Below are 225,931 nucleotides of genomic sequence, written 5' to 3' on the forward strand. Positions count from 1 at the left end.
GCGGCGCTGCCGTCGTCAGCAAACGGACTGCTATCACCACTGCGCTCGCCATCGTCGCTATCGCCCTCAAACGGCCCGGTGTCGGTAGACGCCGATTCCGCGGCGTCGCTCCCGGGTGGTGTCGCCGAAGCGTCGTCGGCCTCCACCGGTCTGCTGTCGCCGTCCTCGTCGTCAAGCGCGCTTTCGAACCAGTCGTCGTCGGACTTGTCGTCCTCGCTCATACGCACGACCACCAGCCACACGAACGGCTCATGGAAGGGGATACGCGTCGGGACGGATATAAGTGCCGTCGTAGAGGGTTTATATACGGTCGGCGGGAACGTCCGGCAATGACTGTCGGGATCGTCGCACAGCGGGACAACGACCGGGCCATGTCGCTTGCGAGTACACTGTGTGACCGACTGCGCGCCACGTCGGCGGCCGTCGTCGTAGACGAAACGACCGCCGGTGCGCTGGGTGACCACGACGCGTGGGAGGCCGCTGTGCCGGATTCGGCCCCAGTCGAGGAGATGTCCGCCTGTGACCTCGTCGTGAGCATCGGCGGCGACGGAACCTTCCTGTACGCGGCCCGCGGCGCGGGGTCGACGCCGATACTGGGCGTCAATCTCGGTGAAGTCGGCTTTCTGAACGCTATCGCACCCGAAGAAGCCGTCGAGACGGTTGTCGCGGAAGTCGAACACATCCAGAAGACCGGGAGCGCGCGGACGCGGGCCAAGCCGCGGCTACAGGCCAGTGGCGACGACTGGGAGCTTTCGCCGGCGCTGAACGAGGTCGTCGTGCAGGGCGAGCGCCGCGGTCACGGCGGCGGGGCGACCCTCGACGTGTACGTCGACGACTCGCTGTACACGTCCGGCCACGCCGACGGTGTACTGGTGGCGACACCGACCGGCTCGACGGCGTACAACCTCAGCGAACGCGGCCCGCTCGTCCACCCTGATGTGGCCGGCCTCATCATCACGGGGATGGCGGACGAGATGGGGACGCCGCCGCTGGTCGTCGACGTTGATAGCGAGATCGCCATCGAACTCACGGACGCCGACAGCGGCGTCGTCGTCAGTGACGGACGAGTGAGAAAGGACGTGGTGCCGCCGGAGCGAATCACAATCTCGCGTGCGGGCGAACCGGTCCGGCTTGCCGGACCCCCGCTTGACTTTTTCACCGCACTGGACAAGCTGGCCTAACGCCGACCGACGGCGTACAGCACCGGCGCGAGGACGAGCAACACCAGCCCGAACAGTTTGTACTGGAACGCCGACGCAAGGACGCTCCCGCTGTTTGGTTCCATCGCCGACGCCGGCGTAATCACGAGTAGTGCGCCCAGCGCAATCGTATGTAGTCCCAGCATCCGGAGCGACCGTTGCGGGAGAATTGCGACGAGCCCACCGACAAAGCCGAGCAGCAGGACATCACCGATGGTGTAGTTCAGCAGGAAACTATCGATGAGTTGCAGCGGTGACGCGAGCATTCCTATCCAGAATCTCGCCGGGATGGAATCTTTAAAGTTCCGTTACGCCGCCGACGTGCGGGCGGCGTTCGGCCGTTCAATCGCCCGCTGTCCCCAGCGGTGTAAGCAGGAGGTAGCCGCTGGATGGGGCCCCAGCCGTTCGCAGCCGAAACTGCCTCGGCTCGTCGGGTGCCGTCGAGAGAGCGACGACATCGAGGTCAGCTGTGCTGACCGTCTCGGCGTCTACTTCATCGATACCAGCCACGAGCAGTGCTTCCGAAAGGGCTGTCCCGTTGAGCCGGTCGGACGGCACGTCGAACGCGGTCCCGAACGCGTCGTTTGCCGCTCGCACGACCGGGCCGTGGCCGTCATCGGCGAAGTACAACACCGGGTCCGGATGCCCGTCGAAGAGGTCGACCGGCTGTGGCTCCGGTGTTTGCTCGGCATCTGCTGACACTGTCATCGTCTCGTCGGTCGTCTCGCCGGGCGAGTCAGTCACCAGAAGGTAGGAGACGCCGCCCAGTCCGCCGCCAAGCGCCAGACCGAGGCCGACAGTGACCTGCTCCGAGAGTCCGTGTGAGAACACTGACTGCACCACCAGCGCGACGGTGGCGAGCACGACCGCACCTGCCCCTATCCAACCGACCACGGCCGCGAGGCTGCCAAGACGGTGTCGACCGCCTGTGTCCGCCGACGACTTACTCATCAGTGTACACTCACTGGGCCATCGGTTAACGCTTTTCGAGAGGCGGTTGCCGATAAGACATATACAGTTGCCAGCTCTAGGGGTGTTCAGTACTGTGTCCAGAATTACAGGCGGCCCACCGCGGGTGCTCATCGTCGACGACGAACACGATGTCGCCGACACGCAGGCTCTGAAACTCGGCGAGCGCTACGAGGCGACTGTCGTGTACAGTGGCCAAGCGGCGCTCGACACTGCCGGTCCGAAGTTCGACGCTGTGTTGCTCGACCGACGAATGCCCGACGTACACGGTGACGATGTGCTGTCACAGTTGCGCGAGCGGGGCTACGACGGCGTCATCATTATGCTGACCGCGGTCGATGCCGACCTGAACATTCTGGAGATGCCCTTCGACGACTACCTTCAGAAGCCGGTCGACCAGTCGACGCTCCTGTCGGCGCTCGGGCAACATCTCGACAGGCCCCAGGAAGACGACAGACTCGACGAGTACTTCCGGATTTCTTCGAAGCTCTCCGTGCTGGAACGCGAAAAGTCGGCGTCACAACTGGAATCAAGCACCGAGTACACGGAGCTGAAAGAGCGTGCCAGAGAACTTGAGTGGGTGCTGCAAGCCGAGAACGATGATTTCGAGGAGTTGAAAGCGACGTATCAGTCTATCAGCCGAAGTTAGGTGTCGAGAAGCAGTGTTTCTTCGATGTACTCGTCGATAGTGTCCCGGATATCGGCGACAGGGTTGTCGTTGCGTGTCGCGCTCTGAAGAATCACGCCGTCGAGTATCGTGATCATGAACCGCGAGACCGTCTCGGGATTGACATCGGCGAAGACACCCTGTTCGATGCCGTCCTCGATTATGTGTACGAGTTGTCGGGTGAACAGTTCGTCCGTCTCGGTGAACTTTTCACGGAACTCCGGATTCTGGACTGCCTGAGCACGCATCTCGATGTACGACCCGAGTACGGCGTTCTTTTCGGGCGTCTCGACGCAGTCGGGAAAGTCATCGAGAACGAGACTGACAAACGTCTGGATGTCCTGTTCGGGGTCGCCGGTCGATTCGACTTGAAAGATGCGGTTAAACTCTGTGAGGATGAACTCCTGAAACGACAGCAGGAGGTCCTCCTTGCCATCGAAGTGGTGATAGAACGTCGATTTACTGAGGTCGGCCTCGTCCGCGATTCGCTGTATCGAAAGTCCGGCGTACCCGTATTCCCGGAGGGCACGGAACGTGGCTCGCATTATCGCCTCGTGCGAGTCCGCCGGCTCCCCGGCAAACGGAATTCCATCACTCATCCCGACCGAATATTCGTTCGGGCTGTAAATATCTTCCCACTGTTACTGAACCACAACGTTGATAGGCGACCGAACGTTCGTTCGATGTACACGGTTCGGGCGGGAGTCTGCACAGACGTATGTGGGTACATATCCCGACTTCCCAGACACGACGTCCGCTCCGGACAGAAACAACGACAAGAAATGTCCGAAGTGTCCCTACGTATGAAACCACGAACATTACTGACGCTGGCCGTTGTCGCATTGCTCATGGCGTCCGGAACGGCAATCGGTGCCGTAACCGGGAGCCCAGACTTCGACGCAACGTTCGTCGATAACACTGTTACGCCCGGTGAAGAAACAACACTCGACGTTGTGCTCGTCAACAGCGGGACGGTCGACTCCGGTCCGACGACGCAGGCCGTTCGGAGCAGCGAGGTAACGACCGCTCGCGGAACCACGGTCAAAGTCAACAGCGGAGACGCTCCAATCACGGTGACAACGAGCAAGCAAGCCGTCGGGTCCGTCCCGGAAGGCAAGACGAGTCCGATTTCCTTCGAAGTGAGCGTCGATGACGACGCAAGTCCCGGCGACTACACCGTCCCTGTCATCGTCGAATACGAGTACACGAGCTATATCTCCGAAAACGACGGGGCACGAGACGAAGAGACAGCGACGAAACGGATCGAACTCGAACTCGAAATCGACGACGACGCGGCTTTCGACGTGGTGGACGTCGACTCCGGCGCGCGCGTCGACTCGGTCGGGACGGTCGCAATCACCGTCGAGAACACTGGTGACGAACCGGCCCGAGAAGCCTCGGTAACGCTGGAATCGACGAATCCTGAACTCACAGTCGGTAGCGACACCAGCAGCTCCCGGTTCATCGACACCTGGGAGGCTGGTGAACAGCGGACGCTCCGGTACCGCGTCGGTGCGAGCGGTGACGCCAGAGCCGAACCGTACCAGTTCGACCTTCAGGTCGACTTCGACGACACGGACGGAGTGCGAAAGAGTACGTCCGCCTCCTCGCTCGGTATTACACCTGCACGCGAGCAGACGTTCAGCGTCCGGGGCGTCGACAGCGACGTTGCCGTCGGCGATTCGGGGACGTACAACGTCACGCTCCACAACGACGGGCCAGTGGCTGTCAGAGATGCCACGGTTTCCCTGCGCTCACAGAGCAGCGAAATCGCATTCGGCGAGTCTGACTCCGCCGAGCAGTACATCGGGACGTGGAAACCCGGAGAAACTCGCACTGTTAGCGTCGACGCGTCCGCGAGTGAGGACGCGTCCGTCAGAGGGTATGCGATCTCAGCCACGGTCGGCTACAAGGATCCGGAAGGTGACAGCGGCGCTGACGACGATATCGCACTCGGAATCCGGCCAGAGCCTGAACAGTCCTTCGAGCTAGGGGACGTTGAATCGACACTCCAGGCGGGCGACGACGGGACCATCGAAGCGTCACTCACCAATACTGGCGACCGAACGGTTCGGAACGTCGTCCTGAACTGGGCCAGCGACAACGACAACATCTCGCCGAAGGAGACCCAGTACGCGGTCGGCGATCTCGGACCAGGTGAGTCAGCGACCGTCTCGTTCGACGCCGAAGTGTCGGATAACGCAAACGCCGGCCCGCGGCAGTTCGACTTCGTCGCCAACTACCGTAACAGCGAGGGCGACAGCCGCGAGAGCGACACACTCGAAATCCGGCAGAGCGTCGGCGGCAGCGCCGACGAGTTCATCGTCGAGACGACGAACGCGTCGGTCAACGTCGGCGGGTCGAACACGCTCGAAGTGACGATCACCAACGACGCGGGCGAACGGCTAACCGACATCGAAGCGAAGCTGTTCACTGAAGACCCCATCTCAGTGTCGGATGACCAAGCGTACGTCGAGAGCCTCGACCAGGGCGAGTCAGCGACCATCGAGTTCGGTATCAGCGCGAGCGGTGCCGCGATGACGAAGAACTATCCCGTCTCGCTTGACTTCCAGTACGAGGAGCCAGACGGAGATACGCCGGTGTCCGACACGTACCGACTTCCCGTCTCTGTGACCAACTCCGGCGGTGGCAGTTCGCCACTGACCACGATTATCGGCGTCGCGCTCGTGGCCGCCCTGGCCATCGGCGGCTACTTCAGATTCCGCTAACGCATGGATTACCAGCGCTACATCGACTGGGCGGACGACCGCATCGTCCACGATTCACGGAAGGTGGTTCTCCTCTTCCTGGTCGTGACGGTGGTCTTCAGCGCCGGGCTCGGGAGCGTCTCGACTAACTCCGGGACGTCGCAGTTTACGACCGGACTTCCGGCCGAAGAGGCACTGCAGGAAGTCAACGACAAGTTCTCGCCGGCCTTCTCTCCGGATACGGGGAGTACGCAGTTGATCCAGCGGGAGAACAACGTGCTCGCGAAGCCGGCGCTGCTACGGATGCTCAGATCACAGCATCGGTTGGAAGAACACGGAGCGCTCCGTGTCACGTCGACCTCAAGCGCCGCCACCATCGTCGCCCAGCAGCTAGATCCAGCGGCGAAGACGACCGAACAGCAGATCTATGCTGTCGAAGCCGCAACACCGGGAGAAATCGACGCTGCCGTCGGGCGCGCGGCCGAGCGGAACTCGCGGTTCAAGTCGCTGCTGAGCAAGGATTTCAACCGCAAGTCCGCCTCAGCGTCGGCGACGATCGGCGTCGTCACGCACGAGGTTCCGGCCGGAATCTCGTCCGGGTCAGGTCAGGGCGGATCGAGTCCGCTGACGAGCATCCAGAAACAGGCCGGGTTCACTGTCTCCAGCGCTGACAACGGTGGTATCACCCTGTTCGGCAGTGGCATCATCGCTGACGAGTTCTCGAACGTCGTCAGTGACTCGCTCATCCTGACCGTGCCCGCAGCGGTGCTGTTCATCCTGTTTTTCCTGACGATTGCCTACCGCGACCTCGCAGATATGGCGCTTGGCCTTATCGCGCTGTTTATGGCCGTCGTCTGGACGTTCGGCTTCATGGGGCTTGCCGGTATCCCCTTCTCGCAGATGCTCATCGCCGTGCCGCCGCTGTTGTTGGCGGTCGGTATCGACTTCGGAATTCACGCCGTCAACCGGTATCGGGAGGAGCGCGAAACCGGAGCGTCTATCCAGAAGTCGATGCGGATCACGACTGACCAGTTGCTCGTCGCCTTCTTCATCGTGACGGGGACGACAGTCATCGGGTTCGCCGCGAATCTCACCAGCGCACTGCCGCCGATTCAGGACTTCGGCTACGTGGCCTCTGTCGGTATCACGTTTACCTTCCTCATCTTCGGGGTGTTCCTACCCGCCGCGAAGGTAGAATTGGACCGGCTCCGTCAGCGCTTCCCCATTCCGACGTTCAGTGAGACGCCGCTGGGCGCGGAAGACTCAGCACTCAGCGGCGTGTTGCGCGGCGGTGTCGTCATCGCGAACCGCGCCCCGATCATCTTCCTCGTGCTTATCCTCATATCCACGGTCGGTGCCAGCTACTACGCCACCGGCGTCTCGACTTCGTTCAGTCAGGAGGACTTCCTACCGCCCGAGGAGAACCCAGACTTCGTCGAAGCCCTGCCGGAACCGTTCGCTCCGAGCGAATACACCGTAACGGAGGTGACGAACTTCCTCGATGACCGGTTCGATACGACCCAGTCCAGTCAGGCGACGGTGTACGTAGAGGGGCCAATGCGGAACGATGCGGCGCTTGAGCAGATGTATCGGGCGGGTGACAACCCGCCGGACTCGTTCGTCCGAGAGGACGGGCGCGCTGAGTCGACGTCTATCGTCACGGTCATTCAGGACCGAGCAGCAGAGGACCCCGAGTTCCGTCGGATGGTCGAGCGCAACGACCAGAACGACAACGGTGTCCCGGACGATAACCTCGAGGAGATATACGAGTATCTGCTTGACTCGTCGGACCGTAGTACGGCGCTAGAGTACATCACCGAAGATTACCGGAGCGCGCGCGTTGTCTACACGGTCGAATCGGACGCGACTGACGCCGAGGTGACCGCCGATACGCGAACCGTTGCCGAGGACTTCCGATACGAGGCGACGGCAACCGGCTCGATAATCGTGTTCCAGGCCGTCTCAGACCTTATTCTGGAGTCAGCCATCCAGTCGCTGGCGATTGCACTGGTCGGGTCAGCGCTGTTCCTCATCCTCATGTACAATATGCTGGAGGGGCGGCCGTCACTCGGCCTCGTGAACATCATCCCCGTCGTCGTCACGGTAGCGTGGCTCGGCGGCACGATGCGGGTGCTTAGCATCCCGTTCAACGCGCTCACAGCGACAATGCTGGCAATAACTATCGGGCTAGGGGTCGACTACTCGGTCCACGTCACCCACCGGTTCGCCGACGAGTTCGAGGAAAACGACCTCGAAACGGCGCTGGACCGGACTGTTCGCGGGACCGGCGGGGCGCTGTTCGGGAGTATGCTCACCACGACGTTCGGAATCGGTGTGCTCGGGCTGGCTGTGTTCCCTGCAATCGGCCAGTTCGGCATCCTGACGGCGTTGTCGATCGGGTACGCGTTCCTTGCCTCCCTACTGGTGATCCCCTCCGCGCTCGTCGTCTGGAACCGGGTGTTCAACGCTGATTGGTCGGTCCGTGGCAAACTCGGGTTCGGGCGGTCGCGGCCACCCGCACCCGTCGAAGGCGACGACTGACCGGGTCGGTAGGACAGACGACCACACGTCGGTCGTGTCCGGGCGAAACACGCCACTGAAGCCTTTATTTAACGCCGTCGCTCTAGCACTCGTATGACTCACGTCGTTATCATCGGCGCGTATGGGAGTGCCGGGGCCGCAGTCGCCGGCGACCTTGTCGAGGAGGAGGACATCGAACTCACGCTCATCGACAACGGCGAGCCCGGCGGTGGCCTCTGTATCCTTCGTGGCTGTATGCCGTCTAAGGAAGTGCTCTCCGCAGGTGCCCACCGCTTCCAGGCACGCCACGACGACCGTCTCGTCGGCGACGTGCCCGAAGTCGATCTGGAAGCCGTCGTCGAACGCAAGGACGACCACGTCCTCGACTGGGCCGGACACCGCCGGGATTCTATCCACGAAATGGCTGAGCGCGACGACGTGACGTTCATCCACGACACCGCCACGTTCGTCGACGAGCACACGGTCCGGGCCGGGGGCGAAGAACACGAAGCCGACTACGTCGTCATCGCGACCGGCTCCAGCGTGAACGTCCCGGACACACCCGGCATCGACGAGGTCGACTTCATGACGAGCGACCAGGTACTCGATGCCACCGAGTTCCCCGACTCTGGAATCGTGATGGGCTTCGGGTACATCGGCATGGAGATGGTCCCGTATCTCGCCGAAGCCGGTGGGATGGAACTCACGGTTATCGAGCACGACGACCGGCCTATCGACGAGGGCGATCCGGAGTTCGGCGACGAGGCGCTCGACATCTACGAGAACAACTGGGACGTGACCATTCCGACAAACTGCTACGAGAAGGAACTGGAAGCGACCGAGGACGGCGGCGTCCGGCTTACCGTCGAGTACGACGACGGCGGCGAGGAAACCTTCGAGGCCGACCAGCTGTTCCTGTTTACCGGTCGTCGTCCGACCGTCGAGGGACTCGGCCTGGAGAACACGCCCGTCTCTGTCGAGGGAGACTGGGCGAAAGACACGATGCAGACCCGCGACGCCGACCACATCTATGCCGTCGGAGATGTCAACGGCAAGGAGCCGATTCTCCACGTCGCCAAGGAGCAGGGCTTCACCGCCGCCGAGAACATCATCCGGCAAGAGTCCGGTGGGTCGCTCGAAAAATACCGGAACGTCCACCATCACGTCATCTTCTCCGGGCTGGGCGTCTATCCGTTCGCCCGCGTCGGCCACAACGAGGAGACTGCAAGGGAAGCGGGCTACGATATCGTCACGGCGACGCGACAGGCCAGCGACGATGGCGTGTTCAAATCGAAAGACGTGCCCGAGGGACTTGCGAAGCTCGTCGTCGACGCGGAGGACGGGACGGTGCTGGGCTGGCAGGGGATGCACTACCATGCGGACAGTTTCGCCAAGACCTTCCAGACCATCGTCGAGCTCGGCCTTGACGTGCGTGACCTGCCGGATCGGGCCTACCATCCGACACTCCCGGAGAACGTCGACGGGCTCATCCGGGACTGCGTCGACCAGCTATAGGCGGTCGACCTGAATCCCAGTCACATCGAATCGCACCCCGCCGCCCTCGCTTTCTGCGATAGTTATCCGCCCACCGTGTGCGTCGACGATTTCAGAGACAATAGCTAGCCCGAATCCGGTCCCTTCGTCGCTCGTGGTGTAGCCGCGCTCGAACACCTGCTCACGCTCGTCCTCGGGAATCCCGGGGCCGTCGTCGGCCACGTAGAACCCCCGCCCACCCGGGAGCGTCCCGACGCTGACGGTCACGGGGTCGGCGCTGTGCTCCACACTGTTTCGGAAGAGGTTCTCGAATAGCTGCTGGAGGCGCGTCTGGTCGCCCGTGATTTCCGCGTCCGTCTCAATCCGTTCGAGCGTCGCGTCTGAGCTTTCGACAGTGTCCCAGGCGGCGGTGATGATATCGTCTAACGACGTTTCGTTCGCGTCGATGACCTTGTGGCCGCCGCGAGCGAGCGCGAGCACGTCGTCGATGAGTTCGTCCATCCGTTCGAGTGACCGGTGGAGCGATTCGATGTGCTCCGGGTCCCCGTCGTATTCCTCGTCGACAAGCGTAAGCCGGCCGAACGCGACGCTGAGCGGGTTCCGGAGGTCGTGGCTGACGACGCTGGCGAAGTCCTCCAGACGGTTCCGCTCGCGGGTGAGTTCCTGCTCGCGGCGTTCGCGCTCCTGTTCGTAGCTGACCCAGTTCCCCATCAACTCGACGAGTGTGACTTCCCACTCCGAGAAGGAATCTCGGGGGTCAGTGCCGTAGAAGCAGAACGTGCCGTACACCGAGCCGTCGACGATAACAGGAGTTCCAAGGTAACAAGAGATGCCCATCTCGGTGTAGCCAGCCCGTTCGGCCAGGTCTGGCCGGTCTTCGGCGATATCAGCGAGAACAAGCGTCTGCTCCTCGATGACGGCCCGCTCGCAGTTCGTTGCCTCCAGCGGGACCGTATCGCCCGCCTCGGTAGTGCCCGTCCGGTCGGTTACGATTTCGAAGACGTATCTGTCACCGTCGATGCGTGAGAGCGCGGCCGTTTCGGTCCCGAGGGCGTTCTGTCCGATTTCGAGCAAGCGTTCGACCTTCGCCTCGAAATCCATGTCTTTGCGCGAGATGACGGCATAGATCTCTCTGAGCGTTCGCTCTCTACCTCTGAGCTTCTCCTCGTGTTCCTGGCGCTCCGTGATGTCACGGAAATACACGGAGATACCGGTCGACGACGGGTAGACGGACACTTCGAACCACGTCTGTAGCGGCTCGAAGTACGCCTCGAACGATACCGGCTCCTGCTGTGTCATCGCCCGCCGGTACTGCTTGCTGAACTCCGTCCCCTCCAGCGACGGAACCGTTTCCCAGATATTGCGTCCCATCAGGTCCGCCGTCGCTCCGTTGCCTTCCATCGCGCGACCCATAACACGTCTGCCACGCTCGTTGGCGTACGTGAACTCCCAGTTCTCGTCAACAGCGAAGAACGCGTCGGTCATCCGATCGAGGATGTCCGACTCTTCCCGGTAGCGAGTAACGGCAGCGGTGATCCGCTGTCGAAGCAGGTCCGTCTGCTCCGAGAGGGGCGTCTTCGTCACGTAGTCCGTGACACCGGCCGAGATGGCTGTGCTGGCCACGCTCTCGTCCCCGTCATCAGTGAACAGCAGAAACGGGAGGTCAAATGACTGGTCCCGAACAGCGCCCAACAGTTCGATCCCGTTCCGGTCCGGCAGTCGGTACTCGCTGACAATGCAGTCGTAGAAGGCGTCTTCGAGGGCATTAAGGGCGTCTGTGGCCGTCTCACATACCGTCACAGTGAAGTCGTCGGCGCTACCAGTCAGCGTCTCTTTGACCGCTGTGATGTCGTCACAGTCCTCGTCGACATAGAGGACGCGGACTTGTCCAGCGGTTCCATCGGCCCCGTGACGGTCCGGCGTGGCCACGGGTGTATCCATACACCTTTCAGGGAATGTGGGGATAAAGTTGTACCGCCGGTAAGCTTTCATTACCAGGGTCGTACCCGGTACAGCGGCTGGGAGGTCAGTCGGGCCGGCGCGAGGACAGCACCGGAATCTCGTCGATTCGATCCGCGGACAGCGCGTCCCAATCGACGCCCGTTGGCGTCGTGTGCGTGGTCGCCGTCTCGACAGTTCGGTCCGGTGTCACGATCCAGTCCATCGGCACGTCGTGGTCTGCGGCGGGAACAGTCGCGTCGACGACGCCCTCCGGACCGCTTACAATCTGGAGTTCGTGGACCGTCGTCACGACCGGCGTCGTCTCGTCGACCAGCCCCAGTTCCCGGAGGACGGCGTATTCGAGGTCACTGTACCCCTCGCCCTTGCCGATTCGCGCGCCGTCTTCGGTGACGGCGACGGAGCCTGACACGACGAGGTCGACGCTCCCGACCGCCTCGGGGCCGACCTGTCGCGCATGGTCCGCGACGTTCGAAATCGCTGGCGCGGCCTCGATGTCGTCGAGGTCGGCGGGGTCGAGTTCGTAGAAACACCGCTCGTCCCGAAGCCGTGGCACGGCCATATACACCGTCTTGCCCGTCCGCAGCGCCGCCCGTCGGACCGGAAGCTGTGGCGAGTCCGGGTTCACCTTGACCGTCTCGGCGGCGTCCCAGACTGCGGTCTCTGTCAGGCGCTGTGCGGCCTCGCTTGCGCCCTCGAAGTTCGGAATCCGGTCGTGGGGCGGGAACGGAAACCGGGCGACACCCCGTTCTTCCAGCGCGTCCCAGACCGTCTCGCGGATGCGTTGTTTGTCCATGCGCTATGACCCCCGGCGGCGGACCTGCTGTACACAGACCAGCGCTAGCAGTGCGACAAGTGCCCCGACGGCCGTGAATCCGGGACCACTGGCGTCGGTGGTCCGTTCCTGCGTCCCCATCGTGTCCGTGGCTGTCGACGGCTCGGTCTGTGTCGTCGCTGTCTCGGCTGGCGTCATCGTCACGGCCGACCGCGGCACGTAGCTGTCGGCGTCGTAGCGATCCGGATAGAGCTGTGCAGTAGCGTTGTGGGCGAACGAGACCACGCTCCGTGGCGCAGGCTGGTTGATATTTCGCACTCGGACAGAGACCGTCGTGTTGGTCTCGCCTGCAGTCGTGCTGGCGTATGGTTCCGTCTGCGCGATGGTCGCCGTGTTCTCGGTGACGAAGAGGACATCCGGGTTGAGCTTGAGGATGACCTCGTTGCTGAGCTGTGGGTATTGCGTATGGTTGCGTGCGGCGACGTTCTCCGCGCCGGCAAGCCCGATGAGCGACGTGACGAAGGTGTTGCCCGCCGCCACGTATCCTCCGCCCAGCGGGTACAGCGCCGTCGGTCGGTCCGCAACGCCCGCGATGACCTGCCGAACAGCGTCGACGTTCGCGTCCATCCAGGCGTTCGCTTCGCTCGCGCCCTCGCAGTTGCCGGTCAGTCGACCGATGGTCGTTGTCTTTGCCCGTATGTCCTCGATAGTCGTCGCGGCGGGGAGGTGATACACTGTGAGTCCGGCCTGCCGGAGCGGAGCCACGTCACCGGCGCTGGCGTTCGGTGCGAGTATGAGGTCCGGGTTCGTACTGACGACGCGCTCGACGCTGACACCGAAGCTTGCGGAGACGTTTGTTCGGCTCTCAGCGCCGTCCAGATAGCCAGCGTACTGCGTCAGGCCGACGACCTGCGACCGGCCCCCGATTTCCCACATCGTCTGTGCGGCCGAGGGGTTGGTCGTCGTCACCCGCTCTGGACGCTCCTCGATAGTAACCTCAGTCCCGGTCGCGTCGGTCACCGTAACCGGGAACGAACAGCCCTCCGCCTGCGTGTCAGCTGCTGCTGACGCCGGAGTGATACCCGCGAAGGAGCCGATGAGCAAGACAAAGACACAGACGAGAGCACGTCGTCGCATACCCTATGCGGGTGTCAGGAGCAATAAATACTTATCTACTGCAAGTGGGCTTTCATACATGCGTTTCGCGGGTCGGACTGTCGGGTGGTCGGCTGGGCTCGTCGCCGTCCTCTGTGCCGTGGTGACGACGAGCGCCGGCATCGGTCCAGTGTGGATTCCGCCCGCCGTGGTCGGGAAAGTGCTGCTCAACGCCGTCGTCGTTCCGACTGGCATCTCTATCTCAGGCCCTACAGTCGACGTGACCACGGCCCACGTGTTTTCCTACGCCGTGAGCGACCTTCGGACACAGATCGTGATGCAGGTCCGGCTCCCCCGAATACTGCTCGGTGCGGTCGTCGGCTTCTCGCTTGCCGCCGCGGGGACGATCATGCAGGGGATTTTCCGGAATCCGATGGCTGACCCCTCTATCATCGGTGTTTCCTCCGGCGCGGCCGTCGGCGCGGTCGGCTTCATTGTCGCACCGGTCGTCATCCCGTTCGGGCTCGGGCTCCGCGGCGCGGCCTTCGCGGGGGCGCTGGTCGCGGCCTTCGGCGTCTATCTCATCGCTACGCGGAACGGTCGGACACCGGTCGCGACGCTGTTGCTGGCCGGCGTCGCGGTACAGACGTTTCTTGGCGCAGTTGTCTCCTTCCTACTGCTCCACAGCGGCGAGAGCATCCGCCGGGCGTTGTACTGGCTGATGGGCCATCTCAAGGGCGCGTCCTGGCCAGAAGTGACCACCAGTGTCGTACTCGTTGCGATCCCGTTCGCCGTGTTACTGGCGTACGCACGCGACCTGAACGTGATGCTGCTCGGCGAAGAAGACGCACAGAGTCTCGGTATCGAAGTCGAACGGACCAAGCGAGTCCTGCTCGCGCTGTCGGCGGTCATCACGGCGGCGGGCGTCGCCGTCGCTGGCATCGTCGGCTTCGTCGGCCTCATTGTCCCCCACGTGATGCGGTTGCTCGTCGGGCCGGACCACCGGATACTGCTTCCGACGGCGGCCCTCGCCGGGGCGTCGTTCCTCGTCGCGACGGACACGCTGGCACGCTCTGGCAGCGCCGAGGTCCCGGTCGGCATCGTCACCGCCGTCCTCGGCGCGCCGTTTTTCCTGTATTTGCTCCGGCAGCGGGAGGTGCATGAACTGTGAACGGCAGAACTGGGTCCACCAGAGCCGATCCAGAACGGGGCCGCTCCGGGCCGATACTCGACGTGTCCGACCTCGCGGTATCCTTCGGCGAGCAGTCGGTTGTCTCGGACGTCGATTTCAGCGTCGACCGTGGGTCGCTCGTCGGCCTCGTCGGCCCCAACGGCGCGGGCAAGACGACCGTCCTGCGAACGGTGAAGGGGACGCTCGACCCGGACCGCGGGACGGTTCGCGTCGACGGCAAACCGATTGCGGACCGCTCGGCGAAGGCAGTGAGCCGCCTCGTCGCGAGCACGCCACAGGGCACCGCGCTGTCGTTCGATTTCAGCGTCAGGCAGACCGTTGAGATGGGGCGGACACCGCATCTCGGCCGGTTCGACCGGATTGACGAGGCAGACCGCCAAGCCGTCGAGCGAGCGATGGAGCGCGCAAGCGTCGCCCAGTTCGCCGACCGGCCGTTCACCTCGCTCTCGGGCGGGGAGCGCCAGCGGGTCCTCCTCGCTCGGGCGCTGGCACAGGAAACCCCAGTGCTCCTGCTGGACGAACCGACGGCGAGCCTCGACATCAACCACGCTGTCCGGACGCTCGAACTCGTCCGGACGTTGGTCGAGGACGGAAAGACAGCCGTCGCCGCGATTCACGACCTCAATCTCGCCGCCCGGTACTGCGACGAACTGGTGTTGCTCGCCGGCGGCGGCATCCGCGCCGCGGGCCGTCCCGTCGACGTGCTCACGAGCGACACGCTCCGTGACGCCTTCGCTGCAGAGACGCTGGTGACGACCCAGCCCGGTACCGACGCGCCGCTCGTGACACCGCTTCCCGAACAGGAGGCGGTCGACCGCCGCGTCCACGTTGTCGGGACCGGTAAGCCGGCGGCATCCGCCGTCTCGACGCTCGATGGAGCCGGCTGTCAGGTTAGTGTCGGGGTCGTGCCCGCGGGCGATATAGCCGCCGAGCGGGCGCAGGACTTCGACTGTGTGACGGTCACGGTCCCGGCCTTCGCGGGCATCGACGACGTGACCCGCGAGCGTGCGGTCGAACTCGCCCGGGCCGCAGATGCCGTCGTGACGGCGGGCGAAACCGGTGACGGCAACAGCCCGGTCGTCGAGGCTGCCGGGACCTGCCTCGCTGTCGAGTCGGACGAGAGCACCTACACAGGCAACACTCAGGACACCGTCCCACTGGCTGCGCTCCCCGCAGCGGTTGCGTCCTTGCCACCCGCACCGGAACGCGATGCGACACCGACGCGCAGTCAATCGACCACTGACTGAGTCTACCGCTGACTGAGAACAGCAACACCGATACCCCTCGTCCACGTACACCGCCCGTGGACGATACGATTTCGTGGCTCCGGGACCGGCCGTACTACGAAGGACAGATCGTCGACCAGCGGACGGTGCCCGGCCGGGACGCGCGGACCGCGGACTGCGACGTGCCGGACCGACTCACCGGCGTCCTCGAAGACCGCGGCATCACGGACCTCTACGCACACCAGGTGGACGCTATCGAGGCCGTCCGCGGCGGCGAGAACGTCGTCCTCGCGACCGAGACGGCCAGCGGCAAGAGCCTCGCATACACCGTCCCCGCGTTCGAGCGGGCACTCGACCGCCGGGCAACGACGCTGTATGTCGCCCCGCAGGTCGCGCTCATCAACGACCAGACCGAGACGCTCTCGGAGCTAGCGCAGGGACTGGGCTTTGCCTCCGGCGTCTCTGTCGCCCAGTACACCGGCCGCCAGTCCAAATCCGAGAAGGAGGCCATCCGCGAGCGCCAGCCGACCGTGTTGCTGACGACGCCAGATATGCTCCACTACGGCATCCTCCCCCACGCCCACCGACTGTGGGACTGGTTCTTCCAGCGGCTCGAAACTGTCGTCATCGACGAGGTCCACGGCTACCGCGGCGTGTTCGGCAGCCACGTCTCGCTCGTGATGCGCCGCCTCCAGCGGGTCGCCGAGCGGTTCGATGCCGGCAGCAGCAGTGCGGGAGGCGACAGCGGGACAGCAGGCGGCCCGGAGTGGGTCTGTTGCTCGGCGACCATCGGGAATCCCGTGGAACACGCCGCGGCCGTCACCGGCCAGCCCGAGCCGTCGTTCGCGCTGGTCGACGAGGACGCGAGCGCCAGCGGGCCGCGTCACTGGCTGCTGTGGAACCCCCCCGAGTACGAGGGCGAGGGCTGGGGGAGCGGCCGCCGGAAATCGAACCACGTCGAGACGAAACAGCTGTTCGTGGACCTCGTCGAGCGGGGCCTCCAGACGGTCGTGTTCGCCGGGTCGCGCCAGACCGCCGAACGGTACGCCAGCGACAGCGCCGACGAACTCCGGGACCGCGGCGAACACGACCTCGCCGACAGCATCGGCGCGTACCAGGCCGCACTGACCGACGACCGACGGCGCGAACTGGAGCAGGGACTGCAGTCCGGGGACCTCCGGGGCGTCTGGTCGACCAGCGCGCTGGAACTCGGCGTCGACGTAGGCGGGCTGGACGCCGTGTTGCTCGACGGGTACCCCGGCACGCGGATGCGAGCCTTCCAGCAGGCCGGGCGGGCCGGCCGCGGGACCGACCCGGCGCTGGTCGCGCTCGTCGGCGGCGAGGACCAGCTCGACCAGTACGTCCTTCGCAACCCCGACGCGCTGTTCGATACCGGGGCAGAGCAGGCCGTGACCAACCCCGAGAACGAGCAGTTGCTCCCCGACCACGTCCACGCGGCCGCCTGCGAGAACTGGCTCTCACCGGACGACGACCGCCACTTCGGTGAGACGTTTCCCGACGTGGTTTCCGGCCTCGAATCAGCCGGGAAACTCGACCGCCGACAGACCGACGGAGGGATGCGCTGGCTCGGTACCGGCAGCCCGCATCACGAGATGAACCTGCGGACCGTCGACGACGGCGAGGTGAAACTCGTGGCCAACGGCGACGTGATAGCGACACTCTCCGTGGAAGACGCGCTACGCGATGCCCACCCCGGCGCGATTTACCACCATCAGGGCCGGCGCTACGAGGTGACGGACCTCGACCTCGATACGGGCGTGGCCGAACTCGACCGGACGTGGGCCGATTACTTCACTCGCGTCCTGCACGACAAGACCATCACCGTCGAGGCGGATCTGGCGGAGCGACGACTGCCGACCCGGGAGGACGTTCCGGTCCGGTTCGCGTCCGTGACGATGCGCAAGCAAATCACCGGCTACGAGCGCCGTGACGGGTCCTCTGGAGAAGTACTTGGCCAGCGTTCGCTCGATTTGCCAGAGGCGACGCTGGAGACGAAGGCGCTGTACCACACTGTGCCGTCGGAACTGGAAGCGCAGATTCGCCGCGGCGAGTACGGACCCGATAGTGGCGACGGCGGCTCTCACTCCGGCGACGCGGTCCCGGACGGGGGCGAGGCCGGCGACTTCCCCGGCGCGATTCACGCCGCCGAGCACGCGATGATATCGATGTTCCCCTTCGAGTACCTCTGTGACCGCGGCGACATCGGCGGGCTGTCGACGCCCCGGCACCCCCACACCGGCGAGCCAACCATCTTCATTTACGACGGGTACCCCGGTGGGATCGGTCTGACGCGGGCCGGCTACGGTGACATCGGGCCGCTGATGAACACGACGCTGTCGATGCTGCGCTCCTGTGACTGCGCCGACGGCTGCCCGGCCTGCGTGCAGTCGCCCCACTGCGGGAACGCGAACGACCCGCTGGACAAACACGGCGCGAGACACCTGCTGAACGGGCTGCTGGAGCAGTAACGGGCCACCCAGTTCTGGAGGCGACTCAGGCGTCGTCCGCCGCTTTTGGTAGCGTGAGTCCGACGATGGCCCCCCGCGGCTCGTTATCTTCGACCCATACGTCACCGCCGTACGCGTCGACCAGCGTCTGAACGAGATAGAGGCCGATGCCGGTCCCCGCACTGTCTGGTCGCTTCTCCCCACGTTCGAACACCGCCCGTTTCTGCTCGTCCGGAATTCCCGGGCCATTGTCGGCGACAGTGACCTGAAGCATGTCACCGTCGTCGGTCACGTCGACGACGACCGACGGCGTTGCCGAGTCGTTGTGCTGTATTGCGTTAGTGAGAACGTTCCGGAACACCGAGGACAGGAGTTCGTCGGCTTGCACCTGTACCGACGGGAACTCGTCCGGGACGGTGACCTGTGCGTCGGTGTACGTCGCTGTGATGTCCTCGACCACCGAGGACAGGACTGGCCCGAGGGCGACCGGCTCAGTCTCCCAGTCCGTCTGTCGCAATATCGTCGCGAGGTTTCTGGCTGTCTCAAGCAGTTCCATCGCCGACTGGCTACTCTCCTGTATCCCGTCGACGTGGTCTAGGGCGTCGCCGCTGCAGTGGTCCCGGAGCAGTTCCGCCCGGCCGCTGATGATCTGCAGGTGGTTCGTGAGGTCGTGACGGACGATCTGGTTCAGTAGGTCGAGGTTGTCGCGCTGCCGTTTCAGCTCCCGCTCACGCTCGATCCGTTCGAGGGTCGAGAGCACGTTCTTCCCGAGTATATCAGCCAACTGCATCTCACGCTCGGTCGGTTCGGCTCGCTCGTCCGTCCCGGCAGTCAAAAGCCCGTATTCTGCGAGCGGGACGCTGATACCCCCGTGCAGCGGTGCATCCGATGCGGCTTTCTCTGTCGAAACGAGGACTCGCTGTGTCTCGTCGGACTCATACTGTTCCCACAGCCAACTCCCACGCTCGTGACGCATTACCTGCCCCGGGTCAGCAGGGGCCTCGACGTACTGCCGGAGTGGGTCAGAGATGGTTACAGCTTTGAGTTCGTCGTCGGTAGCCTCCCAGAAGACGCTGAACGGGAAATCGAGAATCGCAGTTGCAGTCTCGACCGCGATGACCGCGACCTCGGACTGGTCTTCGGCGGCCATCAGTCGGCGCATCGCCGCATGCAACTCCCCAATCTGGTCCGCTGGAGGCGTCTGGGAGGGAGCGGAGTCGGAGTTTGACCCCATTTTTAGTTTCTTATTTTGACCTGAATATAAATGTTCTTTTTGTATGTCACAAGCACACACTCGACGTGGCCGTCAATCACTGCACGCTCGCGAACGCGACCGACGTTCGACTGTTGTTCACCGCTGTGGCGGCTAGCTGAAGTCTTCCAGTCGCAACTGGTCGGGGTGGATACCGTCCGGTTCGCTCGCACCGAGTAAACGCGGTAGTGCCGTGTTCGCGAACGTCATGCCGACGACAAGCAGTATGGGGGCAAAGAAGAGCCCGTAGAACCCCAGCACGACCGGTCCCAGCGTGTACGCCAGCATCAGAAGCCCGACGTGCGTACTCTCGCCGCTGAGAAGTGGCCGGAGCAGCAGGTCCGGAATCGTGTCGACGACGACCACTGCGACGAGGAGGAACCCAAGGACGTACACAAGCAGCGAAGACTGACCGTCAAGGGCCACCGGGAGTGCGGTGATACCGGTCAGCGGGAGGTAGATTATTTTCATCCCGACGACGGGAATCAAGCTCGCGATACCGGTCAGCGCGCCGGCGAGTGTCGGATACGGGACCTCGACAGCCGCCGGCGCGACGACGTTATAGCCGGTGAATGCAGCGATAGCGATAAGCGAAATCGCCAACACGTTCAGGAGATTGCCGAACAGCACCGCTTCCAGTTCCTCGTCGACAGCTTCGAGGTACTCACGGATGATGGCCCCGTCGTCAAACCGGAGCAGCCACTCGCGGATACGCCGCCCGTCTACCAGCAGGTAGTACGTGACGATGGTCGTGATGAACAGATTGAGGACGAACTGGGAGGCGACCGACGTAAGCACCATCGCGTTTTCGCTGAGGAAATCAACGAACGGCGTGAGCTGTCCCGACTGATAGGCGCTATACAGCCCCTCGACGGTGAGGTCCGGCACAGACTCTGCCCCGTCTAACCAACTGATGTGCGTTGCGGCCACGTCGACGAGCGCGTACTGGATCACGAACTGTCGGGCTTCGATAACGAGGAGGACAGCCGCATAGCTCACGAGCAACAGGAGGGGGATCGCCAACGAAGCCATGACGACGACCGCACGCACCCGCGCCGGAAGGCGGAGCCTGCGCAAGGAACTGTAGTACCGTCGCGTCGAATAATAGAGGAACACGGAGACAGTCAACGCCGCGATGAACTGATATGCGAGGACACTGACCACCACCGCAACAGCGAGACCAAAGAGGGCGACGACGAATCGCTTCTCGTCCATATACGTACCATTTTGTGAATAAGTATAAACGTACGGGCGCCGGGAATCCCGCAGACGACGCGGGTCGAACGCCGTTCGGACTGGTGGCTATTCGGATCGCTCGCGCGTCGGCCCAGCGCTGTCGTGGACGCCGATGTCGCCGGAGAGTTCGTGCCGGTTCGTTTCGCTGAGGTCGATGCCCTCCGCGTGGCAGTCCTCCGTCACCTGCCGGATAAACGCGGCCCTGACTGACGCGAGTCGGTTCCGCCGTTCGTTGGGAATCCAGATCCGGCCTGTCAGGATAATCGCCGTCGACGCGAGGTCTGTGACCCTGACTGTCGGGGCCGGCTTCTCCGAGACGTGGTCGAGGTCGCGGGCGGCGTTTTCGATGATGGCCTGTACCGTTTCGATATCGTCCTCGTAGCCGATACCGAACTGGTAAGAAATCCCGACGGGGCCGGTCGATGTCTGGTTCGTCACCGCGCTCGTTGCCAGTGCCGTGTTCGGGACGATGATACGTTCGTTGTCCGGCGTCCGAATCCGGGTCACACGCAGGTCGATATCGACCACCGTCCCCTGCATCCCGTTCCAGGCGATGACGTCACCGACGTTCAGGTCCGGGTCAGTCACGATGAACGCGCCGGCGACGAAGTTCCCGAGCACGTCCTGTGCCGCCAGGCCCACTGCCAGTGTAATGCCTGCCGCCAGCAGGGTCGACCCCGCAAGCGCGCCCTGAAAGCCCGCAACGCTAGCACCGATTACCACCGCAACGACGACCGACAGCAGGTGGACGGCGCTGGCCAGCGCACTGGCAACTGTCTTGTTAGTCTCCATCCGTGTCAGCAGCCATCGGGCCACCGGCACGGCGATCAGCCGGCCGATGGCGTAGAGGAGCGCCGCGACGGCGAGGAACTGCGCCCCGTCGGTCGCGAGTTGGCCGTACGTCGAGGCGATGTCGATGTCTAGACCCGGCGGGAACTGCATACCGGTTTTCGTAGCCCAGCGGATATGAAATCAGGGTGTCACGTCCGCCCTCGTAGCGACCTCGATTCTCACCCGACGCGCTCGTTTAAAATCAACCTCGTCTTCGTCCCCACAACCTCCTCCAGCTCGCGCGCCTGCGTGATGAGCCCGTTAACGGCGTCGGTATCAGCAGCGTCAACGACGACGACGATATCCTCCTCGCCGGAGACTTGCCAGACAAAATCTACCTCCTGCCAATCGGCGATACGGTCCGAGACCTCGGCCGTGTCGACGTTTACGTCGACGCTAACCTCGATCATCGCTTTCACGTTGCCGGTCCGCGTCGCAACGGTGAAACGTTCGATAACGCCGTCGTCGACCAGTCGTTCGACGCGGTTTCGCACGGTCCCTTCCGACGTGCCGACCCGGTCCGCGATTTCCGTATACGGGGTTCGGGCGTCCCGGCGGAGTATCGAAAGTATCTCTCTGTCGAGGTCGTCCATCGAGATGAAATAGTATCACCGGTCGTGACTTGAGGATTGCGAAATTCGAAACTCGTCTTCGAAAGCAACCCTTATGACCGACTATAGTATACGCATCTCGTAATGGCTGACGCATACGTGGCAATCGAAGGCGACCGCGTCATCGAGGCGCGCGCTCGCGCTCCGGGGACGGCCCGCGGCGAACTGGTCTTTACAACAGCGTACACCGGGTACGAGGAGAGTCTCACCGATCCGTCCTACGAGGAGCAGGTCCTGACGTTCTCCTATCCGCTCATCGGGAACTACGGCGTCCGAGAGGAGCGCTTCGAGTCCGACCGCGTCCACCCGCGCGCGGCAGTCGCCCGCGAGATGACCGACGACGTGGCCGAGTGGCTGGAATCCGAGGGCGTGCCCGCCGTCGACCACCTCGACACGCGCGACATCGTGACCGAAATCCGCGACGAAGGGGCGATGAAATGCGGTATCGCCGCCGGTCCGGACGTGACTGAGCAGGACGCGCTCGACGAACTCCACGAGTGCAAGCACATGTCCGACCACACCGATATCGGCGCGCAGGTCTCCGTCGACGAGGTGACGGTCCACAACGAGGGCGGCGACGGCGCGACGGTCGCGCTGGTCGACTGCGGTGCGAAGGGGTCCATCACCGAGTCGCTTGTCGAACGCGACGCCGAGGTTCACGTCTTCCCGTACGACGCCAGCGAAGACGACGTAGCGGCTATCGACCCGGACCTGCTGTTCATCTCGAACGGCCCCGGCGACCCCGAGAACTTCGAGCAGGCCGGCGAACTCGTCGAGACCTACGTCGGCGACGTGCCGCTTGCCGGCATCTGTCTCGGCCAGCAGGTCGTCGCCAACGCCCTGGGCGGCGAAACCGAGAAGATGGAGTTCGGCCACCGCGGCGTCAATCAGCCGGTCCGTGATCTGCGCTCCAATCAGGTCGTGATGACGACCCAGAACCACGGCTACACCGTCGCCGACCCCGGCGACAAGCTCGACGTGACCCAGGTCAACGTCAACGACGACACGCCGGAAGGGCTGGAAAACGACGACCTGAACATCATCACGCGGCAGTACCACCCCGAGGCCAACCCCGGCCCGCACGATTCGCTCGGCTTCTTCGATGATGTGCTGGGGATGGCGGGGGAGTAGGGAGAGCCCGACCGCAGGGAGGGGTCTCCAAATACCGAACGGTGAGCGTCAGCGAACCGTGAGGAGTAGCGAGGGCGCGAACGAAGTGAGCGGCCTCGGAATTGCGAGCGGGGAACAACGTGACCCGCGAGCAGTAGCGCGGTTCGGAGCGAGCAACGCAAGTGAGAACCGGGAGACGCGAACGGCGCAGCCGTGAGCGGGGAGAGCCCGACCGTCGGAGGGGTCTCCAAATACCGAACGGGGACCGAGGCGCTCCGCGAACAGTAACGCGGTTTGCACGCGCCTGAGCCACGTCTTTCAGTCGCTGTCGTCGTCGATTGGCTGCCCGCGATAGTACGTCGTCTGGTCGCTGTCGTTACTTTTGTCTGTGCTGTCTTGTGGTGCGACGGGGCGGCCGCGATACATCACCCGGTTGGCGGTGTCGTCGCCGTCGATTGCGTCCGGGCTGTCCTGCTGGTGGGTCTCGATGAACTCGGCGGCCGCGTTGAGTGTCGCCTTGTCGGTCTTGCGGTGTACCCAGCAGTGGTACATTTTCCGTGGGGTGCGGAGCGCGAGGCGGTGCGCTCGAAACCCGGACTTGGTGGTGACGTCAGCAACCGCCTCGTGTGGAATCTCGATGACAGCGTCGTCCTCGTCTTTCCCGATGAGGCAGAGGGTCCGGCGACCGGTGACCAGAATCACCGTCCGGCGGTCGCCGACCGGTGAGTCGGTCTTGCGTTTCGTCCCGCGTCCGATGCCGCGCTTCCCGTTGGTCAGGAGATACGCCGGGGCTTCAGCACCGTCGAGGTACGTCAGCGGTGGACTGTTCAGCGGCGGTGACTCGGAGAAACGACTCTTGTATCCAGCGAGGACTCCCGCCGTTACCGAGTCACCGGGAGCCATCTCAGCGACTGTCTCCGCTCGCTTGATGACGTCCTCTCTCATCGACTTCCCGGAGCAGCGACAGCGATTGCAACGCGATCCATACAGCTAGTGTCACAGCCCCGGAGATGAGTGTTACGAACGTGCCATTATTGGCGCAGAACAGGACATGCAGTCATCGATATGTCCCTGACTACTATCTATGGCCAGCATATCGGCTCAGCAGTTATGATATATAATACTTCTTTTGGTACGCAGAGGAAAGCTGTTAGAACACGGCCGGTCTATGACTCCTGTCTGACGCCTCTGAACTCGAACCGTGCGCCGCCGTCGTCGCTCTCGGTCACGGACACCGACCAGTCGTGTGCCGCCGCGATCTCCTTAACGATAGCGAGCCCGAACCCGGTGCCACCGTCAGTGGTGGTGTAGCCGCTCTCAAACACCGTTTCGTGTTTTTCTGGCGAGATACCATCGCCATCATCGGCAACATAAAACCCTGAGCCATCGAGGTCACCGATTTTGACAGTGACGGCCGAGCCGCCGTGTGTCACGGCGTTGTTGATGAGGTTTTCGAGGAGTTGGCGAACGCGGCTCTCGTCTGCTTGGATCGTGCTTTCAGCCGGGATTTCGAGGCTAGCTTCGTCAGTCTCGACGGCCTGCCAGCAGGACCGCACAGTCGATTCGAGGTCAAGCGGCTCCGTCTCCGACACTGTATCTCCCTTCTGGGCCAGGGTTAGCAGGTCCTCGATGAGTTCCTTCATGCGGTCGATTGCGCGGAAACAGCGGTCGAACTGCTCGTCGTCGCCGGTGTCTCTGGCAAGGGTGAGCGAACCTTCGAGGACGCCGAGCGGGTTCCGGAGGTCGTGACTGACGATGCTCGCGAACTCTTCGAGCCGGTCGTTCTGTCGCTCCAGTTCTTCGCGGTACTCGATCCGGTCGGAGATATCTCGTGAAATGACGACGAGGCGGGTTATCTCTCCGTCAGCGAAGATTGGTGTTACCTGTGTTTCCCAGACGCCGGCGGGGTGGAGGTCCCGCTCCTCGAAGGTAATAGTTTCACCGGCCGAGACACACCGCTCGTAGTGGTCAGCGATTCGCCGACCGATGTCCGGGCCGGCAGCCTCGACCGGGGTCTGCCCGGTCAGCGAGTTGGTGTCGAATCCGGTCTGTCGTTCGTAGGCCTCGTTCGTCCGGACGTAGCGGAACGTCAGCTCGTCAGCTGACCCCTCTATGTCGACAAGCGCGATAGCGTCGTTCGTGTTCTCGAACACCGCCTCGTACTCGTCAGTGAGTCGGGCCAGCTCCTGTTCGCGCCGTTTCTGGTCGGTGATGTCGGTCGCAACGACACAGAGGGCGTACGGCTCGCCGTCCTCGTCGAGTATCGGGGTCTTCCGCGTCAGATGCGTCCGATCTGTCCCGTCGACAGGAATCACCGTTTCGACTTCGACGGTCTCTTTCTGTTCGAGGGCGCGCTGGTCGTCGGCGTGGGTCTGCTCCGCGATGTGGTCCGGAAGAATATCGTAATCGGACATCCCGACGACGGACTCGTCGTCGTCGATTCCGTAGAGGTCACGGGCCGCGCTGTTGATGAAGAGAAATCGACTATCGGTGTCTTTCATCAGGATGTAGGTCGGCGCTGTGTCGAGAATGACCTGCAGTTTGCGACTCGTGTCTTCGAGTTTCTGTTTCCGCTCTTTGTGGTCGGTCACGTCCTGATGGATCCCCACCGCACGGACCGGGTCGCCGTTCTCGTCGCGTTCGAAAACCTTGCCGATGTCGCGGATCCACCGGTACTCACCGGTGGCCGTCCTGAGCCGGTGGTCACATTCGTATATCTCCGTCTCGCCGTCGAGATGGGCGTTCAGCGCCTCGTAAGTTCGCTCGCGGTCCTCCGGGTGTATCAGTTCGTCCCAAGTGTCGACCGTGGGTTCGAGTTCGTCCAGCGAGTACCCGAGCATGTCGGCCCACCGCTCGTCGAAGGTGACCGCATCCGTCTTGACGTTCCAGTCCCAGACGCCGAGTTCGGCACCTTCGAGCGCGAGTTCGTGCCGCTCGGTTAGCGTTCTGAGTTCTTGCTGCCGGTCGAGTCTGGAAAGCGCTTCCTCGGTGTTCGCAGCGAGGGTTCGCATCAGCGAGACCGATGCGTCCTCGAACGCGGCAGCGTCGGTCGAACTGGCGACCAGCACGCCGTGGTCGCCCAGCGGGAGCAGTATCTCGCTGCTGACGTCGGTGTCGGGGTTGTAGCGGTCAGGGTGAGTAGAGATATCGTCGAAGACGCGCTGTTCACCGGAGTCGAACACCTCCCAGACAAGACTGTCACCCCCGCTAAACGTCGGGTGCTCGTCGATAATCACCCGGGCCTGGTCGGTCACTGCGGCCGGGCTGAGACGGTCGGCTGACTCGTCGGCGAGAAAGACAGCGCTGAGCGGCAGTCCGAGCAGGTCGCGCGCGGTTTCGACGACCAGTTCGGCGACATCCTCGCGTGATTGGGCATGCATCAGTTCTCGGGTTGTGTCATGCAACGCCTCGATACGCTGCTGTCGCCGCCGGCGCTCCGTTATCTCCTGAAACTGCGAGAATATCGCGACAGTCTCTCCGTTCTCTCTGATGATGCGGTTGTGCCACTCACAGACGATCTGCTCACCGTCGCCGGTCTCGATATCGAGCACCGTGTAGTAGCCGCCGCTGCCTTCCTGCAGGGCCGTGATCGTCTCGTCGACCGCATCCCGCGACGAGTCCGAGACAAGCGTCTCAAACCCAGTACCGACGAGCGCTGACTCGTCTCGCTGTAGGATTTCCTCACCTTTCTCGTTGACCTGTGCCACCTCAAAGCTCTCGTCCCATTCGATGACGCCGAGCGGCGACTTATCGATAAACAGCGAGAGTCGCTTCCGGCTCGCGTCCAGTGCTTGCTGTGATCGGTACTGCTCGACCGCGTTAGTGATGCGGTTGGCGAGAATCGTGTACTGGTCAGTGCCCTGCTGCTTCTGGAGATAGTCAGTCACACCGGCCGAAATCGCCTCACTGGCCACTTCCTCGGAGCCTTTCCCAGTAAAGAGAATGAACGGGAGGTCGTCATCGACAGCCCGGACCGATTCCAGAAATTCGATTCCGTCCTGCCCGGGCATATCGAAATCAGAGACGACACAGTCGATTGGTTCTTCGCTGAGCCGGGTGAGTCCCTCGTTCGCCGACGTTGCCGAAATCACGTCGAACCGGTCGTCGGTACGGGTGAGAAACGCCGCCGTCATCGACGCGAACTCGGGGTCGTCCTCAACGTGGAGGACACGTACGGCATCGGCCATGAATGATACATGGGCGTGTCCAACGAATAAGTATTTGTGCCCGTCTGTTCGAGCGAGAGGAATCAGTGCTACCGCAGTGACCGGTCCGCTTCCGCGGCTAGCCGGCGTTACTCAGCGCCCCACTCGCGCTGGGTCTTTGGCCGCTCGTCAATGGCCTGCACAGCGAGTGGCTGGTCGGCGGAGTTGATCGCTTCAAGCGCCGCCTCGGCGCTCTCGTGGGTCGAGAAGTACGTCACCGTCTCCTCGACACAGGCTTCCAGCACGTCGCGGTTGCGGGAGAGGACGAGGTCGACCTCACCGCTCTGGATGGCGTCGATGATGGCGTCGGTATCCTCGTAGTCGTCGAAGTCCTGCACGTCGAAGTGCTCCTCGAAGCCGAGAATCGGCAGGTCGACGATGGCTGTCCCCTCAAGCGGGATTGCCTTACCCACGGCCATCTGGGCCTTCTGGTAGGCCTTGCCGAATGAGCCAGCCGTGCCCATGACCTCGCCGGTGGATTTCATCTCCGGACCGAGGCGCGGGTCCGAACCCGGCAGGCGGTCGAACGGCAGGACGACCTCCTTGACAGAGACCTGCTCGGGAATCTGCTCCTCTACGTCGAGGTCGGACAGCGACGCGCCGGACATCACCTTCGCGGCGATTTTGGCTATCGGGACGCCGGCGGTCTTGGAGATGAACGGGACGGTCCGGGACGAGCGCGGGTTCGCTTCGAGGACGAACACCTCGCCGTCACGCACCGCCAGCTGGACGTTCAACAGGCCGACCGTGTCGAGCGCGTCGGCAATGTCCTCGACGACCTCGCGGATACGGGGCATCACGTCCTTGATTTCCTGGGAGCGGGGCGGAATCATACAGGCGGAGTCGCCCGAGTGGATGCCCGCCGTCTCGACGTGTTCCATCACGCCGCCGATGAGGACATCGTCCTCGTCGGCCACGGCGTCGACGTCCAGTTCGACGGCGTCGGCGAGGAACTCGTCGACGAGAATCGGCTTGTCCGGGCTGACGCGGACAGCCTCTTCGATGTACGTTTCGAGGTCCTCGTCGTTGTACACCACGTCCATCGCGCGGCCGCCGAGCACGTAGCTCGGGCGCACGAGGACGGGATAGCCGATGTCGTGGGCCAGGTCCAGCGCCTCCTCCTTCGAGGTCGCGGAGCCACCCTCGGCCTGAGAGATGCCGAGTTCGGCCATCAGCTTGTTGAAGCGGTCGCGGTCCTCGGCGAGGTCCATCGCGTCGACGGACGTGCCCATGATCTCACAGTCGAGGTCGCGGCGCTTGAGCTCCTGTTCGAGCGGGTGGCCGATGTCGACGGAGGTCTGGCCGCCGAACTGGACCATCACGCCGTCGGCGTTGGTCGCCTCGATGACGTCGGCGACCTCCTCGGCGGTGACCGGCTCGAAGAACAGGCCGTCGGAGGTGTCGTAGTCGGTCGACACCGTCTCGGGGTTGTTGTTGACGACGTGGGCGTCGATACCCAGTTCCTCCAGCGCGCGGACGGCGTGAACCGAGCAGTAGTCGAACTCCACGCCCTGCCCGATGCGGATGGGGCCGCCGCCGACGACCACGACGCTCTCAAGGTCGGGGTCGATCTGGAGTTCGTTGCGGTCGATACCCGACAGCGGGTCCCGCGTCGAGTAGTAGTACGGCGTCGTCGCCTCGAACTCGCCGGCACAGGTGTCGACGAGCTTGAAGTCGCGGTCGGTGGTGTCGGTCTCAACAGTGTCGACAGTCACACCGGACCCGTCTGTTGCCGCTTCGACCTCCGGCTCGTCGCCGCCGTCCTCGTCCAGATCAGCCGGGAGCCAGGAGACGTGTGTGTCGTTGAACTCGCCGCCGGCCAGCGCGGTAATCTCCTGGTCGGTGAAGCCGGCCTGTGCGGCCGTCTCGTAGTCGCCATCGCGGGCGGCCGCGGCGGCGTCGGCGACCTCCTTGAACCGCTCGACGTACCACTCCTTGATGTCGGTGATGTCGACAACCTCGTCGACGGTGTAGCCGCGGCAGAACGCCTCGAACATCGCGTAGGGGCGGTCCGGCGTCGGCTTTTCGAGGTACTCCGTCTCCAGTTCCGCGTCGTCGATTTCGTCGAAGTCGGCGGCCGGGTTGTACTCCGAGGACCGGAGCGCCTTCAGCAGGCTCTCGGGGAAGGTCCGCCCGATGGACATCGCCTCGCCGGTCGATTTCATCGCCGTCGAGAGCTCGAACTCGGTGTCCTGGAACTTGTCGATGGGCCACCGCGGGACCTTCGTCACGACGTAGTCGATAGCCGGCTCGAAGGCGGCGGTCGTCTCGCCGGTGATTTCGTTCTCGATTTCGTGGAGGCGCTTGCCGAGCGCGACCTTCGCGGTGACACGGGCGATGGGGTAGCCGGTCGCCTTCGAGGCCAGCGCCGAGGACCGGGAGACGCGCGGGTTCACTTCGACCACGCGGTACTCGCCGCCCGGCGTGCCGTCGTCGTGCCAGGCGAACTGGATGTTACAGCCGCCCTGGATGCCGAGGTCGCGGATGACCTTCAGCGCGGAGTCGCGCATCTCCTGGTGGCCCTCGTCGGGGATGACCTGCGAGGGCGTGACGACGGTGGACTCCCCGGTGTGGATGCCCATCGGGTCGATGTTCTCCATGTTGCAGATGATGATACACGAGTCGTCGGCGTCGCGCATCACCTCGTATTCGAGTTCGACCCAGCCGGAGATTGACTCTGTGATGAGGACCTCGTTGTTGCGCGAGAGGCGCAGACCCTTCCGGACGCGTTCGATGAGTTCGTCCATCTCGTCGACGACGCCGGAGCCGGAGCCACCCAGCGTGTACGTCGTGCGTGCGATGACCGGGAGCCCGCCGACCTCGTCGACGGCTGCTTCGACGCGGTCCACGAGCGATTCCTCGTCTAAGTCAGTGACCGACTCGCCCTCGTCGAGCGTGATGGTCGTCGAACGCGGCACCGGTTCGCCGATGTCTTCCATCCGCTGTTTGAACAGGTCGCGGTCCTCCGTCGCGTAGATGGTGTCCAGTGGCGTCCCCATCACGTCCACGTCGTACTCGTCGAGGACACCTTCCTCAGCGAGTTCGGCCGTGACGTTCAGGCCGGTCTGGCCGCCAAGACCGGCGATGACGCCGTCGGGGTCTTCCTTCCGGATAATCTCAGAAATCGCCTCGGTGTTGATGGGTTCGAGATACACCTTGTCCGCCATCTCCGGGTCAGTCATAATCGTCGCCGGGTTCGAGTTCACGAGCACGACGCGGGCACCCTCTTCTTGAAGGGCGCGACACGCCTGTGCGCCGGAGTAATCGAACTCGGCCGCCTGTCCGATCTTGATCGGGCCGCTGCCGATGAGCAGGATTGTACGGTCCTCGTCCGCTGTCATTGTACGAGCGGAGTCTACACATCGTAATAAGCCCGGCGAAACAATGCGAAGCTCGAAGTCTAATTTCGAATATCGTAATGCCTGCCCGTCACATAGGAGACGCTGTTAGAGAGAAGCACCAGGAGAGGATTCGGGCGGTAGCGATGCTGAACCCGGTCAGCTGTCGCGGTCGGGAACACGATACCGATAGGGCTGGCCCTGAATGACCTCGACCTCGCCGGACTGGGCACGACGGCCAAGGACTGTCGCAACGCGGTGAGCGCTCCCGAAGGCTTCGTCGTGTTCTTCGAGCAGGTCACAGATCTCTCGGGCCGTCAGGGTGCCGTCGGTGTCGGCTTCTTCGAGTACTGTCAGGATGCGCTCGAACTCCCCCTCACGCATAGCCATACACAGTTACAACACCGCAACAACCATATAACACCGTCAGACAACAGTCAGACGGCGGATTTCGGGAAATCAGCCGACGGCGTCGCGTCGGTGGCTGTCGGACAGTACAGGGTCGTTGTCTGTCGCGTTCCCCCAGCGCTTTCGGACCCACGTCGGTCTGGAGACGGCGGTCTCGCCGATTGCAGAGTACCGGATCTCGTAACTGACCCGAGCCTTTCTGGAACGATCCCAGTACGAGACAGTGAACGACTGGACGAGTCCATCCGGCCGGACAGTCGCCTGCACGCTGTAATTGTCGGCCGGTTCGAACGCCGCAGGGGGCTCCGTAGCCGTGAGTATCACGGGACAGGTGTCACAGCCGTCCCTCGGCCGCTCGACGCTGACGTTCGTTGCGAGGTATGCTTCGATGAGTCGAGTGGGATCAGGGTCGAGTACCTCGCTGACCGGGGTTGGCCGCCTCGTTGCGCTCCATGCCCCCTGTGCGCGTTCGTCGTGGACATAGCGCCGATTCCGGTTATTGTACACTCGCTTGGTGTAATTTTTGTTGATGATTTCGGTCCGGTACTGGTAGCGGTACCGGTCCTCGACGACGAAACTGACGATTTGGGTCCCCCATTCGAGCGAGAGCCGCATCCCCAGCACGTACGAGCGGTTCCGTGTCGCGCGCCGGTGGCCCGCCGCGAGTCGCCTAGCGTCGACAGCGCTCTCGGTCACAGCGGGGACGGCCCGGTCGTCCTGTGACTGCTCTGGGACCGGGACCGGGGTCACCGTCTGTCGTTCCGCCCCGCCGAAGGCTCCACAGCCCGCGAAAAGCACGAGTACGAGCAGGACCGCGAGCCGACCTGCCATACGTGGGTGTGTGAGCGCACCACACTAAGTACTCAGGTCGGAGTCTGTTTCAGATAGCGGTGTCCGACCGGCCGTCGAAGTCACGCTCGTCGCGGTACTGCTCGACGAACGCGTCGACGTCGAACTGGAGCATCTGCTCCTCGAACTCCGCCATCACGTCGTCGTCCTCCGCGTGGCTGATCGCGTGTTCCATCAGTTCCACGAGCAGCTCGACGACGATTTCGTGCAGGCGACGGGAGTCGAAGTCGCTTACCCACGCCAGCGAGAACCCGACCGACCCGTCTTCGCTGGTGTCGGCGGCGACGACCTTTTCGGGGAACTCCTCCATCACGACACCCATCAGGTGAACGGTGGTGAACTCGTCGTAGTCGTCGTTGGTCTCGATGGTTGCGTGTAGCACCTCGGTGAGAAACTCCGGCACGAACCGGGCCAGCGGGTGGGGGTCGAGGACGACAGCATGCGTGTTTCCGCAGTCACACGCGAACTCCCGCATGCCCAGATGGAGGTCATGCGTGTCGACAAGCTCGCCACAGGCCAGTTCGAGTTCGGACTCGCGCCCGCCGGGCACGCGCGGTTCAGCCATTACCTGAGATTGGTCGTTCGCGGGGTTAAAGGCCGCGATACGAACTACAGTGGTTCAGAGCCCGCTGGTGGACGCTGTTCCCTGTGTGTAGCCGGACTCCGCTGCTTGGAGGTACGCCACGGTCGTCACAGCGATGGAGAAGACGCTGACGACACTGGAGAGGACCGTCGATACCGTCGTCAGGACCATCGGCGGTAGCGGTATCGGGAGGAGGCTGAAAACCCCGCCGAGAACGAGTCCGAGCACTAGGAGTACAATGGCCAAGACAAACGTTGCGAGGAGGTTGTCGATGACGATGCTAACGCTGTTGCTGATAGACTCGATAATGCCGCTGTCATTCAGTGCAATTTCCTGTTGGACGAAGAAAAACAGGAGTGCAAACACCAGTCCGGGGATGACGAGCAGAATGATGCCGATACCGACTGCAATACTGGTGAGAATGCCAGCGACGATCGCAATTGCAACGGTTTTCCCGAGCCGCCGGCCCACGTTGTCGGGAATCGGTTCCCGGTCATCGCTGGCAAAGGCACGGATCGCGACGATGTTCAGCGCCACGTTGACGACAAACAGCACGAGCGCGCCGACGGCAGCAACTGCAAGCGGGAGGTCGAGTGCCAGTGGCGTCCCACCAGCCATTGCCGCCTGATTGACCTGTGCATCGCTCGGCAATTGCCCCAGAAATACGTCTGTGAGCGCCTGCGAGAGCGACGCCCAGACGACAGAGCTGAGCAATCCGTAGACGATGAACACGCCGGCAAACACCGCCCCGCGCTCACTGAGTAGTTCGTCGATACCGTCTTGGAAGGCACGGCCGATTTGGAGGGCCATACACAGTATCCTTAATCGGGGAGACATAAAGCTGAATAAATGTTTTTTAGCGAGCCACGGCCCGAAATCAGTACCCAGAGAGCATTTGGGGCCAGCTCTCAGAACCCGTCGTCGTCCCGGTCCGCCCGCACCTGCAGGTACGCGTCCGTAATCACTGCGAGACTGAACGCCTGCACTGGCGCGTTCAGTACCATTGACGCGACCTGCAGCACCGACTGGGACGGCAAGTCAAACGAGCCGGGGAGGAACACCGAAATAACTGACGCCGTAGACGGGATGCCCGGGATGATACCGAGGAGCAACAGGAGAAACAGAATCACGATTATCTGAGCGGGGGCATCCATGAACCGCGCGACGCAGTGTTTGAGTGTCGCGACGTAGCCGCCGTCGTACAGGGCAATCGACTGCAGCAGGTAGACGAAGGCGAGACCGACGATCAGGGACAGGAGGCCGCCAAGCAGGCCAGCTAGTCCCCCAAGCAGCGGCCGCCCGCTGGCGTTCAGAGCGGTCGAACTCATCGAAGCCGCAAACGTGAGAACCGCGACGCCGCCACCGAGGACAACGGCCATAACGGCTCTATCGGACGTACTGTGTTCCATGATCTCCTGTGGCTCGGCGAAGAGCCTGATTCCCCAGAATTTGACGAGCTGGCCGACAACCAGAAACAGGAGAACCATCACAACGGCAACCGGCACTGCGATATCAAGACTGAACGGGCCGGTGAAATCTGACACCGAAAACCCCGGTGCACCTGCCCCAGCGGAGCCTCCCGGCCCAGCGGGGCCACCCATGTCCAGCACTTCGTCGAACAGCGCTTCGGTGAACGAGGAGTTTGCGACAGTGTTCCCAAGGTTGAACAGGAGGAAAACGCCGGTAACGAGGAGTCCGTCCTCACTGAGGAGGGTATCGAAACCGCTACGCAAGGCGTCGCCGATTTGGAGGGCCATAACTTCAGTCGCTCTCCGGGAAAATATAAAACTAGTCGAAGCGTAGGTCCCCACCGACAGCGGGATTGGGTCACCTACGGCCAGTCGTCGCGCTCTTCGTCCTCGTCGGTTGTCGCGTCCGGCGTCTCCGGTTCGCCGAGGTCCCACTCGGCCGCCTCCGCGGCCTGCGTGACCGGGAGGTACTCCCAGCCCGCCGCCTCGGCGAGGTCGGCGTCCTCGTCGTCCGCACCGACGAAGACGTGCCGGTCGGTGTCGAACTGCTCTTTGACGTTTTCGAGACTCTCCTCGCGGCCGCGCGGCCCGGAGAAGAAGTCCTGTCTGATCCGGTGTTTCCGGGTGAAGTTGGTCACGACGTAGGTGGGCTGTTCGGAGATGACGCCGACGTACTCGGACCACTGGCGCGCGTCGTTGAACACGCTGTCCGGATAGGCCAGTTGCTTGAGGGCGTCGAGGTCGAACGCGAGTGTCATATCGCCGCTGCCGCCATCCATACGCGACTCTCCGCTTTAGGGCGAAAAAAGAGCGTCGTTCTCCCGCGGGCAGTTACTCGCGATTCCTGTCCGCCTGCGCGAGCCTGTCGGCCTCCTCTCGCACCGCCGCCATCTCGCCAGCGGCCTTTGGGCTGCCTTGGCCGTGCCCATGATTGACCGACGCATCGAGCAACGAGCCGGCAAAGCCGCCGCTGTCGTCGCTTGGTTCGTCTGCCTCACCTGACTGGTCGCTCCGGCGGGAAAGCCAGGTAACGGCGCGGGAAAGAACGTCACGCATGTGCGTCGCTACGTCAGCAGTGCGTAAAAATATCGGTGTCGGCTGGCCTTATTCAGCCGGCGCGGGCGTCTGCGCCTTCACTTCTTCGAGGTCCACTTCCTTCTCCAGTAGCAGTTCCTTCTTGTCGGCGACCTGCCGCTCCTCGCGGATGAGCTGTTTGAACGCCGACTGCTGTGAGAGGTCGCCGATCAGCACGCCGCCGATAAGCTGTCCGTCCTCGAAAGCAAGCCGCCGCCACTCGCTGTCGGAGTACTTCCGTTCGGCCTCGTCGTCGCCACGGGTCGGGTGACCGAAGGAGAGGAACGGGAAGTCGAAGTGCGTGATGGAGTACGAGGAGACCCAGCGGAACTCCTTTTCCTCGGCGTCTGCGACCATGTTTGTCCCAGCGACTGACCCTTGCTCCTTGGCTGAACCCCACGCGCCGTTTTGCGCCTGGGAGTCGAGGATGGTGTCGTAGAACTGGGTGAGGTCGCCCGCTGCGTAGATGTCCTCGACGTTGGTCTGCATGTACTCGTCGACGACGACGCCGTCGTCGAGTTCGAGTCCGGTCCCGTTGAGGAACTCGGTGTTGAAATCGAGGCCGATAGCGACGCCGGCCCACTCGCCGTCGTAGTGGTTGCCGTCGGGGTCGACTGCACCGGTGACCTTGCCGTCGTCATCGACTTCGAAGTGGTCGACGCCGGACTCGAACACCGGTTCGACGCCGTTCTCTTCGAGGGCCTCGTGGATGATCTCCGCGCCGTCCTCCGAGAGCGCGTAGCGCCACCAGCGGTTGCCACGCATCAGGTACTTGGCGTCAATTTCCTGTGCGGCACAGACCGCCGCGAGGTCGATGCCGAGCAGTCCCGCCCCGACGATGATACCCTGATCGGCCTCGTCGGCGTGCTCACGGATGCCACGTGCGTCCTGGAACGTCCAGAAGTGGTGGATACCGTCGGCGTCGCTGTTCTCGACCGGGAGCTGTGCCGGCGTCCCGCCCGTGGCCACCAGCAGTTTGTCGTACTCGTAGGTGTCGCCCTCGTGGGTATGAATCTCGTGGGCATCGGGATCGATGTCCGTGACGTGGGTGTTCAGCTGCAGGTCGATGTCGCGCTCGTCGTACCACTCCGGCTCGTGGATGGAGATCGGTGCTTCCGGCAGCTTCCCCTTGGCGAACTCCTTGATGAGGATACGGTTGTACAGTGCCTCCCCCTCGTCGGTCAGAACCGTGACCGACGCGTCCGGGTCCGCTTCCCGGATTGTCTCGGCTGCGGACGCACCCGCGATGCCGTCACCGATGATTACGTGCGACGTGCTCATGTACGGCCGATACGAAATCAGGCCTAATGTGGATTGCTATCTGCGTATCGGTTTCGATAGCGCGCTGAACACACCGATAGTCGGGGATTTGAAGGCGCTTGGGCCCGTATTCGAATCTGAAATGAAAATCTACCAGAACCCGCGCCACTGGGCGAGCAAGAAGGCGCTGACCACACCCGGCGTCCGGTCGGTGGCCAACTACGGGCTGGTGAAACTCCACACCAAGATCTTCCTCGGGAAGGCCGACGAGGCACACCGAGAGGAGCGGCGTGACCACCTCGATGACTTCTTCGACGGCACGATGGACACCTACGTGGCCGCGCTCCAAGCGGATTACTCGGAAGCCGAGGCCCGGGAGATTACCCACATCCAGGCGAACTTCGACTTCTACAACCACGGCTGGACGGAGATGATGGAGTTCCCCGCCGACGAACTCGAAGCGCACTACGAGCGGTACGCGGACTTCTTCGACGCGCACGGCATCACCATCGACGAGCCGCTCGGGACGTTCCGACCAGCCGACGGCGTCGCCGACGCACCGTCCACGCCGGAGCGGCTGGACGAGCCGGAACACCCTCACGCCGTCGGTGGGTTCGCAGACGACGTGTACGTCGAAACAGAGGACGGCGAGATGATTGTCGGCGGCGGCCGCGAGGAACCGGACGACGTGAGCGCGACCGACGCGCCGGTCATCGACGAGGACGACGTGGAAAGCGCGGCCGGCGACTGAGCGGAGCGGCGGGCTTTTTCGGTATCAGCAGCGATCACGGGAGAGAGCCGACGACTGGCCGGTATAGAAGGGCGCTTCGGACAACAGAACGCTCAGCGGCGGGCTTCGGAAAGCGGTGATTCGGACCCGGTCACCACCGACTCGTCGTGAGCGATGCGGTCGGCGCACTCGAAGCCCGCGACGATGCCGCCGTTGAGCGACCGCTCCGGGTACTGGGCACGCGAAGCCATCCCAGCGTAGTAGAGGCCGTCCGCGACGGCGTCGCTCAGGTCGTACGGGATCACCATGTCGAGATATCCGCGCTCGTAGACCGGCGCAGTCCGTGGGTTTCGCCCCGTCCGAATCCAGTTGACGGTGTCGCGGTCGAACTCGGGAAAGAGCGCTTCGATGCCGTCCAGCCACGTCTCGGCGACCTCGTCGTCGCTCTGTTGCCAGATAGGCTCAGATTCGTTCTGGATGTAGCGAGCGACGTACAGCAGATGCTCGCCGCCGTACCGTTCGGGAGAGACGAAGTTCGTGTGCTCGATGAGCGCACCGAACGGGGCGTCATCGGCGATGTTCAGCCAGTACGTATCTAGCAGGGGCTCGTCCATGCTGATGACCGAACACACCGTTCCCTGAAAGTCGATGTCGCAGGTATAGCCGGTCAGAGCTTCCAGCACGTTCGGCATCGTCGCGACGACGACGCTGTTGACATCGTGTACCGCCGTTCCGGTGCCGTCGGTGACCGTCAGCGACGAGACGGCCCCGCTGCTCGCGTCGATGTCAGTCACGCGCGTGCCAGTGAAGATATTGTCACGGCCGACGGCGTCGACCAGCGCGTCGAGCAATCGGCCGAATCCGCCGTCGAAGTAGCCCAGAATCTCACCGTTCAGGATGTCCCGCTCGCCGCGGAACTTGACCCGGCCGAGGAGCCATGCCGCGCTCACGTCGGCTTTCCGGTCGCCGAACTTCGCATCGAGCAGCGGCTCGAAGAAGTTCTCGTAGACCCCCCGCGTGGTGTGTTCGACGACGAACTCCTCGATAGGCACGTCCTCGAAGTCCTCCAGTCGCTCGTAGGTGTCAAACGAGGGGATGCCGCCGCGAACGTCGATATCGAGAACGAGCATCCCCAGCCGGAACGTGTCGTACAGCGAGAGATGGGGGTACGAGAGGATTTCCCAGGGCTTGTCCATGGGGTGGACGACGCCGTCGACGTAGTAGGCGTTCTCCCCGATGTGCCACTCGACCGCGTCACCGAGGCCCAGTTCCGCGGCGAGTTCGACGATGGTCTCTTCGGACTTCGAAAGGTGGTGATAGAACTTCTCGATGGGGTCCCCGGCCGTCTCGTAGGTCGCTGCCAGGCCGCCGAGGTCCTCGCCCGCTTCGAACACACGGACCTCGTGGCCACGTTGCTGGAGCCGGTACGCTGCCGAGAGGCCGGCGATACCGCCACCGACGACGCCAATCATGCATCGACCTATCAGCGGTTGTGGGATTTAGTTTGCGCTTCGGTCGCCGCCGTCTCGGTGTCGACGGGCTGGTCGTCTGCGGCCTCACTGCCTGTCACCGCCTGCTGGAATTCGAGGACAGCGACCGTCCCTGTCGGGTGATTGTCTTCAAACCAGAGGGTCCCGCTGTACAGCTCCATCATGACCGAGACGAAGTAGAGGCCGAAGCCGCCGGCGGTCTGGTCGGGCGAGAGCCCGCGTTCGAACACCGTCGTCTTCAGTTCGTCACTCATACCGGGGCCGTTGTCAGCGATGCGGACCTGCAGCCAGTCACTGGCCTGCTGGACCGACACAGTCACCTGTGGGATGTCGGCATCGTTGTGCTCGACCGCGTTCCGGAAGATACTCAGGAGGACCTCTTCGAGCAGTTCGTTCGCCTGCACGCTGTAGTCCTCGTCGAGTTCACAGGAGACGGTTACCGAATCGTACTCGATCCGGAGCGACTCAATCGAGCGACGGAGCGTGGCGTTGAGGTCGACGGCGTCCAGCCGCTCGGCTTCGCTCGCTGTCACCGTGTTGTTGATATCCCGGATCGTTTCGCTCATCTCAGTGAGCTTCCCACACCAGTCGCTGATGCTGTCGAGATGTCGCTGTTTCGACCGCGGTACGGCTTCTCTGATGTGTTCCGTGCGGCCGCGGATGACGACCATCGCGTTGTGCAGCGAGTGTCTGAGGACGCCGTTGAAGAACTCGATCTGCTCGCGGCGGCGCTGGACAGAACTGCGGCTCTGGCGGAGTTCGCGCTCGCGTTCGACTTGATCGAGGGCCACCTGCGTCGTCTGTGCGAGAATCGCGGCGTACCGCCTGTCCTCTGTGGCAAGGGTGCTGTCGTGTGACGTGATCGCCATCACGCCGTGGGAGCCGAGCGGCAGCATGAGGGCGTTGTCGAGCGGGTCGAGTCCATCCTGGTCCAGTGAGACGGCCTGTATCTCACCCGTCTCGTACGTCTTCCAGAGTTTGCTTTCGGGCTCGTCCGTTGGCGAACCGTACAGCAGTTCTTCCTCGACGTTCTGTTCGATCGACTCACTGATAACGGCCGGTTCGAGAACACGATCGTTTTCGATGAACACCCCTGCTGCGTTCTTATCGAGAACGGCCGTCGCAAACTCGACGGCCATCTCAGCGACCCCCTCGGCGGTCTCCGCTTCGATGAACTGCTGTGTTGCGGCTTGCAGCGCTTCGAGTCGGTCCTGCCGGCGCTGCTGGCCCGTCACGTCTCTGAGAACGACGAGCCGACCGCGTTCTGTCCCGGACTGATCAGTGAGGCTCGTCGTCTGTGGGTTGTAGTACGTGAACGAATCACCGAACGAGAACACCTCGCCACGCTCGATGTGCTCGACGATTCCCGGAGCAAGATCATCGAGTGATTCTCCGTCGGGGTCCGGATGATCTAGCGCGCTGGCCGCTGCGGCGTTGTAATCGATAATTACACAGTCGTCGTTGAGAGCGATGACCGGGTCTGGAAGGTTGTCAACGAGCGTATCTCCCGACAGCGTCGTCACAGACAGCGATTCGTCCTTGAACAGCACCCACCCGACGAGCGCCGCGTTGACCGAGAACGCCATCGGCGTAAGGTCGATAGCCGGGTGCGGTGTGTAGCCGAAATCATACAACACAGCGACGAATATCGGGAGGCTCGTTCCGACAAGGATCGCCGCTGTCTGTCGCCGATAGACGTTCTGCGACCGGAACAGGAACTCAAGCAGAAGTCCGTCTCCGAGCAGTAACAGCCCGTAGCTGACGGCGAGAAGTACCGCGAACGTTGGACCGCGCTGGATGGCGACCAGTGTCGTCCCGAGCTGCGTGACAGGGACGGCTGTCACCTCGACGAAGTCGTGTGCCTGGTCCGTCAGCAGTAGTAGCACGTCCGCGTTTACCGCGAGAAACAGCGGTACGAGCGACGATGGCCGAAGCCACGACTGGCGGCCAGTGTAGACGAGCGCGAAGACGATCCAGAGCCCGATGATCTGCATAGCGGCGGTTCGGGACAGCAGATACACTGTCTTGACAGCGGCGGGGTCCGAAACCACTATCTGCCATATCGAGATAGCACACCAGCAGCCCCCAGCGCCCGCGAGCCAGCCGTACTCGCGAGCGGCAGGGACATCCTGGTTTCGAGCGGCGACGACAGCGATTGCGAAACCGACGAGCGCCCCACCCACGTTCCCGAGGATGGCGACCGTCCCGATGCCGACATCCATATCGATACCTATTCCAACGTCAGCTTTCCCTGTATTATGCCTTTGGGCCGCGTTCTCAGTACTGCGAAGCGGCCACAGTGTCGGTTCGCTACCTTTTTGCCTACACTGCTGAAACTCGCAGGCATGCTGACAGTCCGGGCGCCGGCTACCAGTGCAAACCTCGGGAGCGGCTTCGACGTATTCGGCGTCGCACTGGAGCGTCCGGCCGACGTCGTCCGTCTGGAGAAAGCCGACCGGGTCACCATCGAGGTGACTGGCGCTGGCAGCCAGTACATCCCAGAAGACCCCGACAAGAACACCGTCGGTGCTGTCGCTGACGCGCTCGATGCACCGGCACGCATTCAGATAGACAAGGGCGTCCGTCCCGCGTCTGGGCTTGGCTCCTCCGCGGCCAGCGCCGCCGCAGCGGCCGTCGGGCTGAACGAACTGTACGACCGCGGCTACTCCCGCGAGGAACTGGTCCCCATCGCCGCCAAGGGCGAGGCCGTCGTTTCTGGCGACGCCCACGACGACAACGTCGCCCCCTCGATCATGGGTGGGTTCACCATCGCGACCGACAAGGGCGTCACGCAGGTCGACGCCGACATCCCGCTCGTGGCGTGTCTCCCCGATATCGTCGTGTCCACGCGGGACGCACGCAATGTCGTCCCTGAGACTGCCCGCGTCGACCAGATGGTAGAGACGGTCGGAAACGCCGCGTCGCTGACGACGGGGATGCACCGCGACGACCCAGAACTCGTCGGTCGAGGGATGCACGACACTGTTGTGACACCGGCCCGCGCGAAACTCATCGACGGCTACGAACAGGTCCGCGAGGCCGCCATAGCGGCCGGCGCGACTGGCGTCACTATCTCCGGGGCCGGCCCGACTGTCATCGCCGCGTGTGCCGAGGAAGACCGCCGAAAGATTGCGAGTACGATGCTCGACGCCTTCAGCGAGCGCGGCGTCGATGCCCGCGTGTACCAGACCCGGATCGGCCGTGGCGCGGAGATCTTCTGAGCGGCGGACCGGTTCCTGCCGCATTTCGACTGTTCTCCGGCGACGAGTGACCGCATGACGGTGACAAACTCGAACAGCCACAGCAAGCACAGTCGCTCACCGGACGGCGGCCCCCACGCAAAAAAGCGGATTGTCAGGGACCAGACCTGTCTCGGTCAGGTGTCGTGTCGGACGGCGAGGAGCGCCGCGGCGACAAGCGCCACGAGCGCAACGGCCGCAGTAAAACCGGGACCGGATGCGGCCGTAGTGCCGGTATCGGTACTGCCCGTTGCGGTCTGTGCCTCGGTCGGCGCTGCAACCGCGCCGTCACTGCTCTCCGTCGGTGTCGGGGCTTCCGTCGGCCGGTCAGTCGGCTCTTCGGTCGTCGCCTCGGAACTGCTGGCGCTGGCATTCGAGGATTCCGCGGCGTCGTTTTCGACGGCCGCCGTGACGATACGGCCGTCTCCGTCGACAGCGAAACTGTCGCTATCCACGTCAAGGACATCCGCAGTGAAGTTCACGCCAGCTGCGTACTCGCTCATGTCGGCCGTGGCGGTGAACGTCCCGTTCGACGCGACGGTCGCCGCGGGACGGCGAATGAACGGATTCGCCTCGCTCTCGGAGTCGAGGCTGACTTCGACCTCCGAACCGGGCGCGATAGTCGTCGTTCCCGAGACAGACTGGTTCGCGGCGGCCTCGACAGTCACGAGCCCGTCGGTCGCGTCGAGACCGGCGTCGCGCTCTGTGATTGTGTAGTTGGCCGTCCCGCTGTCGTCCTCGTCGGTCAGCCCCGTCGCGTCCGAGACGACGAACGTCGTCGTAACCTCGTCGTCGTCCCCGCGGATCGGTGTCCCACTCTGATAGTTCGCGCTCGCGAGTTCGACGGCGACAAAATACGTGTCGTTGTCGGGATCGTCGACGACGACAACGTTGCTGTCGTTGAGTCGTAGCGGGTCCGCGTCAGCGTTCGCACCGACGTTCGTCCGGTTGACCCAGATATTGAACGCGTCCCCGTCTCCGGTGGCTTGGAGGAACGCAGCCGTGGTGTCGCCCGCGCCCTCGACATCCGACCGGTAGTCGAGCGCGCCCTCGATACCGGTGGCAGTGATCCGGTGGACCACGATGTCACCGTCCGCGACCTCGCTCGACTGCGTGAGGTTCGCCCCGACGCGGTCGTGGATTCCGATATCCTCGTCCGTGAGGTCGGCGTCCTTCGGGGCGACCCAGCTCTGGACGCGCTCCGTCGAACGTGTTTCGAGGCGGAGCGTCCCAGTTGTATCGGGGTCATCGCTCCTGCTCGTGCCGGCGGTTGCATTCATCTCGTAGCTGGCCGCCTCAAGCGCTTCGGCCGTGAGATCGTCTCGCGCGAACGAGCCACTCTCGCTGACGCCGCTGATCTCGTCATCGCCCGAGACGCTGAGGACATCGCTCGCCGAAATGCTCGCGTTCCCGCTGTTGGGGACGCCCGCGAGGTAGCTGTTGAACAGGACGGTGACCTCACCGTCGCCGTCGTCGTCGGTGATCTGACCCGAGACGGCGTAGTTCTCCTCGCTTTCGTCCCCGATGACCACGTAGCCGTCGTCGGTGTTCTCGAACCGGTACGTGACGCTGACCACGTCGCCCCGCTCGTCGGAGACGACGCTGTTCTCGAAGCGCACCTCGCCCTCCTGTGCCTCGGAGACGCTGATGTCATCCGAGGTGACCGTGACGCCGGTCTGGTTATCCGTGACGCTGACCGTGTACGGTCCGTCGTCGGCAGACTGGCTGCCGAAATCGAACTCGACAGACTCTGTTCCGTCGAGGATCTCGACCGCGGTGGCAACTTCGTCGCCGTCGCTGGCGGACAGCGTCGCGGTCGCCGCCGTCCCACCGCGGACAGATGTCACGTCGGCGGTGACACTGTCCTCGTCGGTGATATTTGTGTCCGCCTCGATGGTGAGGTCGAGGTCGCTGAGACGGAAGCCTGCGGTATCGGAGCCTGCGGTGATATCGTAGCGCTGTCCCGCGTCGAGGTCGTCCGTATCAAGGACGTAGACCTGGCTGTTGTCCGCATAGCTTCCATCGAGGACGACGCTCCCGCCGTCGGCCTCGACGAGCAAGTCAGAGTCAGGATCGGCGTCGATATCTTCGATAGCGATGACCTCGCCGTGATAGACGTTCACATCGGAGTCACTGCTGGAGGCCGGTGTGATCGTCTGGGAAGTCACGTCTATGTCTGTCGCGGTGACGGCGTCGCTCCCAAAGTCGGTGAGCGTCACCGTCAGGTTCCGGTCCGGCGTCACGTCTTCCGTAAGGTCGATTGCGACGCGGCCGCCGGTCCCATCCGCCTCGATGCTATCGACCAGCGTACCGGAGACGTCGTCGCCGTCAAGATAGACTTCGAGTTCGCCGGTCCCGTCGAGTCCGTTCGTGACGGACCTGCTCAGCGCCAGTTCAACCGTACTCGCCCCACTGGCGTCGGAGTACTCGACTGCCTGCTCGACGCTCACGTTACTGGCGGCCGCCGCCGTCCCGGAGACAGCGACAGTTCCCGCGACCACTGACATCAGCAACAGCGCCGAGAGCAACACACTGCGGAGTTTCTCGGTCGCCCCTGTTCTCGATTCCGTTGTCGTGCGATCTGTCCACATCGACGATCTCCGCCGCAGACTTCGTGCGTCGTTCGGAGAGTCACGCCGAGTCGAACTATCGGCATTGCACACCATGCGTTTTAGGCAAGCCTAAAACAACACATATAGATTGTGGATTTTAGGCTAGCCAAAAAATATGAGGTTCACTGAACCGCATCATGCCGGTCTGGCTGTCTGAGTGGTTTGGCGTGTTTTTAGGTACGCCTAAATCATAAAGGCGTTCCGGTATTTACGCTAGCTAAAATGTCCCGGCGGCAGTTTGGGCGTGCTAGCATCCCACCACAATAGCGGGAGACGCAGCCCACTCCGACAGGCGCGTTTGGACAACCATTTAACCGACCCCTTAGAATCCCTGCCCATGTCGAATCCGCGAATCCTGATTCTCGGGCCGCCGGGAGCCGGCAAAGGAACGCAGAGCGCCAACCTCGCCGACGAGTACGGCGTCGAACACATCACGACCGGTGACGCGCTCCGGGCGAACAAGGACATGGACATTAGCGACATGAACACCGAGTACGACACGCCCCGCGAGTACATGGAAGCGGGCGACCTCGTCCCCGACGCGGTGGTCAACGCTATCGTCGACGAAGCGCTCTCACAGGCCGACGGCTTCGTCCTCGACGGCTACCCGCGTAACCTCGACCAGGCCGAAGAACTGGAAGGGATGACCGACCTCGACGTGATTCTCTCGCTCGATGTCTCGCGGGAGGAACTGGTCGACCGGCTCACCGGTCGCCGCGTCTGTGACGACTGCGGAGCGAACTACCACGTCGAGTTCAACCAGCCCGAGGAGGAGGGTGTCTGCGACGAGTGTGGCGGCGACCTCATCCAGCGCGACGACGACAACGAGGAGTCCGTCCGCAACCGACTGGACGTGTTCGACGACAACACCGCGCCAGTCATCGACCACTACGAGGACCACGACGGCTTCGTCGCGGTCGACGGCGAGCAGACGCCCGACGAGGTCTGGAGCGAGATTCAGGCCGCTGTCGACGCACAGACGGCCTGAGACCCGGCGCACCTACCGTTCGAGGGCGATATCGTCGAGACAGTCAGAGTAAAACGTTGATATGCCGTCGCAACTCAAGCACACACAATGGCACGTACCGCGCCGAAGGTAGAACGACTCGCCGAAGACGGCGAGGCAATGACTGACGCGCTCTCGACGGTGCTCGCTGCGGCCGAAGAGAACGGGACCGTCACCTGGAGTGACGTGAGTGACGACCTCACGAGCGGTGAGTGGGGACGGCTCATCGAGTCCGGCCTGCTCATCGACGCCGATGGCGAGGGGTTCGTCATCGACGACCCCGAGGGCGTCCGCGAGGCGCTCGAAGAGTCCGACGCGGCACCGAGCGATGACGACGAGGACAGCGGCTGGTCGAAGTGGGACAAGCTCGCCGGCCTCGGAACGCTCGGCCTGTTTGCCGGCTACTCGATGACTTCTGTCCGGGACGTTATCGCGGGCGGGGTCATCGATATCGTCCTCGGGCCGCTCAACGATATGCTCCCCTTTTATGTCGTCATCCTGGTGCTTGCGATTATTACCGGGACTACCTCGACGATTCTGCAGGACAACCTCATGGACATGTCGGGGATGGGTGACCATCAAGAGAAGATGGAGGACCTGAAAGAGCGCCGCAAGGCTGCGAAGGAACGCGACGACCAGGAAGCTCTAGACCGGCTCGAAGAGGAGCAGATGGAGCTGATGACCGACCAGATGGGGATGTTCAAACAGCAGTTCCGCCCGATGGTGTGGATCATGCTGGTCAACATCCCGCTGTTCCTCTGGCTCTACTGGATCGTCTTCGGAGCCGGCGTCGAGGCGAGCCCGGTGATTACGCTCCCCATCTTCGGGGAGGTCGAGGCGTGGCGCAACGGCATCGCCGGCCCGGTCCAGGCGTGGATTGTCTGGTACTTCCTGTGCTCGCTCTCGTTCACCCAGATCATCCGGAAGGCGCTCAACGTCGAGACGACGCCGACCGGGTAGGCACGAAGAGACAGCCCTTTCTATCGGGGCCACCCGAACACCTCTATGTTGATTACCGTCTCCGGGCCGGCCGGCAGCGGCAAGAGTACACTTGCCAAGAGTCTGGCCGACGCACTGAATTACGAGCACGTCAGCGGCGGCGACATCTTCCGCTCGCTGGCCGAAGAGCGCGGGATGACACCGCTCGAACTGAACAAAGCCGCCGAGGAGGACGACCAGATCGACCGCGACCTCGACCGGCGGCTCAGGGACATCGCCGCCGAGCGCGACGACCTCGTGCTGGAGTCCCGTCTCGCCGGCTGGATGGCGGGCGAGTACGCCGACATGAAACTGTGGCTGACTGCGCCGCTGGACGTGCGCGCGGACCGCATCGCGACGCGGGAGAACAAGCCCTTCGAGCAGGCCAAGACCGAGACGAAAGAGCGCGGCGAGAGCGAGGCCCAGCGCTACAGCGACTACTACGACATCGACTTCGACGACCTCTCTATCTACGACCTGTCGGTCAACACCGCCCGCTGGGACCCACAGGGCGTCCTGAGCGTGACCCTCCATGCCGTCGAGTCGTACAGCCCCGATGGCGACGAAGGGAAGGCACCGGTCGAGAACATCCGGTACGAGTTCTGAGCCGATGACGCTCCGTGACCCGCCCGGCGACCGCGACCTCGACTCGCTTCGGTCCTTCGGCGTCGTCAATCTCGACAAGCCGCCGGGGCCGTCGGCCCACCAGGTCGCGGCCTGGATTCGCGACGCCACCGGCCAGGACCGGGTCGCCCACGGCGGAACGCTCGACCCGAAAGTGACGGGCTGTCTGCCCGTGTTGCTCGGCGACGCCGCCCGGATGGCGCAGGTGTTCGACGACGCCGTCAAGGAGTACGTCACTGTGCTGGAACTCCACGACCAGGTCCCGGCAGACATCACGGACATCGTCGCCGAGTTCGAGACTGACATCTACCAGAAGCCACCTCGGAAGAGTGCGGTGAAGCGCCAGCTGCGCTCTCGCCGGATTCACGCACTGGATATCCTCGAACAGGGTGAGCGCCGACTGCTCCTGCGAGTCCGGTGTGCTTCGGGCACGTACATCCGGAAACTGTGTCACGACATCGGGCTGGCGGCGGGGACCGGGGCACACATGGGCGACCTCCGACGGACGGCGACGGGGACCTTCGACGACGCGTCGCTATCGACAATGCACGACCTCGTGGACGCGATAGCCTTCGCTGAGGACGGTGACGAAGCACAACTGCGCGAGATTATCCAGCCCGCAGAACGCGCGCTGGTCCACCTGCCGCGGGTCACGATTGCGCCCAGCGCCGCCCGCGAAGTCGCCGAGGGCGCGCCAGTGTACGCGCCGGGCGTCATCGAAGTCGGACCAGCCGAGGTGGGCGACGCGGCGCCCGAAATCGGGACTCAGGTCGTCTCCGTTACTCCCGACGGCGCTGCAGTCTGTCTCGGAACACTCGTCGGCGACCCAGACGCAGATGACGGCCTCGTTGTCGAAATCGACCGCGTGCTGGTATAAGTCGGCGTGCCGGTGCCGGCGTCGGTCGTGCTGAGCGGGTATGCGTACGTCGCGGGAAAAACTAAGACCGTCTCCCACGTAGTACTAGCATGGACCGATGGGTCGACCCCGACGAGGCCGACCCGGCGCAGTGGCGTGGAAGAGGGCCGTACGACGACCTGCGCCGGGGCGCTGAGACGGTCTCGGTACTCGAACGCGCCCTCCGAACGTCGTTACCATATCAGCACGAGGTCGACATTCACCACGACGACGACGTCGCCGAACAGTTCCAGTCCAGTGAGTACGAACACGCACGTGTCATCTACAACAGCGGCGTAGACGCCAACCGGCGGATCAAGCTCCTTACCCGCGGGGTGCTGTGGGGTGGCGGTGAGACACACCAGCGGTTCCAGGCACAGTACCGCCGACCGCCGCCGCCGGCTGAGTCCGTTCCGTTCGGGGAGTACACCGTCTGGAGCCGGTACCAGTACGGGACCATCGAACGGACCGACGACGGGCTGACGTTCACCGAGAGCGATGAAACCCCGGACGAATCGCTCCGAGAACTCGACTGGGGGGCTCTGTTCGACCCGGTTCAGGAACGGCTCGCAGAACTGGAGCTGGTCCGGAATCCCACCTTCGGCAAGTACCGTCTCGAGGAACTCGACGAGTGGGAGGCCTACCGAACGCGGTTCCAGTACGACCCCGGCGCGTTCGCCGTCGGCCCCTGATTAGTGGCTGTATAATAAACGGGGGAGAAGGCGTTGCATACGGTCATGACGCACCTACTGACCACGGTCCCGCTCCAGGCCGGCGGCGGGTTCCTCGAACTGGCGTTGCTGTTCCTCGTCCTCGCTGTCGTCGCCGGACTGGCTGGGCTGGGCGGTATCGCGGGACTCAGCATGCGAATCGCAAAAATACTCGTGGTCGTATTCCTCGTCCTGATGGTCGTTAGCTTCCTGCTGTGATGCCGTGTCGGTGGCCAGTGTTACCGCCAGACCGTTTCTGAATCCTTTTATCCACGTGACGACTTCTATCGGGTATGACTGAGCAGGACGCAGCCGACGACGCGGCCGCGACCGAGGAGTCGACCGCGAGCGAGGCGCAAGCGGACGACGCGGACATCGAGGACGCGCCGGAAGGCGTCGATGCGGACGAAGTCGACCTCGGCGAGTTTGATATCGACGACGAATTGGTCGACCGGGTCGCCGAATCGGATCCTGAAGACATCGCCCGGGAACTCTCCGCGCTACGGACGCGCGTGGACAGCCTCGAATCGCAGGTCGAACAGCAGGACGGCGACATCGAGGAGCTAGAGGAGAAGCTCAAACGCAAGCAAGCGGAGTTCCAGAACTACAAGAAGCGGATGGACAAGCGCCGCGAGCAGGAACAGAAGCGTGCCACCGAAGACCTCGTAACGCGTCTGCTCGACGTTCGAGACAATCTGGAGCGGGCACTCGACCAGGACGAGGACACGGACATCAGGGGCGGCGTCGAGTCCACGCTCCGCCAGCTCGACGACGTACTCGACGCAGAGAACGTCGAGGTTATCGACCCCGAGCCCGGCGAGGACGTGGACCCGACACAGCAGCAGGTGCTGGCCCGCGTCGACAGCGACCAGCCCGAGGGGACCATTGCAGACGTCCACCGGCCCGGCTACGAGATGGCCGACAAGGTGTTGCGCGAGGCGCAGGTCACGGTCAGCGAGAGCGAGGAGTAGCGGGCGATATCGACGGTATAGCGGTCGTATAGCGGTACATTAAATAATCACCGGTCAGAGAAGACTATCGAGTATAAAACCGCCCGGAGGAGGTCCCTTTGTCCGTTTTTCCAATCAGTACATCTAGCAACTTTTAACCGGCCCAATCCGCTATGAGCGGGTAAGATGGCGAGCAACAAGATTCTGGGTATCGACCTTGGGACCACGAACAGCGCGTTCGCGGTCATGGAAGGTGGCGACCCCGAAATCATTGTCAACGGCGAAGGCGAGCGGACAACACCGTCCGTCGTCGCGTTCGACGACGGCGAGCGACTCGTCGGGAAGCCGGCGAAGAACCAGGCGGTAAAGAACCCCGACGAGACGATCCAGTCGATCAAGCGCCACATGGGCGAAGACGACTACACGGTCGAACTGGACGGCGAGGAGTACACGCCGGAGCAGGTCTCGGCGATGATTCTCCAGAAGATCAAACACGACGCCGAGGAGTACCTCGGCGACGAGATCGAGAAGGCGGTTATTACCGTCCCGGCCTATTTCAACGACCGACAGCGCCAGGCGACCAAGGACGCCGGCGAAATCGCTGGCTTCGAGGTCGAGCGCATCGTCAACGAGCCGACCGCGGCCGCGATGGCCTACGGTCTCGATGACGAGTCCGACCAGACCGTTCTCGTGTACGATCTCGGTGGCGGCACCTTCGATGTCTCTGTCCTCGACCTCGGTGGCGGCGTCTACGAGGTCGTCGCCACGAACGGGGACAACGACCTCGGTGGCGACGACTGGGACCACGCCATCATCGACTATCTGGCCGACGAGTTCGAGGCCGAACACGGCATCGACCTCCGCGACGACCGGCAGGCGCTCCAGCGGCTGACCGAGGCCGCCGAAGAGGCCAAGATCGAACTCTCCTCGCGCAAGGAGACCCGCATCAACCTCCCGTTCATCGCGACCACAGACGACGGCCCGCTGGACCTCGAACAGAAGATCACGCGTGCGAAGTTCGAGTCCCTGACCGAGGATCTCATCGAGCGCACCGTCGGCCCGACGGAGCAAGCGCTTGCCGACGCGGACTACACCAAAAGCGACATCGACGAGGTCATCCTCGTCGGTGGCTCGACGCGGATGCCACAGGTGCAGGACCAGGTCGAGGAGATGACCGGGCAGGAACCGAAGAAGAACGTCAACCCCGACGAGGCCGTCGCACTGGGCGCGGCCATTCAGGCCGGCGTCCTCTCCGGCGACGTGGACGACATCGTCCTGCTCGACGTGACGCCGCTGTCGCTGGGTGTCGAGGTCAAGGGCGGCCTCTTCGAGCGGCTCATCGACAAGAACACCACCATCCCGACCGAGGAATCGAAGATCTTCACGACCGCACAGGACAACCAGACGCAAGTCCAGATCCGTGTCTTCCAAGGCGAGCGTGAAATCGCCGAAGAGAACGAACTGCTCGGCGCGTTCGCGCTCTCGGGCATCCCGCCGGCCCCCGCCGGCACCCCCCAGATTGAAGTGTCGTTCAACATCGACGAGAACGGCATCGTCAACGTCGAAGCCGAGGACAAGGGCTCGGGCAACAAGGAGGACATCACCATCGAAGGCGGTGCCGGTCTCTCCGACGAGCAGATCGAGGAGATGCAACAGGAGGCCGAACAGCACGCCGAAGAGGACGAACAGCGCCGCGAGCGTATCGAAGCCCGCAACGAGGCCGAGGCGTCCGTCCGCCGCGCCGAGACGCTCCTCGACGAAAACGAGGAGGAGATAGACGACGACCTCCGGGCCGACATCGAGGCCAAAATCGAGGACGTCGAGGAGGTCCTCGAAGACGAGGACGCCACGAAAGAGGACTACGAGGAAGTCACCGAGACCCTGAGCGAGGAACTGCAGGAGATCGGCAAGCAAATGTATCAGGATCAGGCCCAGCAGGCCGCAGGCGGCGCCGCGGGCGCTGGTCCGGGTGGCGCGGCCGGCCCCGGCGGTGCTGCCGGACCGGGCGGCGCAGCAGGCGGCGCGGCCGGACAGGGTGAGGAGTACGTCGACGCCGACTTCGAAGACGTCGACGACGAAGACGAATAACGCAGATCACATCGCTTTCGTCAGTATAACGGAGTGGAAGCTGACCGACTGGCAGGCCATCACCGAACTGTGACCGGCTGGCACAGTCACGCCAGTTCGGTCTAGTACTGTGAGGTGGTCGAAGCAAAGTGCAGTGGCGAAAGTGACCGTTCGTCGCCTGTCTGTACGTGGTTGAACTGCCGAGCAGGAGTCGTCTAACCGGAGCGTTCTCCTCAGAAGTTACTGTACTGTGAGCCAGTCCAGCTGCGACAGGATGTCACGTTCGGAGCGGCTCTGTATCGATGCAGCTCCAGCCCCGACAAGAGGGTCGATGTTCGGGTCAAGCAAACTTAGTTGCCCTCTCCAATATATACGAAAACTGACTTGTAAATTAATCGTAGAATTAATATGTTTGACTAACACAGTTCTAGTAATGAGTGGGTCCGACAGCCAGCCCGGCCGGCCATCTGACGACCCGGACACGCTCCATATGGAGTTCGACTGGAACGCGGTCTCACCGTCAGTAGCAGTCGTACAAACGGTCGCAATCGCGGCTGACCGGGAGGCCACAGAGCTGTCGCCGCTCATCGAAACGCTCGATCCGGACGCGCTCGATCAACTATTTGTTCAGTCGTCAGGGCCAGACAGTACCGTCTCGCTTTCGTTTCGGTTGGGCAAGTACGCAGTAACCGTGACCGGAACCGGGGACGTGTATGTCCGAGCCGAGTCTGTCAGTTTGTGACTGCGCGCGCGGAAGGAACACCACCGTCGAAGCCCAAGAACGCTTCTCGGAACCGCTCTGGCGGCGCTCCCTGTGAGGAAACAGTCAGCCGGTCTCATTCCCGAGCGTTACTGTATCGAGCGTCGTCGTCCGCTCGTCGGGCGCACCGAGCGGCCGGCCGGTCCATCGGACAGCGACGGTGTCGCCGCTATCGAGATAGAAGCCGACCGAGATGTCGCCATCAAGGTAGTTCCCGTCACCGTCCGAGTCCACGCGCGGGTCGTCAACAACGACCGTGTCGCCGGAGCCGACGGGCAATTGGTCCGCCTCAGCCCACGTCAGCGTAGTCGAGCGGTTCCGGTCGGTGTCGGTGACGACGAGCGCCACCGCGTGCGTGCTGGTGTCCGTGAGACGGTCTCCGTCGGTGTGGGTGAGCGTGACTGTCCCCGCCTCGGCATCGAACTGGCCGTCGATGGTGACCGACGGCGACGCCGTCCGCAGGTCAGCGCCGGGGCCGACGACGAGTGCGACCAGTCCGACGACGGCCAGCGCCGCGAGCCCCCAGACTGCGACTCGCTCGACCGTGACGAGACCCCGGTGACCACGCGACGACTCAGGACTCATTGCCCGAATCCTCCCCCGGCACGAAAATAAGCGCCCCGGTACGGGCCGAACACGACTAATCGGTAACCCGTTCTTTTGAAGTAGCTCAATCGTCTAAGCCTTGTACAACGAATGAGTCAGGATTTCTACGAGATACTGGGTGTCTCTCGGGACGCCTCCGAAGACGAGATCAAGGAGGCCTATCGAGAGAAAGCCCGGGAATACCACCCGGACGTGAGCGACGATCCCGACGCCGAAGAGAAGTTCAAGCAGGCCAAGAAGGCCAAGGAGGTCCTCACCGACGAGGAGAAGCGCCAGATGTACGACCAGATGGGCCACGAGCGCTTCGAGCAGGCCGAGAAGCGCGGCGGCGCTGGCGGTGGCGGCGGCCGCGGCGGGATGGGCGGGGACCCGTTCGGTGGCGGCGCTGGCGGTTTCGATATGCAGGATATCTTCGACCAGTTCTTCGGAGGCGGCGGCCGCGGCGGGCGCGGTGGCAGCCGACGGCGACAGGGACAGGACCTCCAGACGAGACTAGAGATCGACCTCGAAGAGGCCTACAACGGCGCAACGAAGCAGCTGAACGTCACTCGGCCGGAAGCCTGCGACGACTGTGACGGGGCCGGTCATCCACCGGGAGCCGACTCACAGACCTGTCCGGAGTGTAACGGCCAGGGCCAGACGACACAGGTCCAGCAGACGCCGATGGGACGGGTTCAGCAGACGACGACCTGCCGCCGGTGTGAGGGCGAAGGGACACTGTACGACGAAACGTGTTCGACCTGCCGGGGCAACGGCGTCGTCCAGAACGACGCGAGCCTCGAAGTCGAGATCCCGTCCGGTATCGCCGACGGACAGACGCTCCGGATGGAGCGTGAGGGCGCGCCCGGGGAACACGGCGGCCCGAACGGAGACCTGCTCATCGAGGTGAGCGTCCGCGACCACCCGGACTTCGAGCGCGACGGTGACGACCTGCAACACCAACAGGCCATCTCGTTCCCGCAGGCCGTCTTCGGCGACAACATCACCGTCCCGACGCTGGACGGCGAGGTCGAGGTCGACGTGCCAAGCGGTACCCAGAGCGGTGAGGTGTTCCGTCTAGAGGGCAAGGGTATGCCCCGACTCCGCCGCCGCGGCCGGGGAGACCTCTACGTGCAGGTGCAAGTCGTCACACCCGACAGCCTGAATGCCGAACAGAAAGAGGCCCTCGAACAGTTCGCGGAGGCCGGCGGCGAAGAGGTCGACGTCGAGGAAGGTTTCTTCGAAAAGCTGAAGAACTCGCTGTAGTCAGCCGTCACTCTCCGACGTCTCGCTTGCTCCGGATTGGCCCTCGTATTTCGTAAGCGCCGACGAAAGCGCGGCATCGGCGTCGATATCGAGTTGCACGCACAGCGCGAGGAGTGCAAATAGAGCGTCGCCGAGTTCCTCCTCCCGTACCGACAGTGCGGCCGAATCAGTACCGTAGCCGGTCGTCTCGTTGACTGTGGCCGCAATATCCCCGAGTTCAGTCACTACATCGAGCAGTCGGTAGGCGGGCGGCGTGTCGATGTCGCTCTGGCTGAGTACGTCAGCGATCTGTTGTTGTCGTTTCATTTACGGGCAGTGGAGGAGCCCACTCACATCCGCTTTGTGGCCGCGCTGTTTTTCATCGGTGGGACCGAACGACGACGTATGCAGGTACTCGGTGACCTTGTCGCGCAGGCCCGCGACCGCGACGGCGTCCTCTTTCGTTCGCCGGAGCGGGCGACGCCGTACAGCTACTCCGATTTCGCCACGAACGCCTGGAAAGGTGGGAACCTGCTGCGGCACTACGGCGTCCGACACGGGACGCGGGTCGCCGTCGTTGTCGGTCCCAAAGAGCCAACCGACAACGATCGACCGGGTTACCTCCGGGACGCCCCGGACGCACTGCTTGCCTTCCTCGCAGCGGCGCTCGACGGCGCAATCGTCGATATGGACCCGCCGAACGCGGTCGACGCGACGGCGCTCGTCGCGCCGGCAGCGTGGCTCGACCGCTACGCGCAGGGACCGGGAACCAAGGGACTGGCCTACGGCGGTCCGGTCGATGACCCGACAATCGCCCAGTTTGAGCGAGAACTGTGGAGCGAGAACCCGCTTCAGCCACCGGGTGAGGTCGCGCCTGACGACGCTGTCCTGGCAGCTGACAAGACGTACACGCACGGCGAACTCATGGCCGAAAGCGGCCGCGTCGTCGCCGACTACGACATCGACGCAGAGACGACCGTCGCGCTTCGGGCACCGATGACAACTGCAGGCGCGGTCGTCGCCGGACTGCTCGCACCGATGCGGACCGGTGCGACAGTTGTGTTCGGCGGCGACGAGGCTGCGGATGTCGCTGTTGCTGACGGGGACGTGCCAGAGGAAATCGTTGTTCGACCGGGCGACGCAACACCGTCGTAGCGACCCGGCAGCCGTTCGGCATTGATGTGCTCAGCGGGTACGCGGCACTCGCCGTGTTGATGTGAGGAAGAAGCGGACCCGCTGGTCAGTCCGTTGAAGGCACTGTTGCTTTCTTAAAGAATTTATTCGTCCGGCTACAATCGGACGTATGGATTTTGACTTCGTGTCAGCAGTTGCCCCACTCGTCGTGATTGTCGCCGTCGCGGCGGTCGCGCTCACGAGGGTGATGACGTCCTCGACAGTGTTCATGATGGTGCTGCCCTCGATGATCGTCTTCTCCGTCGTTGCGTTCTTCTTCGGAATGAAACACGGCGAGTTCCGCGCCAGTCCGTAACCACTCTCAGGCCGCGAGGTCACGGACCAACGACCCTGAGTTACTCCGATTTCAATGTCACTCGGTTACCGGCAGGGCTGCGTCTTGGCTGATATAGGTCTGTCTGAAGACTCACTGTCAGACGACAAAATCCCACGACGTTCGGGAAGTACCTCGTCGAACTCAAGACCGGGCTGTCGCCGGAGCCGAGGTCGTCTACACGGGGCTTTGCCGTTACTCAGTCGGGCGGACGAAGTCCGCAAGCGTCACCAACACGCCGAGTACCCACCCTAGCGGGATGGAGATACCGAGCCAGATGATGACGTAGGCGATGCCTTCCCGGTCGAAATTCTCGATGAAGAACTCCGCGACGCCGACGGCGGCCAGCACCTCGTAGAGGAACCACCGAGACAGCGAGTCGCTTGCGGGAATGACGACCGAGGCGACAGTCGTCGAGTACAGCGCGGCGACGACCGGCGGCAGGAAGATAGCTGTCATAGCGAACGGATACGCCAGTGCGACCGTCGTCCCGCGGCCGCCGACCCGCCGGAACGTGACAGCCAGTGCGGCCGACAGTGTCGCAACGCCGCCGGCGACAGCAACGGCGGTGAACCCACCCGACACGAGGTTGATGCTCCCCGGTTCGAGTCGCGCGAGCGCCGCCAGACCGCCCCAGGCGAGGACGGAAAGGAGAACGACGCCAACAACACCCAGACGGGTCGCCGTGCCGTCGATGCGGCGGGTCTGGTAGCGAAGGACGACGCCACACAGTACTAGCGGATACACCAGCGCGATGACTGGGACCCCGAGCGCAGACCAGAGGTGATAGAGAGCCAGCCCGATCGAGGAGTCCGGTGTCCACGTCCCGAGGACGGTGTCGTTAGCGTTTCGCTGGCGTGGATACACGAGTTCCATCCACGTTTCGTGTAATCTATTGAGGTCGATACGGATCCCGCCGACGACCCCGTGGCTTCCGGTAGACATACCGGTGGTTTCGTTCTACCGGCGTTAAATGTTTCACGGCACCTGTGACTGTTGTGTGATTGCGCTGCGCCGATTCGAAACCGACATATTCAGGACGGGGAGTCCCAAACGGTCAGGTATGACAGACGGTAGAGCGGACGTGTCCCGTCGGGGCTTCCTGCGGACGGCGGCAGGGGCCACGGCTGCGTCGGCCGCAGCAGGCACCGCGACCGCACAGGAAAGCACCGAAGGCGGCGACGGCGGTGGCGGCGGCGGACCGCCAGATTTCGGCGGGTTCCTCGACCAGGTCGGGAACTTCGACGGTTCGGTCGCCGACGCGACCGGACAGGACACGGCGACAGTGGAAGTTGGCGTGCAGGCCAACGGCGGTGCCTTCGGCTTCGGTCCGCCCGCGATTCACGTCGACAATGGTGCAACGGTCCAGTTCGAATGGACGGGCAACGGTGGCGGCCACAACGTCGTCTCGGACGGCGAGGGGCCGCTTGACTCCGGGAGCGCCGTCTCCAGTGCCGGCGTCAACTACGAACACACCTTCGAGGAGGACGGCATCTATCCCTACGTCTGCGTGCCACACGAAGGGCTTGGGATGAAAGGGGCTGTTGTCGTCGGGACGGACTACCCAACGAAGTCCTCTGGTGGCAGCGGCGGTAGTAGTGGAAGCTCCGGCCCGCCGGAAGTGCCAAACAGCGCGAAAACGCTCGGTGTCGCAACCTCGTTCGTGATGGTCGCGACGCTCGGGCTCGCGTATTTCTTCATCCGATACGGCGGCGACTACGAGACGCCCGAGTAACGCTCCGCCACCGGGTTACACCGAATCCGGGCCGGCGTGAATCTCCAGGTCGACATCCCGTTCCTGCCCTTCGAGGTCCTCGACGACGCGTTCGACGATTTTGGTCGCTTCCTTGCGGATGAGCGGCTTGACTTTCTCGATAACCCAGTCCATCGAAACGAGTCGGGGGAGGTCGATGGCACTGCTCGATGCCGACCCGGGGTCGAACGCGACGTGAAACCGCACCCGTGACGCCGTCTCCACGTCCGCCGGGACGCCGTCCGGGTCCGGCTCGACCGCCCAGTACCCCTCGGCGTCGATGTCTTTGACGATCCGCCAGTCGATGCGCGTCGGGGGCGAAACGTCAGTTACCTCCGAGCGCGCAGTGTAAGAGAGCTTCCACCACGAAAACACGAGGTCGTAGTTCGTCCCCGGCGAACCGTCGCCGTCCTGGACGACGCGGTCGAGGTACTCGGAGTACCGCGCGTAGCCCGGGAAGTCCAGCAGAAACTCGTAGACGTCTTCGGGTGGGACATACACGACTGTGCTGACCTCGACTTCGTCCACGTCTGTGACACCGGATGTACTGACCGTAAACTTTCGGGCATGGAGCCAGGTCCGTGGCCGCGATTTTTGCCGTAACATTTCTACAGAGCATAATTACGAACAGAAAATATTATTATCCTGTATTGGATACAGTGGTAGTACCATGAGTGCATCCGACATCCAGTCCGCTGATACCGACAGCGAATATGAGAGTGGTGGATGGGAAGCCGTCCGCGATCTCCCGCCGAGCGCGAAACTCGTCGCGAAAGTCTTGGAATACAACGAAACCCTGACTCAGGGCCAGCTCGCCGAGGAGACGCTACTGCCGCCACGGACGGTTCGGTACGCCCTCTCCCGTCTCGAAGAGATCGGCGTCATCGAGTCCCGGTTTTCCTTCGCCGACGCTCGCAAACGGATCTACACGCTTCAGGTCGAGTAGGCGCACCCTGTATTCCGGGTCAAGAGCTGTTTTACCCTCCTTATCGCCCGTTCACGGCGTGAGGACAACGTTGATTAGTCAGCCTCACAAGACATCTGGTATGAAAGTCGTCCTGATTGGTGTCGGGCAGGCTGGTGGGAAAGTGACCCAGTCGCTTGCCCAGTTCGATTACGACATGGGGTTCAATGCTGTTCGAGGAGCCCTCGCCGTTAATACGGCACGAGCAGACCTCCAGAACCTCGATATAGACACAGCCCTCATTGGACAGGACCGCGTGAAAGGTCACGGCGTCGGCGGTGACAACGAACTCGGCGCCCAGATTATGCAGGAGAACGCCACTGAAGTGCTCGACGAACTCGACGGTCGCATCACGACCGAGGCCGAGGCCATCGTCGTCGTCGCCGGCCTCGGCGGTGGCACCGGTTCCGGTGGCGCACCGATGCTCGCCCGCGAACTCAAGCGTATCTACGAGAAGCCGGTGTACGTCCTCGGCATCCTCCCCGGCCGGGACGAGGGCGGCCTCTACCAGGCCAACGCCGGTCGGTCGCTCAAGACCGCTGCCCGCGAGGCGGACTCCCTCCTGCTCGTCGACAACGACGCCTGGCGGGGCAGCGGCGACAGCGTCGCCGCCGGCTTCGAACGCGTCAACGACGCCATCTCACAGCGCGTCGGCCTGCTGTTCGCCTCCGGCGAGGCAGTCGAAGGGGTCGGCGAAAGTGTCGTCGACTCCTCTGAAATCATCAACACGCTCAGGGGCGGCGGCATCGCCTCTATCGGGTACGCAAGCGCCGAGGCGAGCGAAGACGCCGGCGAGAACGTCAATACCATCACCAGCGTGACCCGGAATGCTCTCCTGACGAGCATGAGCCTGCCCAACGCGGTCAAGGCCGACTCGGCCCTCCTCGTCGTCGCGGGTGACCCCGAACGGCTCTCGCGGAAGGGTATCGAACGAGCGCGCCGCTGGGTGGAAGACGAGACCGGGAGTATGGAGGTCCGGGGCGGGGACTTCCCACTCGGCTCGGATAAAGTTGCGTCGCTCATCGTTCTTTCGGGCGTCGAACGGTCCAAACGGGTCAACGAGTTCATGGATCGCGCCAAAGAAGCAGCGAACTCACAGGGCGCAACGACCGACCCGGACGAGTTCACGAACGACGAGCTGGACGGCCTGTTCTGACTGCTCCGGGTCTCAGAATCACTCGACCGCAGCAAGAGCCTCAGGCGAGGCTGCTACCGTCGAACTGGGCGCGGTCGAAGTCGTGATCGAGGAGGTCGAGAATAGTCGGCGCGATGTCGTAGAGGTCGGCGTCGTCGATGCGAACGTCCGGGTCGTCGACCAGCAGCGTCGCGTTGTCGAAGCTGTGCATGCCGTTTCGTGGCCCGACGCCGAACACGTCCTCGGAGCCCTTGAACCCGGCTTTCAGGTCGAAGCCGTGGTTCGGGACGACGGTGAGGTCCGGCGCGATGTCGTCGTGGTCGCCGCGGAAGGCGTCCTCTTTGGTGACCACGCGGTCAGCGACCTTCTTGCCGTCCGGGCCTTCGAGTTCTTCGAGACGCTGTTTGAGGTCGGCGCGGACGGACTCGTACATGTCCCGCGGGACGCCGCCGTTCGGTTCGCGGTCTTCCAGGTTGATGTAGAAGCGGCCGGGGATGAGCGAGTAGGCCTTCGTGTCCTCGCTGATATCGCCGAGTTCGGAGTGGTCGTCGTCCTCGTAGTCGAGCCACCCCTCCTGCTGGAGCCACTCGTTGAAGTGGACCTCGTAGTCAAGCGAGGTGAATCCGTGGTCAGAGGCGACGACCATCGTCACGTCGTCGGGGAGTCGGTCACGCAGGTCGCCGAGGTAGGCGTCGACCTGTTTGTAGAACTCGAAGAAGGCCTCCTGGTTCTCGCCGTCGCGCTCGTAGTCTTTGAACAGGAAGTGGTTGACCCGGTCCGTGGTCATGAACACGCCGAAAAACAGGTCCCAGTCGTCCTGCTCGACGTAGTGTTTGAACGTCTCGTAGCGCTTGTCCAGCGTCTTGTGGGCGTCTTCGACGAAGTCGCTCTTGTCGTCGTCGTGGCCGAGTTTGGCGTTGACGTCGATGCGGTAGTCGTTGTCCTGGAGGTGGTCCCGGAGTTCGTCCGGGTAGGCGGCCTTGTCGACGCCGGGCGAGAGGAAGCCCGACACCATCCGCTGGACGTTCCGCTGCGGTGGGAAGGTTACCGGGACGTTCAGCACCGTCGCGTCTCGGCCGTCGTCGGTGACGCGGTCCCAGAGCCGCGTCGCCTGCACGTCACGCCCCATCGGGACGTAGGTGTCGTATGAGCCAACCTCCCGGTCCTGGAAACCGTACACGCCGGTCTGTCCGGGGTTGACGCCGGTCGTCAACGCTGGCCAGCAGGCGCTAGACTCGGGCGGGACGATGCTGTCGATGGGGCCGGCGCTTCCGTCCGACGCCATCTCCGTAAGGTTCGGAAACACGTCAGGGTGTTCGTCGATGAGGCTGAACGGTACGCCGTCGATGCCGAAGAAGGCAACACGCGGTGCGTCGTCGCCTTTCAACCGGTCGAATAATCCCATACGACCCGTTAGTCAGGTCAGGAACAAGAAACTTCTTTTCGGAGCCGCGTCACCGAAAGCGGCAAAATCATCGCCACAGCAAAGTGGTCAGGGCGACTGGTCCGCGTTCTCTGGAACCACAGTTAGATGTGCGATTCCAGGTGTCGACCGTCGCTCGACTCGCGGAACGACAGTCGTGTGGTCCAGCGCCGTGTCGGTGTCGTCAGTAGCCATACACGTACCTATACTGTGCACACGGGCAAAAAATTACCCATGCTCATACATAATCGGAGATGCCTGCCGGTATTACCCCTGGAAATACACTGCCAGTGGAACGAAACCGCGAAAGGTAGTCCCGGAGACGTCAGTTGAACTCTTCGTCGTACAGTTCCTGCGCGTGGATAATAGCGTCCTTTGCGGCTTCTTTGTCCTCCCAGCCCAGGGTTTCAACTTCCTTACCTTCTTCGAGGTTCTTGTAGGTCGCGAAGAACTCGTCGATCTCGTCGAGAGTCTGCTGTGGGATATCGTCGAGGTCTTCAATGTGGTCGTAGCGCGGGTCCTCTGTCGGGACTGCGATGACCTTGTCATCCTGCTCGCCGTCGTCGTCCATCTTCATCATGGCAACGGGGCGGGCCTCGATGACACAGCCGGGGAACGTCTGGTCTTCGACAAGCACGAGCACGTCGAACGGATCCTCGTCGTCGTAGTACGACTGCGGGATGAACCCGTAATCAGACGGGTAGTGAACGTTCGAGTGAAGGACGCGGTCGAGGACGACACCGGGGATGTCCTTCTCGTATTCGTACTTGTTACGCTCGCCTTTCAGGCACTCAACGACGGCGTAGATTTCTTCGGGTGGGTTCGGTCCAGTTTCGAGGTCTTCCCAGAGGTTCGTCATCACCCGCGACTGCGCGACGCCGTCAAAAAATCCTTTCGTAATAGCCGTAGCTGTTCGGTATTATGCGCTATATAACCCAATAATATCTAACTACAGATATATTCTTAGATTACACTTACCGCCTGTAAACGACAATCTGAAAGCAAATTAATCGGAAAAGCTATTCTGTCGAGAGTGCATAATATAAGTTACACAACACTATGGTACCTGCTAGTTGTATGGTGGTTAATGCCCCACAGCAGGCGTTGTGCGCCGGAGTTAACAAGTGTTAAATAGCTTGCTGACATTTACCCAACTATGTCAGAGGCACAAACAGTTACTGACAGTCCGGGCATCGCAAAAGAGCTTACTGCTTTTCAGCAGAATATCCTGGTAATACTCGCTGAAGAGCCGCGGTATGGTCTCGCTATCAAGCGCGAACTCGAAGAATACTACGACGACGAAGTCAACCACGGTCGCCTGTACCCGAACCTCGACGACCTCGTCGAGATGGGTCTCGTCGAAAAGAGCGAACTCGACAAGCGAACGAACCAGTACTCCCTGACAGAGTCAGGCAAGGACGCAGTCCTCGACCAGCTCGGATGGGTGTTCGGAAAGTTCATCTCCGATGACGGTCGAGCCGACGAACTCCGTGATCTGATCGCGGCACAGCAGTAGACTCGCACCTGGGCACCTGCGAACTACTGTTAATCAACTCTTAACGCAGAACAGATACTGATTACCGGCGGGCGTACCGACCAGTTACGCATCGGGAACGCGGCCACCGGCTTCTTCCACAGTGAGACGGATCGACTGCTCGAGCACCGACTGTTGTTCCGCAGTTGGCCACGCATTTCGTCGGACGTACTCGTCCCGAAACTCCTGGATTTCGTCCGGCGTTGCCTCGGAGATCGGTTTCGCGTAGTGGTTGCCCATGAAGTCTGCGAGTAGCTCCGCGTTCGCGCCGTGTGTCTCACCGTGTGCGTCGGTCACAGCTTCTACGACGGCCCGGTTTGCAGCGTCGATCTCCGCCCACTCGTCCGGGTCGCCGGGACCTGAAAGCCGTATTTCGACGCCGCGGTCGATGTCGTCGACCCGCTCCGGACGGATGACGCCGTCCTCGACCCATTCAACGGGATGGCAGACGAGCACGTCACCCGTCTCGTCGTTCCTGATACGGGCAGTGTAGTCGTACCCGGCGAGGATGTCGTCGCGTTCGGTCCTGTAGGCGTCGGCCTCGGCATCGTCGACCGCCTCGCGAGCGAGTCTGGTCAGCCGTTCGGCCTGTTCAGCCACGTCTGTCGGCAGGTCAGTCATCGTCAAGTGCGTCATTCGCTAGTTCGTCCGCCCGGTCGTTTATTTCCCGTGGAACGTGCTCTATCTGCCAGTCGTCAAAGTCGGTCAGCAGTTCACGCACGCGAACACGGTTTTCGCGCAGTTCTGGGTCGTTCGTATCCCACTCACCACGGACCTGTTTGACGATAAGCTCAGAATCGCCTCGGATGTGGACATCGTCGAACCCGTACTCACGTGCGACTTCGACCGCGCGGATGAGCGCTTTGTATTCCGCTTGGTTATTGGTCGCTGTTCCGATCGTCTCCCCACCCTCCGTGACGATCCCGCTGTCGTCGACCAGCACGTAGCCGACCGAGGCCGGGCCCGGATTACCACGCGATGCACCATCAAAGTACGCATGGACGCGCCCGCCATCATTGCCGCGCAGCAGGGCCTCAAGTTGTGCGGTCCCCTCACCTTGCACGACGACTTTGCCGTCATAGGCGACCGCCGTCGCGCCGGCGTATTCGACGCGCCAGCGCTCGTGGTCGGTGTTTCCCTGTTGGATGTCGAGTCCCGCATCCGACAGTCGCTCGCGGGCCGTCGTCTCGTCACATTCGATAACCGGCATTGTCCGAGGGTGGCTGACCCGTCGATATAGACGTTGTGATCGGTCTCTCAGTTCCCGGCTTTGCTTCTGATACGTTCGGCACCGGTCTGTCGGCCCTCTTCACCGCCCAAGAACCGACCCAAGACACCGACCAGCCCGCCGACGGTGACAACGGCTCCGGCAGCAAACATTATCGACAGGATGGGGTCGACAGGCTCGATGAGAATGGGTGAGAGAAACAGGACGATGCCGGACAGAATGGCTATCGCCGCTGCGGTTGGGCTCACCTGTTTCCCCGACGAAACGCGGTACGTGGAATGGGCGAGCGTGAGAGCCGCGAGTTCCCCGACAAGGAGGTTGACCAGTGCCTGCTGGTACGCGACCGGAATAAGCGCCGAGACGAATACGACACCCATGCTGACCAGCGTTGCGCCGAGCAGGACCCACTTCGTTGTATTTACCATGATTTATATCACCTGTTGTTACTCAACCCAACCCTGTAAGAGTTGCTCTCCCACGGACCGCCGGAAAGGTTCTTATCGGGGAGGGCCGAAGGCGTGACAGATGCAACTCGACGAGTTCATCGAGGGGTTCGAAGAAGACGAAGCCGCACAGCGGCGGCGGCTCGCGGCGGAGAAGTCCTACGCTATCACGGACCACCTCGAAGACGTCGAGCAACAGTTCGAGGCCGCAGTGCAGGGCGATTCGCTGTTTGGGTCGACGGCCCCGGAGATATTCGTCGGACGCTCCGGATACCCCAACGTTTCCACGGGCCTGCTCTCCCCGGTCGACACCGACGCCGCCGCTGCCGGGTTCGCGACCAGCGGCGACTGGTATCAGGAGGGACTGGGCATCGAGGACGTGCTCCAGCGCCGGACCGGGATGGTCAACTCCACACAGACGGCGTCGGTGGATTCGGTTAGCTCCGGTAGCGGGCGTGGTGGCGGCGTCCACGACGTCTGGAACGGCTTCGTCGGCGTCCAGCGAGAGGTCGCCATCGCAGACCATCCCGTCGACGTGGAGGTCGGACTCGACGGCACGCCAGAACTGGACGTGGAGTTCGACGACGTGGGCACGCCGACGGGGCCGCGAGCACACGCGACGGGGGCCGACCTGGCCGAGAACCCCCACGTCCCCCGGCCCGTCGAGAAGACGCTGTCCGACGACGACTGGCGCGCCGAGGGCGCGATGGCGTACCTGTACCGCCGGGGGTTCGACGTGTACGACATCAACACCATCCTCTCGGCGGGCGCGCTCGGGCAGGCCAGCGAACGGTCGCTGGTGCCGACGCGATGGTCGATTACGGCGGTCGACGACACGGTCGGCCAGTACGTCCGCGGGACGCTCCGCAACGCCAACACTATCGACAAGCCGGAGCTGTGGTACAACGAGTACATGGGGAACCGCTACTGGGTCGTGCTTGCGCCCGGCCGCTGGGAGTTCGAACTCGTCGAAATGAAAGCGCCCCAGAGCGTCTGGAACCCACGGCCCGAAACTGGCTACTACATGTCGAGTGCCCACGAGGGCTACGAGGGGCGGACCGCCTACGTCGAGGAGACCGCCGGAGCGTACTACGCGGCACGGCTCGGCGTCCTCGAACACCTCCAGGAACGTGACCGACAGGCGAAGTGCCTGGTGTTGCGGGAGATAACCGACGACTACTGGGCACCGGTCGGCGTCTGGCAGGTGCGCGAGGGCGTCCGCAATGCCTTCGACGGGGACCCCGGGACCGCCCAGTCCTTCCGGGAGACGCTGACGGCTATCGCTGAGCAACTCCCCGTCAGTCTCGGGCAGTTACGGCGAAAATCCGAACTCGTCGCCGGGCTTCAGTCGCAGTTAAGCGATTTCTGACGGGGACTCGGGTCTGTCAGCGCGGCCACTCGATTCCCGCTCTCAGTATTCGGTCCTCGATAGCCCGTTGTGTCAGCGGCAGGACTCAGAGACTCCCGGTGTCGCGTGGGGAGACCTCAACGAACGCCGGGGTGTCAACCGCTCCAGCACACACTGGGCAGCCAACAACCAACAGGCGCTCCCGAACGCCGCCGTCGACCGTTGCACACGCATCACAGTTCGGGCACGTGAAGCGGTACTCCGGCATGTATTCAGCCACGGACTGGGATAGCTGAAGGAACTGCCCCCTCAATGTGGAGGGACTATACGTACACAGGGCGGACTACTCGGGGGTCGGCTCGCAAACCGCTGGTGCCAAACGGTGACGCGGCTCGGATATATAGCCCACAATAGCGGTCTTAGGAAGGGTTATGTCGGTGGCTCGGAACGGTTACCCGATGACTGAGACGCCCCTGAAGCTCGGGTTCGTTTGCGTCCAGAACGCTGGCCGCAGCCAGATGTCCGCAGCGTTCGCCGAGCGAGAACGTACCCGTCGCGGCCTCGAAGAGAGAGTCGAAATCCTGACCGGCGGCACAGACCCTGCGGACGAAGTGCATCCGGAGGTCATCGAGGCAATGGCCGACCTCGACATCGACCTATCTGACCGGGTCCCGCAAGCGGTTTCGAACGACGAACTCAACAGTTGCACCGTCGTTGCGACAATGGGGTGTTCGACGCTCGATCTCGACGCTGACGTCGCAGTTCGCGATTGGGCGCTAGAGGACCCACACGGGCAGTCAATCGAGCAGGTTCGAGAAATCCGAGATGAAATCGAGGGGCGTGTTGCTGACCTGTTCGACGAATTCACCGACGAACGCACCGATTGAAGCGATGTACACACCGAACACACTTCGCTCTGTCCGCTCGCGTGTGCGGTGGATTTCGATGGTCCGTATAACCGACACCTGATGGAGATGCCGAACTTCGGGTGGCCCGACGCAGCGGCTCAGTCCGTGGCCGCTGACTACCACTCGACGTACGTGAGATACTCGACCTGTTCGTAGGCCAGAAGCCACGTCCCGTAGCTATCTGAAACCTCGATCCCATCGTGTTCCCGGATGCGGTCAGTGACCGCCCGGAAGGCCTCGTCGTCCTGAAAGTACCCGCCGTCGATGGCTTCCTCGACGACTTCTCGCTCGGCTTCAGAAAGGCCAGTGAGCCTGAACAGGTATCTGTCTCTGAGCTGGTCAGCGAACGAGTCAACACCCGACGCAACTTCCGCCGCCTCGTACCGGTATTCGGTCTCTGTCGTCGTTCGCGTGCTAACCATCACCCGGTATCGGTCGCCGTCATGGACGATAATATCGTACTGTTGTTCTGGAACGAACACCGAACTGTCGCCCACTTCCTCGGCGGTACCATACCCGACACCCACGTCGTATCCGTCCCCGCTGGGCGGGTTGTCGTCTGAAATAATCGGGTCAAGACGCTGTCGGTCCACCTCCGGTAGCTCCTCGTAATCGACCGTGCCGATGTCAGCCGTCGAATCGCCTGGGTCGAAATCGAGTCGTACCTCGTACACGGTCGCTTCGTTGCTTTCGAGCGGCGTCTCAGAAACCTCGTAGAAAGCATCGTCAATCCGGACAGTATCGGTCCGGTCGAACAGTTCGTGTCGGCCCCGGCGCGTTGCAGAGCCGTTTTCGATGGCCGCCGAGACGACCGTATATTCCGCTGATTCGGGATTGGGCGACATCGAAACTTCATCAGCGATGTCGGCCGCCGTCGCGTCGTCCATGTCCAGTACAACAGCGGGGTGACCGCAGCCGGCGACAGCGACCGAGAGGAGGGCTGTTCCACTTGCGAGGAACTGGCGTCGTCGCATATAGCCACTGACAAACAACCAGAAGGAAAGCTTTCTGTGTCGTTTACCCTGACTGCTGAGCGAGTGATCGTCGGTATGCCGGCGGATTGCCGCCAGCCAGAACTGTGCGGGCGATAGTTCGAGACGAGAACAGTGGGCCAACGCGGTCTGAGCAATCGGGCCTTGCGGTCGGGTTCGGTAGTCGGTAATCATCGTTAGATTTCCTCCGGCAGGTGGTCGCGGCGTCGACGCATCCGCTGGCGCTTCGACGCTTTGTCGTAGTGCTTTTCGAGAATCTTCTCGCTCACGTCACCGCGGTCACTGACGACCTCGCGCGGCGTCCCAGCATCGCGGTGGGCCGTGATCGAACCGGTCCGAACTGCGTGTGGTGACACCGATGACGGGCAACCGCTCGCGCGGTCGTGCGTGTTGAACTCACAGGTTTCCGGGTCGTAATCGTGCGGGCAGGGTTCACCGATGACGCAGGGACGAGTCAGCCGGTACACCCAGTTCTGGAACGTCGTTACTGACGGTCGACCGAACTCGGTAGTCACCAACGGAGATCGCCCGTGGTCGTCGGTCACGTCGTGGCGGTTCGGGCTGTCGATGTAGTCCTCGATCACCGCCGCGACGTGCGCCGAAAGCGATACGTCACGCTCACCACCGTCACCGTTCTTCAGCGGTGTGCCTGTATCCGGTCGATGCCGGAAACAGAGCGCACGCTCGTCGGCGTCGAAGTCTTCCTGGTCGAGCGCACGGACGCCACCACGTCGGGCCGAGGTCCGCCACATCAGCAGCAGCGTGACGTGTTCTGCCGAAGCGTATCGGTACTCTCTCAGGTAGTCCAGAATCGCGTTTGCGCGTCCGGAATCGAGTTGCGTATCGTCCGAGCCGTCACCGTTCACGTTCGGGAGCCGTATCCGCTCTGGCAGGGATTCAGGCACGGCGTCGATGTCGACGAGGTGATCGAGGAACCGGCGGACGGTCGACACCTGTCCCTGCATGGTCACGTCGTTGCAGGTGTCGTCGTCGCCGTTGTCCTCTCGCTTGTAGACGCGGTACGCATGGACCGTTCGGAGGTCCACGTCGTTCATGTTCTGGATGCCCTCGTCTTGCAGCCAGTCGATGAACGACCGGAGCCGCGACTCGTGGCTTCGCATCGTCGTGTCGCGGAGGTCGTAGCGCCGCGCGTCGAGGTAGTACGTCAGCGCCGCCTCGGGCGTGATCGGGTCGAGGTCGTCGTCGCTCATTGTTCACCTCGCTCGAAGGTGAACGCGAGCGACAGCGGCTCACCGTGGTTTCCGCACGCCGGACAGACGCGAACCGGCTCGAACGTCACGTTCGAGCAGGCTTCGCAGACGTACAGTCGGTCGTCGCTCATAGCGCACCGTCCTCAACGAGAGTGCGGGCCGCCTGATTCGCGGTGAGGGCCGTCGGACCACCATCGGACGGGTAGCCGTAGGGACTGCGTCCCATGGCTTCCAGAATCGCATTGACACTGGGAACGTCGTCACCGGATACGCTTCGCTGTGCATCGATAGCAGCTGCAACAGCCTGAGAAGCGAGACGAAACTCGGCGCTGTCACCGGGCCGCTGCAGTTCTGTGACGCCCATCATCCGGTCGCAGTTCGGACAGGGCGTCTTTCGCTGCCGGGTAGCAGCGTCAGCACGGTTGTTACACTCCTTCGAGTGTCCGCAATCCGGACAGTGGACGCGGTAGACCGTGTACGAGCTACCAGCGGTCTTTTCACTCCGTGCGTCGTTTCTTGCCGTGCGGGACTCCACTCCCGCGCTGGTTTCGGTTTCCATCGTTTCACCGGAGCCACCTCGGGGCCGTGTTCCAGCACGGCCCTTCGTTACTTCCCGGCCAGAGTCATCAACGACCAACTGGGCGGCTCCATCTTAGCCATCTTCTGGTTACCACTTAATTGTTTTCACTAATTCGTGAACACGTATTCGGTGCTACCACTACTTGCGGTCTATTTCGTGTACATCTTTTATATGAGGCCTATGAAGCCGTACTATGGACGAGAACGGCGACGATTGGGACTGGCTTACCGACATGGACTTCGAGATCTTGGAAGTCATGCGCTTCGAGCTGATACTCTCGCCGTCGATCATCGCGGAGAACATCGGTCGGTCACGGGAGGGTGTTTCTAACCGTCTCAACTCTATGCAAGCAGGCGGACTGATTGAAAAACTTGATCGAGGAAAGTACCGTATCACGGACGATGGACTGAGGGTGTGGAAACAGGCTGACGGCTCACAGTACGAAAAACGTCGACTCGAAGTCACGGAACGGAAGCAAATCCACCGTGAACTCGGTGTGTCGTTGGAGGAATACCACGAAGAAGTTCAAAAGGAATACGAGAAGATCCAGCAGAGCAACCAGAACAGCGATATGGACGATGATCTTCTCGAACTTGCTTTTGAGCGCGCAAGAGAACGGTTACAGGAAGAACACGAATAATTCGCTCTCTCATCAGGGACTCGTTTGACGGTCGTTGCTCAGCTCCGAATTTTTGGATATACTCTGTTCGTTGTTAAATATTAGTAGTGATGTCGGGTAGATACTTATACAGAGACAAAATATTATATATTAATTCAATCATGCCATCAGGATACACATTAATTCCTGTGCTTCAAACACCAAGTGTTGATCCAGGTGGAACAGCCGTCATAGATCTATATATATCAGGGACAGGAGAAGTAGAAAATAGTAAATTGGTGATGATTTGGGGGAACAGGGAACTAAGCGCTGAACACCCCGGTAGTCTCAAAATCGGTTATGATGTCTCCGAAACTGAAGATGGTGGCGCAGAAGTTAATTTCGTGGAGGAAGGCGAATTACCGGATGGGAATGAACATGATATCGACGAGATCGGCGCCGTTGTAAAACTTCCTTCATGGATGTTCACTACAGTTCCTCAAAACTTTACAGAAAGTCATGACGTATTTGACAACAATATTATGTCTGAAGGTCCAGAAAGTTATGAACAAGTACTAACAGAAGTCGGTGCACATTACCCACCATTCAGATTAGAAATGAATATCAGTGGTGATGCGAAGCCTGGTGATTATACGATTACGTCAGTTCTGGCGTATAATAGCGGTGTTATGAATCAGCCATATTATGACCGTCGTGAATCTGAGCTGCATGTCAATAACCGTCGAGAGAGGTGGGAGCCGGTCCCGACACTCATTGCGATTGGTGGCGGAACGGCAGCCGTTCTAAGTTTGATTTCACAGACGGGGTTTTTTAATTGGCTCTACTGTTTTCTAGTATCAATTTTTTGATTTTGAATGCCATGCATAAATTATCGGAGGATCTTTTTCGCGGTTAACAACAGGTAAGCTATCAGAATAAGTTACATAATCTTCAGCAGTTTCGATATTATACGCAGTATTGGCTAATTCGCTACTGGGGAGGTCCCAGTACGTATACGCACCGATGTAGTCCACAATACACCTGAACGTAGCCTCTTCAGGCAGCGTTGAACGCACCTGCGGCTGTTCCACATCGGAAATCGCCCGCTCTACGGCAGCGTCGAGATCGTCGAGGTCGTCCCACTGCCGACGCGCCAGGTTGTCGCGTATCTCGCTCTCACTCGCTGCTTGTACTGAGTCGAGCGAACACCAGCGGACGGCTTCGCGCACGTCCGGGTCTTGCAGGTGGTCGTTCGGGTCAATTCCTTCCGTAATTGGCTTCGAGCAGGACCAGAAGCGCCGGTTTGTCGCCCAGTACAACGCGAGCTTCCACGTCGCTGCTTTGTCCGCGTACGTCTCTCGTTCGTCGCCGCCCTGCTCGAAGGACTCCGTAGCGTCGAGCAGTGAACCGAACGTCGCGCTCAGGTACTTCCCGAGATACGCGCCAGCTGTCGACTCCTTTTCGTGACCGTCGTCGCCGAACTCGATCAACTCGTGCGACCGGGTCCGTTCGCGCACCCAGTCTTCTCCGTGATCGTGGTCGCCGAACCGATACCAGTCGACGAAGCCCTCGTCGCTCTGGAACTCCGGTTCCAGGTCATCAAGGTCGTCGCGGTACGTCAGTGGGTATACGTCGACGATCTCTCCTTGCCCGTAGTCGGCCCATTTCGCGGCTACTTCGGACTTGTCACACAGCCACGGCAGTCCGTCTTTCTCGCGTGTCGGCACGTCGAAAAACAGCACGTGCAGGTGCGGGTATCCTTTCTCGGTAAACTCCAGCGCCTTGATGTAGTCTGGTCGGTCACGCGGTCGCCCGGTCACCTCGCTATCGAGATTGGGACGCCAGCCGGGAACGGCCGGGTCGCGGGTATCGGCTTTCGTCGATGGGTCCGAATCGAAATACGACAACAGCCGGTTGAGGTTCTCGTTTATCGAATCTATCCCGTCGAGCAGCGAGTCTTGGCGCTTCGGGTCTGTCGTCAGCGTCACCAGCACGGCGTTCTCAGCATTCTCGTAGCCGTATTCCAGCGCATCATTGAATCGGGCAAACTGCTTGGAGACACGACCTTGATCGTTGAACCGGGTTTTGTAGTCCTTCGTCATCCGCTGTGTGGACTCACCGCCACGGCGATCTACGAAGTGGACATCAAACAGCAGCTTGTAATCCTTGATGCGGTTCAGGTAGGATGTAAAACCGTCCTTCAGTAACTCGCGCAAGTCATCGTCTACAGAATCGACACGAGAGAGGTAATTACGCAGAAACTCGCGGTCGTACGTTACACCCTCTGTCTGGGTTGTTTGAGTAATGCCTTCTGTAATCAAGTCAAGAAGCCGCAGTGTCGGGGTCACGAAAAGAACGCCTGACGACCGGGATTTCCGCACGTACGGGTCGTCATCGGCTACGAGGTCGTCGATGAAGCGGTATGCAAACTGGTAATCCGGGTCCGAACCGTCGACGCGCTCGCACGTCTCCGGCGAGACTCCTTTCACAGCGTACGAAACAACATGAGACAGCGGCGTACCTTCCGGATGCGCCGCAATGAACTTCGCAATGCGTACGCGGTCTTCATCACGTTCGGTCAGTGTTCCGTGGAGCAACTGGCCGTGACCGAGGAGGTCGCGCTCTTCCAAGAGGTCTGCTAAGACGGGAGTGTTACATCTATCAGCGAGGTCGAGGCCGCCCAGGTGTCCCGGCGGCTCCACGCGGCTCGTCATGCGTGGGACCCCGCACAGGCAGAAACGGCATTGGTCGGACAGGTGAACGCGGTAACGATTCCCCTCACCCGCCGGGTTCGGGGGAAACGCTCGGGCTTCCGGGTCGACCCGCAAGGGGCCGCTGCCGGCTGGTCGAGCAGGTGCGGGCCGCGATTGGCGCTCGCGGCCCGGTCCGGGCTGCTCGCTCCGCTGCGCTGCCGGGCGTACCAGCTCTCCCGCGCCCTCGCTTTCGGTGGACTGTGGAGGCTGGCAGACACGCACGGCTGCGAGGTCGAGTCAACCCCCGCAAGGGGGGTTTCCTCTCCCGGAACGCGAACCTGTGGGGTCGGGCCGCCAACACACTGGGTTGGTCGGACGGTGGGTCGGCTACCTACGGCGGGTACTCCCCTGTCCTCTCCTCGGCACATCGTTGGACAGAGGAGTTACCGGCCACGCGCGGGATCGTCGGCACTGTGCCGGTCGAGCGTCGGAACCGCGTAGCAGTGGCGACACTCCCGCGCTCGTGCGTAGTCCGAGTCGATCTTGTTGATGCAGTTGTCTTGGCAGATGCAGCACCGGTACGCGGTGTACTCGGACCAGTCGATAGAACCGGGAATCTCCGGCTTGTGTTCCTGCGGCAGGTTCTCACGACCGGAGCCACGTTTCGACGGACTCGGAACCGGTGGCGATGTCTCTCGGAACTCTGAGTCGGTCACCGGAACCACCTCGTGAGAACAGCCTGAGCCGCAGTAAACGCCAGACGGCGGCAGGGTCCGCAAGGTTCGCTTGCGAGTTGACAAATACTTCCTTCAACGGCACTTTTCAATTCCGCCGAAATCGACGAATTACGGCGCTGTAGCTCCGGTTCTGGTAAAGCCAAGAACGGGGAGAACTCAGTATGGGCCAACGCGGATTTGAACCGCGAACCAGACCCGCAGACAGCGACAGCATCCACAGCAAAAATTACCGCTACCACTCACTATCATCGAACTGCGCGGGAGTGTTCCAATGTCTGAAATCGATGGGATACTTCCCGACGATGCATTGAAAATGTATCTGGATGAACGCCGCAGAGAAGTGAGCGAAGCAACCCTCGACTCTCACAAATACCGTCTCAACCACTTCGTCCAATGGATGAAAGAAACACCCGACATCGAAGAAACAGACGACCTTACTGGACGCAAACTCCACGAGTTCAAAATGTGGAGACGGAAAGGCGGTGAACTGAACAATGTCAGTATGCATACGCAACTGTCGACACTGCGTGTGTTCATCCAATTCCTCGAACGGATTGATGCGGTCCACTCTAACCTGCATGAGTCCATCGACATCCCATCCCTCAACGGTGATGACCAACGGTCCTCATTAGTGGCAAAAGAACGTGCAGACGCCATTGAGTCCTACTTAGAACGGTACGAATACGCAGCGATGAACCACGTCATATTCCGAATACTGTGGCGCACGGGAATGCGTATTGGAACAATGGTATCCCTTGATGTGAGTGACTACAATCGAACAGAACGGAAGTTGCACGTCCGACACCGTGAAGAGACGCCGTTGAAGAAGCAAGAGGACGGTGAGCGTATCATTGCCCTTAACGCTCATACGTGTGCTATACTCGATGATTGGATAGACGACGTACGACCTAATGTAACGGACGAGCATGGTCGTGAGCCGCTTGTTTGTACTGAAACAGCCCGTGCTTCCACGTCGACGTTACGACGGCACGTGTACCGACTCACACAGCCCTGCTTGCATAGTGAGTGTCCACACGACACTAATCCCGACGACTGTGAGACATCGGGCTATACGAACAAGCCAAGTGGGTGTCCATCGATTCGACCACCCCATGATATTCGTCGTGGCGCGATTACTCACTTCCTCTCACAGAACGATATTCCTGTAGAAGCTATCCGTGATAGGAGTGATGTGAGTGAAGGTGTGTTGGAAGACCACTACGATGTTCGCTCAGAAGACGAGAAGGCAGAGCAACGGAGAGAACACTTCTCAGATGAATGATTGATTGACTGTCACATAGCATCTATTCAATATTTTTGGACCGTACAAAGAACGACTTAGCCACAGGTAGGTGGATAGTGGGGCGGCTTGCTAACATCAAAAGCACAGCGGTTGCTAAGTTTGGAACTGCAGAAGTGGTGAAAAAAGGGGACAACTACATATGTTAATAGTATGTTGCTGTCCGCTTTCTGAGAACATGATGGATGGAACGGTCCACGGGTTTTTCGACAGTGGTCCAATCACGTGATTGCTGGCTGATTCAGCCGCCCTTTCGCGACACCTGTGTCCCAGTGTAGAAGGATTATACGTCTTCCCGACTACCAGTGATTACACTCGGTGACCTACGACAAAAAAGGATGAACCGTCGTAGTATCGGACTGTTGTAGTTCACTCCTGATACTGCGGTCAGGTTTCATCCTTGACCATCGTCGTAGCGAAAAACCAATACCGAGGTCTTGACAGCCATGAGCATACACAAACAGCACCAGCCACAGCGACAGCGCCAAAGTGATAATCAAGACCTGCACCGACGATGTGTGAGATTTGCAGTCAGTGCCCACAAGTTTCTGTACCCGTCAGAGGATGTGGGCATCCACTATATCAGTGGTGAGGAAATCGTTAATCAGGCAGTTGCCAACGGATATGAGCAATCTCATTTCGAGACGTATCTTACCAAAGTCGACGTAGATGCAGTCAACAAGGAAATTGGACCGACCAAGGATATTGGTGTCCAAGCCACTGTGCAGAACACTACACGTGAAGAACGAGCTGCAGAACTTCGTCGGTTTGGTATTGCGTTTGAGCGTGATATCAAGCTTGTTCCAACAAAAGAGAAGAAACCACTGTACGCTACGAAGGGTACTTCCATAGACGAGGTTATCGAGGATGAAGATTTCTACGATATAGACGATGCTGCGAGGTTGTTGTGTGATGGAACATTCGACGGATTCTATCTCGTGTGTGGACGTGAGGAGTTCAATACTGAGGGTATCGTACTGCTTGATTATGATAACGTTTCACGATACGGTGGTGACGATCTTGACGACACACTCCGTATCCGTTCAGGTTCAGGAGAAGGATTCCACGACTACTTCATAGGCGAATTTCAGCGAGGAGCACGCGGTCTGGATACTGACTTTCATGTTCAGAATCAAGGTGGTGTGGTCCCTGGTTCGGACCACTCATCGGGGGGTATCTACACTGTTGAGCAGTCTCGTCCCATTGCACGTCTAAAACGCTCACAGTTACCCGAAGAACTTCGTCCAGCCACGGGCGATACCAGTGACCAAGACGTAAGTCCATCCAAGTCTTCTGACGAAAATCTTCCTGCATCAGTCATAGAAAACGGTCAGTTTACGAATGAGGTTGGTATCTCGCTATCAACCATTCGTGAACGAGATTCTGATGTTGATGACCTCCTTTCGAATCTTGAGCCTACTTCCGTTACTGTGGGTACACCACAAGGTGCATCCAGTCCAACCCCGTCAGAATATGATGCGAAACTCGCTGGTAAACTGAAATTCCATCGGTTCACCGACACAGATACAGAGAGGATCATCGAAGAGTACCGCAGGCCTTCAGAACGCGGTCATGGCAGCAAGTACGTTTCACGAACGGTCAGGGAATGCCCAGTATCTGATATCGCGGATTACAGTGATTGGTTCGTCCACGATTTACCTCCAAAGGCAACTCACAGCGATGGTGGAAAGAACGAACAAATAGATGAGTTCCGTAACCGTGTAACCAATCGATTAGTTGAGGCGTATGATTCAGAGGAAGACGTGCTCATTGAAGCACTACCCAGCCTGGGCAAATCATACGGAACAGTCATGGCTGCTGCACAATCCGAGGAACCAATCACGGTGTTGACAGCGCGACACGAGCTGTATGACCAATTCCGTGAGTGGTGCGACGAGTTTGACCTCACTGTTGAGCGCATCCCCTCATTCACCCATGACTGTCCGACATATGATGGAGAGCACGGTGACGAGTGGCAGGACAAGGTGAACAGCGCGTACCAATCGGGAGTGAGCGCATCGAGGATACATAAGAGTGATCTACAATTGTTTGATCAACGGCTACCTTGTCAAGCAGGCGATGAGCCGTGTCAGTTCAAACGGAAGTGGGATGACCTCAATGATGACGCTGACGTTCTTGTCGGCCACTATCGGCACGCCTACGCTCCAAAGAGTGTCAGTGACCGAACCGTCGTGATAGATGAATATGACTTGGAGGCATGGACGACTGAATTCACTGCCGACAGCGTGCACTCAATCGTCTCAGCATATCTTGATGGCAATAGTATTCCTGAGAGAGAGCTGTTCAATGCCGAAACGTTGGATGACCTTATGGAAATTCGTGGCGACTACACGGGTCTACTGCCATCAAATGTCGGCAGTAAGGACGACTTCAACCAAGTTGTCGAATCAAATGGGCACACCGACGGCGATCTCATCGTAGAGACGATACTGACTGCAGAGCGGATGGGTAATGGGTTTGAACGTGCACATCTTGGGACGGTTGATGGAAATGATCTTGTCGGAGTACGTAATCGGGAAAATGGTTCTGTGACGTTGTTGAAACGGCCCGAGCTTGACGAAACAAATGGTATCATCTGTCTTGATGGTACGCCTATTCCCGAACTATGGGAGCTTGCACTTGGTCGGGAGATAGATCATTGGCAGGCACTTTCGAAAACTGAGCGAACGACACTGTTGGATCAGCACGGCTACAATATTATTCAGCTCAATGACTCATACAAGCCATACAGTTCGGGTCAGTGGGTCACTCCACCACACGACCGTACACTGATGGAACTAATATCGGCATATGAAGATCAACAAGTCTCGGTCATTTCATCCGATAGTGCTTTGCATATTTATGAGGAAAGCGAGATGCTTGAAAACATCTCTAATACAGAGCACTTTGGCAATTTCGTAGGGTCAAATGAGTTCGAAGATGTGGCTGTTGGCTCGATTTTCGGTTCACCATCGAGATCCGATGGGTATGTGAAACGTATTGGGGCGTTAGCTAATGAAACTGTGACTGCTAACCGTGAGGACACTGATGGACGAAACAAATCCGTCGACTACGGCGAGTTTGGTAACAAGGTCGTGAAACAATATCGGGAGATGGGTGTGTTCCAAGCCATCATGCGGTTTGGTCGCAACGACGGTGTTGAGCCAAACGTCTACGTGAACACGTCATCAATCCCTGATTGGGTTCCAACAATTCGGCCCAAAGTTGCTGACCTATCGAGTTCTGCCATCAAGGTGTACGCAACGTTGGTTAACGCCGATGGCGGGCTGACCGCAACTGAAATCTGCGAGCAAACAGATATGTCTGAGAGACAGGAGCGACGGAGTCGTAGGACTCTCATCAACAACGAGCTTGTCCAATCTGAGTCTCATCCCGAAGATGGTAGGAAGACTATCTACTACGTCAATTAATCCTAGTCGTGACTTGCTTATTCTCGACCCCATTAATTTCGTCTAATCAAAATTTCGAATAGATTGATATCAAATTCACATGACAAAATAATGACAGTAATCAAATATTTCTCATGGCCATCGAATATCTGTTGAATACCTGTAGATACACTGAGAGTGTGATGGGGTAATAGCCTACCAGTTTATTTCATATTCTATGTTATGTATGGTCATTGGGATTGTATCTGCAAATTCGCTGATTTCAGTGATCAGGAATCTAACGGTATCATACTCTTTGGGTGATGATCGAGGATGGTGATCACGCATTCGGGCAGGAATTAGTTGATAGTCACAGATCCCGCCTGTGGTGCTTAGTTCCATTAGTTGAGTGAGTTCCTCGTCTCGGTTATGGAATGGGTTTCGACAGACCGCACCTGAGATCCACTCTTCGTCCCCGATTTCGTGGTGTGATTCAACAAGATCAATTGTGTCTGCAGGAATATTGGATGGTTCGGGATACCCGACTTTTTCAATGTCAATAGATTTCGCATTGTCGAAATATACTCCACTCTTTTCAGTGAATTCGTCTATAGGTTGCGTATTAATCGGTATTCCATCGAGTAACAATTCTATTGATAATCTTCGGCACTTTTCAGAATTTGTGTATCTCTCAACGTGCATTATCACGGTCGTATTAGGATACACATAGCTCAGTTCCCCCACGAAAATCGCTTGTTCAGTCTTGTAGGCCTGAAATTCTACATCAGGTGGGATAGTTGAATAACGGTAGTCTTGATTACTCACTGCACTGAGAAAGTTTTCATACCCTTTACCAAACCAAGCTCCACCCTGCTGATGAATCGTGAAGTGATTAGAATCTGTATCGATCTCGAATTCTTCAAAGAATGTAGATAATATATCAATAGCTGAGTTCAACTTTATGCCAGTAAGTCGAACCGACGTTTGATACGGGTCTGTAGGCCAGTAAACCTTCGAGAAAGTACATGCCTCAGCTATATGCCCGTCATCGATGTTAGTGAAATATACCGAAGGTTGATTTGGAAAGTCAACATCGATAGAATCTTTTGATTCAGTATTTTCAGCAGTATTTATATTACTTGATTCTTCAGGCTGTGTGTTATTTAGTCTTTCAGCGATTTCTCGCCCATGTAGATAAGTTGTTGTTGAGCCTTGTCTTGTAGGGTATACTGGGATTTGATCTTGCTCATAACTGTGTAGACCATTGCTCTCATCAACAGAGAACGAAATAATCCGCTTTCCCTCATACTCATGCTCAGTCATATCGAACGATATTCGAGGTTCCACGAGTTGCGCTATTACTTGGTTGATTGACTCTTCTACCTGGGATGGATTCTCTACATTTTGTACATCAACAATTTCTCCATCATCCTCGGTGATTCCAAGTACCAGAATCCCACCACCTGAATTCGTTAGAGCAACCAACTCTTCTGCGAGATCGCTACTCTCGGCTCTTGCATCTTTGTATTCAAGAGCCTCGTTTTCATTTGCACTATTTTTTACATATTTCAAGGGGTCCATAGTGTATCTAATCTTTTCAGAAGCAGGTTCAAATATTGAGGGGACAATTATGAGATGAAGACACCTACGACCTTGTGAGGGAGTTTATCGAAGGTGAGTCAATCGAAAGTTCGGCAAGTAACCAACCATCTTCAGATAAGACTGATGAACAAACATCGGGTTCGCAGATAGTCGATATTCAGGACAGTGACGGAGTTGATCAAGAAACGTCGACCTCAGAAGCAGTTGTTGCAGTCATTCAAGGACTCCTTGCACTTGCTGTCGTCATCGGTGTACTATATTTGATTGTCATGACCCTTCTTTTCTGAGTTTGTTCAACAAATCGTGTAGCTCAAAACTCCCACTCAAACGGTACATCATATCGAACAAGCACGGTTTCAAGCACTTATTCGAGGGAACACTATCTGGACAAAGAGCGGGTCCGTGATCCCCTCCACCATGCTATCATACTGGGATTACCATACTATCTTTCGTTGGGGGTTGAATACTACGCGTGCGCGCACATCGCGTAACACATCGCTATCGGTTAGATCATCAGTCCTCGGTTTGTTACGACAATTATCGAGTCCGGGAACCCACAAATTGATCAACTTATACGTTCAACAGTAACTCAACACACACCGCATTCATTACAAATATGATAAATAAGCTATCGTTCCGTGCTTTGGAACTAAGTTGGTTGATTTCCTACTACGGTAGAGCAACAGGTTATCTGGTCTATGAGCTGAAGAAGGAATCCGCTGATTAGAAGCATTAATCCTAGTTTGTACATCCATTTTCTCTCAACCTTTTTATACCTGTTTCTCACATGACGTATTTTGAGGCTTTGGCTGTCGTAATCGTCATCGTCGTCGCGCTCTGACGGTGAAGGAGTGGTCATATTGGCGCTACCGTTGGGTTGCTCCGTAATCCAATATTCCATTTGTTCTGCGTCCCAGTATATTCTGTCACTCGCGAAAACCACGGTATCGTTGCTGGTTATTTTCTCGTCATAAAAATTATTAATGAACCATCTCATTGGATAGAACTTCCAGCCCTTCACTTGGGTCTCTCCTCCTTCTCGACTCTCAATCTTTTTTAGACCGTAATTCACGCCAGTATACATTGGATCAAGCGACCTGATCAATTTTTCCAGCGGACGGTATTCAGGTCCCAGTATCAGGATTGCACCAAAAATATCTAGCAATAGCCCCAGTATTGTCAGGAGTCCCATTGCAAGAATCATTTGAATGGTGACAGGTAAAGTAGTGGCCTTGGAGCATGACGAGTGAATTAGTGGAAAGTTGTATGGTTGTAATCTGACTGGGAGCATCGACGTTTTACTACACTGATCTTTCCCACCGTTCACGTGCTCACTGTCCTGTCGTAACTTGATTCACCCCAAACAGCATCCCAATGCTGAATTGGTTCGTGTCGTGTGGGTTACTCGACTCGGTGGGCGTAGCGGTTAGCGCCCACCGTGAGAGTACCCACCGACCGAACCACCCACTACTCCCGTCGCACCAGGTCACTGCATCCACGACAGCGTCACGAATTGATACACAGTCAGTGGTGCAACGGCCAGCCCGTCGATGGTGAGAGAACAGTGGATGGACCTAAGCACATGCTCACAGACACATCTCCTTAGTTGTGAGCATGATACCACAACTGCCATCATATCGTCAAAATACAATCGATAAGAGTTTGAATTAACCGATCTTATCAGATGCTGTGTAGTTCTAGGTCAAAAATCACCGATACAGCTTACAACCTTGTTAGAAGTCCGTGGACAGGTCTATTGATTTGTACCGACTGTCAATGTTTGAAAGCCGTCCGTCCATCGCATACAGTCCACCGACTGAAGTACGCCAAACCTCAGTCTCCTTGATTCCGAATTTCGGTGAAACCCTGACACCGATTTGGCGACTAAGTGCAGGAAACATCTCATTCATGAAGTGCTTGAACCACTGGAATTCATAGTGGTCCATCATACCAGTACTCATCCATTCTACCGACGTTGCAGCTGCATCGTTGTCTTTGGCATCGTGGCACTGCCGACACAGTGTGTGAAGATTCGAAATGCGCTCAGAGCCACCTACGCCTCGTGGAACGATGTGATCAATATCAAGTGACTGTGCCAGCACCTGTGGCTTTCCACAGTTGGTACATTGGTAGTTATCGCGCTTCAGAACAACATCTCGCAACTCACTGAATTCCGTTAGATTGGATTGATTGTTGTTCTCTGATTCAGTGTCATTGTTATCTTGGTTCGAGTCGTCGTGTTTGTGGTGTTCTGAGGACATGGATGTCTCTCATCGTGCCACCCATTGTTCATACCGAAGATATCACATCACCACACGTTGTAGTGATGGTCGCCTTCGGTGGCCGCACCTTGGTGGCCGAAGGTGCTTACAATCGTGCGCCATCGTGCCTGGCAGCTCTGTGGCGCACTTTCAGTTCCGACGAGCGATAGCGATGCTTCTCACTATGGTACAACTCTATCAGGTCACCAAGTGGGTGCATCCCACTTTCTCGCCGCGACAAACTAATCATGAGGTGCATGCGTTAAAAAGTCCCTCACTCATGGCGCGTGCGCGCGCAGTTTCAGAAAGGAAAAGGGACTATTTATTGCTCCAACATCCTTTCCTCAGGGAAATCAAGCATGGTTACAGCCACTTGGTGAGCATGAATAGTGCGTACAAGATGCCCTCTCGTAAGAGGTCAGACGAACTTACTTAGACCAATGATTGATCGGAGCGTACACGCTACAAACCTCCTCATCAGTTTTATATTCATATGCGTGTCAGATATCGCGGAATATTTTATAGTTCGTCATTACTAATATTTATGATTGTGAGTTGTAGCTGTGCTGTCGGCTGAAGCGGTAAGGGTTAATCGGACAGTGGAGAGTTGCCCAATAAATGACGTACGGGAGACGGTTCGTACGTTCGTGCATTAACTGAAGATGTTGATGGACGGTAGTTTTATATACACCCCTCTCCCGTGTGGTCAATGGAATGCAAACAGAAAGACAGTGGGCCAACGCGGATTTGAACCGCGAACCTCCCGGTTATCAGCCGAGCGCTCAACCTGATTGAGCTATTGGCCCAACGCATTCAGTTGTACCCGAGGGGTATTGAAAAGGGTAACGTTTCGCGGCCGGTTGGGGATGTGAAACCGCGTCAGGGCTTCAGTTTTCGTCGCTGTCGTCGAAGTCAACGTCAGTAGCTTCCTCTGGATCGAAGGATGTGCCGGGACCAGACCCAGAGCCCGGACTGGGGCCGCCATCTGGGCCGGTCGGACCGGGGCCGTTCTCGTCGTTTGGGAAGCCGCCGACGTACACCTGGCCGCTGGCGAAGCCGCCGGTCTTCGCGTCGACGTACGGCTGGACGACCCAGCGGCGCGTGGCGGCGCGGACGGGGTAGCGGGTGAACGGCACCGCGAGCAGAAGACCGACGAAGTCCGTCACCAGCCCGGGGGTGAGGAAGAACGCGCCGGCGGCGATGAGAAGGCCGCCGTCGATGAGTTCGTCGGTCGGGAGTTCACCGACTGCGAGCCGCTGTTGGATTTTCCGAAGCGTCGCGCGGCCTTCAGCGCGGACCAGCAGCATGCCGATCAGCGCCGTCAGGACGACGAGCGCGACCGTCACGAGCGGGCCGAGGAACGGTATCGCGACCGTCACCAGCAACACGATGTCGAACAGCGGGATGAGCAGCAACAGCCCGATGACCCGGAGCATACCACCGCTTGCAGGTCCGCCCCCAAACCCCTTTCGAGAGCGGGGCCAGCTACCGGGCGGTCGATCACCGCTCCCGCAGTCGGACCTCGATAGGCTCTGTGGGACTCAGCGTAATCTGCATCGCCAGCGACAGCGGCGGTTCGGTGACCGCGTCGACGGCGTACTGTTGAGCGATGGTTGCCAGGGCGAGTTTGGCCTCCATCCGGGCGAAGCGCATCCCGATGCAGTGGCGCGGGCCGCCGCCGAAGGGGTAGTAGGCGTAGTCCGGGAGCGACGATTCGAGGTCGTCGTCCCACCGTTCAGGGCGGAACGCATCGGGCGCGTCGTACCACCGTTCGTCGCGGTGGACGAGCCACTGCGGGAGGGTGAGCTGTGCGTCCGTCGAGAGTTCATATCTGCCAAGGGTCACCGGCTCCGTCGGCTGACGAAACACGGTAAACGCGGGCGGGTACAGCCGGAGCACTTCGTTCAGTACGGCGTCGAGATACGGCAGGTCGAACAGGTCTTCGGGCGTCGGCTGGCTGTCTCCCAGTGTCGCGTCAAGTTCCTCGTGCAGGCGTTGCTGGCGCTTCGGATGATTCGCCAGCAAGAACCAGGCGTAGGTGAGCGTCAGCGCCGTCGTGTCGTGGCCGGCGACGAGAAAGGTAAGGAGCTGGTGGCCCAGTCGCTCGCGGTCCATTGTCTCGTCATCGAGCGAGAGCAGCAGGGAGAGGACGTCGTCACGTGCCTTGCGGGCGTGCTCGTCTTCGCGCTGACGGGCGGCGATAACGTCGTCGAGCGTGGACTGAAACTCGGCCAGCGAGTTGTTGACAGCGCGGTTCGTCGCCGTCGGGACCCACAGCGGGAGGTACGCTGACAGCGACCGCGGGTCCAGCCGCTTGCGAAGGGCGTCAAGCAGCGGCTCCAGCGCGTCTGCGGTAGTCTCGATGTCAACGTCCAGCAGCGTCTTGCCGAGAATGTTCAGCGTCAGCTCCTGCATGTGCGGGCGCACGTCGATGCGCTGGTCGTCGCCCCAGTCCGCCGCGGTCCGGTCGGCGAACGCGGTCATCGTGTCGCCGTAGGCGGCGATGCGTTCGCGGTAGAACGCCGGCTGGAGCGCCGTCCGCTGACGCTGCCACTCCTCGCCCTCCAGCAGGAACAGCCCCTCACCGATGAATTGGCCGAGGGTGTCCTGAAGGAGTTGCCCCTTCTCGTAGGCGTCGGCGTCGGTCACCAGCACTTGCTCGACGAGGTCGGGATGGCAGACGAAACAGCCCGTCGTCCCGGCAACGCTGTACCCCACCACGTCGGCCTCGTGGGCACCGGCGCGGTCGTAAAACCCGAGCGGGTCACGCAACATGGCGGCGGTGTTGTCGAGGAACGGGACGCGACCGAGGCGGGGCGGCCGGTCGCCCGGCGTGACCGGCTCCGGAGGGTCGGGACTGGCCTGCGGGGTATCCATCGCCGATACTTGGGTCGCCCCGCCAATCGGTCTTTCGCCGAGTGAGAGGGCCTTTGTACGCTCACCGCCCAGGGCAGGTATGGACGAATACGCACGCGACACGAAGGTCGAGTGGCGCGAGTGGGGCACAGCCCCGTTCGAGGACGCCACCGAGTCGGGGAAGCCGGTGCTGCTGGCGCTGACGGTCCCGTGGAGCGCCGAGTGCCGGGCGATGGACCGTGGCACGTTCGGCGAGCCCCGCATCGCGGCCAACATCAACGACGGGTTCATTCCGGTCCGTGTCGACGCCGACCGCAATCCCCGTGTCCGGGAGCGGTACACGATGGGTGGATTCCCGTCAACGGTGTTTCTCACTCCTGAAGGAGAGGTTATCACCGGCGCGACGTTCCTCGGACCGGACGGGTTCCGCGGGATTCTGGACTCTGTTCGAGAGTCCTGGGACGCCCAGGGCGCGGCGGCGGGCTCGGTCCCCAGACAGCTCCAGGACGAGTCGCCGCCGGCCGGCGAGCTCCGGCCGCGCATCGAGGAGCACATGATAGAGCAACTGCTCGGCGCGTTCGACGAGGAGTTCGGCGGCTGGGGAACCGACGTGAAGTTCCCGCTCCCGCGGACCGCCGAGTTCGCCCTCGTTCGGGCGCGGGACCAGGCCACCCGGACGCTCGAAGCCATCCGCACGCACCTGCTGGACACCTACGACGGGGGCTTCTTCCGGTACTCGACGGAGCGCAACTGGGGGAACCCGCGGCGGGAGAAACTGCTGGACGAGAACGCCGCGCTGGTCCGGGCGTTCGCGCACGGCTACCGGTACACCGGGACCGAGGCCTACCGCGACGCCGCCCAGCGGACCGTCGACTACCTCACGACGACGCTGTGGGCCGGCGACGCCTTCGCCGCGAGTCAGGCCGGCTCGGACGAGTACTACCGGCTGGAGCCGAGCGAGCGCGAGGGGACGGTGTCCCCGAACGTCGACGACACGGTGTTCGCCGACCGCAACGGCCTCGCCATCGACGCCCTGCTGTGGATGGCGGCCTACACCGACGACGAGCGCGCCCGGCAGTACGCGACTCGCGCGCGGGACGCGGTCTGTGAGTCGCTCGTCGACGGCGGCGAGGTGGCCCACTACGACGGCGCGGACAGTGACACCGGTCTGCTGCTGGACCAGGCCCAGCTCCTCCAGGGGCTGACGACGAGCTGGCAGGTCCTCGGTGAGCCGGGGCCGGCCGAAGCTGTCGCGGACTGGACAATCGAAAACCGCCAGCAGGACGGGGGTGCGTTCCGTGACGGGCCTGCAAGCGGGCCAGGACTCTGTGACCGCTCGCTTCATCCGCTCGACGCGACGGTGGAGCTGGCCGACGCACTGGTCGACCTCGCGGCACTCACCGGCGAAGACAGATACCGCAATACGGCGCTTTCAGCGGTCGAGTCCTTCGCCGGCGCGGCAGAACGGATGGGCGTCGAGGTCGCCGGTTACGCCGGTGTCGCGGCGCGTCTCCAGCAACCCCAGACACTCACGGTCGGCACCGAGGCAGGGACCGATCTCCATCGCGCGGCACTGCGGCTGGCCGACCACGAAACTACTGTCGTCCCGGAGCCGAACGGCGACGGTACGGCACGACTCCTCGACGGGGATGCTATCGTCGCCGAGGGGGCAACGCCGGCCGAACTCGAAGCCTCGCTCACTGGCGAGCGCTGACACGAACAACGGCAGCAAACGTTGACAAACGGTAAACCCCCGATAAGTTTTTGCACACGTATCTTGATGTATGGGTATGTCCAGTCTCAGAGATCTCGGACTCTCCGAATATGAAGCCAGAGCATACCGATCACTGCTTGAAACGGGACCGACAACGGCCAAGGAGTTATCGCGGGCCAGCGACGTTCCAATGGGCCGCATCTACGACGTCCTAAACAGCCTCGAAACGTACAATCTCGTCCGCAGCCAGACCGCCAGCCGACCCAAAAAATACGTCGCCGTCGAACCGGACACGGCTCTCGACCGACTGCTCGAGGACAAGAAGCGCGAACTCCAGGAGAAGGTCGGCCAGTACGAGGAAATCGTCGACGACCTCTCGACACAACTGGAGTCGGCAGAGCCCGTCGAGGAGCCGTTCTGGACAGCCGCCGTCGGCCCCGACAATTCGCTTGACCTATTACTTGAGCGGCTGGCCGCCGCCGACGACGAGATTATCATGGTCGGCTCGGCGCCCGCCCGGCAGGTCGACATTCTCTCCGGGACCGAGCGAATCGTGGATGAACTCGAAGCGGCGTTGGAACGAGGCGTCGAAGTATCCCTGCTCGTTCGGCCGGACCTGTTCGAGAGCCTTCCTGAAGAAGCCAACCGCGAGTACTACGAGCGCCTCTTCCACTACGACAACTACAGCGCTCGCGCCAGTCCCAACATCAGAACCACGTTCGAGCTACTCGATGGGGTCGAGGTCTGTATCGAGGTCCCACACCCGCTGGGCCGCGAGGAAACCTTCGGCGTCATCGACATGAAAGACTCCGATTTCACTGCCGATATCAGCCAGGCGTTCGAAGAACACTGGGCCGAGGCAAAGCCGGTCGGCCCGCCGTAACTGGGTCATCGGAGAGTTAGAAACAGAGTCACAGACAGCGACCACAGTCTCTCGGGTCGCGACGCTTGCGGCTTCACCACTCGCAATCGAGACGCGTTGCGTCTCGCGCTCTCCACTCGATGTTTCGAGAACTTCGCCGCGCTCAGCCCTCGCTACTCGCTGACTTCCTGCCGCAGGTCGCCCAGCTGTGCCACACGCTCGGCGTGAGCGTTGTGCTGGTGGATGGACTCGTCGTTCGACTGTTTCATCGTCACGACGGCATCGTCCGGCAGGTCCGGGAACGTGTCGACGACACCCTCGGCGAGGGCGCGAACGCAGTCCTCGACGAACTTGGCGTCCTTGTGGGCCTCGTAGGTCATGTGATCCTCGTCGGGCCGCTTCGCGAGGTTGTAGATGCGGGCGCTCATCGAATCCCGGGCGACTTCGATAAGTTCGTTCAGATCGACCTCAGGCGCGCCGTCGCTCTGGACGGTGAGCGTGGCGTGGCCGCGCTGTGAGTGACCGGCCTGTGGATTGGTTTCGAGGAACTCCTCGATGACATCGTCTTCGACGTTGAGTTGCTGGAGCGTCTCACGGGCGCGGGAGGCTGACATCCCCTGTGAGCACGGACAGACAGTCATCCCGGTGACACGGGCACCGATTTCCTCGCTCGTCCCGTCTTCGGTCGCTGTCGCCGAGGCAATGATATCGGCCGTCGACTGGGTAGCCATCCCCGACTCCGGCGTCTTCTCGTGTGTGACGTACTCGGCTTCCATCCGAACCTCGGCTTTCGTTGTATAATCGTGCTTCTCAAGCAGGAGTTCAGCGGCGTCACCACAGACGTCCTCGACCCGGTAGGCCTCCTCCGAGACGGCGGTCTCCAGCGTTTCGTCGATGACCTCCATATTGCGGGACATGTCGGCACCCTTTCGCCAAGACGGCAGATCAACGAACACTTCGAACTCCGCCATGAGTACGATGGGGTCGCGGTCACGACGCCCCAGTTTAACGAGCTTCTCGACGCCCGTCACACCGACGCGATTGAGACCGACCGTTACGTCCGGACTCGACGCCTGCACGTCCGGGAGTTGTTGACTCATTGCCCTCTCTATGGAAGAGAATCGGTTAGTGCTTTCGAAAGGGTGGGCGGGTCGCCGTGAGTCCCGAAGCGACCACTCCGAACCGGATCAAAACTGTGTGCTGTCCGGCATTGACTCGTCCGTCTCAAAGTTCCGGAACAGCAACTCGAAATCAGTGGCATCGAACGAATCCGTGAGTTCGTCAAGTTCCGCACGGACTTCGGTAAGCTCGGTTCTCAGTGCAGTGAATTCCTCGCTCTCATCGAGGACAGCCTGTGGTTTCGACGATTCCAGTGCAGCGTATTTCGCCGTGAGCGAGTAGCACTCACGCAGGCGTTCCTCGTAATCGGCGTGCCGAAGCAACTGCTCGATTGTCTGGAAGAGGTCCTCCTTCGACACCGGTTTGAGGACGTAATCATCGAAGGGCATCTCGATGATATCAAAATCGGGGTCTACTGCGGTCACCATCGCCACGCGTGTGTCGTAGCGTTTCTCACGGATCGCCGACAGTACCTCGTCGCCGGAGCGGTCTGGCATTCGCCGGTCTAACAGGACAACATCGACTGTGGAATCCAGCTTCGAGAGGGCATCCTCACCGCTGTATGCCGTCTCGACTGTGTACAGGTCCCGTAACTGGTCCGTGTACACATCGGCCACCGCTGGCTCGTCGTCGACAACGAGGATTGTCGCTCGCCGGCCCTTTGTCATTAGCTAGCATGTTTACAACAGAATTGCAAAAGGATTCCGGCCATGTTTCCCGAGACGACCTGACTGAAAATGGTTACTGCCCGACGATGTCGTCGTATCGCGCCCCAGTCTGTTTGAGTGTCTCCGTCGAGTACAGTCGGTCGTGGTCGTACGGCAGGTGTTCGGTCGCGAGTTCGTCTATCTTCTGGTCGACAATGCCCGCTTCGCGCCCGTGAATCATGGTAAAGAGATTGTACTGCCAGTCCTGCTCCGGGCGGCGTGGCCGATGGTAGCAGAGCGTGACGTAGGGGAGTTCGCCGACTGCCTGTCCGCGCTCGTCAAGAGCGTCGTCCGGCACGTCCCAAACGACCATGCAGTTGTTGTCGAAGCCGGTGACGATGTGATTCACCACACAGCCGATACGCTTGATACAGCCGGTTCGCTTGAGCCGTTTGATCGCCGAGAGTACGTCCGACACGTCGGCATCGAGAGCGTCCGCCACGTTGCGGTAGGGTGTTGCGACAAGCGGGAAACCAGTCTGGATTTCGAGCAATAACTGCCGGTCCAGTTCTGAGAGGTCAGCGGCGGCATCTTCGCTTATGCGGGTCGCAGTGGCATCGGTCGTCTCTAGACTCTCCCGGGCGAACCGGTCCCCGTTGACAACCGGGAACTCAAGATCGATGTAGTAGTCGGTCAACATCGGCAAGACGAGTACCGAACAACCGGTTCGCTCCTCGATCTCGGCGAGAATCTCGTCGCGCCGCTGTCGAGAGCCTGCAGTGACAACGAACCACATATTCCACTCGTGGTCGCGAGCGTAGTTGTGGTTCACCTGCCGGTACCCGTTGATTATCTCTGCGACCTCGTCGAACCGCTCTTCCGGAGCACTGACAGCCGCCAGCGTGGAAGAGCCGATGACCGGCGGATTGAGGACAGGGCCGAACCGACGGAAGATACCGTCGTCACGGAGCGTTTTGACCCGTTCGAGTGCTTCCCCCGCCGAGACTCCTAACGCGTCACCGACAGCCTCGAAGGGACGTTCCTGAATCGGGAAATCACTCTGGAACTCGTCGATGAGCGCAGCGTCTACCTCGTCGATCTGCTCGCGCCACTCACCCGACTTGAGACTCATTGTATTTGATTAGGAGTGTAGTCGTGTATCCCTTTCGGGAAGGCGGTCGGTTCCCACAAATTGAGAACGAAACGCAGGGGCTTTTGAACTCTGGCCCGAACACGTTTCCATGGCGCAAGCGACCCGGGAGTACGGCGAATGGCCGCTCAAACGACTCATGACGGAAGTCGTCGGCTCCGGTCACAAATCGGCCGACGATATGTCCCGCACGCAGGCCCGGGAGGCGTTCCAGCGCATCCTCGGCGGCGAACCCGACCACACGACGCTCGGTGCGTTCTGGCTCGCCAACCGCTGGAAACGCAACACCCCCGAGGAACTGGGTGCGTACGTCGACGTGATGTCCGAGGAGTCGGTCGAGACAGCCACGCCGGACGCTGATCCGGTCGACTGCGGAGCCAACTACGACGGCAAGGGCCGGTCGGCGATTCTCGGCGTCGGTGCGGGCGTCGTCGCCGCCGCCGCCGGCACACCCGTTGTCGTCCACTCCGGCGACCGCGTCCCGACGCAGAAGCAGGACGCCTACAAGCACGTCTTGGACGAACTCGGCGTCCGAACCGAAATCGAGCCGAGCGAGAGCGCCGACATGGTCGACGAGGTCGGCTTCGGCTTCTACTACCAGCCCGCGTTCAACCCCGGTATCGACGCCCTGTTCGACCGCCGCGACCAGATGGGCGTCCGGACCTTCGTCAACACCGTCGAGACCCTGGCGAACCCAGCCGACGCCAGCGTCCACCTCGGCAGTTTCTACCACCTAGCCTTCGCGAAGAAGATGGTCCGCACGCTCAAGGAGTCCGAGACCACGTCCGTCGAGCGCGCCCTGTTCTTCCAGGGGATGGAAGGCTACGACGACGTCCGCCCCGGCGAGACCATCGTCGCCGAATGGCCCGTCACCGGCGACGAATCCGACGACGAAGACATCGCCGACTTCGAAATCCGCACCGGCGAGTACGGCATGGACATCGAGAGCGAGGACCTGCAGGTCGAGGACGTGGCCGGGGAATCAGCGGCGATAACTGAGGCCGTGCTGGCCGGCGAGCGCGAGGACGGCTTCGCCGACGCTGTCGCGCTCAACGCCGCCCTCCGCATCTACGCCCGCGAAGACGCCGACAGCATTCAGGACGGGCTTGAGCAGGCCCGCGGCGCGATTGCCGACGGCAGTGCAGCGGACACACTCGACGACCTCCGGGCCTTCTAATCCGGCGACGACGAGCAGAGCGGAACCCACTTCTACCGAGCAGGCGAAGAGATGTCGATGGGACAACACGCTAGCGCTCGTGACAGCACTGCGTGGACGGTACCCGCATCGGAGACGCCCGGAGTCCACGAGCTGGCCGACACCAACGGTGTCAGGCTCCACACCGTGACCGCTGGCCCACCGGACGGCGACCTCGTCGTCCTGTTGCACGGTTTTCCGGAGTTCTGGTACGCCTGGAAACACCAGATACCGGCGCTCGCAGACGCCGGCTACCGTGTGGTCGCGCCGGACCTCCGGGGCTACAACCACTCGGACAAGCCCGACGGCGTCGCCGCCTACCACATCGACGAACTGGTCGCCGACGTGGCGGGCCTCGTCTCGGAACTCGGCCGCGAGCAGGCCCACATCGTCGGTCACGACTGGGGCGGCGTCGTCGCCTGGCAGGCCGCCATTGACCGGCCGGAGGTAGTCGACCAACTCGCCGTCCTGAATGCGCCCCACCCGTCGGCATACGAGCGCGAACTCCGCTGCTCGGCCGACCAGTTACTTCGGTCCTGGTACGTGCTGTTCTTTCAGCTTCCCGTCCTTCCCGAGGCTAGCCTCCGCTGGAACGATTTCACCATGCTGGAGCGTATCCTGACTGACGGGCCATCCCGACCCGACGCCTTCACCGAGACCGACGTGCGTCGGTACAAGCGGGCACTCGGGCAGCCGGGCGCACGCACAGCAGCAGTTAACTACTACCGGGCGCTCGCCCGTCGGAACGCAAAGCTGACGCTCACTGCGGGCGGCGTCGGGGACCGTCCAGTGACAGCGTCAACGCTCCTTATCTGGGGCGTCCAGGACGACGCGCTCTCGCTTGCGCTGACGCAGGACCTCGACGAGTGGGTCCCGGACTGTCGAGTCGAGCGGCTCCCGGCGGCAAGCCACTGGGTTCAGTTCGATGCCCCCGAGCGGGTATCGGACCTACTGCTGTCACACTTACCGTAGCCGCAGAATAGCGAACAGCCGACACTCTCCGGCGCGTGGCGGCGTGTCGGACACCCGCTGGACGCCACGCGGTCACTCGTCAGGACATGGTGGGGGTGGCCCCGTTCCGATACTTGAACCCTCGGTCAGTGGGCAGGCTTTTCTGCCGGGCTTCCTTCCGACCGAGTATGAGCGACCTGACTGCGACCCTCCACACGACAGAGGGCGACATCGAAGTCGAACTGTACGACGAGCGCGTGCCGACCACCGTCGAGAACTTCGTCGGCCTGGCCGAAGGGGCCAACGACTACGACGGGACCGAGATCGCTCCGGGAACCGGCGCGTGGGAAGACCCCGAATCCGGCGAGAAGCGGATCGATCCGCTGTACACCGACATCGACATCCACCGCATCATCGAGGACTTCATGATCCAGATGGGGGACCCGACCGGCACCGGCCGCGGCGGCCCCGGCTACTCCTTCGACGACGAGTTCCACGACGACCTCACCCACGATGGACCGGGCGTTCTCAGCATGGCCAACAGCGGCCCGAACACCAACGGTTCGCAGTTCTTCATCACACTCGACGCCCAGCCGCACCTCGACGGCAAACACGCCGTCTTCGGGAAGGTCATCGACGGGATGGAGGTCGTCGAGTCCATCGGCAGCGTCGACACCGACCGCAACGACGCGCCGACCGAGGAGATGCTGCTCGAATCGGTCGACATCCACCGATAAGCGCGCCGGCAGCGAGACGACTTAGTTCCAGTCGGGGCTGGACCCCTGTTTCCGGCCCGACCGCGATAGCCGCTTTCTGAGGTACCGCGTGACTGGGAACAGCCGCTCGCTCAGCCGGCCGGAGACACCGGTCTGGCTGGCGTAGACGAGGACCGGCACGTCCCGGTCAGCGGCCAGCGCGATGACCTCGTCGGGCGTGCTGCCGAACAGGGCCTGCCTGAGCCAGCGGTCCCGCGACGCACCGATGACCAGCACGCCGCCGTTCTCCGCCGCGGTCTCGACGAGGCCGTCCGCGACGGTGCCGGCCCGGACGTTGTGGACCTGGGTCGTCTCGACGCCTTCGAGTGCATCGAGCGTCGTCCCCGACGCCTCGTTTGCTCCCTCGTCGTCGGTGCTGACGTTGATGAGGTGGAGGTCGCTCCCCAGTTGCCCGAGCGCGTTCACGAGCGGGAGTACGGCCTGATGGTGGGGGCCGCCGCCCGCGCCGATGTTGATGACGTCGAGGTCGTCCGCGGCCGCGGTCTTGTCGGCGAAGAACACGTCGCAGGGCGCTTCGCGCTCGACGGTCTCGGTCACGTCCTGATGGCGTTCGGGATACCCCATGAGGATGAGGTCGGCGTCGTCGTCACGCGCCGTCTGAAGGATGTCGAAGGCCACGTCGCGGCAGGTGTGCCCCTCGATGAGGAGGTCGACGCCGTAGTCGTCTCCCAGTTCCGACCGGATGCGTTCGGTGCGTGCCTTCGCGGTGTCCTGCACGGATTCCCAGGGCGTCTGGTCGGGCACCTGCGTCACGTTGAGGACGTGGACGACGGGGTCCTCGTCGGACACCTTCGCGAGCGCCGCCGCGAGTTCGACGTAGCGAGCGGCCCGGCCCGGGCGGGCGATGGGCACGAGGACGCGGAAGCCGCCAGTCTCGGCGGTCGCCTCAGCCCCCGCGGCACTCGCCGCTGGAGTCTCCGGGACCACCTCGCGAAGCAGGTCCTCGGTCTCCGGCGCGCCGCCCCAGGCGAGGTACACGACGACCATTGCGCCCGTCAGTACGAGCCCGGTCACGACACCTTTCGGCGGGAGGTTGTAGATGAGTCCGAGGTTCGCCAGCACACCGATGACGGGGACCACCGGGACGCCGGGGACGCGAAAGCCCCGCGTGATATCCGGGAACCGCCGGCGGGAGTAAATGAGCGCGACGTTGACGACGGCAAGCGGCAACAGGAGGTTCAGCGTCGCGAAGCCGGTCAGGGCGTTCAGCCCCAGGTGGAGGCCGAGGCCGGCGAGCAGTCCGCCCTCGGCGGGGAACAGCGCAATGAAGAACACGATGAGCGCGACGATAGTCGCTGTCGCGGTCGCCACGCTCCAAGAGGGCGTCCCGTAGTCGGGGTGGATGCGGGAGAACCGCCGGGGGGCCTGCCCGCGGGTGCCCATCAAGGAGCCGATGCTGCTGGCGGCGAGTATCGACGCGTTCGAGGCCGACACCATCGAGAAGATGGCCCCGGCCACGATGAGGCTCTCGCCGATGCTCCCGAGGAACGAGGCGGCGACCCGGCCCATCGCCGTCTCGCCCTCCTGTGCGATGACCTCCGCGGGAATCGGGGAGTTCACCATCGCGATGATGACGAACGCGTAGAGGACGGTGACCGTGACGATGCTCGCGGCGATGGCCCGTGGGACAGTCCGCTTCGGCTCGATTATCTCGCCCGCGCTGGCCGCGATGGCAGAGAAGCCGAAGAACGTGATGAACGCCAGCGCAGAGATAGTAAGGATGTCGACGGGGCCGCCGCCGAAGTTTCCGGCGAACTTACCGACAGCCACCGACGGCCCGCGGAAGGCGAATGCGCCGCCGATGAACGCGAGCAGGACGGCGACCTTCGCGCCCGTGACGAGGAGCTGGAAGCTCCCGCTCTCCTCGGTTCCGCGGGCGTTGAGAACGCCGAGCAGGACCGCAGTCGCCACGCCGGCGGTCCCGTGTGGCAGGAAGTGAAGCGACTCGGGGAGGAGGAAACGGACGACCCACTCGTCCATCGTCGCGAGGTAGAAGGCCGTCGTCCCGGTGTAGCCGAGAAACAGCGACATCCCGATGCTGTATGTCAGCAGGTCCCGGTCCTCGAAGGTCCGCGAACAGAAGAGGTAGCCGCCGCCGTTCTCTGAGTAGACCGACGCGAACTCGGAGTACGCGGCGGCGGTGACGCCAGCGATGACGGCGGCGATGACGAACGCGATGACGGCGCTCGACCCGATTGCTGCGACGGCGGTGCCGGACAGCGAGAAGATGCCGGCCGCTATCATCGTCCCCAGCCCGATTGCGAACGCGATTTTGAAATCCAGCGTTCGAGTGTGTTCGACCATTCGTCTGGCGACTGATTACCCCAGTTGATACGTAATAGTATCGTTCAGGCGATTCTCCGAACACCCGTTTTCGTCCGGTTTTCGGTAGGGGACGCCGCCGCGTCAGCCCTGCTTACCACCAGAGCAGGCCACTGGCGGTCGAAACGCGCGACACCACCAGAGCGCGCTTTCGGGAGCCCCTACCCGCTTCGTCATCGCGCCGGGTCGAGACGCCGCCGGACTCCCGGAACGGGATACTGCTATAGGGCCGGCGGCCGAAGCCGCCGACAGTGGCACACGTCGAGCGACTCACCGTCTACCCCGTCAAGGCGCTGGACGGCATGGACTTCGAATCGGTAGCGATCCGCCCGGGCGGGACGCTGGCCCACGACCGCGAGTTCGCCATGTTCGACGCCGGTGGCGACGTGGTCAACGGGAAGCGGACCGACCGCGTCCACGACATCGACACCGGGTACGACCCCGAGGCGGGGACGCTCTCTGTCACGACCGACGACGACAGCGCGTCGTTCGACCTCCGGGAGGAGCGCGGCCGCTCGCAGGCGGCCGACTGGCTCGGCGCGTTCTTCGACGTAGACCTGACCGTCGAGCGCGACGAGACGCTGGGCTACGTCGACCGCCGCGAGATGGGACCGTCGGTCATCAGCACCGCGACGCTGGAGACCGTGGCGTCGTGGTTCGACGACGTGACCGTCGACGGACTGCGCCGGCGACTCCGGGCGAACGTCGAGGTCGGCGGGGTCCCGGCGTTCTGGGAAGACCGCTTTGTCGGCGCGGACGCCCCCGCGTTTCGGGCCGGCGGCGTCCGCTTCGAAGGGGTGACACCCTGTGGCCGCTGTGTGGTCCCACAGCGGGACCCCGACACCGGCGAGGAAACCACGGGGTTCCGGGAGCAATTCATCGAACGCCGGCAAGAGACGTTCCCGGAGTGGGCCGACCGGGACGCCTTCGATCACTTCTATACCCTGATGCTCATCGCCCGCGTCCCCGAGGCCGACCGCGGCGCGGAACTGGCCGTCGGAGACTCCGTCGAGGTCGTGCCGGCAGCCGAGACGTAGCGAGTCTTTGACCGCGAGACCGACAATCGAAAGGTGGTCCATCTCGAACAGGGCATAATGGCAGACGCGGACGACCACGTCGATCCGAGCGAGTTCGGCGAACAGGACGGCCCCCCAATCGAGGAGAAGCCCTACAAGATCATCTTCGAGGCCAACAAGTGCTTCGGGGCGGGCAAGTGCGCCGAGAAGTCGCGTAACTGGACCCTCGACTTGGATACTGGCATCGCCAAGCCCGAGACCTACTTTATCGACGAATCGGATCTGGATCACAACATCGCGGCCGCAGAGGCCTGTCCGGCGAAGAAAGACCGGGGCATCATCCACGTCATCGACCGGCGGACGAACGAGGAGATCGCCCCGGACCCGAACGGCGACGGGACACTCTCCGTCGACTGGTAGCGCAGTTTCTAATAGCGGCAGTTTTACCACCACCTATCAGTCCGCGTAGACACCGGTGCGCGCTGTCAATGCTACCGAGAATTCAGTGCGAGAAGGCAAAACTCCAGAATACAGAAAACAGCCGTCGCAGTATATATCATGTAAGATTACTATAGATAATAAACTGAATTTCTTCATGCGAGCAGTTTAATATTTCAAGCTACTGTATGACATAACTTCTATTTGTGGGGGGCAATTTGGGTATCAATATGCCACGTTCAAGTAGCATGGAACGGCGATCGTTTCTGAAAGCAACGGGCAGTGCTGCGGCGGCCGCAGCGCTGGCAGGATGTTCCAGTGATAGTGACGAGACTGAGGGCGCAGAGGAGGAGACCGGCGGTGGCACGGACTCGACAGACTCCAGTGGGGGCGATGTCGGGACCGACCTGAAACAGGACGGGGACCTCTGGCGGGTCAACACGGGGACGATGACGACGATGGACCCGATCGAGGCGACCGACACCCAGTCAGGAATCGTTATTCAGCAGATGTTCGACCCGCTGATGAACTATCCCGACAGCCAGCCCGCTGTAGAGGGGCTTATGGCTGCGGACTACGAGGTATCTGAGGACTTCACGACCTACACGTTCCAGTTAAAGGACGCGACCTTCCACAACGGCGACACCGTAACCGCCAGTGACTTCGTCTACGCGTTCGAGCGGCTGACTGCATCTGAGAACTCCAGTCGTGCCTACTTCGTGCTTGACTCGCTGGGCGTGACACACGAGACGACGACTGAGACGGTCGACGGCGAGGAACAGGAAGTGTACAAGTCGGGGACGCTCGGTGTTGAGGCTGTCGACGAAACGACGCTTGAAATCCAGCTGGAGTCTCCGTTTGCCTCCACGCTTGAGATGCTCGCGTACTCATCCTTCGCACCGGTTCCCGAGGGCACGGTCGGCGACATCGAAGGGTACGAAGGCGAGATGACACAGGCCGAGTTCTCCAGTTCGAACCCGATCGGAAACGGCCCCTTCGAGTTCGATACGTGGAACTCCGGAACGGAGGCCAGAGTCAGCGCATACGACGACTACTATGGCGAAAGCCCGAGCATCGACGGCGTCCACTTTGCGGTCATCGAGAACGATTCAGCCAATTACAATTACGCGATGAACCGCAATGCGGACATCTTCGAACTCCCCACGGCGCAGTACGACCCCGGGAAGGTGTCCGTCGAGGAGGAAGACGACGAGGGTCGCCAGATCGGGACTTACGGCGAGTTGCGCAACGGCGACACGGCCAATTACTCCGCTGTGTCGAACATCGGAGTGTTCTATCTCGGCTTCAACATGGCCAGCGTGCCTAAGCCGGTCCGGCAGGCAGTCGCATACTCGATGAACCAGCACACCGTTGTCGAGCAGGTGTTCAAACAGCGTGGTGAACCCGCGTACAACTTCACGCCGAAATCCGTCTTCCCCGGCGGCGCTCAGAACTACAACGACCGCGCCGAAAACGAGTACCCGTATGGCTACGACGACAGCCAGCTCGGAGAGGCCCGCTCGGTGATGGAAGAGGCTGGCTACGGCGAAAACGAGCGGCTCGGCATCGAGCTGACAATCTACGAGTCCGGTGTCTGGAGTGAAACCGCAAGCATTCTTCGAGACCAGCTGCAGAGTGTCTACATCGACCTCGAAGTCAATCAGGCGCCGTTCAACACGCTCCTCGAACGTGGTCGCAACGGCGAGCTAGAGATGTACTCGCTTGGCTGGGTCGCTGACTGGCCCGCCCCGGACAACTTCCTCCAGCTGCTGAACCCGCCACAGACCGATACGAGCCTCGATTTCCCGATTTCGTACGTCAACTGGCAGCCGGAGAACGGCGACGCTGCCCAGCAGGCTGCGGAGGCGTACCAGTCGATTGCTGACAACCCGGCACCGACGGAGGAAGATCAGGCCGCCCGGAACGACGCGTACATCCAGATGGAGAACGCGAACTGGGAAGACGTCGCAATGCTGCCGGTGTATCACGAGCTGACTGAGCTGTTCTGGTACGACCACGTCGACTTCACGCCGCCAGCCGGAATGGGGCCGAGCCGACAGAAGATGAACACCGTGTCGCTCGGAGACAGACAGTAATCGCGTCCCTGCTGGCGTGATCGTCCCCGCCACGATTGGTGACGGGAACGACTTCGCAGCCCTCAGAGATTATGAACTCACAAGTACCCGTACAACGGAGACAAGCTAAGCCATGAGCCGCGCTACGTATCTGCTCAAGCGCTTGGTACTGTCGATCCCTGTTATCATATTCGGGACGACAGTAACGTTCGCAATTATCCGGCTGGGGCCGCTCAGTCCTGCAGCGGCGATCCTCGGGCCACAAGGCGATGCCCGCGCGATCCGACAGATCGAGCAACGTCTGGGACTGAACGACCCCCTCTGGGAGCAGTACTTCGACTTTATGGGAGACCTGTTCCTGTTTGACCTGGGCCAGTCATGGGTGATCAACTCCGGAACGCCGGCCATCGACCTCATCATCAGCTACGCACCACGGACGATCTGGCTCGGATTCTGGGCCGTCCTGATCGCCCTCGGAATCGGTATTCCGCTCGGCTTCTACGCCGGCCTGAATCCCAACACGTTCTCGGATTACTTCGCCTCTTTCGGTGGGATTGTCTGGCGGGCGATGCCGAACTTCTGGCTCGCGGTCATTCTGGTGACGGTGCTCTCGCAGTCGGAGCAGCTGTTTGGGTTCAGCTGGACCAGCTTTATCGTCGAGACCAACGTCGTGACCTCGCCGAACCTCGCCGTGCTGAAAAATCCCACGAGACTGATAACCGATCCGGGACAGGCGTGGAACAACCTCGCGAAAGCGACAAAACAGATACTGCCGCCCGCACTGGTGCTTGGGTCCGCGTCGATGGGCACAGAGATGCGGATCGGCCGAACTGCCGTTCTCGAAACGATCAATTCGAAGTACGTCGAAACGGCCAAGGCCAAAGGCGTCTCACCGCGGGTACTGGTCTGGAAGCATATCTTCCGGAACGCCCTGATTCCGCTCGTGCCGGTGATCACTGCCGAGGCGTTCATCCTGATCGGCGGGTCAGTGCTCGTCGAGACAGTCTTCTCGATTAACGGTATCGGTCTCCTGTTCTTCCGGGCGGCGGAGCAGGGTGACCTTCCGCTTGTTGGGACACTGATGTATCTGTTCATCCTTCTTATCGTCGGGCTGAATATCGTACAGGACTTCGCGTACACAATCATCGACCCACGCGTGGGGTACGACGGATGAGAGGGACAGAACCCACCGACGACATTGATCAGCCGTTGCGGGACCGACTCAAAGCACACCCCAGGCCGGCACTACTGTGGGGTGCCGTACTCTGTGTCCTGTTACTGCTTGAGGGACCGACGTACCTCGATGGGCTGTTCGGCGCGATAGGCTACGTGCTCGCGCGACTCCCGGGATCGCCCGGCGCCGAGGCGTTCGCCGGTGCGTCGGCCTTCTTCAGCGAACTGCCGCATCTGCTGAGCCGAGAACTGATACCCAACCGAGGGTACTACGACGGGAGTAGCTGGCAGGGCACGTTCCTCGGCCTTGAGCCGAAGTACGCATGGCTCATTCGCTTCCTGCTGGTGTATGCATACGTCGCAGTCTTGTTGGCGTGGCTGTGGTACGGGTACGTGCTCTTCCGACGGCACTATCGCGCTGCTGACTGGACGCCGACTGACGATGTCATCGACCGACTCCGAAGCCACTACTGGGGCCTGTTCGGACTCGCTGTCGTCGTCTTCTTCATCACGATGGCCGCGTTCGCGCCCGTTGTCGGTCCAACGACAGCCGAAGAGAATATCAAAGGGCCGTACTCCCACGAGATGCAGTACTTCAACGAGGACACGGAGACGGTCGAAACGATTACCATCGGCGAGGCAAACCTTGGGTCCGCATCGCGCGGTAGCGGGGACAGCAACGTCGGTATCTGGAGTTACGACGACTTCGGGCGATTCCACCCTGTCGGAACGCTCGTCAGCGGCAAGGACCTGTTTACCTTCCTCGCCTTTGGCGCACGGGTGTCGCTGTTCATCGGCCTCGGGTCGATGGCGATTGCGGGCTTTATTGCGACGACACTGGCGTTAGTTACCGCCTACTACAAGGGAGTCACTGACCTCATTGTGGTCCTGACCAGTGACTCCGTGCAGGCGATGCCAGCATTGCTGCTGGTGATTCTTGCGACAGTGGTGTTCAAGAACCACTGGATAGCAGAGATCTACAACGGGGCGATGCTGTTCATCCTCCTGTTTGCGCTGATACGCTGGCCAGGGCTGTGGCGAGCAGTGCGTGGCCCTGCGTTACAGGTCGGCGAACAGGAGTGGGTCGACGCGGCAAAGAGTTACGGCCAGCGACCCACTGTGATTATGCGGAAACACATGGCACCGTATATTCTCGGCTATCTCCTGGTTTACGCCTCCCTGACGCTCGGTGGCGTCATTATCTCGGTCTCCGCCCTCTCGTTCCTCGGACTCGGGATTACCGCCCCGACTCCCGAGTGGGGGCGGGCGATCAACATCGGGCAACAGTACATCGCCAGTCAGTCCTGGCACATCTCGCTCATTCCGGGCATCCTGATTACGCTGGTCGTCACCGGCTTCAACGCGTTGAGCGACGGGATTCGGGACGCTATTGACCCACAGAGCGAGGGTGCTGAAGGCGGTGCAACCGGCGCGGCCGCCGGAGGTGGTGGCGGATGAGCCACACCGAAGACGGCGAGCCGCTGCTGGCCGTTGACAACCTCCGGACCGTGTTCCACAGCGATAAAGAGGAGATTCGCGCTGTCGACGGCGTTTCATTCGACATTGCACGCGGCGAGACGCTCGGTATCGTCGGCGAATCCGGTTCGGGCAAGAGCGTCACCGCGCGCTCGATCATGGGACTGGTCGATAGTCCGGGCGAAATCAGCGAGGAGTCGTCCATACGGTTAGACGGACGAGAGCTGACGACGCTTTCGGAGAAGCAATACCGGTCAGTTCGTGGCGGCGACATCGCGATGGTGTTTCAGGACCCGCTGAGTTCGCTCAATCCGGTGTACACTGTCGGGAACCAGATCATCGAGGCGCTGGAGCTCCACCGTGGTATGGAAGGGGCCGAAGCCAAGTCGGAGGCCATCGAACTGCTGCGTGCGGTCGGCATCCCCGACGCGGCGCGGCGTGTCGATGAGTTCCCACACGAGTTCTCCGGCGGGATGCGCCAGCGAGCCGTCATCGCGATGGCACTGGCCTGTGACCCAGACCTGCTCATCTGTGATGAGCCGACGACGGCGCTCGATGTCACCATTCAGGCCCAGATTCTGGACCTGCTACAGGAGATTCAGACAAAGCGTGACATCGGTATCATGTTCATCACGCACGACATGGGCGTCATCGCGGAAGTCGCCGACCGCGTCGCCGTGATGTACGCCGGCGAAGTCGTCGAGCAGGCACCGGTAGAGGAACTGTTCGCGAACCCACACCACCCATACACACAGGGACTTCTGCAGAGCATTCCCGGCCGGAATCCCAGTACGGATCGACTCCCCACTATCGAAGGGGACGTGCCGACGCCACACGAATCGGCGTCGTACTGTCGGTTTGTCAGCCGGTGCCCGAAGGGCTTCGATGAGTGTGAGCGGGTCCATCCCGCCCACGTCGAAGTCAGCGAATCAGCGGACCACACTGCCGCCTGTCTCCTGTACCCCGAAGATATGCCTACTGACGACACTGTGACACAGCACGAAGAGAACGCGGACCAGACAGGCGTCGAAGCAGACGAAGCACTGTCGGCGGACGACTGGCCGGCTGAGCGTCGAAAGGCTGGTACTGACGGCGGTCCATCCGGGTCCGAGGACGGCGACGCACGGGCTGATGGTGGCCACGGCCACAGTGCCGGGGACACCGGCGGCCAGCTGGACGGAGGTGACACAGATGAGTGAATCAGTTGTCGAGACCGCGTCCCACCAGACCGGCGAGACACTGCTCGATGTGCAGGATCTGAAGACGTACTACGAAGGCGGTGGACTGCTCGGGGGAGACCCAGTGAAAGCCGTCGACGGCGTGAACTTCGAAATCTCGCGCGGCGAGACGTTCGGGCTGGTCGGTGAATCCGGCTGTGGCAAGACAACCCTCGGTCGGACACTCATCCAACTGGAAACGGCCACCTCCGGGACAGTCTCCTTCGATGGAACGGATATAACCGAACTCAGCGGCGACGACCTCAAGGAGTGGCGCCGCAACGCCCAGATGGTGTTTCAGGACCCCGAGTCGAGCCTCAACGACCGGATGACTGTCGGTGAGATAATCCGCGAACCGCTGGACGTCCACGAGCAGGGCACGGCTCGCGAGCGTCGGGAGAAAGTGCGGACACTGCTCGATCAGGTCGGACTCATGCCGGAGCACTACTACCGATATCCGCACCAGTTCTCCGGCGGCCAGCGACAGCGTATCGGCATCGCGCGGGCGCTTGCACTCGAACCGGAGTTCGTCGTCCTCGACGAGCCCGTTTCGGCGCTCGACGTGTCCGTCCAGGCCCAGATACTCAATCTGCTGGAAGACCTGCAAGAAGAGTTCGGTCTCACGTACCTCTTCATCGCGCACGACCTGAGTGTGGTCCGGCACATCTGTGACCGCGTCGGCGTGATGTATCTCGGGAATCTCATGGAGGTCGGGCCGACGGAACAGCTGTTCCAGCGCCCGGAAAACCCCTACACGCGCGCGTTGCTGTCGGCGATTCCGGAACCGGACCCGACGGTCCAGGCGGACCGGATTACCTTGCCCGGCTCGCCACCGAGTCCACGGGACCCACCGGAAGGATGCCCCTTCGCAACGCGGTGTCCCGTCCGGATTCGGCCCGAAGACATAGACGCTAGCGATGCGGTGTGGGACCGGATCCGAGAGTTCCGTGATGTCATTCGCGAGCGGTCCCGCGCGGAACAGTCGCTCGGTGAGCGGCTCAAGGAACGGCTCGGGTTCGACACCGCGTTGGCTGACGGCGAAGAAATCATCGCGGAGGAGTTCAGCGACGTGGACCTCCCGCCAGACGTACGAGAACACGTCGAACAGGCTGCAACGTATCTCAGTGATGGGGACCCCGATGCCGCACGGGCGTACCTCAAGGAAGTGTTCGGCGGTCAGTGTGACACCGAAACACCGCAGTACTACGATGTCGACGACAGACGGATGAGCTTCTGTCACCGGCACGCACAGGAGCACGTCTCCCCTGGCGACGAACTGCGCCAACGTGGCTACGACACGCACGATGGATAACCTGTCGGGAAAGGTACTCGATCTGCTGTGGTATGCCCTCGGCGTAACGCTCACAGCGACGCTTATCGGCGGCGTGCTCTCGCCGCTCCGCGGCGGTGGCTGGGTGACAGTGAAGTTCGCGCTGTTTTTTATCGGCTTCGCGCTGTTCGGCTACGCTTCGGTTACGCTGTGGCGTGCGCCATCTCTCGATTCAGACGACTCCGACGACTCCGCCGTGTCGTTTGGCGTGTCGGGGCGGGAGCGAACGCCGTTCGAGTCGGTGCTGGCTCGGGTCGTTCCGCCCCTCGATACGCTCGCCCCGCCCGAAGACCGACTCTCGCCGCCGGTGAAGCTCTTCGTTGCGAGTCTGTTCGTCCTCGGGCTTTCCCTGAGCATGGAAGTCATCTTCGGCGTCCGGTGACACCACCATTTACCTCCCGCGGGCGTAACGACAGGGTATGGTAAAGACAGGTGGTGAGGGGACAGACGACCTCGAACGGCTTGCCGCCGGTTCGGACGCCCGCAAGGCATCGTGGAAACAAACGTTAGATGAGACACAGGCGCTGGCGGACCAGCGGCGTTCTGACGGCCGCGAGGCAGTCGTCGTCCCCGCCGGGGATGCGGGTCTGCAGACAGTTGACGACGGTGACGGACTCGAACTCGTGTTCGTCATTCCGGGCAACAAGGCCGAGGACGTGACGCGGCTGGTGGAATCGAATCCCCTCGAAGCGTACGACGTGTACCGGCGAACGGTCGGAGAGCAGGTGTTTCTGGCCGTCGAGTATTTCGACCCGAACGCTGCGTCGCTGTTCATCGCTGGCGCGTACGAGCTCCGGGACGCCGGCAACGCGGTGACCGCTGCGAACGACGGGGCGACGTTCCAGACGTTGCTCAGGAAACTGGACGGGACGCCGGTCGCATCGTTCGACCACGCAGACCGGACGAAGTTCCTTCCGACCGATAAACTCCCGGTCGAAGAGTAGAGAGTGACGGGAACCGGTGTGTCACGGTCGCTAGCGAGCCACACCAGCGTGATTGTGATGGGACACGATGGCAGTCCAAGACCGAAAGGACCATTCACTAGCCCCCGCAGAGTTCAATCTGCGCGAGGGTAGCCGAGCTTGGCCAAAGGCGGTGGGCTTAAGACCCGCTCCCGTAGGGGTCCGTGGGTTCGAATCCCATCCCTCGCATTCTGCGACGAGTGGACACGAGCAGCGATACGGGCGTGGACAATCACGGGTCACCGGACGCTGTGACTCGTGTTTAGCTGGCCACAGATTCCACAGGATACACGCTGACCGCTCATCTGTGACACACTCGATAGTCTCGTGTGGCACAGCCGTGTCGATCACAGATTCGGGTGCGGTAATGACAGATAGTCCGAACGGCGAGCGGCCGGACACGACGCGTTTTTGCACGTCTGTGGCCTATACCGGCGTAATGACTGATGTGCCAGACGACGTTGCCGAAGCGTTCGACCGACACGATGCGCTCGTCCCGGCCGGGGATAGCTACGCTGTCGAGACGACGAACTTCGACGGTCGCGTGACCGCGACCGAGGGCGAGGAGTGGCGGACGAACTACGAGGTGACGGTCAGAGCGCCGTCGCTGCAGGCCGCGACAAGTGACGAGGTCGGTGATGCCGTCGTCGATGGCTGGCTTGAGACGCTGGAGCGGCGGCTTGAGGACGCGCCGAAAGCGACCCGAACTGCTGTCGAACTAGACGAGTACAGCGTCGTCGAGGACGGCGAGCAGGTCGTGGTCACGTTCGAGTACACAATGGGTGGCGAACGGCAGGCCGCAGACGTCGCAAAGACCTTCGTCGAGTACGTCGAGGGGACGTATGTCGAGGGTGTCATTCCAGGCTATGACTACGTCGGTGTCGTGGCTGACCTCCTCAATTCGGCGAGTACCGGTGGCAGTGAAGGCTCTCGTGGCGGGACGCCGCTATAGTGGGGCCGTGCCGAGCACAGAGTTCAGATAACGGTCTGTCTCAGTCCATCGCGATATAGGTCTGTGTCGTTTCGACGCCCTGAATTTCCTGAATGTGCGTCGCTGCGACATCCTTGACTTCAGCGGGCGTCTCCACGTTCACTTTCGCGATGAAGTCGACGTCTCCGGCAACGATATGTGCCTCGACAACGCCGTCGACGCCTTCGATATCAGCTTTCAGGCGGTCCGCGTCACCGGTGTGGGCTTTAACCATAACGTATGCAATGACCATTTTCAGGCACCTCCGAGCGCGGTTGCGCGCTCTGATTCGCCAACGACGATGCTTCGGACATCCGAGAGCGTCTCGAAGTCGGCCAGTATCACGACGCGATCACCGGCCTCTAGCGTTTCGTCAGGGTCGGGAATGGCGAGCGGGGCCTCGCCTTTCCCATGTGCCATCAGCCGGGAATCCGACGGCAGCTCCAGTTCCGACAGCGTGTACCCCTCCATCGGCGATTGCCGCTGGATGGTAAACTCCACGAGCTGGAGGTTCTGCGCGATATCGGCGACTGCGCGGATGTTCCCGCCCAGCAGCGCATTCTTGGCGGCGATAGCGCCCAGTCGTTCTGGGTAGATTACCTCGTCGACCTCGGAGGCGTAGCGTCGATAGATCTCTTCGCGGTAGTCCTCGTCGATGCGCATGACGGTTCGACAGCCGTGTTCCTTGGCGATCATACAGGCAACGAAGTTGTCGTTCAGGTCGCCGGTGAGCGCGCCGAGCGCGTCGGCGGCTTCGAGATCAGCGTTGCCGAGCGTCTCCTCGATAGCGCCATCGCCCGCAATCACCTCGAAGCCAGCCGTTCGCGCGCGCTCAACTGCGTTCTCATCGCGCTCGATGAGGACAACTTCGTGGCCACTCTCTTGCAGGACGCGAGCCGTCCGCAGTCCGACACGACCTGAACCCACGATAACGAATCGCATACACCCTCCTATGGGGCGGGGGTGAATAAAAGTACCCACCCGGTGGAACCACCGGACGCCTTGACCACGCTGTCAAACAATACAGCCGTTGTTTTTTCCTGACGGAACCTTTTTCGTGCCATGACACGACACACCACAATATGGTTAGCGCGTTCATCATGATCAAGACGGCTGCCGGCAAATCCGAAGACCTCCTTGCGGCAGTTCGCGACGCCGAAGGCATCACCGAGGCACACATCGTCGCCGGACAGTACGACATCATCGCCGAAGCGACCGGTACAGAAGTGTACGACATCATGCAGTCGGTTTCGGGTCACATCCGGGATCTCAACGGCGTCGACGATACGCGCACGTACATGTGTCTGGAGTGAGCGGCCCGCGTTGTTCCGACACCGCAAAGGGACTTGCCGCCCTACGCCGAACATGGTCAGTGTCGCCGGTATTATCGGCCTGCTCGTCATCGTGCTGGTCAACAGTGCTGTGACGGCGCTCATGACGCGCTTTTTCCGCGTTCGCCTGCACACGCGGTGGGGGAGCCTCGTCTACTCGCTGCTCCTCTGTCCAGTAGTCATGGTCGTCATCCTGCTGGTGTTGAGTGGCGTGTTCAGTCTCGGGGCGAACCTCGGGAGTCAGACGGCTGTCCTCCTCGTAACGATCGTTATTCCACTCGCGACCGGGATGACGTTCGATTACTTCTGGATGCCTGCTCCCGACGAAGTCGAACTACCGGCATCGATGGACTAGTCGAGAATCGCTGCTCGGACCCGTTCGTACACAGTGTCTGGATCGGCGGTTGCGTCGACGCGAACGAACCGCTCCGGGTCGGCTTCGATGAGTCGCTCGTAGTTGTCACGCACCGTTGTGAGATACTCGGCGGTCTCGAACTTGTTCGTCGCGCCGCTTCGCTGTGCGGCAGTTTCTGGATCGAGGTTGAGATACACAGTCCGGTCCGGCGGCCGGGTCCAGGGGGCGTGGACTTCACGGACGTACGACAGCGGGTCGTCGAAGGCTTCACTCGCTTTGAGTGTCGCGCCCTGATAGGCGTACCGCGAGTCGCTGTAGCGGTCGGAGACGACGAGTCTGTCTTCGCTGAGTGCCGGTCGAACCGTGTTCGAGAGGTGTGCGGCGTGGTCAGCCGTATAGAGGAACAGTTCGGCCAGCGAGTCCGCGTCGTCGTCGTCGATAGAGCGCTGAACGGCGTCGCCGTACCAGGTATCGGTCGGCTCGCGCGTGAACACAGCCTCGCTGGGGACGGCGTCGTCGCGCTGGAGCCGTTCCCACACGGTCGTCTTGCCGCTCCCATCCAGTCCTTCGAGCGTGACGAGCATACCTCACAATCTGTGTGGGGGGACGTAAGCGCCCCGACCTGGGCGGTGCATCCGTAGACTGACACAAGTGACCGGACTGCGGGCCTGTCGACCAGCGAAATACGCCCACCTTTACGGTTCTACCAACTGTATTGGTGTCTATGGATGTACTTGTCGTCGGCGGGACTGGATTCATCGGACAACACCTCTGCCGTGAACTCGACGAGCGGGGGCACGCCGTCACTGCGCTGTCTCGGTCACCAGAAGACGCAACACTACCAGACGGTGTCGAAACCGTCTCCGGGGACGTCACAGACTACGGGAGTATCGAGAGCGCGTTCGAGAATCAGGACGCGGTGTACTATTTGGTCGCGCTGTCGCCCCTGTTCAAACCGGACGGCGGCGACAGGATGCACGAGCGCATTCATCTCGGCGGAACGGAAAACAGCGTGCAGGCCGCAGAAGAGCACGGCGTCGACCGGTTCGTCCAGCTGAGTGCACTGGGTGCAGACCCTAACGGCGACACGCACTACATCCGGTCGAAGGGGGAAGCCGAGCAGGTTGTGACGGAGTCCTCGCTGGACTGGACTATCTTCCGCCCGTCGGTCGTCTTCGGCGAGGGCGGCGAGTTCGTCTCCTTCACGAAGCGCCTCAAAGGGATGTTCGCGCCGGGCGTCCCGCTGTATCCGCTCCCCGGCGGCGGCAGACAGACGACGTTCCAGCCGATCTGGGTCGGTGACCTCGTGCCGATGCTCGTCGACAGTATCGAATCCGAAGACCACGTCGGCGAGACCTACGAGGTCGGTGGGCCGGAAGTACTGACGCTCAGAGACGTGACCAATCAGGTGTACGATGCCGAGGGGTCGTCAGTAAGCATTGTCCCGCTTCCGATGCCACTGGCGAAGGTCGGGCTCTCTGTCCTGGGAAGCGTCGGGTTCCCGATGGGTGCCGATCAGTACCGGTCACTCAAATTCGATAACACGCCAGCGACGAACGAAGTAGACGCGTTCGGTATCAGTAATGGCTCTCTAACGACACTCAGTGGATATCTCAGCGGAGAATCGCCAGCAGTAGCCACTTCCTAAATAGAGTTGTGTTAGATAGTATTGATTTTCAATCCTGGCTTTCAGGGCTGAGAGCCGGGCAAAACACTTATACTCGCCATCGCTCTTTGACCCTTTAAGCGGAGAACCATATAATGAAACTGGCGATGATCGGCTTCGGGCAGGCCGGTGGCAAAATTGTGGACAAATTCCTCGAGTACGACAAGGAAACCGGCTCGGGAATCGTCCGCTCGGCTGTTGCGGTCAATACAGCAAAAGCAGACCTGCTTGGGCTAGAACACATTCCGGAGGAGAATCGAGTGCTCATTGGCCAGGCTCGCGTCAAGGGCCATGGCGTGGGCGCGGACAACGAACTCGGCGCGGAAATCGCCGAAGAAGACATCGACGAGGTGCAGGGTGCGATTGACAACATCCCCGTCCACGAAGTCGACGCCTTCCTCATCGTCGCCGGCCTCGGCGGCGGGACGGGGTCGGGCGGGTCGCCGGTCGTCGCAAAACACCTCAAGCGAATCTACACCGAACCGGTGTACGGCCTGGGCGTCCTGCCGGGCAGCGACGAGGGCGGTATCTACACCCTCAACGCCGCCCGCTCGTTCCAGACGTTCGTGCGCGAGGTGGACAACCTGATGGTGTTCGACAACGACGCCTGGCGACAGACCGGTGAGTCCGTCGAGGGCGGCTATGACCACATCAACGAGGAGATTGTCCGACGCTTCGGCGTGCTGTTCGGGGCCGGTGAGATCGAGGCCGGCGACAACGTCGCGGAAAGTGTCGTCGACTCCTCTGAAATTATCAACACGCTCGACGGCGGCGGCGTGTCCACCGTCGGGTACGCCTCCGAGGACGTCGAAGTGTCCTCTGGCGGCGGGGGCCTGCTCTCGCGGTTCAAGGGCGACGACTCGTCCGACGACGGGATGGATACGGCCAACACCACGAACCGTATCACGTCGCTCGTCCGGAAAGCCGCGCTCGGCCGACTGACACTCCCCTGTGAGATCGAGGGTGCAGAGCGTGCCCTCCTCGTGATGGCAGGGCCGCCGGAGCACCTGAACCGGAAGGGAATCGAGCGCGGTCGGAAGTGGCTCGAGGAGCAAACCGGTTCGATGGAGGTCCGCGGTGGCGACTATCCGACCAACGCCCCGAAAGTGGCCGCATCCATCCTGCTGGCCGGCGTCCACAACGTTCCGCGCATCAAGGAACTCCAGCAGGTCGCCATCGAGGCCCAGGACAATATCGACGATATCCGTAACCAAAGCGAAGATAACTTAGAGGACTTGGTCGAAGACGACGAAGATGAACTTGATCCGCTGTTCTAACAAGACCGTCGCACTCCTCTGTGTTGTCGCGCTGCTCGCGACTGCCGGCACAGCGAGTGCGTTCTCTGTCTCTGCTGACGGGGTGCCGACTGAGAGTGGCGTCGGCGAAGAGGTGTCGGTAACGTACACGATAGACGACCCGTTCACCGATGCGCCGAACGAATGGACGCTCGCCGGGTCGACCGAACTGCAGAACGTTAGCTGGACGGTCACCGTGTTGCGTGCGGGGAATCAGGTAAATCAAGAAACTTACGGCGACCAGTCCTTCGAACAGGATCTAGAGATCGATAACAACGGTGACCAAGTCCGTGTCGAACTCGTCGGCACGACGCCGGCCATCTCGAATTACACGTACGATCCGGCACAGAACTATCAGGTCGCCTCGCTCAGTCGAATCAGCGGCAACAACGAAGAGGAGTTCCGCAGCGACACTGCTCACCACTACACTGAAGAGAGTCAAGCGGCCAGACAGGCAATCGACGACGCACAGGCTGCAATCGACGCGGCCGGTGGGAACGAAAACGCCGAGGAGCTAGTCAGTAGCGCTATCTCCTCATACGAGAACGGGAACTTCCAGAACGCCCAGGACCTCGCCGGGCAGGCCGAGAGTAAGGCACAGCAGGCCCAGCAAAGCGCCCAGACCCAGCGAACGCTCCTGCTGGTCGGCGGCGGACTTGTTGTCCTCCTGTTGCTGGTCGGTGGCGGTTACTACGCGTACACGCAGATGAGTGAGGACGAGTACTCCAAGCTGTAATGCGTCTCGTCGTCCCCGTCTCGGGATCTGCCCCCAAAACGCGACTTGCGTCTGTTCTCTCTCCAGCCGAGCGCCGTGATTTTACCGAAGCGATGCTTTCAGACGTCGTCGACGCAGTGACAGCGGCGGGCCACGAACCCGAGATCATCTCGACGGCACCGCTTGACTGTGCCGTGCCGGTCACCGTCGACGACCGCGGACTCGACGCGCTCGTCAACGACCTGCTCACGTCGACGGTGGCTGACGGAGAACAAGCGCTTGCGGTTGTGATGGCCGATCTCCCGCTCGTGACCCGTGAGAGCATCGAGTGCCTGCTCGCTCCCGAAGCCGACGTGGTGCTGGCCCCGGGCCTGGGCGGCGGGACGAACGCCTTCGTCTGTCGGCACTCCGAGTTCAGGGTCGATTACCACGGCGCGTCTATCCGCGACCATCGGGCGGCCGCCCGGGACGTGGGAGCCAGCGTTACCGAGGTTGACTCGCGGCGGCTCGCGACCGATATCGACGAACCGGATGATCTCGCAGAGGTGCTGTTACACAGTGACGGCGCGGCGGCGGACTGGCTCAAACAGTCAGGATTCGAACTGAAAACCGCTGATGGGCGAGTCGACGTGGAGCGACCTCGGTAGTTCGGCCCGGGTCTCCGCCGCTAGAGTATCAATACTGATACTCCCAAGTTTACATTTAGGTAGTTTCAGACTACTATCTACATGTGACTGTTTCTAGTGTCAAGCAGAGCTATGGGGCCAAGCTCGGTGTCGGATACATCGCAACGGCCACCCTCCTGATTACTGTCGGGGTGGTAACACAAGATGTCGCATCAACAGTCGTCGCCGGCATCGCCGGCTTACTGACACTCGGCTCGATCAACGCAGCCGAAACGGTCGCGAGCATCACCGAGTTATCAGCACAGACACAGCGGGTGGCAGACGGGGACCTCGATACCGAAATCGTCTCGACGCGGACCGACGAGTTCGGGGACCTTGCTGACTCAATCGAGCGGATGCGCGTATCGTTGCGCGACCGACTGTCAGAGATGGAGGCTGCGAGGGCAGACCTCGAACAGGCACAGATTGACGCGAACGAGGCACAGGCCGAAGCAGAGGCCGCTGAGGAGGAAGCAAGAGAACTCGCCACAGCCTACCAGGAAATTGCAACAGCGTACGGGACAGTCATGGCAGACGCCGCAGACGGCGATCTCACGCAGCGTGTCGATGTCGCCACTGAGTACGACGCTATGGAAACCGTCGGCCAGTCGTTCAACAGGATGATGGACGAGCTACAGGAGACAATCGAGACGGTCACCGCCGTTTCCGAGCGCATCACAACCGAAACTGACGAGATCACTGAAACGAGTCAACAAGTCCAACAGGAGGTAGACGCGGCTGTGGAAACGGTTGCCGATATCCAGACGCAAGCAACCGACCAGCAGACAAAGCTCGAATCAGCTGCAGCCGATATCCAGGACGTGAGCGCGTCGGCAGAGGAAATCGCTGCGACAATTGACAACCTTGCCGACCAGAGCCGTGAGGTCGAGGAGGCCAGCAACGACGCTCGGGCAGCCTCGGAAACAGCCCTGACAGAGATGGACCAGATACAGGCTGACACAGCTGAAGCTGTCACACAGGTCGAGACCCTCCAGCAGCGAATGGCCGAGATAACCGACATCGCGGACATCATCTCCGAGATCGCAGAGCAGACGAATATGCTGGCGCTGAATGCGTCGATAGAGGCCGCTCGGGCTGGTGGACAGGGCAGCGACGCGGACGGGAATGGGTTCAGCGTCGTCGCAGACGAAGTCAAGTCACTCGCTGAAGAGACGCAGTCACGGGCTGACGAGATAGCAACGGTCATCGCGGAGGTGTCTGAGCAGACAGAAGAGGTGACTGCCTCAATACAGGCGACCGAAACGCGAGTCGAAACCGGTACCGAGACCGTTGAGTCGGCCCTGTCAGAAATTGCGACAATCGCGGAGGCCGTCGACGATATCTCGGCATCTATCGAGGAGATGCGACAGACGACCTCGGAGCAGGCAGACACCGTGCAGGCGACGGCCGACTCGATAGAGGTTGTCACCGAAGCAAGTGCGGAGACAGCGACTACCGCAGAGGAAATGTCGGCACAGATCCGTCGGCAGCGGGACGTCGTCAAGTCGATTTCCGACTCACTCGATTCCTTCCGCGAAACCGCTGTTGACGACCTCGAATCCCGGGTGCGACTGTTTACCGTTGACACAGATGCCACAGCGGCGAGCCACAGACGCGTCGCAGGGTCGCCGTCAGTCGGGGGTGACGACTGATGGACGCCATTGCAGTCGTGTACGGGATAACCGCCGCGGGCTTTGCGGTCGGTGTCGCTATCGTCGGGTTCCTCTATGCGTCGCTTGAGGGGTCAGACGAACGGCCGATTCTGGGGGCACTGGCGCTTATACCGGCAGTTGCGGGCATCTCGTACGTTGCGATGGCGTTCGGCATCGGCACCGTAACCATTGGTGAGACGACGCTTGTCGGATTCCGATATCTCGACTGGGTGGTGACGACGCCGTTGCTCGTCGGATTTATCGGGTACACTGCCGGCGCGTCGCGACGGGCTATCTTCGGGGTTATGGCGGCGGACGCCCTGATGATTCTTGCAGGCGTCGGGGCGGTCGTCGCTGCTGGAACACTGAAATGGGCGCTGTTCGGCGTCTCGGCAACGTTCCACGTCTCGCTGTTTGCCTACCTGTACCTCGTCTTCCCGCGCTCGGTTCCGGACGACCCACAGCGTATCGGCCTGTTTAGCCTCCTCAAGAACCACGTTGGGCTGTTGTGGATCGCGTATCCGCTCGTCTGGCTTGCTGGCCCCGAAGGACTTGGATTCGCGACCTACGTCGGTGTCAGCATCACCTATGCGTTCCTCGACCTGCTGGCGAAGGTCCCCTACGTGTACTTCTTTTACGCCCGGCGGCAGGTGTTCGCGACGAAACTGCTTCGGGAGTCGGGCGACGCCACAGTAACGCCGGCGGACTGAACAGGTGCGATCACCGAAGTATCGTCGAATACGCGGCACTTCAGAGTGGATACCGGTTCACAGGTGACCGGCGTGTAGCGACACACTGATTCTGTTGCCATGTGCCCAGTTTCGACCGTCTACAGCTACTGGCACAGGCCATCACACACGACTGAAACTTTTTATTCGTGGGGTGCAGACCCCGGGACGTGATACCCGGCACGGACGCGTATGATATCGCCATCGACATTTCAGACGACGACGTCGAGCGCCTGCTGTCGGTGATGCCCGAGGACGTCGAGTCGGCGTCAGCGCTGTCCTACTGCCGGAACGTGTTCCTGCCGCTGACGACCGCGTGCCGATACACCTGTACCTACTGCACGTACTACGACCCGCCGGGACAGGCGGAGTTGATGGACCGCAAGGAAATCCGGGAGACGTGTCGCCGGGGGGCCGACGCCGGCTGTACCGAGGCGCTGTTCACCTTCGGCGACGACCCGGACGACCGCTACACCGCCGTCCACGACCAACTCGCCGCATGGGGCCACGACTCCATCCACGAGTACCTCCGAGAGGCCTGTGAAATCGCGCTGGAAGAGGGGTTGCTCCCCCACGCCAACCCGGGCGATCAGACGCGCGACCAGATGGCTCACGTCGCCGACCTGAACGCCTCGATGGGCGTCATGCTGGAGACGACCACCGAGGTGCAGGCCCACGGCGGTCCACGAGCGAAAAATCCCGGCCAGCGGCTCAACACCCTCCGAGTGGCCGGCGAACTTGGCGTCCCGTTCACCACGGGCATTCTCGTCGGTATCGGCGAGGACTGGCACAACCGCGCCGAGAGCTTGCTCGCTATCCGTGAAATGCACGAGCGGTACGGTCACATTCAGGAGGTTATCGTCCAGCCTGTCGTCGAGAACGAACGATGGCGGGGCGGCTCCCCCGATCTGGCGACGATGCGCCGGGTGACAGCGATGGCCCGCGCGGCGCTGCCCGACGAAGTGTCCGTTCAGGTCCCCCCGAACCTTGCGCCCGCTCGTGACCTGACCGACTGTGGCATCGACGATCTGGGCGGCGTCTCCCCAGTGACAGTCGACCACATCAACCCAGAGTACGAGTGGCCCGCCCTGCAGGAGTTGACTGCCGTCGCCGAGGCCGCCGGTGTGCCACTGACGGAGCGGCTACCGGTCTACGACCGGTTCGTTGATGACGGCTGGCTCTCGAATCCCATCGAGGCGGCTATCGAGGCCGATGATGACGCCGGCGAACGGTTCCGGTCGATACTGGACCGGGGCGAGACTCCGGAAGCCCCCTGAGATCGTCTGTCGGTTTCTTCGCGTGAACTGCCGTCACAGTCAGACCAGCCCCCGGAAACCAATCACCTAGTCCTCTAGGCCATAGCTACACATACACTGGCACACCAATATATGTCATGCCTGGACGTGCCTCTGACAGCAGTTCCAGGCAAGATACTCTACCACCATGGCCACGGTCAGTGCCCAGCCGTGGTCTACTACTTCAGTCGAGTAACGGCGTTCCGTCAGCTCGTGGTCCGAGTTGCGGGCCGAGCACGTCGGCGTCGGGGTCGATGACGCGGCGCTGCTCGTAGTCCGTCGAGCGCTCGACGGGCGTCCGGCCGATAGCGGTGATCATGTCGGCGTACTCCTGAAACGACCGGAACTCGCCGTAGTCGCCGCCGGCGCGCTTGGTGATCTCTTCTGAGAGGATTGTCCCCATGAAGTCGTCGGCACCGCAGGTGAGCATCTTCAGTCCCTGCGTGTCGCCGTATTTGACCCACGAGGCCTGGATGTGGTCGATGTTGTCGAGGAACAGTCTGGAGACGGCAATCAGCAGTTCGTCCTCGTCGACCGTCGCGCCGCCGTCAACCATGCCGCGCTCGTACAGCGGCGTTTCCTCGTGGACAAAGGATAGCGGGACGAACTCCGTAATCGCGCCGGTCCGGTCCTGCAGGTCGCGGATGCGCTGGAGGTGCAACGCGCGGTGGCGTTCGTTCTCGACGTGGCCGTACATCATCGTCGAGGTCATATCGAGACCGACCGACGCGGCCGCCTCCATCGCTTCGAGCCACTCGTCGGTGCGTATCTTCCCCGGACAGATAACGTCACGAACCTCGTCGACGAGGATCTCGGCGGCCGTCCCGGGCACGCTGTCGAGACCGGCGTCTTTCAGTCGGCCGAACACCTCCTCGTAGGACCAGTCGGTGCCGCGGCGGGCGTGATAGGCCTCCTCGGGCGTCATCGAGTGGAGGTGGACGTTGCCGACGTTCATCGCGTCGAGCTGTTCGCAGTATGTGGCCGGGTCGGTCTCGTACTCCTCTGGCGAGCGGTAATTCAGATCCCCGCGGTCACTCGACTCCAAGATCTCTCTGTGTTCGTCATCCAGCGCGAGCGCGGGGTGGAGTCCCGACACCGAACAGACCTCGTAGATGCCGCGGTCGAGGGCGTCTCGAACGATTTCGCGGGACTCGCTCGGTGTCTTCGTGAAGCCCCCGTGGTCCTCCTGGTAGTCGCTGCGGAACTGCTCGGAGCGGTCCTTGAAGTTACAGAACAGACAGCCCGTGTTACAGGCCGTCGTGACGTTGTTGTTGAGGTTCGCGACGAAGGTGACCTCGTCGCCGACGACCTCGGCGCGGCGGCGGTCGGCCGCTTCGAGTACCTGCTCTTTCCGGAAGTGGTCGATACCGTCCCGGTCGGTGCCCGTGGTGAAGAGTTCGACGGCGTCGTCGACTGTCAGTCGCGTCCCGTTTCTCGCCTTGGCGAGCGCGTTCTCGAACGACTGGTCAGTCGTCGGACGGTGCTCGAACTCGGTGGAGCCGTCCGGAGTACCGACGGTCTCTGGGACGTCCGGCATTGCTGGACAGGAGGGAAAGAACGGTCAAAAGCGTATGGGTACGCACACGGCTCACAAGGTCGACAGGCCCCCGTGTTCCAGGACACAAGCGGCTGCAGTTCCGAGAGCGCTTATCAGGTCGGCAACACACCGCCGACCCAGCCCGCCGTCTCGACGATAACCCAGGCGACGAAGACCGCATAGGCGCACAGCAGCGCATACGATTCGAGTTCGCTCAACACGAGGTCGGTCCGGAGGACGGTAAACAGGAGAATCGTCGCCCCGGTCAGGACACCGAACATCGGCACGGCCATCGCAAAGTCAACGGTCCACGTACCGGCAATGAGAACGCCAAGCGGGATGGCGACGAGCAGGTCGAAGGTGTTCGAGCCGAGCACGTTTGCGAGCGACGTGACCCCGCGGTCGTCGCGGGCGGCTTTAACGCTGACGAGCGTGTCGGGGAGGCTCGTCGCCGCCGCGAGAATCGTCACGCCGAGCAGAAACTCCTGAACGCCGGCGGCCCGGCCAATGACGCCGACGGCGTGGACTAGATTCTCCACGGCCACGAGGATGACAGCCAGGCCCAGCAGGAGGAAGAGCCACTCCCGCCCGACCGAGATGTCGGCAGTCCAGTCCCTTTCGGGGTTGTGGTCGGCTGTATCCTGGTACTGGATGAAAACGTACAGCCCGTAGAGCGCGAGCGGAATCGCCGCCAGCGGCCGTGTGATGACGCCAGTGAGTGTGGCCTCGCCGGGGTAGTAGATGACCGCAAGCGCCATCGTGATCAGCAGGACCGAGACGGCGAGCATGTAGAACTGCGCCTCCTTGTAGACGAGCGTCCGGCTCGCTTCGAGTTGGTCGTCCGTGGCAATGCCCGCGGCGGCGGGGATGATGAGAATGTTGAAGATAGCTGAACCGACGATTGCGCCGACGCCGAGCGGCATCGACCCGCCAAGCGCCGCGACGACGACGGTCGCGACCTCCGGGAAACTCGACCCGACAGCAACAATTATCGCACCCTGGACAACTTCGGGGAGGCCGTAGTACGTCGCGAGCCGTTCGCTCGACGATTCGAGCCAATCGCTGCCTTTCCAGATTGCGACCGTCGCAGCGACGATGATCGCAGCCTCGACCAACAGACTGGAAGCCATCAGCCAATCAGTCGACAGCCCGACGGAAAACGTTGCCTTCCGAGCGCGAGTGTAACGAATTTCGCTACCGCGAATCGCTTAAAAATAGTTACAGCCAACAGTATGAGAAACGTCTTTGTCCCCGGCGCGAAAGGCGGGCACAATGACGAGCGTCAAGGAATTCCGCGTGGACGAACCGGCGACGGCCGAGGAACTGGGCCGCGGTGCGTTCGTGTTCACGGACGACTACTCTGTATTCGACTGGGGGAAGATGCCGGACCAGATCCCCGATAAGGGCGCGTCACTGTGTACGATGGGCGCGTACAACTTCCAGCTACTGGAGGAGAACCACGTCCCGACACACTACGAGGGCGTCAGGCTCTCCGACAGCGACGAGGTGGTAGACCTCGGCGAGGCGCTGTCGGCCGACGCCGCGCCAGAGGAGATGGTCATCGAACTCACGCAGGTCCCGGACCTGCCCTTCGAGAACGGCAGCTACGACTACGACGCCTACCACGCGGAGGCCGACGAGAACTACCTCATTCCCCTAGAGATTGTCTTCCGGAACCGGGTCGGCGTCGGGTCGTCGCTGCGGTCCCGCACGGAGCCCGCAGACCACGGCCTCGACTACGACACCTGGCCCGAGGAGGTCGTTGACCTGGACAAGCCAATCGTCGAGTTTTCGACGAAATACGAGGAACAGGACCGCTACCTCGACCGCGAGGCGGCCGACCGCATCGCCGGGACGGCCGACATCGACCGCCTAGAGGAACTGGCCCGCGCGGTCAACCACATCGTCACCCAGCAGGCCGCCGAGGCCGACCTCGTCCACGAGGACGGGAAAATCGAGTGCCTGTACTACGACGGAGAGATACGCGTCGCCGACGTGGTCGGCACGTTCGACGAGAACCGCTTCTCCTACGGGGGCCAGCAGGTCTCGAAGGAGGTCATTCGCCAGTACCACAAGCGAACTCAGCCCGAGTGGGTCGAGGCCGTGAGCGCGGCCAAACAGCAGGCCGACACAGAGGGCGTCGCCGACTGGAAATCCCTCTGTGCGGAGTCGCCACAGCCGCTCGAAGAGAACGTGATTCAGGTCGCGCGGGACCTCTACTGCGCCGGCACGAACGCCTACGTCGGCGGCGACGTGTTCGACGCGCCGTCGCTTGACGAGGCCGTCAGCGCCGCGGGCAAACTCTGAGTGGTTGAAAAGGATAGCGCGTTTTCAGTCGTCAGCCTCTATCTCACCGTCGTCCTCGGCGACGAACTCGCCGAGGCCGTCGATGGGACGGTCAGGGTTCAACTGGTCGAGTTTCTCCGGTGCACCAAGCTGGGCCGAGGTCTCCTCTGGGTCCCGCAGTTTCGTCCGGCCGCGGTGGACGTTCACCTCGTCGTTGAGGTGGAGCTTGATGGCTTCGATGAGCGCCTCGGCTTCCAGCGGCTGGCCGATCTGCTGGAGTTCTTCTTCGGTGGCGTCGTCCGGGACGTTGAAAGCGCGCTGGGTGATGATCGGCCCCTGGTCCAGATCCGTCGTCACGTAGTGGGCGGTGACGCCGGCGATGCGGACGCCCTCCTCGATAGCCTGCATATATGCGGACGCGCCGGGGAAGGCGGGCAGCAGGCTCGGGTGGACGTTGATGATGCGGCTCTCGTAGCGGAAGACGACGTCGGGCGAGAGGATGCGCATGTACCGGGCCAGCGCGATGAGGTCGGCGTCGTACTGCGCGAGCAAGTCAAGCAACTGGTCCTCGTCCGGCGTCCCCTTCTCGTCGCCGATATCGTGGAACGGAACGTCGTATTTGGCCGCCAGCGGTTCGAGGTCGTCGTGGTTCCCGATGACCACCTCGATGTCGGCTCCGAGGTCGCCGTTGGCCCACGCCTCGAACAGCGCTTCCAGACAGTGTGACTCCTTCGTGACGAGAACGGCGATGGTCTGGGTCTCGCGGTCGGCGGGGAACCGGACCTGCACGTCAACGCCGAGGTCGTCACCGAGGTCGGTGAGGTCTTCGCGGAGTTTCTCCTCCGTCGTCACCATCTCGGACGTGTCGACGCGCATGGTCATCCGGAAGACCCCCTCCCGAACGGCCTGGTCGAGGTCCTCGATGTTGATACTGCGCTCGAACAGCAGCGAAGTCACTTCGGCGATGAGACCCGTGTCGTCCTCACCGACGACTGTAATCTCGGTCAAATCGCGCGTCACGATACCCACCTCCGGACGGCGTCGTGATTCATTTGACGCAGAGTCGGCAGTCCCACGGCAAAAGCCTTCGTTTTCCACCGAGCGTGGCCACCAACCATTTGTGTATCAGTCCGTGAGTGTCCGGTCGTGATGAGTGATTCGCCGACCGTTATCTGTGCCCAGCCAGACGCTGGCGAGCGCGCAGAGACAGCCGACGCGCTTGCCGACGCCGGACTCGCTGTCGAGGAAGTCGGGTCCGTCGAGACGCTGACCGAAGCACTTGACCGGTCGGTCGACTGCGTTGTGACAGCCTTCGACTTCCCGGACGGCGACGGGTTCGACGTGGTAGACGCGGTCCGTTCGGTGAACCCGGCCTGTGTAGTGGCTCTCTATACGGAACACGCACCGTCAGATCTCCCCCGCGGCAGTCCCGAGCAGGTCGTCGAATACGTGCCGCGGACGGTCCCAGAATCCCGGGAGCGGCTTGCAGATGTCGCAGCCATGGCTGCCGCCGAGGGAACGCAGGCAGCCTATCCAGTTCCAGAGACTGAGACCGAACGGCTGGCAGCCGTCGAGCGGTACGATGTCGACCAGCTGGCGGCGCTCGACGCGTTCGACCGGCTGACGGCACTTATGAACAGCCACTTCGACATCGACGTGGCCTTTGTTGGCCTCATGGACGAACACGAGGAGCGGTTCGTGGCGTGTGAGGGAGCCAACTGGCGGACCCTCGCCCGCGAGGACACCATCTGCACCCACACGATTCTCACGGACGAGACCATGGTCGTCGAAGACACCCACGAAGACCCACGCTTCGCCGAGGTGGATGCGCTGAAACAGCTCGACATCAGGTCCTACGCCGGCGTCCGACTTACAGACGAGGAAGGGAATGCAATCGGTGCCGTCTGTTGCACCGACAGCGAACCACGGCGCTACACGCAGGCAGAGCTAGACGACCTCCAGCGGTTCGCTGCCGAGGTCAAGGAACAACTGCTGTTTCGACGACAGCTGCAGGAGGATGCCTGATGTCTCAGCGACGAGACGAGCCGTACACGTTCGACGGACTGCCACTGAATCCGGTCGAACCGGGGACGAGCTTGCTCGTGACCGGCCCCGTTCTGAGCGGGGCGCGGGAGATGGGACTGCGGCTGCTCTGTAGCTCCGACGCCGACGGCGGGACCGTCCTCGTCGCGACGGACAGCGACGCCACGACGATATTGGAGGATTTCGGGCGCCACGGCGGCGTCCTCGACCGCGACCGGGTCCGTGTCATCGACTGCGCACAGGAGAGCAGCGAGCTGCCGGAAGACAGCGTTTCGGCGGTCAACACGCCGGCGGACCTGACCGGTATCGGTATCGAGTACTCCGGCCAGTACGAGTCGACGTACGCCAGCGGCTACACGCGGGTCCGGACCGGTATCATCACGCTGACGCCGCTGCTCGTCTACAGCGACGACGTGAGGGCGGTGTACCGGTTCCTCAACACCATCACCGGTCGAATCGGAACCGCAGACGGCCTCGGCGTCTGCGTGCTCGACCCGGACGCCCACGAGGAGCAGGTCGTCGAAAGCGTGGCACAGTTCTTCGACGGGCGAGTCGACGTTCGCGCAGACCGGGAAGACTTCGAACTCCGCGTGACCGGCCTGCGCGACCAGTCGACCGACTGGACGCCGGTCAGTGCCGGGACCTGAGCTGTCGGGAGAACACAAGCGTTTTCTCTGCTGCCCGCTCGCTTGCCAGTAATGACTGCCTTTACCGCGACCGTCACGGTCCGACTCAAGCGGGGCGTTCTCGACCCCGAGGCCGAGACGACACAGCGCTCACTGGAACGCCTCGGTTTCGACCTGAACGACCTCCGCTCGGCGGACGTGTTCGAACTCGACCTCGACGCCGACAGCGCCGAGGACGCGGCCGAACGCGCCGAAGAGATGGCCGAGCGACTCCTCGCGAATCCCACGATTCACGACTACGACATCGAGGTGACCGACGCAGAATGACTATCGCCTCGAAACTGACGGCGATAGTCGGTTCCCACGCGAGGTGGTCACTGTGACCATCGCCGTCATCCAGTTCGGCGGCTCGAACTGCGACCGTGACTCCGTCCAAGCGCTGGAGTCACTGGGCTTCGACGCCGAACTCGTCTGGCACGAAGACGGGCTTCCCGAGGACGTCGACGGCGTTGTCCTCCCCGGCGGTTTCTCCTACGGGGATTATCTCCGTGCCGGCGCGATGGCCGCCCGCTCGCCGATCATGGCCGAAGTCCGCGAAGCCGCGAGCGAGGGAACGCCGGTACTTGGCATCTGCAATGGCGCACAGGTCGGCTGTGAGTCGTCGCTGACTCCCGGCGCGTTCACGACGAACGAGAGCGCTCGCTTCCAGTGTGAACACGTCTACCTGCGCGTCGAGAACGCCGACACGCCCTGGACCAGCCAGTACGAAGAGGGTGAGGTCGTGGAACTCCCCATCGCTCACGGCGAAGGCCGATACGAGATCACCGACGAGCGGCTGGATGAACTCGAAACCGAGGGCCGAATCCTGTTCAAGTACTGTGACGAGGACGGAACCGTCACACCCGAAGCGAACCCGAACGGCTCGAAGCACAGCGTGGCCGGCGTCACCGGCGACTCCGAACACGTCGCTGTCATGATGCCCCATCCGGAGCGTGCAACACTATCGGACCTCGGTCGGACCGACGGCCAAGGCGTGCTCGCGGGCTTCCCCGAGTAACGTTCATAGACCCGCTTGTCACCGCGACAGTTTCCCATGTGACTGTAAGGCACCCGAACAGCCGTGTGGCTATCTGGGTTTGTTCCAAAGGGGAAGGGACCAGCGGAGCGTGTGACATAGTCCGGCGGTCCCTACAGTGGCTTTGGCGGTCAAGCCGTATAAATACACGCGTACCGGAGTGGAAGTGAAATCGAGGCAGACAAAGCGTTTGGCTGCGGCTGGTGGCAGTAGAGCGCGCCAGTCGCTCGCGTCCGCTCTCCGCAACGGTTCATCGCTGACGGAACGGGATCACCCTCGATTCGTGTCTACAAGTGGCTACGCTGTCGCAGGTGTCTTGCAGGACGACGAGCCACAGGGGTCGCCATCGCTTTCGCACAGGTGGCCTAACGGAACGGATACGACGGTTTATTCAGCATAAATTATATTTGCTATTAGGTCAACGATATATCTATGCCGATACAACGAAGAGAGTTCATTGCGGCGATAGGGACCGGGGCGTTAGCAACTACCGCCGGGTGCGCCCAGTCCGGGGACAGCAGTGGCCAGACCGAAGCGGCAGCGGAATCCGGAGGGGGCAGTCAGCCAGGGGTGTCCGGCGAGACTCTGACGCTTACCACGACGACAAGCACGTACGACACGGGCTTGCTCGACGAGATTCACCCCGATTTCGAGGACATGTACGGGGTGTCCGTCGACGCGGTCGCACAAGGGACCGGGGCGGCCCTCGAATCGGCCCGTAACGGTGACTCGGACATAGTGATGGTCCACGCCCGCGGCCTCGAAGACGAGTTCATGCGCAACGGGTACGGGGTCAACCGCCGAGACCTGATGTTCAACGACTTCGTCATCGTCGGCCCCGAAAGCGACCCGGCAGGGATTCAGGGCATGGGATCGGCGACCGAGGCGCTGACCGCTATCGCCGAGTCGGAGGCCCAGTTCGTCTCGCGCGGGGACAACTCCGGCACCCATACGAAGGAACTCAACCTCTGGGAGGCGGCGGGAACCGAGCCGGGCGGCGACTGGTATCAGGAGACCGGGACCGGGATGGGAGAGGCGCTGAACGTCGCCAATCAGCAGGGGGCGTACACGCTCTCAGACCGCGGGACGTACATTTCCCAGCGCTCGGAAATCGACCTCGTCATCCTGGTGCAAGGACCCATCGAGGACGGGCCGGAAATCCTCGCGAACCCCTACGGGATTATGGCGGTCAACCCCGGCGTCCACGACAACGCCAACTACGACCTCGCGATGGCCTACATCGGGTGGATTACCAGCCCAGACACTCAGGACGCGATTTCGAACTATCAGGTCAACGGGGAACAGTTGTTCTTCCCCGAAGCCGTCTCCGAAAACCCAGACTTCCAGCAGTACGTTCCGGAGGGGTGGAGTAGCGACTCCGACGGGTAAGCGTGCCACTCGAGTCAGTCGGATACCTGCCGATGGCCGTGGTCGACCTTCCGTTCCGGGACGGCTACGTCTCGAGTATCATCTACGTCTCGCTGTACGTGAGCATCATCGCCGTGACGCTGAGCACGCTGTTCAGCATCCCGGTGGCTATCGTGATGGGCTTTGCCGACTTTCCAGGCAAGCAGTTCGTGAAATCCGTCATCAACACGGGGATGGGGTTTCCCAGCGTGGTCGTCGGCCTCCTCGTGTTGTTTGCCGTCTCCAATCAGGGACCGCTGGGGACGCTGGAGCTGATATTCACCAAGGAGGCGATGATTATGTCCCAGTTCGTCCTCGCGACGCCGCCGATTACGGCCATCAGCCTCGCGGCCATCAGCGGCGTCGACGAGAACGTCCGGGACGCCGCACACGTCCTCGGCGGGACGCGCGTCGACGTTGCGCTGGTCGTACTCAAGGAAGCGCGGTACGGGATTGCGACGGCGGTGCTTGCGGGCTTTGGCCGCGCCATCAGCGAAGTCGGGTCCGTGCTCATCGTCGGCGGAAATATCACGAGCGCGAGCGGCATCTCGAAAACACGGACGCTAACGACCGCGATTCAACTCGAAGCCCGGCAGGGCCAGTATGAGACGGCGATGATACTCGGAGCGGTGTTGGTCGCGCTCGTGTTGACGATCAACGCCGTAGTCGTCCGGTTGGGCGACCAGGAGGTGCAACGCTGATGCTACAGGTAACGGACGTGTCACAGTGGTACGGGGAAGACTGCGTGTTTCGCGAGCTCTCGATGGACATCGAAACGGGGGAGGTCGTCGCCGTCATCGGCCCGTCGGGCGTCGGCAAGACGACGCTACTCCGGATGCTCGCGCTCTCGCTCGAGCCCGACGACGGGGCGGTCACCTTCGACGGCACGGACGTGTGGGCCGCCGACGAGGCGACACGGCTGTCGTTGCGCCGACGCATCGGCATGGTGTTTCAGGAGGCGAGCTTGTTCGACGCGCCGGTCGCTCGTAACGTCGAGTACGGGCTTCGAATCCGCCGGTCGTGGACGGACCGGCTCCAGAGCGAACTCCTCTCTGTCCTGCGGTCAAACGGGACCGCGGACGCCGTTCGTGAGGCCCTCGGCGTCGTCGGGCTGACGGACAAGATGGACCAGCGCGCGGAGTCCCTCTCGGGTGGCGAGGCCCAGCGGGTGTCGTTCGCCCGTGCGCTGGCCTACGACCCCGACGTGCTGCTCCTCGACGAGCCGACATCCGACCTGGACCCGCGGAATACGGCGGTTATCGAGGACGCGATTGCCGAGGCGCGGGACCGGGGCATCGGCGTCGTCGTGGCGACACACGACATGCACCAAGCGGAGCGCGTCGCGGACCGGGTCGCGGTGTTGCTCGACGATGGCATCACGGAAATCGCCCCGACAGAAGTGGTGTTCGAGAACCCGTCGGACGACCGCACCCGGCAGTTCATCTCGGGCGAGTTGGTGTACTGACCGAGTACTCGTCGATACTCTCTTTGTAACCGCCCGCCGATGCGACGGTATGGATGCGACTGCGGACGTGGAAGTGCAACTCGGACAGGGCGACGTCGCGCTGACCGCCCGCGACCGGACGCTCCTGCAAGCGGTCGCCGCCCACGGGTCGCTGAACGCCGCTGCTGACGCGCTGGGCCGGTCCTACGCTCACGCCCAGCGACGCATCGTCGAACTCGAAGAAGTCTTCGGCCCGCTGGTCGACCGCAGTCGGGGCGGCAGCGGCGGCGGCGGCAGCGAACTCACGGCGACGGCAGAGCAACTGCTGGCCCGGTTTCAGCGGCTCCAGGCCGAGTTCGACGGGGTGGCGACGGCGGAGGAGACGGTCCTCAGCGGGACGGTCGTGGACCGCGACGGCGAACTGGCGACCGTCGAGACGCCGCCGGGGACGGTCCGGGCCATCGTCGATACCGAGGCGAGTCCCGGCGACGCGGTGGAGGTCGGCATCCGCGCCGACACGGTGACATTGAACGCGCCGCCGGAGGCCCCGGAGCCGGCGGGGACGAGCGCACGCAACCAGTTCGCGGGCACCGTCGACCGCATCGACGAAGGGACCGCTATCGCGCTGGTCGCGCTGGCTATCGACCCCGACACAACGCTGTCGGCGCTCGTGACCGACACGAGCCTCGACAAACTTGACATCAGCGAGGGCGCGGACCTCGTCGCCTCGTTCAAGGCGACCGCGACCGTCGGCGTCATCCCCGCTATCGAACAGCCGGACTCGGACGAGCAGTCCTGAGCGAGTACAAAACTGTCCTCAGAGACCCCAGCCGGACGGCAGCAGGTCGGACTGACAGGCACTGCAGGCGACCATCCCATCGCCGTCGATACACTGTCGCTGTTCACCGCACAGATCACACTCTGTGACCGTCCCGCGCGTATTGAAACTGCGCCTGTCCTGGTCACCGTTCGGGGTCATGTCGAACAGTATTATGCGCGAAAGACGGATAAGCGTTGGTCGACAGGCCGTCACACGGTTTTCGGGGGGTCGCGGGCCTACCGAGCGAGCGGGAGCGAGTAGCCGCGTTCGCGCTCGATGACGGCGTCCCACGTCGCCTCGCACTCGCAGGACACCTGCTCGAACACCGAGGGGTCCTGTCGCAGGTCGAAGTCCTTGATGGCCCGCTGGACCTTGTCGTCGCACTCGCCGCAGTTGTGCGGGCCGCGGTCGCTGCCGTGGCCGACGGGATCGGAGACGACGATGACGTCCTCGTCGGCGGTCGATTCCAGCACGTCGGCGACCGACCAGAGCCACGGCGGCCGGTAGCCGCCGTCGTGGTACAGCTCTTCGACCATCGTGTAACGCTGGACGTTACAGGGGTTCATCGAAACGGTGTGACAGCCGTCGACGGCCCCACACCGGCGAACGGAGCGTTTCATGTCCTCGACGGCCTCCGCTTCCGAGAGGAAGGGCGGTTTCATCAGCAGATACGCCTTGACGCCAGCCCCGGCGGCCTGTGCCGCTTCGGATGCTTCCTCGAAGTCGGCGAAATCGAAGTACTTGTTCACGCAGTCGTGGCGCACGCGGTCGGTCGCCGTTTCTAGACCCACCGCCACGTCCGTCTCTAGTCCCGCGTCGACGAAGTCGCCGACGGTCTCCTCGTCGACGAAATCGGGCAGCGACTCGACGACGATGCGCTCGCGGTCCGCGAACGTCTCCGCGATTGCCCGGCGCGTCTCCGCCGGAACCTCGCGCTCGTCGAGGAAGCTCCCGGAGGTGTAGATCTTGATGAGGCCGCTCGTCTCGTCGCTGTTCTCGGCCTCGTGGTCCAGGCAGTGCTGAATCTGGGCCATCAGGTCCTCGTGGGCGACGCTGCCGCCCTCGACGCTCTCGGCGACGTAGCCACACATCGTACAGCCGCCGGCGCGGGCCCACCGACAGCCGCCGGTGTTCAGGATGATAGTCAGGCTCTGGTAGACGCCGTCGGGCGTGTTGTCCTCGTCGAGCCACACGCGGGTCGGCTCGCGAGGGTCGTAGGTGGAGTCGTTGCGCGACCGGATGTCACGCATCACGGAGTTGTGGGCGTCCATGCCCTTGCCCTCCTCGTAGACCTCAGGACTGGGCTTGCTCATTGGGGCGAGGTAGCCGATGAGCGCGTAAAGCCGCTTCGTTACTGACGGGATTGTGGGTCGGTTTGGTCCGAAAGTGCGCCGGAGCGGTGGGCCGCGAGCCACGCCAGTCCGGCCAACGCGGCCCCGACGGCGTTGGCGAGGAAATCAGCGCCGCTCGTTCCACGCGAGGAGACGAGAGTCTGCGCGAGTTCCACGCCGGCCCCGTAGCAGACGGCGACAGTCACGAGTCCCGCGACCGCGGCCACACTGCGGGCGCGCCGGCCCCAGGCCAGCAGTACCGCGAGGGTGCCGTAGCTCGCCGCGTGGACCCACTTGTCGAGGGCGACGCCGAGCAACACGGGGACCTGCCCGCTCGCGCCCTCGGGAACGGGGAGCAGCGAGGTGACGAGTACCAGCAGCGAGAACCCGGCGGCGGGCAGGTACCGCCGGCGGCCCGACAAGTCCATACCGGCGGTTGCCCCGCGCCGCCGATAAGTCGCCCGGTCGTCAGCGTCGCCACACCCTCCGTAACCGAGTTACCGCTCGTCGACGTGGCGCATCTGGACGGCGATGCCCCGCGTCGAGGACCGCATCTCCGGGCCGCTCATCTGGGCGCGACCGACGCCGAAGGCCGCGTCGCCCCGAATCACCACGTCGTCGCCGACGCGGATGTCGTCGCTGGCGTCCGTGATACCCGGCGCGAGCACCGAGCCGTGGGGCACGAAGGGTTCGATTTCGACTGTCTTGGTCGGTACGTCGCTCTCGACCCAGCGGCGTGCCCCGGCGGTGGTCAGCGAGAGCACGCCGTACTGCTGGGCCAGCGCGGCCAACTGTTCGCCGTCGGCGTCGTCGGCCCGCAACTGCGGATACCGGCCCTGCGTCGAGAGGTCGTCGAACAGTTCGTCGCCCGCGCCCGCGCCGAACTGGTAGTCCGCGACGGCGCGGATGGTGTTGTGTTCCCGTTCGCGCTTGGGATAGCGGTCCCAGCCCTCCAGTTCGGCGGCGAGGTTCCCCAGCGAGTCCGCCGTCGTCGGGTGGTCGGTGACAGTGTAGGTGAACTCCCGGCCCAGCGAGTCGGCGACGCGCTCGCAGATGTCGCGGTAGCCCTCGCCGGGTACGTGGGCGATAATCTCGGGGTAGTCGGTGCCTTCTAAATAGCGTTCGAGCACGCGGCTGACGAATTCGATTTCTGTGGCGGTCCAGTTGCCCGTGACCACCGAGTCGTAGTGCTGGGCGGGGTAGGTGAGTTCGAGTTCCTGCGGGACGACGCCGATGGGCGAGGTCATCGAGACGACGTGGGCGCGCCACTTGATGGCGTCGTGGTACTGCTTGTGGCTCTGGGAGTCGCTGTAGGGCTTTCGCGCGGAGCAGGGCACCAGCACGAGCGGGCGGTCGTCGAACCGGGGGACGTAGCGGTCGGTGACGCGCTCGGCGAAGCGCTGGATTTCCACCCGACGGAGCGAGTCGTCGCTGGCCGCCGAGAGGTCGGCCCGCCGGATGAGCGGCGTGCGCTCCTCCAGGTAGCCGTACTCCTGGTCCAGCCGCCGGAACGTCGCGGTGAGCCAGTTGTTCTGTCTGGCCTGTCCCTCGACGTAGTCCCGGAGGCGACCGTCGCGGATGCGGCGGCGGACGCGACGGAGTTCCGCGGCGAGCGCGTTGACGTTGTGTTTGACGCAGTCCTCGCGGTCGAACGCCTCGCGTGGCTGCCGGCAGGCCGGGCAGGCACACGGCAGTTCGTCGAGGTCTTCGAGGAAGTACGCCTCGTCAGTCGTGAGATACCGGCCCTCAGTCCCCCGGATGACGGCACGGTCGGGGTCCACGAGGTCGACGCCGGCGTAGACGAGCGTCGCGACGTTTCTCGGCGTGGCGACACCGGGCAGGTAGAGCGCGGTGTCGGCTGGTATCGCGTCGCGGACGGTCGTGACGGCGTCGACGAACGCCGACGCGTGCCCGACGTAGCCGGGCGCGCCGGCGAGCACGTAGGCGTCACTGCCGTGGTCCGTCGCGGTGTCGGGCGAGACGACGGCCGCGCTCGGGAACTCGACATCGGGATAGTCGACGGCGAAAGCCTCTGCGACTTCGTCCGGCGTGCCGGCTGGGAGTCCACGATGGGGCAACACGGTGAGCAGCGAGTCGTCACCGTCGGTGACGGTTTGCTCTGTTGGCCAGCGGCTTCCGGCATCGTCAAGGACATGCCGGCAGTCGCCCGGCGTCACGGTGTCCACGTCGTCGACCAGCGCCGGCGTTGTCACGGAGTCGGCAAGGCGTAGCTCACCCACTCGCGCGGCGCTGTCGCGCTCGTGGACCTCAAAGTAGTCGGTCATGCAATGGCGTCAGCCACGCGCGACCAACTATCTTGCCTTTGGGGCAGCGCCGTCGACAGCACCCATAGCTCTCATGTCGGCCGTCTCAGCCCGGCCGGCACGCGTCTCCCGAACGGGGCGCTATCCGCCGATTAACCGCATCCTAACTAACCATGTCGGGGACGGTTGGTCACCCGTGCAGCGACAGACTCGACGAGACGTGTTGTTCGCCCTCTCGGGGACGGTCGCGGCGCTGAGTGGCTGTTCGACCGACCTTTCGTCGGGAGACACGGACGCCAGAGCCGCCCCGCAGGAGGCCGAACCGACGCCGACCGAACCGGCAGCGGTCACCGAACCGGCAGATGACAGCAGGCCCGCGATGTTCGTCCACCTCGACACGCTGTCCGCGATACAGTCCCGCGTCGAGGACGGCGACAGCCCGTGGACGGAGGCCCACGAAGCTTTCATGGAAGACGTTCGCGAGGCGATGGCCGCCGCCCCGGAGAGTGTCACGGACAACGGTGACGGCCACGAGTTCAAAACGAAAGGACCCGAGGACCCCGCGGAACGCAAGGACTACGTCGCCGCCATAAGGACGGGTGACCGCATCCGTGACCTCGGCCTCGCCTACCAGTACACCGGCGCGGACCAGTACGCCGAGAAAGCAATCGAGCTGTTGGACCACTGGTTCCTGCGTCCGGAGACCTACATGGCTCCGGTGAAAACGAACGGCATCGAACAGTTCATCACGCTCCCGAAAATGTGGTGGGGCGCAGAACTCGTTCGGGGCCACGAGGCGTGGAACAGCGACAGTGTCGGCACGGAGGCCGACCTGCAGGAGTGGGTCCGGACGTTCCTCGATGATGTCGGTCACGATATTCCGACCGCGATGGGTCAGCAGAACATCTTCAACTGGCAGGAGATGACCCACGCTGCCGGTTCCGTGTACCTCCGAGACTGGGACCGGTTCCGGAAGGCGATGCGACGGAACCGCGAAGACGGTTTCAGACAGCTCCGCGAAGACGGGCTGCTGGAAAACGAAATCATTCGCGCGTCGAGCTTGGCGTACTCACTGTACGCGGCGAAAGCACTGGTCACCGCCGCGGAACTCAGCCGTCTCTATGCCGACAGGCTCGACGGGCCCACACTGTACGAGTATCAGAAGTTCGCCGGCGACAGGGGAGCCATCGAGCGGATTCTCGACGCTCACGCGCCGTATGTGGCCGACCCAGCGGCCTGGGAGGCGATGGGCGAGGGCGACCCCGACCGGTTCGTCAACAATGACGGCTTCCCCGCCAGAAAGCAAGAAGCTGCGTCCTCGCTGTACGAGGTAGCCTACTCGTATTACGAGAAAGACACGTATCTGAAAGCACTCAAACAGAGCGGACAGCCGGTGAAGAACGTCCCGACGTACGTCTCGGCGCAACAGGCGGCAATCGACAACCCCGACCGACCGCATCGGGACGAACGTATCCTCGGCTGGACAACGTTCACACACGGGGAGCGGTTCCGGCTTGACCTGCAGTGAGTTAGACAAGCACCGGTCCCGGTGACACGGCGACACCGTCACGTTTTGGATGCCAGCGACGCCAAGTCTGGTATGGATGTTGTCGTGACCGGCGGCCGGGGGAGTACCGGGCGCTGGATCGTCGACCGCCTCGCCGGACCGCACGACGTAACAGTGCTTGACCGTCGACTGCCCGACGATGGGGGCCACCCGACCGTCGACTACCGGGCGCTCGACCTCACCGAGGCCGGGGGCGTCTTCGACGCGCTTACCGCCATCGACCCGGATGCAGTGGTCCACTGGGCGGCGATCCCAGTCGCAGGGAACCACCCCGGAGTAGACCTGTTTCAGAACAACACACTGGCGGCACATACTGTCCTCTCGGCGGCGGGCCGCGTCGGGGCTGACGTGGTTCAGGCCTCTTCAGACGGTGCGTACGGCTTCTTTTTCGCCGAAGAGACGCCTGTTCCCGACGAGCTGCCGATCACGGAAGAGCACGCGTGCAGGCCGGAGGACGACTACGGGCTCTCAAAGGTCGTCACTGAGGAGATCGGGAAGACAATTGCACGCCGGGATAGCATCTCTGTGGCGTCGATTCGCCCGTCATGGATACAGATTCCCGGTGAGTACCCCTGTCGGTCTGAAGACTACCTCGACAACCTTGCGGCCGGAGCGGGTAACTACTGGTCGTACGTGGACGTGCGGGACGTCGTCGACCTCGTCGAGGCCGCCCTCACCGCAGATATCGCGGGTCACGAGGCGTTCAACTGCGTCGGCCCCGACAACACACTGGGTCGGCCGTTAGTCGAACTCATGCGAGAGTACTACGGGCGGGTTCCGGACGACTGCACCGTCGACGGGGACGCCGCAGCGTACGCGACGGGCAAAGCCACAGCGATGCTGGGCTGGGAGCCGACCCGCTCCTGGCGCGAGGCGGCCGACGAAGACGTAGACGTGCCGAGGGTCTGACCAGCGGTCAGGACGATTGTTGTCGTCAGTCGCGGGCGTGTAGGTCCCGCAAGCGGACGCTATCGGGCACGCGGTCGAGCGCCGTCGCCGGCCAGTCGTCGTGGACCAGCGTGAAGGACACGTCGGGGTGGAGTTCGACCAGCCGCCGGACTCCTGTCGCTGCGGCCTCGTAGGCCGCCCGGTCGGTCCGGTCCGGCGTTTCCGCGGTCAGCGGATAGGTGTCGGCGAGTTCGCGCGGATACGGACCGAACGGCGGCAGAACGCCCCAGGATTCGTCGTACTGTGCGCTGGAACTGCCCTCGGTCAACAGGACCTCGTCGCCCTCGACCGGGAGGCGCTCTAGTCGGTCCTGATGGCGTCGGACCTCGGGCCGGTGAGCGCTTTCATTCGAGGTATAAAAGAACGCGTCCTTCGAGACGGGGTCGGTCCGTTCGAGTTGCTCAGCGTGGTCGAGCAGTGCGCGGTAGCCGTCGAGCATCGCCGGGTGGCCGCGGGCGCGGCTGTCGACCAGTTCCATGAGGTTGCCCGACCGAATCGCCTGTTTGACCGTCCGGATTTCGCCGTAGGTGACGTGGAGGTTGTGTCGCGCGAGCAGTTCCTCGCGGCGGTCGTCGGCCATGCCCTTCAGCTCCGCCGGCGTGTGATCGGTACAGACCGGGCAGTGACACGGGAAGTGACTCAGTTCGTCAAGCAGTTCCGTTCCCTGCACCGTGAGATACCGGTCGTCGCGGGCGTACAGCGCATACGCCGCCGAATCGAACAGGTCACAGCCCAGCGCCGCCGCCATCGCAAACATCATCGGATGGCCCGCGCCGAACAGGTGGACCGGGCCGACCTCCCCCAGCCCGCGCTTGCAGGCCGCGACCACGTCGGCGAGGTCGGCGTAGCGGTACTCGTTCATCAGCGGGACGACGGCCCCGAGCGGGAACACGTCCAGCCCGGTCGAGACGGCGTCGGCGGCCGCACGCTCCCGGAGGTCCGGATACGTCGCGCCCTGAACCGGCGCGCTGACGAGCATCTCGCCGGTGTCGACGGTGGCAGCGTGTTCGAGCCGTTCCTGTGTCGTTTCGAGTTCCTCGGTCGCCCGCTCGCGGTCCACGTCCGGCGGCGTCGGGATGTCGACCGGCGTCCCGATGTCCGAGCCAATCTCGTGTTGAAATTCGAGTATCTCCTCGGTCGTCACGTCGATGTCGCCGTACTCGGCGAGTTGGAAGGAGCCGGAGTCGGTCATAATTGCCCCATCGAACCCAAGCAGGTCGTGGAGGCCCTGCTCCAGCACCGGCTCGCGGAGGTCGTCGGAGCCATGCAGGATGTAGCTGTTCGTGATGAGTATCTCCGCGCCGAACTCCGACGCCAACGTTGCCGGTGCGACCGTCTGGACGTGGGGGTTGACCACGGGCAGAATAGTCGGCGTCTCGACGGTGACGCCGGCCCGTGGCACCGTTAGCTCGCCCAGGCGGCCCGCTGCGTCGTACTGGCGGACCTCGAAATTCGTCATTACACCCCGTCGTCGGCCAGCGCGCCTAAGAGTTGTGTTCCCTTATTCGTCGGGTCGCTCCGGCCCGCCGGGGACCAGTTTTCGCTCGGGCCGATGGACGGTCCCGGAGTCCTCGTCGGCGACGTACGCCTGTGACGTCCGGAACATATCGACCACCTCACCGCGGGACGTGTAGGCGTCCTCGACGAGTCGGTCAAGCAACTCCGCCCGCGAAATCGGCTGACCGGTCCGACGGCGGACGGCCGCGCGCAGTTTATCCAGCCGACGCTCCGTTCGTTTGTCGAGTGCAATGGAGGCCATGTGTTAAACGATACCATCCCACAGGATTTGAAACTGTCGTCAGTTCAGCGCGGCGGTGTTTAGTTAAGCGTGAAAAGTGAGGCGGGAGAATTTCTTGGTGGTCTATGCCAGAAATCGCCCGCCTCAGCGGTAGTAGAGACTGGATTGATTTGGATTTTGTGGAGCGCGAGCGGACACCCGAGCCAGCGATGGCGTTGGGTATTCAATCGCACGTTGCGGGGCTCTCACTGTCGAATACCGTCGAATTACTCGACTCGCTGGGTGTCCAACGCAGTCGAAAAGCCATCCACGATTGGGTACAGAAAGCCGATTTACAGCCCGAATCCGGTAAATCTCCGAATCAGATCGCGCTCGACGAAACGGTGATTCGAATCAACAACCAGCAATTCTGGCTGTATGCCGCCGCCGATCCGCAGTCGAACGAACTGCTTCACGTCCGGTTATTTCCGACAACTACGACCGCTCTCACGGAAATTTTCCTGCGCGAACTGCGGCAAAAGCACGATGTCRAARCTGCCGTCTTTCTCGTTGATGGCGCTCAACACCTCCAAACTGCACTTCAACGAGCTRGCCTCCGATTTCAGACRTGTCGCCACGGAAATCGGAACGCTGTCGAACGGATTTTTCGAGAACTGAAGCGTCGAACCTCGTCGTTTTCGAACTGCTTCAGTCACGTCGAACCGGAAACAGCCGAAAATTGGTTGCAAAGTTTCGCTCGCTGGCACAATGCTCCAAACTAAACACTACCGTTCAGCGCTCGAACAGGGCATAGTACATGATACCGACGGCGGATCGACTGTCACGGAGCGTGCCGTCGCGGACCGACTCGACCAGCGAGTCGAAGTCGGCAGTGTCGACCCGAATCGATTCGTTGTGGTCGAGGTTCTGGTCGGCCGTGGCCTCGCATCCGCGTGCGACGTAGTAGTGAAACACATAATCGGTGTTTCCATTAGCCGGTTCGCCCGTGTAGAGGTGGTCGAGCGACGCCGCTTCGTAGCCGGTTTCCTCGCGGAGTTCGCGGGCGGCGGCGACGCGTGGGTCGTCGTCTTCGTCTTCCATCGTCCCGGCCGGCAGGCCGCGATTGACTCGGTGGACCGGCTGTCGCCACTCCTCGATAACGACCACGTCACCATCGGCGGTGAACGGAAGCACGATGACGCTCTCGCCGTGCTGTACGTAATCGAACTCTCCCTCCGTGCCGTCGGGCAGGCGCACGTCCTCACGGATGACGTCGAATCCCGGACAGGCGTAGGCGGTCTCGGCATCAAGCGTCTCCCAGGTGAGTTCCTCGTCCATACCGGCAGTGTGGCCCCCACCGGCAAAGTCGGCAGGGGTCCACGAACATGCAGGCACCAGACCGATACGACGTGGTGTGGTACGTGTAGTTGGAATGAGGATATCGACTATCGTTCTCCTGCTCGGCGTCGTGTTGTTCGTCCTCCCGGTCCCCGGTACGTTTATCCCCGGAGGGCTGGTGCTCGTCGCGGGCGCGCTGGCGCGGTGGGTCGGTCTCTGAGAGCGGCAGTGGGCTACAGTTTGTCGGCGGCCTGGGCCTGCTCGACCCGCCGCTCGGCCTGTTCGAGGCGGTTCCGGGCCGCGTTCGACAGCGGGTCCGGGAGGGCGTCGCTGGCGTCGTCGATTCTGGTCGCGACGCGCTGGAGTCGGTCAGCGACGGCCTGGAGTTGCTTGTCGGCGTTCCCGCGGTCGCCGGCCTCGGCCCGTTCAGTCGCCCGCTCGGCGGCCTCGACGACTGCCGCCAGCGCCTGTTCGAGGCCCCGAATAGCGTTCACGGGGCCGCTGTCGTCGAGGATGTCGTCGGCGCCCTCGGTCTGTTCGGCGACCGTCTGCCGCGTCTCCTCGGCGATGTCGGCGAGGAACGACGCCAGTGAGGCCTTGCCGGTCCGTGGCTCCTCGATTCGGGCGGCGACGTCCGCGGCGGGGTCGGGGTTCACCCGGAACGCACCGATCTCGTCGTCACGGTCCCGGACCTCGGTCGTGTACGCGCCACCGCCGTGGACGTAGACGGCGTCGGGTTCCGACAGGGGGGCGTCGTACAGCCGGCCGGCGAAGTCGTCCTCGACGGCGAGGTCCGTGAGGTCACTGTCTGCCCCGGACGGGTCGACTTCGAGACGGGTGGCGTTTTCCCGTGCGACGAGCGGCACCTCGCCGTCGACGCCGGCCCGCGTCGGCCCCTCGCCGTCGCCGGCTTCCGGAACCGACACCGACTCGCTGTGTGGCGCGACGCCGGCCCCGTTGACGGTGAACTGGTGGTCGCCCGCGGGCACGTCCTGAATGACGGCCAGGCCCGCGAAGGTCGGGACGGCCTCGGGGTCGCTCTCAAGCAGTGCCACGGACTCGACGCTGGTGTCCTCGGTCGTCAGCCCCTCGTTTTCTGGTGCGTCGTCGTTCGAGACGGCTTCCGAGAGGCTGGCGACGAGGGTCCGTATCTCCGCCGGTGCACCGATGGCGTCGTAGCGCTCGGCCAGCGCCGCCCGGTGATTCGGCTCGGAGATGTCGGCGGCGGGGTTGTCGTACCGGGGTTGGTTCCAGGGCGCGCCGGTCGTCGTGATGTGGCCCGCGACGGCGTCCTCGGCGAACTGAGGCACGGCGAACTCGAAGCTCAGTTGTGGGCCGGTGAAATCGGCAATGTGTTCAAGCTCGCTGCTGGGCACGAGGTCGTACTCGATGTCGGGGTCGGCCTCGCCGCGGTCGGTGTGCTGGAAGACGAGCCCGGTTTCCCGGGTCGGCAGATCCGTTGGCGGTGCCGAGAGGCTGTCGAACGAGCGGAGCGTCAGCCGCTCGGGAACGAGGTCTTCGCGGCTGACCGACGGGAGCCGCTCGTGTTCGTACAGCGGCGCGCCCTCGTACTCCGGGACGAGATAGGGGAGCCGCGAGCCCTCGTCGCGCGGGAGCCCGTAGGCGACGGGGATTTCCGCGAGGTCCTCGATGGTCTCGACGGCGCTGTTCGTGATGTCCGCGAACCGGTCACCCTCCGGCAGCCGGGTGAACCGGTCGCGGGCGTCGTTGACCGACAGCGCGCTGGAGTGTGAGCCCAGTTCCGAGAGGATGCGCGGCACCATCTCCGGGTCTGGGTCCAGAAACTCGTTGTTGGGCACCTTCCGGGAGTGGGAGCTGGCGACGTACAGCTGCGGGTCGCCCGACTCCGTGTCGACGAACACGTGCAGGACCTCCCAGTCGTGCCAGTGGAAGTTCGTCGTGAACTGGTCGAACGCCGAGTAGAACCAGAACTGGACGACGGCCAGCGGCGACTGCTCGTACTCGACGACGTGGGAGAACACCGTCGGGTCCGGCGGCTCGCCGTCGGTCATCCGGTCGTGGTACCCGTCGAAGGCGTCGAACCCGTCGACGACGGTCTCGCCGTCCTGCTCGCTGGTGTAGGGCCGCGGGTCCGTCGGGAACCACGGTTCCGCCCGATCGAAGTACAGCGTCGGCGCGAACCGCCGGGCGAGTTCCGCGGCACGTTCGCCCTCGACTGTCGAGGCCGCGTCGTCGCTTTCGCTTTCGAGCGCCGAACAGCCGGCGACGGACGCGAGACCGATCCCGGCGACGGTCTGCAGAACCGCACGACGGGACAGATTTTCCCGGTCGGTCATCGGTCCCCCGTCGTTTCGATGCGTCGTCGGACAGGCCGCCACGTCGCTGTCTCCGACCCCAAAAATTCCATACACCATTCAGCGAACCGCGGATAAAAACCCTTCTGGCAGTCTCCCGATGTCCCGTCAGTACTGCTGGAACCCCGCCGTGTCCAGATAGTTGTGCGCGACCGTGATCGAGTGGTCAGCGTGGAGCGGGTTCGGCCCGAGCGAAACGCGCTCGTCCGCACGGTCGGCCAGCAGCGCCGCTTCGTCGTCCCGGAAGTCGTGATGGTCCGAGAGGACGAACACCGGGTCAGACGGTGGGGCAACGTCGACGATTGGGTCGCCGTCCTCGTGGAGTTGGACGACGCTTCCGCGGCGGGCCACGTCGTCGAGCGTCCCCTCGAACCCCCGTCGCGTGAGCGACACGCCCGGCGAGGTCTCGACCGGGACGTGCCCGATAGCCTCCTCCCGTTCCTCCAGAGCCTTGCGTATCAGCGCCGCCGTGGAGCGCTCGTCCGGGTTCAGCCGGCGGAGGTCGCTCCCGTCGAACGTGACGGTGTACGCATCTGATAGCGTCAGGTGGACGCGCACGTCCTCGCGGATGGCGTGGCTCAGGAAGAACGCGCTGGTGACACACCGACAGAGCACGTCGAGTCGGCCGGCCCCACCGGCCAAGTCGTCGAGCGAGAACTCCGGCGTCGTCGGGGCGTCGTGGCCGATGATGACGAACTGGCGCATACGGGTGCGAAGCCGGTCAGAAACTTACGTGCATCGACCGCGAACCCGGCTGCGCTCGGTCGCGCTAACGAGGAGCCAGATACCGAGTGTGTCCACCGTTGCGGTCACGGCGGCGGTGTCCTCCGCCGTGTCTATTTCCCACTGCGGGTCGAAACGCCGTCATGCCCGTGTCAGCGTTCGACGAGTTCGACCACGAAACGCATATGCAACGCGCGTTCGAGCTGGCTCGGACCGCTGTCGACCGCGGCGACCGGCCGTTCGGGTCTGTGCTCGTTCGTGACGACGAGATCGTCATGGAGGCGTCGAACCGCGTCCTCACTGAATCGGATGTGCGACGCCATCCGGAACTCCAACTGGCGCACCGAGCAATGCGCGAGTGTGACCCGGACGGGCGCGCGGAGATGGTGATGTACACGAGCACCGAGCCGTGCCCGATGTGCGCCGGCGGACTCCGGTACGCCGGCCTCGGCAGGGTCGTGTACAGCGTCAGCAGTGAGGAGATGAGCCGTTTCAGCGGCCACGAGGAGTCAGTCCGCTCCGGCGAGATTCTCGCCGGCGTCACCGAGGTCGTTGGACCGATATGTCAGGAGGAGGGACTGGCGATTCACGAGGACTTTGACTGGTAAGGCCGAGTCAGCACTGATTGCGGGAGTCAAATGACTTATTATATGTGTTTGCCAATAAATGGTATGAAATCACTTGACACACCAGTCGGGCAGGTGATGACGAAGCCGGTAAAAACCGTCGACCGCGAGCTTTCCGTCCGAGACGTTTCGAAGCTCCTTGCGTCAGAGGCGGTCGGTTCTGTCGTCGTCGAAACGGAGTACGGGGAGGGCATCCTCACAAAAACAGACATCATTGCTGGCCTCCGCGATGGGATTGACCCGGATACGACGCCGGTCGGTGATCTGATGACAACTCCCGTCAAGACCATCGAAGCCGGTGCCCCGCTAGAGGAGGCAATCGATACGATGGTCGAGCAGAGCATCAAGCGACTCGTGATCGACGGACAGACCGACTGCGTCGGTATCCTCACGACCACAGACGTGATGCAGGAGCTGTCGCCCGACCTAGACCGCGTCGTCGAGATGTTCGCCGAAGGGTGACGGTCACAGGTCGAGAGGCTGTAGCAGTCGGTTAGACATCTAGCGCGTAGCGGTCGCAATGACTGAACCCATGTGAGACTGACGACTGACAGGCAACGTCTGTGTCCAGTGTGGCGAGCCGTCCCGCGAGAGACGGCGTCTCCTGAGCATGGCCAATCGCTGTCCGACGTGTTTCGAAGCCGCACTGTCCGGCGGTCCCACAGAGTGCTGTACGTAACGTCAGTGAGAAGGGCCACAGTCTGCGCCATTGACGCGGCGGGCGAGTATCGACGGAGCCAGATACCGGAAACGCTACAAACATTGTCTAAGCGTCCAGAAAGGGTTTATCAGGAGCGACGAATCGCTGCTTATGCGCAGACGTGCCCTCCTCGCGTCGGTCCCGGGAGCGCTGGCCGGACTCGCCGGCTGTTCGTTCGGCACTCTTGACTCAGGCGAGACTGCCGACGTAACGCCCGCTCCGCGCCCGACGCAGTCAGCGACCGATGCGAACGACAGCGGGACAGCGACGCCGACGGACGCCGAGGACCCGCCGCGACCGGACGACCCGACGACCGTCATCGAATTGGTAACCGGGCCGCGAACCTACGCCCTCAGCTCACCGGGACTCTACACTGACGACGGGGCGCGAGTCGGACTCTGGTTCGATCAGACGGCGACCGATGACCATCCGGCCACGCTTCGCGGCTGGCTCCAGAACGGCAACGAGTTCGAGAACACGTTCAGGATTGAGTGGCTTCCGGGCGTTGGACAGACACACAGCCGCCAGCCAGGCAGCTACAGCCACGAAGCCCGCCTCCATTTCGCGCCCACGGACAACAACGAACTTGCCGACGAAGTGCCCTCACTCGGCCGAACAGACGAGGGATACTGGCGCGTCGACGACGTCGGGCCATGGATGCCTGACACCCACCGACTGGCCCCCGGAGAATGGGTCCAGCTGGAGTACGCCCTTGTCGGCGAACCGGGGCAGTTCGAGCGGCCGACCGGGACCTACGAATTCCGCGGTCGGGACGGGCCACTCTCGGTCTCCGTCTGGGATACCCAAAGTCCCGGCCCGGAAACAGAGTCCCGGTTCACTGGCCGCTCGCTCCCGCCGTTTCCCGACGACGACCGTGTCCAGTGGTTCCACGAAGCAGATAAGACGACCCCAGCCTTCGTTCGACCTAGTACTGAGCGGGCGGAACTGGATGCACAGGTCGGCTTCGTGATGGTTAACAACAGCCACGAGCGACTGCAATGTGGCCACTGGGACCTCTACAAACTGGTCGACGGCGAGTGGTTCCACATCGCGCCAACAGTCCACACCGCGGACTGTCGCCTCCTGTCACCGGGCAGTCAGGAACAGTGGGGGCTCCGGGCATTCAACGGACAGGCAGTCGGGTGCAGCACCGGCGACTGCCACTGTGACGGTCTCACGCAAGCATACCTCGGCGGCGGCGAGTACGCCGTCGTCGCCGGCTACGGGCACGCGAGGGCCAACAGCGGTGCGCTAGTCGAATTGGCCGGCGACCGCGCTACCGTGACGCCAACCGACGGCGTGTCGACGGCGCGCGACGGCGACACTGTCACCGTGACGACTGGCCGTCACGGCGATGGGGCGCGTTCTGCCGACGCGACATTCTCGCTGACTCGCACCGATAGCGCGGGCGAGCAGGTGCTCGCCGAACAGGTGATGGCGAGCGGTCGGTTTGCCACGTCCGACGGCGGACTTCGCAACGCCCTCCCGTTCCTAACAGACGATGTGTCCCGGGTCGTTGTCGATACCGACGAGCGGGCCGTCGACGGCGTACTCGGATACGATTCCAACAGTCGACGGTTCCAGTTCCGCGGACAGGCGTACGAAGCGACTCGAGGCCGGGCCGACAGCTGATACTCGTGTGGCGGCCTCTTTGCTTCTCAGTACCGTAGTTGAAAAAGTGGGCCGGCGCGAATTCGAATCGCGGTTACGGCCACCCGAAGGCCGAAGGATACCAGGCTACCCCACCGGCCCGTGCGATAGCAGTCGAATAGAAGACAGGGTCGGTTTTAACGGTTGCGAAACAGTGAGAGGCGGAGCGGTTTCCCGTAGTCCTGTCGAAGCCCCGTGCATGAGGGTCCACGACGAGTTCATCCCGCAGGAGACGTTCGCTACCTGTCTCGACAACATGCCACAGCCCTGCGTCGACCTCGTGGTCGAGTACGAGGGAGGTATCCTGCTGACGCGCCGGCAGAAGGAACCGGCGAAAGGCGAGTGGTTCTGGCCGGGCAGTCGCCTGTACAAGGGCGAGCGGCTCGACGACGCGGCACATCGAATCGCGCGCGAGGAACTGGGACTCAACCTCGTGACGGTCGAGCAACTCGGCATCAGCGAGCACTTCTGGGAGACGTCGGCCGTCGACGGCGTCGACACCCGCCACACGATTCCCGTCGTCTACCGGGTCGAACCCGAGGGCGACCAGTCCGTCACGCTGGACGAGCAACACGACGCGACCCAGGTCGTCACGGCCCCGCCCGAGGGGGCGAACCGCTACGTCACGGAGTACTTCGAGCGGTTCGACATCGGCGAGTAGCGGGCCGCGAGCGCTCTGTCCTCGATTCGAGTACCGTCCGAGAGAACGGCAAGCGATTGAACAGAAGATTGATTACGCGTCGCAGTTACTCACTATTTGAGTAACTATGACCATCCTCATCACTGGCGGCGACGGCTACGTCGGGTGGCCGGCCGCGCTGCGCATCGCAGACCGAACGGACGACCGCGTCCTCCTCGTCGACAACTTCGCCCGCCGGGAGTGGGTCGAAGACGTTGGCGCGACGAGTGCGACACCGGTCGCAAGCATCGACGAGCGCCTCGACGCGGCCCGCGAGGTCCACGGCCTGACGAACCTCTCGTTCGTCGAGGGCGACCTCGCCGAGAAGTCCTTCGTCGACGAACTGCTGGCGGTCCACGAGCCGGACGTGGTCGTCCACACCGCCGCCCAGCCGTCCGCGCCGTACTCCCAGATCAACGGCGAGCGGGCGAACTACACCCAGCACAACAACCTTCAGGCGACCCGGAATCTCCTGTGGGGCCTCGAAGAGCACGCCCTCACAGACACCCACTTCGTTGAGACGACGACGACGGGCGTCTACGGTGCGCCAGAGTTCCCGATTCCCGAGGGCGGCGCGACGATGGAGAACCAGGGCGAGCGCGACGACGTGCCGTTCCCCAACATGGGCGGGAGCTGGTACCACGCGACGAAGGGCTTCGACGCACAGAACATGCGGCTGGCCCACACCCAGTTCGACATCCCGATTTCGGACGTGCGGACGGCCATCGTCTACGGAACCGAGACCGAGGAGACCCGCGCTGACGACCGGCTCAAGACGCGCTTCGACTTCGACTACTACTTCGGAACGGTTACCCACCGCTTCTGTGCGCAGGCGGTCGCGGGCTACCCGGTCACGGTATACGGCAAAGGCGAGCAGCGCAAGCCGTTCATTTCGCTGGAAGACGCCGTCGAGGGGCTAGCCGAAGTCGCGCTGACTGATCCCGACGACCGACCAGAGGGGCTGACGGTGTACAATCAGGTCACGCGCGCAATCAGCATCGTCGAGATCGCCGAAACCATCGCTGACGTGGGCAGCGAGTACGACCTCGACGTTGCCGTCGAACACTTCGAGAACCCCCGCGACGAAGACGAGACTCACAAGATGGAGATCGAAAACGACCGCTACGCCGACCTCATCGGCGGCCAGTCACAGTCCTTCGAGGACGGCGTCGACGACATCTTCGAGACGCTGACCCGTTACGCCGACACCATCGAGGCACACGAGGACCGGTTCCTGCCGGGCGTCCTGAGCGAGGACTAACGATGGACGTGCTGGTCACCGGGGCCTGTGGCTACATCGGCAGCGCGCTGGTCCCGCTGCTCCGGGCGGACGACCGCGTGGACGATGTCGTCGTCTTCGACGACCTTTCTTCAGGGTCGCCGCGCGCGCTGCTCGGGACGCTCGGGGACGGCCTCGAATTCCGCCGCGGCGACGTCCGCGAGTACGGCGACGTGGAAAGCGCCATGCGCGGCGTTGACCGTGTCATCCACCTCGCAGCCATCACCGGCGCGTCGAGCACCCACGACCGCCGCGAGGAGACGTTCGCTATCAACTACGACGGGACGGAGAACGTCCTGACGGCGGCGGGCAAACTCGGCGTCGACCACGTGGTCTTTGCCTCCTCGTGTAACGTCTACGGTCGCGCGACCAGCACCGACATCGACGAGACGGTCGACCCGGACCCCATCAACCCCTACGCGGAGACGAAACTGCAGTCCGAGACGCTGCTCCGGGAGTACTGCGAGGAGTTCGACATGACCGGGACCGCCCTCCGGATGGCCACGAACTTCGGCCACTCGCCGGGCATCCGGTTCAACCTCGTCGTGAACTACTTCGTGTTCCGCGCGCTCACCAACCGCCCGCTCACCGTCTACGGCGACGGCTCGAACTGGCGGCCGTTCATCCACGTCCAGGACGCCGCCCGCGCCTACGCCGAAGCGGTGTGCGATCCCGAATCCTGGGACGAACCGGTGTACAACGTCGGATCGATGGAGTCGAACTACCAGATCTCGGACATCGCCGATCTTGTCGCAGAGGAGGTTGCCCCGGTCGACGTGACCTATCTCGAAGACGAACATCCCGGCCCGTCGTATCACGTCAACTTCGACCGACTGAGCGGGACCGGCTTCGAACCATCGTGGACGCTTCGGGAGGGCGTCCGCGACCTCGCGGAGAAATTTACGACCAATGTCTGATTCAGAACCCACGAGCGAACCGCCCCACGTCGCCGTCACCGGCGCTGCGGGCTACATCGGCAGTCGCGTCATCTACGAGCTACAGCAGACCCACCCCAACTGGGAGATCACCGCTATCGACAACTTCTATCTCGGTACCGTGCAGTCCGTCGGCGATGTCGATATCGAACACGTCGACATCCGGAACCGGGACCGTCTGGAGGCGGCGCTAGACGGGGCCGACGTCGTGATGCACCTCGCTGCGATCTCCGGTGTCGACGACTGCGAGGAGAAACAAGACCTAGCGTATGAGGTGAACGTTCAGGGAACGGACAACGTTGCCTGGTTCTGCCGCAAGACTGGTGCAGCGCTGATTTTCCCGTTCTCGATGGCTGTTATCGGCGACCCACAGGAGTTCCCCATTACGATCGATCATCCACGGGACCCGCTGAACTGGTACGGGCGGACGAAACTGCTCAACGAGCGCGATATCGAGACGTACGCCGACGGGGCGTTCCCCGCCCACCAGTTCATGATATCGAACCTCTACGGGAGCCACGAGATAGACGGTCAGACCGTCTCGAAGGGGACTGTCATCAACTTCTTCGTGAACCGCGCGCTCGCCGGCGAGACGCTGACAGTTTACGAGCCGGGAACACAGTCCCGGAACTTCATCCACGTCAAGGACGTAGCCCGGGCCTACGTCGATAGCTGCGAACGGCTGCTAGAGCAACTGGACCGCGGCGAGACCGGCGTCGAGAAATATGAGATCGCGAGTGACGAAGACCCGGGCGTCCATACTGTCGCCGAACTCGTCAGTGACATCGCCGCCTCGGTCGCTGACATCGATGCCGACGTGGAACTGGTCGAGAACCCGCGGGGCGACGACGAAACGCTCGTCGATTCGTTCCCGGTCGACACTGACCGAACGGCTGACGTGCTGGGCTGGACCCCGGAACACGACGTAGAGTCAGCGATCCGGACGGCACTGGAATCGACGACCACGTAGACATCGAGTCCCGATGGATTTATTCGCCAGACCGGAAAGAGAAGAGACATGAGCGACACGCCCGGGGCGGGAGCGGTACTCGATGACCGGCCCGAGCTACGAGATGCGACAGAAGCCGTTCTGGCCGTCGACGACGAACAAGACGGCTGGACGTTCGACGATATCCCAATCGATTCGGGCCAGTTCGGCGAACTCGTCTCCACGGGCATCGTCGAGAAAGACGGCGAGCAGTATCGAGTCGCCGACCCAGACGCTGTGCGGGCCGCGCTCGACGGCGAGCCTGAGACCGGTGGCGACAGCGGACGCGAGATGGCGCTCGGTGACGCACTGCGTTTTGATTTCGACGCGCGAGCAACCGGATTGCTCATCGCCGCCCTATCGGTCGTACTCGTCGCCCGAACCTACGTCATCGGGTCGATATATCGCGGCGACGACATCGTTCTCTCGAGTAACGACCCCTATTACTACAGATACCACGTCGAACAGGTCGCGGCAAACGCCGGCAGCGCGGCCGATTTCGGGGCGCTCTCCGTGCTTCCGGACGCAGTGACAAAGGGAGAGCCGCTTATGATCGCGACACTCTGGTGGGTTTCCAGCCTCTTTGGCGGGAGCAACGAAATTATCGGCCACGTTCTCGCCTGGTATCCGGTCGTGTCAGCACTCGTCACGAGCGTCCTGCTCTATCTGCTCGCAGTTCGGGTATCCAGCGACCGGCGTGTCGGCCTCGCATCGGTGCTGTTCCTCGCGTTTATTCCGGGCCACGCCTTCCGGACCAGCCTCGGGTTCGCGGATCACCACGCCTTCGACTATCCCTGGCTGGCACTCACCGCCCTTGCACTCGTAGTCGCGCTAACGACGGCCACGAATCGAACGTCGCTTCGTCGACCACAGCCGTGGATTGCCGCGGTCGGCATCGGTGTCGGTACTGCCGGCCAGGTGCTCGCGTGGGAGGCCGGGCCGTTGCTCGTCCTCCCGGTCAGTCTGGTGGTGCTGGGACAGACACTGCTGGATGTCTCGAACGACCGGTCGGCACTGGTCAGCAACGCGCCGGTCCTTGCCGGCGTTAGCCTCGGTGCGATACTCGCCTGGAGTGTGCATACTGTCACCGGCTGGCAAACTGCGCTCGTCACTAGCGCGCCAGCACTACTGACACTGGGTACTGTCGTCGTCATTGCGACGGCGGAAGTAGCCCGGCGCTTCGGTGGTACTGTCGAACAACTGGCTGTGGTCGATCTCGGACTTGGTGTCGTTGGCCTCCTCGTCTTCCGCTTTGGCTTCGCCGAGCAGTGGGACACGTTCAATAGCCGGCTCGACTTGTTATTTCGATCCGACGCAATCGCCGAGACGTACGGACTGTTCAGCGCGGACGCATTTGGCTTCCTGTTTCTGCTCGGTCTGACGCTGTTCCTGGCGCTGCCGGCAATGGTGTGGGGACTTGACCTCGCGTGGAGCGACCAGAGCGGCTGGCTCGTCGCCAGTAGCTACGTCTGGGTGCTGTTCGCTCTCGCGGTGATTCAGGTCCGTTTCGTCGGCGAACTGGCCACGTTTCTCGCGCTGTTCGCCGGCCTTGCGTTCGTCTGGGTCGCCTCGTGGGTCGAACTCGCCCGTCCAGTACTCACGACCGGTGACAGGGACTTGCGAGACGTACTCGTTCCGGACAGCCGCGCGGTTGCGTCGCTGTTCGTGCTGTTCCTGTTGTTCGGATCCCTCGGGATAGTGCAGGTCCCGGTGAAGACGAGTCAGGTACTTGTCGAGGACGGGACGTACGACGCGGCGACTGCAATCGAAGCTGACGCCGCCGAGCGGGGATTCGAATACCCGGAAAACTACGTCCTCAGCCGCTGGGGACAGAGCCGCGTGTACAACTACTTCGTCAACGGCGAGTCACGGAGCTTCAGTTACGCCCGCCAGAAGTACGGGCCATTCGTCGCAGAAACAGACCCTGATGCGGCCCTCAGTCGGATTTCCAACCGAGTCGGGTACATTGTAACGACGGAAGCCGATATCGAGGAACCGACCACGATGTACGCTCGGCTACACCAGCACTTCGGAAGCCGCAACGGAGATGTGGACGGACTGGCACACTACCGCCCGCTCTTCACAAGCGAAGACGGAAGCCATAGAGCGTTCGCGGTTGTTCCCGGTGGGGAGATCAAGGGGACTGCGGCCCCGAATTCGACCGTCTCGGTCGTAACGACGCTCGCTGTCTCAGGCAGGGAGGTCGACTACGAGCGCCAGACAACGGCCAATCGGAACGGTGACTTCACTGTTACCGTCGCAAACCCCGGGACGTACACCGTGACGACCGACGGCGGAAACAAAACGACTGTCGAAGTCACGGAGCAGATGGTGTACAGCGGCGGTAATGTCACTGTCGAGTGATTTTGGAGACAGGCACGCTGTAGGTCTGAAGCGAAACGACCATTGTACCCACCGAGAGAACAGAGGGTGTGCGCGTCTGGGTTCGTGCCGTCATCGTGGTTGTGCTGTGTGTGACACTCGGAGGACTGTTCGTCCACGCAGAGATAACAGAAGACGAATTGTCACCGTATCCAGATGCTGCGGACCTTTCGACCGGGTACGAGTCGTACGTCGGACAGCAGCTCATGGTGTTTGGAACAGTGACAGAGACTGGCGACGGCGGGATTGATATCCGAGTCGAGAGCGACGGGACGGCAATTACACTCAGGGTCACTGAGACGAACACAGCCGTCGAATCCGGTGGCGTCGTCCAGGTGTACGGGACGCTCGAACCGGAGCAGACGATAGCGGCTGAACGCGTCGAAGTCGTCAACAGCAGCCGGTGGGCCGAATTCTACAAGTACGGTGCCTCGGCTATCGGTGCCTTCGGATTCCTGCTGCTGTTCTTCCGGTACTGGCGTATCGATCGAGACACGTGGACACTGGAGGCCCGCGATGGCTGACCTGCTGACGCACCTGCTCGCTCCGTACATCCTTCTCACGGTTACGAGTTGGCGCGTCGACTGGCTCGACCAGCGCTGGGTCGTCGTTGGGATGGGCGGGGCGGCGATTCCGGATACAATAAAAGTCGGACTCGTGGTGAACGAGGAGACGGTCGAAGCACTTCTCGGCGTTCCGTTCACCTACAGGCCTCTCTCGACGCTCGGCGGAGTGCTGCTACTGTCCGGCATCATCGCCGTCGCGTTCGAGCGTCAGCACTGGCGACGGGTGTTCGGCCTCGTGACATTCGGCGGCCTCACCTCGCTCCTGCTCGATGGGATGCGGGTGTACGCCGACGGTCGGGCCAGCGCCTGGCTGTATCCGTTTACGAACTGGCGGCCGCCGACACCGAGCCTGTACGTGTCTTCGGATCCGACGGTACTCGTGGTGGCGTTACTCGTTGCCGGGACGGTAGCTCTACTCGACAGACGAATACGAGCGCGTCGCTAGCCGCGCTACCAAGTCAACCCTTCGTAGGTGAGACCGTCGCGTCGCTCGATGATGCGTCGGCCGTCGACGACGACAGGGTTAGCCATATCGTCGAATTCAGCATCGAGCGCCGCAAACTCGTCCCAGTCAGTGACAACGACAGCGCCGGATGCCCCCGCGAGAGCGTTCGCCGCGGAGTCGGCGTACTCGATGTCAGGGTAGCGCTCGCGCATGTTCTCGGTCGCGACTGGGTCGTAGGCGACGATGTCTGCGCCACGCTCCTGCAGTCCCTCGATGACCGGTACCGCTCGCGTGTTCCGGATGTCGTCCGTTCCGGGCTTGAATGCCAGTCCGAGGACGGCGATTCGCTTCCCGGACACGTCGACGTGGTCATCGAGGAGGGAAAGGAGGCGCTCTGGCTGGGTGTCGTTCAGCTCAACGGCCGCAGAGAGAACTGCGGGGTCGTAGCCCCGCTCCCGCGCCGCGGCGATGATAGCGTCCGTGTCCTTCGGGAAGCAACTGCCGCCCCAGCCGACGCCGCTCCGGAGAAATTGCTCGCCGATTCGGTCGTCGAGTCCGATAGCGTCGGCTACCTCGTAGGCGTCGACGCCGAACTCCTTGCAGATGTTCCCGATGTCGTTGATGAGGCTGACTTTCGTCGCCAAAAACGTGTTGTTGGCGTACTTTATCATCTCGGCCTCGGCGATACCGGTTTCGACGACCGGGGTGTCGCCGTCAGCGGCCTCGCGCAGCGGTTCATAGAGATCGTGGAGAAGGTCCGTTGCGCGGTCATCGTCCGTCCCGAAGACGAGTTTGTCAGGGTTCAGGAAGTCCGCGACGGCCGTTCCCTCGCGCTGGAACTCGGGATTGGACGCGACGAGGAAATCCGTTCCACGTTCGAGACCGGCGTCGGCAATACGGGCTGCAAGCCGGTTCTCGGTCGTGTTCGGGACGACAGTCGACTTCGTGACGACGAGATGCGGGCCCTCTGTCGCGTTCTCAGCGCCGGCCAGCGCCTCACCGATGGATGCCGCACCGGCTTCCATGAACTGGAGGTCGATGCTCCCGTCGTCGTTCGATGGCGTCGGGAGCGCTAGCATCGTCAGCTCAGTATCGAGAATCTCGGCGTAGTCGGTACTTGCCCGAAGGCGACCGCCGCCATGTTCAGCGACGAGTTCGTCGAGACCGGGCTCGTGTATCGGCGACTCGCCGTCGTTTACCGCGTCGACGATATCCTCATCGATGTCTATCGTTACGACTTCGTGCCCGAGATCTGCAAGACACGCCGCGACCGTCGTCCCGACGTATCCGCTCCCGACAATACTGACGTTCATCAGGCACCAGTAGTCAAGGAGCGGATATTATAATTCGGGTCTTATAATTCGACAAGAGTTTTATCGGACGGCCAACGAATTGAGAGACATGAAAGCTGTCGTACTCGCCGCTGGTGAGGGGACCCGTCTCCGCCCGCTGACCGAAGACAAGCCAAAGGGAATGGTAGAGGTCGCGGGGAAGCCGATTCTGACGCACTGCTTCGAGCAGTTGATCGAACTGGGCGCTGACGAACTGCTGGTAGTTGTCGGCTACAAGAAGCAGGCCATCATTAATCACTACGAGGACGAGTTCGATGGCATCCCGATCACCTACACCCACCAGCGCGAGCAGAGCGGCCTCGCTCACGCGCTCCTGACCGTTGAGGAGCACGTCGACGACGACTTCATGTTGATGCTCGGCGACAACATCTTCGACGCAAACCTCCAAGACGTCGTCAACCGCCAAGCGGAGGAACGTGCCGACGCCGCCTTCCTCGTCGAGGAAGTGCCCTGGGAGGAGGCCGGTCGCTACGGCGTCTGTGACACCAACAAGTACGGCGAGATCACCGAGGTCGTCGAGAAACCGGAAGAGCCGCCGTCGAATCTGGTGATGACCGGGTTCTACACCTTCACGCCGGCCATCTTCCACGCCTGTCATCTGGTGCAACCCTCTAATCGCGGCGAGTACGAGATCAGTGATGCGATTGACCTCCTGTTGCACTCCGGGCGAACGATCGACGCGATCCGCATGGACGGCTGGCGAAACGATATCGGTTATCCCGAGGACCGCGACCAGGCCGAAAAACGGCTACAGGGCGAGGTTGACCCGGAGATGGCCGCCGAAAACATCGCCGCAAGCGAGTGAGCGACGAAACCGTATCATCCCGCCAGTAACCAGTGTGACAGTACGGTCAGGTATGTCTCACAGTCGGACTGGATTTCAATCGAAAGGCTGGACCACCACCGTGCGACCATCTTTCACGGACAGCGTTAAACGGGGCGGGTATAACGAACGCTGGCTCGGCGTTGCGAGAGTCGACACGACCGGGGCGAGGCGGTCGCTGTGGGTACATCGCCTCACGAACGCCGCTTGTGTAGCACTCGCTCTCAGTAACACAACGGCCGTTCAGGGTTGTCGTGCTGCGTGGCCACACGCGGTCAGTTCAGTATTTGAGTCCCGGGACGCAGGACTTATCCCGGAACTCGGCAATCACAGTGATAATGGATAGTGGCTGGCGGTACCGGGTCACAAGTGTAGCCGGCGTTGTCGTGCTGACAGCGGTCGCCGTTGCACTTGTTAACAACGCTACCATCCAATCGATAGCGACAACCCTCCCGGTACTCAGTCGGCTCCCGACCGATCCCCCAACGGGGCCGGAGTTCACAATCGAGGTCTTGGTCACGATCGCCGTCGTCGTCAGTGTGTTCCTCCCACTGTACAAGCCCCGCCCGCGAAGAATTCTCGACGCGATAGCACTGGCCCAAAAGCGGGTGCTCGTGGCGGCTCTCGTTCTGGCGACGATCGGCTACTTCGACTATTCCTACAAGCTGCCGCGTTTGACTGTCGTGTTAGTGACTCCGTTATTACTGGTCGCACTGCCGGCGTGGTTTGTGTGGATTCGGAAGCGGCCGTCGTCAAACGGCGAGCGGACCATCGTCGTCGGCGACGATCTCCGTGTGATAGAGGAAGTGGCGAGCGAGGTTGACGGGACGCTGCTGGGCTATCTCTGTCCGACGAGTGTGATGACGACAATCGAACGGACCGAAGCCGTCGCCGACGGCGGCACCAACCCGAGTGGGTTGGAACGATTGGGTGGCCTCTCGCGAATCGAGGACGTACTCGTCGAGTATGATGTCGATTCAGTCGTACTGGCGTTTGAACACGCCGACCGAGCTGAGTTCTTCGGCGCCCTCGACGCGTGTTACGAGTACGGTCTCGACGCGAAAGTCCACCGCGACCATGCAGACTCTGTGTTGACCGCCAGCGGTGGAGTCGGGACCCTGGTCGACGTAGAGATCGAACCCTGGGACATACAGGACTACATTCTCAAGCGCGCGTTCGATATCGCGTTTGCATCGGCCGGGTTGATCGCGCTATCACCGGTGATTATCGGGATTGGAGTCGGAATAAAGCTAGAAGACGGCGGCTCGATACTGTACCGGCAGGACCGGACAGCCGTGTTCGGCGAAACCTTCTCCATCTATAAGTTCCGCTCGATGATCGAGAACGCGGAAGACGAAACCGGCGCGAAGATCAGTGACGAAGATGCGGGTGAAGTCGACCCACGCGTAACATCAGTTGGGCGAGTACTTCGACAGACGCACCTTGATGAGATTCCACAGCTCTGGTCGATACTACGGGGTGATATGAGCGTTGTCGGGCCACGGCCCGAACGACCGGAGCTTGACTCGGATATCCAGACCGGAGTCGTTGACTGGCAGAAGCGTTGGTTCGTCAAGCCGGGCCTAACCGGGCCCGCCCAGGTCAATCACGTGACTGGAAAAGAGCCGGGCGAAAAGCTGCGGTACGACCTGGAGTACGTTCGCGACCAGTCGTTTAGCTACGATATGAAACTCGTTTCGAGACAGATCTGGAGTGTTGTTATCGATATACTGTTCGCGTACAGAGACCCGTAGAACCGTTCACACGGCGCAGACTTCTTCAGCGAGCAATGGACGACAGTCCCGGAGGCGTTGGTGCCAGAACTCACTCAGTCCGGTCATGGGTGGGACCAGTTACAAGAAGCACAGCAGTTCGTGAGAAATGCACTGGGGTCAATGAGGGGCTGCGTACGAAATGATGAGCAGGAATCTGTTGTAAGGTCTGGAGACCAAGCGAAAAGGCCATACACTGGCCGGGAAATGCCCCTGTATGAAGTCGATGAAAGAGCCATTCGGTATCATCGACGACGAGGGGAATCTGTTTGGCGTTGTCAATATTATTGATGCCCTCGTCGTCGTGTTTGTTCTCGCTGCAGTTGTCGCTGGAGCCGGCCTGGTACTGGCAGACGATAGCGATTCGAGTTCAGCCCCGACGACCGAGACAACCAATGTAACACTGGATCTCGGTACCCAACCTGAATATATTACTTCTCAAATATCGGCCGGTGACAGCTACAGCCCGTCGAAGAATTCGGACGTAACGATTACCGACGTGTATTTCACCCCACAAGATGGATCAACACGGGCGGTAGTTCGAGCCGAATTGTCGGGACCGGCTTCGGGAGAAACTATCCAGTACAGCGGCGCACCGCCACGATACGGCCGCCAGCTCGAGATTCTGACTGAGACGTACTCCACAAAGGGGACGATTCGTGACGTTGGTGGTGGCTCCGAACTGACCACGACTGAGACAGAGGTAGTAGTCAGAGCGGATCTGTCAGAAACCGACGCTAGGCGTCTCAGCCCCGGGCAACCGATCCGTGTGCAAGGACGAGAAGTGGCCACTATCGAATCGGTAACGGCATACGGGACCGACAATCCCGATACGAAGACCGTCTTCCTCGGATTAACACTCCAGAGCGCGACCTACGGCGAACAGCAGGCGTTCGGCGAGACGACAATCCGGCCGGGAGTAAGCCTCTCACTCCCGACGGAAGCGGGCCTTGTTAAGGGTAAAATCACGCGAGTCGGTGCGACAACGCAACGTGGCCAGCCCGCCACTCGCGATGTCAAGCTACAGTTGTCTAACGTGTCACCGTTACTCGCGAACAGCATCTCTCCAGGGATGACAGAGTCGTTCGGTGGTGAAACAATCGCGCGGATTTCGGCTGTCCAGCGCCAGAATGCGACAATCATCACCAGGGGACAGAATGGCGAGATATACGAGCGGACACATCCGATAAATCAAGACGTCACCGTCACCGCAAACCTCTCTGTTCGAGAGACCGACACCGGCGTCACATTCAAAGGCCAGACACTCCAGCAGGGGCGCGTCGTGACACTGGATCTAGACACTATAACAGTCAAAGCGACCGTGATCTCAGGCCATCGATAAGAAGCACAGAGATGTCACAATGGTGAAACAGCGTCTCCAGTCGGCTGTCGAGAACTCAACGCTCAAGTCGGTTTCCGAGGAGTTCATACGGGGTTTCGAGCGCTCGACGCTCGGCAAGACCTGGATTCAGGTCCTCGAGATAACGAGAGCATCCAGACTCTATCGCTGGCTCACGACAGAACCGGAGTCGACAACTATCGTCATCGATCTACGTAAAACGCACACTTTCGGCCCAGTACTCGCTGTTCTCGACGCTGCCACGCCTCAAGTTACACGCTTCTGGGAAACGTCCCGTCTCGCCGCGGTGGCACGGGCTATCGAAAACGCCTTCTCTGGTTCGAAAGCAGTCAGGCTGATGGCAAAGATCTTCGAACCGCCGGAACCACCAGCAAACGGCGACCAGCGCGAGTAGCCAGCTACGCCATTCTCATTCGACCGTCACGCTTTTTGCCAGGTTGCGCGGCTTGTCGATGTTCCGCCCCAGCAACGCGGCCGTGTGATACGACACTAGCTGCAGGTGCGTGTTCGCCAGCACAGCGGCGGCCCGCGGGTGGGTCTCCGGAATGTGGAGCACGTGGTCGGCGTATCGTTCAACGTCGCTCTGTCCGTCGGTAATCGCGACCACCGGTGCGTCGCGGGCTTCGACCTCTTTGACGTTACCGATGGTCTTGCGGGCGCGCTCGTCGTCGCCGGTCACGATAGCGAACACCGGCGTGTTCTCGGTCACCAGCGCCAGCGGGCCGTGTTTTAGCTCACCCGCGGCGAAGCCCTCAGCGTGCTTGTAGGTGATCTCTTTCATTTTCAGTGCGCCTTCGAGCGCGACGGGGTTCTGGTATCCACGGCCGATGAAGAAGTACGCGCTGGCGTCCTGATACAACTCAGCGACTTCCTGGGCAGCAGATTCGTCGAGGACCTCCTGAACGTGACCGGGGAGGTCACGGAGCGCGCTGATGACCTGCCTGGCGTCGCCGGTCGAGGAGGTCCCGAGCGCGAGCAGGTTCAGCGCAGCCAGTTGCGAGGCGAAGGTCTTGGTGGCGGCGACGCCGATTTCCGGGCCAGCGCGGATGTACAGCGCGTGATCGCACTCGCGGGCCGCAGTGGAGCCGACGACGTTGGTCACAGCCAGCGTGCGCGCGCCCCGACGGCGGGCCGCCCGAAGTGCCGAAAGGGTATCGGCGGTTTCACCGCTCTGGGTGACGCCGACGACGAGCGCGTCACCGATAGGTGGGGTCGCAGTCGCGTACTCGCTGGCGAGGAACGCCTGTGCGGGGATGCCCGCTTCGCGGAACAGTTGCGCGCCGTGCAGGGCGGCGTGATACGAGGTCCCGCAGGCGACGAACTGGACGCCGGTCGGGGAGAGGTCGCCGAGGTCGCCGATGTCGACCGTGCCGGCGAGTTCGTCGACCCGGCCCCGCAAGCACTGCCGGAGCGCGCGCGGTTGCTCGTGAATCTCCTTGAGCATGAAGTGGTCGTAGCCGCTCTTGCCGGTCTCTTCGGGGTCCCACTGAACGGTGTCGACGTCCTTCTCGATGACGGTGCCGTCGGTGTCGGTGACGGTCCAGCCGTCGTCGTTGAGCCGAGCGAACTCGCCGTCAGCGAGGTAGACGACCTTGTCGGTGAAATCGCGGAAGGCGGGCACGTCACTCGCCAGGTAGGTCGCGTCCTCGCCGATGCCCAGGACGAGCGGCGAGTCGTTTCGAGCGGCAAACACCGAGTCACAGCCGGCGACGACGACGGCGATTGCGAAGCTGCCGTCGAGTCGGCCGATGGCTTCGCGAACCGCGTCTTCGGGGTCCGCACCGCTGCTCAGCGCGTCCTCGATGAGATGGGGAACCACCTCGGTGTCAGTGTCGGACGTGAACGTGTGGCCGGCCCCGACGAGTTCGTCCCGCAGGGACTGGTAGTTCTCGATGATGCCGTTGTGGACGACGGCGACGTCGCCGGTGCAGTCCTGATGCGGATGGGCGTTCTCGTCGGTCGGCGGCCCGTGCGTGCTCCAGCGGGTGTGGCCGATGCCGACCGACCCCGAGAGCGTCCGATCGGACAACGCTTCGCGCAGGTCGGCTATCTTCCCGGAGTGTTTGCAGAGGTCGATGTGATCGTTCGCCAGGGCGACGCCCGCGGAGTCGTACCCGCGATACTCCAGCTTCGAGAGGCCGTGAACGAGCGTGTCGAGCGTTTCGTCGCCGCGGCCGACACAGCCGATAATCCCGCACATCAGCGGACCACCTCCGCGTCTTCGCGGACAGTTCCATCGACTGTGACGCCGGTGGCGAGCCGAGCGTTGGGGCCCACAAGCGACCCGGGGACGAAACTCACGTCACCGAGTGCGACGGCACGGTCGGCGATAACAGCGCCCAGCCGCTGGTCCTCGAACACCGCTGTACCGACCTGAACGTCGGCCGGGCCGCCGGGGACAACCGTGTTGACGCCGAGATTCACGTCCTGGCCAGTGACGGTGTCGACGAGAGTCGAGCTCGGGTCGACACGCGTGTCTGCGTCGAGGACGGTGTGCTGGATGACGCTGTTGGCCCCGATAGTGACGTTGCGTCCGAGCGCGACATTCGGACCGATGACAGCGTCCGGACCGATCTCACAGTCGGGGCCAATAACGGCCGGCGACTGGAGAGTCGCCTCGTCGTGGACACGTGCGGAGTTGTCGACCCAGACCTGTTCGTCTCGGGCCGATTCGACGACCCGGCCCCGAGCCAGCACCTCGCGGGCGACGGTCAACAGGTCCCATGGGTATGTCGCGTCGACCCACATCCCGTCGACCTCGACCGCGCGGACACGGTCAGATTCCAGCAGGAGTTCGATTGTATCGGTCAGTGCCAGTTCGCCGGCGTGGCGCGTCGTTTCGTCGATCGCTTCGAAAATGTCACCGTCGAAGGCGTACACGCCGCCGTTGATGAGCCTGAACTCGTCGTGTTGTGGCTTTTCGACGATATCGACGATATCGCCGTCCTGTACCTCGACAGCACCGTACCGACTGGTGTCCTGTCGTTCAACCACAGCGATGCTCGTGTGCTCAGTCTCTGCATAGGAGGAGTCTACCGCCTCGATAGTGGCCGCGTCGACGAGACGGTCACCGTTCATCACCAGAACCGGGCCGTCGACAACGCTTCGTGCCTGGAGGAGTGCGTGCCCGCTGCCCAGCTGTTTTGTCTGGCTCACGTAAGAAATCGGAACGCCACGGTACGTCGGACCGAAGTGGTCCTGCACGCGGTCGCGCTTGTAGCCGACGACGACGACCAGTTTCTCGATGCCTGCCTCGACCAGCGCGTCGAAGACGTGTTCGAGAATCGGCCGGTTTGCGGCCGGTAACATTGGTTTTGGCCGGTTTCGCGTCAACGGCCGGAGGCGAGTTCCCTCACCCGCAGCGAGGACCACAGCCGTATCGATGTGCATACCTGTTGCAGACGGAGGAGGGGCTTCAATATGGCGGCCTTACCGAGATTCGTCGGTGTCTACTCGCCACGCATGTCCAGATTATGGTGTGAAAATCAAACGCAGCAGGCGACCGGGGCATCCAACCATATCAACTCAGTCCAGAGCCGCGGACTACTGCTCGCCCATCCGCTCACCGGCGACTCGACGCCCCTTCGTCGTCAGGTTCACTTCAGTCCGTTCCCGGAGTACGCTTATTACATCGAGTTCGATCAGACGGTCGAAGATTTCCTCGGTTTTGTCGACATCGATACCGACGAAATTGGGGATGTCGAACGGCGATACGCCGGAGTGTAGTGCCATGATGACCCGTTTCTCCGTCGAACTCAGGTCCAAATCAGCTTGGTTCTGTTCGGCGCTCTCTTCGAGCATCGTCCGGAGGACAGTGGCGTGAAACTCCTCACCCGCGAGGTGTGTTTCGACGCTGATGTCGTCCTCGCTGTGCTCGACCTGAATGACCGTCCGCTCCTCGCCGCTGACCTGCTTCTCTTCGACAGCGAGATCACCGATGTCGGCGCGGTCGACGACGACGGCCTGCCCATCGGCCATCGCGAGCTTTAGCGCCTCGTCGCCGACTTTTATCCGGCCTTTCGTCCACTCGGCGGACTGGACGACGCCGCCTTTGAGCGCGGGGTGCTGGACCAGCACGATTGCGCCGTCGAGACTCGCCCGGTAGAAGTCAGTCTCGAACGCCTCGTGGTCCGATGCCGACACGAGGATGACATCCTCGCCGACGTAGAGCGCAACGTAATCGGAGACGCCAGCGCTCTGCTGGTTCACGTCGAACCGGTCGGCGATACGGTCGATGTCGGTCAGCGAGATCTGTCGCTTGTCGTCGCCCAGCAGGGCGACTCGCTCGGTGGTGAGGACGATGCGACAGTTTCGCCACTCGGCGTCGGTGAGACGCTGGCCCTGTGAGACCGCCTGAAGGAACTGTCCCTTTGTATCGGCGATCTTCTTTTCGGTGTCGCTCATACCCCGTACCGGCCTCTCGTACCTCCGTTGTCCGCAGGACTCAATATAACTTCCGTCGCCAGTGTCGAAACTGAGAACGGCCGGCTGCACTGGCGGGTCGCTCACAGCAGAGTTGTACACAATTAGATAGGATATTTTTTGCGTGCGGCGGTGTACTGTCAACTGATGACTCGGGGCGACGAACCGGATCGGGGCCAGTCCCAACCGGGGCGAGAGACAGTCGAACCACCGGACTGGTTCGTCGAACAGGCGAACGTGACAGACCCAGCTATCTACGACCGCTTCGAGCGGGAGTGGCCCGATTGCTGGCGCGAGGCCGCTGAGTTGCTCGACTGGGAGGAGCCGTTCGAGACAGTACTCCGTGGAACGGACGGCCCCCCGTTCGAATGGTTCCCCGGTGGCCGATTAAACGCCGCCTACAACTGCCTCGACCGGCACCTCCCCGAGCGGAAGAACCAGCTCGCGCTGGTCTGGGAGGGCCACCTCGGCGAGTCCCGCACCTACACCTACCTCGAACTGTACCGGGAAGTCAACGCCTTCGCCGCAGCACTGCGCGACCACGGCGTCAGCCCCGACGACGTGGTGACGCTGTACCTGCCGATGGTGCCCGAACTTCCGGTCGCGATGCTGGCCTGTGCGCGCCTTGGCGTGCCACATAACGTCGTCTTCGCCGGGTTCTCCGCGGACGCACTGGCGACGCGGATGGAGCGGGCCGAGTCAGAGTACCTCATCACCTGCGACGGCTACTACCGTCGCGGGAGCGCCGTCGCACAAAAGAACAAGGCCGATAACGCGCGAATCGCCGTCGACCACGACGTGTCGGTCGTGGTGCTTGACCGACTGGGCCGTGACGTGCATTTAGGCGAGGACTACGACGACTATCACGATCTGCTGGCGGCACACGAGGGAGCCGAAGTCGAGCCCGTCTCACGAGCGGCGGACGACCCGCTCTTTCGTATCTACACGTCGGGGACGACCGGCCAGCCGAAAGCCGTCACGCACACGACCGGCGGATATCTCGCACACGTCGCCTGGACCGCCCGGTCAGTGCTTGACATCAAGCCCGAGGACACCTACTGGTGTTCGGCCGACATCGGCTGGATCACCGGCCACTCCTACATCGTCTACGGGCCGCTCGCACTCGGGACGACAACAGTGCTGTACAACGGCACAGCGGATCACCCGAAGAAAGACCAGCTGTGGGAACTCATCGAAAAGTACGCCGTCGACGTGTTCTACACCGCACCGACGGCCGTTCGGGCGTTCATGAAGTGGGGCGAGGAGTACCCCGCCAAGCACGACCTCTCCAGCCTGCGGCTGCTGGGCACCGTCGGCGAACCGATGGACGCGAGCGCCTGGAAGTGGTATCGCAAACACATCGGCAGCGGCGAGTGCCCGATTGTCGACACCTGGTGGCAGACCGAGACCGGCGCGGTGCTCGTGTCGACGCTGCCCGGCGTCGACGAAATGAAACCCGGAGCCGCTGGACGGCCGCTGCCGGGAATCGAAGCGTCCGTCGTCGACCGTTCAGGTGCGGCGGCCGATCCTCATTCGGCCGATGAACTCGTCGTGACGCGCCCCTGGCCGGGAATGCCGCGCGCGCTGCTCGACGGAACGGACTGGGGCAGTGTCCCAGACAGCGCCGAGGAGTGGCAGTACTACCCCGAAGACAGCGTCTCGGTCGACGATGACGGCTACATCACGTTCCTCGGCCGGATTGACGACGCGATTAACGTCGCCGGCCGGCGGTTCAGCACCAAGGAACTTGAGTCGACGGTCGCCGGCGTCACCGGCGTCGCAGAAGCCGCCGTCGTTGGTGCCGACGACGAGACGACCGGAACGGCAGTGTACGCGTTCGCTTCCCCGGAGGACGGTTACGCCGAGAGTGAACTCCGGGCAGCCATCGAAGACGCTATCGTCAACGCTATCGGCGGTATCGCTCGGCCCAAAGAGATTGTGTTCACACCCGACCTCCCCAAGACACGCTCGGGCAAAGTTATGCGCCGCCTGCTGACCGCAGTGGCGAACGACGAGGAACTGGGCGATACCAGCGCGCTTCGTAACCCCGAAATCCTCGGCGAAATCCAGTCGACGACAAGACGGAAGTAAACTATTTCGTCTTATTCTATTTTTCCGAAGTCTTTCTCTGCCAGCGCCGACGGTGATAGGCGCTTCGTAGTTCTCTACTCGAAGATAGCCGTGTCTTTGGCGCAATACTTATTTCGATATCCTGTGAATTTCCGAAATAGATGGGCGGCACAACTGACCGCATCGGCGAGCGAGGGTACGAACAGCTTCGACGCGCGGCCGAGACACACCGGTCTGACCTCGTCCTCCGACTCGGTGCCGAGGTGGGACTCCGTCCGGCAGAGATGACCGCTGTACGGCTAGCCGACATCACCGAGTTCGATGGGCATCGCCTGCTTGCTGTTCGGGAAAACGGTGCCGTGGTCCGCGAGACCTACCTCCCGGACTCGGTCGAACACGATATACGAAAGTACGCAAACGCGGCCGGAGGGGACGACGACGAGCCGCTGTTTTCCGTCTCTGCACGTCGGCTCCAGATGCTCGTCAGCGAGGTAGCCGACCGAGCCGCCGAGACGACACCGCACCTGAAGGACGTGTCTTCGCGTGACCTCCGGTGGCGGTTCGCGGCGAGCCTGCTGGACGACGGCGTCGCGCCGGACATCGTCTGTGCACTCGGCGGCTGGGACCGCCTCGACCGACTTGACCCCTTACTTGACGAACCGGACCGCCAAACCATCGTCGCGGCCATCGACGGGTCTAGCGGGCAGGCGGCCGCAAGCGAGCCGCAACGGGCCGTCAGCTGGATTACGGCAGTCAGCGAGGCGCTTGCGGCCGCCGCGACCGGTGAGGGAATTGCGACAACAGTCTGTGACCACCTGACAGAAGCAGCGGGCTTCGAGTTCGCCTGGCTCGCCGAACGGACCGGTGACGGACTGACACCGCATACGACGGCAGAAATCTCGGAAGCGGCTGTCGAGCAGCAGATCGACACCCACATCGAGTCAGTCACTGCTCTGCTTGACGTGGGTGAGGTTCGTATCGTCGACGACGACAGTGGCCCGGTCGCGCTGGTGCCACTCGTCAGGGAAGACACCATCTCCGGTGTTGTCGGAGTCGCAACGGGCGGGGGTCTCACTGATACCGAACGTGCCGTACTGTCGGCGCTTGGCGTGCAGGTCGGCCACGCACAGGTCGCCGCCGAACGCAAGCGCCTCCTGCTCGCCGACACGGTGACCGAGTTGGAGTTCCACTGTGGAGACGATCGGACGTTTACCGCCGGAGTGTCCGAAGCGTTACAGTGTACGGTCGAATTGTCTGGCGTTGTTCCCGTTGCGGGCCAGTCGCTGCTGTACTACCTGATGGTCGAAGGGGCCTCGGCCGACGCGATACTCTCGTATGCGGACGACGACGACGGCGTGGCCGACGCCAGACTCCTCGAAGAGCACAGCGACGGCGTACTACTGGAGGTCGTGGTCACCGACACGCCAGCACTCCAGCTCGTCGAAAGCGGTGGCCGCGTTCGCTCTGTGACAGCCACCGACGGCGTCGCGACTATCGCAGTCGAGCTTCCCAGCGAGGCCGACATCAGACCGACAGTCAACGCTGTCACTGACGCCTATCCAGAGACATCGTTGGCAGCGAAGCGAGAGACGGAACGACCGGCGGAGACGGACACCGGGTTCCGCGACCGACTGACCGACACTCTGTCAGACCGGCAAGAGACCGTCCTGCAGGCGGCCTACCACAGCGGCTATTTTGAATGGCCGCGCGGATCGACTGCTGAGGAGCTAGCGGACTCGCTGGATATCTCGTCGCCGACGCTGCACAATCACCTCAGAAAGGCCCAGCAGAAGGTCCTGACCGCGTTTTTCGACGACCGGCCGACCGAGCCCCGACAGCCGGCAGACAACTGAAACCCTGTTTCATGTTATCGTAGTTAGACCCCCCGTTTATATGGCCGCTGTGAAATATCGATGATAGACCATGTCAGATGAAGATGTCCAACTCGAAGCACGGCTCGAAGAGCAGGAGGTTTTCGAGCCCCCGGAGTCGTTCGTCGAGCAGGCGAACGTCACGGACGAGGGTATCTACGAGGAGTTCGAGGAGAACTGGCCGGAGTGCTGGGAAGGGGCCGCCGACCTTCTCGACTGGGAGGAAGAGTACGATCAGGTACTCGACGATTCGAACCCGCCGTTCTACGAGTGGTTCACCGACGGCACACTGAACGCGTCGACCAACTGTCTTGACCGGCATCTGGAAGAGCGCGGCGACGAGGCCGCTATCGAATGGGTCGGTGAGCCGGTCGAGGAAGACAACGTCACCTACACCTACGAGGAACTTCATCAGAAGGTCAACGAGTTCGCGGCCGGCCTGCGCGAGATGGGTGTCGGCGAAGACGACGTCGTGACGATGTATATGCCGATGATTCCGCAGCTCCCCATCGCCATGCTGGCCTGTGCCCGCATCGGTGCGCCCCACTCCGTCGTCTTCGCCGGCTTCTCCGCGGACGCGCTTGCGACGCGGATGAACTCCGCTGATTCTGAGTATCTTGTTACCTGCGACGGCTACTACCGCCGCGGCGACCCGCTCGACCACCTCGACAAGGCCAACGAGGGACTGAGTGGTGTCGACCACGAGGTCGAGCGCGCCATCGTCGCCGAGCGCCTGATGGACGGCGACGGTTTCGATCACGACTACGCGGACAATCAGGTCGCCTTCGAGGATGTCGTCGCCGACAACGAAGGCGAGACGGTCGAACCAGTCGACCGCGACGCCGAGGACATGCTGTTCCTCATGTACACCTCCGGAACCACCGGGAAGCCGAAGGGCGTCAAACACTCCACGGGCGGCTACCTCGCGTGGGCGGCCTGGACCTCGCAGGCAGTGCTGGACATCAAACCCGAGGACACGTACTTCTGCTCGGCCGACATCGGCTGGATTACCGGCCACTCCTACATCGTCTACGGCCCGCTCGCGCTCGGCACCACGACGATGATGTACGAGGGGACGCCGGACTACCCCGACAAGGACCGCCTCTGGGACATCGTCGAGGAGTACGAGGCCGACCAACTGTACACCGCGCCGACGGCAATCCGCGCGTTCATGAAGTGGGGCAAGCAGTACCCCGAGCAACACGACCTCTCCAGCCTGCGGCTGCTGGGCACTGTCGGCGAGCCCATCAACCCCCGCGCCTGGAAGTGGTACTACAAACACATCGGCAACGAGGAGTGTCCCGTCGTCGACACCTGGTGGCAGACCGAGACCGGCGGCATGATGATAACGACACTCCCGGGCGTCAAGGACATGAAGCCGGGGTCAGCCGGGCCGCCGCTACCGGGCAACGACGTCCGTATCGTCGACACAGAGGGCGAGGAGGTCGAACCCGGCCGCGCCGGCTACCTGACTGTTGACAAGCCGTGGCCCGGGATGCTCCGAACGCTGTACAAGAACGACGAACGGTTCATCAACGAGTACTGGGCGGAGTACTCAGACACCGACAGCGACGACTCTGACGACTGGGTGTACTTCCCCGAAGACGGCGCGAAAATCGACGAGGACGGCTACATCACCGTCCTCGGCCGCGTCGACGACGTGATCAACGTCTCCGGTCACCGGCTCGGAACGATGGAAATCGAGAGTGCCATCGTCGGCGTCGAAGGCGTCGCCGAGGCCGCCGTCGTCGGCGGCGACCACGACATCAAGGGCGAGGCGGTGTACGCCTACGTCATCACCGAGGACGGCTACGAAGAGACAGAAGAACTCCGCAGTGCGATTATCGACGGTGTCGAAGACGCTATCGGGCCGATCGCTCGGCCGGAAGCGGTCATCTTCACGCCCGAACTGCCGAAGACCCGCTCCGGGAAGATCATGCGCCGCCTGCTAGAAGACATCGCTAACGGCGAGGAACTGGGCGATACGAGTACGCTGCGAAACCCTGACGTTGTCAGTGATATCGAGACCAAGGTCCAGGGTGACTGAGCCGTAGCGGCGAACAGCACCACGAATTCTCAAGCTTTCAAACCCATGTCAAGAGACACGCCTGCGGACCGAGAAGAGTCAACTATCCAACCAGACGGCGGTACAGCGCCCGCCCACGAGGACGTCGACTACCTCGACAGGGAGGTGAACCTGTTACGGCCAAGCACACCGTTTATGCGCGACCACCTGAAGATCATCTGGAGCAGTTTCGTGCTCTGGGCGCTGGTCGTGTTCGGGCCGGTGACGCTGACCGCACTTGCGCCGGAGATGATGACCGTGCAGACGCCCCTGTTCGGCTTCCCGCTGCACTACTTCCTCGTCTCGTTCGGTGCGCCAACGGGTGCGCTCATCCTGGCGGTGGTGTACACGCGCTACCGAGACGCGCTCGACCAGAAGTACGGTATCGACCCCGATTCCGTCGAGAGCACGGCCCCAGAGGCCGGCGAAGCGACGGCCGCTGACGGAGGTGTCGAGCAGTGACGGTCCCGCTACAGGCCGAAGCGCTCGACATCTCGTTCAAGCTCGTCCCGGCGATCATCGTCTTCCTGATGATGGCCTCGTTCCTCGTCATCGGCTACGTGTTCAAAGTGGCCGACACAGAAGGGATGTGGGTCGCAGGCCGCGGCATCGGCAACATCGAGAACGGGATGGCCATCGGCGCGAACTGGATGTCCGCCGCCTCGTACCTGGGGCTCGCCGGACTGGTTGCGCTCTCGGGGTTCTACGGGCTGGCGTTCATCGTCGGCTGGACGACCGGCTACTTCGTCCTGCTCATCTTCCTCGCGGCGCAGATGCGCCGCTTCGGGAAGTACACCGCGCCGGACTTCGTCGGCGACCGGTTCAATTCGCCGACCGCTCGCGCGCTAGCCGCGTTCACCACGCTACTCATCGCGTATGTCTACTCCGTCGGCCAGGCCCGCGGCATGGGGCTGGTCGGTCAGTACGTCTTCGGGCTGGAAATCATCCCGATGATCGTCGTGATGATGACCATCACTGTCGGCTACCTCGCGCTCTCGGGAATGCTGGGCGCGACGAAGAACATGGCCGTTCAGTACACCATCCTCATCGTCGCGTTCCTTGCCGGCGTGTACGTCGTCGGCTTCTCGCAGGGGTACTCGACGATACTCCCGCAGATCGAGTACGGCGCGCTGATCGCCGACCTCGGTCGCGAGTTCTCCGCACCGTTCGTGAACCAGCCGTTCTACCTCTGGATCGCGACGGCGTTCTCGCTCATCGTCGGGACCTGTGGCCTCCCGCACGTCCTCGTTCGGTTCTACACGGTCAGAAGCGAGCGCGTCGCTCGCTGGTCCTGCGTGTGGGGGCTGTTCTTCATCCTCCTGCTCTACTGGGCGTCGCCCGCGATGGCAGCCTTCGGCGTCGACCTGTTCCAGACGACGACCGGCGCGAGCGCCTACGCTGCTGAAGGCGGTATGTCCGGCGCTGAGGGTGACGTGATCGTCGTCCTCGCCGCGCAGTTTGCCAACCTCCCGACGTGGTTCGTCGGCCTCGTCGCGGCCGGTGCGATGGCCGCCGCCATCGCGACGACCGCCGGGCTGTTCATCACGGCCTCCTCCGCAGTCGCGCACGACATCTACACCGAACTGATCAACCCTGACGCGACCCAGCGCCAGCAGGTGCTCATCGGTCGCGGAACGATCATCGGCATGGGCGCGCTGGTGACGGTGACCGCGTTTAACCCACCGGCGCTCATCGGCGAACTGGTCGCCTACGCGTTCTCACTCGCGGGCACCGTACTGTTCCCGATGTTCTTCCTCGGCCTCTGGTGGGAGAACACGAACCGTCAGGGCGCACTGGCCGGGATGGTGCTCGGCCTGCTCATCTGGATCACCTCAATCATCAACAGCGTCCTGCCGAGCTACATCGGCGCGCTCGAAGCGATTGCCGGTGAAGGAGGGGCAATCGTTCCAATCTACGCCCAGTACGTCCCACCCATCGGCGCTGCGCTGATCGGGACGCCGCTCGTGTTCATCGTCACCATCGCCGTCTCGCTGGCGACGCCAGAGCCGCCCATGGAGACGAAGAAGATGGTGCGACAGTGTCACAGCCCCGAACCAATGGGACAGCAGGAGACCGCCGCAGACGTCGTCGGCGACAACACCGGCGGCGGCACCCCCGCAGACGACTAAACCAATGTACGACAACATCCTCGTTCCGACGGACGGCAGCGAAACCGCCGAAAACGCGGTCGACCAGGCAGTCGACATCGCCTCGAAGTACGGCGCGACGGTTCACGCGCTGTACGTCGTCGACGTCGACGCCACCAGCTACTCGCTGGGGACAGAGCAGGTCGACCGTATCCGACAGGGTTACCTCGACGAGATGACCGAAGTGAAAGCCGACGCAGACGAAGCGACCGGCTACGTTCGCGACCGGGCCGCCGAACACGGCGTCGAGGTCAAAGAGCACGTCACCGCCGGCGAGCCGGCCCGCGCCGTCCGGAAGTTCGTCGAGGACAACGATATCGATCTCATCGTGATGGGATCACACGGTCGCTCTGGCCTCAAGCGTGTCATTCTCGGTAGCGTCACGGAGAAGGTACTGCGCCGAACGCGGCTGCCGGTGCTGGTCGTCGACGTGCACGGTGACACGGACATCGAGGCGTGACTAGCATGGGACAGACCCGACACCGACCGCCACAGACGACGCGAGGTCGCCGATGAGCGTCGTCGACACCCTCCGTGACCACGTACGCGACCACAAGCGGGGGATGTTCGTCGACCTCGTGTTCGCCATCGCCTGGGTGACCGCCGTGAGCGTCATCTTCGACCTCCTGTCGGCTCCACAGTGGGCGTACTACCTGACGCTTGCCGCTGGCGTTGTCGCGTACTACGGCTTCTTCTGGTCGCTTGAGATGGCGATGGAACAGCAGTAAGTCGCCCTCTGTTTGCACGAAAGCGACGGGTCCCCGGCCGTTTCGCGGGACCCTCTGAGAACCACACAGCCGGTGGCCGAGTCGCCGCGATACCCGTACTATCCAAGCACCCCTCTATGCTCAGGCCTGGCGAATTTCGGCCCTGCCGGTAGTAATAATACCATGTAGGTGCATTGACCCTTTCGATGGCAGCAGTCGCTGTGGAGTCAGCAATGATATACGAAAGTTCAACAGGAGAGTACTACAGTGGTCTCGACATCTGGATGCGCTTCGAGTCGGGGTTCTGGGAACCACACGATTGGAGTCAGGCAACAGGCCAGGAATGGGTACAGACCGAGGCAGGTGACATCCTCACTCTGACGCCAGTCCCGGAATCAGCGCTCCCCGACGGAGTATCGGTGACGGAAGCTGAGGATGTCGAGTACCTGCCCGAGTAAGGACGGCAGGAGCAGGCGCAACGCTGTCTGAGCTGTCGGTGCTACAGCAAGACCCGCAGACGAACCACCGTTCCGAGTCATACTGAGTGCGCCGTTCGGCGGTGCTGTCCTACCGCTCGGCTCGGGACTGGATCACGCATGAGTTTTATTCGAGGCCCCTCGCTCGGGCGCTCGCTACTCATGGCTTTGCCGTTCGTTCTGTGGCGGGTAGCGCCACGCCGCTCACGGGTCACTATCTTCCCCGTTCGCTATCCGAGGGACCTCCTTCCGGTCGTCCCCTCGCTATTTTTCACTCATCGCTTCACTCGCCATATTCCGCCCCTGCGCGTTCAACGCGACTTCGGTCCGAACTCGGACCTCGTCAACCGCACCGATATCGAGCAGTTTCTGGTATATTTCTTCGACCTCGTCAGGTGTCGTCCCGACGAAGTCAGACATCTCGAACGGAGAGACACCGGAGTACAGCGCCATCAACACCTGACTCTCCATCTCCGAGAGTTCGTAATCGTCCTCGCGATCCTCGATAACGCGGGTAAAGAGTGTCTGCAGCGCCCGCGTATGGTGGTCCATCCCTGAGATGTGGGTTTCGACGCTGCGGTCCTCGTCGTCGGTGTGTTCGACCTCGATGACCTCCCGCTCCTGACCCATCACCGTGCTGGTCCCGGTTTCGATGGTCCCGACGTCTTCGATTTCGAATGACGTGCTCTTGCCGCCGGGGAACTGAAGGCGGATGATGTCGTCGTCCAGTTGAAACCGCGCCTTGCTCCACTCGGCATCCTCCTGAACCACGCCGCCGACGACCGCTTGCTGTCGCGCGAGGATGACCTCGCCCTGTAGCGTCGCCCGGACGTACTCCGTCTCGAAGTCGTCCAAATTCGGCGTATCGACCAGCAGAACGTTGTTTCCGACCTCCAGCGCGGTTGCGCCGCCGGTCCCACCGTCTGGAACCAGATCGTCGGGGTTCGACGGGAGGGTGATGCTGGAGTGGGGAATCGGCTGTTTCGAGCCGTTCGTCGCCAGAATGAGTCGCTTGTTGGTGACGATGAGTCGGCAGGAGCGCCACTTCGGGTCGGACACCTGGTCGCCGTCGCGGACGACGTACTGGAAGTCCCCCGACGTGTCGACTAGCTTGCGTTCGTCACCACTCATGGCCGCTGATATTAGGGATTTGACGCCGAAGGGTAAATAAGTTCCAGCACCGCTCTCACAGCGCGACAAGGAGTCCGCCGACGACGCCGAGCGCGCCAAACACCGTACAGACCGCCCAGAACGGGACCTGCCGCACCAGTCGGACCAGCGCGTCGACGGTGAGATAGCCGACGACAGCGCTGACGGCCAGGGCGACGACGGCCGGCAGCGGGTCGATTGCAGGAACGCCGTCGTCGACCAGCACAAGCGCATTCGCGCCGAGCGCGGCCGGAATCGACAGCAGGAACGAGAGGCGAAGCGACGACTCGCCCTCGTGGCCCCGGAGCAACAGCGCACTCACTGTCGTCCCGGACCGGGAGACACCGGGAAGAATAGCCAGCCCCTGCAACACACCGACGAGGACGGCGTCGAGCCAGTCGGGAACCTCACGCTCACCCAGCGACAGCGCCGCGGCGAACCGCTGGAGGAGGCCGGTGATGACAAGCAGGCCACCGACCAGCGCCAAGAAGAGCCCGCCCTCTAGCTCCGAGACGGCCGCGTCGAGGGCCATGTACGCGGGAAGTCCGGTGACAGCCGTCGCCGCCGTCGCGATGACGATAAACGAGAGGTCCGCCGTCTCGTCGGCGAACGGCCGGCGCGAGAGCTGTCGAATCGAGTGCAGAATCGTCCTGACCTCGGTGCGATAGTAGGCCGTGGCCGCGACAGCCGTCCCGGCGTGGAGAAAGAGCGCGAGGCGGGTCGCGGCGGCGGGCGAGACGCCCGTGACCACCGTCGAGGCGAGTGCGACGCCGCCCTCGCTGGAGACCGGAATCCACTCCAGCACTCCTTGCAGCAGACCCAGCAGAATAGCGACGAGAATCGGGTTCATACCCACGGAGCGGACGCCGCGGGACAAAGGCGGTTCGGTTCGCCCCGCTGACGGGACAGTATATATACGACCGGTAGCCAAGCGGAGGTATGCAACTGGGAAGCGGTGCTGTGGACCTGCTGTCTGGGCTGCCGGCCTGGCAGGGGTTTCTGCTACTCGTCGGCAGTGGGGTAGCCCTCGCGCTGGGCATTCGCGTGGTCGGTGACCGACTGCTCAGACGGATCACGCCCCGCATCGAGGGCGATGTCGACGATATCGTCTTCCGTGGAATTCACACCGCCATGTACGTCACGGTCGGCCTGGGCGGGGCCTACGCCGGCGCACAGATTTACGACGTCCGGCCGGCCGTCGCCGTCTCGCTGGAAGCCGGGACGCTCTCGCTGGTCGTCATCGTCTGGATGGTGACGCTGCTGCGCATCGGCCGCCAGGCGTCCGCCATCGCGACGGATTCGGCGTACATCGACCGCCAGATGGTCCCCATCCTCCAGAACGTCTGGAGCGCGGTCGTCTCCGGCGGGGGTATCCTGCTCCTGCTGGTCCTGTGGGACATCGACGTCACACCGCTACTGGCCTCAGCAGGGATTATGGGTATCATCGTCGGCTTGGCGGCCCGGGACACGCTGGCGAACTTCTTCGGCTCGCTGTCGCTGTATCTCGATGGAACGTACGCAGTTGGCGACTTTGTTGTCCTCGAAAGTGGCGAACGCGGCCGCGTCGAGGACATTTCCGTCCGCTCGACGGTCATCCGCACCCGCGACGACATCCTCGTCACCGTCCCGAACTCGAAGCTCAACAACGCCGCCATCGTCAACGAGTCGACGCCGCGGCGCAAGCGCCGGATTCGCGTCCCCGTCGGCGTCGCCTACGGAACGGACATCGACCGGGTCGAGGATATGCTTCTGGAACTAGCCGAAACCGAGGACCTCGTGCAGGAGCGACCGAACCCGCGAGTCCGGTTCCGGGCGTTCGGCGACTCGGCGCTGAACTTCGAGCTGCTGTGCTGGGTCGGCAATCCGGCTCTGACAGCCCGTGCCACGCACGAACTCAACAGCGCGATCTACAAACGGTTCCAGACCGAGGGCATCGAAATCCCGTTCCCACAGCAGTCTATCTCCATCTCGACCGAAGAGATTCCGGGCGACCTGTTCGGTCGGGGACAGTCGAAGGGCACAACCACGGACGGCGGCGGCATAGTTCGCGAGTGAGCGCGAACAGGTCACAGCGCCCACGACCCAGCGACCGAGAGGTCGAAACGCAGTTACGATGGCGACGCGTCGGCTCAGGCAATGAGCATACTGGAGGACGCCCGCGCGGCGCTTGCGACCGGGCCGCTGTGTGATTCCTGTCTCGGCCGGCTCTTCGCCGACCGGAGTTTCGGACTGGCCAACGCCCAGCGGGGCCACGCCCTGCGGGTGACGGTCGCGCTCGCGGACGACGACCCCTTCGAGGACAGCGAGGACTGCTGGGTCTGTGAAGGCGAGTGCGACCGCTTCGACTGGTGGGCCCAGCAGGCTGCCAGCGCGGTCCGTGGCTACGACTTCGACACATACCAGGTCGGGACGAAAGTGCCGCCGCTGCTCGAAGAGAACGACGAACTGCTCCGGGAGGACGTAGGCCTCGAACCGGACGCCGGCGAGGCGCTGAAGACCGAACTCAACCGCGAGGTCGGCAAGCGCATCGGCGACCTGACCGGCGCGGAAGTGGAGTTCGGCCGGCCGGAAGTCCAGCTCACACTCGACCTCGCGACGGACGAAGTGGAGACACACGTCAACTCGGCGTTTGTCTACGGCCGCTACCGCAAGCTCGAACGCGACATCCCCCAGACGAAGTGGCCCTGCAACGACTGCAACGGGACCGGGCTGTGGCAGGGCGAGCCCTGCGACGGCTGTGGCGGCAGCGGCTACCGCTACGACGAGAGCGTCGAGCAACTGTCCGCACCCGTCGTCCGCGAGGCGATGGACGGCGAGGAGGCCGTGTTCCACGGAGCCGGTCGCGAGGACGTCGACGCGCTGATGCTCGACTCCGGCCGCCCGTTTGTCATCGAGGTGATGGAACCCCGCAAACGCGACGTGGATACCGACGACCTCGAAGCCGATATTAACGCCTTCGCCGACGGGAAAGTCGAAGTGACGGACCTCCACCTGGCGACCCACGAGATGGTCGAGCGCGTCAAGGAACTAGACGCCTCCAAGACCTACCGGATGGACGTGGAGTTCGGGGAGCCGGTCGACGCCGATGCCCTGCAGGATGCGCTGGCGGAACTTGACGGGGCGACCATCCAACAGGAGACGCCCCAGCGTGTCACCCACCGACGGGCCGACATCACCCGGACGCGGACGGTGTACAACGCCGAGGGCGAACTGACCGACGAGCGCCACGCCGACCTCCGCATCCACGGCGAGGGCGGCCTGTACGTGAAGGAACTCGTCTCCAGCGACGAGGGGCGGACGGAGCCGAGCCTAGCCGGCCTGCTCGACACGGACGCAGTGGTGACCGCACTCGACGTGGTCGACGTACAGGGTGAGGACGAGCCGTTCGCGAAAGCCGAGTATCTCAAGGAGTAGTAGCCTGCTACTGGCAGCGCAACCACTACTGGCGCCGCAGTAGGGGGTCACTACGGGTGAAACGGTTGTGAACCGTCTAAGCGTTTTATTCGTACCCCAGATATATCAACGGTGCTGCGGGGAGACACATGACACGAGAGCAGACCACGTTTTCACGACGAGCGGTGTTACGCCACGGGACAGTCGCTGCCGGTGTGCTGGGATTCACAGTGGGCACAGCGAGCGCAGCGACGACAGTTTCCGGAGGCGGCGACGCGCTACAGACAGCCATCGACGACGCGAGCGACGGCGAGACGCTCACAGTCGGCGATTCAGCGACGTACGACCCTATTGTCGTCGACGTTGAGGTGACAATTGAGACGAGTGCGAGTCCGACAATCGAGGGGGATGGCGGGACTGACGCGGCGGTGAGTGTCAACGCAGACGGCGTCAAGCTTGACGGGTTCACCGTCACGAATCCGGGTGGATTGCTCGGCGTGAAAGTCGGGCGCGGCTACGACGACACGACCCTCAGTAACAATACAATCGAAGACATCGGCCCGACCGGCCGGCTCGGCGTGACCGGCGTCGTCGTCGGTCAGGGCGACCACTCGGGCATCGAGATCGTGAACAACACGATTCAGAACCTCGACCAGGAAACGACGGACGATTCGGGGTTCCCGACGGTCAACGGGGTACTCTTCGACGCCGACAACAGCGACCCTGGGACCGTGAGCGACACCACGGTCAACAACAACACGATTCGAGACATCGAGAGCGACATCGCGCCGCTCGGTATCGTCGTCCAGCACGAGACCGACGGCGTCGACATCAACAACAACGAGATTCGGGACCTCGAAGCCGCGGACGATACCGACTCTGACCCGTCCGACAGCGTGGACTTCGACTTCACGTTCGCACAGGGCATCAACATTGCATCGCCCTCGACGAACGAGACCACCATCGCCCACAACGTCATCGAGGACATCACCAGCGCGGAGACGATTCTTCCGGAAGCGGTCAAAATCGACGGTGACGGGGGTGGCCTGACGTTCCGGTCCAACCAACTGCTCGTCGCGGTCGGGCTGAACAACCGGAACGGGACCGACAGCGGGAATCGCGACCCGTCGAGCGACCCACAGGTCGACGCGAAGAACAACTACTGGGGGAGTCGCAAAGGGCCAGAAGAAGCCGATTTCAACCTAGACGCGGACGACGACGAGCGGAGCGATGTCGTCGGTAACGTCGACTTCGAGCCGTTCCTCCGGAACCCACCGGGCGGGAAGGGGCGCGGCCCCAACAACTAGCGACCCGGTCGCGACCGGAACCTGTTTTTACACCGCCGTCGACGTGCCAGCCATGCGATTTGGCGTCGATGAGGCTGGGAAAGGGCCGGTTCTGGGGTCGATGTTCGCTGCTGCTGTCAAGGCCGACCCGGCAGTCCTACCTGACGGTGTCGGTGACTCGAAAGACATCAGACCGGAGCGACGCGAGCGGTTGGCCGAGGAGATCCGCGAGTTGGCAGACGCCGTCGGCGTCGCCGAGGTCCCGGTCGAACGTATCGACGCCGACGGCACGGACATGAACACGCTGACCGTCGACGCGCAGGCGGCGGCACTCTCGGAAGTGGCCCGAACCGGCCTGTCGGGGACGGTCGACGCCGGCGACACCGACGCGGCGCGGTTCGGCCGCCGGGTCGCGGACGCGGTCGAGGCTGATGTGACCGTGCGGGCAGAACACGGGGCCGACGAGACGGACCCAGTGGTCGGCGCGGCCTCCATCATTGCGAAGGTGGCCCGCGACACACACGTCGCGGAACTGGCCGAGGAGTACGGCGACGTGGGGTCTGGCTATCCCAGCGACCCGACGACGCGAGCCTTTCTCGCAGAGTACGTGGACCGCCACGGCGAGTTGCCGGGGTGTGCCCGCCGCTCGTGGTCGACGTGTGACGACGTGCTGGCGGCGGCGGAACAGGCGTCGCTGGGCGATTTCTGAACGAGAGACCCCGACAGAGGCGGTGTGGAGTCGGACGGGAGCTGTTTTCCACAGCCCGTACGGCCCTTCCAGCATGTGTCCGACTGTAGCCGGACTCTCACCGGCCTCGCCCGTTCGGGCTTTACCCGGGCTCGCACCGGGTTTTGTCGATGTGCTGGGTTCCCGAACGCCACTTACGTGACATCCGGTAGTTGGCCTTCGCACCGGTCCGGCCGGCCGGGCCGGCGGTGGGCTGGTTCGGTTCTCCTTCGGAGCGTTCACCTCGGAGTCGTGTGACGGACCGCTCGGTTGTTGCCCCCAACGCGTCCCGTTCCGTCCAGTGTGGACAGTCTGAGACCCGTCGTCCGATGGCTCCCCGCATCTGGCGGGATGTGTACATTGGAGCCGTGGGATAATAAGTCAATCTAAAAGAATTTGGTAATTCTTCACATGAAAATAGTTGGCACTGGACTACCAGAGACAGCAGCTAAAAGACGGGCCGCGAGCGGTCAGTCCTCGTCCAGCACGAGACTCCGAAGGATATCACCGTAGGCCGGCCGTGTCACGAGCACACCGATGAGGACGCCCACGATGGTAATGATGGCGAACCCGGAGAGGTCACCGAGCGAGAGGACCATCAGCGGGCTCATGGCGACGATGGTCGTCGCCGCGGCCGCGCCGATGACCCAGAACGCCTTGCGGAAGCGGCTCTGGAACACGCGCCCGGTCTCGACTTTCCCCTGCTGGAGAATCTCGTCGGCGATGATGATGAGGTCGTCCACCCCCGTCCCGATGACCGCGATGAACCCGGCCAGATGCGAGAGGTTCAGCGGATACTGGACGAAGGCGACGAACCCGAGGAGGATGAACACCTCCGACAGCGCCGTGACGATCATCGGCAGGGCGACCTCGGGCCGTCCGTACCGGAGATACACCACCAGGCTCACTGCGATGACGGCGAGAATGCCCGTCAGGAGGGAGCGCTGCTGGAACTCCTGAGCGAGCGCAGACGAAAGCGTCTGGCTTTCGGCGTTGTCAAAGTTGAGCGGAGCCGGCAGCCGGCCGGCCTTCAGCGCGAGCTCAAGCTCAGTCGCTTCAGACATATTGCCGGTCTGCATAATGAACTGCGGGTTGTTGACGAACTCACCGTTCTGGTAGGACTGGCCAAGTCCCGGGTCGACGCCGCCGACGAACACCGGCTCGCCGTTCAGCGTCGTCACCAGACAGTCCGCCTGCGAGTTCTGGAGGTTATCGTGGTCGTAATCCGAGCGCCGGCAGGTCGACCCGCTACCGAAGCCGGCCTCGACCATGTCGTTCGCGTAGCGCTCGGCCACACTCTGTTTGACCGTTACGGGAACGTGCGTTCCCTGCGTCTCGGTTCGCTGTGCCGACCCGATACCGGCGAAGTCACCCTGTGAGAGGACCTGCTCGCGGACGTACGAGCCGTTCTCGGTGTTGTCGTGGACGGCGTACACGCGGACGACGCCACGCTCTTCAAGCAGACCGATGAGTTCCTCGCGCCCTCTGTCCGGGGCCGTGACGCTGATGAAGCTCCGACCGCCCGGCGAACTGACTTGCTGCACGGAGCCCCCTGTTAACGCTGATTCGCGTAGTTTGTCGTTGATGACCGATACCATATTCTCCCGGGTTTCTCGTGTCACGCCGGGCCGCACCTCGTTCGGCTGGTACCCTTCTGCTTCGAGTGCAGACTCGACCTCCGAGGTGGTGACATTGTTCGAGAACACCTCGACGGTTTCGGTCCGATTCGAGACGCGCACGTCTATCGGGTCAAGGCCCAGACGGTCCGCCATAGATTGGGCAAGATCAGCTTCGTCAGCGGGCGCAACGTCGACCCCTTCAGCAGTGGCACCGACGATTGGGGCCTGAATGCGTGTGCCACCGCTGAGCTGAATGCCGTACTGGAGGTTCGTCGTCTGGTTGGCGGCCCCGGCCCCCTCAGTATCCGATGTCCCGGGCGGAACACCAGGGATGAATAGCGCGACAGCGCTGAGTAACAACAGTGAGACCAGCGCAACAACGCGCCAGTTCTCCTTGAGTGTACTCATCGTTTGACCCCCTCGTACTTGTACCAGCGAAGCAACGTGACGTTGAGCATGTAGGTGTTCATCAGGTCAGCAGCCAGTCCCACGACGAGAACGAACCCGATAGAGGCCATCAGTTCGATACCGAATATCGTCGCCGAAATCGCCATCACCGCCATTGCCGCCATCGAAGTCAGCGTCATCGTCACACCGGTCCGCATCGCGCGGTACGTCGACTCGTAGAACCCGCCGGACCGCCGGAGGACGTGGTTGTTCAGCAGAATATCTGAGTCGACGCTGTAACCGATGAGCATCAGCAGCGCGGCGACGGTTCCCAGGGAAAGCTTGATTCCCAGCAGGTTCATCACCGCGAGCGGGATGACAAGGTCGGAAAACGCCGAAAGGACAACCGCGATGCTCGGCACGATCGACCGGAACATCGCAAAGACAAGCAAGCTCATCCCGAGGAAGGCGACACCGATGCCGACGACCGCGAGCCGCTGGTTCTCCTGCCCGAATATCGGTGAGGTCGTTCCGCTACCGAGGAACTCCATCTGGTCGCTCGACCGCGCGGTTTCCTCGATAGGCTCCAGATTCGACGAATCGAACGTGATAATGTAGCGGTTCTCACCTTCGACCTGTTGGACAGAAACCACGGGCTCGTCGAACGTATTGTCCCTGAGTTCCGCCTGTGAGAGAGACGACTCGACGGTGAGTTCCGAACCGCCCGTGAAGTCGATGCTCGGAGAGACCGGCGCACCGGTGACCAGATACCAGCCACCGAGCACCGCAAGTGCCAGACCGAGCACTACCAGCGGAACCGCCACCAGTTGGCGGTTCGAGTACTGGGTGTAATCGACTTCCGGGACCTCGAACTCGAACATGACCGAACGATGTGAGACGGGCGCGAATAAGCCTTCTCAATCACTGCCGCTGACATCCAGCGTGGCCGTACATCTATGACAGTCTATCACGTATATCCGGTATGTCAGAGCGCGCCAGCAGGGTCGAACTCTCGTATCCAGCAGACCTCAGCGGATGGGGCCGCGACAAGATCGACGGCTCGCCGTTCCGTGCGTACCTTCGGAAGACACACGACACCGCCGCACCAGGGGACGTGTGGACGGAGTTCGTCGGCGTCGGTTGCTGTGGCGACACGCTGGACTTCCCGCTTCGGGTCGAATCCGTCGACGGCGGCACAGCAGTGACCGAAGACACCGAGTTCGTGTACACTGAGCGCGAGGCGTGTGGTGTTGCCGGCGGCTGGCAAGTCCAGAGCGCTGCCGGACCGACCGAATAAGAGGTGTGAGCGGCTGAGAGAACGCGTCAGTCCGGGAGGTAGCGCACGCTGACAACGCCGTCAGTCGTCCGGACTTCGACGCGGTCGACGCCGAGTCTGGCCGCTCGTGAGAGGGTGGCCTCGTCCTCGACGACATCTGCCGCAGCCTCGGCTGTCTCGTCGTCCGGAACCGTCAGAACGTGTACCTCGCCCTCGCCGGCGCGCTCGACTGTCGTTAGCTCGCCCGGTGCTTGGTCGGCCGCGATTTCGGTCGTCTGTGCCGTCGGCGCGAGGTCGACCGTCTCGACGGGAATTGTTCGCCGCTCAGCGACTTCGGTGAGGGTGTACGTGACTTCCATCGGCGGCTCCGGTTCGACTGTCCCCTCGACTACTTCGCCGGCTTCGATACCGGGATTACCCGACAGTGTCAGCACCTGTGAGTCCGCGACGTTCCGAAGCGTCGCCGACGCGTCGTCAGCGTTTGTGACAAGAAATGTTCCTTCGATTGCTGTCATAGACATGGATTCGTGACGGGCGTTCTTGCCCGTTTCGACCCGGGAATGGACTGTCGGGTCATCTCAGGGGAGCGGGCGGCTGTAGGCCTGCGGGACTACTTCAATAGCCGATGGGTCAGATAAATCCCCAGCGTCGCGAGCAGCGGGGGGACGACGCCGGCAATCGGCGGCAGCGAGTAGAAGAACCCGACGACGGCGCTCTGTGTCGGTTCGCGAAGCTCCGCCGGAGCGGAGGTCAACAGTGCGAGGTATATCGACCCGATGAACAGGAACGCGGCGAGGGCGAGGGCGCGGTCGTAGGCGACCGAGGACCCCGTCCGTCGGTGGCGGCGCGCGACAGAGAGCACCGGGGCCAGCAGCGGCGCGACCAACAACAGTCCAACGAACAGGAAGAAGCTCCGGGAGAAAGTGAATGTCCCGCCGCGGACACTCCCGGTCTCGGCGAGTTGCGTTATCAGTCCAAAGGTGAACACGAGCGTAATCGCCACGGACAGCAACAGTGCGACTGGGACGTACGCTTTGAACAGCAGCGAGTCGCTGGCACGGAACGCGTACGGGAACGCGCCGGGGAGCCCGTTGTACGGTTCGGGCCGGTCGTCGTCGGCTGTGACGGACTGCTCTGCCGTCGCGTCTGTCATACCTGTTGGTTAGGCGAGCGCGTGGTTAAGCGCGGTGTTGTCCGACCAGCGGTGACTGCGGCTCCGCGTCCGCTGCCTGCCGTGCCGTCCGGGAGTTGTTTGTACCCGCCCGTCGACACGCCCAGTATGCACGTCGATATCGGAGCCGCGCTTGCCAGTGCCGCCGACCCGGGCGTCGAGCGAGCGACGCTAGAAGATCTAGACGAGCGGGTGGCGGCGGCCCACGAGCGAATCGAACAGGGGCGAAACGACGATGAGTTCGGCTACGCGTCGCTGAACCTCCCCGACGCGACCGACGCACAGACCATCCGCAATGCCGTCGACCCGGTCGCCGACGCCGAATCTGTCATCACCGTCGGCATCGGTGGCTCAGCGCTAGGGGCGAAAACAATCACGGAGGCGCTAGCCGAGGACCCGGACAGCCACGTCGTGCTGGATAACGTCGACCCGGAGCACGTCCGGCGGACGCTCGACGGCCTTTCGCTTGCCGACACCGCGATCAACGTCGTTTCGCGGTCGGGAACGACGGCGGAGACGCTGGCGAACTTCCTCGTCGTCCGCGAGGCCTACGAGGACCGCGGCGTCGACTGGACCGAGCGCATCGTCGTCACGACGGGCGAGTCCGGGCCGCTCCGGGCACTCGCCGACCAGCACGACCTGCCGACGCTGCCGGTCCCGGAGGGCGTTCCGGGCCGGTTCAGCGCGCTCTCGTCGGTCGGGCTCGTCCCGCCGGCTATCCTCGGCATCGACATCGAGGGACTGCTTACCGGCGGCCGGGCAGCGGCCGACGACCTCGCACCGTCGCTGTACGACTCGCCGGCCTACGCCTACGGCGCGATGGCCTATGCACTCGAAGAAGAAGGTGCGATAGTCAACGCTGTTATGCCCTACGCCGAGCGGCTGGAGTCCTTCGGCGAGTGGTTCGCACAGCTCTGGGCTGAGAGCCTGGGCAAGGACGGGCGAGGCCAGACACCGGCGCGGGCGCTTGGCGCGACCGACCAGCACTCCCAGCTCCAGCTGTATCGCGCTGGCCACCGGGACAAAGTCGTCACGTTCGTCCGTCCCCGGGAGCGTGCCGACGTGCCGATTCCCGAACCGGACCACGAGGACCTGTCGTATCTCGCTGGAACCGATCTCGGCGGCCTCATCGACGCCGAGTACGAGGCGACGGTGGCGAGCCTGCCGGCGGCTGACCGACCGGCACTGGAAGTGGAGATCGACCGCCTCGACGCCGAGAACCTCGGCGAACTGCTGTACGCGATGGAGGCCGCCTGCGTCCTCGTCGGCGAACTCGCGGATGTTGAGACGTTCACCCAGCCGGCCGTCGAGTGGGGCAAAAACGCCACGCGGGCGCTCATCCGCGGCGAAGACACCGAGGAGACGGCGGTCATCGACGACCGCGAACGGCTACGGATCGGCGAAACGGAGTCCCTTTAGGCCGGCGCAACAGACTGCCGACAATGGACGACACTGCCGCGAACTGGGGTGTGCTCGCTGCTGGCCTCGGTCTCGTCGTACTCGTCGCCACAGAAACCGGCGTCGTCGGCTGGATGACACCGGCGACGGCTATCGGCCCAGTCACCGCCCGACAGGTCGCTGTCGCCGGCTTCGTCGTCGCCGCGCTCGTCTTCTCACTTGTCCGTCACGGCGCACTCGGCCGCAGACAGGGCGGTCTGGGCGCGACAGGCGCGAGCGTCGTCGCAACCCTCGCGACGCTCATCGCGTTCTTCGGGCCAGAATTCCGTACTGGCGTCGAGGCCACCGTCGGCATCGCCGTGTACCTCACAGTGCTGGCCGGCGGCGTGACGATTGCGCTGGGCTGGGCGCTTTCGACCGGCGTGCCGAACAACCGACTGTACACGGTCGCCAGAGCGCTCTCGGTCGCAACGGGAATCGGACTGGCCGGCTTCCTCGTGGGTACGGTGTTCGCCCAGTTCGTCGTTCTCGGGGCCGCGGCGGGAGGGCTGGTCAGCGCCGCGGCGCTAGAAGGCGGGACTGTCACCGGACCCACGTACATCACGCTCACTGTCGGCATCGGCGTCGGCTTCGTCGGGTTCGGGGCGGCCGTCGCCAGCCGGCTAGACCGAACCTGGGCCGACCTTGACCTCCGTCGCCCCGGCCTCCGCGACATCGGCTACAGCGTCGGCGGCGTCGTCGTCCTTATGCTCGCGCTGTTTGGCTTCAGTTACCTCATTCAGGCGCTCGGGCTGGAAGCCGCTCGGAGCAGCGTCGAGGAGTTGGCCCGCGAGGACCCGTCGTTCCTGCTCGTGATGGTCCCGCTGGCGTTTCTCACTATCGCGCCAAGTGAGGAGTTTATTTACCGAAATCTCATCCAGAAGTATCTCTACGACGATTTCGGTGATCTGCAGGCGATTGTACTCACAAGTGCTGTTTTCGGCGTCGTTCACTTCGGACAGTACAGTACTGGGACGCCGACACAGACCGTCCTCTCGTTGCTGCTGGTGTTCGTCCTGTCGACACTGCTGGGCCTGAGCTACCTCAAGACCGAGAACCTGCTCGTGCCTATCTTTATTCACGGGGCGTTTAACGCTATCCAGTTTCTCACTTTGTACATCGAAATTACAGGAAATCCAGCAATCTGAGCCGTCTGACTGCTGTCTGACGGGTGTTTATGCGACATACCGTTGTAAGCGATGGCATGGCTCGGCGGTTCACCATCGTCTGTGATGACGACCAAGCGCGGATTATCGAAACGCTTGCGCGACGCTACAGCATCACAGAGGAGGAAGTACTTTCGCAGCTGGTCGAGCTCGGACTCGAAGCCCGGGATGAACAGACCGTCTAAGCCGGGTTCTTCCGCGATAGTGAGCTGCCACAGATGGGACAGCGGTCGCGATTCTCGTCGAACTCACGGCCGCAGCCGGCACACTGGAACAGCCACTCCCGCTGTTCGGATATCCCTTCGCGGGCGATGACTTCAACCGCCACGTCGAGTTTCTCCGCGACGTTTTGCATCGCGTAATCGTCGGTGACGAGTCGGCTGTCGAGTTCGAACGCGGCCGCGATCAGCCGGATATCGGTCTCCGAGAGCTCCGCCAGATCACCGGTCTCACCGGCGGCGCGCTCGATGCGCTCGACGGTGTTGTCCTCGGGAATGTGAAGGTGCATCCCCGAGCCTTCGAGGGCGTCGAAGCGATAGGCAGCCTCGTCTTCCAGTTCCTCTCTGACGAGCGGAATCGTCGCTATCTGCTCGTCGGTGTGGTACTCGTTGATAAATGCCGAGGAATCGAGAACGTACATCTACCGTTTGACAATCATGTGGTCTTTCACCGCCTTGACCCGCTCAACCGGGACAAGCAGGCGGCCCTGGTCACTGTACTCGAAGTTCGTGTTGCGGAGCGACTCCGCGGGGTCGATAACGAGGTTGTGTAGCGCGCCCGAGGAGAAGTCCATCGTGATGTTGTAGAGACTGCCGATTTCCGCGCCGTCAGTCCCCATCACGTCTTTGCCCGACAGGTTTTCCGCAAGTATCGCGGCCATACCCCCTTGTTCCGAACGAGGTTACATAAACGCCACGGGGATGTCCGACAGGTGAGCAGGGCATCGTAACTGTTGCCGAGAGCTGACGCGTCGGCAGCTGACAGAGTCACTGAGAAACACCGGCGACAACGGAGGTCAGAACAGTCACAGCAGCAGCCCTAAGCGACAGGCACCCCACAAATACGCATGGACCAGAACAGGCGTCAGTTTCTCGGCGCGCTCACAGCCGTCGTTACCGGGACTATCGCGGGCTGCAGTGGTGGCGACAGCGAAGATCCGTCACCAACGGAGACAGCCACCGCTACGCAGGTACCGACCCGTACTGCGACGGCAACATCGGCTGATTCGGTTACGACACCGACGGAGACCGCCACTCCAACGGACACACTGACTGAGACGGAGACACCAACTGCCACACCGACACCGACCGAGACGCCGGTCGACGCCGACCAGGAAGTCGCCGTCGCGCCGGGCGATTTCGTCTTCGACCCGGAAACCTTCGAAATCCCGGTCGGAAGCACCGTGCTGTGGGTCTGGGAGGGCGGCGGCCACAACGTCAAACCGACCGCGACGCCGGAAGATAGCGACTGGTCCGGGACGCCCGGCGATGGGACATATTCCAGCGGTTACCAGTACGCCCACACCTTCGCGGTCCCCGGCGAGTACGAGTACCACTGTGTCCCCCACCAGAGCCTCGGGATGACGGGGTCGTTCACTGTAACAGAGTAACGCCCGCTTAGCCCGACGTTCGGTCGCGCGCGTCTGATGACGACGAACTTAACTGCCACCGACGACTCGGTTCTGACAACTTCTGGAGCCATCTATGTCTGACACGGACCCCACCACAGCCACCGACGACACCCTGCGGACGCCCATCGTCGCCGTTCTGGGCCACGTCGACCACGGGAAGACGAGCCTGCTCGACAAGATCCGCGGTTCGGCCGTCACCGCCGGCGAATCGGGCGCGATCACACAGCACATCGGCGCAACAGCCGTCCCGCTGGACGTGATTTCCGAGATCGCCGGTGATCTGGTCGACCCGACGGACTTCGACCTGCCCGGCCTGCTGTTCATCGACACGCCAGGCCACCACTCCTTCTCGACGCTTCGCTCCCGTGGTGGCGCACTCGCCGATATCGCCATCCTGGTCGTCGACGTCAACGACGGCTTCCAGCCCCAGACGCTGGAGGCCATCGACATCCTCAAGCGAACCCAGACGCCGTTCATTGTCGCCGCGAACAAGATTGACACCGTCCCCGGCTGGAACCCCAACGAGGGCCAACCGGTCCAGCAGACGATGGACGCCCAGTCCGACCGCGTCCAGTCAGACCTGAACGAGAAACTGTACGAGATTATCGGCGAACTCTCGGACAACGGCTTCTCCGCAGATATGTACTGGCGGGTCCAGAACTTCCAGGCCAACATCGGCGTCGTGCCGGTGTCGGCTGAAACCAGTGAGGGCATCCCCGACCTGCTGACGGTGATGATGGGGCTGTCCCAGCGGTACATGAAAGAAGAGATGGAGATCGACACCACCGGCCCCGGTGTCGGGACCGTCCTCGAAGTGAAAGACACCCAGGGATTTGGAACGACGCTCGACGCCATCATCTACGACGGGACCATCCGCAACGACGACACCATCGTCGTCGGCGGACTCCAGGGACCAATTGTCACTGATGTGCGCGCCCTGCTCCGTCCGCGCCCGCTCGAAGAGATTCGGACCGAACAGGAGTTCGAACAGGTCGAGCAGGTCGCGGCCGCCGACGGTGTCAAGATCGCCGCGCCGGACCTCGACGACGCGATGGCCGGCGCGCCGATCCGCGTCATCCGCGACCGCGACCGCAGCGAGGTCATCGCCGAGGTGGAGCAAGAACTCGCCGAGATCGAGGTCACGACACAGGAAGAAGGGGTCGTCATCAAGGCCGACACGCTCGGCTCGCTGGAAGCCCTCTCCAGCACGCTCGAAGAGGAGGAGATTCCGGTCATGCGCGCCGAGGTCGGCGCAGTGGCACCACGAGACGTGCGGGTCGCCGAGACAGCCGGCGAACCGACGAACCAGGCGATTCTGGCGTTCAGCGTCGAGGTGCTCGACGATGCCCGGGACCTCGCCGAGCAGGAGGACGTGGAACTGTTCGAAGACGACGTCATCTACCAGCTCGTCGAGTCCTACGACGACCACGTCACCGCCATCGAGGAGGCCCAGCAAGAGCAGATTCTGGAGAACATCACTCGTCCCGCGAAGTTCCGGATTCTGCAAGACCACACCTTCCGCCAGTCCGACCCCGCTGTCGTCGGCGTCGAAATCCTCTCCGGTGAACTCCGGCGGAATGTCAACGTCGTCAGATGGGACAACGGCGAGGCAAACCGCGTCGGGACCCTCAAGACGATTCAGGACGAGGGCGAAGATGTCGATTCGGCCCGCGCCGGCGAGCGCATGGCCGTCTCGATTCAGGGGCCGACCGTCGGCCGCCAGATAGAGGAAGGCGACGACCTCTGGGTCGAAATCCCCGAAAAGCACGCGAAGATTCTCGAACAGGAACTCAAGGAGGATATCTCCGTCGACGAACGCGAGGCGCTGTCGATGTATCTGGAGAAACACCGGAACCGCGACCCCTTCTGGGGGAAGTAAGCGGTACTCAGTGCGCCGTTTGCGCGAGTAATAATATTTAATTAGGGGGAGTGTCTCTGTACAGACACGAATGCCTGGGTCCCCGTCGATGCCCGACCTCGTGCTTGCCAGCATCGCCCTCTCGATGCTGCTGGCGTCGCTCGGCGCAGTCGTCACCTCGATCAGCTTCGTGACTGCGCTGAGTGCCGGCAGTCTCCCGGCGACCGGCTCCATCGGCTATGCGCTTTTTTATAATCCACCAGTCGCCAGCGGCGGTCGCGCCTGATATCGGCGACGACATGTCACCGTGACCGTGCTGCAGAAAACTGAGAGCGGCGCTACTGTGCTGTCGGCGACGTGTCGTCGCCCATCACTTGCTTGACCTGCAGTGCGGCGGAGGCGGCGATGCCCTGGGCGAGGTCGTCGCGCTCGGCGTCGGAGATGCTCGCGCTTTCCGGGTCCTCGGGCGTGTAGTCGGCGCTGACGACCGACCCGACCGGGGGCTGGACCGCGATTGTGGCCCGCGGGCCCGTCGTGCTGTTGCTGATTTCGGAGCCGACGACGAACTCACCGGGCAGGAGTTCGCGGGTCCGGGCGGCGACACTCGAGAGGTCCCGACGGAGTTCCTCGCGCTGTTCCGCCGTCAGCGTTACTTCTTCCGGTTCCCCACCAAACGACGTATTGCCGTACATGAACGTTCTCTGTCTCTATGCGGGGGAAGACTAAAAACCCAGGGTCCAGCACAGGTCTGGCCGGCACCGTCGGAACACGCGGCTCACATCACCGGGTGGCTCTCGCCGTAGGTGGCGAGCACGACGGCACTGGCGTATTCGGCGTCGTCGGACGCCGACTCGACGTAGACGTTCTCCTCGACGAACTCCCAGTCACGGAGGTCCCGGCCGGCGGCTAACCCCTCGCGGATTTCCGTCCGGACCGCGTCCTCGCTGGTGCCGTCGACCTCGTAGAAGATGCCCGGGCCGTCCTCGCTCCGGGCCCAGCCGATGCCCGCCGCACCGCGTTCACCCGGTGCGACGGTCGCCGAAGACTGGACGACCTCCAGCGCCTCGCCGGGCGGTCCCAGATCCGGTGCTGACCCAGTCACCTCGATAGTCGGCTCTGCAGGGATGACAGAGGACAGCGAGATGAGGTTGTAGTTGTGGACGCCCGCCTCGGCGAGTGCTGCGTCGTACGCGGCCAGCGCGGTCGGGCCGGTCGCAGTCCCCCACACGACCCGAATGGTACTCATAGGCGACAGTCGACGGTCCGCGGGGTAAGGGGTTTCGCTTCGCTACGCCGGGACGAGTCTGTAGCACATCCCCGGGCGGTCCGGGTCGCCCTCGACGGCACGCTCCGCGTAGTAGATGCCATCAGCGGTCACCAGCGGCGCACTCGTCACGTGCCCGCGGCTCTCGACGGCCCAGGACACCGTCCCCGAGTCCCTGTCTAGCGCGTACAGTCGCCCGTCGTAGGACCCGACGAGGACGTGCTCGCGGGTGGCGACGGTGCTCCCGATAATCCACCCGCCGGTGTCGTACCGCCACTGCTCCGCGCCGCTGTCGAGGTCGATTGCGTACACCCGGTCGTCGTGGCTGCCGACGTAGACGGTGCCGTCGTGGACTGCCGGCGCGCACATCACGTCGGCGTCGGCCTCGAAGGTCCACAGTTCCGAGCCGTCGGTCACATCGACGGCGGTAACGGTCGCTGCCCACGACGGGACGATAGCGGTCCCGTCAGCGACGGCGACAGGGGCTTTGACATCGCCGCCAGTGTCGTACCGCCAGACCCGTTCGAGGGCTGGAAACGACCACGCGTAGCAGTAGCCGTCGTTGGAGCCAAACAGCAAGCGACCGTGTTCGCGGTCCAGCGCCACCGTCGAGTGTGGGTGGTCGGTCGGCCGACTGTCGCGCCACTGCACGTCCCCGGTCGCGGCGTTGACGGCGACGACGCTCCCGCTCGGTGCGGCGTGTTCGACAGCGACGTACAGCGACCCGTTGTAGTATGTCGGACTCGCGCCGATAGCATCACCCAGCTCCGTCCGCCAGCGCCGCCGTCCGGTTTCGAGGTCCAGCGCCGACAGCGCGCCGTCGTAGGCGCCAATGTAGACGGTGTCGTTGGCGATGGCCGGCGTGCCGTGGCTTCCACGCGTTGCCTGCGTGACCGTCGTCGCCCACTGGACCCCGCCGTCCGGTGCGATGGCCCGCACGCGGCCGGTGTCATCGGCCAGAATCAGGTCACCAGTCGGAGCCAGCGCGGGGCTGCCTTTCGCGGCGGTGTGGTCCCCGCGGTTGGTCGGCAACTCCCAGGCCCGCTCGACGGCACCGGGGACTGAAATGTCCTGATACCCCTGGTTCAGGGGCCCCTGCCGGAACTGCGCAGCAGCGTGTTCGTCAAGCGCCGTCGATGCGAGCGGATTGAACTGTGACTGGCACCCCGCAATCGACCCGGCCGTCGTCGCCGCGAGCGTCCCCAGAAACGCCCGCCGCGTCCGTGCGCGCTCTGTCACGGACGCCGATACCGGGCGGGGTGGCTTAAATCGGGCGGGCCGCGAGGAGGCCCGGCCGTCGTCGACGAACCGGGGGACGGGAAGCCGACCCGACCTGGTTCCGGCGGCTGCACGTTTCGGTGAACGAATCGCTCAAAACATGCGCGTATTCAGATTCGTGAGTGAAATCAATCATACAGAACAGTCTGTAAAAATATATAAATATACCTATACTAAAGAATTTACTCTCTGAAACTCTTTCTCAGATACTCAAAAGCTATTTTATAGGCTTATTTTACTAATTACGAGTTTTCTTTTCATATTTGTTTACCCCCATGATTTATAATCTATGGCTGTTACGTGAGCGATTGCATGCAGAAGAATTCAAAACGCACTCGTCGAACGTTCATCAAAAGCGCCGGCGTCATCGGGACAGCGGCACTCGCCGGCTGCAGTGGCGGCTCCGATTCGAGCACGGAGGACGGCTCCGGCGGCGAAAGTTCGGACGGGGCCACGACCGGCACCGGCTCGGAGACGATGGCGGACGAAATCGTGTTCTACAACGCCGGGTCGCTGGAGTTCGACCCCGGAACGGAAGCCAACATCGAGCGGTTCGAGGAGGAGACCGGCATCTCCGTGGAGGTCAACGAGGTCCCCTGGAGCAACCTCAAGACCAGCCTGACGACCATCTGGCGGAATCAGGACAGCACTGTCGACGCGTTCAACGGACCGACCTGGTGGCTGGCGGACTTCGTCAGCTCCGACTGGCTCGAACCGCTCGGCCTCGGCAGCGACCACATGGGGAAGTTCCCCAGTTCGCTGACCGACCTCGTCCAGTTCGACGGCCAGACCTACATGGCCCCCGAGTTCGGGAAGTGGGGCAGCTACCTCTACGACCAGCAGTACCTGAACGAGCAGGGCTTCGACGCGCCGCCGGACACCTGGGACGAGGTGCTGAGCCAGGGCGAGCAGCTCTCACAGGGCGATAAGTCCGGGTTCGCGTTCACGTGGTCCGGCAAGTCCGTGTTCAGTTTCAAGCAGTTCCTTTACCAGGCCGGCGGCCAGCTGTTCAACGACAGCTACGAACCCGTGTTCGTCGAGGAGGGGACCGAAGTGCTGGAGTTCTTCAACGGGCTCCGCGAGCGTGGCATCATCCCGGACGGGATGTCCAGCCTCGGCGAGGGCGGCATCGGCGACAACTTCATCGCCGGCCAGTACGCGACCGTCGAGTCCTGGACACCGCTCGGGTCACGCGCCATCGACGAGTGGGAAGAGGGTCGCATCGGCAGCGCCAAGCCGCCGAAAGGGCCGGAGAGCCGCGCGACCTTCCAGGACACGAACGGTATCAGCGTCTCGGCGTTCTCCGAACGGAAGGACGCGGCCAAGGAGTTCGCCCGGTTCATGACGACCCGCGCGTCCTCCAAGAACAACATGCTCGTCGAGGGGAACCCGGCCGTCGTCCCGGAAGTGTACGAGGACGACGAGGTGCAAAGCGAGTACCCGTCCTGGCTGCTCGAGGACATGCGGTTCAACCTCGAAAACGCACAGAGCGAGACCTACATGGCACAGCCGCAGGTCGACGACTACCTGAACGAACAGCTCACGCCGGCGCTGCTCGGGAACAAGGACCCCGAGGCGGCACTCAACGACGCCTACAGCAACATCGAGCGCCTCTACCAGGACATCGGCCTGCTCTGAACGGCGCGGTCCAGGATTTATATACAATATGTCAATCGAAAAGAGCCCGTTGCGTCGCAAACTCGACAAACTGTTCGTCCCGCTGACCGTCGGGCCGACACTGCTGTGGATCGCCGCGATAATCGTCTATCCGACAGCGAAGTTGCTCTTCAGTAGCTTCCAGTTCCGGAACCCGGTGACAAACGAGATGGAGTTCGTCGGCCTGCGGAACTTCCGGCGGCTGATTTTCGCGCGCGAGGGGGGCCAGGCCGCCCTCGGCGTGTTCAACCCCAGTTTCGTCTCGATTACGACGAACACGGCCATCTACGTCGGTTTCAGCGTCTCCATCTCGTTCCTGCTGGGGCTGGGCATCGCGCTGTTGCTCGACAAGGACCTGAAAGGCCGGGGCTGGTTCCGAACGGCGGTCATCGTCCCGTGGATTCTCCCGTACGTGATGAGCGGGCTGATGTGGCGCTGGATGTTCCAGTCCGACTTCGGCGCGATAAACGGGGCGCTCCAGCGACTCGGTATCATCTCCGGGAACATCCCGTTTCTCTCCGACGGCGCGCTCGCCATGGTGGCGCTCATCATCGCCGACGTCTGGGTGTTTACCCCCTTCATCATCATCATCCTGCTCGCGGGCCTGCAGAACGTCCCCGAGCAACTGTACGACGCCGCCGAGGTCGACGGTGCGAGCCGCTGGTCGCGGTTCTGGAACGTCACGTACCCGTTCCTGAAACCGTCGATACTGGTGGCGCTGACCATCCGCATCATCTTCGACATCCGGGCACTGGACCTGGTCTGGGTGATGACCCAGGGCGGCCCCGGGAAGTCGACTGAAGTGTGGGCCTCCTGGCTGTACCGGACCGCACAGGTGTTCAACGAACCCGGGTCCGGTGCCGCACTCGGAGTCGTCCTGCTGGCCGTGACCTTCGCCATCGTGGCCAGTCTGTACAAGATATTCGGCGAGTCACCCTACCAAGCATGAGTACGAAGAAATCACCGCTCAACCGACTGCGCCGGTCGCTGGGACTGGAGACACAGAACGAGTGGCCGTCCGTCGCCCGAGAGCGACTGCTGGCCTACGGACTGCTTGCCGTGTACGTCCTGGTCATCTGGTTCCCGATTTACTACATCTTCATCACGAGCCTCAAGCCGTCGAGCGAGGTGCTCTCGCTTCCGATTACGTTCCTCCCGCAGGACCCGACGGCACAGAACTACGTGGACATCTTCACGAACCGACCGTTCGACAACTACACGATAAACAGCATGATCGTCGCGACGACGACGACGCTCATCTGTATCACCCTGGGGACAGTCACCGGGTACAGCTTCTCCCGTTTCGACTTCATGGGGAACAAGTCGCTGCTGTTGTCGATTGTCGGCGCGCGGATGATTCCCCCCATCGCGCTCATCGTCCCGTTCTTCCAGATAATGTCGAACCCGCCGCTCGTCGGTGGGTTCACCGGAAGTCTGTACGACACGCGGCTGGCGCTCATCCTCACGTACACGTTCTTCAACCTCCCGTTTGCCGTCTGGATAATGAAAAACTACTTCGACGGCATCCCGGAATCGCTGGACGAACAGGCTCGCATCGACGGCTGTTCCCGCTGGGAGGCGTTCGTCAAGATTATTCTGCCGATGGCGAAGCCGGGCATCGCGGCCACCGCCATCCTCGCCTTTATTTTCTCGTGGAACGAGTTCGTCTTCGCGCTCGTTCTCACGTCCTCGGAGCAGGCCCAGACGCTACCGATAGCCGTCTCGCTGTTCGTGGCTGACGACTTCGTCGACTGGGCACACCTCGCAGCCGGCGGGATGATCGCCGCGTTACCCGGCATCCTGTTTGGCCTGTTCTTCCAGCAGTACATCGTGAGCGGACTCACACAAGGAGCAGTCAAGGAGTAACTAACTATGGCACACGTAGAACTCACCGACCTCGTAAAGCAATTCGACGACGTCACCGCAGTCGACGGCATCTCACTCAACATCCCCGACGAGAGCTTCACCGTCCTCGTCGGCCCGTCCGGATGTGGCAAGACCACGACCCTGCGTCTCATCGCGGGGCTCGAACGGGCGACCGACGGTGAAATCCGCATCGGCGAGAACGTCGTCAACGACGCACGCGCATACGAGCGCGACATCGCGATGGTGTTCCAGAACTACGCGCTGTACCCGCACAAGACGGTGCGGGACAACATGCGGTTCGGGCTGGAACAACACGACACGGCCGAGGACATCATCACCGAGCGGGTCCAGGAAACCGCGGAACTGCTACAGATAGAGGAGCTCCTGGACCGGCGACCGTCAGAACTGTCCGGCGGCCAGCAACAGCGGGTGGCGCTGGGCCGGGCTATCGTCCGCGACCCGGCGGTGTTCCTGATGGACGAGCCGCTGTCGAACCTAGACGCGAAGCTCCGGGTCCAGATGCGCGCCGAACTGAACAAACTGCACGAGGAGCTGTCGACGACGACCGTCTACGTCACCCACGACCAGGTCGAGGCGATGACGCTGGCCGACCAGATAGCGGTCATGGACAACGGGCAGATACAGCAGGTCGGGGAACCGACCCATGTGTACTCGAACCCGCGGAACATGTTCGTCGCCGGCTTCCTCGGCTCGCCGAGCATGAACTTCCTCGAAGGGACTCTCGAAGAGTCCAGCGCCGGCAAGTTCGAACTGGACCTCGGCGGCGCGACGCACAACGTCCCCGACGAGTTCACCGACGCGCTCGAACCGTACCTCGGCGACCGGGTGACACTCGGCATCCGTCCGGAGAACATCGCGCTCAATCAGGACGGCGTGCCGGCGAACGTCCACCCGGCGGCGGTGGAAGTCGTCGAACCCCAGGGCGAGAAGACCGTGCTCGAACTCGAACTCGACACCGGCCAGAGTATCAAGGCCGCTGTCGACCCGGACACGACCGTCGAGATGGGCGACGCGGTGAACCTCCGGTTCGACAGGGACTCGCTCCAGTACTTCGACCCTGCCACCGGCGAATCGCTGACCTACGATTCGAAGGTCGAGCGACAGGCGACCGTCTAACGATGGCGACGGAGATAACCGACAGGATGACAGCCGTCGACCTGCTCGCGTTCGGGGCCGCATTCGGGCTAGCGGGTCTCGCAGCGGCCAACTACGCGAGTGGCATCTACGGCGGCGCGATAGTCAGCAGCGTTGGGACCGTCGTCGCGGCACTGTTCGGTGTCCTTAGCTGATACTGGGAGAGAGTTTTTTATGAACGTCTTCATACTAGATGATATAACATCGAAGGTAATCGAGAACTCTCGCAGACCGCGGTATTGCGACGCCGGCCCCGCTCCCGGGGCCAATTCTTTCGGGGTTGATGATGACAAGAACTAACATAGACACACGTTGTAGGCCGAACTCCTCCACAGGGTCCGGGCCCGCCGATGTAGCACTGTAACAGAACATGATACCTGATGAACGACGGAAGGAAATCGTTCGACAAGTGAACAAGTCGGATCGGGTCACGGTCGAGGAGCTCACCGAGGAGTTCGGCGTCTCCGAGGCGACGATCCGACGGGACCTCTCGTCACTCGCGGAAGACGGACTCATCGAACGGTTCCACGGCGGTGCCCTCCCGGCGTCGGAACAGGAGGAAAACGGGACGACCGACAGCATCGACAACCCGAACGGCAAGCGAGCAATCGCCGAGCGGGCCATCGACGAACTGGAAGACGGCGACGCCGTCTTCTTCGACACGGGGCCGACGGCGCGGGAAGTGGCGAAAGCCATCCCGGAGCAGGTGTCCCTGCTCGCCGCGACGAACTCGCCGGAGAGCGCGTTCGAACTCCGCGAGACCTGCGGCGAAGTCAAGGTCGTCGGGGACTCGCTGCGCCAGACCTCGGACGCGCTGGTCGGCCCCAGCGCCGAGTCCTACCTCCGGAAGACGAACTTCGACATCGTGTTCCTCGAGACCGATGCCGTCCAGAGCGACGGCGGCCTCTCCGTCTCGAACGAGGACGAGGCACGCATCAAGACACTGCTCTGTGAGGGCGGCCGGCACGTCATCCTGGTCGCCGACGGGAGCAAACTCGACAGCCGGAGTTTCCGCGAGTTCGCAACGCTCGACGACATCGACATGTTCATCACGGACGTGTCGCTGAGCGACGAGATGCGGAGGGTGTTCGAACAGGCCAACGTCACCGTGGTCGACAATCTGCTGGCCGTTCCGTGAGCCACCCAGAATAGCTGCCGGGGCCGACGCTACGCGAACGCGACCGGCACGCTGCTTGCGTCGTCGTCGGCTTCGATCTTCTCCAAGGCGTCGTGGAGGTCGGACTGCTGGACCGTTGTCCGGCCGTCGCGGATGGCAAACATCCCGGCTTCGGTCGCCAGTGAGGCCAGTTCCGCGCCGGAGAGGCCGTCGGTCTCGGTGGCAAACGCACCCAGATCAACGTCGTCGTCGAGGTTCATCTCCTCGGTGTGGATTTCGAGGATGCGCTCGCGGCCCTCGACATCGGGGTTCGGGACTTCGATGAGGCGGTCGAAGCGGCCGGGCCGCAGGATGGCGCGGTCGAGCATATCGAAGCGGTTGGTCGCCGCGATGATGCGGATTTCACCGCGCTCGTCGAAGCCGTCCATCTCCGAGAGCAGTTGCATCATCGTCCGCTGGACCTCGGCGTCGCCGGAGGTCTTCGACTCCGTTCGCTTGGCCGCAATAGCATCGATTTCGTCGATGAAGATGATAGCCGGTTCGCGCTCGGCGGCGAGTTCGAACAGGTCCCGGACCAGTCGCGCCCCCTCGCCGATGAACTTCCGGACCAGTTCGGAGCCGGCCATCTTGATGAACGTCGCGTCGGTTTCGTTGGCGACGGCTTTCGCCAGCATCGTCTTCCCCGTGCCGGGCGGGCCGTGCAGCAGGACGCCGCTCGGCGGCTCGATGCCGACCTCGCGGAACTGGTCGGCGTTGACCAGCGGCTCCTCGACGGCTTCCCGGACCTCGCGGATCTGCTCTTCGAGGCCGCCGATATCCGAGTAGGAGACGTCGGGGGAGCCATCGACCTGCATCGCCTGCGCGCGGGCGTCGGTCTCGGGGTCAAGGATCTGCTTGACACCGAAGGAGTCGTTGATGGCGACGCGGTCGCCGGCCTCCAGCCCGTCACGGATAGACGGCGAGACTTCAGTCAGCACTTCCTGATTGTTGCCGTGCTGTTTGACGACGACGCCGTCGTCGGTCAGCTCCTCGGCTGTCGCGATGTACAGCGAAGAGGTTTTGAGCGTCTCGTTTTCCCGTTCGAGCTGGTCGACCTCGTCCGTGAGGTCGTGTTGCCGGTCACGGGCGGCGTCAAGCTGCTCAGTCAGCTGTTCGTTGACCTGTACGATCTCTTTGAAATGTTCCCGGAGTGCCTCCAGACGCTCGTCAGGCGTCATATCGGGATCAAGTTCCAACCGTGGTCGTTCCGGAAGCGAGGGACTGCGCGACATTTGGATGGTCGATACTATACGGTTGAGACACAAAGTGCCTTCGGGTCACAGGGGGGTGAAACAGTTATGAGTGTCGAGACGGGGCTGTAGCGGTCAGTGAGACCGGTGGCTCGAACAGTCGGGCAAGCAGCGAGTCGCCGCTGGCCGCCCTACAACAGCTCGGCGAACTCGTCGAGATAGTCGCTGTACGTCGAGAGCGCGGACTCGACCGGGTCGGGACTGGCCATGTCGACGCCAGCATCGCGAAGCAGTTCCAGCGGGTACTGCCGCGAGCCGCTCCGGAGGAAGTCGACGTACCGCTGGGCAGCGGGTTCACCCTCTTCCAGAATCCCGTCGACGAGCGCGACAGCCGCCGAGATGCCGGTCGCGTACTGGTAGACGTAGAACGCGCGATAGAAGTGGGGAATACGCATCCACTCGCGGGCGATTCGGTCGTCAAGTGCCGCGGGCTCGTAGTAGTCGCCCTTCAGGTCGGCGTAGAGATCGTCCAGTCGGTCGGGCGTCAGCGGCTCGCCGGCCTCGGACATCTCGTGGGTCCGCTGTTCGAACTCGGCGAACATGGTCTGGCGGTACAGCGTCGAGCGGAACCGTTCGAGGTACTCGTTGAGGATGTGCCGGCGCAGTCGCTCGTCCTCGACGGTGTCCAGCAGGTGGTGGGTCAGCAGCGTCTCGTTGACCGTCGAGGCGACTTCGGCGACGAAGATCTCGTAGCCGGAGTAGACGAACGGCTGTTCCTCGCTGGTGTACTTGGAGTGCATCGAGTGGCCGAGTTCGTGGGCCAGCGTGTACATCGACTCGACGTCGTCCTGGTAGTTCATCAGGATGAACGGCTGGGAGTCGTAGGTGCCCCCGGAGTACGCGCCGGACTGCTTGTGCTGGGTCTCGTAGACGTCGACCCACCGCGAGTCCAGGCCCTCGGCCAGCCGGGACTGGTAGTCATCGCCCAGCGGGGCGACGGCCTCGGTGACGTACTCGCAGGCCTGCTCGTACTCGATTTCGGGCGACTCCTCCTGGACGAGCGGGACGTAGAGGTCCCACATCCGCAGTTCGTCGGCCCCGATGGCCTCGCGTTTCAGGTCGGCGTGGCGGTGGAGCGTGTCGAGGTTGTCGTGGACGGTGTCGACAAGCGTATCGTACACCTCAACGGGAACGTTCGGGCCGTCGAGCGCGGCCTCGCGGGCGGTGTCGTAGTTCCGGGCGCTGGCCATCTTCACGTCCGTCTTGACGGCGTTCTTGTAGGCCGTCCCAACCGCATTTCGGACCGTCTCCCACTCGTCGTAGAAGGCCTCGTAGACGCGCTGGCGGAACTCTCGGTCGGGGTGTTTCTGCAGCGTCGTGAAGTTGTTGAGCGTGATCGGCTGCTGGTCGCCGTCCGGGTCCTCGACGGTCGGGAACTCCATGTCGGCGTTTGCCAGCATGTTGTACACCTCGCCGGGCGCGCCGGTGACCTCGCCGAGTTCGGCAAGCAGGTTCTCCACCTCGGCCGAGCGGGTGTGGTCTTTCATCCGGAGCACGTCGTCGAAGTAGTGCTCGTAGGGTTCCAGCCCCGGCTCCGCGTCGATCATCGCCTCGATGTCGTCGTACTCTAACTCCTGCAGTTCGGGTTCGAGGAACGACGCGGCCGAACTGGCTTCCGAGGAGAGGGACTGCGAGCGGGCGGTCAGCGCCTGGTACGTGTCGTCGGTCGTGTCCTCGTCCCGGCGCATCCGGGCGTAGGCGGCGACGTTCGACACTGTCCGCATCAGTTCCTCGTAGGTTTCCAAGGTCTTCAGCAGGGTGGCGGCGTCCTCGGTGGCCCGTCCCTCGTAGGCCGACAGGTCTTCGATTAGTTCCTCCGCTTCTTCGTAGGCAGCTTCCCAGTCCTCGTCGCTGGCGTAGAGGGAGTCGAGGTCCCACTTGTACGCCTCGTCGATGTCGCTCCGTGCGGGTACCGAACTCATAGCCCGCTCTTGGGACGGGGCCGAAGTAAGCCTTCGTTTCAGCGGCGGGGAGCTACAGTCCGTCAGCGATGTGGTCGGCGACTCGCGCAGTTGTTCGAGCAGTCGCGCGCCGTCGGGCGAAGACTGTCCGGGCATCCACAGCGGCGTCGTCGTCCCGAGTAAAATTCACGTCCGGGTAGGAGACATCGGTCAGCACCAGCGGTTCGGGCGGGGCGGGTGGGACGCCGTCCGGGCCAAGAACGGGCTCCGGCGAGAGGACGCGGTCGACCTTCGACAGCGGGGCCGAGCCGTCCGCGACGGCCGCCGCGAGCGAGACGAGCCGGCGGACCAGCCCGCGGCAGAACCCGCCGGCACTCACCCGGACGACGAGAAACTGGCCCTCCCGGGTCCAATCGATACTGACGGCCCGCTCGGTGCCGGTGTCGTCGGACGTGAGGTTGTGAAAGTCATGTGTCCCGGCGAGCGCGTCGACAGCGTCGGCCCACCGCTGGTCGTCGACGGGGTCGCGTCCGGGCCGGTCGGCGTCCGTCGGGGCGTGCAGGTAGTAGGTGTAGCTGCGCTGAGCGGCGTCGTGGGTCGCGTGGAAGCCGTCGGGGACCTCGGCGCTTGCCCACACGCGAATGTCGTCCGGTAGTTCGCCGTTGAACGCCACCGGTGAGAGCCACGCCGGCGCGTCGAAGGCGACGGTCTGTGCTCGTGCGGATACGCCAGCGTCGGTCCGGCCGGCAGCGGCGTACCGCTCGGGTAGCCCCTCGCCGCGCTCGCAGACGCCGAGGCGGACGAGCGCCGAGCGGAGCCGGCCCTCGACCGTGTCCACGTCAGGCTGGCGCTGGAACCCGTGGTACGGTCGGCCGTCGTAGGCCACGCGATAGGCGCGCATACCGATTTCTCGACTGCGAGCCACTTGTCTCGTCCGAATCTCAGTCGCTGGGAAGGATAGACGAACTTAGGCGTCCTGAGGACAAAGAAGGGAGTATGTCCAACGCCGCCGCGGCGGATCACGACTTCCCTCGCCCGCCCGAAACGTTCACCGACCACGACGGGCGGACGGTGACAATCGAGGCTTACGACGGCGACATTGACCCACTCGTGGAGATGTACACTGACTTCGGCCCCGACTCCCGGTCACAGGGCGTGCCACCACGGACTGAGGCGGATGTCCGTGACTGGCTACCGAACCTTGTCGAAGACGGCCTGAACGTCGTTGTCTGGCACGAGGATCGCGCCGTCGGCCACGCCGTCCTCGTTCCGTATCAGGACACCTCGGAGCTTGCGATCTTCGTCCATCCGGACTACCAGCACGCTGGCATCGGCTCACAGCTCATCCGCGTACTGCTTGGCTACGGACAGGAGAACGGACTTGACCGCGTCTGGCTCTCCGTCTCGAACACGAACCACGTCGCCCGAGCGCTGTACGAGTCGGTGGGCTTCGAGACGATTGCCAAAGAACGCGTAGAGATGGAGATGGAACGGGCGCTGTGAGCGGCCCACTCACGAACGGCCACACGCAGGGATAGTGGCTACGCGGCAGTAGACCCTGACGCCGTCATTCGGTTTCGAGGGAGACTTCCCTGTCGGTCTTACGGACCTCGTTTTCGGTTCCGCTGTTCGCTGAGAGAGATTCGGTCTCCAGCAGGCGGTCCAGCCGCCGCTCGAACTCGCTGTCTGTCAGTTCGCCGCGGGCGTAGCGCTCTCGGAGGTGATCGACCGGGTCCACCGTCGGTTCCGTTGCGTTGGGTGCATCGGCTTCATCCTGTGCTGTCTCATCCGCCGGGGACTCGATCATCGGCAGTTTCGACCCCAGAAGGGCGACGAGCGGAGCGAGGATGACCCACCCGAGAATGATCGAGACCGGTGCAATCACGTTGCCGAGGCCGGCCACACCCCCAAGCATGGCGATACCCAGCGAGAGTATCGCGATGGTCGCAACGAGCTTCCATCTCGGGAGGGCGATGGAGGGGAGGTTCATGTCGTCCACTCAACACGCTGGTCGCAAAAAGCTACTGTCACAATCCGACCGCGAGGTCGCGCTACTCCGCGAAGTCCTCGAACGTCGGCCGGTCGTGATCGCCGGGGAACGCCGAGAGCGGGACGCTCACCTGCTCGCCGTCGTCCATCTCCTTGAGCGTCACCTCGTCGTTTTCGAGGTCCTGCTCGCCGACGATGACGACCGTCTCGGCGTTGATGCCGTCGGCGTAGCCCATCTGCGCGCCGAACGAGCGGTCGGCTACGTCGCTCTCGACGACGTGCCCGCGCTCACGCAGCTCCCGTGCGATGCGGGCCGCGGTCGGACGGGTGTCGCCGACCTGCAGGACGTAGTAGTCCGTCGAGAGTTCCTCGGCGGGCCAGACGCCGGCGCGCTGGCAGAGGAGTTGGAGCGTGGCGTGGCCGGGCGCGAACCCGACTGCCGGCGTCGGCTGGCCGCCGAAGCCCTCGATGAGATCGTCGTAGCGGCCGCCGCCGAACACCGACCGGGAGACCTCGCCCGTCGAGTCGAAGCACTCGAAGACGACGCCGGTGTAGTAGTCAAGCCCGCGTGCGGTCGTCAGCGAGACGGTGAGGTGCTCGCGGACGCCGAAGTCCGCAGCCGCATCGAGGACTGCCTGCAGGTTGTCGGTCGCCGCGCGAACGTCCTCGGAGCCGGTGAGGTCCGCGAGCGTTTCGATTTCCTCTGCGTCGATCTGCAGCATCTCGTCGAATTTGTCGGCCTGTCCGTAGTTGAGTCCCGCCTCGACGAGCGCGTCGAGGTAGTCGTCGTGGTCGACTTTCGCCCGCTTGTCGACCGCGCGGATCGCCTCGGGCACGTCCACGTCGGCCCCGAACGACTCCAGCACGCCCGCGAGGATATCCCGGTGGGAGACGCGAATCTCGAAGTCCTCGCCGGTCAGCCCGAGATCGGTGAGCATGTCAACGGCGACGGCCAGAATCTCGGCGTCCGCGGTCGGCTCCGACGACCCGAAGATGTCGACGTTGGTCTGGTAGAACTCCCGGAACCGGCCCTGCTGGGGTTCCTCGTAGCGCCAGAACGGTCGCGTCGAGACCCATTTGATCGGTTTCGAGAGTTCCTGTTGCTTGGCGACGAACATCCGCGCGACGGTCGGCGTCAGCTCCGGCGTGAGTGCGACCTCGCGTCTACCCTTGTCCTCGAAGCTGTACAGTTCCTCGACGATCTCCTCGCCGCTCTTGTCGACGTACATCTCTGTCGGTTCCAGCGCCGGCGTGCCGATCTCTCGGAAGCCATAGCGCTGTGCGACATCTTCCAGCGTGTCCATAGCCCACCGCCGAGCCTGCATCTCCTCGGGGTAGAAATCGCGAAAGCCCTTGACGGAGTCGTACATACCCGCGCCTACAGCGAGCGCGCGCTTGAACCTGTTCGTTCACGTTGACCAGAACCACAAATGAAGGGCCGGTAGCAACTCGCTAAGGTGTGCACACTACTGCGTTTGCTAGCGATTTATCTATCACAGGCGGCGTAACCAGTGCACGCTGGCGGTAAGGGAGCTAGAGGCTGACTATATGGGACGCAGCCCGTATTAGAGAGGAGGCAACAAAGAGCGTCTCCGCCGAGAGTGGTCGTATGGGATGGGCAACGGCTCGGTGGACGCGGCGCGGGGTGAGACAGTGACACAGCGATTCGAGATGGGGGTCCGGGCGCTGGACCGGCAGCTCAACGGCGGCATTCCGACTGGAAGCCTTGTCACGCTGCTCGCTGAGCCGGCGAGTCAGGCGGAGCTGTTTCTCTCCGAGTTCGTCGCCCGACAAGAGACGGTGTATCTCTCCGGCGAGCAGGCACCCACGACGATTGCGTCGGCGCTGCGGTCACAGCGAGAAACCTACGACGACCTCGCGGTCAGTCAATTAGACCGGGAGGCTCCGGTCAGCGATGCGCTCGCTCATGTCAAGGGGCTCACCGAAGGGTCGCTCCTCGTCGTCGACCCGGTCGAGCCGCTTGAGCGCGCCGATACAGGGGAGTTTCGGGCCTTCCTCGAAACGCTGCAGGCCAGACTCACACAGACCAACAGCGTCGCGGTCCTGCACGCGCTCAAGCACGACGCAACGCCGTCACAGCGCCACCGGACGGAGTACACAAGCGACATGGTGCTCGACCTCGAAACGGAGCGACGCGACGACGCCATCGAAAACAGGCTCTATATTCCGAAGTTCCGCGGGGGACGAGCGCTCACCGAGCCGATCCGTCTCGACCTCACCGACCGCATCAGGGTGGATACCACCCGAGATATCGCCTGAACGGGCGGGTGCGTAGAGGGGCCGACGGCTACTGCAGGCCCTGGACGCGCGACTGCGTGTGCTCGGGGAACACGTCGGCCACGGCGCCCACGCCGTAGCGCTCCCGCAGGAGTGCCCGGAGTTCGACCTCGTAGTCTGCCTTCGGAATCTCGGCGCTGGGGCCGCTCTCGACAACTAATCGGTCAGCGGCCATCACGTCGATAGCGCCACGACCGATGCCAGCAAGCGGCGCGAGGTAGTCCACGCCGAAGCGGTCCTCGATGCTCTGTGCGAGCGGGCGGTCCACCGTCGGCACCCGGTCGTCGCGCCGGGTGCCGTCGGCCACAGCGTCGAGCGTATCGAGACCGTCAGCATCAGCGAGCCAGTCACCGCTCGCGACGGTTTCGACGGCGTGTTCGTGGACCTGCTGGATGCCGTTTCGCGGGTAGCCGTCGTCGTACATCTGCTCGACAGCGTCGTGGGCCACGTCCGGGTCCAGCTCGACCGTCGCGTGGTCGAAGCCAACAGCCGTTGCGCTCTCCTGTGCAGGGTCCGTGTTACAGATGCCGAACGAGCCGCTGACGAGCGTCACATCGTAAAAGGGATCAAGCAAAAGCGCCGCCAGCGTCGAGTCTTTGCCGCCGCTGTACAACAGGGCACAGCGCATCTACCGGCGCTTGATGTCGAAGCTCTTTGAGTCGGGCGTCAGCTCCGAGAGGAGTTCCTTCATCTGATCCTCGTCAATCTGGCCCTGCACACGGCCGCTGCGGGCCAGCGCGACGACCTGCTGTTCTATCTGTTCGCCGACCTGCGGTTTGGACATCTTGACCGTGTTGAGCCGTTTGCGAGCGCCGTCCGTGAGGTTCTGCTTGAGAACCGCCTGCTTCTGGGCTTCGGCCTGCTGTTGCGCGGCCTCCTGACCCTCGCTCTCGCCGCCCTGCTGTTCCTTGAGCTGCTCCATCTTCTTTTTCCGGAGCTCTTCGAGTTCTTCCTCGCTGGGGTCGCCACTCATAGTTGTGTGAAAATACTGGAGTCGGTCGGAAAACGATTTCGGAGCAGGGACTACGGGACGAGCGAAAAACAGCCAGAACGGCGTCAGTTACGCGTAGCGTTCGAGTTCCGGACGGTCGAGTTCCGTCAGGAGGTCGCCTGCAGTATCGTCGAGGAGGCTGCGACCCTCGCCGGTGACGCGGCGGCCGTCGTTCTCGCTGGTCTCGACGTAGCCGGCGTCTTCGAGCTGCTGGAGCGCCGTCCGGATGATGTTGCCCGAGCCCTTGGTCTTCTGGTGGGGGCGAACGCGGTAGCGGGTCGTCCCCTGCTTCGAGGTGCCGTACTCGGAGCGGAGGGCGTTGACGCCGACGGGGCCGTCGACGGCGACCTTCCGGAGGAGGCTGGCGGCGCGTCGAGCCCAGAAGTCTTCCTGCTCGGGTGGGAGTTCGCGGTCGACGCCGGTTTTCGTGTATTCGGCCCAGTCCGGCGCTTCGATGTCGTCTTCGTCTGCGAGCGTCTCCGTGAGTGCCTCGATGAGTTCCTCGGGGGGAACGTCGTAGAGTGTAGCCATTGCAGAATGCTTTCCGTCGCCGTCATTTAAACGCGTCGTTCGCAGTCGGCGGGCGTGAACCGTTCACTCGCCCGTAGGGCAGCGATGCTTCTACCGCGAACCGTGGCAGTCACTCCTCGGGCGAGGTAGCCTGATCGACACTGAGTGCGGCGGCGACGCCGCCGCCGATGATCGTCGGCAACAGGTAGCTCCCGACGCGGTGGATCAGTACTGCGGAGGTAGCGAGTGCGGCCGAAACCGGGGCCGTCGAGACGAGCAGCGTCACGAGTACCGTCTCGATAGCGCCGGACCCGCCGGGTAGCGGGACGACGCTGGCGATGCTCCCGACGGGGACAACGAGCAGGACAACTTCGACCGGAACTGGTGCCCCAACGGCGTACAGCGACGTCCACAGCGACGCCGACAGGCAGACCCAGCCAAACGCCGAAAGCCCGAAGGTCTGGAGGACCGTCCGGCGGTCGGTCGCGATGCGCTCGATAGCCGAAAAGAATCCCTCGATTCGCGCCTCGATGTTTTCCGCAGACGGCGGTGACCACCGGGGCATAACGCTCGACAGCGCAGCCAGAGCCGGGACAACACCCCGAATGACTGCCGCCTGTACGCGGTCTCTATGTCGCCAGCCCAGGACAGCAATAGTGGGGATGCCGACCGCAAGCGCTGCGACAGCACCGGCTGCAAACGTCAGATTCCGGGTCAGCTGGACCGCTCCAGCGGCGACGAAGGTGAAGCCGACGATGGCGTACCCGACCGACGGGAGGAAGTGGACCGTATCGACAGTGGCGATAGCCGCCAGCCCGGTCTCGTACTCGGAGTCGGCGGCCGTCGAGATCAGCAGCGCGCTCAGCGGCTCGCCGCCGGCCTGGCCAAAGGGTGTGACGTTGTTCGAGAACACAGCGGCGACGAATACGAGTACGGCAGTGTGTGGTGCCACCGGTGCGCCCAGCGCCTGCAGGACCGTCCACAGCGCTAATCCCCACGAGACGAGCCACAGTATGGCGATACCTGCGACGGCGAGCAACGCCCCCGGGTCCGCTGTCGCGAGCGCGGCCAGCGTCTCGTCGATGCCGACAAGCCACACCAGCCCCGCGAGAACGGCAAGCGCTGCCGTGAATCCGACGACAGTCGCCATCCGGTTCCCATCCATGTGGATGGGATTGGCAGTCTCCGATTTCAACCCACCGACCCTGTCTTGCCGAGAGATATCCACGGGGGTTTTGCCCCGGGAACTCGACGACGGGGTATGGACGAGCGGGCTGCACTCGCCGACCTCGCCGACCGGCTTCCCGACGCTGGCGACGACTGCGCCGTCGTGGACGGACAGGTCATCACGACCGACATGCTCCACGAGCGGACGGACTTCCCGGCGGGGACGACCCGCTACACGGCCGGCTGGCGAGCCGTCGCGGCCTCGCTGTCGGATGTAGCGGCGATGGGTGCCGACGCAACTGCGGCGGTGGCCGCGTACGGCGCACCGACATTCGAGGCGGAGGAACTCGGGGCGTTCGTCGACGGCGCACAGGACGTGTGTCACGCGGTCGGTGCAGAGTACGTCGGCGGCGACCTGGACAGTCACGACGAGTTTACCGTCGCGACGACGGCCATCGGCTCCGCGGCTGCCCCGGTCCGGCGCTCGGGCGCGTCGCCCGGTGACGCGGTCTGTGTCACCGGCACGCTCGGTCGCTCAGCCGCCGCCCTCGAACTGTTCGACCGGGGAGACGTCGACCACGCGAACGACCTCTTCCGGTTTGAGCCGCGCGTACGTGCGGGCGCTGCGCTCCGACCGCACGCGACGGCGATGATGGATTCGAGCGACGGGCTGGCCCGCTCGCTGCACCAGTTGGCCGAGGCCAGCGGCTGTGGCTTCGCTATCGAGGAGCCACTGCCAGTAGACGAGCAGGCCGACGCGCTTGCGGAGACTGAACAGGAGCGCAGGGAGTTCGGTGTATTCTTCGGCGAGGACTTCGAGCTGGTGTGTACGTTGCCCGAGTCCGACGTGTCCGAAGCCAGAGCGGCAGTGCCATGCCCGCTTCACCGAATCGGTACGGCCACCGAGCGCGGCGTCACGCTCGACGGCGAGCCGCTTCGGGACCGGGGCTACTCTCACTGAGAGGGGTCCCGGCGACGCGAGCGACTGGTCAGATCGCGCTGATTTCGAACGGCACCGGCGTGAAACAGGCCAGCCCAAGCAGGAACGTAAGCAGGCCAAGCAGCGTCCGCCGTCGGTCCAGCGTCGTGTCCACGGTCGGTCTGGCGGGGCCCGCATACGCGAGTCCGGTAGCGAACAGGCCCCAGAATACCCACAGTCCCCAGACGCCGAAGCCGACCGGCGGCGGGTCGCGGGTGAAATACAGGTAGCCGGCGAGTGCAAACAGTGCGCCGGGCACGGCGGCGGCGACGGTCTCCTGTCGCTGGCCGACGATGGACCGCACGATGTGGCCGCCGTCGAGTTGCCCGACGGGGAGGAGATTCAGGAAGGTGAAGAACATCCCGGCCCAGCCAGCGAACACGATTGGATGGACCGACTCGCCGGGACCGATCTCGGTCCCGAGCCCCAGCGCGTCCACCAGCGCTTCCAGCGCCTGAAACAGGAGCGGATAGTTGAATGTGATGATGACGCCGGTGTCGCTGTTTGCCACGCGTTCCGGGACCGTAATCGGGTCTATCGAGAGGCCGATGATCGTGACGATTGTCGTCGCGACAAGGCCAGCCAGCGGCCCGGCGACGCCGATGTCGAACAGCGCCGTGCGGTCAGGGATGCGCCCGCGGATGTTGATGACCGCTCCCATCGTGCCGAGATACGACGGGAACGGGATGAAATACGGGAGCGTCACGTCGACGCCGTGGTAGCGGGCTGCGGCGTAGTGGCCCAGTTCGTGGATGCCCAGCACGCCCAGCATCGCCACGGCGAACGGCCAGGCCTCGAAGACGCGAAGCGGGGCCTCGGCGACCGGGATGTAGTACCAGGCGCTCGCCCCGACGTACAGCGTCGAGGCGATGGTCGCGAGCAGGAGCCCAATGTTGAGCCACGGGAGGCCGGTGTCCGTGTCAATGGGTTCCGCCACTAGCGCGTACTGGTCTCTACCCGCGTGCAACCCGTCACTAAGGGCGGTAATCGAGTCGCTGTCGCCCGGACCGCCGACAACGGTCGTGCCGCCGTTGCTCGCGGGACCGAGTTCTTCGAGCCGAACGTCGTAGCCCTGCTGTCGGAACACCGGCCTGAGCTGCTCAGTGACGGCGGCTGGTGACACTAGCGGGTCGCCGATATACTGAACAGTCCCGTCTCCCCGCCGCACTGACGAGACGGAGAACACGCCGGCCAGTCGGTCAGGCGACGGCGGGTCATCGGCGGAGCCACTCATCGACTACTCGTAGACGATGCGGGCACAAATACTCCGCGAACGATCACACAGTTAGCAGGTACGAGTCCGAAAACTGTACGCGGGGACCAGTCGCCTACGCCGGCTCGATACGCCAGGTGGTCGCGCTCGTGTACGACCACTTTTCGACGTTGATCTCGGACGCGCTGTCCTTGAGCTTGACCATCAGGGCACCGATCTCCTTCGGGGAGAGACCGACTTCGTCGGCGATGAACTTGCTCTTGAAATACATCTCGCCGTCACTTGCCTTCTCTGCGAGGAACGACTTCAGTCGCTCTTCTTTGGAGGGCTCTTCCTCGCCGGAGGGCGTTGCAGTAGCGCTCATCTTTGTCACCTCACTCCTCCGTAACCCCGCCGGGAGTATATAAAGGCAGGAACCTTCAGGTCACTTCGGTCACTTTCAGGACAAATCGGGCTAAAACGCATTTTTTATAACCGTTTCAAATTCCTTTAGACATTTTACAAAGCCATCTGAGACGATATCTGGACACCAGTTTCGAGGTAGTTTGAACGGTCTGTAAAAGAGAGATATCACCCTCTGTGGCCCCAACAGGCGGCATATTTCGCTGGTAGAACGGCGGAGCCGTCAGACGTGCGTCAGCACGTCGGGCACACGTCATACGGAGATTCGCGCCGGTGCGTGGTGGATAGCAGTCGCTGTGGGGGCCAGAAAGGGCCGTCTATAGAGACGGCGGTCAGTGGCCTTGACAACCCTTAAGAGTGCATCGCGGTTACGGCGGGCTAATGAAAGTCGTCGTCTCCATTGGCGGGAGCGTACTGGCTCCGGACCTCGACGCGGACCGGGTCGCCGACTACGCCGACGCCATCCAGTCGCTCGATGCACAGGGGCATACACTCGGAACCGTCGTCGGCGGCGGGCCGACTGCACGTGACTACATCGGCAGCGCCCGCGACCTCGGCGCGAACGAGATCGAACTCGACCAGCTCGGTATCGCTGTCACGCGGCTGAACGGCCGGCTATTGATCGCCGCGCTGGACGACCGCGCGGCACCGACGCCCGCGGAGAGCTACGACGAGGGGCGAGAAGCCATCCGTCGCGGGGACATCCCCGTTCTCGGGGGCATCGTCGCCGCACAGACCACCGACGCCGTGGCGGCCGCGTTCGCGGAGTACGTCGGGGCTGACCTGCTCGTCTATGCCACGTCGGTTCCGGGCGTCTACGACGCCGACCCGAACGAGGACGGCGACGCGACGCGGTTCGACGAACTCGGCGCGGACGAACTCGTCGATGTGATCGCCGACATCGAGATGGACGCCGGCAGCAGCGCGCCGGTCGACCTACTCGCCGCGAAAATCATCCAGCGGTCCGGCATCCGGACGATAGTGCTCGACGGCGCTGACCCAGACCGCGTCGTGCGCGCGGTCGAAGACGGCGAGTTCGAAGGGTCTGAGATTCTCCCGGAGGCATAGATGGCGGAAGACCCCTACGAGGTCGGACGGGGCGGTTCCCGGGCGTTCTGGGCCGATTCCGTCGCCGACGCCATCGAGGCGCGTGACCCGGACGAGCCAATCGTCATCAAGGGCGGTGTCTCGCCGTCCGGCGTCCCCCACATCGGCCACTTCAACGAGATTATGCGGGGCTACTACGTCGCCGAGGCGCTGCGGGACCGCGGCCACGAGGTCCGGCAGGTGTTCACCGCCGACGACAAGGACCGCCTGCGTGCGGTTCCCCGCCAGCTCGCCGACCTCGACTGGAATGTCGTCGGCCTCGGCGAGGTCGACGCCGGCGCGCTCGGGCGAAACCTCGGGAAGCCCTACACGGACATCCCGGACCCCTTCGGCTGCTGTGACTCCTACGGCGCGCACTTCACGACGCTCCTGCAGAAGAGCGCCGAACTGGTCGGCGTCGACGTGGAGTTCGTCTCGAACACGGAACTGTACGCCGACGGCGAGTTCGAAGCAGTCACGCGCCGCGTGCTCGAACGCGCCGACCGAGCCCGCGACGTGCTCGCAGAGTACCAGAACAAGGTTGACGACGACTACGTCCCGTTCCTGCCACAGTGTGCCGAATGTGGGAAGCTCACCGAGGGCGTCACCGCGGTCGACCTCGATGCCGGCGAAATCGAGTACGTCTGTGAGGATGTCGAGGCCGGCGACCAGACCATCGAGGGCTGTGGCCACGAGGGGACGGCGACGCTCCGGGACGGCAAGCTCCCGTGGCGGTTCGAGTGGCCCGCCCAGTGGGAGATTCTGGGCGTCGACTTCGAGCCCTTTGGCAAGGACCACGCCGAGGGGTCCTGGCCCTCCGGCGAGGACGTCGCCGAGAACGTGCTTGACATCCAGCCGCCGGTCCCGATGGTGTACGAGTGGTTCACGCTGGACGGCGAACCCCTCTCCTCGTCGTCGGGCAACGTCATCACTGTCGATGAGGTGCTGGACATCCTCGAACCGGAGGTGTTCAAGTACTTCTTCGTGAAAAACCCGCGGAAGCAGCGGGACTTCTCCGTCGAGAATGTCGACCAGCTCGTTGACGAGTTCGACCGGTTCGAGCGGCGCTACTTCGGTGAAACAGACGGAAGTGAGGACGAGATGGAACTCGCTGAGCGAGCCTACCCGATGGTCGTAGACGAACCGCAGGAACAGCGGGTTCGGATTCCCTACACGTTCGCGGCCGTCCTCGGGATGACAGATGACCCGGCGCTCCGGGAGCAGATAGCCCGGAAGGAGGGTCACATTCCGGACGATGCGCCGGAGTGGGCCGTCGAGCAGGCGCTTGCCCGCGTCGAGCGCGCCCAGGAGTGGGCCAGCCTGACGAACAACGAATTCAACTACGAACTCAAGCGCGCCGAGATGCCCGACGTGTCCTTCGACGACGAGACGGCGGCCGCGCTGGACGAACTGGCCGATTTCATCGCCGAGGGCCACAACGGAGAAGCGATTCAGTCGGAGATCTACGAGACGGCGAAGCGAAACAACATCGACATCGGCGAGTTCTTCTCGGCCGGCTACCGGCTGCTGTTCGACGACACCGAAGGTCCACAGCTCGGGACGTTCATCGCGAAGCTGGACCGTGAGTTCGTCGTGGAACGGTTCCGTCGAAACGAGTGAGCCTGAGTAAGCAAGTCTTACCGGGCTGCGAAACGGCGCGTTCAGGGCGACTGTTGCTGCGTATCTGCCCGGTCGAACATCGGCCCGAGCCGTTCGTCGTAACAGTCCTCACAGACGTACGCGTCGATGACGCCGGCCTCGCTATGCGTGTGAATCATTGCGTGGACGGTCGCGTCGAAGGGGACCGTCTCGCCACAGATCCCGCATGTTTCTGGCATGTTCCGGCACCGGTTTGCGGTACGTTCCCACGGTACATAGAACAGGTGGTTCGTCCACCTGCTCAGGTCGAACGGGGCGTCACCAGCACGGGGACATCGGCAGTTCTGACGAGTTGCGATGTGACGCTTCCGAGCAACTGGCGTTTCAGGTTCGAGCGGCCGTGTGATGCCATCACGACGAGGTCGATATCTCGGGCCGAGACGTACTCACGGATGCCGGCGGCGACGCCGTCGAGGGAGTCGGTTCGTTCCACCGCGGTTGCAACCGACACATCCGGGGCAATCTGTCCGATTTCGTCGGCGGTCGCTGCAACGGCGTCACGTCCGTTCTCGTCCAGTCGTTCAAGGAACGTCTGGTCCAGCCCGCCGGCGTTGAACGCGCCGCCGGCGGCCTGAATATCAACGACGTTGAGGACGTGGACCATCGCGTCGTATCGGCCCGCAACCTCCGTAGCGTGTTCCGTCGCCGTCTTAGCGTTCTCGCTGCCATCGGTCGGGAGGAGTAGCCGAGAGTACTCGAAATCGTCCGGCTGTGTCCCGTCTGAAACGACGAGGACAGGCACCGCGGACCGGTGTAAGACCTGTTCAGTGACGCCACCGAGAAGTCGCTTCCCGAGACCGGTCATCCCCTGTCGGCCAAGAACGATGAGTCCGGCATCAGTGTCACGAGCGCGCGTGTCTATCTGCACGCTCGGTTTCCCCTCCAGCAGCTCTGTCGTGACCGACTGGCCGATATCGGCTGCGAGTGACTCGATCTCCGCGAGGACCGACTCGCCGTGTTCCCGGAGACGGGCGCTCTCGGGGTCAGTTCGCGTGAGCCTGCGTGCTCGTTGGTTGAGGACATACACCGCCTCGGCAGTCGCGTCAAAGTCCATCGCCAGTTCGAGGCCACGCCGGGCGGCGGCGACGGATTCGTCGCTCCCATCGACGGGAATGAGAATGTGGTCGTACATTGTGTGGTCGTTTGCGGCGGGGTCACTTCACCGTTGGCTGCGCTGTGCCAGCAGTGTGTCCCAAACCAAACCCTCTTGCTTGGCTAAACCTATCTTCTGATAAATGGTGAGTACGTTGACGTGGGTCCTCGCGGGCCTTGTCGCCTACACCCTCCTCGCGATGGCGCTACGGACTCGCGGCGTTGTTCCCGAGTATATCCGATTTAGCGGCCCGATTACGACGATCCACACGCAGAAGGGCAAGGCAGTTCTCGACTGGCTCGCGCGGCCAAAGCGGTTCTGGCGCGCCTGGGGGAACCTCGGCGTCGGGTTCGGCCTCGTCGTGATGGTCGGCTCGTTTCTCCTCGTTGCGCTCGGAGCCTACCAGGCGCTCGTCAACCCACAGCCCTCGGCACTGAACGAACCACGGAACGCGCTGGCGATTCCCGGCGTGAACGACTTCCTCCCGCTGTCGGTCGCACCGGAAATCGTCCTCGGGCTATTGCTCGGCCTCGTCGTCCACGAGGGCGGTCACGGGCTGTTCTGTCGCGTCGAGGACATTGACATCGAGTCGATGGGGCTTGCCCTGCTGGCGATTATTCCGATCGGGGCGTTCGTCGAACCCGACGAAGACGAACTCCTCCGTACCGACCGCGGCTCACAAACCCGGATGTACACGGCCGGCGTGACCAACAACTTCGCACTCGCTATCATCACGCTCCTGCTGCTTTTCGGACCAGTTGCCGGTGCTATCTCCGTCGTCGATGGCGTTCCGGTCGGGAGCCCAATCAGCGGAACCCCCGCCGCCGATGCGGGCATCGAGTCGGGTGACGTCATCACGGCAGTCGACGGCCAGCCTGTCGAGACCCAGCAGGAACTCGAATCGGTACTCGGAGAAAGCGACGCACAGGCTGTCGAAGTGGCTCGCAAGGATGCCACCCCCGTCACCGTCGAGCGGTCCGTCGTTGTCTCTGCGGCCCTCCAGAGCGCGCCACTCGGAACTGGTGAGACGATTGTCGCGGTCAACGGGACCGCAGTGGCGACCCGCAGTGAGTTCGAGCAGGCGGCCCGAACCCATTCCGTCGCGACGCTCGAAACTGAGTCCGGGGAGACGGTCACGACCCCACTCGGCGCGTACGTGCTGGTCGCCGAAGACGGCCCGCTCGCCGGGGAAGGAGCGCCAAGCGGCGAAGGGATGATTATCACCGCGGTCAACGGGGAGCGCACACACAGCGGGGCCGCACTGATGCAGGCTCTTGAAGGGGGAGAACCCGGTGACAGAGTGACAGTCACCGGCTACGTCGACGGCTCGCGGGAAACCTACGAGCTAACGATGGCCGAGAGCGAACAGGTCGACAACGGTATCATCGGTGTCGGCATTCAACAGGGCATCAGCGGCATCCAGGTCAGTGACTTCGGCATCGACGCCTACCCCGCGGCGGCGTTTCTTGAATTCATCGGTGGCTCGCCTGACACACCGACATCGGTCTCCGAGTTCTCGTTCGCCCAGCGGATCTTCAGCACGCTCTTGCTTCCGTTCATCGGCGTTGCTGGCGGCTTTGGCTATAATTTCGCCGGCTTCACCGGAATCGCAACGAACTTCTACACCGTTCAGGGCCCGCTCGGGGCGCTCGGGTCGACGCCGGTGTTCCTGCTCGCAAACGTCCTCTTCTGGACCGGCTGGATCAACCTCGTCATCGGGCAGTTCAACCTCATCCCGACGTTCCCGCTCGACGGCGGCCACATTCTTCGGGCGTCGACTGAATCGTTCGTCTCGCGGCTGCCGGTCTCGGACGGGCGGCGGGTGACGACGGCTGTCTCGATCGCAATCACAGTGTCGATGATCAGCGGCCTCCTGTTGATGGTGTTTGGCCCGAGGCTCCTGACCTGAGGCGAACCGTCGTCTCTGTTTCTCCCGACGACTGCCAGACTATTGTGGTTGCTGTGAATGGAGCGTCTCACAGGCCGTCTGTGACGGTCGGGGTTTCGTTACCCATTTACTCCCCGCCGCGAAAGCCGGGCGTATGTTCCTGCAGCTCCGTGCGGAGGTCGAGGACGCCCTCGCCGACGCACTCACAACCCTCGACCTGCCGGCCGAGGACCTCGGTATCGAGGAGCCACCGGAGGACGTCGACGCCGTGTTAGCGTCCAGCGTCGCCTTCCGGCTGGCCGGCGAGGTCGGTACCGCGCCGCCGAACGTCGCCGGCGATATCGCCGACGCAATCGACGCCGACGACCTCACCTACGTCAGCGACGTGACGACACAGGGGCCGTATGTCAATTTCCTCCCGAGCGAAGCGTACTTCGCCGAGACCCTGCAGTCGGTCACGGAGAGCGAGTTCGGCCGGCTCCCCGACCGCGACACCAGCGTCGTCGTCGAACACACCTCCGCGAACCCGACCGGCCCGGTCCACGTCGGGCGAGCGCGCAACCCCATCATCGGTGACGCCGTCGCCCGCGTGCTGGACTACGCCGGCTACGACGTCGACCGCCACTACTACGTCAACGATGCGGGTCGCCAGATTGCGGTGTTCACCTGGGCCTACGAGACCTTCGGGGAGGACGACCTGCCCGAACCCCAGCGAGACTCCCCAGAGTACGAGATGGTCCGGTACTACCGAAAGGGCAACACCGTTCTCGAAGACGGGGACCCCGAAGAAGTCGAGGAAGCAGAGACCGAGATACAGTCAATTTTGCAGGGCCTCGAAGACGGCGACGAGGAAACCTACGAGCGGGTCGCCGAGGTCGTCGACACTGTGTTAGGCGGGATGCAGAACACACTCGGTCGCCTCCCGGCGGAGTTCGACGAGTTCGTCAAGGAAACGCGGTTCATGCGCAACGGCGACACGGACGATCTGGTCGACCGACTGAAAGCGCTCGACTGCGCCGTCTACGAGGAGGACGCCTGGCAGTTGGACCTGCCCGACTTCGAGAAGAACCTCGTGTTCCTTCGCTCGGACGGCACGTCGCTGTACACCACCCGCGACCTGGCCCACCACGAGTGGAAGTTCGAGAACTACGACCGCGCCGTGACGGTGCTTGGTGAGGACCACAAGCTACAGGCCGACCAGCTCGACGCCGCTCTCGGCCTGCTGGGCAACGACACCGACCAGCTCCGGCAGGTGTTTTACTCCTGGGTGAATCTCCCCGAAGGTGGGATGAGTACACGCGAGGGGACCGGTATCGACCTCGATGATCTGCTAGATGAGGCTATTGACCGCGCGCGCGAGGAGGTCGAGTCCAGACTCGACGACCGGACCCGCGGCGACCTCGACGAGGACGACATCGACCGCATCGCCCGCCAAGTCGGCATTGGCGCGGTGCGCTACGACATCGTCTCGAAACAGCCGACGAAGGGCATCACCTTCGAGTGGGACCGCGCACTCGACTTCGAGGCCCAGTCCGCGCCGTACGTCCAGTACGTCCACGCGCGCTGCTGTGGCATTCTGGGCGACGTGGAGGGCGATGTGCCCGACCAGCCGGACTTCAGCCCGCTCGCCGAACCGGAAGAACGCGATCTGCTTCGCGAACTGGCCCGGTTCCCCGCCGTCATCGAGGCGGCCGCCGACGACCTGACGCCACACACCGTCGCTACCTACACCCGCGACCTCGCCGAGACGTTCAACGCCTTCTACCGGGAGTGCCCGGTTCTCGACGCCGACCCCGAGACCCGCGCCGCGCGGCTGGCGCTCGTCGACGGGACCCGGACCACGATTGCGAACGCGCTCGACGCGCTGGGCGTCGAAGCACCGACCTCAATGTAGGAGCGGTCTGCGCCGGGTATCCGGTGTGACGGACGCGATTGCCGACACAAGTCCGTCGAGCTGGCCTACTTCTGCAGGAACGCGGTGACTTCCGGTTCGATTAGTGCAGGTGCCGCAGCCGGGCCGCTGTGGCTGACACCATTGAACTCGACGAATCGACTCCGTGGCAGTGCGTCGTGAACGTCCCGAGCACTCTGTCGAAGGAAATCCGGCCCATCGGTGCCGGACAGAACGAGAGTGGGCGCGTCGACATCGAGTCGGTCCGGGAGCCGGTACTGTTCGACGGAGCGGTTCATCCGGACGACCTCCTCGGCGAGGCCCACACAGTCGGGCCAGACCGGCCAGTCCGCTAGCCAGGCGTCGAGGTTGTCGATACCGCTTGGGTGAAGCACCTGTTCGATGTAGCGTTTCACCGCCTCCTCCCGCTTCCCATCACGTACGAGCGACGCCATCCGGTCGGCGAGGTCAGCCTCAGCCCGGTACGCGTCGGGAAGTACTGCCGGTTCGTACGCGACGACCGCATCGACCGCCGTTTCGGTCGCGGCCTCGATAGCGGTGAGCGCGCCGTAGGAGTGGCCGAACAAGATCGGGTCGCCGTCGACAGCGTCGATAAGCGCCCGGACGTATCTGACCTCGCGGGCCAGTACCTCGTCGGCGCTCGTTTCCGAGGGGGAGTCGAGGCAGGTCCCGAACCCCGGTCGCTGGGGGACGACACCACCGTATTCTTCGAACTGTGGGAGGACCGGCCTCCAGTACTCCGTGGGTGCCATCCCACCGTGTAAGAGAATGAGTGGCTGGCCGTCGCCGTAGCGCTCGAATTCGACATCAATCTCGTCTGTTGATTGTGCTGGCTGCATACAGTAGTACGGTCGAGCGCAGTCGGGCTAAGCCGTTCTCTCAGTGCTTCGGCCGTTTAAAAGGGCTGGGTCGGCAGGGGTAGACGCACTGTTCCGACAGGCGCTTCAGCGTCGGCCTAGAGGGAGTTCCTATGGGACTCGTTGCAGAGTTTCAGATATACTGCGATGCGTTGCCGCTCGTGTCGGTCGCGAACGCGGTCCCCGACGCGTCGATTGTCTGCTCCCTTCAGTACAACCACGGCCGTCGTCCACTGTTTCTTGCCACGGTGACGGGTAGCTCCGAGCAAGCTGTCGAGCGGGCACTCACCGACGCCTACGACGTGCAGGAGTGGACGCGAATCGGGACGGCAGGCGACACCAGACGGTATCAGGCAGTGCCGGCGCTGAGTTTCGAGGAGCAACTCGGCGGCCAGATTGACGACTTGAGCGGACTCGAAGCACTGGCCACGGCAGACGCAATCATTGAACGGATAACCGTGACCGCGGACGGGTGGGAGCAAATGGGTTGGTTCGCTGACCGGGCGGCGTTCACGGAGTTTTCATCCTTCTGGCAACGGAACGCGGACTTCGGACTAGAGCGACTGACCCGGGATGCGGAGCCGAAGCCGCCCGGTAACGGGCTCACTGACCGACAACTGGAGGCGCTACGGACGGCGTACGAAATGGGGTATTTCGAAATCCCGCGACGTGCATCACTAGACGCCGTGGCGAAGGAACTGGACATCTCTGCATCATCGCTCTCTGAGCGACTGCGCCGAGCACAGACACAGCTCATCCAGGAAACGGTCGCAACGCTGTGGCCGCCGCTTCCGGAAGCCGAAAAGCAGTGAAACGCGGTCTGGACAGCGGGCTACGACCGGAACAGCAAGCAGGTGCAGACCCGTCAATTAAACAGGCCAAACACGCCGCCCGAGTCCTCGTCGTCGTCGACATCTGAGCGGTCGTCGGTGTCGTCAAGGAACCACTCGTCGTCGAGTATCGTCTCGATATCCCCCTCGGGGCTCTCGCCACGGAAGAACACACCCTCAAGCGCCTCGGTCAGCCGCTGGTAGGCGTCTGCAGCCGTGCTCTCGGGGGCGTTGAGCACGAGCGGTTCCTCGGTCGTCGCTTGCGGGTCGTCCGGGATGACCGCGAGCAGCGGGAACTCCATCTGCTCGGCGATGGACGCGACATCGGTGTGGCGGGTCGCACGGTTGATGATAGCGCCGAGGACGGTCCCGTCGATCCGGTTCGCTAGCTGGGCCGTTTTGACCGTATCACCCACCGCAACGTCGTCAGGGGTCGTGACGAGGACGATTCCATCGGCCAGTCCGAGCGGCACGGCGACTTCGTGGCTCAGTCCGGCCCCCGTGTCGATCAGCACCACATCGTAGGCATTTCGCAGCGTCTTGATGACTTTCCGCAGCTTTGCGGGGTCAGCGTCCGCGAACGCTTCGAGCGACTGTTCACCCGGGATCACCGTGAGCCCACCCGGTGCATCGGTCAGGGCCTCACTCACGGCCGCCTCGCCGGCCAGGATCTCGTGGAGGCTCTTGTCGGGCTCCACGGAGAGCATCGAGCCGAGGTTCGCCATCCCCAGATCCGCGTCGACGACAGCCACATCGTAGTCCATCTCCTGAAGGACGGCTCCGAGATTTACCGCGGTCGTCGTCTTTCCGACGCCGCCCTTGCCGCCCGCAATCGTACACACGTACCCCGCCATAGTCTGATTGCTTGGGTACAATGCAGGCAGTCATATAAATGCGACTGTCAATTGTCGAACCGCTCCGGGAGACCCGCCCAGACTAGTCAGTTCCACGGCCACGCAGGTCGTCCCGCCTCGCTCACCGAAGGCCACGCTTTGCACGCCTTCGCTCCCTTCCTCCGCGGCTCCTGTTGGTCGCCGTTCCCATTCGAGACCCCTCGCTTCGGTCGGGCTCTCGCTGCTCACGGGTCGTTCCGCCCCGCTACGTATCTGAGGACCGCACTTCGCGCGCCCCTCGCTGTCAACAGGTTCTTACGCCACCTCGGCCAACAGAGAGTAATGAGCGAGCAGCAGGAACAGGAGCAATCTGACAAGCAGAAATACGAGTTCCGGAAGGTCATAGAGGAACTCAAGGGGTACCAGGGTTCGGGCACCCAGCTGGTCTCTATCTACGTCCCCGAGGACAAGCAGATAAGCGACGTCGTCGCCCACGTCACCCAAGAGCACTCCGAGGCCTCGAACATCAAGTCGAAGGACACCCGCACTGCGGTCCAAGACGCACTGACCTCGATCAAAGACCGGCTTCGATACTACGACAACACGCCGCCGGAGAACGGCCTAGTGCTGTTCTCGGGCGCGTTCGACACCGGCGGCGGCCGGACCGACATGGTGACCAAGGCCCTCGAATCCCCGCCGGACCCTATCGAGTCGTTCCGCTATCACTGTGACTCGGAGTTTCTCACCGAGCCACTGGAACACATGCTGGCAGACAAAGGGCTGTTCGGCCTCATCGTACTCGACCGGCGCGAGGCCAACGTGGGCTGGCTGAAGGGCAAACGCGTCGAGCCCGTCAAGTCCGCCTCCTCGCTGGTGCCCGGTAAGCAGCGGAAAGGTGGCCAGTCCGCTCAGCGTTTCGCCCGCCTCCGGTTGGAAGCCATCGACAACTTCTATCAGGAGGTCGCAGGGATGGCCAACGACCTGTTCGTCGCCGACCGCCACGAGCTGGACGGCATCCTCGTCGGCGGCCCCTCACCGACGAAAGACGAATTCCTCGACGGCGACTACCTCCACCACGAGCTACAGGACATGGTGCTGGGGAAGTTCGACGTGGCCTACACCGACGAGTCGGGCCTGTACGACCTCGTGGACGCAGCCGACGAGGTGCTGGCCGAGCACGAGATGCTCCGGGACAAGGAGCTCATGGAGGACTTCTTCAAGCAGCTCCACAACGGTGACAAGGCCACCTACGGCTTCGACCAGACCCGCCAGAACCTCAACATGGGCGCGGTCGAACAGCTGCTCATCTCCGAGGACCTCCGGAAAGACGTGGTCGCCTACACCTGCGAGAACGGCCACGACGAATACGACCTCATCAACAGCAACGCCGGGACTGACGACCACGAGTGCTCCCGCTGTGGGGCCACCGTCGACGCCGAGGACGGCGAGCGCGAAGACGCCATCGACCACCTGATGGAACTGGCCGACCAACGGGGCACGGAGACGGTGTTCATCTCCACTGACTTCGAAAAAGGCGAACAGCTGCTGACCGCTTTCGGCGGCGTCGCTGGTCTGCTGCGCTACTCGACAGGCGTCTAACGAGCCAGTCGTTCTCCTGTTTCTGGGGCGTCTTCGACGAGGGGTGTCAACACCACCGAGACACTCGTGTTACTGCCGTCTACCCCACCTCGAAAACAGTCAGCCGACTCACAGCAACTGTTCGAGTTGCCGACGGCGATTGCCGAGGTCGACGTGGGCCGCCTCGCCATAGCTAGCGTCAAGCCGATCCAGTACCAGCAGCGGGTCGACACCCTCGCGCTCGATTCGCTCTAGCAGCGCGGTGATTTCTTCGCGGTGCATCGCAAGCGAGTCAAGCAATCCGACGAGCAACACCACCGGGATCGCTGCACCATCGGCAGTGGGGATTGCGCTGTCGAGCCGTGTGAGGTCGGGCACATCAGCGGGCGGCTCCGTCTCCGGGTGCAGTGCCAGACAGGTCCGGCAGACGCTGGCCCCCGGTGCGTCTCCGGGGAGATATTGCTGGAGGTCAGACGGAATCGGAATCGAAACGAGGTCGCCACCGCAGTCGGGACAGGACATACGCAACCACGGACGGGAAAGAGCAAAAACGATACCGGTCAGGACGGTCCCCTGTTCAGTCGTCAGCAGTGACCGCTTCGGGCTCTTCTTCGGCTTCCTCCGCGGCAGCGAGTTCGTCCTCCTCTTCTTCCTTCTTGGCTTTGATCTTCTTCATGCGGAAGATCTCCTCGCGCTCCTGCTCTTCGAGCTTCTGCTCGATGTACTCCTGGTTGTCGTAGAGGTCGGGCAGGAGTTTGAATTCGAGAGCGTTGACACGGCGCTTCGTCGTCTCGATCTCTTCGAGCATCTTCTTCATCGCCGTCTCGACCTCGGCGGCGAGAATGATGTTTTCGAGCAGTTCCTCGTAGGCCTCGGCGGCCTCGTCGATGCGGGCCGAGGTCCCCATGACGCCGTATCCGCGCTCGTCCAGTGACTTTCGAACCTTGCTGGACTCGATCTGTGGAACGACGACGCCCATGATGTTCTTGGACTGGGTCGTCAGTTCGGGGTGTTCTTTCAGCGCTGCAGCGGCCCCACGGACAGCCACGTCACCCTCCATCGCCCGGGCCATATTGATCGCGCGCTGGGCCCGCTCGTAGGAATCGTCAAGGTCTTCACGGACGTCCTGCGCTTGGTCCAGAATGTCCATGAACTCCATGATGAGGCCGTCACGCTTCTTCTCCAGCGTGTCGTGCCCACGCTCGGACAGCTCGATGCGGTCCTCGATCTGCATCAGATTCTTGCGCGTGGGTTTGACGTCCTTAGCCATTACGGGCCTCTTTTCGACGTAGGCAGTTAACGGTTTCCAGTTATTTCGGTCCGAGCGCTGCCGCTTCCGGACTGACACCGAAAAAACGAGGTCGACGAACGACAGCGGTTAGTCGTCTGCAGGCGTTGCGCCAGTTCCGGTCGTCTCGGCCGCGCCGTCGAGCACGCCGTGGCTCCGGAGCAGGATGATACCGAAGCCGACCTTCGCGACGAGGTCGATGACCATGAAGCCGGCTGTCTCGATCCCGATACCGACGAGGCCGATTCCCTCGGTACCAACGAGCCACCAGACCGGATAGACCAGCCAGACGACGGTGACGAGGTTGCGCAACGTCTTGAACGTGCTACGCGTATCGCTTGGCAGGTCTGCGACCCGGCCGGACAGCGAACTGAACAGGAAGTACAGCAGGACCAGCAGGAAGGCGGTACTGATGCCCCACCAGACCAGCCGTTCCGCGCCGGCAGACAGCACGCCGCTTCCTGCGCTCAGCGTCGCGACCAGACCGGTCCCGATCATCAGCACGTCGAGGCTGACGAGGGAGCTGATAGTGTTCCGATCCGCCCCTGCAAGGAGCCCGAGGTCATACAACAGCAGTGGCGTCGTGAACAACCAGTCGCTGTATCGGGCCCAATAGATGGGGCGTTGCTCTCCGGCAATCTCGACGATCGTCAGGCCGAATCCAAGCGCCATCGCGAGGTAATTCACGAACGCGATTGCCGTGATAAGTATTGTCGCGATGTAGAACTTTTGACGCCGGCTGTCGGTTTCACCCCAGCCGCGCGCGATGAAGTAGAGCATGCCGAGGAACATGCCCGCTGTACCTAACCACAACCATATTCCTTCGCTCCCTGGTGCTGGCATAGTGCATTCTAGTATACGGGGTCATTCCTCAACAGTCGCGTACCCAAAATATATGGTATAGATCGGGGATGGCCGGAAAAAGTAAGCCGTCGCGTCAGGCTTCGACGGTTTCGGCGGTCTCGTCCTCGCGGTAGTGCTCTTCGATGAGGTCCTCGTCGATGCGGTTCAGCGCATCCTTCGGGAGCATCGAGAGCAGGTCCCAGCCGAGTTCGAGCGTCTCGTCGATGCTGCGGGCCGTGTCAGTCCCCTGATCGACGAACTCCTCTTCGAAGCGGTCGGCGAAGTCCAGATACTTGTTGTCCAGTTCCGACAGCGCCTCGCGACCGACGATGTTCACGAGGTCGCGCAGGTCTTCACCTTCCGCGTAGGCAGCGAAGATCTGGTCTTTCACGTCGGCGTGGTCGGCGCGGGTCAGCCCCTCACCGATACCGTCGTCCATCAGCCGCGACAGGCTGGGCAGGACGTTGATCGGCGGCTGGATACCCTGGCTGTTGAGGTCGCGGTCGATGTAGATCTGCCCCTCAGTAATGTATCCGGTCAGGTCCGGGATCGGGTGCGTGTCGTCGTCGCCGGGCATCGTCAGAATCGGGAGCTGGGTCACGGAGCCCTCGCGGCCCTCGATACGACCGGCACGCTCGTAGAGCTGGGCCAGGTCGGTGTACATGTATCCGGGGTAGCCACGGCGGCCCGGGACCTCCTCACGCGCGGCACCGATTTCACGCAGCGCCTCGCAGTAGTTGGTCATGTCCGTCAGGATGACCAGAACGTGATAGTCCTTCTCGAAGGCGAGGTATTCGGCGGTGGTCAGCGCCAGCCGCGGCGTAATCGTCCGCTCGACGGCCGGGTCGTCTGCGAGGTTCATGAAGACGACGGAGCGTTCCAGCGCACCGGTGCGCTCGAAGTCGTCCATGAACTCGTTTGCCTCCTCGGCCGTGATACCCATCGCGCCGAAGATGACGGCGAACTCCGAACCCTCGTCGTCTTCGCCGTCCTCCTCTTCCGGCACCGTCGCCTGTCGCGCGATCTGGAGCGCCAGATCGTTGTGTGGCAGGCCGGAGGCGGAGAAGATCGGCAGTTTCTGGCCGCGGACGAGCGTGTTCATGCCGTCGATGGCCGAAACGCCAGTCTGGATGAACTCCTCGGGATACTCCCGAGAGAACGGATTGATTGCCTCACCCACGATGTCGCGGCGTTCGTCGGGGACGATTTCCGGGCCGCCGTCGATCGGCTGGCCGGTCCCGTCCATGACCCGCCCGAGGAGGTCCTCGGTGACGGGCATCTTCATCGTCTCGCCGAGGAAGCGAACGGAGGCATCGCGGTCGATACCTTCGGTGCCCTCGAACACCTGAATGGCGACGTAGTCGCTCGCGGATTCGAGCACCTGACCACGGCGGGTCTCGCCGTCGCTGAGCTCGATTTCGACGATGTCGTCGTAGCCGACCGGTTCGTCGGTCTCGACGAACACCAGCGGTCCGCTGATCTCCGTGATTGTCTGATACTCTTTCATTGTTAGTACAGCTCCCGCAGTTGAGACTCGATGTCGTCTTCGAGGTCGTCGATGTACTCGTTGTAGTCTTCCTGCACACCGATACGGTTGAGCCGCGGCGCGGCGTCGATGTCGGTGATCTCCTCGACGGGAACACCGGCATCCAGCGCCTCGAAGGCCGCATCGTTGTACGTCTTGGCGGCGTCCATGATGCGGTAGGTCTTCTCGGGCTCACAGAAGGTGTCGACGTCGTGGAAGGCGTTCTGCTGGAGCCACGCCTCGCGCAGGTAGCGGGCGATTTCCAGCGTCAGCTGCTGGTCTTCCGGCAGCGCGTCCTTCCCGACAAGCTGGACAATCTCTTGCAGTTCCGCCTCCTCATCCAGCGTGTCGATGGCCCACTGGCGCGTCTCCGGCCAGTCGTCCCGGACGTTCTCCTCGAACCACGGGTCCAGCTGGTCGCGATACAGCGAATAGGACTCGTTCCAGTTGATAGACGGGAAGTGCCGGCGTTCGGCCAGATCCGCGTCCAGCGCCCAGAACGTCTTGACGATACGCAGCGTGTTCTGGGTGACCGGCTCCGAGAAGTCCCCGCCGGGCGGCGAGACGGCCCCGATAACCGAGACGGACCCTTCGGTGCCGTTGATGTTCTCGAAGTATCCGGCTCGTTCGTAGAACTCGCTCAGGCGAGCGGAGAGGTACGCGGGGTACCCCTCTTCGCCCGGCATCTCCTCAAGTCGCGAGGAGATTTCGCGCATGGCCTCGGCCCACCGAGAGGTGGAGTCGGCCATCAGCGCCACGTCATAGCCCATGTCACGGAAGTACTCCGCGATGGTGATCCCCGTGTACACGCAGGATTCGCGGGCCGCGACGGGCATGTTCGACGTATTGGCGATGAGGCAGGTCCGGTCCATCAGCGCGTTGCCAGTGGTCGGGTCCTCAAGCTCCGGGAAGTCCTCGATCACTTCAGTCATCTCGTTGCCACGCTCGCCACAGCCGACGTAGACGACGATGTCCGCGTCGGCCCACTTGGCGAGCTGGTGCTGCGTGACCGTCTTCCCGGACCCGAACGGACCGGGAATGGCGGCTGTTCCGCCCTTCGCAATCGGGAACAGGCCGTCGAGCACGCGCTGGCCGGAGATGAGCGGTTCCGTCGGGGTTTCCTTCTCGACGGTCGGTCGCTGCTGGCGCACCGGCCACTCCTGGTGCATCTGGATTTCCTCGCCGCTGTCCAGTTCGACGACCGTCTCTTCGACGTTGAAGTTGCCCGATTCGATGGCGACGACCTCGCCACCCTCAGAGTCGGGCGGGACCATCACTTTGTGATCGATACTGGGCGTCTCGGGGACGGTACCGACGATATCGCCGGCTTCGACCTCGTCGCCTTCCTCGACTTCTGGGGTGAACTCCCAGGTCTTCTCCAGGTCAATACCCGGCGCGTCGACACCGCGGTCGAGGAACGCCGACCCCATCTTCTCTTCGAGCACGTCGAGCGGGCGCTGGACACCATCGTAGATGGCGTCGAGCATGCCCGGCCCGAGGTCCACGGAGAGGGGCGAGCCCGTCCCTTCGACGGGTTCGCCGGGGGAGACGCCGGAGGTCTCCTCGTACACCTGAATCGTGGTGATGTTTCCTTCGATCTCGATGACCTCGCCCATCAGCCCTTCCGAGCCGACGTAAACGACGTCGTTCATCCGGGCGTCGAGGTCCCGAGCCGTTACGACCGGTCCCGAGACGCTTTCGATAATGCCGTCCTCGCGGACGTCTGTGTCTGTTGCTTGACTCATGGTTAGTCTTCGTCCATCAGGTCGATACCGATGGCTCGCTTGATCTGTTCACGCAGTCCGCCGCTGCCTGTGCCGCCGCCGAGCGTGACCATCACCGGCTCGACACTCGTCTCCGCGTCCTGCCTGACACCGCGTGAGAGGTGCGACAGGTCGTCGTCGTGCATCACGACGATGCCGACGTCGTCGTCGTTGAGCATCTCCTCGACGGCCTCGTCGAGTTGCTCGTCTTTCTCGTCGGCAGGCACGTCCGCGAACTTGCGGACGCCAGCTAGCCGAAAGCCCGTCGTGAACTCCGGGCTGCCGATGACAGCAATCTCCTGGCTCATAGTATCACCAGCTCCTGTTCGACTTCGTCGGGGCCGAGGCCGGCCTCACGACCGCGAGCGATGGCCCGGATGTTGTCGACCTCGCGTTCCTTGGCGAGGACGTAGGATAACACCGGACAGACCGACAGCGGATAGCGGTTCGAGAGCCGGTCGGCGTATTCGAGCAGCGCCGCATCCAGTGCCCGCTCGAAGTCGATGAGGTTGTCGGCCTCCTCAAGCGCCGACAGCGCCTGGTTGAGGTCCTCGCCGTACTTGCTCTCGCGGACAGCACTGACCAGCTGGTCGAGGTTCGTCGACAGCTGTGCGACCTCTTGGGCGTCGAACAGCTGGCCGCCCTCGATGAAGTACTCCGAGGGGTCGATGTCGGCACCGCTGTGGGCCAGCCGGAGCGCGTTCCGGAGGTTCCGGAAGTCGACCTCGGTTTCGAGGAACTCGACGTACAGCCCGGTCGGGCTGTCGACCTCGGGGTTATCCGGCAGCCCCGACAGCAGCGTTTCGTAGAACGCGCGGTCGAGCGCGTTCTCCAGTGGCACGAGGACGCCGCTTTCCTCGTACACATCGAACGCTTCGGCCAGCGTGTCACCGAAGATAGTGTCGTCGAGCTGCTCGACAACCTCCTCGATAGAGCCGGCGTTCAGCAGGTCCTCAACGCGCCGGTCGGTGAACTCGCCGGCCCGGATGAGGTCGTCCTCGACCTCGGTTCGCTCTGCATCCGAGTAGAGCCCGCGGATGACGGTCTTGACGTTCCACACGTCGAACTTCCGCAGGTAGCGGGCGATGTAGTCGTACAGCGCCCCCTCGGACCAGCGAAGCAGGTCGTCGAAGTGTTTCGCGAGGTTGCGGTTCAGCGCGTACTCGACGAGGTCGACGCCGTCGTACCGGGAGCCGAGCGCGTTCATCTCGGTCTCGTACTCTGTTTCCTCCATGAAGCGGGCGATCTCGCCCGTCCCCATGCGGACCAGCTTCCGGTAGTCGTCATCGTCGAACAGCGCCGCGCTACGGGCACGAACCCGTGCGATGACGTACTCGTAGTTGCTTCCCTGGCCGCTCGTTCCCGTTCGCGAACTCATTGGTCTTCGAACAGGCGGTTGCTGATTGCTTTCAGATTGTCCTCCCAGACGTCCTCCAGGATGGAATCGAACGTGTTGTTCACACGGACTCGTGACTCGCTGCTCTCGACGACGACGCCGCCGAGACAGTCGCGCTCGCCGGCGTAGGTCGCGTCGTCGTAGTCATCGAGTACGTCCTCGAGAAGCGACTGGTCAGACGCACGGCCGTACACCGACAGCTCGTCGCTGTCGTCGAACTCCTCGACGGCGGCGTCAAGCAGTGCGCGTGTCAGTTCCTCCCGTCTGTCCCCTTCGAGGGCCGCGAGCGCGTCCTCGACGTCGCCGTGAACGTCTTCGAGGATGTCACGCCGGGCGTTGAGTCGGGCCTGTTTGGCCTCGAGCTTCGCGGAGGAGAGCCGCTGCTCTCGCTCCTGCTCGATGGTCCGCTCGACCTCTGCCTCGCGTTCCTCTCGGATCTGCTCGGCGTCGGCCTCGGCGTCAGCAATAATCTCCTCGGCACGT

222 protein-coding genes and 3 tRNA genes (2 of these 225 only partly in view) are annotated in these 225,931 nt (G+C 62.6%); 119 read left to right on the top strand and 106 right to left on the bottom strand.

Features of this window, described 5'->3' with window-relative positions; translation table 11 throughout:
- Positions 1-221 carry the 5' portion of a KaiC domain-containing protein gene (locus AMS69_RS01190; RefSeq protein ID WP_053967007.1) on the bottom strand. The gene continues 889 nt to the left of window position 1, outside the view, so 221 of the gene's 1,110 nt are visible here — the first part of the coding sequence; its start codon is at positions 219-221; its stop codon lies beyond the left edge, outside the window.
- A 108-nt stretch (positions 222-329) separates the two neighbouring features.
- On the opposite strand from AMS69_RS01190, the gene AMS69_RS01195 reads away from it, so the two are divergent.
- The gene (locus AMS69_RS01195; RefSeq protein ID WP_053966275.1) at positions 330-1,181 is read left to right on the top strand and encodes an NAD(+)/NADH kinase; all 852 of its coding nucleotides are present in this window, start codon (positions 330-332) and stop codon (positions 1,179-1,181) included.
- On the opposite strand, the gene AMS69_RS01200 is transcribed toward AMS69_RS01195, so the two are convergent.
- Positions 1,178-1,465: a hypothetical protein gene (locus AMS69_RS01200; RefSeq protein ID WP_053966276.1), complete on the bottom strand. Its 288-nt coding sequence runs from the start codon at positions 1,463-1,465 to the stop codon at positions 1,178-1,180. The genes AMS69_RS01195 and AMS69_RS01200 overlap by 4 nt on opposite strands.
- 76 nt (positions 1,466-1,541) lie before the next feature.
- A complete protein-coding gene (locus AMS69_RS01205) occupies positions 1,542-2,150 on the bottom strand; it encodes a hypothetical protein (RefSeq protein ID WP_053966277.1) in 609 nt (202 codons plus the stop codon).
- 124 nt (positions 2,151-2,274) lie between these two features.
- On the opposite strand from AMS69_RS01205, the gene AMS69_RS01210 reads away from it, so the two are divergent.
- Entirely contained in the window at positions 2,275-2,817 is a 543-nt protein-coding gene (locus AMS69_RS01210; protein WP_053966278.1) for a response regulator, read from the top strand.
- Here AMS69_RS01210 and AMS69_RS01215 read toward each other — a convergent pair.
- Entirely contained in the window at positions 2,814-3,434 is a 621-nt protein-coding gene (locus tag AMS69_RS01215) for a TetR/AcrR family transcriptional regulator (protein ID WP_053966279.1), read from the bottom strand. The two genes, AMS69_RS01210 and AMS69_RS01215, sit on opposite strands and share 4 nt — an antisense overlap.
- A gap of 204 nt (positions 3,435-3,638) precedes the next feature.
- Between AMS69_RS01215 and AMS69_RS01220 the strand changes: the two genes are divergently transcribed.
- The 3 genes from AMS69_RS01220 (at position 3,639) to AMS69_RS01230 (ending at position 9,578) form a co-directional block, all read left to right on the top strand.
- Positions 3,639-5,564 (top strand): COG1361 S-layer family protein, encoded by a 1,926-nt coding sequence (locus AMS69_RS01220; RefSeq protein WP_053966280.1) that lies wholly within the window; start codon positions 3,639-3,641, stop codon positions 5,562-5,564.
- A gap of 3 nt (positions 5,565-5,567) precedes the next feature.
- Positions 5,568-8,084, top strand: coding sequence for an efflux RND transporter permease subunit (locus AMS69_RS01225; protein ID WP_053966281.1), 2,517 nt, complete (start codon positions 5,568-5,570; stop codon positions 8,082-8,084).
- A 93-nt stretch (positions 8,085-8,177) separates the two neighbouring features.
- A complete protein-coding gene (locus AMS69_RS01230) occupies positions 8,178-9,578 on the top strand; it encodes a dihydrolipoyl dehydrogenase family protein (protein WP_053966282.1) in 1,401 nt (466 codons plus the stop codon).
- On the opposite strand, the gene AMS69_RS01235 is transcribed toward AMS69_RS01230, so the two are convergent.
- The 3 genes from AMS69_RS01235 to AMS69_RS01245 all read right to left on the bottom strand — a co-directional run bounded on the left by AMS69_RS01235 (position 9,573) and on the right by AMS69_RS01245 (position 13,428).
- Positions 9,573-11,498, bottom strand: coding sequence for a hybrid sensor histidine kinase/response regulator (locus AMS69_RS01235; protein WP_053966283.1), 1,926 nt, complete (start codon positions 11,496-11,498; stop codon positions 9,573-9,575). The two genes, AMS69_RS01230 and AMS69_RS01235, sit on opposite strands and share 6 nt — an antisense overlap.
- A gap of 85 nt (positions 11,499-11,583) precedes the next feature.
- Positions 11,584-12,312 (bottom strand): 5-formyltetrahydrofolate cyclo-ligase, encoded by a 729-nt coding sequence (locus AMS69_RS01240; protein ID WP_053966284.1) that lies wholly within the window; start codon positions 12,310-12,312, stop codon positions 11,584-11,586.
- Between the two features lie 3 nt (positions 12,313-12,315).
- Positions 12,316-13,428, bottom strand: coding sequence for a PGF-CTERM-anchored ABC transporter substrate-binding protein (locus AMS69_RS01245; protein ID WP_053966285.1), 1,113 nt, complete (start codon positions 13,426-13,428; stop codon positions 12,316-12,318).
- 58 nt (positions 13,429-13,486) lie between these two features.
- Here AMS69_RS01245 and btuC point away from each other — a divergent pair, with 58 nt between their 5' ends.
- From btuC to AMS69_RS01260, 3 genes are read left to right on the top strand one after another with little or no spacing between them, the layout of a single operon-like run.
- On the top strand, positions 13,487-14,557 hold the full coding sequence (gene btuC, locus AMS69_RS01250) for a vitamin B12 ABC transporter permease BtuC (protein ID WP_053966286.1): 1,071 nt from the start codon (positions 13,487-13,489) through the stop codon (positions 14,555-14,557).
- Positions 14,554-15,825 carry an ATP-binding cassette domain-containing protein gene (locus AMS69_RS01255; RefSeq protein ID WP_053966287.1) on the top strand — a complete coding sequence of 424 codons (1,272 nt, stop codon included), beginning with the start codon at positions 14,554-14,556 and terminating at the stop codon, positions 15,823-15,825. The genes btuC and AMS69_RS01255 overlap by 4 nt, the downstream gene beginning before the upstream one ends.
- A 56-nt stretch (positions 15,826-15,881) precedes the next feature.
- Positions 15,882-18,293: a DEAD/DEAH box helicase gene (locus AMS69_RS01260; protein WP_053966288.1), complete on the top strand. Its 2,412-nt coding sequence runs from the start codon at positions 15,882-15,884 to the stop codon at positions 18,291-18,293.
- 25 nt (positions 18,294-18,318) lie between these two features.
- On the opposite strand, the gene AMS69_RS01265 is transcribed toward AMS69_RS01260, so the two are convergent.
- From AMS69_RS01265 to AMS69_RS01280, 4 genes are all read right to left on the bottom strand, one after another.
- Positions 18,319-19,506, bottom strand: coding sequence for a sensor histidine kinase (locus AMS69_RS01265; protein ID WP_053966289.1), 1,188 nt, complete (start codon positions 19,504-19,506; stop codon positions 18,319-18,321).
- Positions 19,507-19,638: 132 nt separating this feature from the next.
- On the bottom strand, positions 19,639-20,739 hold the full coding sequence (locus tag AMS69_RS01270) for an AI-2E family transporter (RefSeq protein WP_053966290.1): 1,101 nt from the start codon (positions 20,737-20,739) through the stop codon (positions 19,639-19,641).
- A gap of 87 nt (positions 20,740-20,826) precedes the next feature.
- Entirely contained in the window at positions 20,827-21,702 is an 876-nt protein-coding gene (locus AMS69_RS01275; protein ID WP_053966291.1) for a mechanosensitive ion channel family protein, read from the bottom strand.
- A 68-nt stretch (positions 21,703-21,770) separates the two neighbouring features.
- A complete protein-coding gene (locus AMS69_RS01280; protein WP_004518577.1) occupies positions 21,771-22,184 on the bottom strand; it encodes an Lrp/AsnC family transcriptional regulator in 414 nt (137 codons plus the stop codon).
- A gap of 102 nt (positions 22,185-22,286) precedes the next feature.
- Between AMS69_RS01280 and carA the strand changes: the two genes are divergently transcribed.
- Positions 22,287-23,333 carry a glutamine-hydrolyzing carbamoyl-phosphate synthase small subunit gene (gene carA / locus AMS69_RS01285; RefSeq protein ID WP_053966292.1) on the top strand — a complete coding sequence of 349 codons (1,047 nt, stop codon included), beginning with the start codon at positions 22,287-22,289 and terminating at the stop codon, positions 23,331-23,333.
- Positions 23,334-23,630: 297 nt separating this feature from the next.
- Here the strand turns inward: carA and AMS69_RS01290 are convergent, their stop codons facing one another.
- The 11 genes from AMS69_RS01290 to AMS69_RS01340 all read right to left on the bottom strand — a co-directional run bounded on the left by AMS69_RS01290 (position 23,631) and on the right by AMS69_RS01340 (position 36,519).
- A complete protein-coding gene (locus AMS69_RS01290) occupies positions 23,631-24,257 on the bottom strand; it encodes a hypothetical protein (protein WP_053966293.1) in 627 nt (208 codons plus the stop codon).
- 221 nt (positions 24,258-24,478) lie between these two features.
- Entirely contained in the window at positions 24,479-27,499 is a 3,021-nt protein-coding gene (locus AMS69_RS01295; protein WP_053966294.1) for a PAS domain S-box protein, read from the bottom strand.
- A gap of 107 nt (positions 27,500-27,606) precedes the next feature.
- Complete coding sequence (gene carB / locus AMS69_RS01300) at positions 27,607-30,858, bottom strand: carbamoyl-phosphate synthase large subunit (protein ID WP_053966295.1); 3,252 nt, start codon at positions 30,856-30,858, stop codon at positions 27,607-27,609.
- A gap of 156 nt (positions 30,859-31,014) precedes the next feature.
- On the bottom strand, positions 31,015-31,245 hold the full coding sequence (locus AMS69_RS01305) for a hypothetical protein (protein ID WP_053966296.1): 231 nt from the start codon (positions 31,243-31,245) through the stop codon (positions 31,015-31,017).
- 69 nt (positions 31,246-31,314) lie between these two features.
- The gene (locus tag AMS69_RS01310; RefSeq protein ID WP_053966297.1) at positions 31,315-32,094 is read right to left on the bottom strand and encodes a hypothetical protein; all 780 of its coding nucleotides are present in this window, start codon (positions 32,092-32,094) and stop codon (positions 31,315-31,317) included.
- A 49-nt stretch (positions 32,095-32,143) separates the two neighbouring features.
- Positions 32,144-32,677, bottom strand: a complete 534-nt coding sequence (locus AMS69_RS01315) for a DUF5815 family protein (RefSeq protein WP_053966298.1) — start codon at positions 32,675-32,677, stop codon at positions 32,144-32,146.
- 54 nt (positions 32,678-32,731) lie between these two features.
- Positions 32,732-33,505 carry a DUF7847 domain-containing protein gene (locus AMS69_RS01320; protein ID WP_053966299.1) on the bottom strand — a complete coding sequence of 258 codons (774 nt, stop codon included), beginning with the start codon at positions 33,503-33,505 and terminating at the stop codon, positions 32,732-32,734.
- A 98-nt stretch (positions 33,506-33,603) separates the two neighbouring features.
- Complete coding sequence (locus AMS69_RS01325; protein ID WP_053966300.1) at positions 33,604-34,452, bottom strand: hypothetical protein; 849 nt, start codon at positions 34,450-34,452, stop codon at positions 33,604-33,606.
- Between the two features lie 74 nt (positions 34,453-34,526).
- Positions 34,527-34,943 carry a DUF7124 domain-containing protein gene (locus AMS69_RS01330; protein ID WP_053966301.1) on the bottom strand — a complete coding sequence of 139 codons (417 nt, stop codon included), beginning with the start codon at positions 34,941-34,943 and terminating at the stop codon, positions 34,527-34,529.
- 52 nt (positions 34,944-34,995) lie between these two features.
- Positions 34,996-35,220: a hypothetical protein gene (locus tag AMS69_RS01335; RefSeq protein WP_053966302.1), complete on the bottom strand. Its 225-nt coding sequence runs from the start codon at positions 35,218-35,220 to the stop codon at positions 34,996-34,998.
- 48 nt (positions 35,221-35,268) lie between these two features.
- Positions 35,269-36,519: an NAD(P)/FAD-dependent oxidoreductase gene (locus tag AMS69_RS01340; RefSeq protein ID WP_053966303.1), complete on the bottom strand. Its 1,251-nt coding sequence runs from the start codon at positions 36,517-36,519 to the stop codon at positions 35,269-35,271.
- Between the two features lie 121 nt (positions 36,520-36,640).
- Between AMS69_RS01340 and AMS69_RS01345 the strand changes: the two genes are divergently transcribed.
- Positions 36,641-37,249 (top strand): DUF6149 family protein, encoded by a 609-nt coding sequence (locus AMS69_RS01345; RefSeq protein WP_053966304.1) that lies wholly within the window; start codon positions 36,641-36,643, stop codon positions 37,247-37,249.
- Between the two features lie 92 nt (positions 37,250-37,341).
- On the opposite strand, the gene AMS69_RS01350 is transcribed toward AMS69_RS01345, so the two are convergent.
- Together AMS69_RS01350 and AMS69_RS01355 are read right to left on the bottom strand one after the other, a co-directional pair.
- Positions 37,342-38,700 carry an NAD(P)/FAD-dependent oxidoreductase gene (locus AMS69_RS01350; RefSeq protein ID WP_053966305.1) on the bottom strand — a complete coding sequence of 453 codons (1,359 nt, stop codon included), beginning with the start codon at positions 38,698-38,700 and terminating at the stop codon, positions 37,342-37,344.
- Positions 38,701-38,711: 11 nt separating this feature from the next.
- A complete protein-coding gene (locus AMS69_RS01355) occupies positions 38,712-40,940 on the bottom strand; it encodes a sensor histidine kinase (RefSeq protein ID WP_053966306.1) in 2,229 nt (742 codons plus the stop codon).
- Between the two features lie 123 nt (positions 40,941-41,063).
- On the opposite strand from AMS69_RS01355, the gene AMS69_RS01360 reads away from it, so the two are divergent.
- Positions 41,064-41,939 carry a homoserine kinase gene (locus AMS69_RS01360; protein WP_053966307.1) on the top strand — a complete coding sequence of 292 codons (876 nt, stop codon included), beginning with the start codon at positions 41,064-41,066 and terminating at the stop codon, positions 41,937-41,939.
- A 155-nt stretch (positions 41,940-42,094) separates the two neighbouring features.
- On the opposite strand, the gene AMS69_RS01365 is transcribed toward AMS69_RS01360, so the two are convergent.
- Positions 42,095-44,548, bottom strand: a complete 2,454-nt coding sequence (locus AMS69_RS01365) for a DUF7827 domain-containing protein (protein ID WP_053966308.1) — start codon at positions 44,546-44,548, stop codon at positions 42,095-42,097.
- A gap of 358 nt (positions 44,549-44,906) precedes the next feature.
- On the opposite strand from AMS69_RS01365, the gene AMS69_RS01370 reads away from it, so the two are divergent.
- The 9 genes from AMS69_RS01370 (at position 44,907) to AMS69_RS01410 (ending at position 52,541) form a co-directional block, all read left to right on the top strand.
- Positions 44,907-45,557, top strand: a complete 651-nt coding sequence (locus AMS69_RS01370) for an adenylate kinase (RefSeq protein WP_053966309.1) — start codon at positions 44,907-44,909, stop codon at positions 45,555-45,557.
- An 87-nt stretch (positions 45,558-45,644) separates the two neighbouring features.
- The gene (locus tag AMS69_RS01375; protein WP_053966310.1) at positions 45,645-46,535 is read left to right on the top strand and encodes a DUF106 domain-containing protein; all 891 of its coding nucleotides are present in this window, start codon (positions 45,645-45,647) and stop codon (positions 46,533-46,535) included.
- Positions 46,536-46,580: 45 nt separating this feature from the next.
- Positions 46,581-47,159 (top strand): (d)CMP kinase, encoded by a 579-nt coding sequence (gene cmk / locus AMS69_RS01380; protein ID WP_053966311.1) that lies wholly within the window; start codon positions 46,581-46,583, stop codon positions 47,157-47,159.
- Positions 47,160-47,163: 4 nt separating this feature from the next.
- The gene (locus AMS69_RS01385; RefSeq protein WP_053966312.1) at positions 47,164-48,054 is read left to right on the top strand and encodes an RNA-guided pseudouridylation complex pseudouridine synthase subunit Cbf5; all 891 of its coding nucleotides are present in this window, start codon (positions 47,164-47,166) and stop codon (positions 48,052-48,054) included.
- A gap of 89 nt (positions 48,055-48,143) precedes the next feature.
- Positions 48,144-48,764 (top strand): hypothetical protein, encoded by a 621-nt coding sequence (locus AMS69_RS01390; RefSeq protein ID WP_053966313.1) that lies wholly within the window; start codon positions 48,144-48,146, stop codon positions 48,762-48,764.
- A 45-nt stretch (positions 48,765-48,809) separates the two neighbouring features.
- Positions 48,810-49,001, top strand: coding sequence for a DUF1328 family protein (locus AMS69_RS01395; RefSeq protein WP_053966314.1), 192 nt, complete (start codon positions 48,810-48,812; stop codon positions 48,999-49,001).
- 74 nt (positions 49,002-49,075) lie between these two features.
- Entirely contained in the window at positions 49,076-49,753 is a 678-nt protein-coding gene (locus AMS69_RS01400) for a nucleotide exchange factor GrpE (RefSeq protein ID WP_053966315.1), read from the top strand.
- Positions 49,754-49,918: 165 nt separating this feature from the next.
- On the top strand, positions 49,919-51,820 hold the full coding sequence (gene dnaK / locus AMS69_RS01405; RefSeq protein ID WP_053966316.1) for a molecular chaperone DnaK: 1,902 nt from the start codon (positions 49,919-49,921) through the stop codon (positions 51,818-51,820).
- A gap of 412 nt (positions 51,821-52,232) precedes the next feature.
- Positions 52,233-52,541, top strand: a complete 309-nt coding sequence (locus AMS69_RS01410; RefSeq protein ID WP_053966317.1) for a HalOD1 output domain-containing protein — start codon at positions 52,233-52,235, stop codon at positions 52,539-52,541.
- Positions 52,542-52,625: 84 nt separating this feature from the next.
- Here AMS69_RS01410 and AMS69_RS01415 read toward each other — a convergent pair whose 3' ends face one another.
- Positions 52,626-53,144, bottom strand: a complete 519-nt coding sequence (locus tag AMS69_RS01415; protein ID WP_053966318.1) for a hypothetical protein — start codon at positions 53,142-53,144, stop codon at positions 52,626-52,628.
- A gap of 111 nt (positions 53,145-53,255) precedes the next feature.
- On the opposite strand from AMS69_RS01415, the gene dnaJ reads away from it, so the two are divergent.
- Positions 53,256-54,410, top strand: coding sequence for a molecular chaperone DnaJ (dnaJ, locus tag AMS69_RS01420; protein ID WP_053966319.1), 1,155 nt, complete (start codon positions 53,256-53,258; stop codon positions 54,408-54,410).
- Here the strand turns inward: dnaJ and AMS69_RS01425 are convergent, their stop codons facing one another.
- The gene (locus AMS69_RS01425; protein WP_053966320.1) at positions 54,411-54,716 is read right to left on the bottom strand and encodes a nucleotide pyrophosphohydrolase; all 306 of its coding nucleotides are present in this window, start codon (positions 54,714-54,716) and stop codon (positions 54,411-54,413) included.
- A gap of 78 nt (positions 54,717-54,794) precedes the next feature.
- Between AMS69_RS01425 and AMS69_RS01430 the strand changes: the two genes are divergently transcribed.
- Both AMS69_RS01430 and AMS69_RS01435 read left to right on the top strand, forming a co-directional pair.
- Positions 54,795-55,544 (top strand): hypothetical protein, encoded by a 750-nt coding sequence (locus AMS69_RS01430; protein ID WP_053966321.1) that lies wholly within the window; start codon positions 54,795-54,797, stop codon positions 55,542-55,544.
- Between the two features lie 148 nt (positions 55,545-55,692).
- The gene (locus AMS69_RS01435) at positions 55,693-55,878 is read left to right on the top strand and encodes a DUF7333 family protein (protein WP_053966322.1); all 186 of its coding nucleotides are present in this window, start codon (positions 55,693-55,695) and stop codon (positions 55,876-55,878) included.
- 213 nt (positions 55,879-56,091) lie between these two features.
- Here AMS69_RS01435 and AMS69_RS01440 read toward each other — a convergent pair whose 3' ends face one another.
- Positions 56,092-56,841: a hypothetical protein gene (locus AMS69_RS01440; RefSeq protein WP_053966323.1), complete on the bottom strand. Its 750-nt coding sequence runs from the start codon at positions 56,839-56,841 to the stop codon at positions 56,092-56,094.
- 118 nt (positions 56,842-56,959) lie between these two features.
- Here AMS69_RS01440 and AMS69_RS01445 point away from each other — a divergent pair, with 118 nt between their 5' ends.
- Positions 56,960-57,631, top strand: a complete 672-nt coding sequence (locus tag AMS69_RS01445; RefSeq protein WP_053966324.1) for a halocyanin domain-containing protein — start codon at positions 56,960-56,962, stop codon at positions 57,629-57,631.
- A 15-nt stretch (positions 57,632-57,646) separates the two neighbouring features.
- Here the strand turns inward: AMS69_RS01445 and AMS69_RS01450 are convergent, their stop codons facing one another.
- Positions 57,647-58,177, bottom strand: coding sequence for an SRPBCC family protein (locus AMS69_RS01450; RefSeq protein ID WP_053967008.1), 531 nt, complete (start codon positions 58,175-58,177; stop codon positions 57,647-57,649).
- Positions 58,178-58,319: 142 nt separating this feature from the next.
- On the opposite strand from AMS69_RS01450, the gene AMS69_RS01455 reads away from it, so the two are divergent.
- Positions 58,320-58,595, top strand: coding sequence for a MarR family transcriptional regulator (locus tag AMS69_RS01455; RefSeq protein ID WP_053966325.1), 276 nt, complete (start codon positions 58,320-58,322; stop codon positions 58,593-58,595).
- Between the two features lie 100 nt (positions 58,596-58,695).
- Positions 58,696-59,769: a tubulin/FtsZ family protein gene (locus tag AMS69_RS01460; protein ID WP_053966326.1), complete on the top strand. Its 1,074-nt coding sequence runs from the start codon at positions 58,696-58,698 to the stop codon at positions 59,767-59,769.
- Between the two features lie 40 nt (positions 59,770-59,809).
- Here the strand turns inward: AMS69_RS01460 and AMS69_RS01465 are convergent, their stop codons facing one another.
- The 3 genes from AMS69_RS01465 to AMS69_RS01470 form a co-directional block, all read right to left on the bottom strand.
- Entirely contained in the window at positions 59,810-61,153 is a 1,344-nt protein-coding gene (locus tag AMS69_RS01465) for an alkaline phosphatase family protein (protein WP_053966327.1), read from the bottom strand.
- Positions 61,154-61,240: 87 nt separating this feature from the next.
- Positions 61,241-61,366: a hypothetical protein gene (locus AMS69_RS21005; protein ID WP_274377996.1), complete on the bottom strand. Its 126-nt coding sequence runs from the start codon at positions 61,364-61,366 to the stop codon at positions 61,241-61,243.
- A 130-nt stretch (positions 61,367-61,496) separates the two neighbouring features.
- Positions 61,497-62,030, bottom strand: coding sequence for an inorganic diphosphatase (locus tag AMS69_RS01470; RefSeq protein ID WP_053966328.1), 534 nt, complete (start codon positions 62,028-62,030; stop codon positions 61,497-61,499).
- Positions 62,031-62,327: 297 nt separating this feature from the next.
- Here AMS69_RS01470 and AMS69_RS01475 point away from each other — a divergent pair, with 297 nt between their 5' ends.
- Positions 62,328-62,687 carry a PadR family transcriptional regulator gene (locus tag AMS69_RS01475; RefSeq protein ID WP_004518536.1) on the top strand — a complete coding sequence of 120 codons (360 nt, stop codon included), beginning with the start codon at positions 62,328-62,330 and terminating at the stop codon, positions 62,685-62,687.
- An 84-nt stretch (positions 62,688-62,771) separates the two neighbouring features.
- Here the strand turns inward: AMS69_RS01475 and AMS69_RS01480 are convergent, their stop codons facing one another.
- From AMS69_RS01480 to AMS69_RS01490, 3 genes are read right to left on the bottom strand one after another with little or no spacing between them, the layout of a single operon-like run.
- A complete protein-coding gene (locus AMS69_RS01480) occupies positions 62,772-63,326 on the bottom strand; it encodes a DUF7108 family protein (protein ID WP_053966329.1) in 555 nt (184 codons plus the stop codon).
- Positions 63,319-63,915 carry a ribonuclease HI gene (rnhA, locus tag AMS69_RS01485; RefSeq protein ID WP_053966330.1) on the bottom strand — a complete coding sequence of 199 codons (597 nt, stop codon included), beginning with the start codon at positions 63,913-63,915 and terminating at the stop codon, positions 63,319-63,321. Before rnhA ends, AMS69_RS01480 begins: the two co-directional genes overlap by 8 nt.
- A 47-nt stretch (positions 63,916-63,962) precedes the next feature.
- Complete coding sequence (locus AMS69_RS01490) at positions 63,963-64,358, bottom strand: hypothetical protein (protein ID WP_053966331.1); 396 nt, start codon at positions 64,356-64,358, stop codon at positions 63,963-63,965.
- Between the two features lie 100 nt (positions 64,359-64,458).
- Between AMS69_RS01490 and nreA the strand changes: the two genes are divergently transcribed.
- The gene (gene nreA, locus AMS69_RS01495) at positions 64,459-65,745 is read left to right on the top strand and encodes a DNA repair protein NreA (RefSeq protein ID WP_053966332.1); all 1,287 of its coding nucleotides are present in this window, start codon (positions 64,459-64,461) and stop codon (positions 65,743-65,745) included.
- Between the two features lie 85 nt (positions 65,746-65,830).
- On the opposite strand, the gene AMS69_RS21235 is transcribed toward nreA, so the two are convergent.
- A complete protein-coding gene (locus AMS69_RS21235; protein ID WP_420870610.1) occupies positions 65,831-65,992 on the bottom strand; it encodes a DUF7560 family zinc ribbon protein in 162 nt (53 codons plus the stop codon).
- Between the two features lie 190 nt (positions 65,993-66,182).
- Here AMS69_RS21235 and AMS69_RS01500 point away from each other — a divergent pair, with 190 nt between their 5' ends.
- Positions 66,183-66,611 (top strand): arsenate-mycothiol transferase ArsC, encoded by a 429-nt coding sequence (locus AMS69_RS01500; RefSeq protein ID WP_053966333.1) that lies wholly within the window; start codon positions 66,183-66,185, stop codon positions 66,609-66,611.
- A 137-nt stretch (positions 66,612-66,748) separates the two neighbouring features.
- On the opposite strand, the gene AMS69_RS01505 is transcribed toward AMS69_RS01500, so the two are convergent.
- From AMS69_RS01505 to AMS69_RS01515, 4 genes are all read right to left on the bottom strand, one after another.
- Entirely contained in the window at positions 66,749-67,606 is an 858-nt protein-coding gene (locus tag AMS69_RS01505; protein ID WP_053966334.1) for a hypothetical protein, read from the bottom strand.
- Between the two features lie 194 nt (positions 67,607-67,800).
- The gene (locus AMS69_RS01510; RefSeq protein WP_053966335.1) at positions 67,801-68,835 is read right to left on the bottom strand and encodes a tyrosine-type recombinase/integrase; all 1,035 of its coding nucleotides are present in this window, start codon (positions 68,833-68,835) and stop codon (positions 67,801-67,803) included.
- A complete protein-coding gene (locus AMS69_RS21010) occupies positions 68,832-68,966 on the bottom strand; it encodes a zinc ribbon domain-containing protein (RefSeq protein WP_255410815.1) in 135 nt (44 codons plus the stop codon). The genes AMS69_RS01510 and AMS69_RS21010 overlap by 4 nt, the downstream gene beginning before the upstream one ends.
- Entirely contained in the window at positions 68,963-69,394 is a 432-nt protein-coding gene (locus AMS69_RS01515; protein ID WP_053966336.1) for a hypothetical protein, read from the bottom strand. Before AMS69_RS01515 ends, AMS69_RS21010 begins: the two co-directional genes overlap by 4 nt.
- A gap of 214 nt (positions 69,395-69,608) precedes the next feature.
- Here AMS69_RS01515 and AMS69_RS01520 point away from each other — a divergent pair, with 214 nt between their 5' ends.
- Both AMS69_RS01520 and AMS69_RS20055 read left to right on the top strand, forming a co-directional pair.
- A complete protein-coding gene (locus AMS69_RS01520) occupies positions 69,609-70,055 on the top strand; it encodes a hypothetical protein (protein ID WP_053966337.1) in 447 nt (148 codons plus the stop codon).
- A gap of 140 nt (positions 70,056-70,195) precedes the next feature.
- On the top strand, positions 70,196-70,882 hold the full coding sequence (locus tag AMS69_RS20055) for a hypothetical protein (protein WP_155119928.1): 687 nt from the start codon (positions 70,196-70,198) through the stop codon (positions 70,880-70,882).
- Here the strand turns inward: AMS69_RS20055 and AMS69_RS01525 are convergent.
- Both AMS69_RS01525 and AMS69_RS01530 read right to left on the bottom strand, forming a co-directional pair.
- The gene (locus AMS69_RS01525; RefSeq protein ID WP_053966338.1) at positions 70,871-72,727 is read right to left on the bottom strand and encodes a hypothetical protein; all 1,857 of its coding nucleotides are present in this window, start codon (positions 72,725-72,727) and stop codon (positions 70,871-70,873) included. The genes AMS69_RS20055 and AMS69_RS01525 overlap by 12 nt on opposite strands.
- Before the next feature lie 422 nt (positions 72,728-73,149).
- Positions 73,150-73,422 carry a hypothetical protein gene (locus AMS69_RS01530; protein WP_155119929.1) on the bottom strand — a complete coding sequence of 91 codons (273 nt, stop codon included), beginning with the start codon at positions 73,420-73,422 and terminating at the stop codon, positions 73,150-73,152.
- A gap of 292 nt (positions 73,423-73,714) precedes the next feature.
- Between AMS69_RS01530 and AMS69_RS19535 the strand changes: the two genes are divergently transcribed.
- Positions 73,715-74,725 (top strand): tyrosine-type recombinase/integrase, encoded by a 1,011-nt coding sequence (locus AMS69_RS19535; RefSeq protein WP_077067743.1) that lies wholly within the window; start codon positions 73,715-73,717, stop codon positions 74,723-74,725.
- A 464-nt stretch (positions 74,726-75,189) separates the two neighbouring features.
- Positions 75,190-78,174 carry a hypothetical protein gene (locus AMS69_RS20060; protein WP_155119930.1) on the top strand — a complete coding sequence of 995 codons (2,985 nt, stop codon included), beginning with the start codon at positions 75,190-75,192 and terminating at the stop codon, positions 78,172-78,174.
- A gap of 174 nt (positions 78,175-78,348) precedes the next feature.
- Here the strand turns inward: AMS69_RS20060 and AMS69_RS19540 are convergent, their stop codons facing one another.
- From AMS69_RS19540 to AMS69_RS01570, 6 genes are all read right to left on the bottom strand, one after another.
- Complete coding sequence (locus tag AMS69_RS19540; protein WP_077067744.1) at positions 78,349-79,713, bottom strand: AlbA family DNA-binding domain-containing protein; 1,365 nt, start codon at positions 79,711-79,713, stop codon at positions 78,349-78,351.
- 670 nt (positions 79,714-80,383) lie between these two features.
- On the bottom strand, positions 80,384-80,926 hold the full coding sequence (locus tag AMS69_RS01550; protein ID WP_053966343.1) for a hypothetical protein: 543 nt from the start codon (positions 80,924-80,926) through the stop codon (positions 80,384-80,386).
- 541 nt (positions 80,927-81,467) lie between these two features.
- Entirely contained in the window at positions 81,468-81,995 is a 528-nt protein-coding gene (locus AMS69_RS19545) for an HNH endonuclease (RefSeq protein ID WP_077067745.1), read from the bottom strand.
- A gap of 732 nt (positions 81,996-82,727) precedes the next feature.
- Positions 82,728-82,801: transfer RNA gene (locus AMS69_RS01560), tRNA-Ile, on the bottom strand.
- 81 nt (positions 82,802-82,882) lie between these two features.
- Positions 82,883-83,431 (bottom strand): FxsA family protein, encoded by a 549-nt coding sequence (locus tag AMS69_RS01565; protein ID WP_053966345.1) that lies wholly within the window; start codon positions 83,429-83,431, stop codon positions 82,883-82,885.
- 64 nt (positions 83,432-83,495) lie between these two features.
- Entirely contained in the window at positions 83,496-84,872 is a 1,377-nt protein-coding gene (locus AMS69_RS01570; protein ID WP_053966346.1) for a cytochrome P450, read from the bottom strand.
- A gap of 79 nt (positions 84,873-84,951) precedes the next feature.
- On the opposite strand from AMS69_RS01570, the gene AMS69_RS01575 reads away from it, so the two are divergent.
- Both AMS69_RS01575 and AMS69_RS01580 read left to right on the top strand, forming a co-directional pair.
- On the top strand, positions 84,952-86,565 hold the full coding sequence (locus AMS69_RS01575; RefSeq protein ID WP_053966347.1) for a DUF255 domain-containing protein: 1,614 nt from the start codon (positions 84,952-84,954) through the stop codon (positions 86,563-86,565).
- Between the two features lie 76 nt (positions 86,566-86,641).
- Positions 86,642-87,448 carry a TrmB family transcriptional regulator gene (locus AMS69_RS01580; RefSeq protein WP_053966348.1) on the top strand — a complete coding sequence of 269 codons (807 nt, stop codon included), beginning with the start codon at positions 86,642-86,644 and terminating at the stop codon, positions 87,446-87,448.
- 152 nt (positions 87,449-87,600) lie between these two features.
- Here AMS69_RS01580 and mptA read toward each other — a convergent pair whose 3' ends face one another.
- From mptA to ahbB, 3 genes are all read right to left on the bottom strand, one after another.
- The gene (gene mptA / locus AMS69_RS01585; protein ID WP_053966349.1) at positions 87,601-88,527 is read right to left on the bottom strand and encodes a GTP cyclohydrolase MptA; all 927 of its coding nucleotides are present in this window, start codon (positions 88,525-88,527) and stop codon (positions 87,601-87,603) included.
- Positions 88,528-88,614: 87 nt separating this feature from the next.
- Entirely contained in the window at positions 88,615-89,214 is a 600-nt protein-coding gene (locus AMS69_RS01590; protein WP_053966350.1) for a response regulator, read from the bottom strand.
- Positions 89,215-89,287: 73 nt separating this feature from the next.
- Positions 89,288-90,325, bottom strand: a complete 1,038-nt coding sequence (ahbB, locus tag AMS69_RS01595; RefSeq protein ID WP_053966351.1) for a siroheme decarboxylase subunit beta — start codon at positions 90,323-90,325, stop codon at positions 89,288-89,290.
- A 109-nt stretch (positions 90,326-90,434) separates the two neighbouring features.
- Between ahbB and AMS69_RS01600 the strand changes: the two genes are divergently transcribed.
- From AMS69_RS01600 to AMS69_RS01610, 3 genes are all read left to right on the top strand, one after another.
- The gene (locus tag AMS69_RS01600) at positions 90,435-91,520 is read left to right on the top strand and encodes an anthranilate phosphoribosyltransferase (RefSeq protein ID WP_053966352.1); all 1,086 of its coding nucleotides are present in this window, start codon (positions 90,435-90,437) and stop codon (positions 91,518-91,520) included.
- Positions 91,521-91,577: 57 nt separating this feature from the next.
- On the top strand, positions 91,578-92,510 hold the full coding sequence (locus AMS69_RS01605) for an alpha/beta fold hydrolase (protein ID WP_053966353.1): 933 nt from the start codon (positions 91,578-91,580) through the stop codon (positions 92,508-92,510).
- 167 nt (positions 92,511-92,677) lie between these two features.
- On the top strand, positions 92,678-93,226 hold the full coding sequence (locus AMS69_RS01610; protein WP_053966354.1) for a peptidylprolyl isomerase: 549 nt from the start codon (positions 92,678-92,680) through the stop codon (positions 93,224-93,226).
- Between the two features lie 21 nt (positions 93,227-93,247).
- On the opposite strand, the gene AMS69_RS01615 is transcribed toward AMS69_RS01610, so the two are convergent.
- The gene (locus tag AMS69_RS01615; protein ID WP_053966355.1) at positions 93,248-95,569 is read right to left on the bottom strand and encodes an amino acid permease; all 2,322 of its coding nucleotides are present in this window, start codon (positions 95,567-95,569) and stop codon (positions 93,248-93,250) included.
- Between the two features lie 269 nt (positions 95,570-95,838).
- Between AMS69_RS01615 and AMS69_RS01620 the strand changes: the two genes are divergently transcribed.
- The 11 genes from AMS69_RS01620 to AMS69_RS01670 all read left to right on the top strand — a co-directional run bounded on the left by AMS69_RS01620 (position 95,839) and on the right by AMS69_RS01670 (position 106,226).
- Entirely contained in the window at positions 95,839-96,624 is a 786-nt protein-coding gene (locus AMS69_RS01620; protein ID WP_053966356.1) for an MOSC domain-containing protein, read from the top strand.
- 57 nt (positions 96,625-96,681) lie between these two features.
- Complete coding sequence (locus tag AMS69_RS01625; protein WP_053967009.1) at positions 96,682-97,023, top strand: hypothetical protein; 342 nt, start codon at positions 96,682-96,684, stop codon at positions 97,021-97,023.
- Positions 97,024-97,289: 266 nt separating this feature from the next.
- Complete coding sequence (locus AMS69_RS01630; RefSeq protein WP_053966357.1) at positions 97,290-99,137, top strand: ABC transporter substrate-binding protein; 1,848 nt, start codon at positions 97,290-97,292, stop codon at positions 99,135-99,137.
- 112 nt (positions 99,138-99,249) lie between these two features.
- Positions 99,250-100,290: an ABC transporter permease gene (locus AMS69_RS01635; RefSeq protein WP_053966358.1), complete on the top strand. Its 1,041-nt coding sequence runs from the start codon at positions 99,250-99,252 to the stop codon at positions 100,288-100,290.
- On the top strand, positions 100,287-101,747 hold the full coding sequence (locus tag AMS69_RS01640; protein WP_053966359.1) for an ABC transporter permease: 1,461 nt from the start codon (positions 100,287-100,289) through the stop codon (positions 101,745-101,747). Before AMS69_RS01635 ends, AMS69_RS01640 begins: the two co-directional genes overlap by 4 nt.
- Positions 101,744-102,964 (top strand): ABC transporter ATP-binding protein, encoded by a 1,221-nt coding sequence (locus tag AMS69_RS01645; RefSeq protein WP_053966360.1) that lies wholly within the window; start codon positions 101,744-101,746, stop codon positions 102,962-102,964. The genes AMS69_RS01640 and AMS69_RS01645 overlap by 4 nt, the downstream gene beginning before the upstream one ends.
- Positions 102,957-104,294: an ABC transporter ATP-binding protein gene (locus AMS69_RS01650; RefSeq protein WP_053967010.1), complete on the top strand. Its 1,338-nt coding sequence runs from the start codon at positions 102,957-102,959 to the stop codon at positions 104,292-104,294. Before AMS69_RS01645 ends, AMS69_RS01650 begins: the two co-directional genes overlap by 8 nt.
- Complete coding sequence (locus AMS69_RS01655) at positions 104,287-104,694, top strand: DUF7555 family protein (RefSeq protein ID WP_053966361.1); 408 nt, start codon at positions 104,287-104,289, stop codon at positions 104,692-104,694. The genes AMS69_RS01650 and AMS69_RS01655 overlap by 8 nt, the downstream gene beginning before the upstream one ends.
- Before the next feature lie 37 nt (positions 104,695-104,731).
- Complete coding sequence (locus tag AMS69_RS01660) at positions 104,732-105,256, top strand: DUF7529 family protein (RefSeq protein ID WP_053966362.1); 525 nt, start codon at positions 104,732-104,734, stop codon at positions 105,254-105,256.
- A 122-nt stretch (positions 105,257-105,378) separates the two neighbouring features.
- Positions 105,379-105,463, top strand: a tRNA-Leu gene (locus tag AMS69_RS01665).
- Between the two features lie 250 nt (positions 105,464-105,713).
- Positions 105,714-106,226, top strand: a complete 513-nt coding sequence (locus AMS69_RS01670) for a DUF5813 family protein (RefSeq protein WP_053966363.1) — start codon at positions 105,714-105,716, stop codon at positions 106,224-106,226.
- A gap of 40 nt (positions 106,227-106,266) precedes the next feature.
- Here AMS69_RS01670 and AMS69_RS01675 read toward each other — a convergent pair whose 3' ends face one another.
- Positions 106,267-106,497: an Lrp/AsnC family transcriptional regulator gene (locus AMS69_RS01675; protein WP_053966364.1), complete on the bottom strand. Its 231-nt coding sequence runs from the start codon at positions 106,495-106,497 to the stop codon at positions 106,267-106,269.
- 2 nt (positions 106,498-106,499) lie between these two features.
- On the bottom strand, positions 106,500-107,186 hold the full coding sequence (locus tag AMS69_RS01680) for a potassium channel family protein (protein WP_053966365.1): 687 nt from the start codon (positions 107,184-107,186) through the stop codon (positions 106,500-106,502).
- Between the two features lie 140 nt (positions 107,187-107,326).
- Between AMS69_RS01680 and AMS69_RS01685 the strand changes: the two genes are divergently transcribed.
- Positions 107,327-107,557 carry an Lrp/AsnC family transcriptional regulator gene (locus AMS69_RS01685; RefSeq protein ID WP_053966366.1) on the top strand — a complete coding sequence of 77 codons (231 nt, stop codon included), beginning with the start codon at positions 107,327-107,329 and terminating at the stop codon, positions 107,555-107,557.
- A gap of 52 nt (positions 107,558-107,609) precedes the next feature.
- Entirely contained in the window at positions 107,610-107,930 is a 321-nt protein-coding gene (locus AMS69_RS01690; RefSeq protein ID WP_053966367.1) for a hypothetical protein, read from the top strand.
- Here AMS69_RS01690 and tmk read toward each other — a convergent pair.
- Positions 107,927-108,514: a dTMP kinase gene (gene tmk / locus AMS69_RS01695; RefSeq protein ID WP_053966368.1), complete on the bottom strand. Its 588-nt coding sequence runs from the start codon at positions 108,512-108,514 to the stop codon at positions 107,927-107,929. The genes AMS69_RS01690 and tmk overlap by 4 nt on opposite strands.
- 140 nt (positions 108,515-108,654) lie before the next feature.
- Here tmk and AMS69_RS01700 point away from each other — a divergent pair, with 140 nt between their 5' ends.
- The 7 genes from AMS69_RS01700 to cofG all read left to right on the top strand — a co-directional run bounded on the left by AMS69_RS01700 (position 108,655) and on the right by cofG (position 115,928).
- Positions 108,655-109,578 carry a complex I NDUFA9 subunit family protein gene (locus AMS69_RS01700; RefSeq protein WP_053966369.1) on the top strand — a complete coding sequence of 308 codons (924 nt, stop codon included), beginning with the start codon at positions 108,655-108,657 and terminating at the stop codon, positions 109,576-109,578.
- A gap of 113 nt (positions 109,579-109,691) precedes the next feature.
- Positions 109,692-110,873, top strand: a complete 1,182-nt coding sequence (locus AMS69_RS01705; protein WP_005536054.1) for a tubulin/FtsZ family protein — start codon at positions 109,692-109,694, stop codon at positions 110,871-110,873.
- A complete protein-coding gene (locus tag AMS69_RS01710) occupies positions 110,851-111,627 on the top strand; it encodes a hypothetical protein (RefSeq protein WP_053966370.1) in 777 nt (258 codons plus the stop codon). Before AMS69_RS01705 ends, AMS69_RS01710 begins: the two co-directional genes overlap by 23 nt.
- On the top strand, positions 111,627-112,253 hold the full coding sequence (gene cofC / locus AMS69_RS01715) for a 2-phospho-L-lactate guanylyltransferase (RefSeq protein ID WP_053966371.1): 627 nt from the start codon (positions 111,627-111,629) through the stop codon (positions 112,251-112,253). Before AMS69_RS01710 ends, cofC begins: the two co-directional genes overlap by 1 nt.
- Before the next feature lie 83 nt (positions 112,254-112,336).
- On the top strand, positions 112,337-113,923 hold the full coding sequence (gene htr1, locus AMS69_RS01720) for a sensory rhodopsin I transducer Htr1 (protein WP_053966372.1): 1,587 nt from the start codon (positions 112,337-112,339) through the stop codon (positions 113,921-113,923).
- Complete coding sequence (gene sop1, locus AMS69_RS01725; protein WP_053966373.1) at positions 113,923-114,633, top strand: sensory rhodopsin I; 711 nt, start codon at positions 113,923-113,925, stop codon at positions 114,631-114,633. Before htr1 ends, sop1 begins: the two co-directional genes overlap by 1 nt.
- Positions 114,634-114,821: 188 nt before the next feature.
- Positions 114,822-115,928, top strand: coding sequence for a 7,8-didemethyl-8-hydroxy-5-deazariboflavin synthase subunit CofG (gene cofG, locus AMS69_RS01730; RefSeq protein ID WP_053966374.1), 1,107 nt, complete (start codon positions 114,822-114,824; stop codon positions 115,926-115,928).
- Positions 115,929-116,130: 202 nt separating this feature from the next.
- On the opposite strand, the gene cofH is transcribed toward cofG, so the two are convergent.
- Together cofH and AMS69_RS01740 are read right to left on the bottom strand one after the other, a co-directional pair.
- Entirely contained in the window at positions 116,131-117,483 is a 1,353-nt protein-coding gene (gene cofH, locus AMS69_RS01735) for a 7,8-didemethyl-8-hydroxy-5-deazariboflavin synthase subunit CofH (RefSeq protein WP_053966375.1), read from the bottom strand.
- A 113-nt stretch (positions 117,484-117,596) separates the two neighbouring features.
- Complete coding sequence (locus AMS69_RS01740; RefSeq protein WP_053966376.1) at positions 117,597-118,613, bottom strand: sodium:calcium antiporter; 1,017 nt, start codon at positions 118,611-118,613, stop codon at positions 117,597-117,599.
- 142 nt (positions 118,614-118,755) lie between these two features.
- On the opposite strand from AMS69_RS01740, the gene AMS69_RS01745 reads away from it, so the two are divergent.
- Positions 118,756-119,790 (top strand): phosphoribosylaminoimidazolesuccinocarboxamide synthase, encoded by a 1,035-nt coding sequence (locus tag AMS69_RS01745; RefSeq protein WP_053966377.1) that lies wholly within the window; start codon positions 118,756-118,758, stop codon positions 119,788-119,790.
- A 24-nt stretch (positions 119,791-119,814) separates the two neighbouring features.
- Here AMS69_RS01745 and AMS69_RS01750 read toward each other — a convergent pair whose 3' ends face one another.
- Positions 119,815-120,798 carry a formyltetrahydrofolate deformylase gene (locus AMS69_RS01750; RefSeq protein ID WP_080508789.1) on the bottom strand — a complete coding sequence of 328 codons (984 nt, stop codon included), beginning with the start codon at positions 120,796-120,798 and terminating at the stop codon, positions 119,815-119,817.
- Between the two features lie 120 nt (positions 120,799-120,918).
- Between AMS69_RS01750 and AMS69_RS01755 the strand changes: the two genes are divergently transcribed.
- The 8 genes from AMS69_RS01755 to AMS69_RS01790 all read left to right on the top strand — a co-directional run bounded on the left by AMS69_RS01755 (position 120,919) and on the right by AMS69_RS01790 (position 127,163).
- Positions 120,919-121,794: a GAF domain-containing protein gene (locus AMS69_RS01755; protein ID WP_053966379.1), complete on the top strand. Its 876-nt coding sequence runs from the start codon at positions 120,919-120,921 to the stop codon at positions 121,792-121,794.
- Entirely contained in the window at positions 121,794-122,459 is a 666-nt protein-coding gene (locus tag AMS69_RS01760) for a DUF7504 family protein (RefSeq protein ID WP_053966380.1), read from the top strand. The genes AMS69_RS01755 and AMS69_RS01760 overlap by 1 nt, the downstream gene beginning before the upstream one ends.
- Positions 122,460-122,510: 51 nt before the next feature.
- Positions 122,511-122,765 (top strand): phosphoribosylformylglycinamidine synthase subunit PurS, encoded by a 255-nt coding sequence (gene purS / locus AMS69_RS01765; RefSeq protein WP_053966381.1) that lies wholly within the window; start codon positions 122,511-122,513, stop codon positions 122,763-122,765.
- A 52-nt stretch (positions 122,766-122,817) separates the two neighbouring features.
- Entirely contained in the window at positions 122,818-123,495 is a 678-nt protein-coding gene (gene purQ / locus AMS69_RS01770; RefSeq protein WP_053967011.1) for a phosphoribosylformylglycinamidine synthase I, read from the top strand.
- Positions 123,496-123,945: 450 nt separating this feature from the next.
- Positions 123,946-124,902: a substrate-binding domain-containing protein gene (locus AMS69_RS01775; protein ID WP_053966382.1), complete on the top strand. Its 957-nt coding sequence runs from the start codon at positions 123,946-123,948 to the stop codon at positions 124,900-124,902.
- 32 nt (positions 124,903-124,934) lie between these two features.
- The gene (locus tag AMS69_RS01780) at positions 124,935-125,621 is read left to right on the top strand and encodes an ABC transporter permease (RefSeq protein ID WP_053967012.1); all 687 of its coding nucleotides are present in this window, start codon (positions 124,935-124,937) and stop codon (positions 125,619-125,621) included.
- On the top strand, positions 125,621-126,385 hold the full coding sequence (locus AMS69_RS01785; protein WP_053966383.1) for an ABC transporter ATP-binding protein: 765 nt from the start codon (positions 125,621-125,623) through the stop codon (positions 126,383-126,385). The genes AMS69_RS01780 and AMS69_RS01785 overlap by 1 nt, the downstream gene beginning before the upstream one ends.
- Before the next feature lie 49 nt (positions 126,386-126,434).
- Entirely contained in the window at positions 126,435-127,163 is a 729-nt protein-coding gene (locus AMS69_RS01790) for a TOBE domain-containing protein (RefSeq protein ID WP_053966384.1), read from the top strand.
- Between the two features lie 18 nt (positions 127,164-127,181).
- On the opposite strand, the gene AMS69_RS20455 is transcribed toward AMS69_RS01790, so the two are convergent.
- The 4 genes from AMS69_RS20455 to arcS form a co-directional block, all read right to left on the bottom strand.
- Positions 127,182-127,343: a hypothetical protein gene (locus tag AMS69_RS20455; protein ID WP_170083976.1), complete on the bottom strand. Its 162-nt coding sequence runs from the start codon at positions 127,341-127,343 to the stop codon at positions 127,182-127,184.
- A gap of 77 nt (positions 127,344-127,420) precedes the next feature.
- Entirely contained in the window at positions 127,421-128,497 is a 1,077-nt protein-coding gene (locus AMS69_RS01795; RefSeq protein WP_053966385.1) for an archaeosine biosynthesis radical SAM protein RaSEA, read from the bottom strand.
- Positions 128,498-128,535: 38 nt separating this feature from the next.
- Positions 128,536-128,943, bottom strand: coding sequence for a VanZ family protein (locus tag AMS69_RS01800; RefSeq protein WP_053966386.1), 408 nt, complete (start codon positions 128,941-128,943; stop codon positions 128,536-128,538).
- Between the two features lie 69 nt (positions 128,944-129,012).
- On the bottom strand, positions 129,013-130,800 hold the full coding sequence (gene arcS / locus AMS69_RS01805; RefSeq protein WP_053966387.1) for an archaeosine synthase subunit alpha: 1,788 nt from the start codon (positions 130,798-130,800) through the stop codon (positions 129,013-129,015).
- A 358-nt stretch (positions 130,801-131,158) separates the two neighbouring features.
- Between arcS and AMS69_RS01810 the strand changes: the two genes are divergently transcribed.
- Both AMS69_RS01810 and AMS69_RS01815 read left to right on the top strand, forming a co-directional pair.
- Complete coding sequence (locus tag AMS69_RS01810) at positions 131,159-132,307, top strand: alginate lyase family protein (protein WP_202904518.1); 1,149 nt, start codon at positions 131,159-131,161, stop codon at positions 132,305-132,307.
- Positions 132,308-132,379: 72 nt separating this feature from the next.
- Positions 132,380-133,255 (top strand): NAD-dependent epimerase/dehydratase family protein, encoded by an 876-nt coding sequence (locus AMS69_RS01815; RefSeq protein WP_053966389.1) that lies wholly within the window; start codon positions 132,380-132,382, stop codon positions 133,253-133,255.
- Positions 133,256-133,280: 25 nt separating this feature from the next.
- Here the strand turns inward: AMS69_RS01815 and tgtA are convergent, their stop codons facing one another.
- Both tgtA and AMS69_RS01825 read right to left on the bottom strand, forming a co-directional pair.
- Positions 133,281-134,753 carry a tRNA guanosine(15) transglycosylase TgtA gene (gene tgtA / locus AMS69_RS01820; protein ID WP_053966390.1) on the bottom strand — a complete coding sequence of 491 codons (1,473 nt, stop codon included), beginning with the start codon at positions 134,751-134,753 and terminating at the stop codon, positions 133,281-133,283.
- Positions 134,754-134,795: 42 nt separating this feature from the next.
- Complete coding sequence (locus tag AMS69_RS01825) at positions 134,796-135,053, bottom strand: hypothetical protein (protein ID WP_053966391.1); 258 nt, start codon at positions 135,051-135,053, stop codon at positions 134,796-134,798.
- 104 nt (positions 135,054-135,157) lie between these two features.
- On the opposite strand from AMS69_RS01825, the gene AMS69_RS01830 reads away from it, so the two are divergent.
- The gene (locus AMS69_RS01830) at positions 135,158-135,793 is read left to right on the top strand and encodes an IS6 family transposase (RefSeq protein ID WP_053966392.1); all 636 of its coding nucleotides are present in this window, start codon (positions 135,158-135,160) and stop codon (positions 135,791-135,793) included.
- Positions 135,794-135,803: 10 nt separating this feature from the next.
- Here the strand turns inward: AMS69_RS01830 and AMS69_RS01835 are convergent, their stop codons facing one another.
- On the bottom strand, positions 135,804-136,349 hold the full coding sequence (locus tag AMS69_RS01835; RefSeq protein ID WP_053966393.1) for an NUDIX hydrolase: 546 nt from the start codon (positions 136,347-136,349) through the stop codon (positions 135,804-135,806).
- 94 nt (positions 136,350-136,443) lie between these two features.
- On the opposite strand from AMS69_RS01835, the gene AMS69_RS21015 reads away from it, so the two are divergent.
- A complete protein-coding gene (locus tag AMS69_RS21015; protein ID WP_274377997.1) occupies positions 136,444-136,569 on the top strand; it encodes a hypothetical protein in 126 nt (41 codons plus the stop codon).
- Between the two features lie 13 nt (positions 136,570-136,582).
- Here AMS69_RS21015 and AMS69_RS01840 read toward each other — a convergent pair whose 3' ends face one another.
- Both AMS69_RS01840 and trmY read right to left on the bottom strand, forming a co-directional pair.
- Positions 136,583-138,745 (bottom strand): hypothetical protein, encoded by a 2,163-nt coding sequence (locus AMS69_RS01840; protein WP_053966394.1) that lies wholly within the window; start codon positions 138,743-138,745, stop codon positions 136,583-136,585.
- A gap of 48 nt (positions 138,746-138,793) precedes the next feature.
- A complete protein-coding gene (gene trmY, locus AMS69_RS01845; RefSeq protein WP_053966395.1) occupies positions 138,794-139,390 on the bottom strand; it encodes a tRNA (pseudouridine(54)-N(1))-methyltransferase TrmY in 597 nt (198 codons plus the stop codon).
- A 161-nt stretch (positions 139,391-139,551) separates the two neighbouring features.
- On the opposite strand from trmY, the gene AMS69_RS01850 reads away from it, so the two are divergent.
- The 3 genes from AMS69_RS01850 (at position 139,552) to AMS69_RS01860 (ending at position 142,366) form a co-directional block, all read left to right on the top strand.
- Positions 139,552-140,016 (top strand): nucleoside deaminase, encoded by a 465-nt coding sequence (locus tag AMS69_RS01850; RefSeq protein WP_053966396.1) that lies wholly within the window; start codon positions 139,552-139,554, stop codon positions 140,014-140,016.
- A gap of 63 nt (positions 140,017-140,079) precedes the next feature.
- Positions 140,080-140,496, top strand: coding sequence for a CBS domain-containing protein (locus AMS69_RS01855; protein ID WP_053966397.1), 417 nt, complete (start codon positions 140,080-140,082; stop codon positions 140,494-140,496).
- Positions 140,497-140,845: 349 nt separating this feature from the next.
- A complete protein-coding gene (locus tag AMS69_RS01860) occupies positions 140,846-142,366 on the top strand; it encodes a hypothetical protein (RefSeq protein WP_053966398.1) in 1,521 nt (506 codons plus the stop codon).
- Between the two features lie 47 nt (positions 142,367-142,413).
- Here the strand turns inward: AMS69_RS01860 and AMS69_RS01865 are convergent.
- Positions 142,414-142,486: transfer RNA gene (locus AMS69_RS01865), tRNA-Pro, on the bottom strand.
- 97 nt (positions 142,487-142,583) lie between these two features.
- Here AMS69_RS01865 and AMS69_RS01870 point away from each other — a divergent pair.
- The 7 genes from AMS69_RS01870 (at position 142,584) to AMS69_RS01900 (ending at position 149,658) form a co-directional block, all read left to right on the top strand.
- Entirely contained in the window at positions 142,584-143,045 is a 462-nt protein-coding gene (locus AMS69_RS01870) for an NUDIX domain-containing protein (protein ID WP_053966399.1), read from the top strand.
- Between the two features lie 106 nt (positions 143,046-143,151).
- Positions 143,152-144,324, top strand: coding sequence for an NAD-dependent epimerase/dehydratase family protein (locus AMS69_RS01875; protein WP_053966400.1), 1,173 nt, complete (start codon positions 143,152-143,154; stop codon positions 144,322-144,324).
- A gap of 2 nt (positions 144,325-144,326) precedes the next feature.
- Entirely contained in the window at positions 144,327-145,259 is a 933-nt protein-coding gene (locus tag AMS69_RS01880) for an NAD-dependent epimerase/dehydratase family protein (RefSeq protein WP_053966401.1), read from the top strand.
- Positions 145,252-146,247, top strand: a complete 996-nt coding sequence (locus tag AMS69_RS01885) for an NAD-dependent epimerase/dehydratase family protein (RefSeq protein ID WP_053966402.1) — start codon at positions 145,252-145,254, stop codon at positions 146,245-146,247. The genes AMS69_RS01880 and AMS69_RS01885 overlap by 8 nt, the downstream gene beginning before the upstream one ends.
- Before the next feature lie 48 nt (positions 146,248-146,295).
- A complete protein-coding gene (locus tag AMS69_RS01890; RefSeq protein WP_053966403.1) occupies positions 146,296-148,629 on the top strand; it encodes a carboxypeptidase-like regulatory domain-containing protein in 2,334 nt (777 codons plus the stop codon).
- A 68-nt stretch (positions 148,630-148,697) separates the two neighbouring features.
- Complete coding sequence (locus tag AMS69_RS01895; RefSeq protein ID WP_053966404.1) at positions 148,698-149,171, top strand: hypothetical protein; 474 nt, start codon at positions 148,698-148,700, stop codon at positions 149,169-149,171.
- Positions 149,164-149,658, top strand: a complete 495-nt coding sequence (locus AMS69_RS01900) for a hypothetical protein (RefSeq protein ID WP_053966405.1) — start codon at positions 149,164-149,166, stop codon at positions 149,656-149,658. Before AMS69_RS01895 ends, AMS69_RS01900 begins: the two co-directional genes overlap by 8 nt.
- Before the next feature lie 5 nt (positions 149,659-149,663).
- Here AMS69_RS01900 and aglM read toward each other — a convergent pair whose 3' ends face one another.
- On the bottom strand, positions 149,664-150,971 hold the full coding sequence (gene aglM / locus AMS69_RS01905; RefSeq protein ID WP_053966406.1) for a UDP-glucose 6-dehydrogenase AglM: 1,308 nt from the start codon (positions 150,969-150,971) through the stop codon (positions 149,664-149,666).
- A gap of 88 nt (positions 150,972-151,059) precedes the next feature.
- On the opposite strand from aglM, the gene aglF reads away from it, so the two are divergent.
- The 4 genes from aglF to AMS69_RS01925 all read left to right on the top strand — a co-directional run bounded on the left by aglF (position 151,060) and on the right by AMS69_RS01925 (position 155,359).
- The gene (aglF, locus tag AMS69_RS01910; RefSeq protein ID WP_053966407.1) at positions 151,060-151,815 is read left to right on the top strand and encodes a UTP--glucose-1-phosphate uridylyltransferase AglF; all 756 of its coding nucleotides are present in this window, start codon (positions 151,060-151,062) and stop codon (positions 151,813-151,815) included.
- Between the two features lie 356 nt (positions 151,816-152,171).
- Positions 152,172-153,587, top strand: a complete 1,416-nt coding sequence (locus tag AMS69_RS01915; RefSeq protein WP_053966408.1) for a sugar transferase — start codon at positions 152,172-152,174, stop codon at positions 153,585-153,587.
- Positions 153,588-153,822: 235 nt separating this feature from the next.
- The gene (locus AMS69_RS01920) at positions 153,823-154,947 is read left to right on the top strand and encodes a DUF4330 family protein (RefSeq protein ID WP_053966409.1); all 1,125 of its coding nucleotides are present in this window, start codon (positions 153,823-153,825) and stop codon (positions 154,945-154,947) included.
- Between the two features lie 19 nt (positions 154,948-154,966).
- On the top strand, positions 154,967-155,359 hold the full coding sequence (locus tag AMS69_RS01925) for a hypothetical protein (protein WP_053966410.1): 393 nt from the start codon (positions 154,967-154,969) through the stop codon (positions 155,357-155,359).
- A gap of 15 nt (positions 155,360-155,374) precedes the next feature.
- On the opposite strand, the gene glmS is transcribed toward AMS69_RS01925, so the two are convergent.
- The 3 genes from glmS to AMS69_RS01940 form a co-directional block, all read right to left on the bottom strand.
- The gene (gene glmS / locus AMS69_RS01930; RefSeq protein WP_053966411.1) at positions 155,375-157,165 is read right to left on the bottom strand and encodes a glutamine--fructose-6-phosphate transaminase (isomerizing); all 1,791 of its coding nucleotides are present in this window, start codon (positions 157,163-157,165) and stop codon (positions 155,375-155,377) included.
- Positions 157,165-158,355 (bottom strand): bifunctional sugar-1-phosphate nucleotidylyltransferase/acetyltransferase, encoded by a 1,191-nt coding sequence (glmU, locus tag AMS69_RS01935; protein WP_053966412.1) that lies wholly within the window; start codon positions 158,353-158,355, stop codon positions 157,165-157,167. Before glmU ends, glmS begins: the two co-directional genes overlap by 1 nt.
- 153 nt (positions 158,356-158,508) lie before the next feature.
- The gene (locus AMS69_RS01940) at positions 158,509-159,369 is read right to left on the bottom strand and encodes a CheF family chemotaxis protein (protein WP_053966413.1); all 861 of its coding nucleotides are present in this window, start codon (positions 159,367-159,369) and stop codon (positions 158,509-158,511) included.
- A gap of 165 nt (positions 159,370-159,534) precedes the next feature.
- Between AMS69_RS01940 and acs (AMS69_RS01945) the strand changes: the two genes are divergently transcribed.
- From acs (AMS69_RS01945) to AMS69_RS01980, 8 genes are all read left to right on the top strand, one after another.
- The gene (gene acs, locus AMS69_RS01945) at positions 159,535-161,478 is read left to right on the top strand and encodes an acetate--CoA ligase (RefSeq protein ID WP_053966414.1); all 1,944 of its coding nucleotides are present in this window, start codon (positions 159,535-159,537) and stop codon (positions 161,476-161,478) included.
- A gap of 140 nt (positions 161,479-161,618) precedes the next feature.
- Entirely contained in the window at positions 161,619-163,310 is a 1,692-nt protein-coding gene (locus tag AMS69_RS01950; protein WP_053966415.1) for a bacterio-opsin activator domain-containing protein, read from the top strand.
- 70 nt (positions 163,311-163,380) lie between these two features.
- Positions 163,381-165,375: an acetate--CoA ligase gene (acs, locus tag AMS69_RS01955; RefSeq protein ID WP_053966416.1), complete on the top strand. Its 1,995-nt coding sequence runs from the start codon at positions 163,381-163,383 to the stop codon at positions 165,373-165,375.
- 45 nt (positions 165,376-165,420) lie between these two features.
- Positions 165,421-165,855 carry a DUF4212 domain-containing protein gene (locus AMS69_RS01960; protein WP_053966417.1) on the top strand — a complete coding sequence of 145 codons (435 nt, stop codon included), beginning with the start codon at positions 165,421-165,423 and terminating at the stop codon, positions 165,853-165,855.
- Positions 165,852-167,522 carry a sodium:solute symporter family transporter gene (locus AMS69_RS01965; protein WP_053966418.1) on the top strand — a complete coding sequence of 557 codons (1,671 nt, stop codon included), beginning with the start codon at positions 165,852-165,854 and terminating at the stop codon, positions 167,520-167,522. The genes AMS69_RS01960 and AMS69_RS01965 overlap by 4 nt, the downstream gene beginning before the upstream one ends.
- 4 nt (positions 167,523-167,526) lie before the next feature.
- Positions 167,527-168,000 carry a universal stress protein gene (locus AMS69_RS01970; protein ID WP_053966419.1) on the top strand — a complete coding sequence of 158 codons (474 nt, stop codon included), beginning with the start codon at positions 167,527-167,529 and terminating at the stop codon, positions 167,998-168,000.
- A gap of 52 nt (positions 168,001-168,052) precedes the next feature.
- Entirely contained in the window at positions 168,053-168,268 is a 216-nt protein-coding gene (locus AMS69_RS01975; protein ID WP_053966420.1) for a hypothetical protein, read from the top strand.
- Positions 168,269-168,480: 212 nt separating this feature from the next.
- Positions 168,481-168,705, top strand: a complete 225-nt coding sequence (locus tag AMS69_RS01980) for a hypothetical protein (RefSeq protein ID WP_238378332.1) — start codon at positions 168,481-168,483, stop codon at positions 168,703-168,705.
- A gap of 282 nt (positions 168,706-168,987) precedes the next feature.
- Here the strand turns inward: AMS69_RS01980 and AMS69_RS01985 are convergent, their stop codons facing one another.
- Positions 168,988-169,854 carry a CheF family chemotaxis protein gene (locus AMS69_RS01985; RefSeq protein ID WP_053966422.1) on the bottom strand — a complete coding sequence of 289 codons (867 nt, stop codon included), beginning with the start codon at positions 169,852-169,854 and terminating at the stop codon, positions 168,988-168,990.
- A gap of 55 nt (positions 169,855-169,909) precedes the next feature.
- Positions 169,910-170,722, bottom strand: coding sequence for an undecaprenyl-diphosphate phosphatase (locus tag AMS69_RS01990; protein WP_053966423.1), 813 nt, complete (start codon positions 170,720-170,722; stop codon positions 169,910-169,912).
- 89 nt (positions 170,723-170,811) lie between these two features.
- On the opposite strand from AMS69_RS01990, the gene AMS69_RS01995 reads away from it, so the two are divergent.
- The 4 genes from AMS69_RS01995 (at position 170,812) to rnhB (ending at position 175,260) form a co-directional block, all read left to right on the top strand.
- Complete coding sequence (locus tag AMS69_RS01995; protein ID WP_053966424.1) at positions 170,812-171,927, top strand: mechanosensitive ion channel family protein; 1,116 nt, start codon at positions 170,812-170,814, stop codon at positions 171,925-171,927.
- Positions 171,928-172,008: 81 nt separating this feature from the next.
- Positions 172,009-173,286 (top strand): tRNA pseudouridine(54/55) synthase Pus10, encoded by a 1,278-nt coding sequence (locus tag AMS69_RS02000; RefSeq protein WP_053966425.1) that lies wholly within the window; start codon positions 172,009-172,011, stop codon positions 173,284-173,286.
- 128 nt (positions 173,287-173,414) lie between these two features.
- Complete coding sequence (locus tag AMS69_RS02005; RefSeq protein ID WP_053966426.1) at positions 173,415-174,572, top strand: hypothetical protein; 1,158 nt, start codon at positions 173,415-173,417, stop codon at positions 174,570-174,572.
- Positions 174,573-174,624: 52 nt separating this feature from the next.
- Positions 174,625-175,260 (top strand): ribonuclease HII, encoded by a 636-nt coding sequence (gene rnhB / locus AMS69_RS02010; protein WP_053966427.1) that lies wholly within the window; start codon positions 174,625-174,627, stop codon positions 175,258-175,260.
- A 488-nt stretch (positions 175,261-175,748) separates the two neighbouring features.
- On the opposite strand, the gene AMS69_RS02015 is transcribed toward rnhB, so the two are convergent.
- Positions 175,749-177,305 carry a preprotein translocase subunit SecD gene (locus AMS69_RS02015; RefSeq protein ID WP_053966428.1) on the bottom strand — a complete coding sequence of 519 codons (1,557 nt, stop codon included), beginning with the start codon at positions 177,303-177,305 and terminating at the stop codon, positions 175,749-175,751.
- Positions 177,302-178,165: a protein translocase subunit SecF gene (gene secF, locus AMS69_RS02020; RefSeq protein ID WP_053966429.1), complete on the bottom strand. Its 864-nt coding sequence runs from the start codon at positions 178,163-178,165 to the stop codon at positions 177,302-177,304. Before secF ends, AMS69_RS02015 begins: the two co-directional genes overlap by 4 nt.
- Positions 178,166-178,266: 101 nt before the next feature.
- Between secF and AMS69_RS02025 the strand changes: the two genes are divergently transcribed.
- A complete protein-coding gene (locus AMS69_RS02025) occupies positions 178,267-178,581 on the top strand; it encodes a hypothetical protein (RefSeq protein ID WP_053966430.1) in 315 nt (104 codons plus the stop codon).
- A gap of 26 nt (positions 178,582-178,607) precedes the next feature.
- Here the strand turns inward: AMS69_RS02025 and AMS69_RS02030 are convergent, their stop codons facing one another.
- Positions 178,608-179,075: a DUF5812 family protein gene (locus AMS69_RS02030; RefSeq protein WP_053966431.1), complete on the bottom strand. Its 468-nt coding sequence runs from the start codon at positions 179,073-179,075 to the stop codon at positions 178,608-178,610.
- 95 nt (positions 179,076-179,170) lie between these two features.
- Positions 179,171-179,713, bottom strand: coding sequence for a hypothetical protein (locus AMS69_RS02035; protein ID WP_053966432.1), 543 nt, complete (start codon positions 179,711-179,713; stop codon positions 179,171-179,173).
- Between the two features lie 126 nt (positions 179,714-179,839).
- Here AMS69_RS02035 and AMS69_RS02040 point away from each other — a divergent pair, with 126 nt between their 5' ends.
- From AMS69_RS02040 to AMS69_RS02050, 3 genes are read left to right on the top strand one after another with little or no spacing between them, the layout of a single operon-like run.
- On the top strand, positions 179,840-181,150 hold the full coding sequence (locus AMS69_RS02040; protein WP_053966433.1) for a hypothetical protein: 1,311 nt from the start codon (positions 179,840-179,842) through the stop codon (positions 181,148-181,150).
- A 23-nt stretch (positions 181,151-181,173) separates the two neighbouring features.
- Entirely contained in the window at positions 181,174-182,316 is a 1,143-nt protein-coding gene (locus AMS69_RS02045) for a CPBP family intramembrane glutamic endopeptidase (RefSeq protein WP_053966434.1), read from the top strand.
- A 56-nt stretch (positions 182,317-182,372) separates the two neighbouring features.
- The gene (locus tag AMS69_RS02050; RefSeq protein ID WP_004518437.1) at positions 182,373-182,519 is read left to right on the top strand and encodes a hypothetical protein; all 147 of its coding nucleotides are present in this window, start codon (positions 182,373-182,375) and stop codon (positions 182,517-182,519) included.
- On the opposite strand, the gene AMS69_RS02055 is transcribed toward AMS69_RS02050, so the two are convergent.
- Both AMS69_RS02055 and AMS69_RS02060 read right to left on the bottom strand, forming a co-directional pair.
- Positions 182,516-182,974, bottom strand: a complete 459-nt coding sequence (locus AMS69_RS02055) for an NOB1 family endonuclease (RefSeq protein WP_053966435.1) — start codon at positions 182,972-182,974, stop codon at positions 182,516-182,518. The genes AMS69_RS02050 and AMS69_RS02055 overlap by 4 nt on opposite strands.
- Positions 182,975-183,214 (bottom strand): PRC-barrel domain-containing protein, encoded by a 240-nt coding sequence (locus AMS69_RS02060; protein WP_004518435.1) that lies wholly within the window; start codon positions 183,212-183,214, stop codon positions 182,975-182,977.
- A gap of 186 nt (positions 183,215-183,400) precedes the next feature.
- Between AMS69_RS02060 and AMS69_RS02065 the strand changes: the two genes are divergently transcribed.
- The 3 genes from AMS69_RS02065 to AMS69_RS02075 all read left to right on the top strand — a co-directional run bounded on the left by AMS69_RS02065 (position 183,401) and on the right by AMS69_RS02075 (position 186,108).
- Positions 183,401-183,943, top strand: a complete 543-nt coding sequence (locus tag AMS69_RS02065) for a plastocyanin/azurin family copper-binding protein (RefSeq protein ID WP_053966436.1) — start codon at positions 183,401-183,403, stop codon at positions 183,941-183,943.
- Between the two features lie 94 nt (positions 183,944-184,037).
- Entirely contained in the window at positions 184,038-185,843 is a 1,806-nt protein-coding gene (infB, locus tag AMS69_RS02070) for a translation initiation factor IF-2 (protein ID WP_053966437.1), read from the top strand.
- 70 nt (positions 185,844-185,913) lie between these two features.
- On the top strand, positions 185,914-186,108 hold the full coding sequence (locus AMS69_RS02075; RefSeq protein ID WP_053966438.1) for a hypothetical protein: 195 nt from the start codon (positions 185,914-185,916) through the stop codon (positions 186,106-186,108).
- A 52-nt stretch (positions 186,109-186,160) separates the two neighbouring features.
- Here the strand turns inward: AMS69_RS02075 and AMS69_RS02080 are convergent, their stop codons facing one another.
- The 3 genes from AMS69_RS02080 to AMS69_RS02090 all read right to left on the bottom strand — a co-directional run bounded on the left by AMS69_RS02080 (position 186,161) and on the right by AMS69_RS02090 (position 188,325).
- On the bottom strand, positions 186,161-186,514 hold the full coding sequence (locus AMS69_RS02080) for a DUF5811 family protein (RefSeq protein WP_053966439.1): 354 nt from the start codon (positions 186,512-186,514) through the stop codon (positions 186,161-186,163).
- An 83-nt stretch (positions 186,515-186,597) separates the two neighbouring features.
- Complete coding sequence (locus AMS69_RS02085) at positions 186,598-187,068, bottom strand: pyruvoyl-dependent arginine decarboxylase (protein WP_053966440.1); 471 nt, start codon at positions 187,066-187,068, stop codon at positions 186,598-186,600.
- 42 nt (positions 187,069-187,110) lie between these two features.
- Entirely contained in the window at positions 187,111-188,325 is a 1,215-nt protein-coding gene (locus tag AMS69_RS02090) for an outer membrane protein assembly factor BamB family protein (protein WP_053966441.1), read from the bottom strand.
- 351 nt (positions 188,326-188,676) lie between these two features.
- On the opposite strand from AMS69_RS02090, the gene AMS69_RS02095 reads away from it, so the two are divergent.
- The 6 genes from AMS69_RS02095 to glpR all read left to right on the top strand — a co-directional run bounded on the left by AMS69_RS02095 (position 188,677) and on the right by glpR (position 194,179).
- The gene (locus tag AMS69_RS02095) at positions 188,677-190,002 is read left to right on the top strand and encodes a sugar ABC transporter substrate-binding protein (RefSeq protein ID WP_053966442.1); all 1,326 of its coding nucleotides are present in this window, start codon (positions 188,677-188,679) and stop codon (positions 190,000-190,002) included.
- A gap of 28 nt (positions 190,003-190,030) precedes the next feature.
- Positions 190,031-190,969, top strand: a complete 939-nt coding sequence (locus tag AMS69_RS02100) for a carbohydrate ABC transporter permease (protein WP_053966443.1) — start codon at positions 190,031-190,033, stop codon at positions 190,967-190,969.
- On the top strand, positions 190,966-191,886 hold the full coding sequence (locus tag AMS69_RS02105; protein WP_053966444.1) for a carbohydrate ABC transporter permease: 921 nt from the start codon (positions 190,966-190,968) through the stop codon (positions 191,884-191,886). The genes AMS69_RS02100 and AMS69_RS02105 overlap by 4 nt, the downstream gene beginning before the upstream one ends.
- A gap of 6 nt (positions 191,887-191,892) precedes the next feature.
- Positions 191,893-193,023 (top strand): ABC transporter ATP-binding protein, encoded by a 1,131-nt coding sequence (locus AMS69_RS02110; RefSeq protein WP_053966445.1) that lies wholly within the window; start codon positions 191,893-191,895, stop codon positions 193,021-193,023.
- Positions 193,024-193,049: 26 nt separating this feature from the next.
- On the top strand, positions 193,050-193,196 hold the full coding sequence (locus AMS69_RS20395; protein ID WP_162230979.1) for a hypothetical protein: 147 nt from the start codon (positions 193,050-193,052) through the stop codon (positions 193,194-193,196).
- Positions 193,197-193,411: 215 nt separating this feature from the next.
- The gene (gene glpR / locus AMS69_RS02115) at positions 193,412-194,179 is read left to right on the top strand and encodes an HTH-type transcriptional regulator GlpR (RefSeq protein WP_053966446.1); all 768 of its coding nucleotides are present in this window, start codon (positions 193,412-193,414) and stop codon (positions 194,177-194,179) included.
- 29 nt (positions 194,180-194,208) lie between these two features.
- Here the strand turns inward: glpR and pan2 are convergent, their stop codons facing one another.
- The 3 genes from pan2 to truA all read right to left on the bottom strand — a co-directional run bounded on the left by pan2 (position 194,209) and on the right by truA (position 198,249).
- A complete protein-coding gene (gene pan2, locus AMS69_RS02120) occupies positions 194,209-195,429 on the bottom strand; it encodes a proteasome-activating nucleotidase Pan2 (RefSeq protein ID WP_053966447.1) in 1,221 nt (406 codons plus the stop codon).
- Between the two features lie 149 nt (positions 195,430-195,578).
- Positions 195,579-197,369 carry an oligoendopeptidase F gene (gene pepF / locus AMS69_RS02125; protein ID WP_053966448.1) on the bottom strand — a complete coding sequence of 597 codons (1,791 nt, stop codon included), beginning with the start codon at positions 197,367-197,369 and terminating at the stop codon, positions 195,579-195,581.
- A gap of 52 nt (positions 197,370-197,421) precedes the next feature.
- On the bottom strand, positions 197,422-198,249 hold the full coding sequence (truA, locus tag AMS69_RS02130) for a tRNA pseudouridine(38-40) synthase TruA (protein WP_053966449.1): 828 nt from the start codon (positions 198,247-198,249) through the stop codon (positions 197,422-197,424).
- 95 nt (positions 198,250-198,344) lie between these two features.
- Here truA and AMS69_RS02135 point away from each other — a divergent pair, with 95 nt between their 5' ends.
- On the top strand, positions 198,345-198,851 hold the full coding sequence (locus tag AMS69_RS02135; RefSeq protein WP_053966450.1) for a GNAT family N-acetyltransferase: 507 nt from the start codon (positions 198,345-198,347) through the stop codon (positions 198,849-198,851).
- 64 nt (positions 198,852-198,915) lie between these two features.
- On the opposite strand, the gene AMS69_RS02140 is transcribed toward AMS69_RS02135, so the two are convergent.
- Together AMS69_RS02140 and hisS are read right to left on the bottom strand one after the other, a co-directional pair.
- Positions 198,916-199,338: an SHOCT domain-containing protein gene (locus AMS69_RS02140; RefSeq protein ID WP_053966451.1), complete on the bottom strand. Its 423-nt coding sequence runs from the start codon at positions 199,336-199,338 to the stop codon at positions 198,916-198,918.
- Positions 199,339-199,399: 61 nt separating this feature from the next.
- Complete coding sequence (gene hisS / locus AMS69_RS02145) at positions 199,400-200,707, bottom strand: histidine--tRNA ligase (RefSeq protein WP_053966452.1); 1,308 nt, start codon at positions 200,705-200,707, stop codon at positions 199,400-199,402.
- Positions 200,708-200,951: 244 nt separating this feature from the next.
- Between hisS and AMS69_RS02150 the strand changes: the two genes are divergently transcribed.
- Positions 200,952-201,617 (top strand): RAD55 family ATPase, encoded by a 666-nt coding sequence (locus tag AMS69_RS02150; protein ID WP_053966453.1) that lies wholly within the window; start codon positions 200,952-200,954, stop codon positions 201,615-201,617.
- A gap of 28 nt (positions 201,618-201,645) precedes the next feature.
- Here AMS69_RS02150 and AMS69_RS02155 read toward each other — a convergent pair whose 3' ends face one another.
- The 4 genes from AMS69_RS02155 to AMS69_RS02170 all read right to left on the bottom strand — a co-directional run bounded on the left by AMS69_RS02155 (position 201,646) and on the right by AMS69_RS02170 (position 204,301).
- Positions 201,646-202,263 (bottom strand): DUF7411 family protein, encoded by a 618-nt coding sequence (locus AMS69_RS02155; RefSeq protein WP_053966454.1) that lies wholly within the window; start codon positions 202,261-202,263, stop codon positions 201,646-201,648.
- The gene (locus AMS69_RS02160) at positions 202,264-202,608 is read right to left on the bottom strand and encodes a DNA-binding protein (protein WP_053966455.1); all 345 of its coding nucleotides are present in this window, start codon (positions 202,606-202,608) and stop codon (positions 202,264-202,266) included.
- Between the two features lie 87 nt (positions 202,609-202,695).
- Positions 202,696-203,157, bottom strand: a complete 462-nt coding sequence (locus tag AMS69_RS02165; RefSeq protein ID WP_053966456.1) for a 30S ribosomal protein S19e — start codon at positions 203,155-203,157, stop codon at positions 202,696-202,698.
- A 109-nt stretch (positions 203,158-203,266) separates the two neighbouring features.
- On the bottom strand, positions 203,267-204,301 hold the full coding sequence (locus AMS69_RS02170) for a lysylphosphatidylglycerol synthase transmembrane domain-containing protein (protein ID WP_053966457.1): 1,035 nt from the start codon (positions 204,299-204,301) through the stop codon (positions 203,267-203,269).
- A gap of 96 nt (positions 204,302-204,397) precedes the next feature.
- Here AMS69_RS02170 and thiL point away from each other — a divergent pair, with 96 nt between their 5' ends.
- Positions 204,398-205,264: a thiamine-phosphate kinase gene (gene thiL / locus AMS69_RS02175; RefSeq protein WP_053966458.1), complete on the top strand. Its 867-nt coding sequence runs from the start codon at positions 204,398-204,400 to the stop codon at positions 205,262-205,264.
- A 28-nt stretch (positions 205,265-205,292) separates the two neighbouring features.
- Here the strand turns inward: thiL and AMS69_RS02180 are convergent, their stop codons facing one another.
- The gene (locus tag AMS69_RS02180) at positions 205,293-206,516 is read right to left on the bottom strand and encodes a site-2 protease family protein (RefSeq protein ID WP_053966459.1); all 1,224 of its coding nucleotides are present in this window, start codon (positions 206,514-206,516) and stop codon (positions 205,293-205,295) included.
- A gap of 94 nt (positions 206,517-206,610) precedes the next feature.
- Positions 206,611-206,859, bottom strand: a complete 249-nt coding sequence (locus AMS69_RS02185; RefSeq protein ID WP_004518404.1) for a DUF7123 family protein — start codon at positions 206,857-206,859, stop codon at positions 206,611-206,613.
- A gap of 419 nt (positions 206,860-207,278) precedes the next feature.
- Here AMS69_RS02185 and pyrH point away from each other — a divergent pair, with 419 nt between their 5' ends.
- Both pyrH and lysS read left to right on the top strand, forming a co-directional pair.
- Positions 207,279-207,965 (top strand): UMP kinase, encoded by a 687-nt coding sequence (gene pyrH / locus AMS69_RS02190; protein ID WP_053966460.1) that lies wholly within the window; start codon positions 207,279-207,281, stop codon positions 207,963-207,965.
- Positions 207,966-209,603: a lysine--tRNA ligase gene (gene lysS, locus AMS69_RS02195; protein ID WP_053966461.1), complete on the top strand. Its 1,638-nt coding sequence runs from the start codon at positions 207,966-207,968 to the stop codon at positions 209,601-209,603.
- Between the two features lie 41 nt (positions 209,604-209,644).
- Here lysS and AMS69_RS20460 read toward each other — a convergent pair whose 3' ends face one another.
- Complete coding sequence (locus tag AMS69_RS20460) at positions 209,645-209,821, bottom strand: hypothetical protein (RefSeq protein ID WP_170084012.1); 177 nt, start codon at positions 209,819-209,821, stop codon at positions 209,645-209,647.
- Between the two features lie 62 nt (positions 209,822-209,883).
- The gene (locus tag AMS69_RS02200) at positions 209,884-210,774 is read right to left on the bottom strand and encodes a universal stress protein (protein ID WP_053966462.1); all 891 of its coding nucleotides are present in this window, start codon (positions 210,772-210,774) and stop codon (positions 209,884-209,886) included.
- A 103-nt stretch (positions 210,775-210,877) separates the two neighbouring features.
- Here AMS69_RS02200 and AMS69_RS02205 point away from each other — a divergent pair, with 103 nt between their 5' ends.
- A complete protein-coding gene (locus AMS69_RS02205; protein WP_053966463.1) occupies positions 210,878-212,644 on the top strand; it encodes a site-2 protease family protein in 1,767 nt (588 codons plus the stop codon).
- Positions 212,645-212,777: 133 nt separating this feature from the next.
- Positions 212,778-214,517 carry an arginine--tRNA ligase gene (argS, locus tag AMS69_RS02210; protein ID WP_053966464.1) on the top strand — a complete coding sequence of 580 codons (1,740 nt, stop codon included), beginning with the start codon at positions 212,778-212,780 and terminating at the stop codon, positions 214,515-214,517.
- Positions 214,518-214,582: 65 nt separating this feature from the next.
- Here argS and AMS69_RS02215 read toward each other — a convergent pair whose 3' ends face one another.
- Complete coding sequence (locus AMS69_RS02215) at positions 214,583-215,374, bottom strand: alpha/beta fold hydrolase (protein WP_053966465.1); 792 nt, start codon at positions 215,372-215,374, stop codon at positions 214,583-214,585.
- Between the two features lie 131 nt (positions 215,375-215,505).
- Between AMS69_RS02215 and AMS69_RS02220 the strand changes: the two genes are divergently transcribed.
- On the top strand, positions 215,506-216,204 hold the full coding sequence (locus AMS69_RS02220; protein ID WP_053966466.1) for a helix-turn-helix domain-containing protein: 699 nt from the start codon (positions 215,506-215,508) through the stop codon (positions 216,202-216,204).
- Between the two features lie 53 nt (positions 216,205-216,257).
- On the opposite strand, the gene AMS69_RS02225 is transcribed toward AMS69_RS02220, so the two are convergent.
- Positions 216,258-217,076, bottom strand: coding sequence for a MinD/ParA family ATP-binding protein (locus tag AMS69_RS02225; RefSeq protein WP_053966467.1), 819 nt, complete (start codon positions 217,074-217,076; stop codon positions 216,258-216,260).
- Positions 217,077-217,397: 321 nt separating this feature from the next.
- On the opposite strand from AMS69_RS02225, the gene prf1 reads away from it, so the two are divergent.
- Positions 217,398-218,654, top strand: a complete 1,257-nt coding sequence (gene prf1 / locus AMS69_RS02230; RefSeq protein ID WP_053966468.1) for a peptide chain release factor aRF-1 — start codon at positions 217,398-217,400, stop codon at positions 218,652-218,654.
- Between the two features lie 108 nt (positions 218,655-218,762).
- Here prf1 and AMS69_RS02235 read toward each other — a convergent pair whose 3' ends face one another.
- The 8 genes from AMS69_RS02235 to AMS69_RS02270 all read right to left on the bottom strand — a co-directional run.
- Positions 218,763-219,155: a DUF6276 family protein gene (locus AMS69_RS02235; protein ID WP_053966469.1), complete on the bottom strand. Its 393-nt coding sequence runs from the start codon at positions 219,153-219,155 to the stop codon at positions 218,763-218,765.
- 55 nt (positions 219,156-219,210) lie between these two features.
- Entirely contained in the window at positions 219,211-219,903 is a 693-nt protein-coding gene (locus tag AMS69_RS02240; protein WP_053966470.1) for a V-type ATP synthase subunit D, read from the bottom strand.
- A 108-nt stretch (positions 219,904-220,011) separates the two neighbouring features.
- Positions 220,012-220,764 carry a cruxrhodopsin Cop3 gene (gene cop3 / locus AMS69_RS02245; protein WP_077067746.1) on the bottom strand — a complete coding sequence of 251 codons (753 nt, stop codon included), beginning with the start codon at positions 220,762-220,764 and terminating at the stop codon, positions 220,012-220,014.
- Positions 220,765-220,858: 94 nt separating this feature from the next.
- Positions 220,859-222,271, bottom strand: coding sequence for an ATP synthase subunit B (locus tag AMS69_RS02250; RefSeq protein ID WP_007189221.1), 1,413 nt, complete (start codon positions 222,269-222,271; stop codon positions 220,859-220,861).
- A gap of 2 nt (positions 222,272-222,273) precedes the next feature.
- Complete coding sequence (locus AMS69_RS02255; protein WP_053966472.1) at positions 222,274-224,034, bottom strand: ATP synthase subunit A; 1,761 nt, start codon at positions 224,032-224,034, stop codon at positions 222,274-222,276.
- Between the two features lie 2 nt (positions 224,035-224,036).
- The gene (locus AMS69_RS02260; protein WP_053966473.1) at positions 224,037-224,360 is read right to left on the bottom strand and encodes a V-type ATP synthase subunit F; all 324 of its coding nucleotides are present in this window, start codon (positions 224,358-224,360) and stop codon (positions 224,037-224,039) included.
- Positions 224,357-225,430 carry a V-type ATP synthase subunit C gene (locus tag AMS69_RS02265; protein WP_053966474.1) on the bottom strand — a complete coding sequence of 358 codons (1,074 nt, stop codon included), beginning with the start codon at positions 225,428-225,430 and terminating at the stop codon, positions 224,357-224,359. Before AMS69_RS02265 ends, AMS69_RS02260 begins: the two co-directional genes overlap by 4 nt.
- A protein-coding gene (locus AMS69_RS02270) for a V-type ATP synthase subunit E (RefSeq protein WP_053966475.1) crosses the window boundary here: on the bottom strand, positions 225,427-225,931 show its 3' portion. The gene runs 80 nt beyond the window's last position; only the last 505 of its 585 coding nucleotides appear in the window; its start codon lies beyond the right edge, outside the window — the gene reads right to left on this strand; its stop codon occupies positions 225,427-225,429. Before AMS69_RS02270 ends, AMS69_RS02265 begins: the two co-directional genes overlap by 4 nt.

The organism is Haloarcula rubripromontorii (genome assembly GCF_001280425.1).
Lineage (GTDB): Archaea > Halobacteriota > Halobacteria > Halobacteriales > Haloarculaceae > Haloarcula > Haloarcula rubripromontorii.

Coding starts and splice junctions, on each gene's coding strand:
- AMS69_RS01195 (WP_053966275.1), top strand. CDS start 330: ATGACTGTCGGGATCGTCGCACAGCGGGACAACGACCGGGCCATGTCG.
- AMS69_RS01200 (WP_053966276.1), bottom strand. CDS start 1,465: ATGCTCGCGTCACCGCTGCAACTCATCGATAGTTTCCTGCTGAACTAC.
- AMS69_RS01205 (WP_053966277.1), bottom strand. CDS start 2,150: ATGAGTAAGTCGTCGGCGGACACAGGCGGTCGACACCGTCTTGGCAGC.
- AMS69_RS01215 (WP_053966279.1), bottom strand. CDS start 3,434: ATGAGTGATGGAATTCCGTTTGCCGGGGAGCCGGCGGACTCGCACGAG.
- AMS69_RS01220 (WP_053966280.1), top strand. CDS start 3,639: ATGAAACCACGAACATTACTGACGCTGGCCGTTGTCGCATTGCTCATG.
- AMS69_RS01225 (WP_053966281.1), top strand. CDS start 5,568: ATGGATTACCAGCGCTACATCGACTGGGCGGACGACCGCATCGTCCAC.
- AMS69_RS01230 (WP_053966282.1), top strand. CDS start 8,178: ATGACTCACGTCGTTATCATCGGCGCGTATGGGAGTGCCGGGGCCGCA.
- AMS69_RS01235 (WP_053966283.1), bottom strand. CDS start 11,498: ATGGATACACCCGTGGCCACGCCGGACCGTCACGGGGCCGATGGAACC.
- AMS69_RS01240 (WP_053966284.1), bottom strand. CDS start 12,312: ATGGACAAACAACGCATCCGCGAGACGGTCTGGGACGCGCTGGAAGAA.
- AMS69_RS01245 (WP_053966285.1), bottom strand. CDS start 13,428: ATGCGACGACGTGCTCTCGTCTGTGTCTTTGTCTTGCTCATCGGCTCC.
- btuC (WP_053966286.1), top strand. CDS start 13,487: ATGCGTTTCGCGGGTCGGACTGTCGGGTGGTCGGCTGGGCTCGTCGCC.
- AMS69_RS01265 (WP_053966289.1), bottom strand. CDS start 19,506: ATGGGGTCAAACTCCGACTCCGCTCCCTCCCAGACGCCTCCAGCGGAC.
- AMS69_RS01270 (WP_053966290.1), bottom strand. CDS start 20,739: ATGGACGAGAAGCGATTCGTCGTCGCCCTCTTTGGTCTCGCTGTTGCG.
- AMS69_RS01275 (WP_053966291.1), bottom strand. CDS start 21,702: ATGCAGTTCCCGCCGGGTCTAGACATCGACATCGCCTCGACGTACGGC.
- AMS69_RS01280 (WP_004518577.1), bottom strand. CDS start 22,184: ATGGACGACCTCGACAGAGAGATACTTTCGATACTCCGCCGGGACGCC.
- carA (WP_053966292.1), top strand. CDS start 22,287: ATGGCTGACGCATACGTGGCAATCGAAGGCGACCGCGTCATCGAGGCG.
- AMS69_RS01290 (WP_053966293.1), bottom strand. CDS start 24,257: ATGAGAGAGGACGTCATCAAGCGAGCGGAGACAGTCGCTGAGATGGCT.
- AMS69_RS01295 (WP_053966294.1), bottom strand. CDS start 27,499: ATGGCCGATGCCGTACGTGTCCTCCACGTTGAGGACGACCCCGAGTTC.
- carB (WP_053966295.1), bottom strand. CDS start 30,858: ATGACAGCGGACGAGGACCGTACAATCCTGCTCATCGGCAGCGGCCCG.
- AMS69_RS01305 (WP_053966296.1), bottom strand. CDS start 31,245: ATGGCTATGCGTGAGGGGGAGTTCGAGCGCATCCTGACAGTACTCGAA.
- AMS69_RS01310 (WP_053966297.1), bottom strand. CDS start 32,094: ATGGCAGGTCGGCTCGCGGTCCTGCTCGTACTCGTGCTTTTCGCGGGC.
- AMS69_RS01315 (WP_053966298.1), bottom strand. CDS start 32,677: ATGGCTGAACCGCGCGTGCCCGGCGGGCGCGAGTCCGAACTCGAACTG.
- AMS69_RS01320 (WP_053966299.1), bottom strand. CDS start 33,505: ATGGCCCTCCAAATCGGCCGTGCCTTCCAAGACGGTATCGACGAACTA.
- AMS69_RS01325 (WP_053966300.1), bottom strand. CDS start 34,452: ATGGCCCTCCAAATCGGCGACGCCTTGCGTAGCGGTTTCGATACCCTC.
- AMS69_RS01330 (WP_053966301.1), bottom strand. CDS start 34,943: ATGGATGGCGGCAGCGGCGATATGACACTCGCGTTCGACCTCGACGCC.
- AMS69_RS01335 (WP_053966302.1), bottom strand. CDS start 35,220: ATGCGTGACGTTCTTTCCCGCGCCGTTACCTGGCTTTCCCGCCGGAGC.
- AMS69_RS01340 (WP_053966303.1), bottom strand. CDS start 36,519: ATGAGCACGTCGCACGTAATCATCGGTGACGGCATCGCGGGTGCGTCC.
- AMS69_RS01345 (WP_053966304.1), top strand. CDS start 36,641: ATGAAAATCTACCAGAACCCGCGCCACTGGGCGAGCAAGAAGGCGCTG.
- AMS69_RS01350 (WP_053966305.1), bottom strand. CDS start 38,700: ATGATTGGCGTCGTCGGTGGCGGTATCGCCGGCCTCTCGGCAGCGTAC.
- AMS69_RS01355 (WP_053966306.1), bottom strand. CDS start 40,940: ATGGATGTCGGCATCGGGACGGTCGCCATCCTCGGGAACGTGGGTGGG.
- AMS69_RS01360 (WP_053966307.1), top strand. CDS start 41,064: ATGCTGACAGTCCGGGCGCCGGCTACCAGTGCAAACCTCGGGAGCGGC.
- AMS69_RS01365 (WP_053966308.1), bottom strand. CDS start 44,548: ATGTGGACAGATCGCACGACAACGGAATCGAGAACAGGGGCGACCGAG.
- AMS69_RS01370 (WP_053966309.1), top strand. CDS start 44,907: ATGTCGAATCCGCGAATCCTGATTCTCGGGCCGCCGGGAGCCGGCAAA.
- AMS69_RS01375 (WP_053966310.1), top strand. CDS start 45,645: ATGGCACGTACCGCGCCGAAGGTAGAACGACTCGCCGAAGACGGCGAG.
- cmk (WP_053966311.1), top strand. CDS start 46,581: ATGTTGATTACCGTCTCCGGGCCGGCCGGCAGCGGCAAGAGTACACTT.
- AMS69_RS01385 (WP_053966312.1), top strand. CDS start 47,164: ATGACGCTCCGTGACCCGCCCGGCGACCGCGACCTCGACTCGCTTCGG.
- AMS69_RS01390 (WP_053966313.1), top strand. CDS start 48,144: ATGGACCGATGGGTCGACCCCGACGAGGCCGACCCGGCGCAGTGGCGT.
- AMS69_RS01395 (WP_053966314.1), top strand. CDS start 48,810: ATGACGCACCTACTGACCACGGTCCCGCTCCAGGCCGGCGGCGGGTTC.
- AMS69_RS01400 (WP_053966315.1), top strand. CDS start 49,076: ATGACTGAGCAGGACGCAGCCGACGACGCGGCCGCGACCGAGGAGTCG.
- dnaK (WP_053966316.1), top strand. CDS start 49,919: ATGGCGAGCAACAAGATTCTGGGTATCGACCTTGGGACCACGAACAGC.
- AMS69_RS01410 (WP_053966317.1), top strand. CDS start 52,233: ATGAGTGGGTCCGACAGCCAGCCCGGCCGGCCATCTGACGACCCGGAC.
- AMS69_RS01415 (WP_053966318.1), bottom strand. CDS start 53,144: ATGAGTCCTGAGTCGTCGCGTGGTCACCGGGGTCTCGTCACGGTCGAG.
- dnaJ (WP_053966319.1), top strand. CDS start 53,256: ATGAGTCAGGATTTCTACGAGATACTGGGTGTCTCTCGGGACGCCTCC.
- AMS69_RS01425 (WP_053966320.1), bottom strand. CDS start 54,716: ATGAAACGACAACAACAGATCGCTGACGTACTCAGCCAGAGCGACATC.
- AMS69_RS01430 (WP_053966321.1), top strand. CDS start 54,795: ATGCAGGTACTCGGTGACCTTGTCGCGCAGGCCCGCGACCGCGACGGC.
- AMS69_RS01435 (WP_053966322.1), top strand. CDS start 55,693: ATGGATTTTGACTTCGTGTCAGCAGTTGCCCCACTCGTCGTGATTGTC.
- AMS69_RS01440 (WP_053966323.1), bottom strand. CDS start 56,841: ATGTCTACCGGAAGCCACGGGGTCGTCGGCGGGATCCGTATCGACCTC.
- AMS69_RS01445 (WP_053966324.1), top strand. CDS start 56,960: ATGACAGACGGTAGAGCGGACGTGTCCCGTCGGGGCTTCCTGCGGACG.
- AMS69_RS01455 (WP_053966325.1), top strand. CDS start 58,320: ATGAGTGCATCCGACATCCAGTCCGCTGATACCGACAGCGAATATGAG.
- AMS69_RS01460 (WP_053966326.1), top strand. CDS start 58,696: ATGAAAGTCGTCCTGATTGGTGTCGGGCAGGCTGGTGGGAAAGTGACC.
- AMS69_RS01465 (WP_053966327.1), bottom strand. CDS start 61,153: ATGGGATTATTCGACCGGTTGAAAGGCGACGACGCACCGCGTGTTGCC.
- AMS69_RS21005 (WP_274377996.1), bottom strand. CDS start 61,366: ATGGCTACTGACGACACCGACACGGCGCTGGACCACACGACTGTCGTT.
- AMS69_RS01470 (WP_053966328.1), bottom strand. CDS start 62,030: ATGACGAACCTCTGGGAAGACCTCGAAACTGGACCGAACCCACCCGAA.
- AMS69_RS01475 (WP_004518536.1), top strand. CDS start 62,328: ATGTCAGAGGCACAAACAGTTACTGACAGTCCGGGCATCGCAAAAGAG.
- AMS69_RS01480 (WP_053966329.1), bottom strand. CDS start 63,326: ATGACTGACCTGCCGACAGACGTGGCTGAACAGGCCGAACGGCTGACC.
- rnhA (WP_053966330.1), bottom strand. CDS start 63,915: ATGCCGGTTATCGAATGTGACGAGACGACGGCCCGCGAGCGACTGTCG.
- AMS69_RS01490 (WP_053966331.1), bottom strand. CDS start 64,358: ATGGTAAATACAACGAAGTGGGTCCTGCTCGGCGCAACGCTGGTCAGC.
- nreA (WP_053966332.1), top strand. CDS start 64,459: ATGCAACTCGACGAGTTCATCGAGGGGTTCGAAGAAGACGAAGCCGCA.
- AMS69_RS21235 (WP_420870610.1), bottom strand. CDS start 65,992: ATGCCGGAGTACCGCTTCACGTGCCCGAACTGTGATGCGTGTGCAACG.
- AMS69_RS01500 (WP_053966333.1), top strand. CDS start 66,183: ATGACTGAGACGCCCCTGAAGCTCGGGTTCGTTTGCGTCCAGAACGCT.
- AMS69_RS01505 (WP_053966334.1), bottom strand. CDS start 67,606: ATGCGACGACGCCAGTTCCTCGCAAGTGGAACAGCCCTCCTCTCGGTC.
- AMS69_RS01510 (WP_053966335.1), bottom strand. CDS start 68,835: ATGAGCGACGACGACCTCGACCCGATCACGCCCGAGGCGGCGCTGACG.
- AMS69_RS21010 (WP_255410815.1), bottom strand. CDS start 68,966: ATGAGCGACGACCGACTGTACGTCTGCGAAGCCTGCTCGAACGTGACG.
- AMS69_RS01515 (WP_053966336.1), bottom strand. CDS start 69,394: ATGGAAACCGAAACCAGCGCGGGAGTGGAGTCCCGCACGGCAAGAAAC.
- AMS69_RS01520 (WP_053966337.1), top strand. CDS start 69,609: ATGGACGAGAACGGCGACGATTGGGACTGGCTTACCGACATGGACTTC.
- AMS69_RS20055 (WP_155119928.1), top strand. CDS start 70,196: ATGCCATCAGGATACACATTAATTCCTGTGCTTCAAACACCAAGTGTT.
- AMS69_RS01525 (WP_053966338.1), bottom strand. CDS start 72,727: ATGACGAGCCGCGTGGAGCCGCCGGGACACCTGGGCGGCCTCGACCTC.
- AMS69_RS19535 (WP_077067743.1), top strand. CDS start 73,715: ATGTCTGAAATCGATGGGATACTTCCCGACGATGCATTGAAAATGTAT.
- AMS69_RS20060 (WP_155119930.1), top strand. CDS start 75,190: ATGAGCATACACAAACAGCACCAGCCACAGCGACAGCGCCAAAGTGAT.
- AMS69_RS19540 (WP_077067744.1), bottom strand. CDS start 79,713: ATGGACCCCTTGAAATATGTAAAAAATAGTGCAAATGAAAACGAGGCT.
- AMS69_RS01550 (WP_053966343.1), bottom strand. CDS start 80,926: ATGGGACTCCTGACAATACTGGGGCTATTGCTAGATATTTTTGGTGCA.
- AMS69_RS19545 (WP_077067745.1), bottom strand. CDS start 81,995: ATGTCCTCAGAACACCACAAACACGACGACTCGAACCAAGATAACAAT.
- AMS69_RS01565 (WP_053966345.1), bottom strand. CDS start 83,431: ATGCTCCGGGTCATCGGGCTGTTGCTGCTCATCCCGCTGTTCGACATC.
- AMS69_RS01570 (WP_053966346.1), bottom strand. CDS start 84,872: ATGGATACCCCGCAGGCCAGTCCCGACCCTCCGGAGCCGGTCACGCCG.
- AMS69_RS01575 (WP_053966347.1), top strand. CDS start 84,952: ATGGACGAATACGCACGCGACACGAAGGTCGAGTGGCGCGAGTGGGGC.
- AMS69_RS01580 (WP_053966348.1), top strand. CDS start 86,642: ATGTCCAGTCTCAGAGATCTCGGACTCTCCGAATATGAAGCCAGAGCA.
- mptA (WP_053966349.1), bottom strand. CDS start 88,527: ATGAGTCAACAACTCCCGGACGTGCAGGCGTCGAGTCCGGACGTAACG.
- AMS69_RS01590 (WP_053966350.1), bottom strand. CDS start 89,214: ATGACAAAGGGCCGGCGAGCGACAATCCTCGTTGTCGACGACGAGCCA.
- ahbB (WP_053966351.1), bottom strand. CDS start 90,325: ATGAGTCTCAAGTCGGGTGAGTGGCGCGAGCAGATCGACGAGGTAGAC.
- AMS69_RS01600 (WP_053966352.1), top strand. CDS start 90,435: ATGGCGCAAGCGACCCGGGAGTACGGCGAATGGCCGCTCAAACGACTC.
- AMS69_RS01605 (WP_053966353.1), top strand. CDS start 91,578: ATGGGACAACACGCTAGCGCTCGTGACAGCACTGCGTGGACGGTACCC.
- AMS69_RS01610 (WP_053966354.1), top strand. CDS start 92,678: ATGAGCGACCTGACTGCGACCCTCCACACGACAGAGGGCGACATCGAA.
- AMS69_RS01615 (WP_053966355.1), bottom strand. CDS start 95,569: ATGGTCGAACACACTCGAACGCTGGATTTCAAAATCGCGTTCGCAATC.
- AMS69_RS01625 (WP_053967009.1), top strand. CDS start 96,682: ATGGCAGACGCGGACGACCACGTCGATCCGAGCGAGTTCGGCGAACAG.
- AMS69_RS01630 (WP_053966357.1), top strand. CDS start 97,290: ATGGAACGGCGATCGTTTCTGAAAGCAACGGGCAGTGCTGCGGCGGCC.
- AMS69_RS01635 (WP_053966358.1), top strand. CDS start 99,250: ATGAGCCGCGCTACGTATCTGCTCAAGCGCTTGGTACTGTCGATCCCT.
- AMS69_RS01640 (WP_053966359.1), top strand. CDS start 100,287: ATGAGAGGGACAGAACCCACCGACGACATTGATCAGCCGTTGCGGGAC.
- AMS69_RS01645 (WP_053966360.1), top strand. CDS start 101,744: ATGAGCCACACCGAAGACGGCGAGCCGCTGCTGGCCGTTGACAACCTC.
- AMS69_RS01650 (WP_053967010.1), top strand. CDS start 102,957: ATGAGTGAATCAGTTGTCGAGACCGCGTCCCACCAGACCGGCGAGACA.
- AMS69_RS01655 (WP_053966361.1), top strand. CDS start 104,287: ATGGATAACCTGTCGGGAAAGGTACTCGATCTGCTGTGGTATGCCCTC.
- AMS69_RS01660 (WP_053966362.1), top strand. CDS start 104,732: ATGGTAAAGACAGGTGGTGAGGGGACAGACGACCTCGAACGGCTTGCC.
- AMS69_RS01670 (WP_053966363.1), top strand. CDS start 105,714: ATGACTGATGTGCCAGACGACGTTGCCGAAGCGTTCGACCGACACGAT.
- AMS69_RS01675 (WP_053966364.1), bottom strand. CDS start 106,497: ATGGTCATTGCATACGTTATGGTTAAAGCCCACACCGGTGACGCGGAC.
- AMS69_RS01680 (WP_053966365.1), bottom strand. CDS start 107,186: ATGCGATTCGTTATCGTGGGTTCAGGTCGTGTCGGACTGCGGACGGCT.
- AMS69_RS01685 (WP_053966366.1), top strand. CDS start 107,327: ATGGTTAGCGCGTTCATCATGATCAAGACGGCTGCCGGCAAATCCGAA.
- AMS69_RS01690 (WP_053966367.1), top strand. CDS start 107,610: ATGGTCAGTGTCGCCGGTATTATCGGCCTGCTCGTCATCGTGCTGGTC.
- tmk (WP_053966368.1), bottom strand. CDS start 108,514: ATGCTCGTCACGCTCGAAGGACTGGATGGGAGCGGCAAGACGACCGTG.
- AMS69_RS01700 (WP_053966369.1), top strand. CDS start 108,655: ATGGATGTACTTGTCGTCGGCGGGACTGGATTCATCGGACAACACCTC.
- AMS69_RS01705 (WP_005536054.1), top strand. CDS start 109,692: ATGAAACTGGCGATGATCGGCTTCGGGCAGGCCGGTGGCAAAATTGTG.
- AMS69_RS01710 (WP_053966370.1), top strand. CDS start 110,851: ATGAACTTGATCCGCTGTTCTAACAAGACCGTCGCACTCCTCTGTGTT.
- cofC (WP_053966371.1), top strand. CDS start 111,627: ATGCGTCTCGTCGTCCCCGTCTCGGGATCTGCCCCCAAAACGCGACTT.
- sop1 (WP_053966373.1), top strand. CDS start 113,923: ATGGACGCCATTGCAGTCGTGTACGGGATAACCGCCGCGGGCTTTGCG.
- cofH (WP_053966375.1), bottom strand. CDS start 117,483: ATGCCGGACGTCCCAGAGACCGTCGGTACTCCGGACGGCTCCACCGAG.
- AMS69_RS01740 (WP_053966376.1), bottom strand. CDS start 118,613: ATGGCTTCCAGTCTGTTGGTCGAGGCTGCGATCATCGTCGCTGCGACG.
- AMS69_RS01745 (WP_053966377.1), top strand. CDS start 118,756: ATGACGAGCGTCAAGGAATTCCGCGTGGACGAACCGGCGACGGCCGAG.
- AMS69_RS01755 (WP_053966379.1), top strand. CDS start 120,919: ATGAGTGATTCGCCGACCGTTATCTGTGCCCAGCCAGACGCTGGCGAG.
- AMS69_RS01760 (WP_053966380.1), top strand. CDS start 121,794: ATGTCTCAGCGACGAGACGAGCCGTACACGTTCGACGGACTGCCACTG.
- purS (WP_053966381.1), top strand. CDS start 122,511: ATGACTGCCTTTACCGCGACCGTCACGGTCCGACTCAAGCGGGGCGTT.
- AMS69_RS01775 (WP_053966382.1), top strand. CDS start 123,946: ATGCCGATACAACGAAGAGAGTTCATTGCGGCGATAGGGACCGGGGCG.
- AMS69_RS01780 (WP_053967012.1), top strand. CDS start 124,935: ATGGCCGTGGTCGACCTTCCGTTCCGGGACGGCTACGTCTCGAGTATC.
- AMS69_RS01785 (WP_053966383.1), top strand. CDS start 125,621: ATGCTACAGGTAACGGACGTGTCACAGTGGTACGGGGAAGACTGCGTG.
- AMS69_RS01790 (WP_053966384.1), top strand. CDS start 126,435: ATGGATGCGACTGCGGACGTGGAAGTGCAACTCGGACAGGGCGACGTC.
- AMS69_RS20455 (WP_170083976.1), bottom strand. CDS start 127,343: ATGACCCCGAACGGTGACCAGGACAGGCGCAGTTTCAATACGCGCGGG.
- AMS69_RS01795 (WP_053966385.1), bottom strand. CDS start 128,497: ATGAGCAAGCCCAGTCCTGAGGTCTACGAGGAGGGCAAGGGCATGGAC.
- AMS69_RS01800 (WP_053966386.1), bottom strand. CDS start 128,943: ATGGACTTGTCGGGCCGCCGGCGGTACCTGCCCGCCGCCGGGTTCTCG.
- arcS (WP_053966387.1), bottom strand. CDS start 130,800: ATGACCGACTACTTTGAGGTCCACGAGCGCGACAGCGCCGCGCGAGTG.
- AMS69_RS01810 (WP_202904518.1), top strand. CDS start 131,159: ATGTTCGTCCACCTCGACACGCTGTCCGCGATACAGTCCCGCGTCGAG.
- AMS69_RS01815 (WP_053966389.1), top strand. CDS start 132,380: ATGGATGTTGTCGTGACCGGCGGCCGGGGGAGTACCGGGCGCTGGATC.
- tgtA (WP_053966390.1), bottom strand. CDS start 134,753: ATGACGAATTTCGAGGTCCGCCAGTACGACGCAGCGGGCCGCCTGGGC.
- AMS69_RS01825 (WP_053966391.1), bottom strand. CDS start 135,053: ATGGCCTCCATTGCACTCGACAAACGAACGGAGCGTCGGCTGGATAAA.
- AMS69_RS01835 (WP_053966393.1), bottom strand. CDS start 136,349: ATGGACGAGGAACTCACCTGGGAGACGCTTGATGCCGAGACCGCCTAC.
- AMS69_RS21015 (WP_274377997.1), top strand. CDS start 136,444: ATGAGGATATCGACTATCGTTCTCCTGCTCGGCGTCGTGTTGTTCGTC.
- AMS69_RS01840 (WP_053966394.1), bottom strand. CDS start 138,745: ATGGTGTATGGAATTTTTGGGGTCGGAGACAGCGACGTGGCGGCCTGT.
- trmY (WP_053966395.1), bottom strand. CDS start 139,390: ATGCGCCAGTTCGTCATCATCGGCCACGACGCCCCGACGACGCCGGAG.
- AMS69_RS01850 (WP_053966396.1), top strand. CDS start 139,552: ATGCCCGTGTCAGCGTTCGACGAGTTCGACCACGAAACGCATATGCAA.
- AMS69_RS01855 (WP_053966397.1), top strand. CDS start 140,080: ATGAAATCACTTGACACACCAGTCGGGCAGGTGATGACGAAGCCGGTA.
- AMS69_RS01860 (WP_053966398.1), top strand. CDS start 140,846: ATGCGCAGACGTGCCCTCCTCGCGTCGGTCCCGGGAGCGCTGGCCGGA.
- AMS69_RS01870 (WP_053966399.1), top strand. CDS start 142,584: ATGAGGGTCCACGACGAGTTCATCCCGCAGGAGACGTTCGCTACCTGT.
- AMS69_RS01875 (WP_053966400.1), top strand. CDS start 143,152: ATGACCATCCTCATCACTGGCGGCGACGGCTACGTCGGGTGGCCGGCC.
- AMS69_RS01880 (WP_053966401.1), top strand. CDS start 144,327: ATGGACGTGCTGGTCACCGGGGCCTGTGGCTACATCGGCAGCGCGCTG.
- AMS69_RS01885 (WP_053966402.1), top strand. CDS start 145,252: ATGTCTGATTCAGAACCCACGAGCGAACCGCCCCACGTCGCCGTCACC.
- AMS69_RS01890 (WP_053966403.1), top strand. CDS start 146,296: ATGAGCGACACGCCCGGGGCGGGAGCGGTACTCGATGACCGGCCCGAG.
- AMS69_RS01900 (WP_053966405.1), top strand. CDS start 149,164: ATGGCTGACCTGCTGACGCACCTGCTCGCTCCGTACATCCTTCTCACG.
- aglM (WP_053966406.1), bottom strand. CDS start 150,971: ATGAACGTCAGTATTGTCGGGAGCGGATACGTCGGGACGACGGTCGCG.
- aglF (WP_053966407.1), top strand. CDS start 151,060: ATGAAAGCTGTCGTACTCGCCGCTGGTGAGGGGACCCGTCTCCGCCCG.
- AMS69_RS01915 (WP_053966408.1), top strand. CDS start 152,172: ATGGATAGTGGCTGGCGGTACCGGGTCACAAGTGTAGCCGGCGTTGTC.
- AMS69_RS01920 (WP_053966409.1), top strand. CDS start 153,823: ATGAAGTCGATGAAAGAGCCATTCGGTATCATCGACGACGAGGGGAAT.
- AMS69_RS01925 (WP_053966410.1), top strand. CDS start 154,967: ATGGTGAAACAGCGTCTCCAGTCGGCTGTCGAGAACTCAACGCTCAAG.
- glmS (WP_053966411.1), bottom strand. CDS start 157,165: ATGTGCGGGATTATCGGCTGTGTCGGCCGCGGCGACGAAACGCTCGAC.
- glmU (WP_053966412.1), bottom strand. CDS start 158,355: ATGCACATCGATACGGCTGTGGTCCTCGCTGCGGGTGAGGGAACTCGC.
- AMS69_RS01940 (WP_053966413.1), bottom strand. CDS start 159,369: ATGAGCGACACCGAAAAGAAGATCGCCGATACAAAGGGACAGTTCCTT.
- acs (WP_053966414.1), top strand. CDS start 159,535: ATGACTCGGGGCGACGAACCGGATCGGGGCCAGTCCCAACCGGGGCGA.
- AMS69_RS01950 (WP_053966415.1), top strand. CDS start 161,619: ATGGGCGGCACAACTGACCGCATCGGCGAGCGAGGGTACGAACAGCTT.
- acs (WP_053966416.1), top strand. CDS start 163,381: ATGTCAGATGAAGATGTCCAACTCGAAGCACGGCTCGAAGAGCAGGAG.
- AMS69_RS01960 (WP_053966417.1), top strand. CDS start 165,421: ATGTCAAGAGACACGCCTGCGGACCGAGAAGAGTCAACTATCCAACCA.
- AMS69_RS01970 (WP_053966419.1), top strand. CDS start 167,527: ATGTACGACAACATCCTCGTTCCGACGGACGGCAGCGAAACCGCCGAA.
- AMS69_RS01975 (WP_053966420.1), top strand. CDS start 168,053: ATGAGCGTCGTCGACACCCTCCGTGACCACGTACGCGACCACAAGCGG.
- AMS69_RS01980 (WP_238378332.1), top strand. CDS start 168,481: ATGATATACGAAAGTTCAACAGGAGAGTACTACAGTGGTCTCGACATC.
- AMS69_RS01985 (WP_053966422.1), bottom strand. CDS start 169,854: ATGAGTGGTGACGAACGCAAGCTAGTCGACACGTCGGGGGACTTCCAG.
- AMS69_RS01990 (WP_053966423.1), bottom strand. CDS start 170,722: ATGAACCCGATTCTCGTCGCTATTCTGCTGGGTCTGCTGCAAGGAGTG.
- AMS69_RS01995 (WP_053966424.1), top strand. CDS start 170,812: ATGCAACTGGGAAGCGGTGCTGTGGACCTGCTGTCTGGGCTGCCGGCC.
- AMS69_RS02000 (WP_053966425.1), top strand. CDS start 172,009: ATGAGCATACTGGAGGACGCCCGCGCGGCGCTTGCGACCGGGCCGCTG.
- AMS69_RS02005 (WP_053966426.1), top strand. CDS start 173,415: ATGACACGAGAGCAGACCACGTTTTCACGACGAGCGGTGTTACGCCAC.
- rnhB (WP_053966427.1), top strand. CDS start 174,625: ATGCGATTTGGCGTCGATGAGGCTGGGAAAGGGCCGGTTCTGGGGTCG.
- AMS69_RS02015 (WP_053966428.1), bottom strand. CDS start 177,305: ATGAGTACACTCAAGGAGAACTGGCGCGTTGTTGCGCTGGTCTCACTG.
- secF (WP_053966429.1), bottom strand. CDS start 178,165: ATGTTCGAGTTCGAGGTCCCGGAAGTCGATTACACCCAGTACTCGAAC.
- AMS69_RS02025 (WP_053966430.1), top strand. CDS start 178,267: ATGTCAGAGCGCGCCAGCAGGGTCGAACTCTCGTATCCAGCAGACCTC.
- AMS69_RS02030 (WP_053966431.1), bottom strand. CDS start 179,075: ATGACAGCAATCGAAGGAACATTTCTTGTCACAAACGCTGACGACGCG.
- AMS69_RS02035 (WP_053966432.1), bottom strand. CDS start 179,713: ATGACAGACGCGACGGCAGAGCAGTCCGTCACAGCCGACGACGACCGG.
- AMS69_RS02040 (WP_053966433.1), top strand. CDS start 179,840: ATGCACGTCGATATCGGAGCCGCGCTTGCCAGTGCCGCCGACCCGGGC.
- AMS69_RS02045 (WP_053966434.1), top strand. CDS start 181,174: ATGGACGACACTGCCGCGAACTGGGGTGTGCTCGCTGCTGGCCTCGGT.
- AMS69_RS02050 (WP_004518437.1), top strand. CDS start 182,373: ATGGCTCGGCGGTTCACCATCGTCTGTGATGACGACCAAGCGCGGATT.
- AMS69_RS02055 (WP_053966435.1), bottom strand. CDS start 182,974: ATGTACGTTCTCGATTCCTCGGCATTTATCAACGAGTACCACACCGAC.
- AMS69_RS02060 (WP_004518435.1), bottom strand. CDS start 183,214: ATGGCCGCGATACTTGCGGAAAACCTGTCGGGCAAAGACGTGATGGGG.
- AMS69_RS02065 (WP_053966436.1), top strand. CDS start 183,401: ATGGACCAGAACAGGCGTCAGTTTCTCGGCGCGCTCACAGCCGTCGTT.
- infB (WP_053966437.1), top strand. CDS start 184,038: ATGTCTGACACGGACCCCACCACAGCCACCGACGACACCCTGCGGACG.
- AMS69_RS02075 (WP_053966438.1), top strand. CDS start 185,914: ATGCCTGGGTCCCCGTCGATGCCCGACCTCGTGCTTGCCAGCATCGCC.
- AMS69_RS02080 (WP_053966439.1), bottom strand. CDS start 186,514: ATGTACGGCAATACGTCGTTTGGTGGGGAACCGGAAGAAGTAACGCTG.
- AMS69_RS02085 (WP_053966440.1), bottom strand. CDS start 187,068: ATGAGTACCATTCGGGTCGTGTGGGGGACTGCGACCGGCCCGACCGCG.
- AMS69_RS02095 (WP_053966442.1), top strand. CDS start 188,677: ATGCAGAAGAATTCAAAACGCACTCGTCGAACGTTCATCAAAAGCGCC.
- AMS69_RS02100 (WP_053966443.1), top strand. CDS start 190,031: ATGTCAATCGAAAAGAGCCCGTTGCGTCGCAAACTCGACAAACTGTTC.
- AMS69_RS02105 (WP_053966444.1), top strand. CDS start 190,966: ATGAGTACGAAGAAATCACCGCTCAACCGACTGCGCCGGTCGCTGGGA.
- AMS69_RS02110 (WP_053966445.1), top strand. CDS start 191,893: ATGGCACACGTAGAACTCACCGACCTCGTAAAGCAATTCGACGACGTC.
- AMS69_RS20395 (WP_162230979.1), top strand. CDS start 193,050: ATGACAGCCGTCGACCTGCTCGCGTTCGGGGCCGCATTCGGGCTAGCG.
- glpR (WP_053966446.1), top strand. CDS start 193,412: ATGATACCTGATGAACGACGGAAGGAAATCGTTCGACAAGTGAACAAG.
- pan2 (WP_053966447.1), bottom strand. CDS start 195,429: ATGTCGCGCAGTCCCTCGCTTCCGGAACGACCACGGTTGGAACTTGAT.
- pepF (WP_053966448.1), bottom strand. CDS start 197,369: ATGAGTTCGGTACCCGCACGGAGCGACATCGACGAGGCGTACAAGTGG.
- truA (WP_053966449.1), bottom strand. CDS start 198,249: ATGCGCGCCTATCGCGTGGCCTACGACGGCCGACCGTACCACGGGTTC.
- AMS69_RS02135 (WP_053966450.1), top strand. CDS start 198,345: ATGTCCAACGCCGCCGCGGCGGATCACGACTTCCCTCGCCCGCCCGAA.
- AMS69_RS02140 (WP_053966451.1), bottom strand. CDS start 199,338: ATGAACCTCCCCTCCATCGCCCTCCCGAGATGGAAGCTCGTTGCGACC.
- hisS (WP_053966452.1), bottom strand. CDS start 200,707: ATGTACGACTCCGTCAAGGGCTTTCGCGATTTCTACCCCGAGGAGATG.
- AMS69_RS02150 (WP_053966453.1), top strand. CDS start 200,952: ATGGGCAACGGCTCGGTGGACGCGGCGCGGGGTGAGACAGTGACACAG.
- AMS69_RS02155 (WP_053966454.1), bottom strand. CDS start 202,263: ATGCGCTGTGCCCTGTTGTACAGCGGCGGCAAAGACTCGACGCTGGCG.
- AMS69_RS02160 (WP_053966455.1), bottom strand. CDS start 202,608: ATGAGTGGCGACCCCAGCGAGGAAGAACTCGAAGAGCTCCGGAAAAAG.
- AMS69_RS02165 (WP_053966456.1), bottom strand. CDS start 203,157: ATGGCTACACTCTACGACGTTCCCCCCGAGGAACTCATCGAGGCACTC.
- AMS69_RS02170 (WP_053966457.1), bottom strand. CDS start 204,301: ATGGATGGGAACCGGATGGCGACTGTCGTCGGATTCACGGCAGCGCTT.
- thiL (WP_053966458.1), top strand. CDS start 204,398: ATGGACGAGCGGGCTGCACTCGCCGACCTCGCCGACCGGCTTCCCGAC.
- AMS69_RS02180 (WP_053966459.1), bottom strand. CDS start 206,516: ATGAGTGGCTCCGCCGATGACCCGCCGTCGCCTGACCGACTGGCCGGC.
- AMS69_RS02185 (WP_004518404.1), bottom strand. CDS start 206,859: ATGAGCGCTACTGCAACGCCCTCCGGCGAGGAAGAGCCCTCCAAAGAA.
- pyrH (WP_053966460.1), top strand. CDS start 207,279: ATGAAAGTCGTCGTCTCCATTGGCGGGAGCGTACTGGCTCCGGACCTC.
- lysS (WP_053966461.1), top strand. CDS start 207,966: ATGGCGGAAGACCCCTACGAGGTCGGACGGGGCGGTTCCCGGGCGTTC.
- AMS69_RS20460 (WP_170084012.1), bottom strand. CDS start 209,821: ATGCCAGAAACATGCGGGATCTGTGGCGAGACGGTCCCCTTCGACGCG.
- AMS69_RS02200 (WP_053966462.1), bottom strand. CDS start 210,774: ATGTACGACCACATTCTCATTCCCGTCGATGGGAGCGACGAATCCGTC.
- AMS69_RS02205 (WP_053966463.1), top strand. CDS start 210,878: ATGGTGAGTACGTTGACGTGGGTCCTCGCGGGCCTTGTCGCCTACACC.
- argS (WP_053966464.1), top strand. CDS start 212,778: ATGTTCCTGCAGCTCCGTGCGGAGGTCGAGGACGCCCTCGCCGACGCA.
- AMS69_RS02215 (WP_053966465.1), bottom strand. CDS start 215,374: ATGCAGCCAGCACAATCAACAGACGAGATTGATGTCGAATTCGAGCGC.
- AMS69_RS02220 (WP_053966466.1), top strand. CDS start 215,506: ATGGGACTCGTTGCAGAGTTTCAGATATACTGCGATGCGTTGCCGCTC.
- AMS69_RS02225 (WP_053966467.1), bottom strand. CDS start 217,076: ATGGCGGGGTACGTGTGTACGATTGCGGGCGGCAAGGGCGGCGTCGGA.
- prf1 (WP_053966468.1), top strand. CDS start 217,398: ATGAGCGAGCAGCAGGAACAGGAGCAATCTGACAAGCAGAAATACGAG.
- AMS69_RS02235 (WP_053966469.1), bottom strand. CDS start 219,155: ATGTCCTGTCCCGACTGCGGTGGCGACCTCGTTTCGATTCCGATTCCG.
- AMS69_RS02240 (WP_053966470.1), bottom strand. CDS start 219,903: ATGGCTAAGGACGTCAAACCCACGCGCAAGAATCTGATGCAGATCGAG.
- cop3 (WP_077067746.1), bottom strand. CDS start 220,764: ATGCCAGCACCAGGGAGCGAAGGAATATGGTTGTGGTTAGGTACAGCG.
- AMS69_RS02250 (WP_007189221.1), bottom strand. CDS start 222,271: ATGAAAGAGTATCAGACAATCACGGAGATCAGCGGACCGCTGGTGTTC.
- AMS69_RS02255 (WP_053966472.1), bottom strand. CDS start 224,034: ATGAGTCAAGCAACAGACACAGACGTCCGCGAGGACGGCATTATCGAA.
- AMS69_RS02260 (WP_053966473.1), bottom strand. CDS start 224,360: ATGAGCCAGGAGATTGCTGTCATCGGCAGCCCGGAGTTCACGACGGGC.
- AMS69_RS02265 (WP_053966474.1), bottom strand. CDS start 225,430: ATGAGTTCGCGAACGGGAACGAGCGGCCAGGGAAGCAACTACGAGTAC.